The sequence below is a fragment of the Microbulbifer maximicatervae (SeqCode) genome (genome assembly GCF_052467825.1).
The window spans coordinates 2,268,014-2,498,699 of sequence record NZ_CP174327.1 but is presented as its reverse complement, the minus strand read 5'-3'; the positions used below and the strand labels follow the sequence as shown (position 1 = coordinate 2,498,699).

General features: G+C 48.2%; 187 protein-coding genes and 1 tRNA gene (1 of these 188 only partly in view). 59 read left to right on the top strand and 129 right to left on the bottom strand.

Annotation, left to right across the window (positions count from 1 at the left end; translation table 11 throughout):
* Positions 1 to 61: 61 nt before the first annotated feature.
* Together ACJJII_RS11020 and pgi are read left to right on the top strand one after the other, a co-directional pair.
* On the top strand, positions 62 to 256 hold the full coding sequence (locus tag ACJJII_RS11020; RefSeq protein WP_157533369.1) for a hypothetical protein: 195 nt from the start codon (positions 62 to 64) through the stop codon (positions 254 to 256).
* A gap of 320 nt (positions 257 to 576) precedes the next feature.
* Entirely contained in the window at positions 577 to 2,202 is a 1,626-nt protein-coding gene (gene pgi / locus ACJJII_RS11015; protein WP_444919172.1) for a glucose-6-phosphate isomerase, read from the top strand.
* A gap of 62 nt (positions 2,203 to 2,264) precedes the next feature.
* Here pgi and ACJJII_RS11010 read toward each other — a convergent pair whose 3' ends face one another.
* The 4 genes from ACJJII_RS11010 to sbcB all read right to left on the bottom strand — a co-directional run bounded on the left by ACJJII_RS11010 (position 2,265) and on the right by sbcB (position 7,274).
* Complete coding sequence (locus tag ACJJII_RS11010) at positions 2,265 to 3,029, bottom strand: slipin family protein (protein ID WP_413664548.1); 765 nt, start codon at positions 3,027 to 3,029, stop codon at positions 2,265 to 2,267.
* 63 nt (positions 3,030 to 3,092) lie between these two features.
* The gene (locus ACJJII_RS11005) at positions 3,093 to 4,499 is read right to left on the bottom strand and encodes an NfeD family protein (protein ID WP_444919171.1); all 1,407 of its coding nucleotides are present in this window, start codon (positions 4,497 to 4,499) and stop codon (positions 3,093 to 3,095) included.
* 195 nt (positions 4,500 to 4,694) lie between these two features.
* Positions 4,695 to 5,711 (bottom strand): aspartate carbamoyltransferase, encoded by a 1,017-nt coding sequence (locus ACJJII_RS11000; protein WP_413664546.1) that lies wholly within the window; start codon positions 5,709 to 5,711, stop codon positions 4,695 to 4,697.
* Positions 5,712 to 5,822: 111 nt separating this feature from the next.
* A complete protein-coding gene (gene sbcB / locus ACJJII_RS10995; protein ID WP_444919274.1) occupies positions 5,823 to 7,274 on the bottom strand; it encodes an exodeoxyribonuclease I in 1,452 nt (483 codons plus the stop codon).
* A gap of 145 nt (positions 7,275 to 7,419) precedes the next feature.
* Between sbcB and argS the strand changes: the two genes are divergently transcribed.
* The 6 genes from argS to ACJJII_RS10965 all read left to right on the top strand — a co-directional run bounded on the left by argS (position 7,420) and on the right by ACJJII_RS10965 (position 16,203).
* A complete protein-coding gene (argS, locus tag ACJJII_RS10990) occupies positions 7,420 to 9,156 on the top strand; it encodes an arginine--tRNA ligase (protein ID WP_444919170.1) in 1,737 nt (578 codons plus the stop codon).
* Positions 9,157 to 9,318: 162 nt separating this feature from the next.
* Positions 9,319 to 10,206, top strand: coding sequence for a dTDP-4-dehydrorhamnose reductase family protein (locus ACJJII_RS10985; protein ID WP_444919169.1), 888 nt, complete (start codon positions 9,319 to 9,321; stop codon positions 10,204 to 10,206).
* A gap of 181 nt (positions 10,207 to 10,387) precedes the next feature.
* Positions 10,388 to 11,866: a nucleoside hydrolase gene (locus ACJJII_RS10980; protein ID WP_444919168.1), complete on the top strand. Its 1,479-nt coding sequence runs from the start codon at positions 10,388 to 10,390 to the stop codon at positions 11,864 to 11,866.
* A gap of 495 nt (positions 11,867 to 12,361) precedes the next feature.
* Positions 12,362 to 15,253, top strand: coding sequence for an aminomethyl-transferring glycine dehydrogenase (gene gcvP / locus ACJJII_RS10975; protein WP_444919167.1), 2,892 nt, complete (start codon positions 12,362 to 12,364; stop codon positions 15,251 to 15,253).
* A gap of 273 nt (positions 15,254 to 15,526) precedes the next feature.
* Entirely contained in the window at positions 15,527 to 15,991 is a 465-nt protein-coding gene (locus ACJJII_RS10970) for a Tse2 family ADP-ribosyltransferase toxin (protein WP_413664538.1), read from the top strand.
* Positions 15,991 to 16,203, top strand: a complete 213-nt coding sequence (locus ACJJII_RS10965; protein WP_282934107.1) for a hypothetical protein — start codon at positions 15,991 to 15,993, stop codon at positions 16,201 to 16,203. The genes ACJJII_RS10970 and ACJJII_RS10965 overlap by 1 nt, the downstream gene beginning before the upstream one ends.
* Positions 16,204 to 16,404: 201 nt before the next feature.
* Here ACJJII_RS10965 and ACJJII_RS10960 read toward each other — a convergent pair whose 3' ends face one another.
* The 5 genes from ACJJII_RS10960 to purU all read right to left on the bottom strand — a co-directional run bounded on the left by ACJJII_RS10960 (position 16,405) and on the right by purU (position 23,160).
* Positions 16,405 to 17,724, bottom strand: coding sequence for a glycosyl hydrolase family 18 protein (locus tag ACJJII_RS10960; protein WP_444919166.1), 1,320 nt, complete (start codon positions 17,722 to 17,724; stop codon positions 16,405 to 16,407).
* A gap of 113 nt (positions 17,725 to 17,837) precedes the next feature.
* On the bottom strand, positions 17,838 to 20,645 hold the full coding sequence (locus tag ACJJII_RS10955; RefSeq protein ID WP_444919165.1) for a TonB-dependent receptor: 2,808 nt from the start codon (positions 20,643 to 20,645) through the stop codon (positions 17,838 to 17,840).
* Between the two features lie 380 nt (positions 20,646 to 21,025).
* Positions 21,026 to 21,757 carry an AraC family transcriptional regulator gene (locus tag ACJJII_RS10950; RefSeq protein ID WP_413664535.1) on the bottom strand — a complete coding sequence of 244 codons (732 nt, stop codon included), beginning with the start codon at positions 21,755 to 21,757 and terminating at the stop codon, positions 21,026 to 21,028.
* Positions 21,758 to 21,833: 76 nt separating this feature from the next.
* Positions 21,834 to 22,250, bottom strand: coding sequence for a hypothetical protein (locus tag ACJJII_RS10945; protein ID WP_444914595.1), 417 nt, complete (start codon positions 22,248 to 22,250; stop codon positions 21,834 to 21,836).
* Between the two features lie 70 nt (positions 22,251 to 22,320).
* On the bottom strand, positions 22,321 to 23,160 hold the full coding sequence (gene purU / locus ACJJII_RS10940; RefSeq protein ID WP_282934112.1) for a formyltetrahydrofolate deformylase: 840 nt from the start codon (positions 23,158 to 23,160) through the stop codon (positions 22,321 to 22,323).
* 83 nt (positions 23,161 to 23,243) lie between these two features.
* Here purU and pepQ point away from each other — a divergent pair, with 83 nt between their 5' ends.
* Positions 23,244 to 24,545 (top strand): Xaa-Pro dipeptidase, encoded by a 1,302-nt coding sequence (gene pepQ / locus ACJJII_RS10935; protein WP_444919164.1) that lies wholly within the window; start codon positions 23,244 to 23,246, stop codon positions 24,543 to 24,545.
* Positions 24,546 to 24,750: 205 nt separating this feature from the next.
* The gene (locus tag ACJJII_RS10930; RefSeq protein ID WP_444919163.1) at positions 24,751 to 26,802 is read left to right on the top strand and encodes an amidohydrolase family protein; all 2,052 of its coding nucleotides are present in this window, start codon (positions 24,751 to 24,753) and stop codon (positions 26,800 to 26,802) included.
* Between the two features lie 82 nt (positions 26,803 to 26,884).
* On the opposite strand, the gene metE is transcribed toward ACJJII_RS10930, so the two are convergent.
* Complete coding sequence (gene metE, locus ACJJII_RS10925) at positions 26,885 to 29,119, bottom strand: 5-methyltetrahydropteroyltriglutamate--homocysteine S-methyltransferase (protein WP_444919162.1); 2,235 nt, start codon at positions 29,117 to 29,119, stop codon at positions 26,885 to 26,887.
* Between the two features lie 172 nt (positions 29,120 to 29,291).
* Here metE and ACJJII_RS10920 point away from each other — a divergent pair, with 172 nt between their 5' ends.
* Together ACJJII_RS10920 and ACJJII_RS10915 are read left to right on the top strand one after the other, a co-directional pair.
* Complete coding sequence (locus tag ACJJII_RS10920; RefSeq protein ID WP_444919161.1) at positions 29,292 to 30,251, top strand: LysR family transcriptional regulator; 960 nt, start codon at positions 29,292 to 29,294, stop codon at positions 30,249 to 30,251.
* A gap of 210 nt (positions 30,252 to 30,461) precedes the next feature.
* Entirely contained in the window at positions 30,462 to 31,001 is a 540-nt protein-coding gene (locus ACJJII_RS10915; protein ID WP_413664530.1) for a cytochrome b, read from the top strand.
* A 94-nt stretch (positions 31,002 to 31,095) separates the two neighbouring features.
* Here ACJJII_RS10915 and ACJJII_RS10910 read toward each other — a convergent pair whose 3' ends face one another.
* The 25 genes from ACJJII_RS10910 to ACJJII_RS10790 all read right to left on the bottom strand — a co-directional run bounded on the left by ACJJII_RS10910 (position 31,096) and on the right by ACJJII_RS10790 (position 63,212).
* Positions 31,096 to 32,862, bottom strand: coding sequence for a DEAD/DEAH box helicase (locus ACJJII_RS10910; protein WP_282934580.1), 1,767 nt, complete (start codon positions 32,860 to 32,862; stop codon positions 31,096 to 31,098).
* Positions 32,863 to 33,066: 204 nt separating this feature from the next.
* Positions 33,067 to 34,311, bottom strand: a complete 1,245-nt coding sequence (locus tag ACJJII_RS10905) for a capsule polysaccharide biogenesis protein (protein WP_444919160.1) — start codon at positions 34,309 to 34,311, stop codon at positions 33,067 to 33,069.
* Positions 34,312 to 34,983: 672 nt separating this feature from the next.
* Positions 34,984 to 36,021: a phytanoyl-CoA dioxygenase family protein gene (locus tag ACJJII_RS10900; protein WP_444919159.1), complete on the bottom strand. Its 1,038-nt coding sequence runs from the start codon at positions 36,019 to 36,021 to the stop codon at positions 34,984 to 34,986.
* Between the two features lie 99 nt (positions 36,022 to 36,120).
* Entirely contained in the window at positions 36,121 to 38,049 is a 1,929-nt protein-coding gene (locus ACJJII_RS10895) for a capsule polysaccharide biogenesis protein (protein WP_444919158.1), read from the bottom strand.
* A 104-nt stretch (positions 38,050 to 38,153) separates the two neighbouring features.
* A complete protein-coding gene (locus ACJJII_RS10890; RefSeq protein ID WP_444919157.1) occupies positions 38,154 to 39,074 on the bottom strand; it encodes a glycosyltransferase family protein in 921 nt (306 codons plus the stop codon).
* Between the two features lie 17 nt (positions 39,075 to 39,091).
* The gene (locus ACJJII_RS10885; protein ID WP_444919156.1) at positions 39,092 to 40,825 is read right to left on the bottom strand and encodes an SLC13 family permease; all 1,734 of its coding nucleotides are present in this window, start codon (positions 40,823 to 40,825) and stop codon (positions 39,092 to 39,094) included.
* Positions 40,826 to 41,082: 257 nt separating this feature from the next.
* Positions 41,083 to 43,350, bottom strand: a complete 2,268-nt coding sequence (locus ACJJII_RS10880; protein WP_444919155.1) for a glycosyltransferase family 2 protein — start codon at positions 43,348 to 43,350, stop codon at positions 41,083 to 41,085.
* Positions 43,351 to 43,472: 122 nt separating this feature from the next.
* Positions 43,473 to 44,615 (bottom strand): glycosyltransferase family 2 protein, encoded by a 1,143-nt coding sequence (locus ACJJII_RS10875; protein WP_444919154.1) that lies wholly within the window; start codon positions 44,613 to 44,615, stop codon positions 43,473 to 43,475.
* Between the two features lie 149 nt (positions 44,616 to 44,764).
* Positions 44,765 to 45,328, bottom strand: a complete 564-nt coding sequence (locus ACJJII_RS10870) for a sulfotransferase (protein WP_444919153.1) — start codon at positions 45,326 to 45,328, stop codon at positions 44,765 to 44,767.
* A gap of 657 nt (positions 45,329 to 45,985) precedes the next feature.
* Positions 45,986 to 46,768: a hypothetical protein gene (locus tag ACJJII_RS10865; protein WP_444919152.1), complete on the bottom strand. Its 783-nt coding sequence runs from the start codon at positions 46,766 to 46,768 to the stop codon at positions 45,986 to 45,988.
* A gap of 115 nt (positions 46,769 to 46,883) precedes the next feature.
* Positions 46,884 to 47,849, bottom strand: a complete 966-nt coding sequence (locus tag ACJJII_RS10860; RefSeq protein ID WP_444919151.1) for a hypothetical protein — start codon at positions 47,847 to 47,849, stop codon at positions 46,884 to 46,886.
* Positions 47,846 to 48,703, bottom strand: a complete 858-nt coding sequence (locus ACJJII_RS10855; RefSeq protein WP_444919150.1) for a sulfotransferase family protein — start codon at positions 48,701 to 48,703, stop codon at positions 47,846 to 47,848. Before ACJJII_RS10855 ends, ACJJII_RS10860 begins: the two co-directional genes overlap by 4 nt.
* Before the next feature lie 27 nt (positions 48,704 to 48,730).
* Positions 48,731 to 49,963 (bottom strand): glycosyltransferase family 4 protein, encoded by a 1,233-nt coding sequence (locus tag ACJJII_RS10850; protein ID WP_444919149.1) that lies wholly within the window; start codon positions 49,961 to 49,963, stop codon positions 48,731 to 48,733.
* 10 nt (positions 49,964 to 49,973) lie between these two features.
* A complete protein-coding gene (locus tag ACJJII_RS10845; protein ID WP_444919148.1) occupies positions 49,974 to 51,932 on the bottom strand; it encodes a glycosyltransferase family 2 protein in 1,959 nt (652 codons plus the stop codon).
* 8 nt (positions 51,933 to 51,940) lie between these two features.
* On the bottom strand, positions 51,941 to 53,056 hold the full coding sequence (rfbB, locus tag ACJJII_RS10840; RefSeq protein WP_444919147.1) for a dTDP-glucose 4,6-dehydratase: 1,116 nt from the start codon (positions 53,054 to 53,056) through the stop codon (positions 51,941 to 51,943).
* Positions 53,057 to 53,115: 59 nt separating this feature from the next.
* On the bottom strand, positions 53,116 to 54,003 hold the full coding sequence (gene rfbD / locus ACJJII_RS10835) for a dTDP-4-dehydrorhamnose reductase (RefSeq protein WP_444919146.1): 888 nt from the start codon (positions 54,001 to 54,003) through the stop codon (positions 53,116 to 53,118).
* Positions 54,004 to 54,136: 133 nt separating this feature from the next.
* Complete coding sequence (gene rfbC / locus ACJJII_RS10830; RefSeq protein WP_444919145.1) at positions 54,137 to 54,685, bottom strand: dTDP-4-dehydrorhamnose 3,5-epimerase; 549 nt, start codon at positions 54,683 to 54,685, stop codon at positions 54,137 to 54,139.
* A gap of 139 nt (positions 54,686 to 54,824) precedes the next feature.
* A complete protein-coding gene (rfbA, locus tag ACJJII_RS10825; protein WP_444919144.1) occupies positions 54,825 to 55,763 on the bottom strand; it encodes a glucose-1-phosphate thymidylyltransferase RfbA in 939 nt (312 codons plus the stop codon).
* Positions 55,764 to 56,038: 275 nt separating this feature from the next.
* Positions 56,039 to 57,673, bottom strand: coding sequence for a polysaccharide biosynthesis/export family protein (locus ACJJII_RS10820; protein ID WP_444919143.1), 1,635 nt, complete (start codon positions 57,671 to 57,673; stop codon positions 56,039 to 56,041).
* Between the two features lie 91 nt (positions 57,674 to 57,764).
* Positions 57,765 to 59,009: a KpsE/RkpR family capsule polysaccharide export protein gene (locus tag ACJJII_RS10815; RefSeq protein WP_444919142.1), complete on the bottom strand. Its 1,245-nt coding sequence runs from the start codon at positions 59,007 to 59,009 to the stop codon at positions 57,765 to 57,767.
* 9 nt (positions 59,010 to 59,018) lie between these two features.
* Entirely contained in the window at positions 59,019 to 59,744 is a 726-nt protein-coding gene (locus ACJJII_RS10810) for an ABC transporter ATP-binding protein (RefSeq protein WP_444919141.1), read from the bottom strand.
* Positions 59,741 to 60,529, bottom strand: coding sequence for an ABC transporter permease (locus tag ACJJII_RS10805; RefSeq protein WP_444919140.1), 789 nt, complete (start codon positions 60,527 to 60,529; stop codon positions 59,741 to 59,743). The genes ACJJII_RS10810 and ACJJII_RS10805 overlap by 4 nt, the downstream gene beginning before the upstream one ends.
* Before the next feature lie 1,290 nt (positions 60,530 to 61,819).
* Positions 61,820 to 62,110, bottom strand: coding sequence for a YciI family protein (locus tag ACJJII_RS10800; RefSeq protein WP_444919139.1), 291 nt, complete (start codon positions 62,108 to 62,110; stop codon positions 61,820 to 61,822).
* Positions 62,111 to 62,372: 262 nt separating this feature from the next.
* Positions 62,373 to 62,780, bottom strand: coding sequence for a hypothetical protein (locus ACJJII_RS10795; RefSeq protein WP_444919138.1), 408 nt, complete (start codon positions 62,778 to 62,780; stop codon positions 62,373 to 62,375).
* A gap of 153 nt (positions 62,781 to 62,933) precedes the next feature.
* Positions 62,934 to 63,212 carry a hypothetical protein gene (locus ACJJII_RS10790; RefSeq protein WP_444919137.1) on the bottom strand — a complete coding sequence of 93 codons (279 nt, stop codon included), beginning with the start codon at positions 63,210 to 63,212 and terminating at the stop codon, positions 62,934 to 62,936.
* A 686-nt stretch (positions 63,213 to 63,898) separates the two neighbouring features.
* Here ACJJII_RS10790 and ACJJII_RS10785 point away from each other — a divergent pair.
* The gene (locus ACJJII_RS10785) at positions 63,899 to 64,267 is read left to right on the top strand and encodes a hypothetical protein (RefSeq protein ID WP_444919136.1); all 369 of its coding nucleotides are present in this window, start codon (positions 63,899 to 63,901) and stop codon (positions 64,265 to 64,267) included.
* 279 nt (positions 64,268 to 64,546) lie between these two features.
* Here the strand turns inward: ACJJII_RS10785 and ACJJII_RS10780 are convergent, their stop codons facing one another.
* From ACJJII_RS10780 to ACJJII_RS10560, 45 genes are all read right to left on the bottom strand, one after another.
* A complete protein-coding gene (locus ACJJII_RS10780; RefSeq protein ID WP_444919135.1) occupies positions 64,547 to 65,167 on the bottom strand; it encodes a Type 1 glutamine amidotransferase-like domain-containing protein in 621 nt (206 codons plus the stop codon).
* Positions 65,168 to 65,772: 605 nt separating this feature from the next.
* Positions 65,773 to 66,327: a hypothetical protein gene (locus ACJJII_RS10775; protein ID WP_444919134.1), complete on the bottom strand. Its 555-nt coding sequence runs from the start codon at positions 66,325 to 66,327 to the stop codon at positions 65,773 to 65,775.
* Between the two features lie 713 nt (positions 66,328 to 67,040).
* Positions 67,041 to 67,334, bottom strand: a complete 294-nt coding sequence (locus ACJJII_RS10770) for a hypothetical protein (RefSeq protein ID WP_444919133.1) — start codon at positions 67,332 to 67,334, stop codon at positions 67,041 to 67,043.
* 586 nt (positions 67,335 to 67,920) lie between these two features.
* Complete coding sequence (locus ACJJII_RS10765; protein WP_444919132.1) at positions 67,921 to 68,418, bottom strand: hypothetical protein; 498 nt, start codon at positions 68,416 to 68,418, stop codon at positions 67,921 to 67,923.
* A 509-nt stretch (positions 68,419 to 68,927) separates the two neighbouring features.
* On the bottom strand, positions 68,928 to 69,299 hold the full coding sequence (locus ACJJII_RS10760; RefSeq protein WP_444919131.1) for a hypothetical protein: 372 nt from the start codon (positions 69,297 to 69,299) through the stop codon (positions 68,928 to 68,930).
* A 134-nt stretch (positions 69,300 to 69,433) separates the two neighbouring features.
* Positions 69,434 to 70,051, bottom strand: a complete 618-nt coding sequence (locus ACJJII_RS10755) for a hypothetical protein (RefSeq protein ID WP_444919130.1) — start codon at positions 70,049 to 70,051, stop codon at positions 69,434 to 69,436.
* 120 nt (positions 70,052 to 70,171) lie between these two features.
* Positions 70,172 to 70,612 (bottom strand): DUF2793 domain-containing protein, encoded by a 441-nt coding sequence (locus ACJJII_RS10750; protein ID WP_444919129.1) that lies wholly within the window; start codon positions 70,610 to 70,612, stop codon positions 70,172 to 70,174.
* 16 nt (positions 70,613 to 70,628) lie between these two features.
* On the bottom strand, positions 70,629 to 72,188 hold the full coding sequence (locus ACJJII_RS10745) for a phage tail protein (RefSeq protein ID WP_444919128.1): 1,560 nt from the start codon (positions 72,186 to 72,188) through the stop codon (positions 70,629 to 70,631).
* A 7-nt stretch (positions 72,189 to 72,195) separates the two neighbouring features.
* A complete protein-coding gene (locus tag ACJJII_RS10740; protein WP_444919127.1) occupies positions 72,196 to 72,777 on the bottom strand; it encodes a hypothetical protein in 582 nt (193 codons plus the stop codon).
* 2 nt (positions 72,778 to 72,779) lie between these two features.
* A complete protein-coding gene (locus ACJJII_RS10735) occupies positions 72,780 to 73,691 on the bottom strand; it encodes a hypothetical protein (protein WP_444919126.1) in 912 nt (303 codons plus the stop codon).
* A gap of 4 nt (positions 73,692 to 73,695) precedes the next feature.
* Complete coding sequence (locus tag ACJJII_RS10730; RefSeq protein WP_444919125.1) at positions 73,696 to 74,607, bottom strand: hypothetical protein; 912 nt, start codon at positions 74,605 to 74,607, stop codon at positions 73,696 to 73,698.
* Complete coding sequence (locus tag ACJJII_RS10725) at positions 74,595 to 75,029, bottom strand: NlpC/P60 family protein (protein WP_444919124.1); 435 nt, start codon at positions 75,027 to 75,029, stop codon at positions 74,595 to 74,597. Before ACJJII_RS10725 ends, ACJJII_RS10730 begins: the two co-directional genes overlap by 13 nt.
* A 1-nt stretch (position 75,030) precedes the next feature.
* Positions 75,031 to 75,966: a phage/gene transfer agent baseplate hub protein gene (locus ACJJII_RS10720; protein WP_444919123.1), complete on the bottom strand. Its 936-nt coding sequence runs from the start codon at positions 75,964 to 75,966 to the stop codon at positions 75,031 to 75,033.
* Positions 75,963 to 76,553, bottom strand: coding sequence for a DUF2460 domain-containing protein (locus ACJJII_RS10715; RefSeq protein ID WP_444919122.1), 591 nt, complete (start codon positions 76,551 to 76,553; stop codon positions 75,963 to 75,965). The genes ACJJII_RS10720 and ACJJII_RS10715 overlap by 4 nt, the downstream gene beginning before the upstream one ends.
* Entirely contained in the window at positions 76,553 to 78,823 is a 2,271-nt protein-coding gene (locus ACJJII_RS10710) for a phage tail tape measure protein (protein ID WP_444919121.1), read from the bottom strand. Before ACJJII_RS10710 ends, ACJJII_RS10715 begins: the two co-directional genes overlap by 1 nt.
* A gap of 16 nt (positions 78,824 to 78,839) precedes the next feature.
* Positions 78,840 to 79,103: a phage tail assembly protein T gene (locus tag ACJJII_RS10705; RefSeq protein ID WP_444919120.1), complete on the bottom strand. Its 264-nt coding sequence runs from the start codon at positions 79,101 to 79,103 to the stop codon at positions 78,840 to 78,842.
* 20 nt (positions 79,104 to 79,123) lie between these two features.
* Positions 79,124 to 79,483 (bottom strand): phage tail assembly chaperone family protein, TAC, encoded by a 360-nt coding sequence (locus ACJJII_RS10700; protein ID WP_444919119.1) that lies wholly within the window; start codon positions 79,481 to 79,483, stop codon positions 79,124 to 79,126.
* Positions 79,484 to 79,493: 10 nt separating this feature from the next.
* The gene (locus ACJJII_RS10695; RefSeq protein ID WP_444919118.1) at positions 79,494 to 79,973 is read right to left on the bottom strand and encodes a phage tail tube protein; all 480 of its coding nucleotides are present in this window, start codon (positions 79,971 to 79,973) and stop codon (positions 79,494 to 79,496) included.
* A 51-nt stretch (positions 79,974 to 80,024) separates the two neighbouring features.
* Positions 80,025 to 80,417 carry a hypothetical protein gene (locus tag ACJJII_RS10690; protein WP_444919117.1) on the bottom strand — a complete coding sequence of 131 codons (393 nt, stop codon included), beginning with the start codon at positions 80,415 to 80,417 and terminating at the stop codon, positions 80,025 to 80,027.
* A gap of 113 nt (positions 80,418 to 80,530) precedes the next feature.
* A complete protein-coding gene (locus ACJJII_RS10685) occupies positions 80,531 to 81,124 on the bottom strand; it encodes a hypothetical protein (RefSeq protein ID WP_444919116.1) in 594 nt (197 codons plus the stop codon).
* 96 nt (positions 81,125 to 81,220) lie between these two features.
* Positions 81,221 to 81,640, bottom strand: coding sequence for a hypothetical protein (locus tag ACJJII_RS10680; protein ID WP_444919115.1), 420 nt, complete (start codon positions 81,638 to 81,640; stop codon positions 81,221 to 81,223).
* Between the two features lie 108 nt (positions 81,641 to 81,748).
* Positions 81,749 to 81,997: a hypothetical protein gene (locus tag ACJJII_RS10675; RefSeq protein ID WP_444916852.1), complete on the bottom strand. Its 249-nt coding sequence runs from the start codon at positions 81,995 to 81,997 to the stop codon at positions 81,749 to 81,751.
* A gap of 95 nt (positions 81,998 to 82,092) precedes the next feature.
* Positions 82,093 to 82,560, bottom strand: coding sequence for a hypothetical protein (locus ACJJII_RS10670; RefSeq protein WP_444919114.1), 468 nt, complete (start codon positions 82,558 to 82,560; stop codon positions 82,093 to 82,095).
* 105 nt (positions 82,561 to 82,665) lie between these two features.
* Complete coding sequence (locus ACJJII_RS10665; RefSeq protein ID WP_444919113.1) at positions 82,666 to 82,977, bottom strand: hypothetical protein; 312 nt, start codon at positions 82,975 to 82,977, stop codon at positions 82,666 to 82,668.
* A 100-nt stretch (positions 82,978 to 83,077) separates the two neighbouring features.
* On the bottom strand, positions 83,078 to 83,548 hold the full coding sequence (locus ACJJII_RS10660) for a hypothetical protein (RefSeq protein WP_444919112.1): 471 nt from the start codon (positions 83,546 to 83,548) through the stop codon (positions 83,078 to 83,080).
* Positions 83,549 to 83,623: 75 nt separating this feature from the next.
* Complete coding sequence (locus ACJJII_RS10655; RefSeq protein WP_444919111.1) at positions 83,624 to 83,980, bottom strand: hypothetical protein; 357 nt, start codon at positions 83,978 to 83,980, stop codon at positions 83,624 to 83,626.
* Between the two features lie 66 nt (positions 83,981 to 84,046).
* Complete coding sequence (locus ACJJII_RS10650; RefSeq protein ID WP_444919110.1) at positions 84,047 to 84,397, bottom strand: hypothetical protein; 351 nt, start codon at positions 84,395 to 84,397, stop codon at positions 84,047 to 84,049.
* A 37-nt stretch (positions 84,398 to 84,434) separates the two neighbouring features.
* Positions 84,435 to 84,839 (bottom strand): hypothetical protein, encoded by a 405-nt coding sequence (locus ACJJII_RS10645; RefSeq protein ID WP_413662304.1) that lies wholly within the window; start codon positions 84,837 to 84,839, stop codon positions 84,435 to 84,437.
* Between the two features lie 63 nt (positions 84,840 to 84,902).
* Entirely contained in the window at positions 84,903 to 86,111 is a 1,209-nt protein-coding gene (locus ACJJII_RS10640) for an IS91 family transposase (RefSeq protein ID WP_444919109.1), read from the bottom strand.
* A gap of 334 nt (positions 86,112 to 86,445) precedes the next feature.
* On the bottom strand, positions 86,446 to 86,742 hold the full coding sequence (locus tag ACJJII_RS10635) for a head-tail joining protein (RefSeq protein WP_444919108.1): 297 nt from the start codon (positions 86,740 to 86,742) through the stop codon (positions 86,446 to 86,448).
* Positions 86,743 to 86,749: 7 nt separating this feature from the next.
* Complete coding sequence (locus tag ACJJII_RS10630; RefSeq protein WP_444919107.1) at positions 86,750 to 87,121, bottom strand: capsid cement protein; 372 nt, start codon at positions 87,119 to 87,121, stop codon at positions 86,750 to 86,752.
* A gap of 85 nt (positions 87,122 to 87,206) precedes the next feature.
* Complete coding sequence (locus ACJJII_RS10625; protein ID WP_444919106.1) at positions 87,207 to 89,258, bottom strand: ClpP-like prohead protease/major capsid protein fusion protein; 2,052 nt, start codon at positions 89,256 to 89,258, stop codon at positions 87,207 to 87,209.
* 9 nt (positions 89,259 to 89,267) lie between these two features.
* Positions 89,268 to 90,752, bottom strand: coding sequence for a phage portal protein (locus tag ACJJII_RS10620; RefSeq protein ID WP_444919105.1), 1,485 nt, complete (start codon positions 90,750 to 90,752; stop codon positions 89,268 to 89,270).
* On the bottom strand, positions 90,752 to 90,967 hold the full coding sequence (locus ACJJII_RS10615; RefSeq protein ID WP_444900499.1) for a DUF6148 family protein: 216 nt from the start codon (positions 90,965 to 90,967) through the stop codon (positions 90,752 to 90,754). The genes ACJJII_RS10620 and ACJJII_RS10615 overlap by 1 nt, the downstream gene beginning before the upstream one ends.
* The gene (locus tag ACJJII_RS10610) at positions 90,968 to 92,959 is read right to left on the bottom strand and encodes a terminase gpA endonuclease subunit (protein ID WP_444919104.1); all 1,992 of its coding nucleotides are present in this window, start codon (positions 92,957 to 92,959) and stop codon (positions 90,968 to 90,970) included.
* The gene (locus ACJJII_RS10605) at positions 92,931 to 93,452 is read right to left on the bottom strand and encodes a hypothetical protein (RefSeq protein ID WP_444919103.1); all 522 of its coding nucleotides are present in this window, start codon (positions 93,450 to 93,452) and stop codon (positions 92,931 to 92,933) included. The genes ACJJII_RS10610 and ACJJII_RS10605 overlap by 29 nt, the downstream gene beginning before the upstream one ends.
* 88 nt (positions 93,453 to 93,540) lie before the next feature.
* Positions 93,541 to 94,275 (bottom strand): hypothetical protein, encoded by a 735-nt coding sequence (locus ACJJII_RS10600; protein ID WP_444919102.1) that lies wholly within the window; start codon positions 94,273 to 94,275, stop codon positions 93,541 to 93,543.
* Positions 94,276 to 94,279: 4 nt separating this feature from the next.
* Entirely contained in the window at positions 94,280 to 94,477 is a 198-nt protein-coding gene (locus ACJJII_RS10595; protein ID WP_444919101.1) for a holin, read from the bottom strand.
* Complete coding sequence (locus ACJJII_RS10590) at positions 94,474 to 94,842, bottom strand: 3TM-type holin (RefSeq protein WP_444919100.1); 369 nt, start codon at positions 94,840 to 94,842, stop codon at positions 94,474 to 94,476. The genes ACJJII_RS10595 and ACJJII_RS10590 overlap by 4 nt, the downstream gene beginning before the upstream one ends.
* Before the next feature lie 468 nt (positions 94,843 to 95,310).
* On the bottom strand, positions 95,311 to 95,652 hold the full coding sequence (locus ACJJII_RS10585) for a hypothetical protein (RefSeq protein ID WP_444919099.1): 342 nt from the start codon (positions 95,650 to 95,652) through the stop codon (positions 95,311 to 95,313).
* A gap of 206 nt (positions 95,653 to 95,858) precedes the next feature.
* Positions 95,859 to 96,236 (bottom strand): D-Ala-D-Ala carboxypeptidase family metallohydrolase, encoded by a 378-nt coding sequence (locus ACJJII_RS10580; protein ID WP_444919098.1) that lies wholly within the window; start codon positions 96,234 to 96,236, stop codon positions 95,859 to 95,861.
* A 177-nt stretch (positions 96,237 to 96,413) separates the two neighbouring features.
* Positions 96,414 to 97,079, bottom strand: a complete 666-nt coding sequence (locus ACJJII_RS10575; protein ID WP_444919097.1) for a hypothetical protein — start codon at positions 97,077 to 97,079, stop codon at positions 96,414 to 96,416.
* Positions 97,080 to 97,123: 44 nt separating this feature from the next.
* Positions 97,124 to 97,369, bottom strand: a complete 246-nt coding sequence (locus tag ACJJII_RS10570) for a hypothetical protein (RefSeq protein WP_444919096.1) — start codon at positions 97,367 to 97,369, stop codon at positions 97,124 to 97,126.
* Between the two features lie 25 nt (positions 97,370 to 97,394).
* Positions 97,395 to 98,213: a hypothetical protein gene (locus tag ACJJII_RS10565; RefSeq protein WP_444919095.1), complete on the bottom strand. Its 819-nt coding sequence runs from the start codon at positions 98,211 to 98,213 to the stop codon at positions 97,395 to 97,397.
* A complete protein-coding gene (locus ACJJII_RS10560) occupies positions 98,210 to 98,443 on the bottom strand; it encodes a hypothetical protein (RefSeq protein WP_444919094.1) in 234 nt (77 codons plus the stop codon). Before ACJJII_RS10560 ends, ACJJII_RS10565 begins: the two co-directional genes overlap by 4 nt.
* Before the next feature lie 118 nt (positions 98,444 to 98,561).
* Here ACJJII_RS10560 and ACJJII_RS10555 point away from each other — a divergent pair, with 118 nt between their 5' ends.
* Complete coding sequence (locus ACJJII_RS10555) at positions 98,562 to 98,744, top strand: hypothetical protein (protein WP_444919093.1); 183 nt, start codon at positions 98,562 to 98,564, stop codon at positions 98,742 to 98,744.
* Between the two features lie 17 nt (positions 98,745 to 98,761).
* Here ACJJII_RS10555 and ACJJII_RS10550 read toward each other — a convergent pair whose 3' ends face one another.
* Both ACJJII_RS10550 and ACJJII_RS10545 read right to left on the bottom strand, forming a co-directional pair.
* Positions 98,762 to 98,974 carry a hypothetical protein gene (locus ACJJII_RS10550; RefSeq protein WP_444919092.1) on the bottom strand — a complete coding sequence of 71 codons (213 nt, stop codon included), beginning with the start codon at positions 98,972 to 98,974 and terminating at the stop codon, positions 98,762 to 98,764.
* Positions 98,975 to 99,110: 136 nt separating this feature from the next.
* Positions 99,111 to 99,380, bottom strand: coding sequence for a transcriptional regulator (locus ACJJII_RS10545; protein ID WP_444919091.1), 270 nt, complete (start codon positions 99,378 to 99,380; stop codon positions 99,111 to 99,113).
* A gap of 96 nt (positions 99,381 to 99,476) precedes the next feature.
* On the opposite strand from ACJJII_RS10545, the gene ACJJII_RS10540 reads away from it, so the two are divergent.
* The 12 genes from ACJJII_RS10540 (at position 99,477) to ACJJII_RS10485 (ending at position 107,000) form a co-directional block, all read left to right on the top strand.
* The gene (locus ACJJII_RS10540; RefSeq protein WP_444919090.1) at positions 99,477 to 100,151 is read left to right on the top strand and encodes a LexA family protein; all 675 of its coding nucleotides are present in this window, start codon (positions 99,477 to 99,479) and stop codon (positions 100,149 to 100,151) included.
* 219 nt (positions 100,152 to 100,370) lie between these two features.
* Positions 100,371 to 101,708 carry an SNIPE associated domain-containing protein gene (locus ACJJII_RS10535; protein ID WP_444919089.1) on the top strand — a complete coding sequence of 446 codons (1,338 nt, stop codon included), beginning with the start codon at positions 100,371 to 100,373 and terminating at the stop codon, positions 101,706 to 101,708.
* A gap of 277 nt (positions 101,709 to 101,985) precedes the next feature.
* Entirely contained in the window at positions 101,986 to 102,345 is a 360-nt protein-coding gene (locus ACJJII_RS10530) for a response regulator transcription factor (protein ID WP_444919088.1), read from the top strand.
* On the top strand, positions 102,342 to 102,521 hold the full coding sequence (locus tag ACJJII_RS10525) for a hypothetical protein (protein WP_444919087.1): 180 nt from the start codon (positions 102,342 to 102,344) through the stop codon (positions 102,519 to 102,521). The genes ACJJII_RS10530 and ACJJII_RS10525 overlap by 4 nt, the downstream gene beginning before the upstream one ends.
* A complete protein-coding gene (locus ACJJII_RS10520; RefSeq protein WP_444919086.1) occupies positions 102,518 to 102,820 on the top strand; it encodes a DUF7673 family protein in 303 nt (100 codons plus the stop codon). The genes ACJJII_RS10525 and ACJJII_RS10520 overlap by 4 nt, the downstream gene beginning before the upstream one ends.
* Positions 102,821 to 102,985: 165 nt before the next feature.
* Positions 102,986 to 103,144, top strand: a complete 159-nt coding sequence (locus ACJJII_RS10515; protein ID WP_444919085.1) for a hypothetical protein — start codon at positions 102,986 to 102,988, stop codon at positions 103,142 to 103,144.
* Positions 103,141 to 103,428 (top strand): phage antirepressor KilAC domain-containing protein, encoded by a 288-nt coding sequence (locus ACJJII_RS10510; protein WP_444919084.1) that lies wholly within the window; start codon positions 103,141 to 103,143, stop codon positions 103,426 to 103,428. Before ACJJII_RS10515 ends, ACJJII_RS10510 begins: the two co-directional genes overlap by 4 nt.
* Before the next feature lie 31 nt (positions 103,429 to 103,459).
* Complete coding sequence (locus ACJJII_RS10505; RefSeq protein WP_444919083.1) at positions 103,460 to 104,143, top strand: hypothetical protein; 684 nt, start codon at positions 103,460 to 103,462, stop codon at positions 104,141 to 104,143.
* Between the two features lie 90 nt (positions 104,144 to 104,233).
* Positions 104,234 to 104,488 carry a hypothetical protein gene (locus tag ACJJII_RS10500; RefSeq protein ID WP_444919082.1) on the top strand — a complete coding sequence of 85 codons (255 nt, stop codon included), beginning with the start codon at positions 104,234 to 104,236 and terminating at the stop codon, positions 104,486 to 104,488.
* A gap of 108 nt (positions 104,489 to 104,596) precedes the next feature.
* Positions 104,597 to 105,529 (top strand): hypothetical protein, encoded by a 933-nt coding sequence (locus tag ACJJII_RS10495; RefSeq protein WP_444919081.1) that lies wholly within the window; start codon positions 104,597 to 104,599, stop codon positions 105,527 to 105,529.
* Positions 105,522 to 105,767 (top strand): hypothetical protein, encoded by a 246-nt coding sequence (locus ACJJII_RS10490; RefSeq protein WP_444919080.1) that lies wholly within the window; start codon positions 105,522 to 105,524, stop codon positions 105,765 to 105,767. Before ACJJII_RS10495 ends, ACJJII_RS10490 begins: the two co-directional genes overlap by 8 nt.
* A gap of 30 nt (positions 105,768 to 105,797) precedes the next feature.
* Positions 105,798 to 107,000 carry a tyrosine-type recombinase/integrase gene (locus ACJJII_RS10485; RefSeq protein ID WP_444919079.1) on the top strand — a complete coding sequence of 401 codons (1,203 nt, stop codon included), beginning with the start codon at positions 105,798 to 105,800 and terminating at the stop codon, positions 106,998 to 107,000.
* Positions 107,001 to 107,040: 40 nt separating this feature from the next.
* On the opposite strand, the gene ACJJII_RS10480 is transcribed toward ACJJII_RS10485, so the two are convergent.
* From ACJJII_RS10480 to gltX, 3 genes are all read right to left on the bottom strand, one after another.
* Positions 107,041 to 107,382, bottom strand: coding sequence for a hypothetical protein (locus tag ACJJII_RS10480; protein WP_444919078.1), 342 nt, complete (start codon positions 107,380 to 107,382; stop codon positions 107,041 to 107,043).
* A 394-nt stretch (positions 107,383 to 107,776) separates the two neighbouring features.
* Positions 107,777 to 107,852 (bottom strand) — tRNA-Ala (locus ACJJII_RS10475).
* Positions 107,853 to 108,013: 161 nt separating this feature from the next.
* Positions 108,014 to 109,489, bottom strand: a complete 1,476-nt coding sequence (gene gltX, locus ACJJII_RS10470; RefSeq protein WP_444912172.1) for a glutamate--tRNA ligase — start codon at positions 109,487 to 109,489, stop codon at positions 108,014 to 108,016.
* Positions 109,490 to 109,765: 276 nt separating this feature from the next.
* On the opposite strand from gltX, the gene ACJJII_RS10465 reads away from it, so the two are divergent.
* The 3 genes from ACJJII_RS10465 to ACJJII_RS10455 are packed head-to-tail and all read left to right on the top strand — an operon-like array spanning position 109,766 to position 113,779.
* Complete coding sequence (locus ACJJII_RS10465) at positions 109,766 to 110,293, top strand: hypothetical protein (RefSeq protein ID WP_413664496.1); 528 nt, start codon at positions 109,766 to 109,768, stop codon at positions 110,291 to 110,293.
* A 38-nt stretch (positions 110,294 to 110,331) separates the two neighbouring features.
* The gene (locus ACJJII_RS10460) at positions 110,332 to 112,845 is read left to right on the top strand and encodes a TcfC E-set like domain-containing protein (RefSeq protein ID WP_444919077.1); all 2,514 of its coding nucleotides are present in this window, start codon (positions 110,332 to 110,334) and stop codon (positions 112,843 to 112,845) included.
* Entirely contained in the window at positions 112,832 to 113,779 is a 948-nt protein-coding gene (locus ACJJII_RS10455) for a hypothetical protein (RefSeq protein ID WP_444912169.1), read from the top strand. The genes ACJJII_RS10460 and ACJJII_RS10455 overlap by 14 nt, the downstream gene beginning before the upstream one ends.
* Before the next feature lie 51 nt (positions 113,780 to 113,830).
* Here the strand turns inward: ACJJII_RS10455 and ACJJII_RS10450 are convergent, their stop codons facing one another.
* Entirely contained in the window at positions 113,831 to 114,514 is a 684-nt protein-coding gene (locus ACJJII_RS10450) for a fimbrial biogenesis chaperone (protein ID WP_413664493.1), read from the bottom strand.
* Positions 114,515 to 114,974: 460 nt separating this feature from the next.
* Here ACJJII_RS10450 and ACJJII_RS10445 point away from each other — a divergent pair, with 460 nt between their 5' ends.
* Complete coding sequence (locus ACJJII_RS10445; protein ID WP_413664492.1) at positions 114,975 to 115,667, top strand: glycerophosphodiester phosphodiesterase family protein; 693 nt, start codon at positions 114,975 to 114,977, stop codon at positions 115,665 to 115,667.
* Positions 115,651 to 116,859 (top strand): glycerol-3-phosphate dehydrogenase/oxidase, encoded by a 1,209-nt coding sequence (locus ACJJII_RS10440; RefSeq protein WP_444906338.1) that lies wholly within the window; start codon positions 115,651 to 115,653, stop codon positions 116,857 to 116,859. The genes ACJJII_RS10445 and ACJJII_RS10440 overlap by 17 nt, the downstream gene beginning before the upstream one ends.
* Before the next feature lie 345 nt (positions 116,860 to 117,204).
* On the opposite strand, the gene ACJJII_RS10435 is transcribed toward ACJJII_RS10440, so the two are convergent.
* Both ACJJII_RS10435 and ACJJII_RS10430 read right to left on the bottom strand, forming a co-directional pair.
* Complete coding sequence (locus ACJJII_RS10435; RefSeq protein ID WP_413664490.1) at positions 117,205 to 117,828, bottom strand: isochorismatase family protein; 624 nt, start codon at positions 117,826 to 117,828, stop codon at positions 117,205 to 117,207.
* A gap of 16 nt (positions 117,829 to 117,844) precedes the next feature.
* On the bottom strand, positions 117,845 to 118,537 hold the full coding sequence (locus ACJJII_RS10430) for a pirin family protein (RefSeq protein ID WP_444919076.1): 693 nt from the start codon (positions 118,535 to 118,537) through the stop codon (positions 117,845 to 117,847).
* Positions 118,538 to 118,668: 131 nt separating this feature from the next.
* Here ACJJII_RS10430 and ACJJII_RS10425 point away from each other — a divergent pair, with 131 nt between their 5' ends.
* From ACJJII_RS10425 to ACJJII_RS10410, 4 genes are all read left to right on the top strand, one after another.
* Positions 118,669 to 118,818, top strand: coding sequence for a helix-turn-helix domain-containing protein (locus tag ACJJII_RS10425; RefSeq protein ID WP_444919273.1), 150 nt, complete (start codon positions 118,669 to 118,671; stop codon positions 118,816 to 118,818).
* Between the two features lie 844 nt (positions 118,819 to 119,662).
* On the top strand, positions 119,663 to 120,640 hold the full coding sequence (gene dusA / locus ACJJII_RS10420; protein WP_413664487.1) for a tRNA dihydrouridine(20/20a) synthase DusA: 978 nt from the start codon (positions 119,663 to 119,665) through the stop codon (positions 120,638 to 120,640).
* A 44-nt stretch (positions 120,641 to 120,684) separates the two neighbouring features.
* Positions 120,685 to 121,680 carry a transaldolase gene (gene tal, locus ACJJII_RS10415; RefSeq protein WP_413664486.1) on the top strand — a complete coding sequence of 332 codons (996 nt, stop codon included), beginning with the start codon at positions 120,685 to 120,687 and terminating at the stop codon, positions 121,678 to 121,680.
* Positions 121,661 to 122,119 (top strand): tellurite resistance TerB family protein, encoded by a 459-nt coding sequence (locus tag ACJJII_RS10410; RefSeq protein ID WP_413664485.1) that lies wholly within the window; start codon positions 121,661 to 121,663, stop codon positions 122,117 to 122,119. Before tal ends, ACJJII_RS10410 begins: the two co-directional genes overlap by 20 nt.
* 43 nt (positions 122,120 to 122,162) lie before the next feature.
* Here ACJJII_RS10410 and ACJJII_RS10405 read toward each other — a convergent pair whose 3' ends face one another.
* From ACJJII_RS10405 to hrpA, 7 genes are all read right to left on the bottom strand, one after another.
* Positions 122,163 to 122,681, bottom strand: coding sequence for an STAS domain-containing protein (locus tag ACJJII_RS10405; RefSeq protein WP_282934161.1), 519 nt, complete (start codon positions 122,679 to 122,681; stop codon positions 122,163 to 122,165).
* Between the two features lie 220 nt (positions 122,682 to 122,901).
* Positions 122,902 to 124,080, bottom strand: coding sequence for a PP2C family protein-serine/threonine phosphatase (locus ACJJII_RS10400; protein ID WP_444919075.1), 1,179 nt, complete (start codon positions 124,078 to 124,080; stop codon positions 122,902 to 122,904).
* A 38-nt stretch (positions 124,081 to 124,118) separates the two neighbouring features.
* The gene (locus ACJJII_RS10395) at positions 124,119 to 125,021 is read right to left on the bottom strand and encodes an MlaA family lipoprotein (RefSeq protein ID WP_413664483.1); all 903 of its coding nucleotides are present in this window, start codon (positions 125,019 to 125,021) and stop codon (positions 124,119 to 124,121) included.
* 127 nt (positions 125,022 to 125,148) lie between these two features.
* Complete coding sequence (locus ACJJII_RS10390) at positions 125,149 to 125,919, bottom strand: HvfC family RiPP maturation protein (protein ID WP_444919074.1); 771 nt, start codon at positions 125,917 to 125,919, stop codon at positions 125,149 to 125,151.
* Positions 125,900 to 126,745: an HvfB family MNIO-type RiPP peptide maturase gene (locus ACJJII_RS10385; protein ID WP_444916226.1), complete on the bottom strand. Its 846-nt coding sequence runs from the start codon at positions 126,743 to 126,745 to the stop codon at positions 125,900 to 125,902. The genes ACJJII_RS10390 and ACJJII_RS10385 overlap by 20 nt, the downstream gene beginning before the upstream one ends.
* Before the next feature lie 88 nt (positions 126,746 to 126,833).
* Complete coding sequence (locus tag ACJJII_RS10380) at positions 126,834 to 127,133, bottom strand: HvfA family oxazolone/thioamide-modified RiPP metallophore (protein WP_108731896.1); 300 nt, start codon at positions 127,131 to 127,133, stop codon at positions 126,834 to 126,836.
* Positions 127,134 to 127,372: 239 nt separating this feature from the next.
* A complete protein-coding gene (hrpA, locus tag ACJJII_RS10375; RefSeq protein WP_444919073.1) occupies positions 127,373 to 131,287 on the bottom strand; it encodes an ATP-dependent RNA helicase HrpA in 3,915 nt (1,304 codons plus the stop codon).
* 166 nt (positions 131,288 to 131,453) lie between these two features.
* On the opposite strand from hrpA, the gene ACJJII_RS10370 reads away from it, so the two are divergent.
* Together ACJJII_RS10370 and ACJJII_RS10365 are read left to right on the top strand one after the other, a co-directional pair.
* On the top strand, positions 131,454 to 132,947 hold the full coding sequence (locus ACJJII_RS10370) for a peptide MFS transporter (protein WP_413664480.1): 1,494 nt from the start codon (positions 131,454 to 131,456) through the stop codon (positions 132,945 to 132,947).
* 12 nt (positions 132,948 to 132,959) lie between these two features.
* The gene (locus tag ACJJII_RS10365) at positions 132,960 to 134,195 is read left to right on the top strand and encodes an amidase family protein (protein ID WP_444919272.1); all 1,236 of its coding nucleotides are present in this window, start codon (positions 132,960 to 132,962) and stop codon (positions 134,193 to 134,195) included.
* Between the two features lie 28 nt (positions 134,196 to 134,223).
* On the opposite strand, the gene ACJJII_RS10360 is transcribed toward ACJJII_RS10365, so the two are convergent.
* From ACJJII_RS10360 to dnaX, 10 genes are all read right to left on the bottom strand, one after another.
* Complete coding sequence (locus tag ACJJII_RS10360; protein ID WP_444919072.1) at positions 134,224 to 135,405, bottom strand: vWA domain-containing protein; 1,182 nt, start codon at positions 135,403 to 135,405, stop codon at positions 134,224 to 134,226.
* Positions 135,406 to 135,505: 100 nt separating this feature from the next.
* Entirely contained in the window at positions 135,506 to 136,351 is an 846-nt protein-coding gene (locus ACJJII_RS10355; protein ID WP_444895115.1) for an AAA family ATPase, read from the bottom strand.
* Between the two features lie 172 nt (positions 136,352 to 136,523).
* Positions 136,524 to 137,204, bottom strand: a complete 681-nt coding sequence (locus ACJJII_RS10350; RefSeq protein WP_108731891.1) for a YEATS-associated helix-containing protein — start codon at positions 137,202 to 137,204, stop codon at positions 136,524 to 136,526.
* A 415-nt stretch (positions 137,205 to 137,619) separates the two neighbouring features.
* Positions 137,620 to 138,000, bottom strand: a complete 381-nt coding sequence (locus ACJJII_RS10345; protein ID WP_282934168.1) for a hypothetical protein — start codon at positions 137,998 to 138,000, stop codon at positions 137,620 to 137,622.
* Positions 138,001 to 138,196: 196 nt separating this feature from the next.
* The gene (locus ACJJII_RS10340; RefSeq protein ID WP_444919071.1) at positions 138,197 to 138,646 is read right to left on the bottom strand and encodes a YcgN family cysteine cluster protein; all 450 of its coding nucleotides are present in this window, start codon (positions 138,644 to 138,646) and stop codon (positions 138,197 to 138,199) included.
* Between the two features lie 10 nt (positions 138,647 to 138,656).
* Positions 138,657 to 138,944: a YcgL domain-containing protein gene (locus tag ACJJII_RS10335; protein WP_444892840.1), complete on the bottom strand. Its 288-nt coding sequence runs from the start codon at positions 138,942 to 138,944 to the stop codon at positions 138,657 to 138,659.
* A complete protein-coding gene (rnd, locus tag ACJJII_RS10330; protein ID WP_444919070.1) occupies positions 138,941 to 140,071 on the bottom strand; it encodes a ribonuclease D in 1,131 nt (376 codons plus the stop codon). The genes ACJJII_RS10335 and rnd overlap by 4 nt, the downstream gene beginning before the upstream one ends.
* Before the next feature lie 9 nt (positions 140,072 to 140,080).
* Positions 140,081 to 140,686 carry a recombination mediator RecR gene (gene recR, locus ACJJII_RS10325; protein WP_282934172.1) on the bottom strand — a complete coding sequence of 202 codons (606 nt, stop codon included), beginning with the start codon at positions 140,684 to 140,686 and terminating at the stop codon, positions 140,081 to 140,083.
* Positions 140,687 to 140,716: 30 nt separating this feature from the next.
* Positions 140,717 to 141,061, bottom strand: a complete 345-nt coding sequence (locus ACJJII_RS10320; RefSeq protein WP_413664473.1) for a YbaB/EbfC family nucleoid-associated protein — start codon at positions 141,059 to 141,061, stop codon at positions 140,717 to 140,719.
* Positions 141,062 to 141,116: 55 nt separating this feature from the next.
* Positions 141,117 to 143,099 carry a DNA polymerase III subunit gamma/tau gene (gene dnaX / locus ACJJII_RS10315; RefSeq protein WP_444919069.1) on the bottom strand — a complete coding sequence of 661 codons (1,983 nt, stop codon included), beginning with the start codon at positions 143,097 to 143,099 and terminating at the stop codon, positions 141,117 to 141,119.
* Between the two features lie 235 nt (positions 143,100 to 143,334).
* On the opposite strand from dnaX, the gene ACJJII_RS10310 reads away from it, so the two are divergent.
* From ACJJII_RS10310 to ACJJII_RS10285, 6 genes are all read left to right on the top strand, one after another.
* On the top strand, positions 143,335 to 143,862 hold the full coding sequence (locus ACJJII_RS10310) for an RNA polymerase sigma factor (RefSeq protein ID WP_444919068.1): 528 nt from the start codon (positions 143,335 to 143,337) through the stop codon (positions 143,860 to 143,862).
* A 340-nt stretch (positions 143,863 to 144,202) separates the two neighbouring features.
* Positions 144,203 to 145,255, top strand: a complete 1,053-nt coding sequence (locus ACJJII_RS10305) for a FecR family protein (protein ID WP_444919067.1) — start codon at positions 144,203 to 144,205, stop codon at positions 145,253 to 145,255.
* Positions 145,256 to 145,728: 473 nt separating this feature from the next.
* Positions 145,729 to 148,281 (top strand): TonB-dependent receptor, encoded by a 2,553-nt coding sequence (locus ACJJII_RS10300; RefSeq protein WP_444919066.1) that lies wholly within the window; start codon positions 145,729 to 145,731, stop codon positions 148,279 to 148,281.
* A 240-nt stretch (positions 148,282 to 148,521) separates the two neighbouring features.
* On the top strand, positions 148,522 to 151,362 hold the full coding sequence (locus ACJJII_RS10295; RefSeq protein WP_444919065.1) for a TonB-dependent receptor domain-containing protein: 2,841 nt from the start codon (positions 148,522 to 148,524) through the stop codon (positions 151,360 to 151,362).
* A 332-nt stretch (positions 151,363 to 151,694) separates the two neighbouring features.
* Positions 151,695 to 154,379: a TonB-dependent receptor plug domain-containing protein gene (locus ACJJII_RS10290; protein ID WP_444919063.1), complete on the top strand. Its 2,685-nt coding sequence runs from the start codon at positions 151,695 to 151,697 to the stop codon at positions 154,377 to 154,379.
* Positions 154,380 to 154,741: 362 nt separating this feature from the next.
* Entirely contained in the window at positions 154,742 to 157,441 is a 2,700-nt protein-coding gene (locus tag ACJJII_RS10285; protein WP_444919062.1) for a TonB-dependent receptor plug domain-containing protein, read from the top strand.
* Between the two features lie 95 nt (positions 157,442 to 157,536).
* Here ACJJII_RS10285 and ACJJII_RS10280 read toward each other — a convergent pair whose 3' ends face one another.
* Complete coding sequence (locus ACJJII_RS10280) at positions 157,537 to 158,673, bottom strand: tetratricopeptide repeat protein (protein WP_444919061.1); 1,137 nt, start codon at positions 158,671 to 158,673, stop codon at positions 157,537 to 157,539.
* 381 nt (positions 158,674 to 159,054) lie between these two features.
* On the opposite strand from ACJJII_RS10280, the gene ACJJII_RS10275 reads away from it, so the two are divergent.
* A complete protein-coding gene (locus tag ACJJII_RS10275; protein ID WP_444919060.1) occupies positions 159,055 to 160,587 on the top strand; it encodes a peptide MFS transporter in 1,533 nt (510 codons plus the stop codon).
* 62 nt (positions 160,588 to 160,649) lie between these two features.
* On the opposite strand, the gene ACJJII_RS10270 is transcribed toward ACJJII_RS10275, so the two are convergent.
* The 8 genes from ACJJII_RS10270 to fabV all read right to left on the bottom strand — a co-directional run bounded on the left by ACJJII_RS10270 (position 160,650) and on the right by fabV (position 168,312).
* Positions 160,650 to 161,480, bottom strand: coding sequence for a sulfite exporter TauE/SafE family protein (locus ACJJII_RS10270; RefSeq protein WP_444906357.1), 831 nt, complete (start codon positions 161,478 to 161,480; stop codon positions 160,650 to 160,652).
* Positions 161,481 to 161,554: 74 nt separating this feature from the next.
* A complete protein-coding gene (locus ACJJII_RS10265; protein WP_444914705.1) occupies positions 161,555 to 162,328 on the bottom strand; it encodes an MBL fold metallo-hydrolase in 774 nt (257 codons plus the stop codon).
* The gene (locus tag ACJJII_RS10260) at positions 162,328 to 163,521 is read right to left on the bottom strand and encodes an NlpB/DapX family lipoprotein (RefSeq protein WP_444919059.1); all 1,194 of its coding nucleotides are present in this window, start codon (positions 163,519 to 163,521) and stop codon (positions 162,328 to 162,330) included. The genes ACJJII_RS10265 and ACJJII_RS10260 overlap by 1 nt, the downstream gene beginning before the upstream one ends.
* Positions 163,522 to 163,555: 34 nt before the next feature.
* Complete coding sequence (dapA, locus tag ACJJII_RS10255) at positions 163,556 to 164,431, bottom strand: 4-hydroxy-tetrahydrodipicolinate synthase (protein WP_444919058.1); 876 nt, start codon at positions 164,429 to 164,431, stop codon at positions 163,556 to 163,558.
* A gap of 92 nt (positions 164,432 to 164,523) precedes the next feature.
* A complete protein-coding gene (gene lpxL / locus ACJJII_RS10250; protein ID WP_444919057.1) occupies positions 164,524 to 165,489 on the bottom strand; it encodes an LpxL/LpxP family Kdo(2)-lipid IV(A) lauroyl/palmitoleoyl acyltransferase in 966 nt (321 codons plus the stop codon).
* Between the two features lie 106 nt (positions 165,490 to 165,595).
* The gene (locus ACJJII_RS10245) at positions 165,596 to 165,829 is read right to left on the bottom strand and encodes a DUF2789 family protein (protein WP_413664456.1); all 234 of its coding nucleotides are present in this window, start codon (positions 165,827 to 165,829) and stop codon (positions 165,596 to 165,598) included.
* Between the two features lie 149 nt (positions 165,830 to 165,978).
* Positions 165,979 to 167,022, bottom strand: coding sequence for an NADP(H)-dependent aldo-keto reductase (locus tag ACJJII_RS10240; protein WP_444919056.1), 1,044 nt, complete (start codon positions 167,020 to 167,022; stop codon positions 165,979 to 165,981).
* 111 nt (positions 167,023 to 167,133) lie between these two features.
* Positions 167,134 to 168,312: an enoyl-ACP reductase FabV gene (fabV, locus tag ACJJII_RS10235; RefSeq protein WP_444919055.1), complete on the bottom strand. Its 1,179-nt coding sequence runs from the start codon at positions 168,310 to 168,312 to the stop codon at positions 167,134 to 167,136.
* A 480-nt stretch (positions 168,313 to 168,792) separates the two neighbouring features.
* On the opposite strand from fabV, the gene ACJJII_RS10230 reads away from it, so the two are divergent.
* From ACJJII_RS10230 to ACJJII_RS10220, 3 genes are all read left to right on the top strand, one after another.
* A complete protein-coding gene (locus tag ACJJII_RS10230; protein WP_444906363.1) occupies positions 168,793 to 169,221 on the top strand; it encodes an acyl-CoA thioesterase in 429 nt (142 codons plus the stop codon).
* A 79-nt stretch (positions 169,222 to 169,300) separates the two neighbouring features.
* Positions 169,301 to 169,873: a tRNA-(ms[2]io[6]A)-hydroxylase gene (locus ACJJII_RS10225; RefSeq protein WP_444906364.1), complete on the top strand. Its 573-nt coding sequence runs from the start codon at positions 169,301 to 169,303 to the stop codon at positions 169,871 to 169,873.
* 86 nt (positions 169,874 to 169,959) lie between these two features.
* Entirely contained in the window at positions 169,960 to 170,670 is a 711-nt protein-coding gene (locus ACJJII_RS10220) for a DUF2238 domain-containing protein (protein WP_444906365.1), read from the top strand.
* 9 nt (positions 170,671 to 170,679) lie between these two features.
* On the opposite strand, the gene ACJJII_RS10215 is transcribed toward ACJJII_RS10220, so the two are convergent.
* Positions 170,680 to 171,156 (bottom strand): Lrp/AsnC family transcriptional regulator, encoded by a 477-nt coding sequence (locus ACJJII_RS10215; protein WP_444919054.1) that lies wholly within the window; start codon positions 171,154 to 171,156, stop codon positions 170,680 to 170,682.
* A gap of 177 nt (positions 171,157 to 171,333) precedes the next feature.
* Here ACJJII_RS10215 and ACJJII_RS10210 point away from each other — a divergent pair, with 177 nt between their 5' ends.
* On the top strand, positions 171,334 to 173,007 hold the full coding sequence (locus tag ACJJII_RS10210) for an aminotransferase class V-fold PLP-dependent enzyme (RefSeq protein WP_444919053.1): 1,674 nt from the start codon (positions 171,334 to 171,336) through the stop codon (positions 173,005 to 173,007).
* A 19-nt stretch (positions 173,008 to 173,026) separates the two neighbouring features.
* On the opposite strand, the gene ACJJII_RS10205 is transcribed toward ACJJII_RS10210, so the two are convergent.
* Both ACJJII_RS10205 and ACJJII_RS10200 read right to left on the bottom strand, forming a co-directional pair.
* Complete coding sequence (locus ACJJII_RS10205) at positions 173,027 to 173,929, bottom strand: universal stress protein (protein WP_413664448.1); 903 nt, start codon at positions 173,927 to 173,929, stop codon at positions 173,027 to 173,029.
* On the bottom strand, positions 173,929 to 175,431 hold the full coding sequence (locus tag ACJJII_RS10200; RefSeq protein WP_413664447.1) for a SulP family inorganic anion transporter: 1,503 nt from the start codon (positions 175,429 to 175,431) through the stop codon (positions 173,929 to 173,931). Before ACJJII_RS10200 ends, ACJJII_RS10205 begins: the two co-directional genes overlap by 1 nt.
* Positions 175,432 to 175,802: 371 nt before the next feature.
* On the opposite strand from ACJJII_RS10200, the gene ACJJII_RS10195 reads away from it, so the two are divergent.
* The 7 genes from ACJJII_RS10195 (at position 175,803) to ACJJII_RS10165 (ending at position 183,870) form a co-directional block, all read left to right on the top strand.
* A complete protein-coding gene (locus tag ACJJII_RS10195) occupies positions 175,803 to 177,083 on the top strand; it encodes an efflux RND transporter periplasmic adaptor subunit (protein WP_444919052.1) in 1,281 nt (426 codons plus the stop codon).
* An 82-nt stretch (positions 177,084 to 177,165) separates the two neighbouring features.
* Positions 177,166 to 177,867, top strand: a complete 702-nt coding sequence (locus ACJJII_RS10190; RefSeq protein WP_444919051.1) for an ABC transporter ATP-binding protein — start codon at positions 177,166 to 177,168, stop codon at positions 177,865 to 177,867.
* Between the two features lie 12 nt (positions 177,868 to 177,879).
* A complete protein-coding gene (locus ACJJII_RS10185; protein WP_444919050.1) occupies positions 177,880 to 179,193 on the top strand; it encodes an ABC transporter permease in 1,314 nt (437 codons plus the stop codon).
* A gap of 9 nt (positions 179,194 to 179,202) precedes the next feature.
* Complete coding sequence (locus ACJJII_RS10180; RefSeq protein ID WP_444919049.1) at positions 179,203 to 180,411, top strand: ABC transporter permease; 1,209 nt, start codon at positions 179,203 to 179,205, stop codon at positions 180,409 to 180,411.
* Between the two features lie 136 nt (positions 180,412 to 180,547).
* Entirely contained in the window at positions 180,548 to 181,087 is a 540-nt protein-coding gene (locus ACJJII_RS10175) for a nuclear transport factor 2 family protein (protein ID WP_444919048.1), read from the top strand.
* A gap of 102 nt (positions 181,088 to 181,189) precedes the next feature.
* Positions 181,190 to 182,542 (top strand): sigma-54-dependent transcriptional regulator, encoded by a 1,353-nt coding sequence (locus ACJJII_RS10170; protein ID WP_444919047.1) that lies wholly within the window; start codon positions 181,190 to 181,192, stop codon positions 182,540 to 182,542.
* On the top strand, positions 182,542 to 183,870 hold the full coding sequence (locus ACJJII_RS10165; protein ID WP_444919046.1) for a sensor histidine kinase: 1,329 nt from the start codon (positions 182,542 to 182,544) through the stop codon (positions 183,868 to 183,870). Before ACJJII_RS10170 ends, ACJJII_RS10165 begins: the two co-directional genes overlap by 1 nt.
* 1,146 nt (positions 183,871 to 185,016) lie before the next feature.
* On the opposite strand, the gene ACJJII_RS10160 is transcribed toward ACJJII_RS10165, so the two are convergent.
* From ACJJII_RS10160 to ACJJII_RS10135, 6 genes are read right to left on the bottom strand one after another with little or no spacing between them, the layout of a single operon-like run.
* Positions 185,017 to 185,802 carry a peptidylprolyl isomerase gene (locus ACJJII_RS10160; RefSeq protein WP_444919045.1) on the bottom strand — a complete coding sequence of 262 codons (786 nt, stop codon included), beginning with the start codon at positions 185,800 to 185,802 and terminating at the stop codon, positions 185,017 to 185,019.
* A 15-nt stretch (positions 185,803 to 185,817) separates the two neighbouring features.
* Positions 185,818 to 208,683 (bottom strand): PA14 domain-containing protein, encoded by a 22,866-nt coding sequence (locus ACJJII_RS10155; RefSeq protein WP_444919044.1) that lies wholly within the window; start codon positions 208,681 to 208,683, stop codon positions 185,818 to 185,820.
* Positions 208,684 to 208,721: 38 nt separating this feature from the next.
* The gene (locus tag ACJJII_RS10150) at positions 208,722 to 209,477 is read right to left on the bottom strand and encodes a DsbA family protein (protein WP_444919043.1); all 756 of its coding nucleotides are present in this window, start codon (positions 209,475 to 209,477) and stop codon (positions 208,722 to 208,724) included.
* An 11-nt stretch (positions 209,478 to 209,488) separates the two neighbouring features.
* Complete coding sequence (locus ACJJII_RS10145; protein WP_444919042.1) at positions 209,489 to 209,971, bottom strand: hypothetical protein; 483 nt, start codon at positions 209,969 to 209,971, stop codon at positions 209,489 to 209,491.
* Entirely contained in the window at positions 209,964 to 210,824 is an 861-nt protein-coding gene (locus tag ACJJII_RS10140; protein WP_444919041.1) for a hypothetical protein, read from the bottom strand. Before ACJJII_RS10140 ends, ACJJII_RS10145 begins: the two co-directional genes overlap by 8 nt.
* Positions 210,821 to 216,574: a thrombospondin type 3 repeat-containing protein gene (locus ACJJII_RS10135; protein ID WP_444919040.1), complete on the bottom strand. Its 5,754-nt coding sequence runs from the start codon at positions 216,572 to 216,574 to the stop codon at positions 210,821 to 210,823. The genes ACJJII_RS10140 and ACJJII_RS10135 overlap by 4 nt, the downstream gene beginning before the upstream one ends.
* 674 nt (positions 216,575 to 217,248) lie before the next feature.
* Between ACJJII_RS10135 and ACJJII_RS10130 the strand changes: the two genes are divergently transcribed.
* Both ACJJII_RS10130 and ACJJII_RS10125 read left to right on the top strand, forming a co-directional pair.
* On the top strand, positions 217,249 to 219,975 hold the full coding sequence (locus ACJJII_RS10130) for an FG-GAP-like repeat-containing protein (RefSeq protein ID WP_444919039.1): 2,727 nt from the start codon (positions 217,249 to 217,251) through the stop codon (positions 219,973 to 219,975).
* Positions 219,965 to 221,977, top strand: a complete 2,013-nt coding sequence (locus ACJJII_RS10125; RefSeq protein WP_444919038.1) for a multiheme c-type cytochrome — start codon at positions 219,965 to 219,967, stop codon at positions 221,975 to 221,977. The genes ACJJII_RS10130 and ACJJII_RS10125 overlap by 11 nt, the downstream gene beginning before the upstream one ends.
* A 37-nt stretch (positions 221,978 to 222,014) precedes the next feature.
* On the opposite strand, the gene ACJJII_RS10120 is transcribed toward ACJJII_RS10125, so the two are convergent.
* Positions 222,015 to 222,977, bottom strand: a complete 963-nt coding sequence (locus tag ACJJII_RS10120) for an AraC family transcriptional regulator (protein WP_444919037.1) — start codon at positions 222,975 to 222,977, stop codon at positions 222,015 to 222,017.
* A 380-nt stretch (positions 222,978 to 223,357) separates the two neighbouring features.
* On the opposite strand from ACJJII_RS10120, the gene ACJJII_RS10115 reads away from it, so the two are divergent.
* Together ACJJII_RS10115 and ACJJII_RS10110 are read left to right on the top strand one after the other, a co-directional pair.
* Positions 223,358 to 224,500, top strand: coding sequence for an efflux RND transporter periplasmic adaptor subunit (locus ACJJII_RS10115; protein ID WP_282934203.1), 1,143 nt, complete (start codon positions 223,358 to 223,360; stop codon positions 224,498 to 224,500).
* A 99-nt stretch (positions 224,501 to 224,599) separates the two neighbouring features.
* Positions 224,600 to 227,791, top strand: coding sequence for an efflux RND transporter permease subunit (locus tag ACJJII_RS10110; RefSeq protein ID WP_282934204.1), 3,192 nt, complete (start codon positions 224,600 to 224,602; stop codon positions 227,789 to 227,791).
* A gap of 46 nt (positions 227,792 to 227,837) precedes the next feature.
* On the opposite strand, the gene ACJJII_RS10105 is transcribed toward ACJJII_RS10110, so the two are convergent.
* The 5 genes from ACJJII_RS10105 to aceF all read right to left on the bottom strand — a co-directional run.
* A complete protein-coding gene (locus ACJJII_RS10105) occupies positions 227,838 to 228,197 on the bottom strand; it encodes a hypothetical protein (RefSeq protein ID WP_444892827.1) in 360 nt (119 codons plus the stop codon).
* A gap of 180 nt (positions 228,198 to 228,377) precedes the next feature.
* Positions 228,378 to 228,671 carry a hypothetical protein gene (locus ACJJII_RS10100; protein WP_413664437.1) on the bottom strand — a complete coding sequence of 98 codons (294 nt, stop codon included), beginning with the start codon at positions 228,669 to 228,671 and terminating at the stop codon, positions 228,378 to 228,380.
* A complete protein-coding gene (locus tag ACJJII_RS10095; protein WP_444919036.1) occupies positions 228,661 to 228,972 on the bottom strand; it encodes a hypothetical protein in 312 nt (103 codons plus the stop codon). The genes ACJJII_RS10100 and ACJJII_RS10095 overlap by 11 nt, the downstream gene beginning before the upstream one ends.
* A 95-nt stretch (positions 228,973 to 229,067) precedes the next feature.
* Positions 229,068 to 229,340 (bottom strand): hypothetical protein, encoded by a 273-nt coding sequence (locus ACJJII_RS10090; RefSeq protein ID WP_282934208.1) that lies wholly within the window; start codon positions 229,338 to 229,340, stop codon positions 229,068 to 229,070.
* A 508-nt stretch (positions 229,341 to 229,848) separates the two neighbouring features.
* On the bottom strand, positions 229,849 to 230,686 hold the 3' portion of the coding sequence (gene aceF / locus ACJJII_RS10085; RefSeq protein WP_444919035.1) for a dihydrolipoyllysine-residue acetyltransferase. The gene runs 806 nt beyond the window's last position; only the last 838 of its 1,644 coding nucleotides appear in the window; its start codon lies off the right edge, out of view; its stop codon occupies positions 229,849 to 229,851.

Here is a 230,686-nt window from a genome sequence, read left to right as displayed (position 1 = left end):
CCAACAGGTGACGTTTTATTGGCTATGCTAATGGCTAACATCAACGGAAAGGAGTTAGGGGATGAATTTCACTCCAGCCAAGTACTTAATTGGAATTATCAGTGCACTGGTTCTTGCAGGTTGCTGTAGCCCTCCGGCACCTCCAGCTTACTGCCCACCCGGCGCTGAACAAATTCCTCTATCCATGGCTTGTCCTGCAGATGCCGACTGCTGGATGGCTTCCGACAGAGTGCGCTGCATGAAGGTGGTCAAGTAAAATCTTTTTCTTGCCCGACAGCGTGGTGATTCATACTAAATGAAGTTTTGACCAAATCACCGCTGACAGATACCCGATTTACAAAGCCTTATTTAGTATGGATCACCACAAAATGCCGCTCTAACGAGCGGCATTTGTCTTTCCCCACACAGTTCCTTATCTCGAAACACTCCCTGTAATAGACTGTGATGCCCGCGGCGCTGGCCCGGCAAAGAAAATGCCGTTAGCATTGCCGCCCAGAAATAATAAATAAAATTTGATTTGTGTACGTTTTAGCCAAGTGGCAATAAAAAGGCTCAGAAGAGAACAAACCGAATACCATGACTAGTGAAACCCTGGCTTTAAGCCGTGTAGCGGCAATCTCACGGTTGAAGTCCCATTTTGACCAACATAAGTGGTCCTTGAGAGAGCTGTTTGCAACGGATCCCCAAAGGACAGATAAGTTCAGCTCAGACGCAGCCGGAATCTATCTGGATTACAGTAAGAACCACTTGCGTGAAGACACCCTTAAGTTGCTGTTGGAATATGCAGAAGAGCAGGGTCTGAACAACCAAATTACTGCGCTAGTGAACGGGGCCATTGTCAACAATACCGAACACCGCCCTGCCCTGCACACCGCACTGCGATTTCAGGGGCAACCGAAAACTGAACAAGAGCGCGCGGTAAAAGATTGCCGCGAGCAAATGAAACAGTTTGCCGAGTCGGTACACAACCATAGCTGGCGCAGCTTCTCAGATAAACCGATCCGCCATATCGTGAATATCGGTATCGGTGGTTCCGACCTGGGTCCGCGCATGGCGGTAGAGGCCCTCAGCCCTTGGCACAAAGACTCTATCGATGTGCACTTCGTATCAAATATCGATGGTGCAGACCTCAGTGATACCCTGGCAGGTATCGATGCGGAAGAAACCCTTTTTGTGATTGCTTCCAAGTCCTTTTCCACCTTGGAAACCCGTGAAAATGCGCTGTCCGCACGCCGTTGGATGTTATCTGCCGGTTGCGATGAGTCGCAGTTGGCCAAACACTTTGTTGCGGTGAGCAGTAATATTACTGCTGCTCAGGATTTCGGAATTGCTCCTGAGAATATTTTCCCAATGTGGGATTGGGTGGGTGGTCGCTACTCACTCTGGTCTGCAATCGGCCTGCCCATAGTTCTCGCTTGTGGCTATGAAGTTTTTGAACAGCTTCTGCAAGGCGCCAATGCAATGGACCAGCACTTCGCCACGGCTCCATTGGAATCCAATCTACCCGTACTGATGGCGTTGACCCAGTTCTGGTACCGCCAGTGCTGGCATACGACTAGCCACGTCGTGCTGCCCTACGCGCAGCGCCTGGCCCAATTCCCCGCCTGGTTACAGCAGCTGGATATGGAGAGCCTGGGTAAAAGTGTCGACAAGGACGGGCAGGCGCTGGGCTACCCCAGCGGCAGCGTTATCTGGGGCAGTGAAGGTACAAACGGCCAACACTCTTTCCACCAATTATTGCATCAGGGAACCGACCTTATTCCAGCAGACTTTATCGCGGTCAAGGAGCCGACATCTGAACTTCTTGAACAGCACCGCTGGCTGCAAGCCTGCTGTATAAGCCAGAGCCAGGCGCTACTGCGAGGCAAAAGCCTGCATGAGGCCCGCCAGGAGCTGGAAGAAGCTGGTCACACTCATCGTGAGGCTCACGCCCTGGCCCCACATAAAGTGATTCCTGGCAATCGCTCCAGCAACACCCTGATCCTTGAAAAGTTAGATCCTTTCCACCTGGGCTCGCTCCTGGCACTGTACGAGCACAAGGTCTACGTTGGCGGCTGCCTGCTGGGGATCAACCCCTTTGATCAGTGGGGCGTCGAATTGGGTAAGCAGTTGAGTTCAAAAATCCATAAGGCTGCCAAGGGTGAAATTCCTCAGGATGACTGGGATAGTTCAACCCGCAGCCTGATGAAAAAGCTGCTCTAAACTCTACAAAAAAGGCCGCACTAATTAGTGCGGCCTTTTTTGATCTTTGTTTAAGGACATCGTTAACTGGATGCAGAGCCCCGCTTCAGCATTGGCTCAATTAGATCCAGTGGCAACGGAAATACAATTGTAGAGCTGTTATTTGCGCCAGCAATATCAATCATGGTTTGCATATAGCGCAAAGTAATCGCGTTGGCATTTTTCGATAATTGATTCGCTGCTTCAGTCAGCTTTAAAGCCGCCTGCGCCTCCCCCTCTGCGTGTATAACTTTAGCCCGCCGCGCGCGCTCCGCCTCTGCCTGCTGTGCAATAGCCCGAACCATACTTTCATCAAGATCGATATGTTTAATCTCTACATTAGTAACTTTTACACCCCAGGCATCTGTTTGCTCATCGAGTATTTTTTGGATATCCACATTAAGCTTGTCTCGCTCACATAACATCTCATCCAGCTCGTGCTTACCCAGCACCGAACGCAATGTAGTTTGCGCTAACTGGCTTACAGCCTCGTGATAAAATTCCACATTAATAATTGCAGACTGTGGATTAATTACCCGGTAATAAACCACTGCATTGACTTTAACTGAGACATTATCCCTGCTGATAACATCCTGGGTGGGTACGTCCATAACCACAGTGCGCAGATCCACGCGCTCCATAGTTTGAACAATGGGGATGATTATAATCAGCCCTGGCCCTTTCACTGTTTGGAAACGTCCCAGGAAAAATACCACCGCGCGCTCATACTCCCGCAAAATACGAATGGCATACATCAGCAGCAATATGAGTGCGACTACCAGTATCCCAAAAAAATAACTGAGCATCATTGGACTCTCCTTAATCCCACCTTAACTGTTGAGCGCTTTCATTAGCTCAATTGATTGCCCTGCCTATTCCACCTCTACCCGTAAAACCATACCGTGTTGGGCCACTACTCTAACTTTCTGACCCACCTTCAGAGGCTGGTTACAGGTCGCCTGCCAAATCTCTCCATCGAGATGCACCAAGATCTCTGCACCCTTAACTTCACTTACCACTGCAGAGCGTCCAACAAAAGCCTGGTCTGCCGGGACTTTCGGCTGGCGTAAACTGCGTCCAACAGCGGTCAACAACATCAATAAAAAGACACCACTTACACCGGCAATAGCCCCAATCAGCTGTTTGGAAACCTGCATTCCCGGCACATCACTATCAATAAGCATTACAGAGCCAATCACCAATGCAATAATTCCGCCGATCCCCAAGGCGCCGAAACTCGGCATGAAAACCTCTGCCACAATCAGCAATGCGCCAACAATAATTAATGCAAGACCAGCGTAATTAATCGGTAAAACTTGCAAGGCATAAAATGCCAGTAACAGGCAGATAACACCAACAATCCCGGGAACAAAAGCACCGGGGCTATAGCCCTCAAAAATAAGCCCGTAAATACCCACCAATAACAAAATATAGGCCACTTGAGGATTGGTAATCAGGGCCAGTAATTCATTGCGCCAATCCGGCTCGTAACTTTCACTTTGTAGCTCGGCAATATTCTCCGGAATCGTATAATCACCGGTATCAAGCAATACTTTTCGACCGGCAACCTGGCGCAATAAATCATCATCATTATCCGCAACAATATCGATAACATTCATTTTTAACGCTTCTGGGGCCGTCAGGGTCGCTGCTTCGCGTACAGCTTTTTCCGCCCAGTCTGCATTGCGCCCATGGCGCTGTGCCAATCCTCGGATAAACGCGACTGAGTCATTAACGACTTTGCGCTCCATGGCCGTTCCCGCAAGCGGTTTTTCTTTTTCTCCATCCTCACTGTCTTCCGCCTTTTCTTTTTTCTCTTCCTCCTGCTTTCCCCCCGGCATAGGTGTGCCTTGAGGTCCGCCAATCTGCACTGGCGTAGCCGCTCCCAAGGTGGTAGCAGGAGCCATAGCGGCGATCTGGCTGGCATAGAGAATATAAGTTCCCGCACTGGCAGCGCGCGCGCCGGAGGGGTAAACGTAGGTGGCAATAGGGATAGGAGACGCAAGGATATGCTGGATGATATCCCGCGAAGCCGCATCCAACCCCCCAGGGGTATCCAGGTGCAGAATCACCAACTCTGCGCCCTGGTCCACAGCCTCCTGCGTAGCCCGCTTGAAATAATCAGTCGTCGCGGGACCTATGGCGCCATCAATTTTGAGTATGGCTACATGGGGAAAGGGCTCTTCCTGGGCGGCACTTTTGCACACAAAAAGGCTGAGCAGCAGCGCCAGGAAAACCAGGCTGCGAAAGAACAAAACGGGCGAATTCTGCTTCGACATGCATCCATCCCTGATGCGACATCTGGCTCAACGCCAATATTTGGATATTGAGTGCCACAGCGAACAAGCAAAATCACTTTAGCATTCACGACACCCTAAACCGGAAACAAAAAACCCCGGCTAATTCCATCAGATTAACAGAATTAGCCGGGGCCTTGTTTATTTCCACCGGGATTTACGCCCAGTTGAGTAGTTTTATACCCGATTGCGTCGGCTATACCAGTTCACATCGCGGGAATATTTATCTACCTGATTCTCAACACCCAGTAACATAGCAAACAGAGCCATACGCACCAGCAAGCCATTGTCGGTCTGGCGGAAAATCGCCAGGCTCGGATGTTCATTCAGGTCGGTATCCAGTTCGTTCGCCTCTGCCCGTGAATCCCGTGGCAGGGGGTGCATAATTACCGTGTTAGGCTCTGCGTGGCGGGTAAAAATAGCCTTATTCAGGCGGAAGCGCCCACGGTAGCGGTTGGCCTCTTCCTGAGAGGCGAAACGCTCTTCCTGGATACGGGTGGAGTAAACAATATCCACATGGGAGATAGAGGATTCCAGCTGATCCGTAACCGTCACCTCGTGCCCCGCCCCGCGCAGCATCTCCACAATCATTTCCGGCATCGCCAGTTCCGGTGGAGAAACCAGGGTAATCTGCACCTTGCCAAACAAACACAGCAGTTTGCACAGGGAGTGCACCGTGCGGCCGTGCTTGAGGTCGCCGATCATGGCGATACGAAAATCATCCAGGGTGCGACCGTGCGCAGCCAGTTCCTTGCGAATGGTGTAGAGGTCCAACAGTGCCTGGGTGGGGTGTTCATTGGCGCCGTCGCCGCCGTTGACCACCGGCACACGACTCGCTTCAGCAAACTCAGCCACCGACCCTTCTTTTGGGTGGCGCATACAAATCACGTCGCTATAGCCCGATAGCACTCGAGCAGTGTCGTAAAGGGATTCGCCCTTTGCCATAGCGCTGGCAGTAATTCCTACCGTTTCACGTACAGTACCGCCCAACAGATTAAAGGCGGCTCCAAAACTCAGGCGAGTACGGGTGCTCGGCTCCATAAACATATTGCCGAGAATCGCCCCTTCCAATACACGCGTTACCTTTTCACGCTGTGCATAGGGGGTCATGGCGTCAGCTACATCAAATACACGCTCTATGTCGGCGCGCTCAAATTGGCTGACCGACAGAATATTGGCTCCGATAAAGTCCATGGTTACTCCAGTGGTTGCGCCTTGTGGGCGCCGGGTATTCGCGAGCGGCATTCTACTCGGGCACCAGGAAAGAGCCCAGTGGAAGAACAGCCGCTGACGTGATTCGACACATTAGGCGAGTAAGCTATCGCCCCAGTTCTCCAGCTCTGTAATCAGGGAGATGCGCTCCGGGTGCTGCACCCGCAGCTCAGACAGCTGGCGGAAGTAATCTTCCAGGGTGATTGAAGCCCCGGCAGTAGCGTCAGTTAAGCGCTGGAAACACCAGATCTGCCAGCGCTGGTGCTCTTCCTCAGACAGGGTCTCGGGAAAATTGCGCGCCCGCATACGGAATAGCAGCTCGGGTAGGCGCTTATCGGTGAAAGGCACTTCACCCGCCAAAGCTTCCGGACCTCGGGCCGCCAGTCCACGGTGCAGTTCACGGCAGATATCGCGATCAGAGTCGCTGAGGAATCCACCGTAAAGGTCCGCTTCCACATCTCTCTCAGGGAATTCCCGATCCAGGAATACGTTGTGCAGCTTTTCCGTCAAATCGATATCTTTGAGCTTCTGCCAGTTCGCCTCACAGGTTGTGCGATCGATACCCAGCTCTGCGGCGCGCTTGTCATCCAGCATATTTGCGGGCGCCAATACCGGGCACTTGTTCAAATGCACCAGTTTCAGCCCTACCGGCAACTCGCCCTCACCCAGCTTGTCGCGAGAGGTGTACAGGCGCTCTCGCAGAGTGTCTGCATCCAGGCTGAGCAACGGCTCGGGGTCCATCGCCAGGTTGGCAACAATAACCGCATTGCGGTTAACCGGGTGACTGGCCAAGGGCATCACATAGGTCAAGTGACCATGGTTAGCAGAGACCTTGCCGGAAATATGCAATAGCGGACGGCGCTCGCGCATATCGATCATCTTGGCTACTTCCTGCTTGCGGCGCAGGCGGAACACATAATCGTACAGCTTTGGTTGCTGTTTGCGGATCAGCCTCGCCATATCAATGGTGGCGTGCACATCCGACAGCGCATCGTGGGCGCCCTCGTGGGAGATCCCATTGGCAGCGGTCAATTCTTCCAGGCGGAAGGACGGCGCACCGTCCTCACGGGTGGGCCACTGGATTCCCTCTGGGCGCAGGGCGTAAGTGAGGCGCACCATATCAATAATGTCCCAGCGGCTGTTGCCGGAGCGCCATTCCCGTTCATAGGGATCGAGCAGATTGCGATAAAGGGTGTAGCGAGTTACCTCGTCATCAAAACGCAAACTGTTGTAGCCCACCCCACAGGTGCCCGGCGCACCCAGTTCGGCGAGGATGCGCTGGATAAACTCTATTTCCGGCACTCCATTGACCAGGGCTTTCTGCGGGCTAATGCCAGTCACCAGGCTCGCCATCGGCTGCGGCAGGCAGTCCATTGAAGGGCGGCAGTAAATCATCAATGGCTCACCGACGATATTCAATTCTTCGTCGGTCCTGATACCGGCAAACTGCGCCGGCTTGTCGGCACCCGGGTCTGTACCCCAGGTTTCATAATCGTGCCAATAAAGTGTGGTAGAACTCACGGTACCTCCATAATTTGGCGGCATCATACCACCGAGAACCTCTTCGTCTGGACACCCAAGTCGAGATTTCGAGCACTCCGGACCAACTCCTTTGCCAACGCTGGTTGCAAAGCCGCCACCGCCCATTAAAATTCGGCGTTTCCACGAATTTAAGACAGCACTTCACTCTATGAATATTCGCCAGCTCCTCACCGACAAATTCCAGGCCGCCATGCTCGCCGCCGGTATCCCCGAAGAATGCGGCCCGATTGTGGCACCTGCGAAAAAGGCCGGGTTTGGCGACTACCAGGCCAACGGCGCTATGGGCGCTGCCAAGCGCATGGGCACCAACCCGCGCGAGCTGGCTGGCAAGATCCTTGAGCAGCTGGATAAAGGCGATATGATCGAAAAGGTCGAGATCGCAGGCCCTGGCTTCTTAAACATCCATCTGAGTGAGCAGTGGCTGAGCCAGCAACTATTGTCCGCCCAAGGCGATAAGCGCCTGAATATCGCCTCGGTTGAAGAGCCCAAGACCGTAGTCATCGACTATTCCCATCCCAACCTGGCCAAAGAAATGCACGTAGGCCACCTGCGCACCACCATTATCGGTGATGCCCTGGCACGACTGTTGGAGTTCCAGGGGCACAAAGTAGTTCGCCAAAATCATATGGGCGACTGGGGCACCCAATTCGGCATGTTGCTGGCACACCTTTCCGACAAGCTGGCAGACAGTGATGCAGAAGTGGCACTGGCCGATCTGGAAGTCTTCTACCGCGAAGCCAAGGTTCGCTTTGATGACGAAGAGGGCTTTGCCGATCGCGCCCGTGAATACGTTGTAAAACTGCAAGGCGGAGATGAGCAGTGCCTGAAACTGTGGAAGCAGTTTATTGATATCTCTATCAGCCACTGCGAAGAAATCTACTCCAAGCTGAATGTCACCCTCAAACAGGAAGACGTTTACGCTGAAAGCCAGTACAACGATGATCTGCCGGTGCTGGTAAAAGAGCTGTTGGATAATGGAATCGCTGTTGAAGACCAGGGCGCGATCGTTGTTTTCCTGGAAGAGATGGCCGATAAGGAAGGCAACCCCAGCCCGATGATTATCCAGAAGAAAGGCGGCGGCTACCTGTATGCCACCACCGACCTGGCCGCTATCCGCTACCGTGCCAACCAACTCAGTGCCGACCGTATCCTATATGTTGTTGATGCTCGCCAATCCCTGCACCTACAGCAGGCCTTTGTCGCCTCACGCAAAGCGAGCTTCCTGCCGGAGTCGGTTTCTCTAGAGCATTGCGCTTTTGGCACTATGATGGGCGACGACGGTAAGCCATTTAAAACCCGCACCGGCGGCACCGTAAAACTGGCAGCCCTCCTGGATGAAGCAGTAGAGCGTGCAGAGAAGCTGGTGGCTGAGAAAAACCCAGAGCTGGATGCAAAAACCTGTGCAGAAATCGCGCGCAAGGTGGGCATCGGCGCGGTGAAATATGCGGACCTAAGTAAGACCCGCACTAACGATTACATCTTCAGCTGGGAATCCATGCTGAGCTTTGAGGGCAATACCGCCCCCTACCTACAGTATGCTTACACCCGCGTACGCAGTATTTTCCGCAAAGCCGGTATTGAGCCGAGCGAGCTCAAGGGCGATATCCAACTGGAAAGCCCGCAGGAACGCGCCCTGGCAATTAAACTGAGCCAATTTGGCGAAGTACTGGACCAGGTAGCCAAAGATACCTTCCCGCACGTACTCTGCACCTACTTGTACGAACTGGCCAGCGCCTATATGAGCTTCTACGAAGCCTGCCCAGTATTGAAAGAAGGCGTAAGTGAACAGCAGAAGCACAGCCGCCTGCAATTATGTAATCTAGTAGCCAGCACTATCGCTACTGGCCTCGACCTGCTTGGCATTGAAGTGATGGAGCAGATGTAAATTGCTCCAGCCCGGTATCACCTTCTGTAACTTTTCAGATAGGCAAACCGGGCAGCACCCGGGTAGGCGGCCTTCAGTTGTGGCCTACCCAACCATCCTGCACCATCTTTTATCCCACTCAGGCCACACGTTTCCCGCCAGCCTGACAAAAGGAAATCACCCGTGAAAATACTGATTACCGGCGCCTCCGGCCTATTGGGGCGCAGTGTATTTAAACAGCTTTCCAGCAATCCGGTTTTTTCTGTTACCGGTACCGCCTTTTCCCGCGCGGGAGAAAATTTAATTCGCCTGGACTTGTCCGATAGCGAAGCGGTGAAGACCTGCCTGCAACAGGTTGATCCCGATATTGTCATTCACTGCGCTGCCGAGCGCTGGCCTGATCGATGCGCCGACAGCCCCGACACCGCCTGGCAGCTCAATGTCAGCAGCACGGAATTCCTGGCGAAATACTGTAACGAAAATGATACACAATTAGTGTATATCAGCACCGACTATGTTTTCGATGGCAGCACTCCGCCCTACAAAGCTGATGACAATCCCAACCCGGTTAACTTCTATGGCCGCAGTAAATTGGCAGGGGAAGAGGCGGTACTGAATAACGGAAGTCACTGGGTATTGAGGTTGCCCTGGTTATTCGGGCCCGTTGCCTATCTGGAGGAATCCGGCATCACCGCCCTACTGGATACTTTGCGCAAGCAAAAGCCAGTCACGTTGGATCACTGGGCTATTCGTTTTCCCACCAGTGTTGAGGAAGTGGCTGAAGTATTGGAGCAATGCCTGCTAAAAATTCGTAGTGGTATGAGTTTTGAAGGCATTTACCAGTGGAGTGGCGATACGGCCTGCACACGCTACGAACTCGCACACATTATTGCCAAGGCTTGTAACCTGAATGCCGAACACCTGAGCGCTGAAAGCGAACCCAATTTTACAGTGCCACGCCCTTACAATTGCCAGCTGGATAAATCAAAACTGACAGGTATGGGAATTAACGGTAGTGAACCCCTGGAGCAACAGCTATTACGAAATTTAAAGCCATTTATTGAAGGCTGATTTAAATAGCTTTCAGATAAAGCGCTACAGGGAAGTATCGCTGCCGGCCATGTTCCGGCTCACACCTGTGTAATACCGTTAACTCATACAACAAACGGTGCTACAAGGTGGCAATCGAGTAGATCAGGGAGGAGCTATTGGATTGCCGAGTAAAACCACTCGAATATTTAGGGAAGGATAAATGAAATTAAAACACTGGTTCTCTGCAGGAGCTCTGGTACTGGGCAGCCTAACCACATTGGCTTCTTGCAATGCGGATAGCGGACCTCACAGCAAGAAACCACACCAGGCCATCAAGACCGAAAACGCCCAACCCATTATCTGGATTGGCGACTTCAATAACTTTGATGATGCCGTAGCACTGATGCTAATCGCCAAAGACCCACGCTATACCCTGGAGCTGGCTGTCGTTGAGGACTCTTTCAATACCGTAGCGCACGGGGCCAACACTGTTTACAACATCCTCGAATGGCTGGGAAATAACGATACCCAGGTTATTCGCGGAGCCTACTTTGCCACAGAGGAAGTCGCCTACGGCGCAAACGGCAAAGCTTCAGTATCTCCGGTAAATGACGATAAGGCCGTTCTCGGCAGAGAAGACTATCAACTACCCAACTCCTCCGATTTCTCCACCGGTACCTGGAACCTGGAGCGCCGCAACGCCATGGGTATCAATCTCTACGGCCAGTATGTACCCGGCCCCTGGCGTGACAACGGCTCCACCTTATATGGAACTGACCACCTAATCCCGCGCGCCAAACAGGAGCACTACCGCTACCAAGGTAACAATGGTGTCTCCTTCAATTTTGAGCTGGCCGAAGACATTATCCTGGAAACGATGGATAACCTGGAGCAACGCCCAATAGTTTTCAACACCGGTAAACTCACCACCCTGGCCCGGGTACTTGGCAAAGCCAGCGAAGAACAGCTGGCTAAAATTGACCGCGTTATTATGATGGGTGGTGGCTTTGAGAATTATGAGCCGTTTACAGAGAATCACGAAGCAGCCTGCTTTGGCGATAAATCTAGAAATCTGGGCGGCAATATTTTCTCCCACCCCAGCTTCGGCTGTGACAGCGACTTCAGTACCCATCAGGAGTTCAATATTCTGCTCGACCCACTGAGCGCACAATGGACCTTCGACGCCCTGAGTGAAAATAGTATTGAAACCTACCTGGTTCCGACCAACTCAACCGATATGGCCAAAGTACAAGGCAGCACCATCGAAGCCCTCGCAGAGCGCCGCGCAACTCCGGAAGCCTGCTACACCTCCCAACTCCTCAGTTCCATTCGTGAATTTGAGGGTGGGGATTTCCAGGGTAATGGTGACTTCGCCATGGATGCCGTTATTCGCCTGTGGGACATTATTGCTGCCTTGGTACTGTTGGAGCCTGAAACTTTAGAGATGGATTTGGTACCCGGATTTATCGAAGTAGACCAGTTAAATGCCGGACTGGCTGACAGTATGACTCCTTATGATCCCATCACCTTCGACCCAACCGTGGGAAAAACCACCCTTGCTGAAAATGGCGAGGGCTTGCCAGTAAATGTGGTTATGGGTATCAACCACGATGCCGCCCGTACTGCGATGATTGAGCGCCTGCGTGATCGTTTTAATGCGGCGCGGAAGGGAGCTAAGTGTCGAGCTAAACAGCGTTAACAAAGAGATTGTTAGTGCATAGGAACCTTTTGACTACTCTGTATTGCTCTTGTGGACTTTTCAGAGGGTTCCTAAACCTATCAAAGCGTCTATAGCCAACCTGTTCAACTTTCGAGGCCATCTAAACTCTCAGATGACACCTTTCGTCAAATCCACACCATCCTGTGTAGAACAAAATCGTCCCAGCCAAAATATCACAGGATTTAACCCACTTTTTGAGCCCAAATTTAGCAGTTTCCTCGCTCAAATCCCGCAGATTGCCCCTACTCGCCCCGGTTGCTAAGATGCGCGCCTGCCGCTATGGCCCGGCTTCCCCTTTGATTCCATATTGCGACACTGGGGCTGCCTGCAAACCGATTTTCCCAAGCGTTACCCTCGCCTATCCGCAACGCGGAGGCCCGAGGCTTTCCACAGGAAAAGCGGTACTGAGGCCAGGTGCTATTTTTAACCGCGAGCGCACCGCGACGACTCCCTGCGACTACAGGAACGAAGTTTATGACCCAACCATCGCTGCAGCAGTTGGAACAACACGACGCCTTTATCCATCGCCATATTGGCCCCGATGCCAAACAGGTAGAGGCCATGCTGGAAACCCTCGGAGTTGCCAGCCTCGAAGAGCTGATCAAGAAAACCGTGCCCGAAGCCATTCGCAAGACCGATGAGCTGGATCTGGCCGACGCGATCAATGAAGTTGAGGCCCTCGCAGAGCTGAAAGATATCGCGGCGCGCAACAAGATCTACCGCACCTTTATTGGTATGGGTTACCATGACACCATTACCCCCAATGTGATCCTGCGCAACGTGCTGGAGAATCCGGGTTGGTACACCGCCTATACCCCTTACCAGCCGGAAATTGCCCAGGGTCGCCTGGAAGGCCTGCTGAACTTCCAGCAGATGATTATGGACCTCACCGGTATGGAATTGGCCAACGCCTCCATGCTGGATGAAGGTACCGCAGCAGCTGAAGCCATGGCCATGTGTAAGCGCCAGGTCAAACGCAACAAATCCAACGTCTACTTTGTAGACCAGGACTGCCACCCGCAGACCATCGCCGTAGTTAAGACCCGCGCCGAGCACTTCGGCTTCGAAGTAGTTGTAGGCGATGTGGAAAAAGATATCCCCGCCGAGCTGTTCGGTGCCCTGCTGCAATACCCCGGCAGCACCGGCCGCGTACGCGACCTAACTGACATTATTGCCAAAGTACACGAAGCCAACGCACTGGTAACCGTGGCCGCTGATCTGATGAGCCTGGTAGCCCTCCGAGCCCCGGGTGATATGGGCGCAGACGTAGTTGTTGGCTGTAACCAACGTTTCGGCATCCCCATGGGCTACGGTGGTCCCCACGCTGGTTTCTTCGCCTTCCGCGAAGCTTACAAACGCTCCGCACCAGGTCGTATTATCGGCGTTTCCGTCGACAGCAAAGGCAAGCGCGCCCTGCGCATGGCTATGCAAACCCGCGAACAGCATATTCGCCGCGAGAAAGCCAACTCCAATATCTGTACTTCCCAGGTGCTGTTGGCGGTAATGAGCGCTTTCTATGCGATTTACCACGGCCCTGAAGGCCTGAAAACCATCGCTGCCCGCATCCAGCGCCTGGCAGACATTCTCGCTTCCGCCCTGCAACAGGAAGGCTTTAACCTGGCCCACGACAGCTGGTTCGATACCCTGAATATCACCGTTGGCGCCAAGCAGGAAGAGATTTACCAGCGCTCCCTGGCCGCTGAGATCAACCTGCGTAAAATTGGTGAAGACGCCCTGGGCGTGAGCCTGAGTGAGACCGCCACCCTGCAGGATGTGTCCGACCTGATCAATGCCTTTATCGGCACCGAACACAGCATCGATCTGCATACTCTGGACAGCGAAATTGCCAGCAAGGGCTCTCTGGGTGTACCCGCCGCCCTAGCGCGCGATACTGAATTCCTGACCCACCCGGTGTTCAACACCTACCACTCCGAGACCGAGATGCTGCGCTATCTCAAGTCTCTGGAAGCTAAGGATATCGCCCTGAATCACTCAATGATTCCCCTGGGCTCCTGCACCATGAAGCTGAACGCCACCGCCGAGATGATCCCGGTCACCTGGCCAGAGTTCGGCAAGCTGCACCCCTTCGCACCAGTAGATCAAGCAGAAGGCTACGCGGAAATGTTCCGCCAGCTACAGCAAATGCTATCCGCCTGCACCGGTTACGATGCGGTGAGCCTGCAGCCCAATGCCGGCTCCCAGGGTGAATACGCAGGCCTGGTTGCTATCAAGAAGTACTTCGAAGCGAAGGGCGAAACCCAGCGCGACATCTGCCTGATTCCCGCCTCTGCCCACGGCACCAACCCGGCATCCGCCATGATGGTGAGCATGAAAGTGGTTGTGGTTGCCTGTGATGATAAAGGCAATGTGGATATCGAAGACCTGAAAGCCAAAATCGAAGAGCACGGCGACCGCGTTGCCGCACTGATGGTCACCTACCCGTCCACCCACGGGGTGTTCGAGGAAGGTATCCGCGAAGTTTGCGATCTGGTTCACCAGGCTGGCGGCCAAGTTTATATCGACGGTGCCAACATGAACGCCTTGATCGGCGTCGCAGCTCCGGGCCAGTTCGGTGGTGACGTATCCCACCTGAACCTGCACAAAACTTTCTGTATTCCTCACGGTGGTGGCGGCCCCGGTATGGGCCCGATCGCTGTTGGTGAACATCTGAAGCCCTACCTGGCGGCCCACCCGGTGACTGAAGTACCGGAAACCAATCTGGATAACGGCACCATCTCCGCCGCTCCCTGGGGCTCCGCCAGCATCCTGCCGATCAGCTGGATGTATATCCGTATGATGGGTAAGCAGGGTATGAAGCAGGCTACCGAAATGGCGATCCTAAACGCCAACTACGTAGCCAAGAAGCTGGGTGAGCACTACTCCCTGCTCTACACCGGTACCAATGGCTTTGTTGCCCACGAATGCTTGGTTGACCTGCGCCCACTCAAGGAAGCCAGCGGCATCACTGAAGAGGATATCGCCAAGCGTCTGATGGACTTTGGCTTCCACTCCCCCACCATGTCCTTTCCGGTAGCCGGCACCCTGATGATCGAGCCTACCGAAAGCGAATCCAAGGGTGAGCTGGATCGCTTTATCGAGGCTATGGCGACAATTCGCCAGGAAGTGGAAGATGTCACCAGCGGTAAATACACCCCTGAGGACAACCCACTACACAATGCCCCTCACACTCTTGAGGATGTAATGAGCGGTGAGTGGACCCATAGCTACTCCCGGGATATTGCTGCACGCCCAGCGGCGTGGTTAAAAGAGCACAAGGTGTGGCCCGCTGCTAACCGTATCGACAACGTATACGGCGACCGCAACCTGATCTGCTCCTGCCCTCCGATTGAGAGCTACGCAGAGTAAGATTCAACACTCTCACAGATGGATTTAAAAGCGGGCTTAATGCCCGCTTTTTTATTCGACCCACAATACTTTTATCGAACTGGCACAAACTCTCACGTCCTGTATAGCTACGTATTTGCAACCATCACCTTTCAACAATATTATTCTGCGTTAACTTAGTTAAAAATCCTCACATAGGCGGCGCCTAACAACAAAGAAACGGTATTAGAACGTTTTGGAAAAAATTTAGCCAAACTTTCTAATCGTCCCAAGCTTTCAATATCGGAGGTGAAAGTGACCATTAAAGTTTTAAAAGAAATATTAATTGCGAAGGGAAAAGCAGACTCTTACTCTGACGGTCAAACACCCATAGATCTATGGAGAGCTCTGAACAAAAAATCAGACCAAGGTGTCTTCGACTTTATAGAAAAAGGTTTCATTCTGTCTAACGGACGTCCTAGACCAGCAGATATCACCATAGAATACCGCGATGGGACAGAGTGGGTTTGCATAAAGGATCGCCCCAGGGGACTCAGCACTTTTGATAAACCAGGATTACCAAAAGGCAAAAACTGGGAGTACTACAAAATTCCTACAGGGACAGTTTTGCCAGAAGGTATTGCAATTGTAAAAGATGAATATAACACCAGATTTGAGGCAACACACTATACGATAGCCCCAGCATACGACATGCCTCTGAATCAATTTAAGAGTAAGTTAAAAATACTAGAAAAATCCTTAATTAAGGAAGCTATATAATGGAAGTACCTAATACCTGGGCACCACTACTAATTTCTGCTGTTAGAGATGCCGTTTTGTATCAAGAAAGCCTTTTAAGAAGTGAGACCATAGGCGACAAGACAGACTATGAGGAGCATCACTTACAGCTAACACAGTTCCTGGAGTTTCTTAAAGAGGAATATAAAGTGATTGAAAAGGAAACAGGTATACCCTTAGAAAAACTATTATAAAGCTTTTCTTCTGGGTGGCTTCAAACCACCCTGAAGCATATTAAGCTAAACAAATATATCCACACCACTTATCGCCCATAGCTGTATAGGATATCCCCATAAAAACAGTAATAATACAGACATTCCTGCCTGTACTGATTAGTTAGCTTTAGCACATCCCCGCTTCAGCAAGTCACACAAGATTCCACGGGGAATTTTTAACTACTTAAGGCAATTCGGGACCTCTGAAGTACCTGACCATATTGTAGAAAGGTAACTGCTAGAATCTTTAGTCACATTAAATATCATAGTACCGCCACCAAGGTTATTATTCTCATTACATGATGCTAAAGCGCTCGCTGCAGAAGCACTATCCAACACAGTAGAAGCGCCAACACCCAGCTTAGACTTATCAACACCCAGGTTGATATACTTCTGGATTCTTGAAGTACAACTTGAGCCCAACCAATAGCTCATCTCCCAGCCATAAGTTAGTTGATCGCCCAGTTTCTTGCCATTCCATTCAGCCTGAAAAGCATCGGTATCACTCCAGAGTGCTTTAGAAATGATTTTACTCGGCATTTTCTCTCGCAATGCACTAGTCACTTTTACCAGGGAGTCAGAATAGGTTTGGCTGCACTGTGAGTACTCATCATCAATATCAATACCATCCAACCCATACTGATCCACGGCATCTTTTAGCTGCTGAGCAAAGTCATCAGCGGACTGCTCATCGGCAAAACAGGACCAACCTGCATTTTGGTGATTTCCGAGAACGCTGAGCACCACTTTCGTACCCTTGTCTTGCAAGTCTTGTACTGTACTCAAATTGTTATTGAGCAAGTCTGACACTTGGTCATTAAAATGCAGTACAGCTTTCTGACCATCGTAATTAATATTTGCCGCGAAGATCACAGCTATATCAAACAACTGGCTGCCATCGCTCTCTGTAAAGCAGCCTGCATTGCTCAGGTTATTACTATTAACTTCTACGTAAGCAACTTTAGGCGCTGACACACTTTCCTGAGTAGTATCAGATTTACACAAAGTTGAGCCCAGCTCACGGATTTCATTCTTACGTGAACCACACCCATACCCGCTGCCATCCATGGAGGCATTATCGGCAAGATTTGCAATTTCCCAGTCCCCCAGGACTGAACACAGCTCATCTTTATAGATTTGAGCCTCAAGATAGGTGACCGGGCTTGCATCAGATGCACAGCTGCTTCCACTAACAACATGAGGCGCTGAAGGTTCGGATTTACACAATGTCATGGATAATTGGCGACTTTCGTTACTCGTCAATTGGCAATTATTTCCCAGATGTTCTATTGAGGACCCGTCTGATAAACCAACCAAGTCACCATTATTGAGAAGATCACAAAATTCATTAGGATAATTAAGCGCTTCAGAATAGCTTACTGTTGTAGTGTCCGAGGGACAGTCATCCGAATTGACCACTTCAATATCTGCGTATGCACCAGCCTGAAATAAAATGGTGGCACAAGCAGCCTGCATTGCTCTACGTGTCGATTGTTTCATATTTATGCTCATTTTTATTATGTGGTTATGTAAATTCTATAATCTAATATCGATAGTCAAAAAAAATGGTGTAGAGCTTACACTCTACACCCAATACTACGATCAACGAGGTATTAGAATTTATAGTTTGCACCAATATATAGTCTGCGCCCAGAGTAATTATAATAAGTCATTCTGTTTTCCTGCTTCCAGAACCCCTCTGCCTTTTCCTCCGTTAAATTAATGATAGATGCCGTGAAATTGAGGTTTTCATTGAAGGTAAAGCTGGTATTAAGATCAAGCTGCCCATAAGCTTTATCGTATAAATTATACCCTTGGTGAAGCCCCCCAGCTCGATCATCTTTCCAGTTATAAGATGCTCGCACACTGTACAAATCATTTTCATAATAACCGGAAAGATTGTACTGGTGCTTAGCCGTTCCAGGAATTTCTGCCTCAGTTTCTTCACCATTAACAAACACCCCTGAAGTACTAGTGTCGGTGTAGGTATAATTTGCCATTACACCAAAACCACTTTCGAACGCATGTTGTGCAAACAGCTCAACGCCTCTTGAAGTTGCCTCAGCACCACCCGTTTTTGTGGTCATATCGACTTCAATGGGTCCATTGCAGCAATTGTGCTCACGTAATACAACTTCAGTTGTGGTTATAGGAAGGTTGCTTATATCCTTACTAAATAGTGTTGCCCCAAGTGCGGAACCATCAAGGTAATACCATTCAATTCCCAGATCGAATTGATTGGAGAGCATCGCTTCTAACCCAGTATTTGCTGAGGTGCCGGTCCCACGGCCGGTCCAAGAATCCGGCGAGTTAATATTTACAGGGGGGCCATAAGACTCAGCCTGCCCCAAATCAGCATAACTAACTCGAGACATGGTTTTTGCTGCAGCAAATCGTATTACAAGGTCATCAGTTAGATCCCAGGCAATATTCAAACTTGGTAGGAAGTTTTCACTGTCAGCACTTCGATTATTTGCATTGGTGATATCTGTCTCTTGACCAATGATGTCATCGTACGTCGAGGTAGTTAAGTCGGTATTAACATAGCGGACACCAAAGTTACCCCGGAAGGCTTCCAATTCAAAATCTGCCTGTGCGTAAAGTGAAAATATTTTTTCCTCGATGGTATAGGTACCGGATAAGACAGGAACTACAGTCCGGGTAAAATTATCACTAACGTAGGCTTTAAGCGCATCTATATCAAAAGGCAGATAGTTAATAGCCCCGGTATCGCCTGCGCTATTATCGATTACGCTGCCGCCAAGTAAGATTGAAGTGTCTGGATGAAAATCCGGGTTGTGGAACCATTCGGTACCCGACAACCACCCACGATAACCACCGTTATCCGAAATACCGTCATCCCACAGGAAAGTATCTCTTAGGGACTTGGCTTCATGATCCCGATATTTAGTACCGACATAGATTTTGTTAACTATTCCCCAATTGGTATCAAATCCCAGGTCAAGCTGATAATAATCTTCCCTATCCCGATTTTGGGTAGCGTCAGAACTAAACCAGTCATAATATGGATAGGCCTCCTGATCCGAGGTGAGATCTGTAGAGATTTCGTAGCTAGGTTCCCCGTCGGCAATAGACCACAGCCAACTATTTACGGAACCATAACGTGCATCCATATTTGCCATGATTCTTTCGGAGACACCTCCTTTTGCAGAGCTGCGCCCAATATTCACTGCTGCTGTGTAAGAATCACCTTCATACAGAATTTCGAGGTCGAATGTATGAGATTCTGATTCACCGTAGCTATCCTGCCCGGTCAATTGCGGAGACATTAAGCCTCGCTCTACCTCAACACCACCATTGACATCAGCATCGCCCCAGTTATCAGCATTTAGCAAGCCGTTATCACCGTTGCCATAGGTGACCACGGTATCCCCTTCCAGCTCAACGCCAAAGTAAGGGTTATGGTTATCATTCCATTCAGCTAAGGTGAGATTCTGACTACGGGTATCGTATCCCAACTGGGAACCGAAATAGTTCAGAGAAAATTCCAAACGCTCAGTTGGCCGCCATTGAGTAGTAATTTGATAACCATCCCTGGCCCTATCCTGCTCATGATTACCAATACCCATGGCTCTGGGCGCCCAAACATTGTTGTAAACTTCACCAGTTTCCTGGTCAACAATTGCCGGACGCCCAGCACCTTCAACTGTATCTGAATGGAATCGCCAATGGCTCGCGTAGTTTTCAATTGAGGTTACGGTTCTGTCCTGCTTGGTATATCCAGCCAGGATACCAAAGGTTTCACTCTCATTTTTCCAGGAGTAAAAAGCACTATATTGAGGTTCCCACTGCTCATTAGTATCTGAGTAAGTGGTTTCAGTAGTTATAACACCCTCACCAGAATCCATTTCCAGAGGCTTACGACTGTGTAGAATAACCGTTCCGCCAATTCCTCCTTCATCAATTCTAGCTTCCGGGCTTTTGTAAACTTCTACTTTGCTAATCATGTTGGATGGCAGCAAAGTGTAATTAAAGCTTCGAGATGGCGCTTCTCCATCAGAGGTTGCAATGTAGTTTCCATTTAACTGAGTCAAGGTCCACTCGGCACTGGTGCCACGAATACTGACTCGACTACCCTCTCCACCACTGCGTGTAATTGTGATCCCTGGCACGCGCTGAAGAGAGTCTGCAACATTCTTATCCGGGAACTTGCCCACATCCTCGGCGGTTATCGCGTCTACAATAGCATTAGAATCCCGCTTAATTTCCAGGTTTCTGGTATTACTCTCAAGAATTCCGATTACCTCAATATGATCCATCGGTTTGTCTTTCTCAGAGATATCATCAGCAATCGCCACGCTACTAATGGCTAATGAAATAGCGGAGACTAGCGATTTCTGCTTAATCTCCCGGCTCCAGATTTTGACCGTGGTTCGTCTATTATTCTTGACTGTTTTCATAGTATCCCAACTTTCTTTTCTTATAAGTTATTTAAAAGAGCCCCTCTCCAAATTGGAGAGGGGCGAGAAACCGTCAGGGGACCCTAAACCCCGTAATGACAGTCCACTTGTTGAGCACTAAAACCCTAAGAAAAAAACGGGATAAGGGGGTAATAGAAACTGAGACAGGAATAGAACAAAATCGGCGTTTGGAATTTTGGAGGACACTAAGGGAAAGGTATTAGAAGGTATGAAAGGCCAAAATTCGATTATGGATTTACAGGATATTCAACAAATAGATAAACTATTTTTAAAGAGAAGAAAGCCAGCACCAAACCATTTCAACAAAAAACTTCTATTGATTATCCATCTCTAAGTAGTTCAGGAATGGCCTATCGCATTCAAAGTTGAGACTGAACTTCTTCTCTATAAATAGCGGGAAGCTGCCCAAACATGGTCTTGAAATGTCTACTGAAGTAACTGTGAGATGGAAATCCGACACGGTATGCGATTTCAGAAATTGGCCGCTGAGTGTCCACCAGCATACGACGGGAGTTCTCTAACCTAACCTCTCTGACAAACTGCATTGGAGTTTTCTCCAAATACTTTTTAAATCGCCTCTCAAGGGCGCTAACAGACAAACTGGCTACCTCTGCTAGCTGTTCGACAGTAATCGGCTGACTGTAATTATTTTTAATATATTCAACAGGCTTTTTCAGCTTATCCATTCTGGAGAGCGTTTTGACCGTTTCATTAAGGTCGCGAGCTACGCCATAGGTACCAATAATTTTTCCAGTGGAATTCTTTAGTGGGCGCTTGGATGTCGTAAACCAAACCAACTCTCCACTTTTCCCTATATTCAACTCCAGTCGATCTGTAATCGTTTCGCCCTCCATCACTCTTTGGTCATCACGCATATAGTTTTTTGCGAGATAAGAGGGGGAAAAATCCATATCAGAGCGGCCCACAACCTGATTAAGGGACCTGCATCCAACATGCTCAATAAACTCTCGGTTACAATGTACTACGTAACCAGAATCATCTTTTACCCAAAAAATAATATCTGATATTAAATCAAAAACCGCAATAATCTGCTGGGTAGACACCATTTCCAATATTGATTCAGACTTCATTATTATTATCTATAATAGCTGGTAAAGAGTCCCTGCCTTTTTTATTACTGTACAGATCCAGCAAGCAGAAAAGGCACTAAAAAGCGCCTTCTCGGCACTCTCCCCGCACCTCACCACCATACGCGGAAATAACCCGTTCAATTTCAAAATAGCCACGCTCACAGAAACCGGTTTCCAACATCTTTTGTTCGAGAGCCCAATCTAAATAACGCTCTACACGGTCACTTGAACGGCCTCCCAAACCGATAGTATCCCGCTGCATTCGACGTTGAGAACTAGGCTGGTTTGAAACTGGGGGAGGAAGATCCTGCCGATCCTTCTCAAGAGTAAATGTAAAACGCTTAGCTCCATTTTGAGCAATCTCAGTTACAAACGACTCTTTCATTCCGGGAATCGGCTTGTTACTGGAACAGGCACTGAGAAAAATAGGTAACGCTAGGCCAGCGGCAATAAATAAACGGGCCTGAAAACTGCTAATATTTTTATTATTCACTCAAAATCCTCTCTAAACACTAACCTGCTTTACTACATCGAGCGCAAAGTTAGTATTGTTTACTGCGTTTCTATTTAAATACCACTGTTTTATTTCCGTGTATAAACACTCGCTCCTGCAAAACTAGTTGCAGCGCTCGAGTCAAAACCAATTTTTCGACATCCCTACCTGCATCCGCCATGGTTTCTGCAGAATAGGCATGATCCACATGTATTACATCCTGTTCAATGATCGGCCCTTCATCCAGATCATCGGTAACAAAGTGCGCTGTGGCTCCAATAATTTTTACTCCACGCTCGTAGGCCTGCTGATAGGGCTTGGCTCCGATAAATGCGGGCAGGAAAGAATGGTGGATGTTGATAATGCGTCCACTATAGCGAGCAACAAAATCAGGGGTCAGCACGCGCATATACTTGGCCAGCACCAGATAATCCGGGTTGTACTCATCCACTAAGGTGGCCACTTGCTGCTCGTGAGCTCCGCGCTCCATCCCCTCTGCAGAAATACAGTGGAAAGGAATATCAAACTTCTGTACCAGCCCCTCCAGATCCGGGTGATTGCCGATAACAGCCGCGATCTCCACATCCATAGCGCCGGAATAGCACTTCATCAGGATATCCCCCAGGCAGTGGGGCTCGCGGGTAACCATCAGCACCAGGCGCTTCTTCCGCTCTATGGATACCAAGCGACGCTCTGCGCCCTGGGGCAGTGTCATATCCAGATCTTCCAGGAAGGTGGCATCGTTAAAGATACCCTCCAGGGCAGTGCGCATAAAGAAGCGCCCCTCAACCCGATCCACGAACTCATCATTCTTGATGATGTTCAGCTGGTGCTTGTAGCAAATATTGGTAATCTTTGCGATCAGCCCCTTATCATCGGGGCAGTCGGTCAGCAGTATCTTCTTTTCCATGGTCAAATTTCAGGCCAAATATCCAGAGTCCAGACTATACACTATGCCGACTTTACGATTCAGCGATCCATTCCGGGGAGAACATGGATAAAAACCTTTACGCCGATCATATGGCCACCCTGTGCCGCCGCTACGACGAAATCCTCGAGCAGAGCGGGTTTGATACCCTCAACGTATTCAGTGGCGCTCCCAGGGTGCAGTTCCTGGACGATAACTATTACCCGTTTAAGGTGAATCCCCACTTTAAGGCACTGGTTCCCATTACCGACAACCCCCACAGCTGGGTTATCTATCAGCGCGGACAAAAGCCAAAGCTTTTGTTCTACCGCCCAGTAGACTTTTGGCACTATGTACCGCCGGCACCGCAGACCTTCTGGAGCGATTTCTACGATATCGAGCTACTGAGCAAGCCGGCCGATGCCCAGGCGTTCCTGAGCTCGGAGAATGCCGCTTTTATCGGTGAGAGCGACAAGCTGCAAGGCTGGTCACTGGGGGAGGAAAATCCGGAGCTTCTGATCAACCGCTTGCACTGGGCCCGCGCTTATAAAACGCCTTATGAGGTCGCCTGCCTGCGTGAAGCGAACCGTATTGCGGTCAATGGGCACCGCGCCGCCGAACAGGCTTTCCGCAGTGGCGCCAGTGAATTTGAAATCAATCAGGCCTACCTGGGCGCTGCAGGCCAGGGTGAGAACCGTATGCCCTACGGCAATATTGTTGCCCTGAATGAGCATGCCGCAATCCTGCACTACACCCACCTGTCTACTGAGCGGCTGCCTGAGCCGCAGCTGAAAAGCTTCCTGATCGATGCGGGTGCTGACTGCAATGGCTACTGCTCTGATATCACTCGCACCTACGCCTATGCCGATAATGAGTTCGCAGAGCTGGTAACGGCCATGGATGAAAAGCAGTTGCAGCTGGTAGACGGCCTCAAACCTGGCCTGCCTTACCCGGAACTACATCGCCAGTGCCACTTAAACGTGGGCGAGCTGTTGCTCCAATTTGGCATTATCAAAACCTCTGCCGAGAATGCCGTGGAATCCGGATTAACTCGCCCCTTCCTGCCACACGGCCTGGGTCACTTCCTCGGCCTCCAGGTACACGATGTCGGCGGTCACCAGACCGGCCCCGATGGAGGCACGACACCCCCACCGGCCGAGTACCCGTTCCTGCGTACCAGCCGAACTATCGAGGAGAACCAGGTATTTACCATCGAACCTGGACTCTACTTTATCGATAGCCTATTGGGAGAGCTGAAAGACTCAGACCTCGCTGCCGAGGTTAGCTGGGATAAGGTCGACAGCTTCCGCCCCTACGGCGGCGTGCGTATTGAAGATAATATTGTTGTACACGCATCCGGTAACGAAAACCTTTCTCGCAGCGCTTAGCTCATAGACTAAAGCAATATTGTGAGAGTGCTTACAAGTAAGCGCTCTCGCAATACCTTTACCTTACTCTGAAAGTTAAAACATTAAAGAACGCCCCACCGCTCCCGCTTTTCCTCTCGCCGCTTGCGCCCCTAAGCTGCTTGCCCCCTCACCGAAAAGAAGCCAAAGTCCATCACCGGTATTACAACAAGAAAAGGGACAATTCATGAGAAAAAAAACACTGGCAACGCTTATAGCAGCTACAGTACTAGCCGCAGCCAATACCGCTTACGCAAAATCAATCGAGTATATTTTTTACGATAAAGAGGGCATTGCGGGCTCAGAAATTATTCACCAGGATGGAACAAAGGTATCTGGTGAATTAAAGCTCGGCTGGAATAACCGCCGCCTAAACCTCAAGGAGAGCTTCACTATCGGTGAGGCGGCAATGCCCGAGCAATTATCCATTGAAGGGATCAGCCCATTTGGTGCTCCAGTCAGCGAAGAATTTTCCCTGGAAAATGGTGTCGCTCGCTGGAAAGGTTCCGATGAACATGGCAGTGCAAAAACTTCCGAAGCCCAATTTTATATTCCCAAGAACAGTACCCTTGCCGTACAGACGCAATTGGTAAAAGCACTGATTGCCGATGCAGATCAAAATATTGATTTACTGCCGCAAGGAAAAGCACGCCTCCATAAGCTTGATAAAGTGACCCTGCAACAAGGCAAGAAAAAGAAAACGGTCCACCTTTACGGCGTAAGCGGCCTGGGCTTTACCCCAGATCTCGCCTGGTATGATGACAATGGGGATTTATTTGCCTCCGATGAGGGGGGATGGTTCGCCATCCTGCGCAAAGGCTGGGATAAATCTCACCTCGAAGAACTGAAAACCCGGCAAGTCGCAGCCGCAGACCAGTACCTGCAAGGTATTGCCAAGAAACATACCCACACATCAACACAACCCATCCTGATCAGCAACGTCAACCTGGTTGATGTTGAATCTGGCAAACTGCAGAGAAAGCACCATGTTCTGATCAAAGATGGAAAGATCGCAAAAATCAGTAAAAAACCGATCAAAGCCAACGGGGCAACCACCATTGATGCCCGTAACCATACGCTGATCCCCGGCCTCTGGGATATGCACGCCCACTTATCCCCTACCGATGGTGTTCTGAATATGGCCGCTGGCATTGTCAATGTTCGCGACATCGGTAATACCCATGAAAGTATCATGCGTATTGAAGGGATGTTTGAGTCAGAGCAAATCATTGGCGGCGACCTTTTCCGTGCGGGCTTTATGGACCGGGAAAGCGAAAATGCCATGCGAATGGGCAAGACTGCGGACAGCCTGGAAGAAGCCAAGGATATTGTCGAGTGGTATGCTGATCGCGGCTATCAGCAAATTAAAACTTACAGCTCGATGGAGCCCGAGTGGATCGCTCCCTTAGCCAAGCATATCCACGAAAATGGTATGCGTTTGTCCGGTCATATTCCTGCATTTATGACCGCCGAAGAGGCAGTGGACGCGGGCTTTGATGAAATTCAGCATATCAATATGCTGTTTCTGAATTTTATGGGCAAGATAGATACCCGTAAAAGACTGCGCTTTACAGAAATCGGTGAGCACGCCCACGAGCTGGATCTGGATAGCAAAGAAGTGTCTGCTTTCCTGGATAAGCTAGCCAAGAAAGGCACTGTCGTAGACGCAACCACCACCGTATTCAGCTCGATGTTACTGCGCCAGCCGGGCAAAGTAGATCCTGAATTTGCCGATATTACCGACCACCTTCCTGTGAATATCCAGCGCGCTTTTGTTGGGGCCGAACTGGATGTGAAGCCGGAACACCGGGATGACTACGACCTTTCAGCGGAAGCCCTGCTGGCCATGATGCTCAAGCTACACGAACACAAGGTCACTATGGTCGCAGGCTCCGATGGCATCCCCGGGTTTACCCTGTTACGTGAACTGGAGCTCTATGCCAAAGCCGGTATTCCGAATATTGATGTGCTGCGCACGGCCACACTGGTACCGGCACAAGTTATGGGGGCCGACGAGTATACTGGCAGTATTGCGGTGGGTAAAAATGCAGACCTGGTTTTACTGGAGGGAAATCCCCTTGAGGATATCACTGCGCTGCGTCGCACTGCACTGGTGCTCGAGGGGCAGAATATGTATCGCCCGGATGAGCTTTACACAGCCTTGGGTATTAAACCTTTCCACCCTTCAGTGCCATTTGAATTAAATAACACTACTACAGTAGCCACCAAGTCCGAGTAAGTTAAAAAAACAGAAGCGGAAAAAACAGAAAAGAAAAAACCGGCAATCCAAATGATTGCCGGTTTTTTTATTTCTAAATTGGCTAGGCCAGTTCTGTGCGCACAGTGCGCGCAGCCTCTACCATATTCAGTAAGGATGACCCGACCTCAGCCCAGTTACGGGTTTTAAGGCCACAGTCCGGATTTACCCAAAGTCTTTCAACCGGCACCACTTGTGCAATTTTCATAAGTCGCTCAACCAACTCCCTCCTTTCCGGCACATTGGGTGAGTGAATATCGTAAATGCCAGGTCCAATTTCATTGGGGTAACCACCGGCCTTGTCGGCAAACGCGCTGAGTAGGCGCAAATCGGAGCGAGCTGATTCAATAGTAATTACATCCGCATCAAGGGAAACAATGGCATCCATAATTGCATTGAAATTGCTGTAACACATATGAGTGTGGATCTGGGTTTCCGCTTTTACTTCGCTACAGGTGTAGCGGAAACACCCTACCGCCCAGGCAAAATAATCCTGGTGCTCAAACTCTCGAAGGGGAACCCCCTCACGTAAAGCCGGTTCATCAATCTGGATAATCCCGATACCGGCCGCCTCAAGATCCAACACCTCCTCCCGCAATGCCTTGGCAATTTGCAGACAGCTCTCACTGCGGTGGATGTCTTCCCTCGGGAAGGACCAGTTGAGAATTGTGACCGGGCCGGTGAGCATACCTTTTACCGGCTTATTAGTAAGGCTCTGGGCATAGCTGCTCCACTCTACTGTCATAGCGTTAGGTCGGGAGATATCACCAAAAATAATCGGGGGTTTCACACAGCGAGAGCCATAACTTTGCACCCAGCCATTACCGGTGTGTACAAAACCATCCAGTTGCTCCCCGAAATATTCCACCATATCGTTGCGCTCAGCCTCACCATGCACCAGTACATCCAGACCGAGTATTTCTTGACGACGGATAGCTTCGGCAATTTCAGCGCGTAGATGTTCTAAATAATCCGCTTCAGAAATTTCGCTATTGCGGTACTTGCGGCGCACACCGCGCAAAAGATCCGTCTGTGGGAATGAGCCTATTGTGGTGGTGGGCAGCAGTGGTAATTTCCAACGCTTGGCCTGTACTAAAGAGCGATCCTGAAAGCACTGTTGACGCCAGGTATCCCGTAATTGATCAGCAATGGAGCCCTCGGCTATGCCACTCTCTCCGCCTGAGACAGGGATCTCTGTGTCCTCATTGAGCAGCTGCTGTAATTGAGCCAACTCCTGAAGTTTCTGGCGGCTGTAAGCAAGCTTCTGTTTTTGCTCACTGGGCAGCTTGATCTCTGTTTCCAGATCCACAGGGCTGTGGAGCAGGGAGCAACTGGCTGATAGCCACAGGCGATCTCCCAACTGTTTCGCCAAAGGCTGCAAAGTGCCCTGCCAGCGGTTGAGGTCTGCTCGCCACACATTTCGCCCATTAATCACACCCGCAGACAGAACCTTGTTCTTACCTGCCAGCTGGGCCGCAGCTTCAAGTTCTTCAGGTGCGCGTACACAGTCAATATGTACCCCGGACACAGGGAGGGAAAATACCAGCTCCAAATTCTCGCGCAAAGGTGAGAAATAGGTAGCCAGCAATGTATTCAGCCCCGGGGCTACTGCCGCAATCTGCTGGTAGGTGCTATCAAAAGCCCCACGCCATTCATCCGGCAGATCCAGGCCTAGTATGGGTTCCTCCAACTGCACCCATTCAACTCCGAGGTCAGCGAGCTGAGACAGCAACTCGGCATAGCAAGGCAGGAGTTTTGGCACTAAATCCAGAGGGCTATCCACACCTCGCCCCAGCCACAGGTAAGTGAGTGGTCCGATAACCACCGGCTTGACTTTGTAGCCCAGGGATTGGGCTTCCCGCACCTCGTCAAGTAACCACTCACTATCCAGGGAGAACGCCTGATCATTGGAGAGCTCAGGCACCAGATAGTGATAATTGGTATCAAACCACTTGGTCATGGCACTGGCCGCTACCGGCTGTCCCGATGGAGCGCGACCACGGGCCAAGCGGAAATATTGGTCCAACTTGTTTTCTGCCGCTCCCTCTACAAAACGCTGACCGACCACACCAAACATCAGGGAGTGATTCAGAACCTGGTCGTACCAGGCGAAATCTCCCACAGCCACACGGCTCAATCCGGCCTCACTCTGGGCCTGCCAGTTACTACGGCGTATCTCTGTGCCCACTTGCAGCAACTGCTGCTGGGGTATATCACCGCGCCAATAGGCTTCTTGCGCTTTTTTTAATTCGCGATTGGCTCCGATACGCGGATAGCCGAGGATATGTGTTTGCACCATGGCCGCCTTCCCAAGCTCTTTCCTGTGAGGGGAACAAAGTTGCCCCATTGAAGAATACCCCGCAGCTGCGATTTCGGTAGCGGTCGCATTAGCGAGAGTCCTGACTTGATTGTGTGCGCACAGTACTGTTCAATCAATTTCATATTTTTTGCAAATAACATGAATAATTTTAATGATGATTGAATTGCGCCATTTGCGTGCGCTGAGTGTTTTGCGTGAGACGGGCAGCTTGGTACGCGCAGCAGAGCGCCTTCACCTGACCCAGTCGGCTCTTTCGCACTTATTTCGCGAAATGGAGGACCGGCTCGGCCAAGAACTGTTTATACGCAAATCCCGGCCTCTGCGATTTACCAGTGCCGGTCTGAGACTGCTGCAATTGGCGGACGACATACTGCCCCAGGTAGCTATAGCACAGCGGGACCTGTCCCGGCTGGCATCTGGGCAAGCGGGCAGGCTCAATATCGCTATCGAGTGCCACAGCTGTTACCAGTGGCTGATGCCCGCACTGAATACCTATCGGGACGGCTGGCCAGAAGTGGAACTGGACCTGTGCAGCGGCTTCCACTTCGCTCCCCTGCCCGCACTGGTGCGCGGCGACCTGGACCTGGTTGTCACTTCCAACCCGGACCCGGATCTCAAAGGCCTGCACTACGAGCCGCTGTTCAGCTTTGAAATGTGCCTTGCCATAAGCCGCAAACACCCTCTGGCACAGGAGAGCAAGCGGCGCTGGGTAGAACCGCAGGAATTGGCTGGTGAAGTCCAGATTACCTATCCGGTTGAGCGCGAGCGGCTGGATATATTCCAGCACTTTCTCGATCCAGCCGAAATAGAGCCAGCGGGTGTTCGGACCGCAGAACTCACCGTGATGATGGTTCAGTTAGTAGCCAGCGGCCGAGGGGTTTGCGCCCTGCCCAATTGGGCGCTGCACGAGTACCTGCAAAAGGGGTTTGTTTCCCAACTACAGCTGGGTATAGAGGGCCTTTGGAGCACTCTCTACGCGGCAGTGCGGGAAGATATGCTCGAGCAACCTTATCTCACAGACTTCCTCAAAACCGCACGGGATACCAGCTTTGCCAATCTACAAGGTGTGAGAGCGGCCAAAACCAGCCCCAGTGTGGCAGAACCTGCCTAACCACTTACAAAAGTTAACTGGGCGGCTTAAGCCTTTGCGGAAATAATGACTTATTCAACCTCAGCACAATTATCAAACAAACTGAATATTTTCAGATCAAGCAAATCAATGGTTTGGTCTGGCCGGAGAGGCCGGTAAAATCACACAAATAACTATATACGGCAGTGGCCTGTACCCGGCCAAATGCCTGGACTTTGTAGGAGACCCTCTATGTCAAACCCGGTTGAACGTTGGAACTCAGTGAGTAAAGGACTGCACTGGCTTTTCGTAATCTTACTGCTCTCTGTGTGGGGAGCGGTTGAACTGCATGAGTTTTACGAGCGCGGCGACCCCATGCGCGGCTGGTTTATGCAGCTGCACTTCTCGCTGGGAGTCGGTGTCCTGATGCTTCTGGCCCTTCGCCTCTACTGGCGTGCACGTCACAAGCGCCCACAGATTGAAGGCAAGAAGTGGCAGAAGGCACTGTCCAGCCTGACCCATGGTGGACTCTACCTGTTGATTCTGGCTATGCCGGTATCAGGCATCGTGATGCGCCAACTGTTTGGGCGCGATACCGAGTTTTTTGGCCTATTTGCCGTTCCCAACCTGTTCGCCAAAAACCCGGATCTGGGCAAGCAAATCGCTTTCCTGCACAAAGATGTAATGTGGCCCGCCCTGCTCGTACTGGTTGGACTGCATATCGCCGCAGCCCTGTGGCACCACTTTATTGCCCGCGATAACACTTTGACCCGGATGCTGCCGCAACGCTAATCCAAGATAGGGAAGTGAGAAGAGATAGGGAGAGTTGAATGGGAGAGCGCAAGGCTGCGCTCTCCCGAATAGAACCAGCTAAAGCAGGTACGACTTACTCGTCGTTATTGCCGCGCTTGGCTTTGGGCTTTCCTTTGGGCTTGAACTTAGGCTTACCCTTGGGCTTCCCTTTCGATTTCACCGCCGCTTCATCGAAGCGGGTGATTTTCATCGGTTTACCGGAAACACGCACCTTCTTCAGGTGTTGGAACACTTCTTTCGGCATTCCCTGGGGCAGATCTACCGTGGTGAAATCGTTGTAGATTTCGATACGGCCGATATAGGAGCTGTCCAAATCCACCTCATTGGCAATAGCGCCAACAATGCTGCCGGGACGCACGCCCTGCTCGCGGCCGATCTCAATACGGAAGCGCTCCAGCCCCTCATCGGGCGGCGGCAGCTTGCGATCTTTCTCGAAGCTTTCCTTCTTGCGGCGGCGGCCACCGTCAAAGTCATCATCGCGCTCGCGACGCTCTTTGCGCGGTCTCTGCTCTTTCTCTTGAATCAGCAAGGGCTGGTCACCTTGGGCCATTGCAGCCAGCGCGGCAGCAACATCCAGAGGGTCAACTTCATTCTGCGCCAGGAATTCCTCAACCAGCTGGCGATAGGGCGCCAGATCAGTTTGGCCTTCCAGGGTCGCGGTAATGCGCTCGCGGAAGCGCTGCATACGGGCACTGTTAACCGCATCTGCGCTGGGCAAATCGAGTTTTTCGATCGGCTTCTTGGTCGCTTTCTCGATGACTCGCAACATACGACGCTCGCGGGGCGCCACAAACAGGATAGCATCGCCTTCGCGACCGGCGCGGCCGGTACGACCGATACGGTGAATATAAGCTTCGGTATCGTAGGGGATATCGTAGTTAATCACGTGACTGATACGCTTTACGTCCAGTCCACGAGCCGCAACATCGGTGGCTACAACAATATCGAGCTTGCCATTTTTCAGCTTGTCGATCACGGCTTCGCGCAGGTTCTGCGCCATATCACCGTTCAGGGCGGCACTGGCAAAGCCTCTGGCGGCCAACTTATCTGCCAGTTCCACAGTGCTGTTTTTGGTGCGCACGAAGATAATCGTGGCGTCCACCGGCTCCGCTTCAAGAATACGGGTCAGTGCATCCAGTTTGTGCAGGCCGCCAACCGGCCAGTAGCGCTGGCGAATGGTTTCCGCAGTCTCAGTCTTAACACGGATTTTTACTTCAACCGGCTCATCCAGATGCTCGCGGGCGATGCGGGCAATCTCTTTTGGCATAGTGGCGGAGAACAGCGCAATCTGGCGCTCTTCAGGAATCTGCTCCAATACCCACTGCACATCATCGATAAAGCCCATGCGCAGCATTTCATCCGCCTCATCCAGCACCAGGGTGCGCAGATTGGACAGATCCAGGGAGCCGCGACGCATATGGTCCATCACCCGTCCGGGGGTACCTACCACCAGCTGAACGCCACGCTTCAACTGCTGTATCTGGCCGCGGTAGTCCGCGCCACCATAGATAGGCGCAACGTGGAAACCTTTCAACTTGGATGCATAAGACTGGCAGGCTTCAGCCACCTGAATAGCCAGTTCGCGGGTCGGTGCCAGCACCAGTGCCTGAGGGCGACGATCCTTCAGGTCCAGCTGGGAGAGTAGCGGCAGCGCAAAGGCTGCGGTCTTGCCAGTGCCGGTCTGGGCCTGGCCTAGCACATCCCGCCCCTCCAGCAGGGACGGAATAGTTTGTGCCTGGATCGGGGAGGGAGTCTCATAGCCGAGCTTTTCGATGGCGCTGAGAATTTCAGACGGCAGACCCAACTGGTCGAAGCCGGCCGCTTTAGGGGTATCGGTCATTTCGGAATTCACTTGAAGCCAAAGTCCCTATCGCGGGACCGGAGCGGTGGGTAAAAGGCCGCGCAGTCTAACAGGTTAGACGATCCAGATCAGCCTGTTTTTTAAACAAGCTGTGATGAAGCGTGCAAGCGGAATGAAATACCTTAGATGGAAAGGAAAAGAACGCAAAATCCCTAATCTCTAGTCCAAGTCCGTGCGAGAGAATTAACCCGCACTATTTCCGCTTTTGATAGAGAGCTTGGCCTGGGGGCTACCCTCAGCAGCAGATTCTATGCGCTTTACCACCCCTTCGATGGTGGCGCCAACCGCCTTGGAGAAGCTACCGTCTAGCTGAGTTTGCTCATATAAATAGGTATGAAAGCGTCTGAAAAAAGCAATATCCACGCTCTCAGGCTCAGCCCAGAAGCTAGATAGTTTACCTTGATGAGTCAGGCCTGGGATGTCATATAGCGCACGCCCAAGCACTTTTGTGGGCACTTTGTGAAGAAGGGCAGAGATACCGACAGTACTATTAATTGTGACTACGCCACGAGCATGGTCCAGTAGAGTAGGCAAGTGCAGATCATGGCAATAGACTACCCGCCCCTGAATATTATAACGAACCTCTAAACTATCAATCAGTTTCTGATAGTGACAGAAACCACGGTCCATAGGGTGGTGCTTAAGAACGATTACCGCATCACTTGGAGCACTCTTAGCAAATGATTTTAATACTCGATCAATTGCATTTTCGATGGACAGGAGATCAGAATGCTCTCGCAATTGAAAATCATCGCGTGTCTGTAGGGGAAATAAGAAAAAGCGCTGACTAAACTCTCCTATCAACTTAGCAGTCAAATTGCGTTCTGTTATCTTATACAGCCCTTTGCGTACAAAACTTCTTAGCCAACATATGCCTTCAGCTTTCCAGTCCCGGTTTCGGTGGTGGTGATAAGCTGGAAACTCTGATCGGGCAAGACGCATCGCCGTATAGTAGCCCATAGCATAAGAAGCTCGGCGCCAAAACGTTTGCCCTACCGGCGAAGCGCAAGGTTTTCTTAAGTCAGGCTCATACTTTTCGATCCCATCCCGTGTCCAATCCATTCGGGAAAAAGCATTCACACCACCCCATTCCAAGGTGACAAAGTCAGGGCGAAGATAACCTTCTTCAAACACCCCATAAGCCACGCCCAAAGATTCGCAAACGGTTCGGGCTTGAAAGTGATAACGGCGGCAGTCTCCGTATACAAATACAGCCTCAACCCCATGTTCCAATAAGTAAGAATTAAAGAAGGATGCCCAGTCACTTTCACTTCCGGTGAAGTCCACCTGAAAATCGGCCCAGGCAAAGTAGCGGTCCCCGCCGTTAAAATTAATTTTGTGCGTAGTTATGCCCTGTTGTGAAAGTCGCCTTGCCAACTTCGCAAAGAACGGGCCATGAGGCCCCTGTAAAAAGACTGCCGCAGACATTATTCATCCTACCCCTGAAACTTGCTATTTGGCGCTTAGAGATTGAGCACATACAAATAATTGGTTAAACAAAAACCATTACCATGCCGTATGCTAGCCACTCAGCTCATTGACACATTGGCATGTGCCATTCTGCGGCTCCATTGGGCCCAACAGGGAATTCATTAACTAAACGAACAAAAACAGGTATTGGAGTACCAATTGGCGCGAAATTCTACCAAACGGATTAATTTTTTTCTACAGTTGTTCACTTCTTACTAAAGTCAGTGACTGGTTGAGATAAAACTCACCGCGGTGGAAAAGTATAAACAGAGAAGTCTTTTCCCTGTATAGAATACTAAATCCATTTAATAAAGTTTGAGAAGACATTTTTATAAAAATAATAATTCCATCATACACACCATCATAAACGAAGCTAAGAAACATGCCATCAAGAAAAATTGGCGGTTGAGCAACCATTTTACTCAGATAAGTGACCACCACAATTGACTAGATCACAATTCACCAACACAGCAATCACAATCCACGCTAACCATTAGTGCCTTATCGGCCAATCCCGATACTCAATAAATTGAGTGGAGCCACTTATCTCCGACAATAACCATTAAGTAATTTTACGATTAGCTAAATACTGTAGAAACTTGACGATTAAAATTCATCCAAAATTTCCTTCTATCTAGGACGTGATAGACGACCATAAAAATTTCTTTGCTCGCCGCTATTGACTTTACCTTGATCTAGGCGTTTTAAGGCCTTTTTCCATACTGCTTCAAATACTTTGGCGGTGCTTTTGGGGAAGGGCGTAAATAATGGATTAAACGGATTATCTCGAGCCTGCATCCACACGGTCATCCGCTTTGACTTTTGAAGTGCTTCACCGCGGCAGTGAAATCCATACACATTGCCAATTACTAGAGTGTTAGCTGGGACAGATAACTTTTTAACTTGATATCCCATTTCATGTAAATCCGCTCCATTGACCCGAAAAGATCCATCCCAATAGCGTCCAGGCGAGCGCTTACTACCTTTTTTACATGCTTCAAGGCTTTCTTTGTACTCCCATTTTAATCTTTTCCATGAGAGCTTATGCGATCCAGGCACATAGATATAAGCGCCATTATTATCACTTGTCTCATCAATGTATAGCCACGCCTTAACACACGGATGGAAAGTATCTGCATGTAAATCACGCTGAGGATCAGGTCGGCGATTTACATCTTCATGATTACAAAGATTTTCTATATAGAATAAAGGAGGGCGATTTTTTGATGAACAAAATCGCATCAACCGATCCAACAATTGATTTTCAGCTAGCTTTTTAAATTCCGGAGCTTTTCTTCGCTCCTCATAATCCATAAAGATTCTCTGAGTTACTGTTGTCCCTTCGATTATTTCCCTAACTGGTCCCTCAAACTGATCAAGCTCTTCAGCCAAGCGGAAAAATTGATCTTCATCAAGAAAATTCTCCCTTAAAATATAGCCATTCTTAATAAATTCTCCTCGATATTCTGAAGGAACAATTGGGGAAAGAAGAAACAACCGAACTCGAAATAGTATATGTGCAACTATCACCCTAAAAACATGCAACCCGAACACATTAAGCCAGTAGCTTCCAATTATAGGATTATTCTTAAAGCTCTTCCCCCAACTAACCAACTCGAAAGACCACTTAGGTATTTTCCAAGTCAAAGCAAGCATTCGGCTTAGCATTATCACCTCCCAAAGATACATATCTGAAAATATACTATTTATATGGAAATACAGCTTCGCTTTGCCGCCTATCAAACGGAGCATCCATTGATATATTTATCAATAGCGAAGAAAATTCTTTCTATACCAGCAAAAAACTTTAAAGAAAAAGCTCCCGCCATCATATAAAGATCGTTTTTTCTCTACCAACTTAACTGTGGTCTCTGCATCAATGTAATCCCCTGTCGCAGCATCAGCATATACTGGGTAAAGTAGCAAAGTTCCCGCGATTAATTCATCTAAAGTCAATTTACGTCGCCGCCTTTGCTTAAAAACGTCAAAATCCTTCCTATCACTCCCTACCTTGGATAGCAGAGTGTCCTCAGTTAAACCCCAACCGGAATAAAAAGGTAAACCATAAGTGACAACCTTAATTTTTCTAAGCAAGGCTTCAAACCCCGTCAAAGAACACAAGGTATGCACCTCATCAACCTGATCCAATATTTGAGAGATATCCCCTTCAGTAACAATCGAGTCATATAATCTTTTAGATCCTTGGGGTAATTCTCCCAAGCGAGCACCAGCAACCACATCGGGATGAGGTTTATAGATAATATATGCTTCTGGATTTTCCTTCCTTACTCTCTCCAAAAGAGAGTGGTTACTTTTTATAACAGGAGAACCATAAGCAATTGAGGCATCGCTTTCCACCTGCCCAGGAACTAAAATAATTTTCTTATTATCAGGAAGAGAGAGATTTACTGAGCCCTGAATGTTATATTTTGTAACTCTTTTTCTTAAAAGTAGCAGATGAAGGCTTTTCGCCCTATTAAGTATTTCATCACTAAAATTAGTATCGCTTAAAACAACTTCAAGATCACTGGGTGACCGGGCATCAAAGTAAATACCCCGGGAATCAAACACTAAAGAAGTGGGTGCAACCAAGTCCGCACCTAGCCCTGCTGAACGTATGAACCCATCTTCAACCCTCCAAAGACGAGCTTGAATCTCCTCCATCTTTTTCTGCAATGAGTTCGTTGGCCAACTAGCCCAAACAAAAATATTAGCGCCCGCTGCACACTGACTGATAGAGCTTGTGCCTCTAACAAAGTCCACCTTTCCCTTTTTACTAAGAAAATTAGGAATAAACTTTCTCTTCCATGATGAAAAGCCCACACCTAACCAAGCACCTTGAAATCTAAGCCACTGCCTCTTTTGCTCCGCAATCAAAGCAACCGTCTCTTCAAACTCACATTTATCACCGGTATATGGGTTTATATATCGACAATACCTCAAATAGGCAGCACAAAAGAGCTGCGAAAGAGATCTGTTGATATTGCGACGTGATAAAAATTGTCTATCTTTAGTTAATCCCCACCCAGAATAAAAAGGAACACCAAAGCAGTGTACTTCTTTCCCTGCAATTAAAGCATCAAATCCCAGCTGACTAGTGACAACATAAACTTTTTCCACATAGTCAAAAATAGCCCAAGGTGAGATATCTTCAGATATAATTCTACAGCCTTTTTCAAAAGCTAAACTTAATAAATAACTCTTCTTCTTTCCTGTTATAACATCCGGGTGTATTTTTACACATATCTCGGCTTCAGGGTTATCTTCAATAGCACTATCCAGCATGGCCAGAAAATGAGATTCAGAAGCCTGGCCAGCCGAAACAGAGACATCTCCAAAAGTCTGATCTACAACTAAAACCCTTTTCAAATTAGTTGACCAATCTAAGGGCTTATCTATGGATTGATTATATTTACAAAGCCTATTAGCTCGTAATAGCTCTATCCCTTTCTCCGCTCGATCCAGTTCTTCAGAAGTGAAGTCAGCTAGAGCTATCAATGTTTCTAAATCACTAGGTCGAGATGCATCATAATAGATCCCAGTTTTATCAACCACCAGACTATGCGGAACCGCTCCATTAACTCCCAACCCGAGCGAACGTAAAAACCCATCTTCTATACATGCAAATGGGAGCCCTGCTCGTAGAGCAATCCTTTTTGCTTTCATCGCTGTTGGTTTAAGCCCCCAACCAATCATATAACTCACATAACTAGCGGGCTTGAACGTAATGTACTGGCAGCGTATATCGAGTAGGCTTTCTAGAATCCGGTGATTCCGCAAACCTAAAGAACAGTGTCCGGCTACAGGCATTTTCGTGCCTCGTCCAGCATATTCTTTCGCAATTCTTCATCCTCAGCCAAAGCAAGAATTCCATCGACCCATTGCGAAGAGTTCATAGGTAAAAGCAAACCGTTTTCACGATGACGAACCACTTTGCCATAAATATCACCAGCAGCGTAAATGCCCACAGCACCAGCCTGTGTGATATCAAAGAACTTGGTGTGAGACCTAGCTCTATTAAAAGGTACATTCAATAAGGGCGCTAAACCTATATTTCGCCCCGGCATCTGTAACATCGAGATATAAGTAGGCCATTTCATCGGGTGCAACACTTTAACCCTTGGTATATTGGAAAAAAGCCGATTCACGTAGGTATTTCCAATTATTTCAAAGCTCAAATTTTGATTATACTTAAGAACCTCACTTACCACAGGGTACAACCATTGGATATCTTCTTGATGTGATGCAGAGCCATGATAAAAAAGATTTACAAAATTTCTATCAGTTATCTTGATGGGCTCCGCTTGCAACAATCTTGGCCTCCAGTCACTATATTTACTCTGTAGATAAGGAGTCGAAACCAACAATTGAGCCCCTACAGACTTTAACCATTTTTGCTTTGACCATCCATATCGAAGCAATTTAAACCTGTACTTAACGGGCAAACTAAGAAATGTCCGCGGATCAAACAAATCATCATCTATAAAGAAAAATATACGAGAAATTTTCTCAATATTCTTCTTCAGAAATGACTTCCATTTACCCGGAATATAACGCACGAATATAATATTAGCGCCTCGTACATTTTCCTCTATCGGAATATCATTAAAACCACAACGCTCGTAACTAACTCCCATATTTTGAAGGAATGGTAAAACAAAATAGTCCGCTGAAGGATTACGGCCTTCCTCCACGATTAGCCAGCGACTGGCCTTTTCCAAATCAATCTCCAAACCGATCAAACCTCAAAGGGAAATACGATAGGTAGTAAAGCCAAGACAACAATAGAATAAGCAATAGTTAGAGGTAGGCCCGCACGAAGAAAATCGCGTAAATGATACCCGCCAAGATTTTGCACTATCAGATTGGTTTGGTAACCAAAAGGTGTTAAAAAGCTTGCGCTTGCTCCGTAAGCAACGGCCATTACAAAAGGCATCCAACTGACCCCAAAACTTTCGGCAAGGCTCCAGGCGAGGGGAAAAGTCAAAGCAGCAGCCGCGTTATTTGTCATCAGTTCAGTTAACGCAAGGGTCAGTAAAAAGATTCCCACCAAACCTGCCATGGGCCCCCAACCAGCAAGGAATCCCTTCAACCTATGGGCCAATACATCTGCCAGGCCACTACCAGCGAAAGCCTCCGCAAGCACCAAAGCACTGGCAATAATCAGCCATATCTGAAAAGGAAAACGCCTTTGCAATTCAGTAGTCGATAGGATGCCGAGGCCGATCATACCACCTAGTAATACCAGCAAGCCTTTTAGCAATGAAAAATAACCAAGTGCCGCTCCAGCAACAACTGCGGTGAAGCCTAAGCCTAACAGCCAATTATCACGCTGAGACAAGTCCCGTCTTACCTCAGTACCGCTGATAACATAGAAGTTTTTATCGATATTAAGATGATGGCGGAAATCAGCACCCACGGCGAGCAAGAGTGCATCTCCTGCTCGCAACTCAATCTCCCCCAACTTACCCGACAGCCTGTCACCGCCACGCCGCATTGCCACAACTGCGGCATCAAAGCGAGTGCGGAAGTTACAACTCTTGAGAGACTGGCCGAGAATACTGGAGCTTGGAGTAATCACCACTTCTGTAAGATTTAAATCCAGTGCCTCGTCATCTAAAGCAAATAAGCGTAAACCTTCTATATCCTGTAAACGTCCGAGATCACGAACATCGCCACTGAAAATCAATTTATCACCTGAACGAATCAATTCTGAAGGACCAACTGGACTAATTACTTGATCGTCCCGAACTATTTCGATTAGATAGAAAGTCTCCAGGCGACGTAGATTGTTTTGCTCAACACTCTTTCCGTCAAGAGGAGAGTTCGCCACCACCTCAGCCTCTAGCAAGTATTCGGCCACAGGTTCATCAGTTACAGTCCCCTCGGGTAGCAAACGGTTACACAATATCAGTACAGTAAGCCCCACTAAAGTTGCAGCTACCCCTACCGGTAAAAAGGCAAAGAAATCCAGTCCTGGCAAGTCGCGATCTAGTACAAAACTATTGACAATCAGATTGGTAGAGGTCCCTATCAAGGTCAGGGTCCCTCCAAGTATCGCCGCGTATGACAGGGGCATTAAAAGCTTGGCTGCGGGCAGCCGTCGCTGCCCCTTAACACTGGATGCAAGTGCTGCCACCACGGCCGTATTGTTGAGGAAAGCGGAACTCAGCGCCGTGGCGGCAGAAAGTCGTAATAAGCTGGCATTGAGGGAGTCCTTGATTAGCCCACCTGAGATCAATCGCAACCAACGAGCCTTTTCCAGTCCCACAGATACCAATAGTAACACGACCAATGTCACCAGCCCCGGGTTAGCACCCTTCTGCAGAGCTGACTCCGCTGGCACAAGTCCAGTTAGAAAGCAAGCTCCAGCGGCCGAAGCGAAGACCAGGGATGGCCTAAATCGGGTGAAGATCAGTGAAACGATAACCAGAACGAAGATACCGGCTACAAATAATTGAGGAAAAGTCATAAAGTTGGGGAGTCGCTTGGGCTATCGGTGCTAGAACTTATTTACTTATACGCTTATCGCGTAAGTAGATTATGCCAAATCTGATACGATTGCGCCTCCAGACCTCCAAACCTTTAAAACAACAAGCCGAATAGACTGATTCCTGCTATCAAAAAGTAAAACTTTCCTGGTATATTGCTCTGAATTCCAATGGCGCAGCAATTGAAATACTGCGCCATCACGCCATCACGCCATCACGCCATCACGCCATCACGCCATCACGCCAGTGTAAAGTCCTCATGGACTAAGGTCAGATTAGGGTTATATGCGGGATCAGTATCTAGCAAATCTCCCCATCGGCCACGCATATATTCCGCCTCCCTCTGTGCGCGGCGACGTTTCACTGTAGTGTTGTCCGCACCACGGGAGATAGATTCGTGGTGGTATAGCTCTGCGTAAGGTGTCCATAGATTACGATAACCTGCTTCGCGAACCTTCAAGCATAAGTCTACGTCATTAAAGGATACAGCCAGATCTTTTTCATTCAATCCACCAACCTCATCGAATACTGTCTTACGCAATAGTAAGCAAGCAGCAGTCACTGCAGAAAGGTTTTGAATAAGGTGGAGACGTGAAAAGTAACCGAACTCATTACGACTGAAATACTTATGAGAATGACCAGCGACACCACCAATACCTAAGATTACTCCACCATGCTGGATAGTATCGTTGGGGTAATATAGTTTGGCTCCTACACAGCCAATTTCGGGTCTTAGAGCCTGCCCCACCATTTCACCCAGCCAATCACTATTGATGGGCTCAATATCATTGTTGATCAACCCAATAACCTCACCTTTCGCGAGGCCTACACCAAAATTATTAATTGCTGAGTAATTGAATGGATAATCCCAACGGTGCACGGAAACACGATGATCGGAAGTACAAATCTCCTCCAAAAAGCCCAGAGTGGCCTCACAGGTGCTTTGATTATCCAAAATTAACAATTCAAAATTTGGGTAATCCGTTCTGGAGAGAATTGCCTCCACACAAGGCTTTAGAATACCAAAGCCATCTCGCGTAGGAATCAATAAGCTTACTAGAGGGGCCGACTCCGGCACATTCCATCGCACTCTATAGCTATTTGGAGCCGTGCCAAGTATCGCAGAAGCATTTATGGTTTGAGAGCTCAGGTAATCATTCACAGCTTTCAAACCAGCAGTCGCAGCATAATTTTTCGCGCCACCTTCCAGAGCTGTAGAGCCACTAATTGCTCGCCAGTGGTACAGTATTTCAGGGATATGCACCACATTCTCACTGTTCAAGTATGGCACACAGCGCAGAAGCAAATCATGGTCCTGGCTACCCTCAAGTCCTAAACGAAAGCCCCCAATCTGTTCCACAAGAGCTGCTTTTAAAACAGTCAAATGGCAAATATAGTTCTGTGAAAGTAACAGATCTGGGTTCCAATCTGGTTTAAAGTGCGGATCAAAGCGCTCACCTAGCTCATCAATTTTATCTTCATCACTATAAAGCAGCTGAACCTGAGGGTTGTCGGCAATCGCCTTCGCCATCGTCATTAATGCATGCGGGGCCAAGGTATCATCGTGATCCAACAGTGCAATATACCCTCCCGTTACCAATTCCAGGGCTGTATTGCTAGCGGCAGAAATATGTCCGTTACTTTTCCGAAAGACTACCTGAATACGAGAGTCCTTAGCCTGATACTCCAGAAGACATTCCCGGGTCTTCTGATTTGAAGAAGCATCATCTGCAATACAAAGCTGCCATTTGGTATAACTTTGCGCAAGTACAGACTCTATACAATCACTTAGCAACTCAGGATCAGTATTGAAAGTTGGGACGATAATTGAAATCAATGGTTGCACGCCAAACTTCTCACCGCACACATCATCCGAACGGGAAGCTAGCTTTACGGTCTCAACCTTACCGATCCATTCCGCATAATCACACGCCTGCCGCCTTTTGGTGAAAGTTCTTGCGTAGTGCTGCAGTGCCAATTCTTTCCAGGAGCGGTGGGTTTCACGGGCTTCTTCACGAATATATTGCATTACATTCGCTTTCCCCAAGTCGCGAAACTTAAAGTGCATGCTAGCCAAGCGCTGGGACAAACGATCATAGGCAAACCGTGCTGGTAACCTGACCAGGTGAAAATGCCTAACAGAGAAAAGCCCGGAAGATTCCATTGGATCGAAACGGAGAGCATGCGCCCGAGAAGATAGGTACACAAGGCGCTTAGTTACCCTGCCGGATTTTATCGGAATAAATACACTATCTGACTCGTTGAAGCCACTTCCGTGATCCAAATAAATCTTCGCGTCTGCTGAAGGCTGGTCATGTCGAAGGTCTATTTCTGCCATATACCAGCCAGAAGCAAGTCCCCGCCCCTTGATCAAAAATTGAGGATCCACCCCCTTAGAAAGCCAGTCAAAATCAGCCTCAGCATCCTCAACCCGCTCAATCGCATTCAGGGAACTAAGCCTACGCCCCAAGTCAATATGGACCAGGGATTTTAGAAATCTAAACACCAGTAAGAACCCAACTTGTAAAAATGCACTTTGTAGCGCTATTTATATTCTACCCAAAATCTACGCCCTCAGCGTTCGGGCATATATAAGGGCCTATATCAAACCTTTAACGCCCCCTGCTGCTATATGGCAGTAGTTAACCGATAATTAATTTTTGCCTCTACGGTCGTACCGTAGATATATGCCTCGATTCTATCCTCACGGGTTATGACTTTGCTAGGTTTAAAGCTAAACCCACACTTTAAATGCTTGGAGAGCCCCTTATTCACCACATCTGGCCGGCCACGGTTAACATCTACAAGGTGCTCCTCTCCATTGATCAACAGACGAACCTTAATCGGGCCATCAAACTCAGCCGCAGCCCAACCGGTTATCAGCTCCGACCTTACATCCACGAATGCCTTCCCGTAGCAGAGGTAAGGAGTCTCTTCGATCACACGCTCCCTCAGTGTAGTAATACCGTCCTTAACGTCACTGGCATAACAGAGTAATGTCTCATCAGACTCATCATTTAAGTCATGTGCCTTGAAGTATGCTTCACCCTTTTTCCTAGTTGCACTACCAGCTCCGGAGCCCTTACGCTCCTTTTTCATAACATGCTCGTGACGGGACTTAACTACATAGTGATTGACTCTGACCCCCTCATACTGAACCCCTCTTGTCTTGGGTTCACACGGCTCACCATTCTCAAAGACCACAGGCTGAAGATTCCCGGAATAGTAGCGTCCTGACTGAAGTACACACTCATGGATATGCATCTTCTTCGTCATCGAGGGCTTCAAAATCGTCTTGATATGTCGATTGAAATCGTGATCTTGTTTCGATGCGCGTGTAAACCGCTCAATAACTAGCCCTTCCTCCTTGAATTTATGGCCTGAAGATCCAAAATTTCTCCAGTTGAGCGCTAAAGCCCCCGCATCATCATTCTCACAAAAGTCAGATAAAAGATCTCTTAACTCAGAGCCTGCAGTGCTCACGAGAAATTCATCAGCGTCGATAAAGCACAACAAATCCACTTCGTCACCGAAATGATGTAATATATGGTTGTAAGCTGGCATCTGCGGACCACAATCACCAACCCTAGGGAAATACACCCGATTTATTACACCCAGAAAATCAAGTGCTTCCAATAGTTGTGAAGAACCATCATCACTGACATTATCAGCAATATAAAAGGTATCAACACCGATTAACTGGTGATACACAATCCATTCTAGAATATACTCATACTCATTCTTAAAGATTGCGGCAATTCCAAACCTCATTCGCACCCCAAGAAGACACATCTAATCAATAATAATTTACAAAGAGCAGTTGAAAAAGCCATAAACAATATATGAAAGTCAAAAACACTACTTATGCATAACAATAAAAAAAGACTAATTGTAAGTCAGTCAAAACCAACTTATTGGTACTACTCACAGGTAGTCCTATGATCGTGCCGATAAAATGAAGCATTTATCTTAGCACAACCAATAAAACTCTTTAGCTTATCGCCACCATCTTTCTCAATATCGAATAAAAGAAAATTTTCACGATCGTAAAAATATTGGAGTACATTTGAGTGATGCCTATGCCACTCGTATTCCCAGCGACGTATAACCCCCTCACGATCACAACCATAGATTTTTTCAAATCGATGCAAATAAGTTCCCCCGCCATGCTTAAGCCGACTATTTAGCCATTTATCTAAGGGGCGTGTATTTAATATAAAAAGAGAGCCCGGATACTGCCGATCCAACTCCTGATAGAATCTTTCAAAAGCATACAGGCATCGGTTAGAAACCAACTCCATATCACTAAAGAAGCTATATTCCTCATACTCACTTAGTAGTGGTCGCCCATGCAGGAAGTTCTCCTCAAGCTTTAGCGCCAAGTTTCCATAATCCCAGTGAACTGCCCTATAACCATTACGTAAGAAAAAGTGGTTCAGGCTTGTTGTACCACACTTGTTAAAGCCTATTTGAAATACTTTCATGCTAAATACAAAAACCCAAAAAACATGTTAATATGAGACACTACCTATTCGAAACCGCTTAGTATACCCCATTACAAGGCGGAACCGACAGCAGAGATCGTGAAAAGCCCATAAGGAATTCTTTCTCTAAACGAGCGAGCCGCGCACCACACAACTGCTGAACCACGACATACCGAACTCCACCACCCTCAACACCCACTATCCTTACCAGTTGAGTTTTGCCAGCTCCAAATGTCGCCCAACACCAACTCTCCCCGTTTTATCCTACTCGCATCGATCGAGAAAGCTAAACGCCCCACGTAATGGCCTTGAGCATACCTGAAGACAAAGCCGACTATCGGAGATAGCACTCACAAATCAAAAATTCTTCACACGTGACCGCAGCCATCATCAAAAAGGTAATATACGACAACAGAGTTAAAATAGTACCTCAAAGCAACCCCCCCTCGTCCACCGACCGCCTCTCAAACTTGCGAATCAATAATACAACCGGTTAACAACACCCTTTTCTATCATTGCTTCAATGATTACGGATATACAGCGAAACCCTTCAAGAATTCAGACCATTGAGGCAAAGCTTGTGCTCACATTGCCCTGCACCTTCAACCGTTTGAGCTGAAAGCTGCTGCAGGATTGTATCCATCAGTAAGTAGTCTTTTACGCACTCTTAGCAGAAAGCAATGACACTGCATCTGAATACGCAACAACAGCTTCATGAATAAACTTTCCCATAGACCCGCCGATTCTTGCATTCAACTCTAGTATTCTTAACTGGCCATTATTAACTTTATAATTGAAACACCCAAAACCACGATAATCTAATTTCTGCAGGAGAGATTCAAATTGTTCTAAAAATACACAGTCATAACCCCATATTTTATCAACTGGTCCTCGACCTTTCCCTTTTACAAAAAGATCCTGATCATAGACGTATTTCACCTCTTTTGAAAAAAGAAATTTCCTCCCATCAAATATGAAGTGCAGAGCATATTCCTCTTTGCCTGAAACATATTCTTGACAAAAATAATCTTCAGACTCTAGTTTATCTCTATAAATTTCTTCATCGGCAATAGAGTTAACAATATAAGTAGTTAGCCCGAACTTCCCTACATTACCCTTTAGAACGTAAGGAAAATCACCTCTAAAAGAACCTACTTTTGGAAGAAGTTCTTCAAATCCATTCTCACCTAAAAAAACATTAAATTTATCTTTATTTTCCGCCAAGTGCACTGTAGGTGAACTTGGGAAAAGGCCTTTTCCCGAATCAGGGCAAAGCTGCCCAGCCTTTAAGACATCTTCAATACTAATTGGAAACACTAGATCAACATTATCTACCGCCTCTTTAGTAAACTTAGAAAAGACAGGGGTATATTCTGTCTTATTAAGCTGCTTCTCAATATTCGACTTCCAGTCATCCCTATTAGAGAACAAAACCTTCATAATCCCTCCACCACATAAAACCTAAAGAACTAACCCAGAATTAATTTTGCATTAAATTACACTTATAGCCCAACCAAGAAAATAATAAGTCAGGCCATAACCTCAAGAAGCGGCTCTATTTCTGAGTAGCAGAAATTAATTTCAAAAGATCTATAATAATATCTTTATCATCTACAGCATTTCTATAATCATTTGAATACTCGTTCAATAGATCAGCGCGCCAAATATCTAGATCGACAACATCTGCATTTTCACAAATAGAATATAGATTTCTATTAGACTGATAATAATTTTCAAAAACCGACAACCTATCTTCCAAAGAAAGTAATCTGTATCTCCGAAAGTCCCCTGCCCTCTCATACTCACATAAAACATCAGAAAGAAGAGACTGATCATGTGGATCTAGTATCGGACCATACTCTGCAAATATTTTTGTTAGAATCTTGCTCGAAGCATTATCACTTTTAGAGTGATCGATAGGTATAATATCATTAAGGCTTGCGTATTTTAGGAATGAACCTGTAATTCCTATTCCGCCGTATGCCTTCTCATAGGAGATATAGGTAAATTTAGAATCTGAGAAACAGCTCTCAAAAAACTTGAATTTTGAATACCAGTCCATAGAACTCATAATAGGGAGACGCTTCAAGGTTTCCTTAAAGTTTAAAGGAACCCCTTCCTTCGCTCTCTGCTGAAACGCAGACTCATAGAATGAGTCTTGCCTACGATAATAAATTAAGACCTCTATATTTCCCAACGATTCAAATAGCTGACTAACCCTTTCTCCCTTGCTCACCCACAAATCTTCAGATTGCAAGGCAGCGGTCATGTCTTCACTGGAGAAAATAAAGTTTTTACAATCAGAACCAGAAATTATCCCCTCAAGCTCTTTCTTAGCTTCGGAATATGTACATGAATCTGGAGAACTATGAATATAGCCATATGCTGCCTTCGCATCTTTGGGAAGAAAAACATATTCCCAATCATTATTTCTCAGAGAATCTCTATTCGAATTCAGCATCGCTTGAATTGAAGATGTTCCTGTTTTATGCATTCCGGCATGAAGAATTATTCTACTCATAATCCGTAGCCCAATTCGCTCAGCTCTTCGCCTATCTCTTTCTCAAATATTTGAGCAACCTTAGGGCTCATCTCTGTTCTCCACCGCTCAACAGATGCCGCGACATTACTGCTCGTAATATGATGCTCCACAGATTTCTTCTGAGCTTCAACTTTTCCATAATCTAGCTCTAAACCTATCCAATCACCCAAAAAACTTGTAATCTCATAAGGGGATTTAATAAATTCTTCATACTTAACAACGTATCGTCGATCACTTGCCTCAATACTGCTAATATGCTGCATAAAGGTCTTTCTCATTTGGCACAATTTTAACGCATATGATTCATCATCATCAGATTCTCCCCACCCAAAACCGTTAAAGCCACGTTTCGCATTGAAACTTTTTATAGAAACGAATTCGTCCCTGGGATCCCTGAACAAAAATAAATTTTTCGCATAAAAAGCCTCATTTACAGCCGGACAAATATCATGAACCACCTTTTCTGCATAATAAATAGGTTCATCCAAATTTAACTCTTCTTTTAATTTATCTTTGATCTGTCCAGAAAACCCTTTCCATAGATGCGTCAAAAACTCCAATTGGAGTTTTTCTCGATCTATTATACTTGTATTAATATATGGTATAGGCCCAATTCTATTAATCTTAGAACTAAATAAAGAATCAGCATTCCAATTTTCATCGTTACAGGATTCTGAAGAAGCCACAGTAGTCAATCGATGTAAATAGGTTAAGTGCCTCTTTTCAAAAGGATAATCCCGGTCAAATACCACATTACTTGATGATCCGAGTACTTGCATAAGCAAAGTTGATCCGGAACGCCCAAAGCTACGCAACATAATTGGTGTAATCATAATTATGCCTATTTCTAAATCTACTTATTAATAAATCGACAGATGGATTCTTGAGCATTCACCGATACTCAACGGCTTAGAGATATCACTGGTAACTAGATTCCAGTTTTCATTTTCTCCACAGGCCTTCAATATTGCCTGCTTCAAGGAATTACTACTTCCACTTCGGAAGCAGTAGCCATTGACACCATCGATAATTTTCTCGACTATTCCACCTATATCACTGCCAATCATTGGGCGGCCGTGGTTAAACGTCTCTTGAATTACCATCGGTGAGTTCTCCCACCATACAGAAGGAATAATAACCCAGTCTGTTTGCTCCATCAGCCGGCCTAATTCATGGGACTCATAAGACCCGTGTAAGGTTACCACGTCACCGAGATTCTCCAATAATCTATGTATCTTCTCCTGGAATTCCTCGGGCTGCCCTTCCAGATTGCTCCCGTGAATATCCAGATGTACCCTCTCTCGAGCATCTTCCGGCAATAGCTTGAAGGCCTCTAGTAATACATCCACACCTTTGAATGGGTTGATCTGTCCAAAGAAGGCAAAGCGACCCCGTGTTTCGCCTTCAACAAGCGGGCGAGGCGCCAGTGTTTGGACCTCTGGCTGGCCATTTTCGACCACAACCATCTTCTCCTCGGGGATCCCCCAAGCCTTGTATCGATCAATCAAGAATTGACTGGGTGACACAAACATATCCACCAAGTTAAAAATGGACTTAATATATTTCTCACGCAAGAAGAAGTCTGCAGGTGAACGCTCAGGGAAACAACGCCCACAGTCGGTAGGTGAAGATTTATAGCAGAGCTTCATCTGTTTACCCGGCTTAACCATTTGGCCATTATTTGCGCATATTGCCAAGTACTCATGTAACGTCATAATAATACGTGTATCCGGTAACGTATTTCGGACCTCGCGTATTAATTCCAATCCCATATGGATATAGTGATGAAAGTGAACTACAGTCGGCTTATAACGCTGCAACAACGCACGGAACTCTTGCCATACATGCTTCTTACAGCCCGACTGAAACAAGAAAAAGTCCGACATATGGGTGTGGAAAAGAATTTCCCTATCGGAATTGACAGTGGAAAAAGCAGAACCTCCGTGCGAGGGCAGATCGGTACGCGCCAGAAATACAGTATCCAATCCCTGCCGTTCGTATTCCTTAAACAAATTATAGGCGGCTACTTCTGCACCGCCTTTACTCTGATCAGGATGGCCGTGAGAAACGATTAGTATTCTGTGTTCTGTCATTGGTAACTCCTTAATGCACTAGCTGCTCAATCAAACTTCCCCAGCGGTCGGTATGTTGCCAGGCATTGTAAAGGGTAATCTTAAATTTCCAGTCACGGTTTTCAAAAAGGCTCTGCGACATTCGCTCCAGATGATAGAGCTTTTCATCTGTGAGTACATAATGACGGCAGCCAGCCTTGCGTAACTTTAAGCAGAGATCAGAATCCTCAAAATCTCCAAGCACATAACTCTCATCCAGGCCACCCATAGAATCATACAGCGTCTTACTGATAAACATACAGGCACCAGTAACAGCTGGCGATTCCATAACAGAGTCAGTATCCACTAACCATTCCGGGATACCCTTACTTGGGTGCTCGTTCAGCCATAAATTACCAAATTGTATATTTTTTGAAAAACTCATTCCTATATGTTGGATAGTTCCATCATCAAAGACTAACTTCGGAGCGACCACACCGACATCTTCCAGAGAAGCCGCCTTCTGCTCTATGCGCGAAATCCAACCTCCGCTACTCGGGATAATATCTGAGTTAAGCAACACTAATTTATCTGCTTTGGCATATCTTGCCCCTAAGTTATTAGCGCCGGCATAACCCAAATTACGGCCACCATAAATCACCCTAAAACTAATGGGAAATAACACACTGGTGTCGTAACAAAAAGGAATAAATGAGTCGTAAAGTCTTGGGTCATCTAGAACGTAGATAAGCTCGGTCTCTACAAAATCAATATCATCAACAAACTGAGCCACTTGATGTAGTAGGAAATCGTAACGTCCATACAAGGGAACTATTATGCTACGTTTAGGATTCTTCACTTCTCGCCCAAACTGCAATACCTCTACCTGAGGCGCGTCTAGAAGATAGTGTCGATTCGACCATAGCGCAGACAAGGCAGGCGCTATATGTTTGCGCATGTTTCTCTGATATTCCTGACCATCCACGTTAAAATTTACCAGTACCTGCTGGCTGGCCAGAGTAATGTCCTCTCGAATATTAGTCTGCTGTAGTTGAATGATTCCCAGGCTTCCCTCTTTGGTGAAAAAGAGCAGCTCCAGTTTAGCTTGTTCAATCAAATGGGGCATGGGTACCCATGCAAAAAAGCCTGCTTTGTAGTCTTGCTCGCCCTTGCCAGGAAAGGCCTCCAAAACATCTGGGCGAGCAAAACGCGCAGGGCTCTCAAGCAAGTTCTCACTATAGTTACCATCGGAAGTTCGTAAAACCAAGTTTGCCAAATACTGCTGGCAATCGAGCATCCAACCAGATAAAAATAGCCCGTGACCAGGTATTGATAAAATGTAATCCCAGTGCCAGTTGACTTTTGAGCGCAGCTGGTCTTCGTTCAGCTTTTTAATACCTGGAATTTCAAAGGCCCGATTGCCCATACATTTAAACATGGCCTCTAGGAGTTCTGCTTTTTCTCCTTCTCGCCAAGTCATGCAGTGTCCAAATATGTCTTCGCCACTCAGATCTACAAACGGCTTTAACTTTACTTCTTTCCTTTGGCTACCAGCACTAACATTCATTCGTAAAGATGCAGTGTTAACGGGCATGTCATAGGGCCATTCTACTAGCAAGCAATAACCCCAGTGACCTGTACCTTTAAAATTAAAGTGTTTATTTACATCCAGTCGTGTGGTTCGTAAGGTGTTGTAATTGAGAGTTTCGCCTTTGCCATCTTCCAAGTTGAAATCTAGAGATTCATGTGCCGGGTGAAATGCCCAACCTTGTATTAATAGATGCTGTTCAGCAATGACTCCACAAACATCTACCCATACTTTTGCGAACTCCGAAACTTTTTCAGCTGTTGTAGCTGTTGTAGCTGTTGTAGCTGTTGTAGCTGTTGTAGCTGTTGTAGCTGTTGTAGCTGTTGTAGCTGTTGTAGCTGTTGTAGCTGTTGTAGCTGTTGTAGCTGTTGTAGCTGTTGTAGCTGTTGTAGCATCTAAATACTTTTTTTTCTCAACGTCCATTTTTTATTTCATCCTTGTCTAGAGCTACTGTACTGCTTCTCTATCCATTTCCGGTAGCTACCATCCATCACAGCACCCCACCAGCTATCGTTCTTCAAGTACCATTGCAACGTCTTGCGAATACCCGTTTCAAAACTCTCTAAGGGCATATAGCCTAGCTCTGAGCTGCACTTTTCTGGATTTATAGCATAGCGCCGATCATGCCCGACCCTATCCTGCACATAGGTGATCAACTCTTGGGATTTGCCTGCAATGGCAGATATTGCCTGCGGATACTTATCTGCAAGTTTCGAGTCCTCACTAAACAGATTATTCATTAGTTCGCAAATAAAGCGGACAATATCAATATTGGCCCACTCGTTGACCCCACCTATGTTATAGCAATCTCCCAGCCGCCCCTTCTTGATGACTAAATCTATCCCTCGAGCATGGTCCTCTACATAGAGCCAGTCACGAATCTGTTGGCCATCTCCATATATCGGTAATGGCAAATCTCGCAGAATATTGGTAGCAACCAATGGGATCAGTTTTTCAGGGAAATGGTAGGGCCCATAATTGTTCGAGCAGTTACTAGTCGTGACTTTAAGCCCATAAGTATGGTGATATGCGCGCACCAAGTGGTCTGATGCTGCTTTACTTGCAGAGTAAGGGCTATTCGGAGCATAAGCTGTCGTTTCACTAAATGCAGGGTCTTCGGGCCGTAAAGAACCATAGACTTCATCAGTCGAGACATGATGGAATCGATGAGAGTCTTTATTGAGCCCCTCTTCAAGCCAGATTTTTTTTGCAGCTTTAAGTAAACTATATGTGCCAATAATATTAGTTTGAATAAATGCATCAGGCCCACTTATAGAGCGATCTACATGACTTTCTGCGGCAAAGTTAACCAAAGTGTCAATTTGATACCGCTTTAACAAATCTTCTACCAAAGTTGTATTACAAATATCTCCCTGATGAAATTTAAAATTTGGTCTACATCTAACTTGATTTAAATTTTCTAAATTGCCAGCATAGGTAAGAGCATCAAGGACTACTACTGTATCTTCCGGATACTTTCTCATCCAGTAATGCACAAAATTCGAGCCAATAAACCCTGCACCGCCAGTTACCAGTAAACGTTTCATCTTTATACTTCTATTAATCAGATTTTCTCAGAATTAAGATTCAGTTAGCGACTATTAAATTACTCAAAGCTGTCTTTTTTGACTTCAAAAACTTGCCGTAGAACCTCCCGCCAGTGTTTCAACTCAACACCAAGATCATTTTTCAGCCTACTCTTATCTAATACGCTATAGGGGGGCCTTGCTGCAGCAGTTGGGTAGTCTTTTGCGGTAATCGCTTTAATCATTAACTGCTTATTTGCAGGAAGTAAACCTGAAACCTTCCCTTCCTCATAGATTGCTAATGCAAAATCATACCAACTCGCCACACCTAGATCGGTACAATGGTAAATTCCATTACAGTTTCTATTTTGGGACAAGGCAAAAATTACTTTTGATAAAGTTCCAGCCCAAGTCGGAGTGCCTACCTGATCGGCAATTACACCTAATTGGTCTCTTTCTTCCATTAAACGAAGCATCGTATTTACGAAATTATTACTATGACTAGCGTATACCCATGAGGTCCTTACGATTATTGCCTCTGGAAGCACCTTAGAGATCACAGATTCTGCTTCTGCTTTAGTAGCCCCATATACACTGAGAGGTCTAACTTTGTCCGAAGTAAAATAAGGTGACGATTTTTTTCCATCAAAAACATAGTCTGTAGACACATGTATAAGGCGAACAGAGAATTTCTTGCATATTAATGCAAGATTTTCCGCACCTTTTACATTAACTGCAAAAGCAGCCTCAGGATTACTCTCTGCGCTGTCTACATTAGTAAATGCAGCCGAATTGATAACCAGATCAGGGCGAGCGTTCTCAATCACCTCGTTAACAGCATCAACATCTGAAATATCCAGTTCCTCACGAGACAAGGCGATCATTTCATACTCAGATGGACATTGATCTTGAAGTTCACGTCCAAGCTGGCCATTCTTTCCCGTGATCAAAATTTTCATTTTTGCCATTCTAAATAACTCGTAAAAGCAAATACAGTATTTGGCACAGCGCCAATTCCGTGAGTTTGATTGATAGCTGAATAGGGTTTCTACTTAGCAGAAGGTGGTACATTTGGCTTTTCAAAAAGCCGATTCACCATTATCAAGGATAGTAAACAGCATCTTGAAAAAATCTGCCTTCACTGTCTTTCTGTGAAAGTTGGGGTGTATGACCACTAACAAGGGGCCAATTAATATTTAAGTCTGGGTCATTCCAAATAATCGACTTTTCATATTGTGGAGCATAATAATTTGTACATTTATAGACAAATTCAGCTGTTTCACTGGTTACATAAAAACCATGTGCAAAACCCTCAGGAACCCACAATTGACGCCTATTTTCAGCAGAAAGAAAAACACCAACCCATTTTCCAAAAGTTGAAGAGCTCTTGCGCAAGTCTACAGCGACATCGAAAACTTCACCTCTAACTACTCGAACCAACTTACCTTGTGGTTGCTCAGTTTGATAGTGTAATCCACGCAAAATCCCCTGTGAGGATTTACTGTGGTTATCTTGAACAAAAACTCTTTCACCACACTCCCGATTAAATATATCTTCGCGAAAAGACTCAAAGAAAAAGCCTCTTTCATCACCAAAAACCTTAGGCTCAATGATTTTTACATCAGGGATTTCTGTTCCAACAATATTCATACAGCTTTTTTATCTATTGGTACCACAGATTAGCCAATCTACCAATCTGCGATCAAAGGCAAAATGTTGGAGTCGCCTGTCCATAGGCGCCACTCATACTTGAACTCAAAAGATCAAATCATGACACTATTAAAAAAAACTACGAACCAGAGGCATACCGACGCGCGCTTATCGAGGAAATTTCGCCACTTTCTACTAATAGTTGCATTAAATACTTTCCATAGCCACTTTTCATTAATGGTTGAATTTGAGCTTCTAGCTCTTCTGCACTAATGAATCCCTTCCGGTAGGCTACTTCTTCTGGGCAAGCTATTTTCTGCCCTTGGCGACGCTCGATAGTTTGTACAAAGTGTGCAGCATCTAGTAAGTTATCGTGTGTACCAGTATCTAGCCAAGCACTTCCACGCCCAAGACATTCTACTTCCAAAAGATCTTGCTCTAGATATACTCTATTAATGTCAGTAATTTCTAGTTCGCCGCGTGCACTAGGCTTAATATCTTTAGCTATATCGCAAACTTGATTATCATAAAAATATAAGCCTGTGACAGCATAATTCGATTTTGGGTTATCTGGTTTCTCTTCAAGGCTGATAGCTTTCCCTCTATCATCAAACTCTACAACCCCGTAAGCTCTGGGATCAGCTACACGATACCCAAAAACAGTAGCCTTGTTTGATCTGGAATCTGCCTTTTGAAGGGTTTGGCTAAAACTATGGGCATAAAAAATATTGTCGCCCAGTACGAGAGCACTATCATTATTCCCTACATGATCACGACCAATAATAAAAGCTTGAGCTAGTCCATCCGGAGATGGCTGTATCGCATAGGAGAGGTTAATTCCCCATTGTGCTCCATCTTCAAGTAAGCGCTGATAAAGCACTTGTTCTTGAGGTGTTGTGATGATTAGAATATCTCTAATTCCAGCCAACATAAGAGTAGTCAATGGGTAGTAAATCATTGGCTTATCATAAACCGCCATCAATTGCTTACTAACCCCTTTGGTCAGCGGGTACAATCGTGTGCCAGAACCTCCAGCCAATATTATTCCTTTCCGTTTAGAAGATCCTTTCACAACCATTTTCCCCACCCTTGAACTCTTTATAATCTAACAATCTGTAAATTTTTATTGAAACTGTCAATTTGACCCGACAAACAGGTAATACAGTGTTCATCTTTAGTGACTAGCAAATAATTTTCGATCTAAATGATTACACACTAGCCCGAGAATCTGTATTACTCTGTCCTTACAAGTCATCACACCTATTTATTACCCGCTGACAAAGCCTCGCTTCTGCACAGTAACTGCAAAAAAGAAGCCAACCCTAATAATTACTGGTACACGATCGTACCAGCTTAGAAGGATAAAACAGCCGCAGTGCCAACAGCGATGCGATAAAGTATTTCTGTTACATCTTTTGTAACTTGCAGCTCACTAGATTGGATCTTCGGCATAACCATAATTTCATCTCCTGGGCGTAAACGGCGCCCTAGTCGATTATCAAAATCCCTGTCGTCAATACGACTAATAGTGCCATCTAGATGTAAAATCACCAGCTCATCCCGATTGGCATTGTTAGCAAATCCACCGGCAAGCTCGATATAGTCTTCCAAAGTACGCTTTTTGTTATAAACCAGAGAGGTTGGAAAAATAACTTCACCCACAATTGATACTGTTGAAGACTTAAGAGGCACCACAAGCTCATCACCATCCTCAAGCAGCATTTTTGCTGCATTAGGATTATTGGCAATCACTACCTGCCCTCTGGGTTTTGCTTTGCGAGCCTGCTCAATAAAGTTCTGAATCATCATGGCATTGTCTTTTTGTGCCGTTTTCTCCAGATCTGTATTTGGCTGGCGAGTGAGGACTTCCATCTGTAGAGCATCTAATGAGCGGTCCAAAGCTGCTCGCTGACGCTCAGCAACACTGCTGCGATACAGTTGAATAGAATCCCTATCGGCATTGTCACGGAAGCTCAACTGAGCCAACAGTTGATCCAAAGTCGCACCATAGGGCAGCACATAAGTCGCCGGGCCATCAAGCTCTCCCGATACGCTTACTGAAATTGACTGAATGTCATTATCCCTTACCAGCTCTACTTGTGCCCCAGGATATAGCCGTGTTGTCATCGCATCAGCCAATGGCGTGTATTTTGCCTTCTGAACTCCATCAATTACTTGGGTGATTCGAGCAAAATTCGCTTGAGGGTCTGGCTTGGTCACAAGTAACATTTCCCCAAGTTGTGTATAAGGTCCCGTAAACTCCATTTGTGCCGCCTGCTGAACTGCCCCTTCGACAGTTACAGAACCGTTGCGTGCACCAACTACCACAACATCTCCATTGCGTAATTGAAGTGCTGGCATAATGCCATCGACTAAAAAGCTATAAAGATTAATTTTCTGGATTTCTGCTCCTTGGCGCATAACTTTTATGTCGACGAAACTGCCACTTAACTCATCAATACCACCAGCACTGTCTAGATAATAGAGAATAGAGTCTGAACTAAATCCGTTATAGAGACCTGGGCTACTTACGTAGCCCGTCACAAACACTTTTACCGGCTGACTTGCCTCCAAATTGGCATATGCTTGTACATTATTCTTAAATACACGCTTCACATGCCGGAGGACAAAATCATTCAGGACACCATTTTTTACTCCTGCAACATGAACAGGACCCACTTCCGGCACAAATATATTACCTTTTGGATCTACCGGTAGTGTTGCACTAAAGCTATAAGCACCCCAAAGCTGCAAGTTAATCTGATCCCCAATTGAGATTCTATAATCGGGGTTAAAACCGCTAAAGGGCTGATCCTTAAAGGCTCCTTGAAAAAGTGACTGACCAAAAACAGGCACTCCTGTTTGAGGCAATTCAGTGGATGCTACTTCATCAATCAGCTGAGTTTCCAGCGCTGCAGCCTGTACACAGGTAAATGAAGCCAATAATCCTAGGCCAAAACTAAAGCGTTTTATTTTCCCTGTAATCATTTGTCCACTCTTCGTAAATGTAATATTGATCAATTAACTAGGTCACTAGTGCTCGCACGTAATATCAGGCAAATGAAAGCCGTTGCTGAACCTACATTCGATGATCACGAATAGTTACAACTAACATTTTGCCAATTCCATATAGCATAAGTAAAATTATGGCAAGACTTGTTAAACTATATACCTTGCGAGGGTACTCAGCCTTTTCTGCAAGAGATGGTTGGGTTACAACCATTAGATGTTTCAATTTACCGGATGCCTCCATTCGAGCAGTTTCCAACGCCCTTAAAGAAGCAGCATACGCATCTGTAGCAAATTGCAAATCAAGTTCTAAGTTCTGAAAGTGCGCTCCCAGCGAGTTCAGTCTCTGCTCTCCCTCTTCCTCACCTACTCCAACCAAACGAACTTTTTCCATTTCAATTTGATTTTCCAAAGCATCAATATCTGCTTTCATGGAAACAATCTGAGATGAGTCGGTATTCAGGTAGGTTTTTGCCGATGTAAGCTTCGCACGCTGCTCCGCTAAGCTTGCTTCCAACCCCTGAATAATTGTACTAATCCCTTTTGTTAATTCTTCAGGGCTAACAATCTTGTGATTATTTTGAAAGTCAAGAATTTGTTGCTTAGCGCTTCGTAACTTCCCCTGCGCCAGTTCAACTTCATTCTTAACAAAAGAAACCTGCTTATCCGCCAACTGATTACTGATAGCATTGACAAAATCTTCAGACTTTTGAACTGCGGTCTCAATCAGGCGTTTGGCAAATGCAGGATTAAAAGCCTGCATTTCCATAGTGATAATACCGGTTGCTTCATCATATGTAATGTTGGTATGCGCTCTGTAATACTCCAAGTAATCTTCCTGAGTGGCATCAAAAGCCAGGCGCGAAAAGAAATCGTGCTCAGAGCTTTTGTAATAGCCTGCAAGATTCAGTTTTTCATCAAGGTACAAAGCCATATCCAGGGATTGGATATAATTTACAACCAAAAAAGCATCTTGCGTATCAGCACCTATGCCCGGAACTAGAAACCCTAATGCTGGAGTTGCAGATTGAGACGAAGCACTATCCTTAACTATTAATTGAGTAGTGCTAACATAGCGATCAGACACCCAAAATAAATAATAAGCTCCGGTCGCTACCATAGGTAGCACAACTACTAAAGCAAGTCCCCGCCACTTAGAAAAAAAACTAGTGACAGCTCCCTGCCGGTCTTTACTCTTCACACTTATTAATTCCTTAAGGTAATGAACTAACTTAGAAAAAAAAGAATAAATATTTCCCATGCCTCGGTCCTGATTCTTCTTTTGCCCTTCAGCGGATGGTTCCCTAACGTCCATTATCAGCCCTTATACTTTTACGAATGGAGAGGCGATTTCATTTTTAGATTGAGGCTGCAATTTTTCAACCTTACCTGCACCATTTCCTTTATATATTTCTATAGCGTCTTCTATCGCATCAAAAATTTTCAGGCCACTAGAATCTAAATAAATACCAACATCACAATTTTTCTTCAGCATTTGCATAGCATGTGCAACGATAATAAAGGAAGAATCTTTTCGTTTCTCAGATATCACCGCCTCACACTTTTTCTTAAAATGTGCATCGCCAACAGACATAACTTCATCAACTAAGTAGATATCAAAATCTACAGATATACTTAGCCCAAAAGCCAGGCGAGAGCGCATTCCAGAAGAGTAACTTTTGACAGGCACATCAAAATAGTTACCTATCTCAGCGAAATCCTGGACACGATCCATTACCTTTCGCTGTGCCCCTCCCCAAATACCATGTATACCGCAAATGAAAGCTACATTTTCACGCCCGGTCATACTGCCTTGAAACCCCCCGGACAATCCCATAGGCCAAGAGATTCTTTGGTCAGTGATTACTTTCCCATAGTCTGGGTAATCAATCCCCCCCATAATACGCAACAATGTTGACTTACCAGCACCATTGCGTCCTAAAATGCCGATATTCTTACCCTCGGGAAAAGTTGCACTTACATCTTTGAAAAGCACTTTTCGGCCATGGGGAGTACGATACGACTTTGTTAAATTTTCTAACTTAATCACCGGCTAGTTACCAAGTCACGCCAATTTGCCCTGTAACACAGCAATCCAAAGGCCAGCATCGTTACTGAAGACAACCCTAAGTATGCCAAACTGCCAAACATTCCCTGGTAATTGACAAACAAGCCCTCTCGCGTCAACTCAATAACGTGCAGCAGCGGGTTCCACACCAAATAAAAATGATACTCTTTTGGAATTTGCTCAAGAGAAAAGAACACCCCCGAGAGAAAGTACAAAGGCCGAATAATTATTGGAGACAACTTTGCCAGCTCTGGGAATTTAACCCCCACAACACAAAGCGCCAAACTTAGCCCGAGGCAAAAACAAAAAAACAGTACATTTACAATCACTAAAAGCAGAAAATTATTAAAATTTGTAGAGATCCCAAACCATGCAAAAATCACCATCAAAACAGTAAGCGTTGCCAAAGAAATAACAAATTCAAGACAAACCCGACTCAAGACCGCATCAAATGGCCTAAGCTGTCGGTAGTTGAATAGGCCTCGATTTGACTCAACCGCAGCCAAGCCCCTATTAAAACAATTACTGAAAAATAGAAACGGCGCTATCCCTCCAAGCATAAATAGCGCAGTTGGGACACCGGGATAAAACTCGCGCCCAGCCAGGCTAAACACCGCGACTAATACCAGAACATGCAAAGATGGCTCGATCAGTACCCAGGCGTAACCCAGTCGCCATTTTCCAAAACGAGTTTTCATTTCACGCACTAGTAGCGCATAAATAACATCTCGTTGAATTTGCCAGACAGAACGTTGGGCAGAAGACATAAAAATCTACTTTTCAAAGTGTGAACCAGTCGACCACATAGCCAGTGATAAGTTTGGGAGAATTAGCTAAGCTGCTTATAATGCTATTATCTTGTGAAAAGTAATAGATTTTCGCCAGCAGGCCTAATTACTTGAGAACCAAAACCCAATAACACCCCATAAAACAGAAGTCAACCCCTCTTTCTTGCGATAGTGGGCGGCATCCTATCGCAGCCTACTTCCAAATCAATTACACGCCGTTACGCTCGCAGTCTAGTGTATCCACGTCAGCCATCTCTCTGTGCTGATCCTCAACATGGCCATATAAAGATGAGAAGGCATCATTTGACAAAAAACAGCTCAGGAACTTATTAAGCCATCAGCAAACCCAAGTTTCTAAGAGCCTATATTAGCACCCTACATTTATAGTGCGACTTACACAGTATAGATATCTCCCACCAATGACGAAAAAATCCGCTCATTGAGCGGATTCTAACCACTGAAATTAATGGTGTATTTATGCGGATCAAAAAATCACCATCCAAGAGACACGATATAGGTAAAACTACAAAAAACCCATACAACTTATTGAATTGTAAACAATAAATTACTCTCCAAGCAAGTTTCAAGCTTTGAGATCGCACGCTTCATAGTAGAAACCATTATCAATAAGCGCAGGGGACAACCTCAGTCATTACCGCATCGCCTAATACCTCCCCCTGTAACTCCCTCCTATGAGCCATAGCCCAATCGGAAAATTCGCTCAAAAAACAACCAGCAGAAAACTTCCATCCCTGCTTATATAATTATGAAATACTCTTTTAAAGTCGCATAGCGCGGTAGCTGTCATCTCAGGCGCAGTAGACCAAAAATTAACTTGCCCTCCTCGATACTTCACATCGAAAAAGTAATTCTTTTAGCTGTTTTACATCCACCTAACCGTTAATCCGATCCTGAAAAATAAAAATCCAAGTGAAATCGGTCACGAAAACTTTCCTTATCAGGTATAATTTTTTAAAAGCTATCAATTTTTCTGGATCATCTCACATTTCATAGCTTTACAAAGTTCTATAGACTAAATACTTTAGATCAAACCAATATCAACCTGAAGAAAGAGGTGCATGCCATGGGTCCGCATCACACCAGCACATAGTAGTTTCACTCTCTAGTGATGTATTGTTTACCCCTTTTCCCCTCAACTACATATTTTTATTCCTGCATTTTTCCTGCTTGTTTAATCGTGTTCAACGTGGGCCACGTTGCCTCAAAGACCTATGCAATCGAAAAACTATCATCCTTCTTAATTTTTGTTTAAGTCTCAATCAGAAACCCTAACTCTGTTGAGGATTTTGTCGGTACAACTTGTGTCACTTCATAAGCAGCCAATTCCTCACGACAGAATGGATCTTGTTTTAGTACCTGATCTAACGCAGACCGACTATCTATGGTCACCAGGATTACCCCACCTGTGCGAGGCTCCTTACGGCCGGAAAGCTGGAAATATCCTAGCTCGTAGTACTTATTCAAAAAATCAATGTGCTCTGGAATAAACTTTTCCACCTCCTCAAGGGGTTTTATATAGGTAAGGGATACTATGAACATGCTGATCAACCTCTATTTGCAATTCAAAATATCAAAAGTAGAGATCGTAGATTTATCTTCCATCCAATCTCTTATTAACGTAGATTGCCAATCTACAACTCTCGACTTCATTAGAGGAGCATTATACCTACAGGCAATCTGCAAATAGGGACAAAGAGCTCGGTATTGATGCCTAATAAGTAAGGACCTTCCCAGATAGTATTACCTCCAGTGCAAAATCCAAATAAGGATTCAATTAGACCCCAAATTAATGAGGAATAGATTAACAGTTGTCCATTTGCTTTTTGGTTAAAAGCCAGCTTTCTCGATAGTAAATACTTGCATCATAGTGGAACGTTAAAGTCTTCGGATCCAAATAATAGGGAAAACCACTATTGCTGGATATAATAAAGTCATATCTTGCTAAGGCATGTTCTTGAAAAGAATAATACTGGCCATACTCAAACTTATTACAGGTATCGCTGTGAATCTTTAGTAACCTATCAATAAATATAGTTTCTCTATTATATTTATTCATATGTTCCACTAATTGTGCCCTAGCATCCAAAAAACTGGAAATAACAAAACCAAGCACAAATGCACACAAAATTACTATGTACTTTTTGATAGATAACTTTATTCGCTGATATCCTTCTGACATCTGGTGATCCTTAACAGTTAAATTAGTCATATAAATCAGCTTGATTGTAATTTTATGGTGCAAATATGGACTTCATTTTAGCTACTCTATGAGGCAGTGAATCGTCAGCATACGTTGTGCATGCTGACACAAATCAGCCGGAGTATTCAGCGATTAATAAACTCAGGATTATACAAATGAGTATTATCGACAAAGAATCATAACAGCTTCACCTCTTGCTCCACCAATACCTCCCCCTACAACTTTCCATCCCTCGGGTACTTTTACAGTTTTCTCTGGAACTTCCCCTTTGTTTAATGACCTTCCAGATACTTGCCATAAAGTAGCAGCAAAGCATTCACTTAGCTGCTCATCTGATTGCTCTTTACTCTCCTCAGGATCAGCTTCAGCAAAAGCGTTTAAAGCCCCAAGAGAAACTACTAATCCAAGTAGTCCAGAGAATAAGATACTATGCTTTTTCATTGACTTCCTTTTAGAACTAGCTCTTAAACTTCTTATTTATCCATCCTTTACGATAGGAACATATGGCCGATTAAGAAGTCAATAAATATACCTTCTTTTATTATATATTGAGCCACTTTTCTCTATCTGACCAGTCGAAAGATTTCTAAAGAGGAAAATAGATGTAGAGAACTAATTTTAATTTTTCTAATGACTCGATAAATAGGCATCAAAATAGTGATCGAAAAAAGTGACCAAATAACTCATTTGTACCACAGGCTACAGCTAAAGTACCCACTCAGAATATTCGAGATACCTATGACTACTCTTACGTAATGTTAGGAGTTTGGTACTAATAAACAATAGCGCATAATATTTCTTTCAGGCACTCTCGAATCACAAGTAAGTATGCCCTTATAACTATTCACACCAAAGTCAAGAAGCCTGGAGGACCTGAAGATAGTAGAATTTAGTTGCTAATAGAGGACTGTCATATTTAGCCCTTTTTAAAATTCGGCGAATCATAAGTTTCGCGATACGCTAAATAGGAGACTCGCTTAAGGAGCTTCTTGTAAATACCCTATTTTTACTGGTAAAAAAATACACTCATATATGGTGTTTGAATATTTTTCAAACAGCAAGCATGGCCTGGCTGTGGCATCATATTCATCTAAATAGATTAACTTTCAGCCTATTGGAACGATGTAATGTGTAAAAAGTTATCCATTAAAACTGGCCTTACCATCCTAGCGTTCGTAATTACTTTGATGGGATGTACAAGTGCCCAGGAAAAAGAAGCGATGCAGAAGATAGTATTTTCTGACGCTAAGGCTACAGAAGGATGCGTTCTAGTAGAAGAAGTAACATGCAAAACAATCAGGGTTAACCAGGGAGATGTTTGTACTCCTTGGTTACAAAAAAGGGCTGTGCGAAGAGGTGGAACCCATGTTGTTAAGGTTGCTTCAATGGCGCAATTTGGTGATATCTATATGCCTAACGGAGTATCGGCAGGTAAGGCTGTAACAGGCACGCATATCCCAGCGAAAATCTATAACTGTAGTGCTGCTAGCGAATAAGCGCTAACATCCCCAGGGAGCGAGTCAAGTTATCACTTGCTCCCTGGTAGTATTCTTTAACATTCCGCTCAACTCAAGCTATAACTTCTTGCTTGCCCCAATTTTGAGCTAATTCTCAAAAGAAGAGTCCTAAAAAAGAGGAAATGTCTAGGATTTCTTCCTATCCGTGAGTTACAGAAAAAGCCCCTAGAATTTATCTTTTTCTTCTCCACTAGATAATTGCACCAATCCTAATGAAATATAGATAGTATGACTTATCATACAACGGTAATCGACTCACTAAGACACCGCAATCCAGGTCTCTGCTTCCCCATCGATTACAGCGATCAACTGATTGTTACTGAATGGAGCTAATTCCAGCTCATCTGAATATTTGGAAATAACAAGTTCAGCAGCATCCTTAAACGGTTGGTTTCCATAGTGAGGTAAGGGATAGAAGTGCACAAGATTTAACCCTTCATAAGACTCTAGATTCTTCGCTGCATCGGGGTTATCCATCTCCTGAATATACGCGATATTCGGCGAGAGGATTACAGTACCTGCTGACTCACCTATATAGGGCTTACCCAGCCTAATCTGCTCCAACAAGATTTTGTCTGCCCCACTTCGCCTAAGTTCTTGAAGTAGGAAATAGGTGTTACCACCAGTTACATAGATATACTCATTGTTTTGCAGTTTATCTTTAATCTCATCCGCTGAAGCCTTAGACACTTCCAATTCATCTACAATAAGACCTAACTGCTCCAGCTCCTTCTTGGCATCTTCCACATAAAAAGTGATCTCTTCGGGAATGCTTGCAGTAGGGATGAATGTAACCTTCTTACCTTCAAGCCGCTTATCAAAACTCGCGATCGCGCTCGCCACCTCAGCAAAATACGAAGTCAAGAATAGCTTGGCCATATATTTTAATCCTTTGAAGTACTTAATTAATCAATAACTTGATATCGATATAGTTTACTCAAGATGTGAACAGGTCAATAAAGATATATCACATTATCCGATTATGTATGGAGGGCCCAATATTATTTTTTTATTATCTCTCAACAAAGTCATCAATTACCGATTCAACCTTGAAAATGGCCAAATTTGTCACTAAATTCAACAATAAACGGAGAAGCTTCTCCCCCCTGATTTTTACAGGAATGTTTATATCAGGCTGGTTTGACTATGAATTTCGACAGTATTTATATGCAGCTAAAGCCAAGTTTAAAGTATGATCTAAGTGGAACTAACAGGTAATCAAAATCACTTTTTTATCATTCACTATCTTGGCATCTCTCATAGAACCAGAAGCACAAGCAAGCAAGCAAAATCTGTAAGAACCAAATTACGTAAAGATTCGGCAGCTTAACTATTGTACCATTTACCTAAAAGTAGGAGCCAATTAGCATACGCAGAATGGAGGGCGATATAAGTCGCTCCAGAGGCTGCTGATTTTACTGCCTTTGCTTATGATACATTTTTCGTACACGATCTTTCGGAACTAGCACTCTTGCTCCCGCAACCTACCTGAATCCACCAGTGATATCTAACCATTTAGCAAAAAATGAATATATTTTGGTATAGCCTTCCCAGCCTTTAAAGTAGCCGAAAATCGCAGCCACGATATAAACCACAAACAAAGTACAAAAGGATATGGCTTCATAGTCAGGAAAAAACAGCTCTTCCATACCTTCTTTGGGGTCCCCCCCCTGGCGAACCCCACAATTAAAAACACATAAGAAAAAAGCAGAAGAGTTACCGGGATACAGCCTAGTATTATCCCTCGAGCAATTTTCTCCGGTTTTGTTGGCTGATACATGTATTGCACCGATGAATAAAAATCGATTGACTGGAAGGCAAGGCATGATAGGGATTTTAGGCAAAAAAGAGGACCTAAAAGACCCTTTTTTATTTTGCGAGTTCTGGATAAGAGATTTGCCATCTCTCCTTGCACCCTTTAATAGACAAGGGAAATTTGGTGGAGCTAAGCGGGATCGAACCGCTGACCTCAACACTGCCAGTCTTCCGCACACAAAAATGTAACTTGCTGATTTGTAAGGGAAACTGCCTTTTTCCAATCTAACGGCCTTAAATATCCTTGATGATACCGCACCGACGCCTTAACTACACCCTCCACCAACAACTTTTGTCGCTCCCAGATCGGCATAGGCCTATATCTGCCATTGGCAGACAATAGCCGTCCTCGCTTTACGTCCAAAATTTACAGGTTCGCTAGACTACTACGACAACATTACCGGTCACTAGAATTTTGACAACTTTCTTGATCATTACTTCGGACAGCTTTGGAAAACTAAGCCCCTGACGTTAAGTCTAAAGCCACAACGAGACCCACTTTACCAATAGTCTAAGGTAATCCAAAGCTGCCGATAATCGACTTATAGGACTGCAAGATTCAGGTTTACTGGGCTAATAAATGTCCGAAGTTTTTTGGTAAAGGAAGCTCACACTCAGTAAGAACTCAAAATTGAGATGCGCAAAGTAAACCTTTCTGCGCCAAATTGTCATCTGCCCAGCATTTGCCAAAATGTGGAACGCAAATTTGCGCACGATTCTTGGCTTCTCACTCTGTGTCCACCCTCCAACTTTCTACCTATTGACGACTGTACTTAGTCGCGCTTATAGCGCGGTGATGCTTAGCAGCGGCTGACTTTTTGTTGATTGTTTTGTGCGATAAAAGGAGAAGCCTTGCACAAAACAAGCGACGAAAAGGCAGTCCAGCACGAAGTAATTGGCTACCTAAAATTGTTAAATTTGGATTGTAACAAAAGTATTATGGCCGACCACCTACGCTAAAATACACAATCCATAACACAATATGAACAATGAAAGCGACTATGCTAAATATGATCGCAAGGAATGCTAGCTGTTTTGCATTGTAAGCTTTGTATTTACCCCAAGCTAATAAGAGTAATAGCTGAATAGGAGTGCTAAAAATAAAATATGCCACACCAGATGAGTCTATTTCGTATGGATCATTCGATACCATGAAATATAGAGCTATTGCACAGGCTATAAAAAAAGGCAGTGTGGTATAAACCGAGTATCTAATTCCTTCTAATGCCATTTACCTTTCCTAGAAACTTAACGAAGATGTAGAAAAACTCAGCCCTCTTTTCGTACTGTGCTTCTACGTGAAAAATAGCCCACTCATCAGTGAAAGCTAGATCAGAATTCACGTAGAACCACCATTTATGATCAATATTCAATCACATCTAAGAAAGCAAAGACATAAATTAGTTTTTCTACAGCCTGAACGTTGTACTAAGCGGCAAAACATAGTTGGCTAAAACTATGAGCGCAGTGAGAAAAAGCCAACTGTTTTCTGTCCGCTCTTGAGTGCCTTGCTATGTTTTACTACACTGTTTTATCAATTAAAAAATCTTACTAGCCAGTCGAATGTAAAAACGGTTGTAAAAACCTTTAAACCTACGAGACCAAAAAATAGAACTATTAAGGCTACTTTAAGTTTTTTACTTTTGATGTTATTCCAGAATAATAACTTAGCCTTAAATTCACTTTTTAACTCAGCTATGTCCTCTTTCATAAAAAAGTCCCTTTAGTCATCATAAATTTAAAATTGAAGCCAAGAATCAATAAACATAACTTCCTGTGGAGGCCACGTAGTGACTGTAACGAACATCACCCACTTATTAGGCATTTCTGCAGCGCTTTTTTATGATCCCCAACAATTTTTCGGCGCAACCAGAATAAGCCAACAAATTACAAACTGGAATTCCATCAAATCCAATCATTCGATTTAGCCTTCGTATCTTTAAAGATGAATAATTATCATCACAAGTTGTATGCAATACCAACCATAAAACTGCACCGCCTCTCGGCAACAATTGTGATTTAGTAGATGCTCCCCGTATAACCCTCCACGGAAATTCTATCCTAGAGAAATCCTCAACTAGAAGACCAGAATCAGAGACCACCAGTTTATTCTTCAGTGAGCGAAAAATACCATAAGAAAGAAGCAAAAAGACGATTGAAAAAGGTAAAATATACAGATGTACTTTTAAAGCCAGATTTGTAAAACCACCTTTCCAGATACAATACCCATGTACATAAACAGGCAAAATAACAAGTATTGCGATCAATATCCCCAGTGAATTTTTGTCTTTCGTTAGAACCATGTATTGTTCCATGATTTCGCCTAACACTTTGCTAAGGGGCGGCTGGAGCGAAGCGTAGGCTGTCTCGCGGAGGGCGTGATTTTCGCGACCGTAGTGTACTTCAGCAACTTGTTATGATTCATACTACGCGTCTCGCACAGGCGCCGTAAAATACGAACTGACAATAAATAAAACTATGCCAACAATCACTGAAAGTAATATAACTTTGACAGAAAATCCGCCGAGCAACTTACCCAAAAAATACCCACCCGTAGAGCCAATTGCTAATGATTGCCACATGCTAGCTCCACCTTGGGCCGAGATGATGGAACCACAATTACCACAAACTAACGGTTTAGATTCAGAAAAAGTAAGCCGTTGCCCAATTGTATTAAAGAAAGGCAGTGTTTTTGTGCAATATGGGCAAGTTTTGATGATTCACTCCTTTAAGTTATAACGCCCGCATTTAGTTCGGCCGAAACGCAGTATAGACCGTCCCAGCCCGAAGGGCGACAACATGCGTTTGTTAGCTAATTCACTGCTCAAGGTTTCCACTTAGCTTGTACGTGAAAACGCTTAATTAGATCTTGGATCTTCGGACTTTCGCACCCTCCCTTCTCGATTACCGTATAAACCATTTGAGTTGCTTTTTCTCCGCCCACCTTCATGGCCTCTCTCGCCTTCTCTTTACTCATTGCAGGATTTCGTTTCATGACTTCCTGCAGGGCATATATCGATACCATTTCATAATTGGCCAAGAAAGCGTTCAATACTTTCTTTTCTGGCTTGATGCATTTCCCAGCTGCAGCGCTGGATAACGTAAAGTGTTCAAACATTTTTAGTATATCGGTTTTACTTTCTGCATAAGTTACGCTGCAGAATAAAGCCAATGACAAATACAGTATTCTCATCATACAAACCAAATGAGCTCTCTAAGGACGGCTAACGCCTTTGTCATTTGCGTTTTGGTTGTAGTGGAGTTTTGGCGTACAGTGGCGAAGCCACGCCAAAACGGAGCGTAGACCAAAACGTCAAATGGACAAACTTGTTATGCGTGTCGAAGACGGCGGAGATCACGAAAGCCTACAAAGAGTAAAAATAGACTAAGCAAACCAACTACACTTGGAAATACAACCCTACCAGATAAAGATTGAAACTTACTCAATACGTTAACGTTACCGATGTTCAAGGAAACCAATTGGTTGCTACTGTCGAATGCTTGATAGTAGCTAATTGCCACCTCCGAACCCTTAACTATGGATTTAGACACATCTTCACTCCAGAACCCTGCATAGCGGAACTGCTTACCGTCTATAGATACCAACAAAGTATCGCTACCCTTACCTCCAGGCCTCAGACGCGCGCTCTCAACTATTCCATGAGTTGATTCTATATCTTCAGATAGCGGAAAGTCTGCTAGTAAAAAAATACTCAATGATAGAAACAATCCGCCAACGAGAATTGCAGCCCATCCAATGAAAGTTGAAGGATTATCTAGTCGTTCAATCATTCTTACGTATAACAGTGTATTCAAAAGCAGCTGCAATATATCACCTACCACTATATACACAAGCTTCCTTCGACCACGATAGAAAAAGCCTTTAAGTAACATTAACTTATCGACAGTTGGTACAGATGTGCACAAGTGGATATATTGCAGCTGCATTATATCCAGACATTTTGGGTGCTATATATATTTTTGGAAACCCCTTAAAAGTCAGAAAGTTAGCACCCTCTTTCCTGCACATAGATGAAGATGCTATTGATCCCAGATATATAAAGCAGGCTAGGTGACCTGGTTATCCCAATAAATGTTATTTAGCGCAGACAACATCTGCCCCACCACCCCAGCTAAATCGGTACTCGTATCCCCAGTAATCTGCGGCAATGTCACCGGGCGGTTGGCTACCTGCCAGCCGCTGTTGCCGTTGATATACAGCAGGCTATCCGCTTGATTGAGTGCGACCTTGGCGGGGAAGAATTGCCAGTAGCCGGGGTCGGCCACATAGCGGGCCAGTTGGCCGTTTTGGTTTGCCCAGTCTCCGGTGCCGCTGGCGACTATGTAGCGGGCGCCATCGCTGGGGGAGCCGGGGGGATCGTTTTGGATCCCCAGCACTTCAATCTGCAGCAACGCGTCGATGGTATCCAGGGCTTGATTGAGGCTTGCCGCTGGGTCCAGGGTGCCTTCAGCTGCGTAGGGTATGGCGTTGTTGGGTGTGTTGCTCATGGTCCTTTTATCCTGTTTATACCGTGATTTCCGTAGCCGGGCCGGCGCCGGTGATGCTGTTAACTTGGCTCACTTGAATGGTGGCGGTTCCTGGGTCGGGGATAGTCAGGCTGGTGGCGCTGGTGTCGGTGCTATCGCCATTCACCGTTACCCGGTAGCCGGTAAAGAACTGGCTTTGATCGTAGGCGGCGCGGCCGCCGAGATACCCTACCCCACCCCATTCAATGGTTAGCTGGCCGCCGCTGCGGTAGGCGCGCAGGCTGGTGGGTGCGGGTTCACTGTGGCTGGCGCCAGTGTAGGTGGCGGCAGTGGTAGTCTCTTCGCCGCTGCCGCTACTGGTGGCACGGAAGGTGAGTGTCTGGTTCAGGTTGTAGCGCTCGGTGGGAATATAGTTCAGCGTGTTGCGATCCAGTAAGACAAAGCGCGTACCCGCTGAGTGCTGGGTGATTTCGGTATTCAGGCGGCCGCGCAGCAGGTAACCAATTTCCCAAACGCCAGGGCTGATCTCGTCGGCCTCGCCAAAGCTCACAATTTCATTGCCGATTAACGCCCTGTTCTCGCGGTTAAGCATTTGCGCCAAGGTGCGATACTCGAGCGCGTCGCCATCGTCGAAGAGTTGGATTTGCACGCGGTTGTGGGTGTCGGGGATCTCGCGCTTGTGGGTGTCGAGCGCAGTGACCAGCTCCCCCATCACCGCCTCCACGTCCGTGGTATCGGATTCGGTATAGTTTTCTCCACCATCTAAAGACAGCGCCACGATGGCACCGCTCCAAGCGCTGTTGCTGCCGGCGATCGCAATGTAATACCCCAGCTGGGTATCGTCGCCACTGGATAGAATCGGAGCGTCGATAAATTCGATATGGGTCGAGCCGGCAACCAGGGGCACCGGGGCTGGTGCGGCCATGGGGGCCACGCCTAAAGCCTGACTTTGGTAGGCGCTTTTGCGGTCGTGGATCAGTTTGTATTTTTGCTCGCCTCGATCGATATTCACTTCGTCAATGCGAAGGCGGTCGCCCTGATACAGCACCACATCGCCAGCGGTGAGCCCCAGGTAATTGCGGGGTAACGTAATATCAAACTCGCCGCGCTGCTCTTCGATCATCACCTTGTGCATGATGACCGTCACCTGGGCAGCGTGGTCGGTTTCCAGTACCACGGGGGTTTCAATATTTTTTTCCCCTTCACCACGCGTGTCGATACTGCGGTCTGAGGTTTGTTTACAGGTATCGATACCGCCGACAGAATCGTAATAATTCAGGTTCAATACCTGCACGATTTCCTCGGGGGAGCGGCGGGTTTTCTCATCGTCGCTATCGCCGATTAAATCGTTCTCGTCGATTTCCATTACCGGTTCACCGCCGCGCGGGACAAAACTCACCGTGCCGCTACGATTAACCGGATCAAAAAAATACACCTTGGCCAGCTCTTGGATATGCTCGAATGCCGGGGATTCGTTGGTGATCTGCATTCCCTGCACATAGCCCTCCAGTAAGGTGGTGTCGAATTTATCGTAGGGCACGCCGGCGCGCTCGCAGATCTCGGCAACCACGGCATAAAGGGGATATTGAGCGGACATACTGCACCTAGGGTTTGAGTAAAAACTGCAAGCGGAATTGGCGATTCATCCCCACTTTAATTAGGCCGGGGCTGGAGACGTTTTCCTGTAGCAGGTATTCGGTTTCAAATCGGTCGCGCTGTTGGCGGCATACCAAATTGCCGCCCTGTAGATAGGCAAAAATCACATCATTGGCGGAAGACTGCAGGGGGCGCTTGTCGTCCAGGGTGAGGCGCGGGGTAATAATGCCGGGCCATTCGGTAGTGACCTGCTGCCCCTGGCTGCTGTCGTACCAGTAGAGCTTGGCCATACCGGCCTCGACATAGGCAACCACCGGGCGCATATTCTGATCGAACGCCAGGCTCACCTCGGTAATCTCTGTACCACTGATCAGGGTGAACTCAGCCACTTCAGGCGCATCCAGCACAATCTCCGCGCCGTCGTTCAGAATGCGGGCGCGCCAGATCTGATACTGCAGCCCCTCGCTGGGGTCTTGCAGGGCGATACCGCCGCTTTCGTAGTCGATCAGATCGCGCACGGGCCTGGCAGCGCCGCCGATAAAGGGCGACGGCAGCGGCTCACTGGATAGGGTGTTATCGGGCAGCGCCATGGTTAATCGCCCTCGTAGCGGCCCCAGCTAATCGTGTGCCAGAGCGTGAGCTTCTGCGTGTTGTTTTTCGTAATAGGCGGGTCAATTTCCACTTGAAAGGTCATCTTACCCACACAGAATCGACTGCTGCGAATGGTAAAGTTCGCTTCATCCAAATCGAACACGGCGCCACCGCTCAATTTAAAGCTGCCATTCACATAGCTGTTGGTAAATACATTCGCCGGCGTTGCAGAATCACTGGAGTACCCAGACTGGTAGGGGTCGCTATCAATCTCCCCTATACCCGACGCGTACACTTTCAGGTGATTATTGCCACTGCTGCCGGTGAAAAAAGAAATCTTGGCGGTATAGAGGCTCCAGTCGTAGTTCGAATCACATTTAGCAATGCGCGCGGTATAGTTGTAGCCATTGCTGGAACCCACAAAATCCCCTTCCGGCTTGTACAGCCGCAGCTCGTAGGTCACCACCAGGATCTCATCGGCTAATACGGAAATCGTCGTGGGGTTGCCATTGCTGTCTTTAACCAGCGCGCGCGAAAACAAATTGCCGCTGTTATCCGGGGAGATACCCAGCTCCGAGATATTACCGACCACCGCGCCCTCATCGAACTGATAGGTGTAGCGCTTCCACTCGTAGCGATTGCCTGGGGTGGTGGAGCGGCCATCGCTCGACCCGGTGTAAATGGCCGATGCGATAAATCCGGCGAGCTGGGTATCCCCCTCAGCCGGAGTTGCGGTGCCGCTGCCCACTTGGCAGTAGCGGATAAACTCTAAGGTGCTGGTCGCCAGTTTATTGAGACCGTTATCCGTAATCAGATTCTTATGCCAGTCGGCAGCAATCACGCGCTCGCCATTGCGGCAAATTTTCTCTACGCGAAAGCGTCCGCCGAAACCGACGGGAATGTCTATGGTCATGGAGTTACTCCAGTAGGGCCGCAAAACCCGCGTAAGCGGGAGCGAAAGTTTCCGGGGATTCGGTATAAAAAATGCCGGCGGTGCGCAGCTGGGCACTAAAACCGCTGTAGGCCGGGGCCATAGCTTCCTGCTGCACGCCCGCGTCTTTCTTAATAGTGCGCAGCTGAGCCGAGAAACCGCTGTAGGCCGGGGCCATAACTTCCAACTGATCGCCCGCAGTTTTTAATATCGTGCGTAGGTTGGCAGCAAAGCCTCTATAGGCGGGGCTCAGCCGTTCGATCTCTGCGGCCATGGATGCCGCGTCCATGGCCTGATAGCCAGGGCTCAAAGCCTCCTGCGATTCCAGCGCGTAGGGTTTGCTGGTGAGCGCCAATCCCTCGGCCCGCTCCACCTCAAACGCAAACTGTGGAATGGCACCACCGCTGCTGGTGAGGTTTTCGTTGTCGATCACCATGTAACAGGTACCGCGATAGGCGTGTACCTCACTGACCCCAAAAGCGGCCTGCATCACGGCACTGGGCTGCTGGTCAAAGCCGCCGAGGAAAAACTCGGCCAAGCGCAAAAAGGCGTTGTTATTGATAATTTGGATGGGGTCGCGGTTATCGCGGTCGTAAACCAATTCATTGTTGCGCCAGACGCGGGAAATACCGGTAATTGGTCCCTCGCAAATTCTAATCGCGTAAGTGCGGTAGACCTCTTCGTTTTCGACTTCCGTCGAGCCGCCGCCTTTACCGGATTTTTGTTTTTCTTTTTTCTTAACAATCTTGGGCGCGGTGGTGGCAATAATATTGCCGATGACCGGCAGCACCTTGCCAAAAATAATCGGGCGCGGTACGCCGGCTTTGGAGGTCTGCACTTTGATATCGTCAAAGGTGCGGCCTTCAATCGTGGTGGTACCAAAAATTAAGTTACCCATGGGGAATACACCTCCACCAATAGGCGGCGCCAGCGTTTATCTAAAATATGCTCGCGGCAATCTTGATCCGCGTGGGCATGGATTAGGGTAAATCCACCGTGGGGATAATCCCCTAAAAAACCTACGTGACTCGGGTCGGTTTTTTGCGGCGATTTAAATACCGCAATATCCCCCGGTTGCCATAGGGGTTCCGCCACCGGGTTGCCGAAACGCCGTTGCATTTTGTGCCGCAGACCATCTTTCCAGGGCTCGCGGCCGTAGTGCTTTTCATCTTCGATATCGACCCCGGCAGCGCGCAAGCTGAGCACGATCATGCCCACACAATCTACCGCCCAGTCTGTGCGGCCCCGGTGACGCCAGCGCACACCTTTAGCCACCAGGCCCCGCGCGTAAGCCAGTGTCGCTTGTCTTTGTGGGTTCATATCACACCGATTGGATATTGGTTCCGGGCCAGGTACTGCCGCCGCCGGCACTGCCGGAAACATTAGCGCCGGGCGTGTCTGAGGCTTGGCCGATAGGGATTAGATTCTCGCCTTTAAAATCCAGCCAATTGCCGTGGTATTTACAGGTAGAAAATTGTCCGTCGCAGTCTTCGCGAATTTCCAACTCATCACCGGGTTGCACGGCAAACGGCAGGGGTTCGATCTGGGTGATCTGGCCGGTGGCGGTATCCACGGCCTCGATCTGATAGAGGCGCGAGGAGACGTTATCACCGGATTTCCAGCGCACTCGCCAGCGGTTAGCCGTCGTAGACAGTGAGGCAATATCATCTACCAGATAGGTGACTTTGGGTTCGTCGCTATTAACGGCGGTGACCGTAGCCGATTGCCACAGCGCATCCGCATTCACACCGCACCCGGTTTGCGAATTGGCATCGGTGCCGAATATGGCCCGGCAGGTGACGGAATCCACATGGCCGACAGACTGGCGCAACCGCATCATGTAACTCAGCAGTTCAGGAATAAAAACCGTATTGCGAACCGTCTTTACTTCGCCGATATCGCCGCCGTCCAGCTCGATAGCGCCCATGGATAGATCGCGGTAATTAACCTCATACATCACCCACTCTGCATTATCCAGCTCGCCGCGCTCGGCCATCTCGACAGTGATGCCCGGCACGTCGGTGGAGTACAGGGAGTAGCCCTCGGCGTTGTCCACATCAAACGACGTATCGCTGGCAATCACACTGGGGTCGAAGCCGTTCTGGGCGTAATAGGTAATTCCGTTGTATTCGACATTGCGGTCTAACGTGGTTGCACCAAATTCGCGGCCATCGGCAAGAATGATTTTTAATAGGTTGCAGGTGGTGGTGACGCCGCTGTTTAAATGCGCTTGCAGTGCGCCGGGAATAACTCTCACAAGCGAATCTCCAGCAGCTCAACACTCCCACTACAAACTGGTTGGCCCCTATGGCGATTTTCAATACTGAAACTGACATCATCCTCAAAGCGCACCGGTACATCGAACTCACCCACCCAGGTAATCTCTGCACCATTGGCCGCATTGAGTTCCACTTGGCCGGTGGTGTAATCAATCGCAGCAGCCACCTCTTGGCCATCGACAAAAATTTTTACCGTGCCAGTGACCGGTTTAACAATTTCACGCTGATAAGACAGCGAGCCAAACAAATAGCTCTTTACCAGCTGGTAAGTTTCGGTACTGCCGCTGCCGTAACCGATCACCTCACCGTCTGCAAAAAAATCACTGGCGTCTTTAAAGCGAAATCCTACCAGGGCACCGGCACAGGCGTGGTGTGCGGCGATCACTATCTGGTGGTCTTCATAATCCAGATTTTTGAAGATCACCGAATACTGGCCCAGCGGGCGCTCCCACTCCGCATTGCGGCGCTCTACCCCATTGCGTAATTCACGAATATCCGTTTTGTAACGGTGGCCATACTCGGAGCCATAGGCCACGCGCTCCAGCAATCGACTTTCATTAAACATTAAGAGCCAAGCCTCCTGCGGCTAATACGGTGCTGGCGCTCGGTCTCGCGTACAAGCTGCGAGGCCGAGCGATTATCAACTCTGCCGTCAACCTTAATATTCTGTGTGATACGGGTATCCCCACCAGAGCTTCCACCACGACCACCGCCGTGCATATCCGCTTGAATCATGGCCAGGGTGCGATCCAGTTTTGCACTGGTTTCTGAGGTGGTGACACGCTCGCCTTTTTCCAGCAGCCAGGTGCCAGTTTCAGGTACCGCATCAAGGCCGTCATGAGCCATGCCGGTAAGCTTTGCCGCAGCCAGGCCACCGGTGACATACACGGCACCGGCCGCTGCTGCACCCAGTACCGGGCCCACATAGGGAATAGAGGCCATCGCGTTGTATGCACCCATGGCCGCATCATTGGTATTGGCAATAATGCTGGTTAGTGCGTTGCGTTTTTTCTCATCCAGCAGGGTACTGCCGATGGCCAGCGCCGCGCGCATATAGGCCGCCTCTTCGCCCTCCATACCGGAGTAATATTCCGAGGCCACCGACATCAACAAGTTGTAGCCCTCCAGCTGCTGCTGTCGGCGCAGATCTTCATTAGCTTGGGTAATTTCGGTGAGCTTTTCTTCATACTGCTGGCGAATGGCCAGCTCCTCCTCATCCCAGGTGGCATTGAGGTCGGCGCGCTCACTGCGGAATTGCTCCAGCATATCGAGCTGAGTGGAATACCAGTCTTCCAACTCGGTGCGCGCGGATTCGATATCGGAGCCACTATCGAGGCCGCCGAGTGCTGGCGAATCTTCTGTGGCGGCGTCGGCGATACGGCCGAGCGTCTGTTGGCGCTGTTCATCGGTAATATCTTTTACCGCTTCGAGAATATCCAGGCGCTCGCGCAGTAAATCCAGATTGCGCTCTTCATCAGTTTGCAGGTCTGAAACCAGTGAATTAAAAGCCTGCTGCGCGCGCAGCATTCGCTCGCGTTGTTCCGCCTCTTTTTCCAGTTCGCCTTCGATATCCCCCAACACACCCGAGAAGGTTTCCCAGGGATCGCCGATGGCTGCCTGTAGTTTTAATTCTTTCTCTGCTTCTGCGAGCGCGCTGTGGAAATCGTCGCCGAGCAACGGCCCTTCAATGGTGATCTCTGTTTGGGTTTTAGCATTGGTTTTCGTGGGTGTGCTAGTCCCAAAGAAATCATCCCGCTGCTTTTGCAACGCGGCCAGCTTTTCCCGCAAGTCATCAACAGAAGTACCCTGATGAATATATTCCCCGGTAGCCAGGCGAATACCCGTGAGCAGTTTGCCATCACCGATCACGCCGCTATCAATCGTTGCGCTCAGCTGTTTAAGCGAGCGCTCCAGCTTCATGACTTCCGGCTCGCCGTGCGTCATACGGGCCACGGATTTACCGACTTCCTGGGTGAACTCCACCAGCTCCACCACCGCAGAAGCCGCAGCAGATCCCACTTTAATAATTGCCGTGGTTAGTGATGCGAAGGCATCTCTGGTTTTTGGGTCTGCAATTAACTCTGTGAAATCCTTGATCGCCGGCAGTGCGCCTTTTACAACTTCTTTTTCGAATCCATCAAGCGCGCCCTTGAGTTTATCCAGATCTTCGCGCACCTCACCCAACTGCTGCAAATCCAGATCCGACAGCACCGCACCCACGTCTTCGGCCTCATCCCCCAGCCGGCCAAGTTCCTTGCCGTTGTTGCGCAGCAGAGGCAGCAACAAGGTGGCATCACTGGCAATGGCCTCCATATAGAAGGTCATTTCGCTCTGGGATAAATTGGCTTTTTCCAGGCTGCTGACATAAAGCCCCAGCGCATCACGGCCCGATAAATTGCGAAACTCTTCGGCAGTGACTCCCACTTGCGGGGCGATATTTTCAAAGAAGTCCGCCATCGGCCCGGCGCCGGTCTGCAGGAAATCACCGACCTTATCCGAGGTATCCTTGAGAATATCCGCAACCTTATCCTGCTCAACGCCGTAGCGCTGCGCAGCGTAGGACATGCGCTGGAATTCCTCGGTGCTGGTGTTGGCCACCCGAGACAGATTTTCAATCTCAGCAGATTGCTCTATCACCCGCGAGGTCATTACCGCTAATGCGCCGGCAGAGGCGACAGTAACGGCAGCAAACGCTTTGCCTACGGCAGCGACATTTTTCTTAACCTGCTGTTTCCACTTTTCAGTGCCACGCTCAGCTTTATCCAGCCCCTTTTGAAATCCTCCTACTTTAGCGATCAGGTCCAGCGTTAATGTGCCCAGGTTTTTATTAGACATAGCGATCCACCGCCCCTTAGTGCCAGGTCTTCATCGCTTGTTCCAGCGAGATTTCCGGCTCCTTCTCATGAGGCATAAAGTCTGTGATTTTTGCGGGGGCGCCTTTACCGCGATGGGTATTGGCGTAGAGGGTGGCAAGTAATGCCGTGGATCTTTCAGTGCGCATTCCCGGGTGAAGGGAGCCGCGCAGCTCACGATATTTCGCCCAGCTTTGTACTTCTTGATAGCTCAGCCGCCGCTGGGCCTCTTCGATGGTGCAACCGCCAATGCCGTTTAGCACCAGCTCGTGCCAGAGTTCCTCTAGCTCGCTGAGCTTTTCGCCTTTCCCAGGTTATTGACCGCACCAATTTCCATCAGCAGCGCTTGGGTTAAATCCGCGTTGAGCGGGCCGCGATCTGGATCTGCCTCGCCGGTAATATCCTTCGCCGTAAATACCGGCTTGCCCTCGGCATCGACAACACAAGCGGCAATACGCCCGGCAATCACATCGCCCTCACCGCGCAAGGCCGCCACATCATTGACGGCGCTGTAGTATGAGAGGCGACGAATATAAACCGTCGCCTTGATCTCCTCATCGCCCTGCTTCCAGGTAATGGAACGCTTAACCGGCGCACCGGAAAAGCTGCCCTGCTGCTGCAGGGATTCAATTGATAATTCCATGGGTTACCCCTTAGGTTATATTTTTGGGCGTCCAGGCAGAACCACCGCTGCGCTGGATCGACATTTCACCACTGACCAAGGTGTTCAGCTGGAAATCAAAGGGGAAGTCAGCCACATAGCCTTCAAAGGTGAACCAAGTGCGCGTGGTGGGCAGTGACCACTCGCCGGCTGTTACGGTGGGTGCTTCAGTGCCATCACTCCAACCCACCGCCCACTTAATGCTATCCACCGTGTCATCCTGGGACAGTTCATGCAGGCGCTTATGCACCGCGTTCTGCGGGTTTATTTTGAGCCCTACCGATGCCTGCCCCGGTGTACGCAGGCCGCGCTTGAACTTCTTATCCAGGTCTTCCAGGGAAGTGTCATCCAGCTGGTCGGCGGGACTGCCGCCGGGATTAAATGAGGTAACCCCGGTGATCTTCTGCACAGTATCACCAGAACCTGCCGGGTCGATAAAATAGATATTGGTGCCCTGAGCCAATTGGGACATAGGTTTTCTCCAGTCGCTTTAGTGGAAATTAATAATCGACGCAGGGGTGCGTCATTCAGTGGAATATTGGGCGCTATAGGTCAGGCGCACTTCGCCCAAGGGGTGGTCTTGATCCAGGGCGAAATCGGTTTGTGAAAGCGCAAAGATTTCACAGGCACCGCCCAGGGTTCGATCCTGCAGGACACTCTCAACATCCTCAGTGGCCTGATCCAGCAGCTCATAAATATCTCCCCGGCTATGCACCACCACCGCTACTACAAGATCCAAGCGGCGGGTAGTGCCAGAGAACTCCTGCTCTGTTTGTTCCGTGGCAAAGCCGACAAGGATGGCCGGCAGCTTTTCTCGCTCGATGCCTTCGGTGGTTCCGACTGAGGGGAAGTTGTAGCCGGATAGGGTTTTTAGTTTGCTTAATACGGCATCGCGGATGGTGATGCGTTGGGTCATTGGGATTGCTCCAGGAATTTCGGGCATAAAAAAACCCGCGTGAGCGGGTTTGGGTGTCTATTTCCGGCGCAAAGAACGCTACAAATCAATGTACAATTTTAAAATTTAACGTCTCAAGAAGGGGCGCCGTTTACGGCGTCCCGCTTGCTTGACTTGTTAGCCACTTCTTCGATTAAGTTAAATTTTGTTTTTAATGGCACCATAATGCCTGAATTTTGGTCTACTAAATTAACTGAAACTTTCCATTCGCCCGGAAGATCATCTGATTCCCCGACATATTTAATAACTGCTTGAGTTAATAGTAGGCTGTATGGATTTGGCGGCATCTGCCAGCCAACGGCGCACGGGACGTTATCTGCATTTATTGAGAGTGAACCATCCGGCCTTTGTACTTTAATATCACAGGTAATATTCATAAGGCCCTGTTCATTAGGCTTTGGATTCGTAAAGAAAATTAAAATGGTTAACTCTTGTCCGTAGCTAACATCGTGTGCTTCGTTGAAATGCGGAACATTCTCAGAAGGGGTATTCCATTTCTGTTCCCAATCAGCATCTGGAGTAACTAGAAGCCAGCCTCCAAATCCATCAATGCTTTTCATAGAGTCAGTATTGGGTGCAGGTGACCCGTCTGCATTTCGCCAACCCACATTCTCAGAGCGTGCTGTGATTGAAACCAAAATTAAAAATAACGCTATGATATTTCTCATGACTTCCTTTGAGGCTAACGCCTTTATAACGGGCCGCGTTGCTGCAAAGCAGCGCTTTTAGCGGTCCAGCCCGAAGGGCGATCGTTGATAAGCTTGTTATATACTGATGCCAAGTTTAGATTTAAGCTCTTGCAGTTTACTAGCACTGAGCCCCCATAAATAAGCCTTTTTCGGGCTAATTGGTGCTGCATGACCGCCTACCCAGTCTGGCCCGAACCACAATAGCATTTCAGTGCCTTTTTCATTCCCACGAAATACAGCAGTCGCCTGCGGCGTGGGATAGGTATGCCATGTTGTGTGCCAACCAGAATTATTAGTTTTAACAAAGCCGATAATGTCTTCAATTGCTCTTGGATCAGTTATGACCTGAACTTGTTTCCGTTCCTGAAGCACACCCTCATAAATTTCAATTGCTTCTATATCGCTGGATTGAGGAAGCAATAAAGGATCTACTTCGTTGCATGCAATCGTGAGCAACACAAGGGTAAATATTATTAATGCTTTAAAAGATCTCATAGTCTGACTTTCATATAACGCCTTTATAAACGGCGTGCGTTTTTCAGCGCGTCCAGTTGCAGCCGTTTTCTGGCTGCAACGATGTTTAATAAACTTGTTATATCCTGGCTATTTGTAGATTTTGGGATCGACTTCATATTCTCCACCCATTTCCTTGGGCTTCAAGCTCGGGTGTTGCTCGTAGATGGGGTTCATGAAGCTAGTAAGTAGTTCACCCATCACTTTTCCTGTGGCTTGCTGGTAGTTTTTAAACTCTTGTTCAGAGCATCCATCCTTAATAAGAGCAAGATTATTATCCATTGCAGCCCCTATTTTAAGTGCAAGCAAGCTTGTTTTTTCAGCTAGTTTTCTATCCATAGGTAGTATCCGTATAATGCCTGCATCAGCGGCCGGAGCAAGCCACGCTTGCGGAGGTCCAGCCCAGCGCAGCTGGGCTATGCTGCATGCATTTGTTATGTATTTTCCCCGATTAACCTTCTGAAATAGCCTGCGACATATTCTTTGTAAATTTCGGGCGACTTTTCTTCTGCTTCGACACCAGACTTTAGGGCTAACTCGATGAACTCTCTTAGCTGCGGCAAATGATCAAGCCTTCCCAGTCTCAAACATTCCTGAATATTGAGAATCATATCCGTTTTTACTTCTGGATAGCCACCTTGGTCCCAAGCTTGCAGAATATAGCAAGCCATTTTTATCGCAGCCCCCTCATGAAGTAAATCTATGTCCAACCCTTCGCCACCAATAGATTCTGCTGTGCAATCTACATACGAAAACGGATCGAATTTCCCATCCTCTGTACCGAAATCACTAAACAGGCAGCGATAATCGGCGCACACATAATACATGTACAAGATATCTTTGATTGCCTCTTCAGCAAGGCAATACTTTTCAAATTCCTGCTCTTCCAATTCTTGATTCATTTCTCAAATGCGACCATATAACGCCTAAATATGAGGCGCATTGTTTTTAATGCGCGAAGCGCTGTTAATGCGTCCTGCGGCGTAGCCGCGAACATAATTTTATTGTTAAGTGCCCGCATTTGCACGGCAAATAATTTTGACAGCTACAAGGGCTACAACACCAACTAAAAACTGTGCTGGAGGTATAAACACTAATAACCACCCACTTTCCCTACAAAACACCTCATCAAATACAGCTATCTCGCAGCCCAATAAAGCCGATGGAACAACAATGAAATGAAAGCCCAGCATTAAAATGACCAAGCTCAATTTGGCTACTCTATTTCTAATTATGAAGAAAAAAAGAATGCCTAAGGCTATTACTCCTACATTTGTAGTCCAAAAAATGATCTCAGGTATCGAGTCGAATTCTTCCATGTCTATCCTTAGCACTTAACGACTGCAACAGGGGCGGCCGGAGCGTAGCGTAGGCTGTCCCGCGAAGGGCCAAAGGCCCGCAGCAACCTGTTTGTACTTGTTAAATGCTGCTTGCACTTACTTGCCTTATAATTTTTTGAATAAAACTACGGCCTTGTGACAAAGGCTTGTTAGTAAAATAAGTTATGACATATACCTTATTATTTATATGAAACACATTATGGTAATAATTTAACCTACTTTCACCTGATTCTCGAGCAGCCTCAGCAACTAGAAGAGTACACTTATTATCACACTTTGCCTCACCTAAGCTTTCACCGTACTCTGATAATATTTCATTACTTTCTTGGATTACTGCCTCAAGATTATCAGTGCTAGCCATGTGAATAACGATCATCTCATACGGATGGCCAGTTTTTTTATTAGGGACAAAGGCTGCGAAATCTATTGAAGAGCCTGTTTCTTCAATGTGATAGCTTGAAGGCAAAGAAATCTCAAAGAACTCACTCTTCCAAGAAGCGGAGAACGCTGTTTGTGCGAGAAACAATATTAAAAGTGGTATCAGACGCATAACGTATTTAACGCCGCCAGTTGTGGGACAAAAGGCCGAAGGCTTTTTGGCTCCGCAATCTGGCCTGGTTAAGGGTTACGGAGTTTGCCACTTGCCCGATGCCTTTTTAAGTTTAGGGTAACCAAGCTCTTTTGTCTTTGTGACGGCTGCGGACATAATCTCCGATGCCTGCTCAAGAGTTACAATAGTTACGCCAAGCTCATCTTGAGTAAATGATGAGACCTTACAGTCTGTCGTATCCTCGGCCTCACCAATTAAACCAAAGATAAGCACCGATACAGTATCTTGGAAATAGTATGTGTCTTCCTTTTCCGTGCCGAACAAATTAACGCCTACAAAAACCTTAGGAGTAATCCCTGGCATAGTAAGCTTTGGATCGGCATAGACTACTTGATAGTAGGTTGTTCCGTACTCGGGCTTCATTCCATTCATCCCTTAACGCCCATATTTGCGGCTGGTTGGAGCGCAGCAGAAAACCAGTCCGACAACATGCAATTGTTAAGGCTTTTTCTGCCATAACGGAGATAACTTAGCTCCCCAGTGGTCTACGGCAACAAGCTGTTCATTTTCATCAAAATAGAACACTATCTGATTTTGAAGCCGGATCTGTGTCTCGTAATTTTTATCCATAGACTTTGAATCTTCAAAATTGATGTCAGGTAGATCACTTTCTAATATAGCGGCTACTGATTCCTTGGTGCTGTTTTGGCTAATAAACTTCCCTAGGATGCGGACATCGGCACTCAATTTAGGTACCGCCTCTATCGTATAACTTTTATCAACAAACCAATTAATCAAGTACAAATTCAAAACAACGGATAGCACCAAGGCTGTAGCAAGAGTTCTCATTTCGTATTTCTTCCCGTCTGCATATGCCTTAACGCTTTTAGCACCAGCGCCGCAGGCGTCGGGTGCCTAAACTAGTTAAATGTTGCACATATTCGCCTATTGTGATTCCGCCTGCAATACCACCAATCAGTGGCAATGCTACAAATTGCGCATGATAAAAATCCATAGATTGAACTCTTAGGCTATTTAAGGCCAAAAGCACAACAGAGATAGCAAGACCTAAAGTTAAGACAACGTACTTAGAAACCCCTAACTTCTTAGCAAGAACCAAGCCCACCATCCCTGAAAGTAGTCCTTGAGTAAAATAGCTCTTAATATTTAGGAAGATGTCCAAATAGCGCGGTAAATCGAACAGGCCTGGCGGGCGAAAGTAAAGTGACGAACACAACATTGCACTCACCATAGTGACCACTAGTACTGTGTATTTACCGATCATATTCATATGACATTTAACGCTTAGATAACCTGCACTGCAGGCGGTAAAAAAAATGACTTGGCATTGAATTTAGGCCGAACTAAAGAGGCCCATTCCTGCAGTGTCTGGTTCATCGCCATGTTGTACATTCCCGTCGGTGCTATCTGGCAGCACCGCCCCTTCTATAAAGGAAATTTCTTTTTTCGTCTTAGACCACACCCTGCCACTCAGTTTTGTGGGCTCGTGGCACTGACCACACTCTACCACCAGATCTTGGATTTGTAATCCAGCCGGGAGTGGTTGATCTTTCATTAAACCCACGAGATTGCTACATAGATCGTGCTTTTTTTTGTTACATCCAGCATATAATCCGTAACCTCGTACCATATGCTTACCTATCGGGGGTATGTGCTGCAAAATACGCCTTAAGAACTCCTGAGGCTTTAACCGTAGTTGCTTACGTCGCTGGTCACGGTGATCAAAATAACTAAACTTCAGCCCCTTATGATCCACATTTAATATCTGCGCTGGCTTCAGCGGACCGCCTTTGATATAGCGTGAAAAATACAGCAGAACACCTCGACCATGCTCATATCGTTCCTGAATACGAACTGACCATTCTTTGCGATAGCAAGCTTTAAAGAGGATATCAAATTGGCCTATTGACCAATTGGGAGGGAGCTTGAGTAACCCGGCACGATACTGTTCTAATAAAAGCGCTTGAAATTTCCCCCTATAAAGTTTCTTAACCACTCGCACAGGTAATAAATATTCACCTGTTTCTTTCCAGTTTTCCCTTAAAGTCAAACCGCCAGCGGTCATCAAGCAGTGTATATGAGGATGTAAAGTTAACTGTCTTCCCCAAGTATGCAGAGCCATAAGCATCCCAGGGGTTACTCCCTGATAAGCCTTGCTCCCCATCAATTCAAATAGCGTTTCTTTACTTGATAAAAAGAGTATATCTGTAAGCCTTTCTTCGTTGTATTGCCATAATTGAAGATACTCATGAGGAATAGTAAAGACCACATGAAAATGCTCTGTATCAAATAATTTACGACGTTGCTGATCAACCCACTGTAGCTGTTTTCGACCTGAGCAGAGAGGACAACTTCTGTGTCTGCAAGAGTGGTACTGTTCAGTTACATGATTGTGCTTACAACGATAATAACTGCTTCCCATCGCTTTTGTACGGCACTCCTGAATCGATGAGATAGCTTTCAAATTTTTTAGTGGTTGCGCAGTTTTAGATAAATAACCACTGTACGCAGAAAATATATTTTGCAATACCCGGTTATGCATTTTCTAAAATGCCTCTTATAATTTAAAAGTGGCACCACTCCCGCGCAGCGGGTTTGTACAACATTTATATAGTGGTCATCATGACCACTATTATTTTGACTACTATTTCTGATACAAATTTACGCCAACATGCCATCTTCTTCCACTAAATCAATAGATTACGATCATTTGGCACTACCGGCCCATCTAGAAAAATGATCAACTTGACCACTATCCCCATTTTTAACCGTCCCTTTAACCCACTGATTTTAAAGCATTTATTCGTAATTATGAGCAACTCAAAAAAATAACAGTCACAATGATCATAAATCCTGTGCTGACCTACCCACTAAGGCTACCCATCCACCTGCACCCGCCAAACCACCCCATCATCCGCCAGCCGCTTGCGAACCTTATACTCCACTCCACCCAGCGTAATCACCGCATCAGAGTTGTAAGCCCCCACCTCACTCACCAGCAGACTCAGCTCAACACGCGGCACCCGCACGCGCTCCTCATCATCGAAGTCATCAATCTCCTGCTCAAAGATCACTCGACAATCAATAGGCTCAGCGCCGCTACCATCGGTATAGGTAGCGGGCTTACCCCATTTGCGGAACGCGCGCTCTGCGGCTCTTTGGTCCAGGTCCATGACTCACTTATGCCTTCACGGTGCCCGGTACGCCGGTAAACTTCACAGCAAAACTGGTAACGCCATTCCCGGCAGCCTCTGCGGCGAAGGCGGTGGAGCCGGTGATATCGCCAGTGGCTGCGGTGGCTGCATTACTATCGAATGAGCTGGAGGCGGTTACCCAGGTGAGGGTTTCGCCCTGATTGATCTCTGCGGCGGATACCTTGGGCACAGTGAATACGCCATCAATAGCAATCACACCGGACTCACCCACGGCGATATCATCCATTGCTACACCCAGCACCGCACCGACCGGTACCACCTGGCCAGAGGTGATATCCGCGCTGGTGATGTTGGTGTAATCCAGCATGCGGCCGTCTTGTACAAAATTAGTAGCCATTCTCTTTCCCTCAATTGGGTTTGTAACTGAAAGTAAAAAGGCCGCGCGATGCGGCCTCTTCAATGAACGTTGCTAGAGCTAGCGGTTAGCTGGTTTTTGGAGTCTTCACCATGCCTTTTGCATCCCAGGCTTTCGCAGCGGCATCCAGGCGGACTTTGAATTCCACCCCATCCACGCTCCAGCCATTTTGCTCTTCTAACACCGGGGCCTGCTGGCCATCCAGATAGAGCACTTCGATGGTGTCGTGCGCTACCGGGTCGGCATTGAGGTACCAGCCGTTGTGTCCGCTAAAGCGCGCATCAGAGAGCACTTCAGCAATATTGCGCACGCTGTTCGGTGTGGTGTTGTTTTTACTGGATTCGCCCACTTCGAATTCGGATTCCAGGGCGACCTTTGCGCTGCCCTCGTCGGCAATATCACAGAGCAGGAACTTGGGCCGGATATTGAGCACTGCGCTGCCATCCTTTTGCTTGCCCATCTTCACCCGTGCGGCATCGATGCTGGCGGTATTGATTAGAGCGGCGCTGGCTAGGTTGCCATGATCTGCATGGAACAGGGCTTTTCCATCTGCCATCTTGGGATTGTTGAGCAGGATGCTGAATACCAAGTCCCCTACGGTGCGCACGGCGGCGAGGCCCATCTTTTGTGGGATTCGGGTAAAGGCCCCCAGGTCGTCATTAATAATCGCCTGGCGGTTAATAGAGAAGAGTTCCCCGTATGTGGCCAGAGCGGCAGTCTCGGCCCGTTCGCCGATACTCACATATTTAAATTCTGCCCCCGGTGCCACTTGGCGCAGTGAGGGGAAGCTGCCCAGGTCTGTGCGGGTTGTTAGTTTAAAGTCACTGAGGTTGCCGACACTGGTAAAGCGCGGGAAGATTTCCTGTGCTTCTTCATAGCCTTTGAGCATGGATTTATTGGCGATATTGCCGAGTACCGTTGCGAAGTCACCCGAGCTATGGGTAAACGCTGCAGCGACCACACCCATTCTGTCGAGTCCGGACAAGCTTTGGCCGTGGGCCTGCATCAGGATGCGGGCAATCTCCATCATGGTGTAGCCGCTGAGTTCATTGCCCTCTGTGCGCTTTTCACCGAGAGCACGTACAGCAATCGCATTTTCGGCATCGGCTTTCATGCGCTTGATGCCTTCACCTTCCTGCACTACCACACTGTAGCTTTGCACGGGGGCTGGGGTTTGGCTGCCGAGGGCTGTGAGCAGTTTGTCTTTGGCTTTATCGGCGGTGCAGTCCATATCATTGAGACATTCCTGCATCACAACACTGTGTGCTTCGAAGCCTTTAAATACAGCCGTGATATCGTCTTTGCGCTTTTTCTCATCGGCTGCAAATTGCGCTTTGGCATCGGCGGTAATCTGCGCTTTCATTTCTGGAGTAACCTCGGGCGCAGCGGTTGCAGCTGGCGTGGTGGAGGTGGTTTTAGGCATGGCTTGCGCTTCCTTGGTTTGGGTTTGGGTTGGATTGCCTGCAACCGCAGACGGGAATCTAAATTCAGTGGACCCCTGCATGACCAATGCGTTAATGGCTTGAGGGGTGTTTTTAAATTGATTTAAGTGATCAGCACTGAAGCTGGCAGCCATCTCGATGGCTGCGGTGGTATCGGTAGCGAAGCCGGCCTCTACCGCTTCTGTGCCGGTATACCAAGTCTCGTCATCCATCACTTGGCTGATGTCCTCATCCGACATTCCGGTGCGGGAGGAATACAGGCTTTTCATGGTGGCTTTAACTTTGGCCAGCAGGCTCTTGGTTTTTTCCAGAGCGCGCTCGTCACCGCGAACACCGGCACTGGGGTTGTGCACCATGTAATAGGCATTCTCGGCGATATGGACCGTATCCCCGGCCAGGGCGATCACACTGCCCATACTGGCTGCGATGCCTTCAATCCAGGTTTCCACTTCGGCTTTGTGATCTTTGAGCAGGTTGTAGATGGCGGTACCGTCGAACACATCACCGCCGGGGCAATTGATATGCAGATTGATCTTGCTGACATCACCGAGCGCTTTGAGATCGCGGGCAAAGTCTTTTGCAGTCATATCCCAGTAGCCGATGTAGTCATACAAATAAATATCGGCTTCACTGGTATTGGCGGCAGCGGTCATGCTGTACCAGGATTTATTCGGCATAGCTGCCTCCTATTCAAATTCAGTTTCTTGCGCGGGTACGGCTTCGCGTTTGGTTGGGGTGGTAATGTCGTTTTGTTTGAGCTTCCGCTGCCAGGCAGCGGTTTGCTTTATCACATCGTCCGGCTTTTTGCCTCGGCGGCGGATGGTCTGCTGTGGGCTGGCCAGTACATTTTCCAGCAGGGTTTCATCGGCGCTGGCTTCATGGACCGGATTAATCCAGGGCATCACCGGGGTAATAAAATCGACATGCATCAGCGTGGATGGATCGACATCACTCGGCACTTTGAAGGCATCCGCTAGTAAACCCATCTGCACCCAGCGGCGGGTGGCCGGCTCTACAATTTCCTCACAGAATTCCAGGCTGAGGGTTTCGTAGTTTGCCCACTGCTCTACCAATTCCTGGCGCTGCGAACTATAAGTGCCGTTGTAGTTTTTACTGATGCTGCTAAAGCTGGCCATGGTGCCGGCAGCAGTCATCCGGTGCATGGTTTCTAAAAAGGGCGTTAGCAGACCACTGGGGCGATTACTTTGAATGGTGCCGACAGATTCTCCAGGGCGTAAATCGTCGTAGATGGCACCGGCGCGGATATTGAGAGTGCGGTTTCCTTCATCATCCCAAGAAGAATCATGCTCATAAGTATCAGGGCTGCCCTTTTGGATAAAGCCGACCATGGCTGAGGCAATCTTGGCGGCAACACGCTCGTTTTCTTCATAGTCTTTAATATCAGTAAGGCGATTCATTACCGCGGCAAAAATGGAAACCCCACGGGTTTGGTGCAGGCGGCGTACAAATTTCAGGTGCTCGATATTGTCGGCACTGTGAAGCCTGCGCTTCATGCGCCAGTTAAATGAGGCTCCGGGGTGTTCGTCGTACAACCAAAAGCCCGAAGGCTCACCCCAGGCGGATTTTTGAATGCCTTGCACAATGCGCTTGCTGGGGTCGTTGTAATCCACCGGCAGGAAATCCGGTTCCAGGCATTCGATGGTGTAAGGCACCGGGGTGCGGTGTTTTAAGCCGGGCACTGTGCCCTGCAAGTGCCGCATTAAAGTTTCACCATCGCGCAGCCAGGTATTGCACAAAAGCCGCTGGGCTTTGCCCCAGCTAAATTGCCGGGTACATTCCGGGCGCCGCGCCCATTCCTTGTGGGCATCATTCATTTGGCTGGCAAAACCATCGTGGATATCGCCATCCCAAGTTTTGGGTTGGAACTCCACATCGATTCCGCGCGGGCCAACAATGTTGTTCACCAGGGTAGTGAGAATGCCAAAGGCAAAATCGTGGTTTTGCTCCAGGTGCCGGGCCTGGCCGCGCAGGGTTTCCACACTGCCTTCCAGAACCAGATCACCGCTGCGGTTATCACCGGGGTTTTTGCGCAGGCGACTGGGGCGCGCGGCTTCATAGGCGGCGGCGATCTCCAGGGCACGCCGAGCTTGTACACGGCGCAAGGCAGCCTCGGGTGCAAAAAACCCGATGACAGAATCTAATTTATTCATTAGCAAAAATTCGCGTAGGCGGGCCCAGGGCGTTTGCCGGCGGCCTTTAAGGTTTCAGCAGTTGCGCGGCGCTCCCACTCCTGACGACCCGCGCGGATTTCCTGCAGGTTCTCGGCGGTAAATTGGCGGCCGTTAATGACCGTGGTTTTTCCGGCGAGCACGTCTATCTCGGCCTCGATATAGAGGTCGACCATCTCTTGTGCAGTTTTCGACATTTAACTATCCAGTAGAGAGCCGGCTGGCTGCGCGGGCTGCCTTGGTTTTTTAACGATGGGCTGTTCTGTAGTTTGTTGAGGTTCGCTAAACAGCGTGCGCTGGCCCAGGCGCGATTCGATGGTGGACCATTTTTTCTCGTTATATTTGTGCATGCCCATGGCGTGGGCGGCGTGCAGGGCGTAGACCTCGGTATCGGTGCCTTCATTGGGCCGGCCTGGGCGTGGCTGCCAGGTTTCCCGGCCTTTATTTTTCTTGCTGGGGGCTTTCACTTCGGCAGTGACCTGCTCCCAGTAGTCCTGCCGCACATGTTTGCAGCTGTGCATATAGGCACTGGTGCCGAGCAGCCGCTTGGCCATCAGGTCTTTGGCTTTGTGGGTGCCAACCATATATACCTTTACCCCAAAGCGGTCTGCCTTGGTGCGGCGCTTGGGGTTGTTAAAATCCACCTGCCGGGGCTGGTTGAATATTTCCCTGGTGCCGAAGTCGTTGCTGTCACCTTTAATCGCCATCACCAGCACGCCACGATATTTTTTATCGCGGGTTCGCACCCAGTGATACACCGCGTTACTGGTGCCGCCATCGGAGGAGTCGATACTTACCGCCGCTGCGCGAATTTCGCCGAAGCGCTCGTGCTCAAAACTTTGGAACACCAGCTTATCCAGAGCTGACCAGCAATCATCTTTTTTATCGGCGGTATCGCCATCGATCTCGCCCCAGTACATCTGCCAACTTTCTTCATTGCGGCCAAAGGCGCGAATGGTGATTGCGAGTCGGTCGTGCTGTACGTCGATGCCGACCGTTACCAGCAGGCCACCGGCAGGGCACACTAATTCCGGGTAATCCTCGGCGGCCTCTTGCAGCTTTTCATGGTCCAGCAGGCGGCTGGCGGCGTACTGGTAGGGCCTGCCCAGTTTGTTGTTCTGAAAAACAATGCGGGCGGATTCATCTCCGCTTTTCGCTTCGTGTTCGGCTTCAAGAAAATCCCGCACCACATCGGCGAGGCCGGTGCCGGGGATACACACATAAAGCTCCGATAGCTCCATAAAGGTTTCTATCGGTTCAATTTCGTCATCAGAATAATCCTCGCCGCATTGAGTTTTTACCCAGCCGGCAAAGTCATCGCCATTTTCCAGAGCGGTTTTGCAGGTCTGCAAAATATTGGCCTGACGGCGGTAGTCATCCCATTCGCTACCACAGTGCGGGCAGCCATACACTGCGCTTTCTGGCTGGTGTAGGCCGAATACCGGGTGCGGTGTGCCGCCCTCCTTTTCCAGCCAGCTGACGTTTTCCCAGTCCAATACATGGGACTCACCGCAGTCGTGACAGGTAATCGGTAACACTCGCATGGTGCCGAGCTTGGTGTAGTGCTCTACCTGGGAGAGATCCGCAACCGCCGGGGTGCCACCGATAATTAATTTCTTATTGCGCATGCGCTTGAGACGTTCGCGCAGGTGGCGAATGGAATCGCCCTGATCGCCGACGTCTTTGTTGGTATCGTCAGGCTCCTCTACATAGCCCCGGCGGGCTGATGTGGATTTCACATTGGAAATGGAGTTGGAGCCAATGGTGCGTACTTCACCACCGGGAAATTTCTTTCGCGTTGAGCGGCTGCCGCCTTTGCGGCTGGTGGTGACATCGATCACCTTACTCACTGCCGGCGACCCTTCAATAATCGGCACCAGCTTTTCATCCATAAACAGCCGGCCTTTTTCATCCTTGGGAAACAGCATCAGGATGCGGGCGGGCTCAGTAGCGGCAACCTTGCAGATATCGGTAGCCAGCAGAACCGTCCAGCCGATCTGCGCAGCCTTTTGCATCACCACCATCCATGACACCGGATTATCCAGCGCGTGCATCACACCCCAGAAATAAGGCACATAATCGTTGCGGTAATAACCGGCGTTATCGCTATCCTCAGACGGCAGTTTGATATTTTGCGGCAACCACTCAATCAGCGGGACTTTAGGCTGCGGTATCCAGGTTTCCCGCACCTCCTTCACTAGGCGCGAGAGATTCGATCTCGTAACTACCAATAGCTCTGAGGGCAGCGTCAATACTAGGCTGTAAGGGTTCTCGATCGACGGTAATGGCATGCTGACTTTCGATAGCAATAAGGATGCTTTCTACCGCTCCTAAAAATTCATTCTTACCAATGGTGGACCACTCCACCATCACCTTACGTACAGACTCAACATCAACTATTAATTGATCCTCTCGGTATAATTCGCGTCTAATTTTCTCCGCGCTCATCCTAGCCTTATCTGCATCAGCCAAATCTTTTTGATTGCGAGCTTCATTAGCCTGACGGCCAGCAGCTTCAGTACGCAGCCGCTCACAATAAACTTGTAGCCACACGCTGTAAGTAGAGCCTTGCGGCAACACCCCAGCCTGCACATGCTTAGCAATTGCCGGTTGAGAAGTTCCCACCAGCCGAGCGAACCCCGACTGAGTGGCCTGATCATTAAGTGATGGGTTGTCAGCCAAGGTATAACCCCCTAGGAAATTTCAGATAGCTGTTAAAAACACGCGCCCGAATTGCTCGTGTTTTGGGTCGCCCAGGAGGACCCGTTCATCAACGCTTTGAAGTCTTGATTGCATGATCCATAGCCTTATCAAGCTCTATCGGCAGGTGCCGCCGAGCAATACCCTGTGCAATCCCAACAAAAGGAAAGCGCTGGCGGTAGTTCGGCCTGCCTTTAAGGAAAATAAGAATGGGTTTAGCGGTTGGGTTACGCTTACCACCAGCCCGTTTCCACACCCCATACCACTGCTTGTTGCGCTTCCCGTTAACTTTTCCGACAAAATATTTAGACTTGGTGCCCTGCGCACCATCAGCTCCACTCTTTTTAGCGCCGGAGTTAGCACGCAGTTCTGCCAAAATCCTTTTGTAGATCCCAACCGAAATGTTGCCATGCTTATTTAACTTGGCCTCCTTCCCATGCACTACATACATCCCCCTAGGTAAGAGGCCCGCATGCCGAAGCGCACGCTCAAAGCGTTTGTCAGCCCGGTTCTCATTAATCACCGAGGGTGCCAGATACTCACTAGGCGCTGTGCCATTGGGGGCCTGATCACGGATGAAGATCTTCGCCACACCCGAGCGCTTAGTGGCTTTCTTCACCAGTACCGAGTTCAGTGTCAGCTTCGCCGGATTGACAAAGATGCGCCCAATGGCTGCGCGCTCTTCTCCACGTATACGAAACGCCACATTATTCAGAGCAACCGAACTGGCATAGGGCAACTGCTTTTTTAATTCAGCAGCTGCCTTATCAAACTTTGAAGTATCCAGCTTTACACTAACGTCCATCGTCTTAGCCCTGCTGCCTTTCTTGCAGCTTTAGTCGCTTGTGGTTGTAATACCAATTAACCATTAAACCCGCCGCAGCTATCAGCACTCCAGCAAGGCCTAACCAGTTATCCGCGAGCCAACCGGCGAGAGTTCCAGCACCAATGGCAGTCATATAGCTGGCCTTATCTGCTAATTCTCTTAGGGTGTCGTGAAGTGTCATGACTGCTTCCAGGCCTTCATCGCTTTTTCAGCGCTGCGCCCCACGACATAACCACCGAGGCCGATTTTTACTATCTCCAGCAGTGCCAGAGTTTGGTCCTCGCTTAAGTTTGGAGCTGTCCATCCCAGCCAGTGAAATACAATCAGCCCGACGAATGTGAGCATTGTTACTGGCCGCCAATTTCTCTGTAGCCATGACTCCCCCGAGGCTTCTGCCGTGATTACCTGGGTAGCTGCTTTTAGCTCTTCCAGGTCCATTGAAATCAGCTGCGAATCAACCCGAGCCTTTAACCGATTAGCTTCTGCTTTATCTGGGAAAGCCTTGTCTATGACCTTACCGAGAAGATTGGATATGGCTGAAATCATGGAAGCTCCAAAATAAAGGGCCGCCCGGTGCCGGTGGCAGGGGGAAGAAGCACCGAGTGGCTAAAAGGGTCAGGGGGGATATTAATTTCCGATTTATCAGGCTTCTCACGCATATATCGGCTGTTCTGATTGTGGGTAGTCACCGCAGATATATTTCAGCCCAGGCTAGTGATCAAATTGCCAACTAACCCCAACCAATCAACTGAGGCTTGCACTTGAACTACCCCATCACCGTTTATACCAACTTTTCTGTACGTTCACCTCACACCGATGCCCTTCTAACAGGCAAAAAAAACCGGCCTGAATGGGCCGGTTAAGGGGGAATAAAATTTCTTTGCTCGTACTGACTGCTCCCTGTAAAGACAACAATCTCAAAGTAGCGTATTTATACTCTTAAAACGCAAAAGCACCAAATGGAAGAAGATATCTTACGCAAGAAGTGAATTCCCTTGGAAAATCTCTACACCCTTAGTCTTTATGCACTTTTATATGATGAAGCGTCACAGTTCCCGTCTCATCTGCACAGGCAGGGAAAGTGGTCAAGGTTACCGTCTTGTTTTCGGAGTGCGCGTATATAATTGAGTCCAGGTATTCCTTACCCATTGGCCTAGACATACTGAATGAAATGTAATCACCATTCCAGCCATGGCATGCAGGTGGGTTCTGAACGCCTCCCTCAGGGTAGATCCGAACAAGATTCTTAGTATCAATTAGTACGAACGAATCTATTTTTGCTACAGTCTCAGAATCAGCAGCAAAAGAAACTTGAGAGATAAGAGCGAGTAAACAAACACCAATATATTTCAACATGTATTATTCCTTTTTATAGTTTCAAACATAAATCGAAGAAGCCTTATAAATGGTTAAAGCACGTTCGTCAAATCTTCGAAAAGATAAAATTTATATTTAATTTTATTTGAATAAAATGATAAAACGGCAAATGTAGATGGCGGAATCTTAGTTATTATTCTTTTCATCTATAACCTTGCCGGATCGATTTGATATGGCCCAAGTCATTAGTAATTCCAGATTGTGGGGCGGGTACGCTCGCCGGGTATTGATTCCAAGTCATCCAAGTGAAGGAAACGTCTACCAATTGCTCCCTTTTGCTTAACCCCTATGCCGGTGAAACCCTCTTCAAGCGCAATTCGGATTAGTCGGTGTGCCCTACCTAGTGCAACTTGAACATCAACAGCCTGTCCGGTGGCATGGGTCATAGTGGCCTTTAGCTGGGCGTTATGAGCTGGGCAGCGGTAGCCAGAGTTAATAACCATTGGCCTGCCAAAGCTTTCTCTGACTCTAATCAGGCGTTGGAGCGTTTCATCTTTAAATTGATTCTTGCCACAACAACGACAGGCCAACTCAGACTCTGTGAAATAGTCGTTATGAAACATAAAACCTCAAGGTTTAAGCAAAAAAAAAAGCGCCCCAAAAGAGCGCCATTAAGAACATTAACAAGTATGAAAAATGAGTGATTCAAAACGAAAAAACCCGGCTGGGGGAGCCGGGTTTCTGTTGCAAGCGGAAAAACCGCAAGCTAGAAAAAAAGTACCATCCTGGGTCAAAGTCTGTCAACCCACCTTCAGCAACTTTTCTTTGTAACCCTCGACAACCTCAGACACAGGCCCCAGAGCACGAGCAGGGAGCGGATCTAAACGCCTTTGTAATTTCCGCCAAATATTCTTCCACTCCTGATCCCACGTGGATTTTTGACAACCAACAATAACCCGCGCCTGCTTCACATCTACCTTGCGCCCATTAACATCCCGCAACGCACACGCACTAATACAAAATAACGCCAACTGGCTAACCTTCTCGCGCGGGTGCGGCTCCTCCCACTTATCGAACTCAGACATCAAAAACTGCAACAGCGCCGCCCGCTCTTTAAATCTTTTTGCCGGAGGAGCATAGGCAGCCATGCCCCAGCAATAAGCCAACGGATCACTATCCCGCAACTTAGCAACAACGTTTTGAATTATTCCCCTCTCGCAGGCATCCATCACCCGGCTACCGCTTCCCTTCCCCACAACCGTCTCAGTACCACTCACTCGTGGCGCATCTATCCGACAAATTACTTGATCTGCTTTGCCCTCAACCTCACCCCGAATAACCACCTTCCGGCCCCGGCGCGTGCTTAGGGTGGCCGTACTCCTACCGCCCATGGCCTCGTAATCAAACGCCGCTGCCGACCCATCGAACGCATCATGCCAAGCCTGTCTCGCAGTATCGAATCTCATATCACTCCCCCCAAGACATCAAACGGTAACCTCAACCGGAACAATTACGCAGCCTGCTGAAAACTATCGAAATGCTCCTGGAAAACCTTTCTCGCCACATGCAAATTATCCCGGTGGAAAGTCCCCAAATAATCCTCATGCACCTGCCGAATTTTATTTTGAGTCACCACCGTATGGGCAAACACCAAATCCACTTGGCGAGGGTTATCCGTGCGAAATACCGCTAAGGGTCTACTCGCAACGGTAGTCATAATTCGCTCTTTGGCTTCTGTCAGAGTCACAACGGTCATGGCATCGCTCCTTGAAAATCCGTGTTTACCAGCCAGTGTCTGTCAGCATTTCACCGATTGGCCGGTCCCGTGTTCGCTGCTGGGACGCTATTCGCTGCGGTGGAATAAACTTTTCGCGCCTCACCCAGTTGCGCCACACCGCCAACCAATCACGCCGTACTCCCTGCTTGCCCGACTGAGATTTCCAGTAATCACCAAAGCTAGCCGCAATATCGTAGATCTGATGCATCACCTCTGGCCGCGTCTTGGCCGCCTCATCGTAAAATTCTTGGGTTAACTGCCAATCATCGGGTAGGCGGGTACCACGCTTCGATGGCGGGGCGGGTTCCTGACGGACAGCAAGGGCACCACCCTGACCGCTCTCTCTCTGGTTATTTTCTAGAGTGGTTACTTTCTTAGTATCTTTACTTTCTTGTGTCGGCAAATCCGGATACGGTAAACCCGTATCTGGTAAATCCGTATCCGGTAAATCCGTATCCGGTAAATCCGTATCCGGTAAATCCGTATCCGGTAAATCCGTATCCGGGTTTTCAGGACGTGGATCAGCATTTCGCGGCATATCCGAGATTTCATAGTCCATACCGACTATTTTTCCCCGCTCACCACGCCGAGTAATTCGCTGGCAATAACCAGCATCAATCAACTCACCTAACAGCTTGTAGATCTTGTCCCTGCCCTCCTGAGCCTCTTTGGCCAGTGCCGAAGGTGAAACCTCCCAATGATCCGGCTTCGACAGCAAGTGCAGCAGCAAGCCGCCAGCAGCGAATGAAATACGGCGATCACACACAACGGAATTTGAAACCACCAAGTAATTTGAAGACGGTCGAGCGCTTCGACGAATCATTGCTTCCCTCCAGCTGTATCACACGGATCACAGGGAGAAATATTCAACCGCTTGCAATCAGCCAAATAATCATCAACAGCCTCAACGAATGCCACATTTAGCGATTTGATATTCTCTGCCTGATAGCTGATAAGGTCCTCAACATACAAAACTTTCCCGTACAAAAAACCTTCATCGGGATCAGTTTCGACAGAACCCCTATACCCCTTATAAAACAATAAGTTGCTCATATTCTTATACCTATCCTTGAGAAAAACACCGGACAGCCCCGGCCGCCTCACCACTACCCAGGTGACGGGTTTCTCGGTATGCTGAAAGCTCCTACACCAACAGCAACGGAGATTTGCTATGAGCGATTCAGATGAGCGCATTGCCGCAGACATACTTATCGCCATGATTGGCACAAATACAGAAAGCACTAACAAATTGGAGAAGCTTGCAGGCGATAAACTTGACCGAGCCACACAAAATGTTACAGCTGCCTACCAAACGATTTTTGATGCAGTACACAACGCACGTAAACAGAAGTAATCCGGCTATTGGCCCAGTTAAAGCTGGGCCCCATTTACTGCCTGAATTGCTCCCTGGATCGAACTAACCCAAAATTCCACATCCTCACCATGCGTCTCTGTGAGACACATTGCCCGCTCGAATATCTGCTCACGTGTCAGAATTACTTTTGGACCAAGCCCTGCTGAGTTACCAGTCTCCTGCGCTTCCCCCTGCTCTGAAATTAAGGACTTCTCTACCTCCTTAGCCATTTACACTCTCCTGTACAAATACCCATATACCGCAATGAATTAATCCCGATCTTCAGAAACCGCAGAATGGCAGGACAATAAAATGGGGAATTGAAAATGATCGTTATTCTGGTTTCTGAAACGAACCCGCACGGCCTTAACTTGCCTGCCGAACTTCTGGCATGGCTTGCTCCTCAACTAGATCATCCAACGGCCCAAAGACATCAGGCCGAAGACACGCCCGGGAAACCTTCCTCTGAGTAGCTAGCTCTATCTTTGAGCAAAGCTTTGGCGGTATCGCCTTTAATCCATTACGCATCTGGGAGACAAAGACCGGGGTTACCCCTATCGCCCTTGCAAGGTTGGCCTGTGATCCGACCAGTTTGATAGCGATATCTAGGGCAGAGTCTGTCGTTTCCTGCACCATTGCTGCTGCTCCTTGTCATCAGAAGCTAGAGTATTAACTTTCAGCTACCGGAAATCAATAGCCGATAATTAATTAACTTATAGCTAATATGTCGCCATGAAACATCCAGACTTTGCAAAGAGATTCAAGCAGGCGGTTACTCATGCCGGCGTGGAAGATACGCAGGAGGCATTGGCGCGCCTGTTTGAGGTAAGCACCGTAACGATATGGAGCTACCGCAATGGAGAGAAGCTGCCACGAATGAGTACAGCCAAACGAATTGCAGAAACGCTTGGTGTCTCTGTTGATTGGCTTCTCACCGGTACTGGTAAAGGACCAGGTGAAGGAAACACTAAGGAGGGAAGCAATGTTACCCAAGGACCAAGGATTCAAGGGAGAATCCCCCTGATTAGCTGGGTACAAGCTGGAGCCTTTTGTGAAGCTCTAGACTTAATTGATCCGAGTGAAGCCGAAGCTTGGCTGCCCTGCCCAGCAACACATTCTGACCGAGCCTACGCTCTACGTGTTAATGGCGATAGCATGACAAGCCCCTACCCAGGCCAACGATCTTACCCTGAAGGAACCATTATATTTGTTGACCCTGACAAACCTCTCACTAATGGTTGTCGAGTTATAGCCAAGCTTAATGACGAAGTTACCTTCAAGATTTATGCCGAAGATATGGGTCGCACTTTCTTACGGCCAATCAATCCCAGCTATCCATCAATGGATATCACGGATATGGATGTTAGCTTTTGCGGCGTCATACTTGGTTCCTACACCCCAGACTAACACCTTCGCAATTAGCACAGATGTACAAAAGTCACTTTAACTTGTGACATAGCCTCCCCCAAGCCGAAATTCACCTCAATCAAAAAGCAACAAATGAAATAACTTTGTTGCTTCACATCTATCCGATTAGATATATTTCTAATTCTCTGCACTTTCACCTCAAGTGAACAAAAAATAGAACATAGTCGATTTTGCATCTTGCACTAAGGATAGAGTCAAATGGAGCAACAGCTAATTATCGGAATATCCATAACAATTGCGACCCTTATAGCACTTTCAGTGGTAACAACAAAAATTTACCTACAGCTTAAAAAAATTAAACAGAAGTATTCAAAAATAATAAATATTGATGAAGAAGTTGAAAAAGCTAAAAAAGAGAAACAAAAAATATCCACTGAAACAGCAACCCTTATACAAAACTATAAAGAAAAAAGAGAAATACTAAACAAGCTAATCAAGAAAGCTGCCATCTATGACGAGGAAATCCAGCTTGCTGAGTTAGGATTCTACAAACCTCACTTTGACTTTGACACATCAGAGGTATACAAGCAGAAAATAGGCCATATAAAAAATGAACAAAAAGGCTTAATTTCTTCTAAAAAGGCAATATATTGCAACACCCAGTGGACTGTAGAAGGAAGCAAAGCGAAAGGCAGAACGATGACTAATCGGGCCATCAAGTTAACTGCCAGAGCTTTTAATAATGAATGCGACTCCGCAATTTCCAATACAACCTGGAATAATGTTGACAGAATGGAAAAGCGAATAGAAGCTGCCTATGACGCCATAAACAAAATGAATCAATCTAACTCTATAGTTATCTCACATGAGTACTACCTCCTAAAGCTTAAAGAGCTACGACTAGCCTATGAATACAAAGATAAGAAGCAAAAAGAAAAGGAAGAGCAGCAAGAAATTAAACGCCAAATGCGAGAAGAGTTAAAACTAGAACAAGAGATGGAAAGATCTCTCAAAGAGGAGGATAAGTATAAAAAATTATTAGACAAAGCAAAGAAAGAGGCTGAAAAAGCCACAGGAAGTAAACTTGAAAACCTTAACGCAAAAATAGCCAAGCTAAACGAAGAACTCACAGAGGCCCATAAAAAATCTGAACGCGCCAAATCTATGGCAGAACAAACTAAACAAGGGCACGTATATGTTATTTCAAATGTAGGATCATTTGGTGCGCATGTATATAAAATTGGAATGACCAGACGACTAGAACCAAATGATCGGGTCAAAGAGCTTGGTGACGCTAGTGTCCCCTTCACCTTTGATGTCCACGCCATGATCTTTTCAGACAATGCTCCGGCGCTAGAAAACAAACTTCATAAGGTATTTGATCAAAGAAGACTCAATTTAGTTAATACAAGAAAAGAGTTCTTCCGTGTATCCCTTTCGGATATTGAAAGAGTAGTTAAAAGGGAATATCCAAATGCTGAATTTATTAAAACCGCTGAAGCCAGAGATTACAGAGAATCTCGAAGTATAATTGCCCAACGTCAAAGTAAGAAAGCCGCAAATAATCTAGCTGAAGAGTTTCCTGAAACTATATAACAGCTACATAAAAGCACCCTGTACATGCACTAGTCATTGGCTGCTTGCCCAATTAAGTAGAAGCTCGCAGCCTCCATTGGCGCTAAATTCTTCATAAAGCGACAATATTCTGCTCAAGCTCAAAACTAGATAGAGCCATTATCCCTTTCTGGCAGCCACTCCTAGCGCCATTGATATTCAATAAGTTACTTGCCCCTCACGACAAACGACACCACTACAACCCCTAGTATTAACTTTCGGCTATTGACGAACACATTAACTTTCGGCTACTGTCTTCATGCAAATCAAGGACAGGGCACCCAAAATGCGCACCGAAACGGAGTTCCGACAGCTAGCACCACGCCAAGCGGAAGCGCTAACACATCGCGCCCGAGGGCTCTCAAACCGGGAAACCGCCCAAGCTATGCAGTGCTCCGTCACCAACGTCAGCAACCTGCTCGCGGAGTGCTTCTACAAGCTCCACGCCCGCAACAGCACAGACGCCGTGGCCAAGGCGGTAAAGCACGGATTAATCCAATTCGTCCTGATCGCCACGATTGTCAGCGGAATTGGCGCAGAGCAAGAACAGCTACGCACCCGATTCCAACGCCGCCTCACCTCACAAACCATCCGAAACAACCGGGAGGGAATCGCATGACCGCCACCGTGTTTGTACACCCCACGGCGATGAGTAAAAACAATATCGACCGCCTCAAGCGCCGCATCGATATTGCCAACGCCGTCCACAAAATTGGCACCCGCCTAGTGCAACCAAAACCCACCACCGCAAAGCCAGTAAATAACTGGCCACCGTTTGGAGGTGATGCCGCATGAACCAGAACAATCCAGCCCACAGCGTGGAAACCCTGCTCACCGTCGCCAATGGAAATTCTGGAGCCAGCAAAGTTGCCGCACTGGTTTTGCTTTCCGCCTGGAATAGCTACGACTTTTCAGTCCCCGTAGCAGACCTTGCGTTACTGGATGGCGACAACTTCTGGCATGCCATCAACGTAATCAATCTGCGCTACCACGGCAGATCACCTGAAAACGTCATTGCGGATGGTGAGAAAAAATTCCACACCCTCTACCGCGACTGGAACCACCTGGAAACCCAGAGGAAGGAAGCCGCGTGAACCAAGCCCTGCCGCTACCGCAAATGCCCTGCCCTCACTGTGGCAAGCCAGCAGGGCCTGTATTTAATGGGCAATTGCAATTACGCGGCTGGAATTGCCAACCCTGCCGATACTGGGAACCCGCCATCGGTAGAGAAAGGAAGTTCAAAAAAACGGGGACCGGCCATGAATGAATTCACCCGAATTTTAGAGCTGTACGAAGAGCTGCAGGCCAAGGTGAAGCTGCAAGAATTTGAAATAAAAAGCATGCGCGAACAAGTCGCCACACTCTCCGAAGCCATCCAAGGCCAAACCCCACAAAAAGAAAATCAGGAGGCAGCGTGAGAAAGGAAAAAACCTTCACCGTCACCCAAGCCGCCCGCCTATTGGGAATGGGCAGAAACAATTTAATGAAACTCATGCGGAACAACGGCTTATTACACAGCCAAGAACCCATGCGCAACTCCCCCACAAAGTGGGCCACCACACAGGGCCTGCTCGTTGCACAAAACGCTGAATACAAACGCGGCCCAGTGGCAGTGCCTTACATCAACACCAAGGTCACCTCCAACGGCATGGTCTGGATGCGCGACCTTATCGAAAAACAAACCGTACCCGAAGCTAGTTAATCACCCACAAATAAAAGCAAAGGATTGAAAAATGGAACTACAGCAACTCGTCACTGAAAGTCTTGGTAAGTACATCGACAGCGGAAAACTGGAAAAGTCTATCGACTCAAAAGTTGAAGCTACCATTGTTGGAATTTTGGATTCAGTGCTTCGCGAATATAGTGATTTTGGCAAGTCTTTAAAAACGGCTATTGAAGATAAAATCTCTATCTGCACAAACCAAATAACCCTGCCTGAGTACAACAAATATATTACCGACATGATCGGTGAGCTGTACATCAAAGCTCTAGATGAGCAAGCAGCCGCACATTTAAAACCACTAATTGATGAGGCCCTAAAACCTGTTCCATCCGTAATGACATCTGAAGAGTTCTTGGAACTAATCAAAGAGGAATGGCAAGAACAGCATCTTCGCAATGAATATGAAGAAATAAAACTGGAATGGAAGCGATCCGAAGATTTTATAGATGTGAAAATCCTCCACGGTGAATATTCATTCAATAATGTCGAGATTTCACTTCATAAGGACCGCGATGAAGAGCATCACTATATCTCGATTATCCGAGAGGATGGTAAAAATTTTAGAAGAGGAGTACAGGCACACACAGCTAATTATGGGCTTCCCGGTGAACTTTTCAAACTATATGCCCGCAGAACTTTGATTACAGATATAGATGAAATCTACGGCGATTCTATTTACCTCGATTACGATTAATAACTTTCAACCGCGCCCCAGGCGCATCAGTCAGCTGTAACCGTTAGGGCTGCCGGTACGGAGCCCAATTTTTATTAATTGGAGAACTCCATGAAAAGATTCGCACTATTTACCGGCACTTATAACTTGCTAATGGGAGGCATCAAAGATTTCAAACGCTCCTACGCCACCGAAGAAGAAGCCTACCAAGAGGTAGAGCGCATTGCCCAGCAGGAGCTATTCACACACTGGGCTCAGATCTTCGACAAGAAAACCGACACCGCAAAAATTTATCGTATCGACGATAAAAAAATCACCGAGGACAAACCCCAAGACTGCCCTCACCCAGAACCAAACGCCGCCTGACCCACAGCCAATAACTTTCTAAGCCCGCCCAGTGCGGGCTAAGTGGGTAGAAAATAGCAACGAATAAAACCCAATGGCTAATCGTAAACAGAAAAAAGGGAGAGCCGCGTGAAGCTCTGGCAATCCCTCACCGGTATCGCCGCCCTAATCTTCTGCGGCACCAGCCTAGCGTTTACCGTGCAGCTGTGGATATCCATGCCCGCAGGTCTCGGCGGGCAGGTGGTGGCCGGTGCTACTGCGGTGGCGCTGGAGCTGTGCAAGTTCAGCTTCGCCCCGCTGGGCCTTTGGTTGCGCAACCAGGGCCAGGCCAGTGGCTATGCCCTGCTCTGCCTCTGGCCCCTGCTGGTAGTAATCAGCATTGTTGCAACGGTCGGATTCCTCGCCACTCACAGCGACGAACAGCAACAGCGCAGCGCCCGTAACAGCCAGGAATACCAAGCGTTGCAACAGCAGTTAAACAGTTTGCAACAGCAGATCAACACCCTAAACGGCCTGATCAACACCGACGCCAACAACGGCTACCGCCAACGCGCCATTAATACCGCCGCACAGTTATCCACAATGGAGGCTGAGCGCACGCAGCTCATAGAAAAGCTATCCACAATCGAACAAACACCCAGCACGCACAGCGCCTTCAGCAGCTTGGCGAACACCCTCAACGCAGACCCGGCAAAGGTTCAGCATATCGGTTTCCTCGCCCTAGCGATCATCACAGACATCGTAGGGCTAGTCGCGTTGCTCGCGTTTAACGCTGCTGCAACAGTTGCGAAACGCGCCACTGTACCGTTGCAACAGCCTGAAACGGTGGAAACACAACCGTTACACACCGGCCACTTGAACGAAGAACAACAGCAACTCGCCCAGCGAATCCGCGCCGGGGAGTTCGGCCACAAGCCCGTCATGCGCAACATCATCAACGAAATGCGTCTTCGACACGGAACCGTTAAACCCGTTTTCGACGCCCTGCAACAGGCGGGCACACTCAATAAAAATGGCCGGGGATACTTCCTCGCGAGTCAGGGAGGGCTGCCCAATGGGTAAGCTGGTTAAAGGGGTCACCTGGGCCAAAGAGCAATTCGAAAAAGGCTCCCGCCCTGGTAAAGAGAAAATCTTGGAGTGGATAGAGGCCGAGCATATCCCCGGCCAGATCATCGCCGGGGAGCCCTATGTGGATGCCGACCGATTCGCTATACGCGACCACACCGGCAAAACCCCAGCACAAAATACCTCCGCCAACGATGGCCAGCCCAGAAGCGGGCTAGACCTGTTGGCAGGCTGAGAACAGATTAAGCAGTAGGCGAGCAAGGAAATGGCCAGACCTAGAAAGCCCCGTATGGTGGGTGACACTCTATTACCCGATAACCTTTATCCAGATTCTCGCGGACGGGAAAACTATTGGCGCTATCGCCGCCCAGACCTGACGGATAAAGTTTTCTCAGCAACGCTTGAAGAAGCTATTCGTATGGCTGAGCAGGCCAACACACAGCGCGGTATTAAGCTTGAGCGCAAACCTGTAAAAGCCCCAGACAGAGCTAGCTTCGCCTACCACGCAGCACGCTATATAGATTGGCGTATTGAAAATGACCCACGCTTACCCAACAAGGCTAGCTGGCGCAATCGCTGTAACGCCTTGAAGAGGTTTGGTGAAGACTTCGAAGTGATCCCCATTCACAAAGCCAAATTGGCTGACCTGCGCAAATGGTGGGAATCCCTTACCTATCACCAGCAACATGCCCGCCGCGCAGAATTTAATAAGTTCTTTAATTTTTTGATGGCTGAAGGTTTGTGCAAACTGGAAAGCAACCCGTTTACCACAGCCGATGATCGACCGCGCCTACTGGAAAAAGGAAAGCCCATTAAAAAGCGTCAACGCTTAACCCTGGAATCTTATTGGACCATCTATGAAAAGGCTGGCGAGCTAGGTTATGAAGCTTTACAGATTGCCATGGGCATCAGCATGCTAACTACCATGCGCCGCGCTGATATTTGCGAATTAAATTTTGAGAAACACCTTAAGAGTGACCACCTACGCAAAACGATTAATAAATCCGAAGCGCAACGGGATAGCCTCGCCGCCAGCCATTTAAGTTTTAACTTAAAAAAACACCAACAACTCAGCAAGCTAATTACCCGATCCAAAGAACTCAGCTTAAGAAATTACCGCTGCCCCTACATATTGAGCCACACACCCAAGCAACGGCGGACGGGAAAAACTAAAGAGCATGTTTGCCAGGTAAGCCCAGACCGACTTAGCGATATGTTCACCGAAGTCCGCAATGCTACTGGGCTCTATATCGGAATACCTAAAGACCAAACCCCACCCAGCTTCCATGAAGTACGCAGTCTCGCTTCAGATCGATTTAAAAGAATGGGGTATGACGTGAAGTCAGTACAGCAACTGATGGCGCACACAGATGAGCGGGTTACACAATCCTACCAAGCGGGGCATGGGATTGATTATGAGGAGATCAGCATCTATTTGGATGAGCAGGCTATTGGGAGGGAGTTCTGAGTTACTAATTCCTTAGGCAAAGTTCGATCAGAAAAAATATTCAATGTCCCCACCAGACTCTTATGGGCTTATGATAGATAGGATCACCAAGTAGATGTGAAAAGGAAGAACTTATGCGTTCTGCTCTAAACGCCATGGGGTATAAGGTCCGCGCTTTAGCCTTATAAACCGCCTTTAAAAGAGCTTCAGCCTGCTTCTTATCCTCACAAAATACTGGCCGAAATTCAAAGCTATCACAGCCATCAGAAAATTTCATTTTGACTCCATATCGAATAGGAATTTCTTCTGATTTACATACCCCCTCTAAGAATTGTATGTTCTTACAAGCTATATTACCCGCGTAAAACTCCTTACCCTTATCACTACCATTTCCAGCAGTCATCTCATCACCCTTCATGTGAGTTAGTTGTGTAACATCAAAGCTATCCCCTTCTATCCAAATCTAAGGAAATAAATAACGACAATTAAGGAGCTGCAGGTCATCCTAAAGCGCATCAACAACTAAAGAGGTGCCTATATCGCTTGCTAAGTAAAACGAGAACAAAAGGCTTGCCAAGCAATCTAATACGGACAAAAGGGAAATACAAGGAAGGCGCCAATCTACACATTTCAAATTGCATGAGGCGCTACAGAATTAAAAAAGTGAACTTGACAACGCAAATTAAAGACGAAAAAAAAGGGCCAGAAAGGCCCTTTTTTGTCACCCGTAAGTTTGTGTACGGGTTTATGTGCAGTTTGTGTGCACCTGGAGGCTTCATTGCTGAAACCCCCGTATTTGGTGGAGCTAAGCGGGATCGAACCGCTGACCTCAACACTGCCAGTGTTGCGCTCTCCCAGCTGAGCTATAGCCCCAAATTTTGTTGCTTGACGTTTCCGTCGAAAGCGGGGCGCATTTTAGCAAGGTTTAGGCGCCTGTCAACAGAAAAAATAACTTTTTAATCAATTAGTTAGCTGCTGACACCACAGGCCCCCGGAGGCTGCCGCTTCCAGGGGCTCACCAACGCGAATCAGCCTTACTTGAGTCCAGCGTACTCTTTTTCCCAGCGCTTCAGCACCTTCTTCCCGGCACCGCCCAATACGTCGATCGCCTGGCGCAGGCGGGCGCGGCTGAGGTCGGGGCCCAGGAGCACCATGGCTTCCATCACGGAGAAGGACGCAGTGGTGCCGCTGATGGCGACAAACAGCGGGGCGTTAAAGTCTTTCAGCTTGATTTCCATGGCCGTGGACAGGGCTTTCACTGCCTGGAAGATACTGTCCTTGTCCCAAGCGCGCAGGGCTTCCAAACGCCACAGGGCAAACTGGAGTAGCTTCTTCTGGTCATCCAGGGGCAGCTTGTTACCGCTGAAGCTGTCTTCGGTCAGGGGCAATTTGCCAGAGGCGAGGAAGCTAACCAGCGGGGCAAAGTCACCGAAGGTTTCCATGCGCTCTTTCGCCTGGGGCAGAACCTTGAGCAGGTTGTCGCGGTTAAACATCCACTCGGTCAGGCGATCGGCGAGTTGCTCATTTTCCAGCTCGCGAATCCAAAGGCCGTTCAACCAGGACAGCTTCTCTACATCAAATACCGGGCCACCCAGGGAAACACGCTTAATATCGAAGTGCTCCAGCATCTCTTCGAGAGAAAACTTCTCGCGCTCATCCGGCATGGACCAACCCATACGGCCGAGGTAGTTAAGCAGTGCTTCGGGCATAAAGCCGGCGCGCTGGTAATACAGGATAGAAGTGGGGTTCTTGCGCTTGGAAAGCTTGGTCTTGTCCGGGTTGCGCAACAGCGGCAGGTGGCAGAGCACCGGCATTTCCCAACCGAAGTATTCGTACAGCAGTTTGTGCTTAGGTGCGGAGTTGATCCACTCCTCACCGCGAAGAACATGGGTGATCTCCATCAGGTGATCATCCACCACATTCGCCAAGTGGTAAGTGGGCATACCATCGGACTTGAGCAGAATTTGTGCGTCTACCTGGGCCCAGTCGATTTCAATAGTACCGCGCAGCAGATCTTCCACCACACAGGTGCCGCTCTCAGGCACATTCATACGCACTACATAAGGTGCTCCAGCAGCGCGACGCTTTTCAACTTCCTCTTCCGGCAGAGCCAGGTCACTGGGCTTCAGTGAAGTGCGGCCCGCTTCGCGCAAACCTTCACGGAGTTGTTCCAGTTCTTCTGCAGTTCGATAGCAGTGGAAGGCGTGCCCTTTTTGTACCAGCTCATCGCAGTAGGTTTTGTAGATATCGCCGCGCTCACTCTGGCGATAGGGGCCGTGAGGGCCGCCGACATCCGGTCCTTCCTGCCAATCCAGTCCGAGCCAACGCAGGCTGTCGAGAATGGCTTTCTCCGATTCCGGGGTACTGCGCTGCTGGTCGGTGTCTTCAATACGCAATACAAACTGGCCGCCTTGAGCGCGGGCAAAACACTGGTTGAAGAGGGCAATATAGGCTGTACCAACGTGGGGATCACCGGTTGGAGACGGTGCGATTCGGGTTCTTACGGTCATGATAAACCTGATTGATAAATGGAGGACTCGTTAAACCGCAGGATTATAGCGCTGGCCAGCCTCTTGGCACAGGCGGGGTTTTCTCCTCAATAAGAATATTTACGCGCCATAACTTCATTATTGTGAGCTAATGACGTGACATACATCACGAAAAAAGTATTATTGCCGCCATAAAGAAGGAATGGCTTGACTAACGTATTACCCCAAATTTTGCAGGGGTTTCCGCGAGCAGCTTCTCCCTAAGAACGATAAATTAATCGCTCAGGATGGCATACCATGCAAAAAAATGTAGTTCGCACACTGTTTTCTGCTATTGCAGCAGGTACCCTTTTCAGCATTTCTGCCGCTTCAATGGCCGCTACTGATAGTGCAAGCAGTGATATCACCCTCTCTTTCACACCCACTATTGAGATCACTCGTGTAGACAACCTCACGATTACCGATCCCACTTTGGGTACCGATGCCGTAGGCACCGAAGATTTCTGTGTGGGCGGCCTCGGGTTCTCCACCTACAGCATTACTTTCGACAGTAATGACGGTGAGAATGACACGGAATTTACCCTGACCGACGGCACCAACAACGTGCCCTACAGTGTTGGTTTTGATAACAGCACCTCCGGTACTTTTACTACTGTTATCGAGGGCGATGCGCTGACAGGCCAAACCCGGAATATCGCTTCCTGCGGCTCCAGCGATAACGCGCGCTTCCAAATCACTGTGGCCAACAGCGCTTGGGAAACTGCAACTGTGCTAAATGGCACCACCTATACCGATACCCTGCTGATCACTGTCGCCTCCGAGTAACAGTAAAGAGTGGCTGGCCCTGCCAGCCATAGCTCAATATGGCAGGACGTCATCTGGGGCGCCTTGCACTGGCTTTGTGTCTGGTGCAAGCCTCCTGCCCCGATACCCTTGCAGCGACTGCAGCGACTTTCCTACTGGAAACCTCTGCTCCTGAAGGGTTTGATGATCTCACCGAACCCCAGCAACTCGTGGTGGATCTCTACTACGGCGGCCGGGAAATTGGTGCTGCGCAAGTCACAATAGATCCGCGCTTTGTTCGCTTTGACTCCCCGTCTGAGGTACTCGAACTGTTGCCCGAAGTTCGCGATACCGAGCGGATTCTCTCCATCCTCGAACGACCGCAAATAAGAAACAGTCACCATGTATGCCGCTCAAACCGGCAGATTGGCTGTGGCTACTTAATGCCATCGGAGTTTGCCGTTATTTACGATGAGCAGCTCTACCGGCTGGATCTTTTTTTCTCACAAGAGCTGTTGCCGCAACAAGCGGCAATCAATGATCCCTATTTGCCGGAAGCGAGTTCTGACTTCTCTGTCGTACAAAACCTGAGCGGTTCCTGGAGTGGGGTTGAAAGTGATTGGGGCCCGGACAGCTATAGCGCTGCATTAAATGGCAACACCATAGTGAGCTTTGGTGAAAGCGCTCTGCATTCACAATGGTCAGTGGCCTCAGAGCAGGACAGCCGGATCCATAATCTATATTGGAGTCGCGATTTTCAGGGGCAAGCCTATTCGGCCGGCCTTTTACAACCCCAAGGGGGCTTTGGCTATTTCCGGCCTCAGGAAGCGATCTATGGCGTAGAGCTACGCACTTCCCAGCGCACCCGAACTGATATCAGTTATCAACAGGGAGCGCCGGTTGAAATTAATATGCCGGTGCGCGGTAGAGTCGAGGTATATCGGGATGAACGACTTATCCACACCGAACTACTGGAGGCCGGCAACCGTCTGTTAAATACCTCTACCCTACCCCACGGCGCCTACGATATTGAGGTGCGCACCTACGATGAAGCGGGGCGGGTATTGAGCCGGCATATCGAATTCTTTGCCAAGGATTCGCTACTGCCGGCCCCCGGCGAGTGGTTTTGGAGCTTGCAGGCAGGTTTGCCCACCCGCAGTTTTTGGGACGACACTCTGCCGGACCACTACGACGATGGAATTATTACTACCTCTGTCGCACGCCGTTTAACGACCGGATTGGGTCTTTTTGTTTCTGGCGCCGCAGCCGAGGAGCAGCAATTGTTGGAAGTCGGCGGTCGCTGGATTGGCGAAGGCGTTGAAGTCTCCCCAAGCTTGGTGACATCCGGTGATGGACGCAGCGGATACCGATTGCAGGCATTAGTTAAAATGCCCTACGGGACTTTTAGTGCAGTAAAAACCGAGCTGGATGCCAATACAACACCGTTCAACAACGATAAATATACATTACTGCCGGGCAGCTATTCCCAAACAAGTATGAGTCTGCGCACAGCAGTATTGGGCGGACAGCTATCCCTAAGATTCAGCGAGCGGGACCAAAACCAACTCCCCGGCAGCATCGACAGCGGCGATTCACTGAGCAGTGCCCAGAAGTTAAAAACCCTGGAGTTCCGCCACCCCATTTTTAAGAGCACCCATTGGCTCGGCAACGCCACTCTGTCCCACAGTGATGCAGACGGCGAGCAGTACACCAGTCTGGAGTTCCAGTTCCGAATGCGCTCCAAGCACTGGCAACACACCGCTAATCTCTATAGCGACAACAGTGAACAAAGCACTAGCAGCGAGCGATTTGCACTGCAAAGCCGCTGGTACGACCGGGATTTATGGGCGGCTGAATTTGAACAGCAGCTTTCTATGGAAGCATCCCCTGAAGCCAATTACCTGGAGGCCCGTACGCATTTAGCGGGACATCACGGATATTTGAATACTGCAGTTGGGCTTTACGATGATGATGAAGGCCGTGCTATCAACTACCTCGGAGGGTTCAGCACCAACCTGATTGCCACAAAAAATTCCCTCAATTGGGGCGGTGAGCAAAATCTCCAGAGCGCAGTTATCGTAAATATCGAAGGCAGTGAAGATAAAGATTTTGAAGTTTTGGTTAATGGCAGCCGCCGTGGATACGCCAAAGGCGGCACAACGTCAGTGATTAATTTACCGGCTTATCGCAGTTACGACCTTTCCCTCCGGCCCCTGGAAGAGGGCTTTTTCGATTACCGGGAAACCTCCGAAACCATTACCCTGTATCCGGGCAATGTGGGCGCCAGCAGCTACCAAATACTGCCACAAATCCTGGTACTGGGCCGATTAACCAGCCTTGGCCAGGGGCTGGCAAATACAGAAGTAATCATTGGCGAACACTCAGCGAAAACTGACCAATACGGCGTTTTCCAAATGGAATTCCACGGTGAACATAACACCATCCTAAATACAGAAGTTCGCTGGGGAAATTGTAAAGCCTCAATCGAGGCCACTTCATCGGGCGATAGCTGGCTCAACCTGGGAACCATAGAAGAGTCAGAGGCCAACTGCCAGACTGGGCAAATAGCAGAGGTAAGCCGTGTCCATAACTAAGAAGCTGCACAAACTTGGCCTGGTCTCTGCGCTGTTGATTCCGCTATTTAATATACCAGTACAAGCCCAGGTAAATTGCTCCAGCAATAACGATTTGCGAGTTTGTGGCTTGGAAGATTCACACACTATTGATTACGAATCAGAACCTAAAGAAATTCAGTTCACTACCCGAAGCCTGCTGGGAAGCTGGACCCTACGCTACGATGTAGAAGTGAGTCCGCTCAGTGGATCTACTTTCGCACTATTTGCGGACAGTGGTGAACAGCTGGATATTGATATTTCATTTCGAGCCAATAACGGCACCACGGAAACACTCAGTCCAGGAACTCAGTCCGCTACTTTTGCCGGCACTAGCGACGATGCAGATACTTATTTAGTGATCGAGCTGGACAGCAGCCAAATACCCTCTTCCAGCCGCTACTCCGCCAGCTTTGAGATGACACTGAATAATTATTTTATTATTTGGACTGCCGGCACCGAAACAGTTCAGTTTGACATTGTGCTGGACGTAGAGCCAAACATCGCCATTCGCAATCTGGGTGATATTGACCTCAGCAACAGTGGCACCCTGTTTGGACAGGCCATTGAGGGCAGTGAGGACTTTTGTGTTGGCGGTATAGGATTTAGCGGTTACACAGTAAACCTGTCCAGCGCCAATGGCAGCACCGGGGGATCAGGCAGCAGTGCCTATGAATTGGGGGGAAACAGTGAACAAATCCCCTACAGCGTAGCCTTCTCAGACAATCTGGCTGCAACTTCAGGCATTTCCCCAGATAGCCTGGGAGATATCTCCGGCAGCTTTAGCCGAACTTCGGATGAAAACTGCCTTTCTGATAATGCGCGAATTTATATTTCTATTGCGCCCTCAGACTGGGAAAACGCGGGCGAACCTCTCTACACCGATGTACTCACAGTAACGGTGAGCAGCCAGTGAGTTACATATAAAATAATCCCCTGCCTGCTATAGGCAAGCAGCCAATTCTAATTAGCCGCTAAGAGGAAAACGAACCCGCTCACTCTGCTGCCCTCGCAGTAAAACTTCCAGCTCGCCGCCAACGGGTTTACCCGTTACTTCGATACTGGTGCCAGCGTATAACCGACCGGTGGCCTCAAGTTTTTCACACTTCTCTTCAGTCACACAATGACGTACTTCCACGACCTCTACATTAATATTGCCACTATTCGTGAGTCGGTAATTATCCCCTTCAGCCACTAAATCAATTTTATAAGCTCCGCCTTTTGGCTGCACAAATACCAACGCCTGATAAGCTACAAGGATTTTTAGTGCCGTTCTGTCACTCTTGATATCACCTACAACAGGTTTAAAAGTCACCCGGTAGACTTTCTCCTCTTCAAGATCTCTATCTAAGGCCATTAAGCGAAAGCGCTTTCTCTCTCCGGGGGCCAGGACAGCTCTTGCGGGGCTGACAAGGAGTTTAAATTCATCAGGATTTATCACCCTGACTCGACTCTCATTATCATGGCCGGGGTTATCCACACGGAATATTTCAGTTTGGATATATAGCGTCTCATTATCTGGGTTGCTGACGAGAACATCATCCCGGGCGCTGGGAGTATCTTCCAGGTAAAGGACAATTTTATCCACAGACATAGCTGCCATTACTGGCTGGACGACAAAGAGTAGCAGTGAAAGCAGTACTTTTTTCATAAAGAGCGGGTAGTTTTAGAACTTCTTATAGTAAGCGCAATATCGGGCTGTTTTATCCACAAGTCAAATCGGAACCTAATGAGCCTCCCTTAAATCAACATCACCAGCCCCGCTAGTAAATAAGAGGCAATACTGATTTGCCCTACACCGCCTGAAAAGTAAAACACTGCCAACGTAATAGATCATCCTGACGGGACATACCGCTAGCTAACTCAGTGGCGCGCTATCCATATGGGCAGTGTGCAATCGATTCAGCATCATCACTATGTAAAAACCCCAGCCCTCCATTGATAGCCCTCTGGTCCCATATTTCCTCCCCGTGAACCTTGCAACAGCGGTGGCACCGTCTATTTTTCCTGTATGACCCGGCTCCAGCCAGGGTCCGGTTCATCTCTGGGCAAAGGCCAAATTACGCCCAATTCCAGACGACAATAACACCCGCTTTTCGGACCAGATTCACATGTTAATTGCTCATCGCGGCGACAAGACCCGCCAACCAGAGAATACGATTGCCGCTTTCGAGGCGGCCCATAATCTGGGGGCCTGCGCTATTCAGTGCGATATCCGCTTCAGCGCCGACGGCACCCCCTGGTGCTTCCACGAGGATAGCCTGCACATCCCCGGCAATGACCAGTCCCAGGTCTTCCACTCCCTTAGGGACTCACAGTTACACCACCAGTCGATCAATCGCTTTATCGAGCTGGTAGACTGGGCCAGCTGCCATCGCCACCTGGATTGGTTTATCGGTATCTCACCTGCCAATATCGCCGCCACTGGATTTGTCACCGCCGTTAAAAAGTTAATGGAGCTGATGCGCAGTGAGAATGAGTCATTCGCTCTACTCACCGCAGACTGCCGCAGCCTCAGAGCCGCCCGCAATATGGGCTGGCATCGGGTTGCCCTTGAGATCAATAGTGTCTCCCGGTGCCTATCTGCCGACATTGTTACTTTGGCGCCAGAATATCTACTAATTCGCGACAGCCAGGTTGAATGTGACGAATTGCCCCCAGGCCCCTGGCAATGGGTTGTTTATGAAATCAACTCGACAGAAGAGGCAGTACTCTGGCGCAAGCGCGGTGCTCACCATATTCTCACCGGCAACTTGCCGCTGCTGATGCGCTCCCGGGAAGCGAGTGATGTCTACGGATTTTGATGTCCTGGTAGTCGGCGCAGGTATACAGGGAGCGGGAGCCGCTGAGGTCCTGGCCACCAATCACTATTCCGTGGTGATACTCGAACAGCTGGGAATCGCCGCCGCCACCTCCTCTCGTTCTTCCAAGCTTATTCACGGCGGCTTGCGTTATCTGGAGAGCGGCCAGTTCCGTTTGGTCTACGAGTGCCTGCGGGAGAGAAAGTGGCTACTGGACAACAAGCCCGAACTCGTGAGAATGGTCCCTTTTTATATCCCTATCTACCAGCACAGCAGGAGACCGGCCTGGCTGGTACGCTTGGGGTTGAGCCTCTACAGCCTGTTGTCGGGAATAAACAACAGCGATTCCCGCTTTCGAAAAGTCCCTAAATCCCAATGGGACAGCTTGCCGGGTCTGAATCGGGAGGGCCTGAAGGCTGTATTTCGCTACTACGATGCACAAACCGATGATGCCGCTTTAACCCGTGACGTTGTGGCTTCGGCAGTCGCTCAAGGCGCTCAAATAATTTGCCCTGGCAGTTTGGTAGGCGCAGAAGTCACCCGCGACCATGTCCGGATTGATTATGTAGCAAACGGCAAGCTCAACACCCTGCGCACCCGTGCACTGGTCAATTGCAGTGGCCCCTGGGTAGCCAATACCAATGCTCGCTGTACGCCCCCAGTGGATATTCCACCTATCGACTTGGTTGCAGGCACCCATATCTTGTTGCCTCTATCACTGGGCGACAAAATTTACTACGTCGAAGCTGATGACGGGCGCGCAATTTTTGTAATGCCCTGGCAAGACAAAACCCTGGTAGGGACCACAGAGCGGCCCTATTTCGGCGATCCTCGCGACGTAACACCGACTCTCGAGGAAGAGAGCTATCTCTTACAGGCCGTACAGAAATATTTTGCGCAAGCCCGAGGGCTGAACGGCGAGGACATTTGTGAGAGCTACGCGGGGCTGCGAGTACTCCCTGAAATGGAGAAGAGCCCCTTCGCGCGATCCCGGGAGTCCATTATTTGCTGCGATGACGATAAGAAGCCACGGATGTTGGCCGTAGCAGGCGGCAAATTGACCAGCTACCGCGCTACTGCCCGCAAGATACTGAAAAAACTGGAGCCCACCCTCCAGGCTGGTCGATCGATTGCCACAAAAAATACCCCGACCAAAACAGAAGATAGTTCCTCCGAAAGAGAGCGAAATATTTAAATACATTTTGAATGTGCAGTTTAATTTTTCGACTTCAAGTCACTTGAATACCAACCCCAAATAATCATCTGATAAATAATTTATCTCTTCACCTTTTTACCGTAAATGTGCCCAACCAAATAGAAAGCGAACGGTATAATCAAATAGCTAATAATCGGTACTATAATCGCCACAGCAGCAATTACTTGTAACAATTTATGATCTGGCAAAATTAGGGCTAAGCTGTCGGGAATAAAATAAACCAAAGGAATCAAGGATAAAAATGTAATTAATGTAGCAAAATGCTTATTGTGATGAACCATAGATATACTCCCGCCCTCCCGTAAAAATGAGAGGGGCTTTGAATTACTTTTGGTTTGCTGCAGTAAGGTAGCTGTTATATACCCATCGATAGGTCGTGTGTTGAGCTAATATGCCCCCAAGCTCCGTGCCGTGATCACTTCGCCAATCATCCATCATCTCAGCCAACACGGATGACCAGGTAGCAACTTTAACGCCCGCCTGCGTCATACGATGCATAGCAGCTTGTGTCACTGTACTATTCCAAGTACCAGAAGCATCCACTACGGCATATACATCATACCCTTCGGCTACAGCAGAGATAGCGGGAAACATCAAGCAGACATCCGTAACAATGCCAGCCATAATTATTTTTTTACGCCCGGTTGACTCAATAGCTCGCTTAAACTCCGGACTTTTCCACGCGTTTATCTCACCTTCACGCTCAATTATTTCACTGCCCAAGATGTTTGTTATCTCTGGCATAATAGGACCATTAGGGCCTTCAGGCATACTCGCGGTAACAACAGTGGGTAAACCTACTGCTTTCGCAAGATTTGCCAATCCCTTTATGTTCTCCGTCATCAGATGCGGATCCAGATCCCGACAACTCACCAATAGTCCCGTTTGATGATCAATTAATGCCAACACAGAATTGTCTTTAGTTAAGGTCTCTGAAAACTTATTCACGGTGCTACCTACCTATTTAATGCTTTAACTTTCTAATAACAATTGCACTTGTATTAACATCTGCAATTAACTTACCGCTATAACTCCTAATTAAATCTCCATCCTTCACGTTTTCTTTTTGCCCGGCTTCAGAAAAGACTCCCCAGCCTTTAGTTAGGTAAACCAGAATTTCGCCATTAAATGAAATTTGCTCAGCTGCATTTAAATTGGCGATCTCGATAATCGTACTGTTATCAAAGGTCACTGTTTGATCATCGCGGCCCCCATAAACCCGGGTGACCTTATTTTGGCTGGGCATGTAATACTTGTAGCCTGCGGCTTGACCAGAGACAGTTGGTAAGACCCATAACTGGATCATTCGATTTTTTTTGCTATCCGGGTTCACCTCGTTGTGTGTAAACCCCTGGCCTCCAGCTCGCTGGACTTGCACCCCTCCTTTATCTAAACCTTTGCCATGCTTTAAAGAGCCCTCATGTTGTATTCGTCCATCCACCATGACCGAGATCACATCTATCTCACGGTGAGGATGCATGCCTGTTTCGCCTTTCGGATTGAAGCGGGCATCGGCCAGATAAACAAAATTATCGAGCCCTTCAGAGGTATGTGGATGTTTGTGCGGACCGAACACCTGGCTATCCGTGACCAACCTGTGCTCGGTAAGCCCAGCAAAACCGCCAAGTGGTAGTGAGTCACGTTTGAGGATTTTCATGATATGCCTCCAAAATATGTAAGCGATGGAGGTATCTTAGGTACAACTTATTGTTTTATATATACCAAAATCAGAATATAACTATCTCATTTTCAACAACAATAGATTTCTATGAGCAAGATCTCAAAGAGATGATGGTGCTTTTAGCCGTGATGGAAGCAGGTAGCTTTATCCAAGCCGCAAATCGCCTGGCTATACCAAAAGCCAACCTAAGTAAGAAAGTCGCCCACCTGGAGGGTCAGCTATCAGTCAGGCTCTCAAAGTTTAAAGGAGATGGGTAGGAAGTATTTAAATCACTGTCTGCGTATTGAAGAAGAGATGATACTGGCCGAAGGGGAAGTGTCTGAAATCCTGCAGGTTCATTACCGACCCAGCTCACCTTAAAATATGAAACTCCTACGAAAATTAAAGGTTAGGAGAATCATCGAAAGTTATTTAATTAGCGCCCTGGTAAGATCCTCCCCATAATTTCGCAGTATGAAATAATAAGTGCTCGAGAAAATATAAGTCTAAGTTTTTCGGATGACTTCTAAATTATTAATCGAGGCACTGTTGCCAACCTATTGCAAAGTTAGAGCATGGAAAGAAAGGTCATTTATGCACCACATCCATAAAATATGATCAAGATTACTTAAATCTTTGCGTTTATTGGGGCTCTAGCTGAGATATTTAAACAAAGAAAACTATGTAATATCTGGCCGCAAGAATAGCGGACGAAAAAATGTTATTTCTAAGCAATTAAACTTCTGTCTTTCCACTACGGAAAGCTAAGTTAAAAAGAAGCTGCTATTTAATAACGCCATACAGAGTCCATGCTCTCAATGAACTGCTGGCAAGATAATACTCTGACCTTATCCCAGTTACTCACCACTTAGGCGAGCCTAGTAGCGCTAAGTATTCACCAAAAGAGGCCCCGGTTCTGGAACTACACAACCAGCCCAGCAAGCATACGTTGCCCAGCGGGACAGCTGTCAGCCCCATGCAACCGGTACAACTGTTGGGCACAATAAATGCTCAAGAGGTCAAAATACCCTCATCCAGATACATTTCCACATGGGGTCTACGTTTTACATCCCATATAATGGCGGGCTACTCTGTTTTTATTAGTCTGTTACACCGTAGTTTATGTCCGATTTTAGCCCCCATCGCTTTTGTACCGCTCCGCTGCTTGATTGGAGCGACCGCCATTGCCGCTATATGTGGCGCCTATTGAGCAAGCATGCACGCCTGTATTCGGAAATGGTGACCACCGGGGCAATACTGCATGGTGACCAACAGCGACATTTGCAATTTGATGCAGCTGAACAACCTGTCGCCCTGCAGTTGGGGGGCAGTGACCCTCAAGAACTGGCTGAATGCGCCCTTATCGCCGAGGAATGGGGCTATAGCGAAATCAACCTTAACTGTGGCTGCCCCAGTGACCGAGTCCAGTCCGGGCGTTTTGGTGCCTGCCTTATGGCGGAACCGGATGTGGTAGCCGCAGGACTCACTGCCATGCGAGAAGCGGTATCTATTCCGGTTACCGTCAAGCACCGTATCGGCATCGACGATATGGAAGACTATCCAGGCCTGACCCGCTTCGTAGAGGCCCAGGCCAATGCCGGTGTGGATACCTTTATCGTCCATGCGCGCAAAGCGTGGCTAAAGGGACTAAGCCCCAAGGAAAACCGTGAAATTCCTCCGCTCAATTACGACATGGTTTACCAGTTGAAGAAGGATTACCCCCAGCTACAAATTGTTATTAATGGGGGGATCAATTCAATTGAGGAATGCCAGCAACATTTAAGCCACTTGGATGGTGTTATGCTGGGGCGCGCGGCTTACCAAACCCCGACAATCCTGGCCCAGGTGGACAGCCAATTATTTGGCGGTGAAACAGGCCCGGATGCCATTCAGGTGGTAGAGCAGATGCTGCCCTATATCGAGCAGGAAATGCAGCGCGGACAGCGCTTGAATCATATCACCCGACATATGCTCGGGTTATTCCAGGGGCTTCCTGGTGCTCGGCGCTTCCGCCGCCATTTGAGCGAAAATGCCCACAAGCCGGGGGCGGGTCCCGAGGTGCTTGAACAGGCACTGGCCCAGGTCACCCAAGCCGCTTAGACCGCTTTCAATATGTAGACCAGTGAATAATTAAGGGAGGAACCATGAACAAGTTGGAGCAACTCAAACAGCGCAGCCAGGTTGTAGCAGATACCGGAGACATTGAAGCGATTCGCCGATATTGTCCTCAAGATGCAACAACCAATCCCTCCCTACTGTTTAAGGCCGCCCAGCTCCCTCAGTACGACAACCATATCGCCGAGGCGCTCGAGTGGGCTGAGAGCCACCAGGGTGGCTCGAACGCGGAAAATATTGCACGCCTGGCCGCCATCAAACTGGCTGTCAGCATTGGCACGGAAATCTTGCAGTTGGTGCCCGGGGTGGTATCCACCGAGGTCGATGCTCGTCTCTCCTTTGATACCCGCGCTACTATTGACTACGCACGCCACCTGATCACCCTGTACGAACGCGCAGGTATTGCCAAAGAGCGGGTATTGATCAAGATCGCATCGACCTGGGAAGGCATTGCTGCCGCATCAGTACTGGAGCGCGAGGGAATCCACTGCAACCTGACCTTGTTGTTCAGTCAATCCCAGGCGATTGCCTGTGCCGAAGCCGGGGTAACTCTGATCTCCCCCTTCGTCGGTCGAATCCTCGATTGGCATATCGCCAACAGCGGCCGCGAGTCATTCCCTGCGGAAGAGGACCCGGGCGTAATCTCGGTGCGCAATATCTATGAGTACTACAAGTCCCGAGACTACAAAACCATTGTGATGGGCGCCAGCTTCCGCAATACCGGGGAGATCGAGGCCCTGGCTGGTTGCGATCGACTGACAATCAGCCCTCAGCTATTACAAGCCCTGGAGGACAGTGAGGCACCTCTCGCTGCTGGCCTGCCACCGGTATCCGCAACCAAATCCCGGCCGACACAGGATCTGGCTGAAGCCGAATTCCGCTTTCAATTGAATAGCGATGCCATGGCCACTGAAAAGCTTGCCGATGGCATCCGGAACTTCGTGAAGGATCAGGAACGTTTAGAGCTATTGTTACAGAACCGAGTAAAGGGACAGCAGGAAATTCATGCTGCAACAAATCCGTAAACTGTTTGAGCAGATAGGAAATAGCGTTGATGTTGAAGCACGTGATGAAAAAGACGTGCGGATGATCAGCGCTGCGCTGTTAGTCGAGGTCGCCACTGTCGATCAAAAGCTCGATGAGTGTGAGCGTGAAACGCTCACACAACTCCTATGCCAACACTACTCTCTCGACCAGACTAGTGCCACAGAAATAGTCAGTGAAGCTATTAGCCAACGGGACAGAGCCACATCCCTGTTCGAGTTCACCCAGGCGGTGAATGAACAGTTCAGCGAGAGAGATAAATACCTGCTGATTTTGCAGATGTGGCAGGTAGCTTTTTCAGATGATGTTATCGAGGCTTTCGAGGAGCACCTGATTCGCAGGGTGGCAGAGCTAATTTATTTGCCACACGGACTCTTCACCAAGGCACGCGCCGAAGCGAGGGATATGAAGCGTTGCTAAGAAAGGGAGATTTCCAGAACTGGGGATTAGGAGAGAATAAGCGCTAGTGATAATGCGCCGAAGATTTGGCAACCGGGGAACATTCTCGCTCCAGGGTATGTACCAAGTCGCGAAAAGTCTCGGCGTTTTGCTCGTTCATGCTCATCAATACCCGGTGAGCTTCCAGCACCTTTTCCCGCGCAGCACACTCGTCGGGGCTATTACATACCAAAGGCGTGGTGGGTACGCTCATATCGTGGACCGTATCGCTGATTTCAACCAACGAATCAAAGCCCATAGCGTCCAATAGATGGCGGATACCTTTACCCGCAGAGAATACCAGCGGCTTATCACAGCCCCGCTCCAAAGCGCGAATAGCAATCTTCGCCATCAGGCCGAGGGTCGTACTATCGACACCTTCTGCACCACCGAGATCAAATGCCACTCCGGCAAAATCACCCCGTGCAAACATGTTGTCGATAAAGCTATCAAATGAGGTACAAAGGTTGAGACGAACATCACCTACTAACTTGATGACGTAGATGCCCTGGTGGGCCCCAACCATAATTTGCCCGGACTGCATAACAACCCCTGGCTCACCCGAATACACCTTTTGATAGAAGTGCAGGCGGATGGCAAAAGTTCACTGGTAGAGAACACAATAGCATTTGACGTTTTTGGCGCCTAGTGCAATTTTGTGCATAAAGTGGGCGGAGCTTACTCCTGACTATGCAGACTGACAAGTGCGATAAAGCACAAAATTCGACTTCATAGTCGAAGACTATCGATAGAAGTTTTAGGCATTACTGACGGCCTAAAGTGAGAATCGTAATATCGTCCGGAAGGGCACCAAAAGTATCCATTTTTAGAGACTGACAGAGCCTGTCGAGTTCTCCCCCACTCTCTGAAATAGCCTGCAAAAGCTGGGCCTCTTTATCGAGCAGATCGCCCTGTAATAATTCAAGTACACCGTCGGAACAAGCGACCAGGCGCCAAGCGGGCGGCAGCTCAGCACGCATCACTTGCCAATCACCCCGTTCAAATATACCCAGGGGGCGCCCTTTTCCCGGCAACCAGTCTGCACCTGTCTCACTTACCAGGGCCGGCATAGGTATTTGCCCGGCGACGGCATAGTGCAACTGCCGGGCACTACTATCCACAACCCCGACAAACATACTGGCGTGCTTGCCCAATTTTGTGGATAACAACTCGCCATTGACCAGATTAAGGACATCCAACAAGTCATCACTGAGGGAATCCAGCTGGGCAAATAAGGGGCGCTCTCGCAAGCGATGCATAATACTGTGCTTAATCAGGGCAGTAACCAGCGCAGAAGAGACACCATGGCCCGACACATCGACCAGGTAAAAGGCTACAAAGCGCTCACCGAACAAGCCGTAATCAACAAAATCACCGCTCAGATACAGGGAGGGAACCAGCCGGTAGGATGCTTCCACGCCACTGGGGTAGTGATAGGGGGTACGGGGAAGTAAATGCTGTTGCAGTAAACGGCCGGCTTCCTGGTCTCTGCGCAGCAGCTCCACATGATCTCGCAGTTCACTGTTGCGACGCTCCAAGGTCACTTTATATTCGCGATTCTGCTTCGCCAGGTTTTCTTCACCGCTGATACGGCAGATCATACGATCAATAGCCGCTGCTTCTTCCAGGGGTTTAACCAGGTAGTCTTTGGCTCCAAGGCGCATCGCTTGGAGTACATCATCGGCAGCGCTATCTGAGGCAATAATTACCGCAGCCACCTCTGGGGCTATGCGCTTTATCCGCCGCAACACTTCCAGCCCACTCATATCCGGCAAATAGCGATCAATCAATACGATATGGAAAGCGCCGGGGCTAAACTGGCCGATGCCATCTTCCCCGTTGTTGGCAACACTTACCTGGAAGCCAAAACGCGAAAGCGCCCCTCGCAAAAAATTGCGGGAGCGCTCATCATCGGTAAGCACCAGGCTACTGGGGCCGGCCATATAAAGGCTCTAAAAAGTTATCTGCCCTAGGTGACAAATCAGTAGTCGGAAGCCTCTTCCACTTCACCCTGATCAATTGCCTCTGCGGCCTCTTCTTCGGTTTGAACATCCATTTCACCATCGACAATCAAATAGTCGCGGCGCTGCAGGTAAGCATCCCGCAAGAGTACATAGCGATCACCATGCAACAAGGACTCCGCTTGCAGCAGGCTGGCACGGCTCTGAATGATATCTGTACCCTTCAATGCATATTTGGTCGCGTCGTCATTTACATAGGTTAAGGGGTTGGTGTAGTAATCCACGACCCTAGCTGGGGTATCCCGTACAGTGGACGGACCCAGTAGCGGTAAAACCAGGTAGGGGCCAGAAGGCACTCCCCAAACAGCCAAGGTCTGGCCAAAGTCCTCGCCATCACCCTGCTCGAGACCCATGTGCTGGGCAACATCCAGAATACCGACAATACCTACCGTGGAATTCACCAGGAAACGACCCGCGTCATTGCCCGCTTGGCCCCATTTACCCTGCAGAACATCATTAAAAGTATTGGTAACTTCGCGCAGATTGTCGAAAAAGTTGCTGACACCGTGCTGCACGAAAATCGGGGTAATTTGGCGATAGCTGACAGCGGCGGGCTTCAACACATAGCGATCTGCACCATCGTTGAAGGAGAATATGGCCCGATTAAAACCTTCCCAGGGGTCGCGAAGTGATAAATCTTCGCCCTCGGCACCACCAAATTCATCGGCAGGATCAAAGCCGTACTCATCCTCGAGAGACAGGCCCCCGTCATCGGCACTGGCATCCTCTGCTCCGCTGGTATCTACCGCAGCCGGGTTTTGAGCTGCACCACCAAACGGATCTTGTTGCGCTAGCGCCCCTACTGGAGTAACAGCTATCAGAGTTGCCATTAACCAGGGCGATAAAGTTTTGCTTCCAAGCACAACCCTGCTCCTCTTATATCAAACTAGTGAGACCAAGGATTCTAACGCCCTAGTAATTCGTAAGCTACCCTCGGCAGCATAGCAGCTGGGATTTGCCAAAGATAAAGGAGTTTCAGGCAATCACAGGCTAAGCCTTTAAACCGGCAATAACCCCTTTATTCAGTAGTTTTTCCAATAAATCGGCACCAAAATCAAATAAGGAGTCACGACTAATATTGGGTAATTCCTGAGCCATCTGTTCCAATATTTGTAAGCCGGTGTAATCGCCCGCAGAGACCAACTGCAACAATCTGGCGGTGACGGCATTGATCTCCATAAAATTCACTTTGTCGGAACGATCCCGGTATACGAAAAGGAACGTCGGTACCTCCGGCGGCTCTTGGGGCTGAAAATCCGGCCCCAACCGATGCACTGGGTAGCGGTAACTGAGGCTCCAGACGAGAGGGGAAACTACAGGAACTTTCTGTAAAACGTCCCCCTCTATCGCCAGCCCTTCCGGTAATTCCACATCACTGACATCTAAAGCCAACTCTACCCACTCGTAGTGGGCAAGTTCCAACAAAAAGGGGGGATCTTGTGGTTGTTCTCCCCGTTCATTCTGTAAATATGAGAGAAACTCTTCACTGATCTGCAAAAAATACGGGCTAACGGATGTGTGTTTGTGGACAAAATCACGCACCATTTGATGCCAGTTTTCGTCGCTATAAAGACTGCGCAATACCGGGAATCCACTGGCAACAAAGGATTCAATATTGTTGTAAATCAAATCCCGATAAATAGCGACACGCCGGTCCTCAATTTCTGCCGGCGGCGCAACTTGATTCGGTGCGCGCAAATGGGCAGCAAAATCCCGCTGCACACTTTTGAATGTCTCGGGCTTATCGACGACTGAGGACATAATTCTCTTCCACCTGGTGACTGGCCTGAATGGTTTTAATATGTCCTACTTCTTCGAGTAATTTGGGAATCGGCGGAATATTAAAATCCCGCTCAAGTAGCGTCGGCATCACACCGTGAATATCGTAGGCGCGATCGAGTAGTTCCCACACAGGATCAATAACCGGTGCACCATGGGTGTCCACCTTTAAATCCTCTGCCTCATCATAGTGCCCGGCAATATGTACGTAGCGAATTCTTTCGGTGGGCAGTGCAGATAGAAAGTCCAGCGCATCGTAGCGGTGGTTAATCGAGTTTACATAAATATTGTTCACGTCCAGAAGCAAATCACAATCGGCCTCTTCCAGCACCGCATTTAAAAAAGCCAGTTCAGTCATCTCCTGGCCCGGCGCCGCATAGTAGGAGACATTCTCCATTGCAATCCGTTCTTCCAGTGCGTCCTGGACCATACGGATTCGCTCGGCAACATACATCACCGCTTCTTGCGTAAAGGGAATGGGCAATAAATCGTATAGATGGCCGTGATCTGAGCAATAACTCAAGTGCTCACTGTAACCGCGAATATTGTGTTGCTTGATAAATTTTTTAATGGCTGCAACCAATTCCATATCCAATGGTTCTGGTGCACCAATCGAGAGAGATAAACCGTGAAGTAAAAAGGGAAAACGCTCTGTATATTCCTTAAACCAGCGCCCATAGCGACCGCCAACACCAATCCAATTCTCAGGTGCTACCTCCAGAAAATCTACGGCATCTGTATCAAGGTTTTCACCCATCATTGAGCGGCGCAATCCAAACCCAGCGCCTTCTACGGAAAACTCGCGCAACACTTTCAGGTCTCACTTTTTTCAGCGATCAATAAAAAACAGGGTGGATCGCTAAAGCGTATCCACCCTCTTTGAGTACAGCGAAAAATTACCCGCCACACTTACCTTCGCCGCACTTACCTTCTTTTTTCTTGCCTTCGCCGCACTTACCTTCGCCGCACTTGCCTTCTTTTTTCTTACCTTCGCCGCACTTGCCTTCGCCGCACTTACCCTCTTTCTTTTTATCATCACCATCGTGATCAGCCAGCGCCACGTTGTAGCCTGAGCTCAGGTCTGCTGCGGCAAAGGGGTTAGCATTGCTGTTGGCAGCAGATACATTCATAGCGGCAGTGGCGATAAACGCTGCGCCAACTGCAGCGGCTACAGGGGAAAGGTGCTTCTTGTTCATAGTGAATCTCCTAACTAGGTGTCCTTAGCAATAAAAAGTACAAGAGACTTTTTTCCACTCCGCAGAAGTATAATGCTGCGAAACAAAAATCAGTCATTGAATAGAACCCGCCACAAAATAACCGGTATCAAGGGGTCATTCTGGGCTCCAGGCCTGCTTTCAGTACTTCTGTCGGGCTCTCCATCAAATTCTTACACTTGATCAAAATTTTTTTTGTGATCTCTTTTCCATAGAGAAAATCAACCAAGCAAACCTTTCCCATCAATTTCTGCCCATGACTTGCTTAAGCGCTTGGATGACACCGGCATCAGGGTTTTTAGAGTCTGCGCGAATAAGGAAACACGAAATTCCTCCAACATCCAGCGAAACTCACGCAATTCTGCCTCTGCAGAGAGTTCTCTGGGTGAATATTTCTCCACTTGCGCCAAGTAAGGCTCCGCCGCCTTCTGGTATTCAACTTGCAGTTTTCGGTCACGGTTAGGGTCGAGAGCGGCCTTTTCCAAGCGCATTACGATCGCCTTCAGATAGCGGCCGTACTGGCGCAGCCATGACAGCGGAGTATCAAACAAGCAGCCTCGGTAGAAGAGCCCAGCCAGTTGCTGCTGGATATCCCCCACCGCCATTGCGACCGCCAGGTTTTTCTGCTGTTTGATTTGTTTGCGCAGTGGCACCAGCTGAGCCAGGGCCTTGACCAACAGATCACCAATCTCCTGGGCCACCCCCACCAAGTCACCGTCATTTTCCAAAGCGGCCAGGAATTCAGCTTCGGTGCGCGGCAACTCCTCTTTGGGCCAGAAAACTTCGCGCACGGCTGCCATCAGGATGTCGTCAGCTACCTCCTCACGGCGCCCCAGATCCGCTGCAGAAAGCCCCAGCTCCTTGCCTCGCAACAGCTCTTTGCGCAGATACTTCACCTTCTCCGGCAAGTGCAACAGAGCCAAACGGCAAATACCGGCGCGAGTAAGCCTGCGAGCCTCACTGGGGTTATCCAGTAGCTTCAGGGAGACACTGTCTTTTCCTTCAACGAGCGCGGGGTAAGCCCGCACCTTGAGCCCGCCCTGGTTGAGGGTATGGGTCTCTGGAAGATCACCGAAGTCCCAGCGGGTAATACCCTCCCGCTCAAAACTGTCGCCAGCTGTTGCCAGCCCCTGCTGTACCCGATCCCGGTAGCGCGCCTGCAATAGGGCCAAATCCCGATCTTGATCCAGCAATTTACCGCCTTCATCCATCACCTGGATATTGAAACGGTAATAATCTTCCAGGGCCTGTTCCGCAGACTCCCACACCTCATCTGGCAGCTGCTGTGCTGTCTGGCGCTTCAGCTCCAGAGCCAACGACTGCCACAACGGGGTATTGTCTGCACGCAGTCGGGGCAAAGCCTTATCTATCGCAGCCGGCACTGGCACAAAATACTTGCGCCACTGCTTGGGCAGGGCTTTTACCAGAGCGATGCACTTGTCCCGCAAGATGCCCGGCACCAACCAGGAGAGGCGAGCTGCCGGCACCTGGTGCAGCGCTGCAACCGGCACCTGGATACTGACGCCATCATCCACACTGCCAGGCTCAAAGTGATAGCTGAGCGGATAGACAATACCGCCCGCCTGCAACTCATTGGGGAATTGGGCCTCTCCCACATGATCGGCACTCTGCTGCATCAATAAGTCGCGGGGAATAAACAGCAGCTGTGTATCGCTGGATTCCGCTTTCTTGCGCCAGTGCTCAAATCCAGCCAGGTTGACGATATCCGCCGGGATACGCTCATCAAAGAAACGGTACACCACTTCATCATCCACCAGAATATCCCGGCGACGAGATTTGGCTTCCAGCTCTTCCAGGGACTTCAACAGGTCGAGATAGTGCTTATAAAATCGGCCCTTACCGCGATAGCGTTGCTCCACCAGCGCCTGGCGAATAAACACTTCCCGAGAAGTTTGCGGGTCCAGTTTGCCGTAGGGAATTCGGCGTTTTTCCACCAGCACCAAACCGTAAAGGGAGACCTTCTCAAAGGCCATCACCTGCCCGGAGCGAGCGTCAAAATGGGGTTCAAAATAATTGCGCTTAACCAGGTGCTGCGCGGCGGCCAATATCCACTCGGGTTTGACCTTGGCTACGGTATGGGCGAACAGGCGGCTGGTCTCCAGTAACTGGGCAGACACCACCCAGCGGGGAGGTTTTTTAAATTGACCGGAGCCAGGGAAAATATGGAAACGACGATTGCGGCAGCCGTTAAACTCCTTGTTTTCATCCCGCGCGCCAATATTGCCCAGCAATCCCACCACGATGGCTCGGTGTATCGCTTCGTATTCCGCCGGCTCTTTGTTTTCTTTAACTTCGAGGTCGCGACAAGCCACGCGCAACTGATGGTGGATATCTCTCCACTCGCGCATACGCAGCCAGGAAAGGAAGTTTTTCTGGCACCACTTGCGCAACTGATTTTGACTCAGTTCCTGACGCTGGACTTCAAAGGCATCCCATAGCTGAACGAAGGATAAAAAATCCGATTGTTCATGCTGCCACTGGCGATGTTTTTCATCCGCAGCCTGGCGTTTTTCTGCCGGGCGCTCGCGCGGGTCCTGCACGGCCAGAGCGGCGACAATAATCAAGAGCTCCCGCGCACTGCCATTCTCTGCCCCCGCCAATAACATGCGGCTCAGGCGCGGGTCCAAAGGCAACCTTGATAGGGATCGCCCCAATTTAGTGACCCGGCCCTGCTCATCTACCGCCTGTAATTCCTGCAGCAATTTATAGCCGTCATTAATCAGTCGTGGGTCCGGCGGATCGACAAATGGAAACTCGCGGATATCACCGATACGCAGCTGTAACATTTGCAGAATGACTGCTGCCAGATTCGTACGCAGAATTTCCGCATCGGTAAATTCCGGGCGCTGCTCAAAATCCCGCTCTTCATACAAGCGCACACAAACACCGGCGCTGACACGGCCACAGCGACCGGCACGCTGGTTGGCGCTGGCCTGGGAAACCGGCTCTATAGGCAGCCGCTGAATTTTACTGCGGTAGCTGTAGCGGCTCACTCGTGCAGTACCCGGGTCGATCACATAACGGATACCGGGCACCGTAATAGAGGTCTCCGCCACATTGGTAGCGAGTACGATGCGGCGACCTTTATGGCCGTGGAAAACTTTGGCTTGCTCCGCAAGGCTCAAGCGGGCATACAAGGGCAGCACTTCCAATTGCGCTATCTGTGCATCGCGCAAAGCCTTAGCGCACTCGCGAATTTCCCGCTCGCCGCTCATAAATACCAGGATATCCCCACCGCGCCGACTGCTGGACTTTTCCTCGTGCAACAACTCCTCCACAGCAGTGACCACCTGCTCGTTGAGATCTGCATCCGTATCCGCTGCGGGGCGATAGTGAACTTCCACTGGGTAGGTACGACCGGAAACCTCGATAATCGGCGCATCGTCAAAGTGCCGGGAAAATTTTTCCAGGTCGATGGTGGCCGAGGTAATTATCAGTTTCAGGTCAGGGCGCTTGGGCAGTATGGTTTTCAAATAGCCCAATAGAAAATCAATATTAAGGCTGCGCTCATGGGCCTCATCGATGATCAAAGTATCGTATTTATTTAACAGGGGATCGCGCTGAATTTCAGCCAGCAGGATACCGTCTGTCATCAGTTTGACGTGGGTATGCTCGGTGCTGTGGTCGGTAAAGCGTACCTGGTAACCGACGGACTCTCCCAGTGGCTGCCCCAGCTCCTCAGCAATTCGATTGGCTACAGTGCGCGCAGCAATCCTGCGCGGCTGCGTGTGGCCGATCTGGCCGTAAATTCCCCGGCCCAGTGACAGGCAAATTTTTGGCAACTGAGTGGTTTTACCAGAACCGGTTTCACCGGCAATCACTACAACCTGATTTTTCTCGATCTGCTCGGCGATTTCCTCCCGCCGCGCTACCACTGGCAAAGACTCCGGCCACTGCACTTCCGGCAACTTGCGCCGACGCTCCTCCACCAGGGTCTCAGACACTTGGAGCTGCTGCTCCAATTGGACCAACATGCGATCTACCGGCTTGCCCTCTTTCTGGCGCCGACGTACATTTTTGACGGTCCTGCGCAACCCATAGCGGTCACGCCCCATGGTCGCGGAGATTCGGGCCTGCAGCGCCCCCAGTACTTTTTCTGCTTCGGTGTGACTCATAATTCGTACAGCAATGGCAAACGCGGGATTATACCCCCTGAGCACCGCAGGGCTATCAAACCTTATTGTGGCGCTCATCTATACTGGTGCGAATAGCACTTCTTCTGAGGGGCACGGCCTTTACTGCTGGTGCAATTCCTCAGGGTCATACCTTGCGAGCAGTACTATGCAAGAGATCAAGCCCAAGCCCCCCGCCAGCGCAGGCCAACTATTTGGCCACCCCAAGGGACTCTTCCTGTTGTTTGGTACTGAGATGTGGGAACGTCTCAGCTACTACGGCATGCGTGGTATTTTTGTCTTCTACCTGACCTCTACAGCGACTGCCGCAGTCTTCGGCTGGGAACAACTGACCGATACCGAATTGCAATCCAAAGCCCTCAGCTACCTGGGCTGGTATGCAATGCTGGTCTACCTAACCCCCATTATCGGCGGTTGGATGGCAGATAATCGCTGGGGCCAGCGCCGCTGTATTATGTTCGGCGGCACCTTGATGATGCTGGGGCAGTTCGCCCTGGGATTCCCCCACGGTTGGCTGCCAAATGGCAGCCAAATTTATATGCTGTGGATCGGGTTGGCATTGCTGATTATCGGCAACGGTTTCTTCAAGCCAAATATCTCTACCATGGTCGGGGACCTTTACGAGGAAGGTGACCACCGCCGGGATACCGCCTTTACCATTTTTTATATGGGCATCAACCTGGGCTCTATCCTCGGTTACCTACTGGTGGGCTGGATTGGGGAAAAGGTGGATTACCAGCTGGCCTTTATCGTCGCTGGCCTTGGCATGTTAGCCGGCCTAATCCTGCAGATGACCCAAGCCAAGCGCTACCTGGGAGAAATCGGTGTAGAACCTTCTGCGCACCTGGAACTGAAAGACAAGAAAGATGAGGACGTCGATAAGCGCCGCCCGCTGACTCAAGAGGAGCGAGACCGCATCAAAGTTATTTTGGTTTTGGGCGTGTTTATCGTGATTTTTTGGGCCGGCTTTGAGCAGGCTGCCGGCTCAATGAACTTATTCGCCAAATATCGAACCGACCTGAATGTGCTGGGGTGGGAGATTCCCGCCAGTTGGCTGCAGATGGTAAACCCTCTGTTTATTATTATCCTCGCGCCGATTATGGCCAGTATCTGGGTAGGCATGGGGGATCGGGAGCCCAGCTCACCGGCCAAATTCAGTTTGGGACTGGTTTTTCTCGGCGTGGGATTCTTATCCATGTGCGGTGCCGCCCTGCAAATTGGCGATTCAGAGACCATTAAAGCGAGTATTTGGTGGCTGGTATTTGCCTATATTTTCCACACCATTGGCGAACTTTGCCTATCGCCAATTGGGCTCTCTGTTGTAACTAAATTATCTCCGCTGCGCTATTTATCCCTGATGATGGGGCTTTGGTTTGCCTTTATTGGTATTGCCAACAAAGGAGCCGCAGAGATCGGTAAACTCGTCGGTGTATCCGGTCCACTCGCAACCTTTGGCGGAGTAGCCCTGGCCGCAATTATTGCCGGAATTATCCTGTACTTTATTCGCGAGAAACTGGTGGACTGGATGCACGGTGCAGAAGAGGTTCACGTAAAGGTGGGCGAAACCACCAAGGAGGAACTGAGCATCACCGCCGATCACGACGGTGTACCGCCGAAGCATTTTAGCGGTAATGACAAATAAGGGAGCCAACCCATAAAAGGCGTATTTTGCGAGCACGGACCTCGCTCTTTAACGTTATCAGATTCCGGACCGCTAACAGGCGTACGTTTAGCGGTCAAAGATCTCTTTCAATTGAAAGGGGAGAAAAATACGGCAGGCAGCCCCGAGTGGTTCAATACTCACCCTCCTGCCAATAAAACCGCACTTAGCTTGCAGAAATTACTGGAGGCCGGCTCAACCTTTACTGGGTTTACTCACCTTGATGAACTCGCCTACAGCATGCAGGGGAGTAATTTACACTACGGTTCTGCCGACAACCCTAAACTGCCCGGCTATTTTTGTGGGGGTTCCTCTATGGGATCGGCCGCCGCCGTGGCCTCAGGAACAGCCGATATTGGCTTAGGCACCGACACCGGCGGATCGGTGAGGGTACCTGCAAGCTATTGTGGTTTATTCGGCATTCGAACCAGTCACTCACTTATTCCTACCGACGGTGTTATCGGTTTAGCACCCTGCTTTGATACTGTCGGTTGGTTTAGTCAAACTCCTTCATTACTTGTAGACGTCGGCAAAATTCTAATCCCGTCACAGCATTTATCCGCAAATAAAGTAACCCGCCTGGTTACTTGCCCCGAGATCAGTCAACTGGCAGATACGCCTATTCAATCAGCAATCCAGGAATTTATTCCTACATTAAATAATCAATTTTCTATCTGCGAGATTAAACACCTGTCTGACATTGAATTACTGGGCGAACTGGCGGATGTATTCAGAATTTTGCAGGGCCGCGCCATCGCCAATACTCACGGAGACTGGTTGCGAAAATACCGGCCGGTATTTTCAGAGGACATAGCCACAAGAATTACTATGGCCCTATCAATTACCGATGATGAGATATTCTGGGCCAACGAAAAACGACAACAGTGGTGCAAGTTGATGGAAACATTACTACCGGACAACAGTAGCGTTTTACTAGTACCAACCACCCCCACAACCGCAATTAAGAAAGGGACCGATAGTGAACCCAGCAAAGTACAAACAAATCGCCAGCGACTATTGGGTTTAACCGCTATTGCAGGGCTTTGGGGCGCCCCCCAATGTCATCTGCCGTTGTTTTCTATCGTAGAAAATGGGATTAATACTGGGGGAAAAGAGATAGAGAAACCCAGTGGCTTCTCATTGATAATGACTCCACAAAGCGATTTTTCGCTTCTATCTCTAGTTGCGCAACTAACAAAATCCCTCGAAGGAATAGCAGGTAGCACCTAAGGTGCTACCTGAAAAAGCGATCAGCTTTTTAACGCCCTTTAACCAAATAAGCGATGGCTCGATCCAACCCCTCCAGGGTCATCGGATACATATGCCCGTCCACCAGTCTCTGGGTCATACCGATACTGGGAGTATATTGCCAGTACTCCTCTCCTACAGGGTTCAACCAGATCAGGTTACTGTAGGTATCGGTAACACGCTCCATCCAGGCCGCACCGGGCTCTTCATTCATATGTTCGACACTGCCGAAACGACTGGTAATTTCGTAGGGCGCCATAGACGCATCGCCGACAAAAATTACTTTGTAGTCCTTGCCATAGGTGCGCAGTATTTCCAGCAGCGAGGTATTTTCGCTATAGCGCCGCTGGTTGTCTTTCCACACATGCTCGTAAACAAAATTGTGGAAATAAAAATATTCGAGATGCTTGAACTCAGAACGACAGGCGGAGAACAGTTCTTCACAGACGCGCACATAGGGGTCCATAGAGCCCCCTACATCGAAAAAGATCAGCACCTTAATTGCATTATGTCGCTCCGGCACCATTTGAATATCCAGTAACCCTGCGTTGCGTGCAGTAGAGGAAATGGTGTTATCCAGATCCAGTTCCTCTGCGGCACCGGTGCGGGCAAATTTGCGCAACTTGCGCAGAGCCACCTGGATATTGCGGGTGCCCAGACTGATACTGTCATCCAGATTTTTAAACTGGCGCTTCTCCCAAACCTTTGACGCCGAGCGATTACGCCCCTTACCGCCCACACGGATACCACCGGGATGATAACCGCTATTGCCAAACGGGCTCGTGCCGCCAGTGCCAATCCAGCGATTACCACCACTGTGGCGCTTCTTCTGCTCCTCTAGACGCTTCTTAAATTCCTCCAGCAGTTTTTCCAAGCCGCCGAGGCTTTGCACCTGGGCCTTTTCCTCTTCGGTCAACTGCTTTATAAATTCTGCACGCAGCCAGTCCTCGGGAATCATTTGCTCGACAATGTCATCGAGGGTCTCAAGGTCCTTAAAATAGGCGTCGAAAGCGCGATCAAATTTATCGAAGTGCTTCTCGTCCTTGACGAGGCAAACGCGGGCAAGGAAGTAAAATTCCTCAAGGTCGGCAAACACCAGGCGCTGCTGTAATGCCTCAAGCAGGGCCAGCAGTTCGGTGATGGTTACCGGTAATTTATAGCGGCGTAAATTCTGGAAAAAGCCAATCAGCATAATAATTCGCAGTCAGCACAGGGAAAAAATAACACCCGGTTAAACCGGGCCGAAATCACCGAGGACAACCTAAGCCCTCGGTGACATTAACCAACACAGTTTAGCGATTATCGCGACGGGCCATAAACGCCAGGCGCTCCAGCATATGGACATCCTGCTCGTTTTTCAGCAGGGCACCGTAGAGCGGCGGAATGGCATTGCTGCTATCGCTGTTTTTCAAAATCTCCCCGGGAATATCATCAGCCATCAACAGCTTGAGCCAATCGATCAGCTCGGAGGTAGAAGGCTTTTTCTTTAGGCCTGGAACCTCGCGCAGCTGGAAGAAAATATCCATTGCCTCGGCCACCAACTGCCCTTTGATCCCTGGATAGTGCACATCGACAATTTTGCGCATGGTGTCACGATCGGGGAAGCTGATGTAATGGAAAAAGCAGCGGCGTAAAAAGGCGTCCGGCAGTTCTTTTTCGTTATTGGAAGTGATAATTACGATGGGGCGCTGCTTGGCCTTGATGGTTTCGCCAGTCTCATAGACAAAGAACTCCATACGATCAAGCTCAACCAGCAGGTCGTTGGGGAATTCGATATCCGCTTTATCGATTTCATCGATCAGCAGCACCACGCGCTCTTCTGCCGCAAAGGCCTCCCAAAGCTTACCGCGCTTAATGTAGTTGCCAATATCGTGAACCTTATCCACCCCCAGTTGGGAGTCCCGCAGGCGGGATACCGCGTCGTACTCGTACAGGCCCTGCTGGGCTTTGGTGGTGGATTTAATATGCCACTGGATCAGCTTTAGTCCGAGGCTCTCTGCTACCTGCTCGGCGAGCAGTGTTTTGCCGGTGCCGGGCTCACCCTTGATCAATAGTGGGCGCTGCAGGGTAACGGCCGCATTCACCGCCATCTGCAAGTCGTCGGTCGCTACATAGCTTTCGGTACCGGTAAACTTCATAACTGCTCCAATCCTGTCGTCGAGGCTAACTATCTCTTTTAGCGAATGATAATTGAACAACAGGTTGGGGGCGAGGCGGTAACGCTCAATTTGGATGACCAGCTTGCGCTGGGGAAATTTGCCAGTCCCGCAGGGCGAGCCTTGAAAGTACGCGTAGGCTTACCGAAGCAGCCTAGGCCATCTGGGTACTGCGGCGGTGTACAACCTGGCGACCTTTGCCGGTGATATACCAGCGGATGCCCAGGTGACTGTGAATTTTCCCGACCATCTCCAGCACCAGCAAGCTATTCAAGGCGCGGGCTATAGAATTGGTTTCCATACCGCTGTCCTGCACCATGCCGGAAAGAGACCGAAATACACACTCCCCGGTATTTAACAAATGCAGTACCTGTAGGGCATTGTCATCCAATTTACGGATCTGATTGAAATCGATGGTCGGCCCCTGCTCGGGATCGCCCTCAATTTCATGCTCCAATAGGGGCATCATTTCCAACTGCATGGTGCGCAGTTCCTGCTCCATATTCTCTACTCGGGCACGGGCAATACTGGCGTCGCGCAACTGGCGCCGCGCGGCGTTAAACACGAACATACGTGATGCAATTGCAGCGAGCAGGCAGTAACCGGTAAAAATCAATAAACGCGAGGGGTCACCCTGGATTTCTATCAACAAGTCACTCTGGGTGAATTTAAGGAATATCGGCACCATCAAGGCGCCACACAGCCCCATAATCAGGCAACGTGCGAGCCCCGCTGGATCTTCTTCGGTGAACAGCATTTGATAGTAATTGACCAGCCCACCCAAAATGCCCGAAACCAGCATTACTGCAGTCAATATAAGCAGGTGATCGAGCATCAGTATTCCTCAGCCATTCGGCTCTCACTGCCAATCCGGGCAAGTGGGTATTGAACTGAATATTTCACTCTATTCACGACTGCCCTTGCCCTCTTCCCCTATTAGGTGCGAGGTATTTCCCACATGCTGGATACAGCCGCCTCTTGTTGTTACTGGATACCTGGCAGAAAAGTGACACTGCTTTTACATTGTTTTGCATTGCGCCACAGCGGGAACCAGCTTAATAGATATAGCAGCTGTCATTGACTGGGGTTGTCGGTCTAAAGGGTTTTAGCGCCTTTGATACGAGCAACCGAGTGAAGGCCTGGATATAGGCGTCGAGGAGGGACGATGGCTGCGCAAGTGAATTAAAGTGCAACAAAAAATACTGGGTGAATGGCTACCCTGCCCTCAGGCATGACAGCCATATCTTGGGTTATTGTTCGTTAAAGTAGGGATCTTCATCAAAGCGACGACGCCTGTCCCGGCGAAACCTCATCAGCAAGCTGACAATCCCCCAAACAACCATGATCGCCAGGGCTCCACCCGAAGCGAATATCAAATTGGTAGTGACCTCTGGCGCCGCTCCATTTTCTTCAAACAGCGTTTGATAAACAAATAGCGGCAACACCGGCACAGCAACTGACTCCGCTACAGAGGTCTTTGCCGGCGCCAGCAACACCGCCGCAGCCACTAACAGTAGAGTCTGGCGTACCCAACTCCAGCGCCAATTGCGCATAAACCACCAGCCCGCCAACAGCATAACCAGTGTTGAAGCGGCGTATACCATCCAGGCAAATTGGAAATCTTCTGTCATTCTCTCACTCTACTTTCTGGCACACCGATCCAATATCGGGCAAATATGCCAGGGTCCTTTACATCGTCACTCGCTCGGAACCGGCATATTTACGCCGCTTCGCAGACAAGCACTGCCAGCCATAAATCGATCCGAAGAATGATTTAATTATGCGCAATATCCAAAGGCGTTCACAGGTCGCAGTTCCCGTTTGCGATCAACCTTGTTCAACCCAAGAGACAATATGATCCTCCATATCGTCCGGATGAACCGACTCTTCACTGACAACGCGCCCACGCACCGATACCCCCGCCCGATGTACGGATTCCGGGTCCCCCGACACCAATGGGTGCCAGTCTGCAAGAGGGCGCCCTTCCGCAAGACTGCGGTATGCGCAGGTGAGCGGCAACCAATCGAATTCGGCAATATCCTCTATACGCAACTGAATGCATCCGGGGACATGGGCTTTGCGCTGGCTGTACTTGCTGCACTGGCAGGAATAGGTATCCAACAGGCGGCAGGCCACATTAGTGAGGTAGACCTCACCCGTATCCTCATCCTCCAAACTGTGCAGACAGCAGCGACCACAACCGTCACAAAGCTGCTCCCACTCCGACCGACTCATTTGCTCCAGCGTTTTCCGCCGCCAAAAAGGCTCCTGTGCCATTAAGCTCGACTCAGCGTTGCAACTTGCTGTTCTTCAGCGCGATTTCACTCATTTCGGAATCGGCTATTGGCGGCATCTGTAAGTAATAGCCGCGAGTGCGCACCTCTTTGAGCAACTTGTCCGCCTCTGCACGGGCCAGCTTTTTGTCCGGCGTCACCAACATCGTAGTGACGTGCTGCGGTTTGCCGAAAAGCTCCAGTAGATTTTTGGGAACCCTCGCAGTGCCTTCGCGCTTATCCACGTACAGATACATTTCGTCTTTATTTGGACTGCGATAAATATCGCATAAAACTTTCACTTCAATTCCTCTTTACGCAATTGTTTCAGAGCTTCGAGCAAAGGGTGGCCAATCACATCGGCCCGCCACCCTCTGAGCCGACCCTCTAACTCGGGTCGACGGGCCTGGACCAAGGCTTCCAGCTCTTTTTTGCGAATTAATATTTCGGCAGGCAACCCGGCCCGCTCGGCAATAGACACCATCTCAAGCCGCAGTTGCTTGAGGATCTCTCCCTGCTGCCGGTTGAGAGGCTGCTGCATTCGCGCAGGTGGATCGCTTCTCTCGCAGGCTTGGGCAACGATTTTTAAAAGGGCCTCGCCATGCTCACGCAGAGCTCGCCCTTCCATACCCAGTTGACTCAAGGCACCTCTATGCCGAGGCAACTGTTGGGCCAGGCCGAGACAGATATTCTCTTTCAGCAGGTGATTGCGCGGCATATTCAGCGCCCTGGCCTGCTTTTCGCGCCAGGCACACACATCCTGAAGCACTGCCAGTTGTTTACTGCGCAGGCGCCAGGCACCTTTCACTTTCTGGTAGTAAACCTCAGGGGGGTTCGGGTTTCGAGCCGCAACCACCAATGATGCACAGTCTTCCTGTAACCACTCCAGGCGCCGCTTAGCATTGAGGTCCTTTACCAGTACGCCGTAGAGTACCGGCAACCAAGCGACATCGAGGGCGGCATAGGTTTTCTGTGCATCGCTGAGAGGTCTCTGCAGCCAGTCCGAGCGGGTTTCACTCTTGGGCAATTCAATATGCAGTAGCTGGTTAACTGTCGCCGCATAACCTAAGCCCGCTCCCATACCACAGATTGCAGCGGCAATTTGGGTATCAAAAATGGGCTCGGGAATCACGCCCAGCAAGCGCTCAAGGGTTTCCAGGTCCTCACTACAACTGTGCATGATTTTAGTGACAGCGGTATCGAGCAAGAGGTCGCGAAGCGGCTGTAACTCCTCAATCGCCAAATTGTCGATCAGGTAGCAGTGTTTTCCATCACCTACCTGGACCAGCGCCGGCTGGGGATAAAAAGTACGGCTGCGCATGAACTCGGTATCCAGGGCTACCGCACTCTGCTTGCGCCATTCTGCACACAACTCTACCAGCTGCTCGTAACTGTCGACCCAGCGTGGAGTGGTATCTATTTCTGTCATCGATATCACTCAACTGCCGGAAAAAAATGCGGTTCGACTATTAAAGGCGTGAGCGAGAGTCCCGCCATCGATATATTCCAGCTCTCCGCCGATGGGCACACCGTGGGCAATCCGGCTCACCGTCACCCCCTGGGCACGAGCTCTCTCCGCGATGTACTGCGCGGTAGCTTCACCTTCTACCGTAGGGTTAGTGGCGACAATAAGTTCGCGCAACTGCTCAGTAGCAAGCCTCTGCTCCAGCAAGTCGATCCCCAGGTCCCCCGGGCCAATACCATCGATGGGCGAGAGATGCCCATGCAGGACAAAGTAGCGACCGTGGTAATTACCGGCCTGCTCAATAGCCAGAACATCAGCGGGCGTCTCAACCACGCACAGTGAGTCCTGCTCGCGCCGGCTATTGCTACACAATGAACAAACGGGCTCCTCTGTCAGGGTGCGACACTGCCCACAGCGCCCCACTTGCTCCACCGCTCGCGCCAAACTCTGGGCCAGCAGAGACGCAGCTTCGCGGTCTTTTTCCAACAGGTACATCGCCATGCGCTGCGCGGACTTGGGGCCCACACTGGGCAGACAGCGGAGCGCGCGGATCAGCTCTTCAATCAGGGGACTAAACATACAAACTCAAAACCAGTGGATGGCCACTTCTTAAAAGGGGAACTTAAAGCCTTCAGGCAAATTGATACCTGAAGTCAGGTCTCCCATCCCTTGCTTTTGCAGTTCCTGTGTTTTTTCCTCTACACGGCGCACAGCGTCGTTGACCGCAGCGGCCAGCAGGTCTTCCAGCATTTCCTTCTCCTCGGTCATCAGGGAGGGATCAATTTCCACAGATGTCACATCGTGGCGACCATTCATCGTCACCTTGACCATACCCGCCCCAGACTCACCGCAGATGCGAAGCTCAGTCAGGTCCTGCTGCATCTTCTGCATTTTTTCCTGCATATCGGCCTGCATTTTCTGGGCCTGCTGCATCAAATCGCCCAAACCTTTCATAGGTAACCTCTATCTTGTGCATGTGGTCCCGGAATAAACCGGGCCCTAATTGTCATTAATCTTCTACTACTAGTGATTCTACGGAGCCCGGCACCAGTTCCGCACTCAATTCTGTCTGTAATTCTTGAACCAGCGGGTCAGCGACCAGTGCATCCTGGGCAGCTTCAAGCCGCGCTTGGCGAGTAGCTGCGACTAACCGGGCGGGAGTACTCCCATGTACCTGCCCTACTTGTATCTGCGCTACCACAGGCTGTTGGAAGAAGTCAGCCAGAGAGTCCCCCAGACGCCGCTGGTGAACTTCGTCGTAGAGGCTGCTGTAGGATTCATCCAGGGTGAACGAGAGTATATTGTCCTGCCTGCCCACCATCTCCAAGTGCTGGGCAATGGAGTGCAAAATACCGGTAATACCCAGCTGTCCATACATTACCGGCCAACTGCCAGGCGTTAATGCTTCCAAACGCCCTTTTGGCACTTCCTGACTGTGGCTTTCTACCGGAGCCTGCCGCGAGGTATTCACCGTATTTTGTGGTACTGGTTGCTGTGGTGCCGGCGCCGACTCCACTTCCGCAACTCGCTGGCGCAGCTCGGCCAGGACATCTTTACGCTGGGGACGCTCTTCTGCCACTCCCCGAACAGGGGGCGGGCTTATAATTTGCTCCGGCTGAGCCTCCGTCGCTGACTCACTGATCATTTCAGTTGGGGCTGCAGGCTCTGCCTCCCTTTGCTCTGCCTGATTCTGCGACGGCTGCAGGCCCTGCACTACCTGCGGGGGACCCACATCAACCTTTGTAACAGCCTGCGGCTGTGCCGCTTCAGGCTTTTTTGCCGGGCTGACCTCCGGTACTTCTGGTGCTACAGGAGCCTGTGGTTGTAGCGCTTCTAGAGCTGGTGCTGGTGCTGGTGAAACGGATTCGGAAGCCGATGGCAGTGGCGAACGGGGAATATCCGCAACACCCTGGGGGCGGAAAGCCAACATCCGCAGCAGAGCCATTTCAAAGCCACTGCGCTGATCCGGGGCTAAAGGCAGGTCACGCCGGGCCAGCAAGGCCATCTGGTAATACAACTGCACATTTTCCGGGGCGATACGCCCAGCTAAATTTCTCAGTCGCTCACCATCACCCAGAGAGTTATCAATAGATTGGGGCAACACCTGGGCCACTGCAATGCGGTGCAGGTTATCGGCGAGTTCTGCCAGCGCAGCACTGTAATCAGGGGCCTGCTGAGACAATTCAGCAACTGTGGCAAATAGACCCGGCGCATCCTCTTCGGATAAGGCTTGCAGCAGCTTCCACACCAAACCGGTATCGATACTGCCCAGCATACCGCGCACTTCTGCCTCGGTAATTTGCCCCCCACCAAATGCGATGGCCTGGTCGGTAAGACTCATCCCATCTCGCATACTGCCATCTGCGGCGCGACCGAGATGCCACAGGGCCCCTTCTTCAAACGGGACCTGCTCCTGCTCCAACACAAACTTCAAGTGCCCCACAACCCGCTCGGGGCTCATATTCTTCAGCTTGAACTGCAGACAGCGGGACAACACAGTCACCGGCAACTTCTGCGGATCAGTCGTTGCCAGCAGAAACTTCACATGGGGGGGCGGTTCTTCGAGGGTTTTTAACAGCGCGTTAAACGAGCTGTTCGACAGCATATGGACTTCATCGATCAGGTAAACCTTGAAGCGACCCCGGGTCGGTGCGTACTGCACGTTCTCAAGCAGTTCACGAGTATCTTCGACCTTGGTACGCGAGGCTGCATCCACTTCGATCAGGTCGACAAAACGGCCATCGGCAATCTCATTGCAAGTGTGGCACTGGCCACAGGGTTCAGAACTGACTCCCTCTTCACAATTCAGGCACTTGGCCAGGATTCGTGCGATCGTGGTTTTACCCACACCACGGGTACCGGCAAAGAGGTAGGCGTGGTGCAAGCGACCATTATCCAGGGCGTTGATCAACGCCTGGAGAACATGCTCCTGCCCCACCATCTCGCGAAACAGCTTCGGCCGCCACTTCCGTGCCAGTACTTGATAACTCATTCAATCTCCGGTGCTCGACACACCTCTGCAAGGTCTTATTGTCTGCGCCTGTGGCGCGGCCGCCATTATACCGGCATCCACCGTCAGGCATAGAGAATCGGAGAGTGTGACCATTCAAGTTCGATCGTACCTCTCGTAGCGAAACCAATGCTTGTGATATAACTGTGCGCCAGCTCGCACTAAGAACAATCAGTCCATAACTACAGCGAGCAGGGTACGGGGATCACGATCAGTAATGAATAAGGCCAGGAAGACGCTTCTTGAAAGGCTGTTTACCGAGCACGGACAGGCCTTGGTACGCTTTGTCTCTCGCATTGTTAAAAGCCCTGACGATGCCGAGGATATCGCCCAACACGCCTATCTACGCCTGCAAAAACTCAGCGATGAAAAGGAACTTGAGAATCCACGAGCCTACCTCTATCAGATTGCCAATAATCTTGCCGTAGACCAGCTGCGCCGGGGCAAGCTTCATGTAGATTACGTGAGCCAGCAGATCCCCATGGAAGGTGAGCCCTACACCGACGACCATGCGGATCATCAGTCACCGGAAAGATTGCTGGCAGCCCGCCAGCAGTTACAGTCAATCTACGAAACCATGGACAAGCTACCCCTAAAGTGTCGCCAGGCCTTTCTATTACATAGGACCCGGGGCCTCTCCTATAGCGAGATAGCTAAGGAGATGAATATCTCCGTGAGTAGTGTGGAAAAGTATATTTTGCAGGCTTTGAAAGCGTGTCGTAAGAAGGTAACTCCTGAAAGGTGACCTTCAGTCAGTTGCGCCACTTGTGACATATATCCTTAAAATAACGATAAAAAAAGATGAACCACCGGTATTCACACCTTAACAACAACTCCACAAAATTATTTGAGGGGGGAAGCTGTTCAGTCGTCTCAGCTTCGAAGGGCCGAATTGAGTAAACCTAAATACTCTACATACAACAGAACATTTTACTGCAATTCAGTAAAAACTCGTTGGAATGACATTTTTATTCGACGGTATGCGCGGTAGAGGTCGCACAAATCCAGAAACTTTGAGTAATATGCCGCCCTGAATATCTAAGTACTAAAGTAACACTTCGTAAACCCAAGATGCTAGAGCAACCATGATGACTAACCCTAAGCAAGCAATAAGTGAAGAAAGCCTTGACCAGGCTTGCGCTTGGGTTGCTCGTTTGCGCTCTGACTCGATTACATCTAGCGACCGCAACCAGTTCAAGAAATGGATTTCCCAGGACGAGAACCAGTTGGCTTTTGCCGAAATCACTGAACTCTGGGGAGACCTGGGTGCCTTATCTCACCTACCGGTAGATACATTGTTCCCAGAAAGCATTCCCTCTCCGCAAAATAATGCTGCCGTATGTTCCACATCCACCGAAAATGCACAGGGGCAACAAAGCTCAAAGCAATGGACATTGCCGCAGTGGCTTATGGGCGGAGGGCTAGCAACCTGTGGAGCAATAGTTGCCTTATGGGTTGGATATCAGGGTATGGGCGGCGAACTCAAAGCTCAAATATATGCGACCGAACGCGGACAAATACAAACCATAAATCTGTCCGACGGCTCAGAAGTAAAACTGAACTCAAATAGTGAACTGCGGGTAATCTATAATCGCAATGAGCGCCGCACTGAGTTAGTTCGAGGTGAAGCCTTCTTCGAAGTGGCAAGGCAAACTTCTCGCCCTTTTACTGTTACTGCCGGCAGCGCCAATATCCGCGTATTGGGAACCGAATTTAACGTTGAACTCAACCCACAGAGCACAAGAGTATCTGTAACTGAGGGCACAGTCTCAGTCAGCGAAACCGATAGCGCTCCCGGCTTGGAGCCTGAATCAGTACAATTGGTCAAGAACGAGAAAGTCAGCGTTTCTGAAAGAGGACTTAGCCCAATTGGTCAAACATCACCGGAAGAAGCTACCGACTGGACGAAAGGACTGCTAGTCTTTGAAAAAACCCCACTTAAGGACGCTTTAACCGAGTTAAACCGCTATTTAGCTGTTCCAGTTGCCGCTTCCCCCCAAGTAGAGGACAAATTGGTTTCAGGAACCTTTGAGATCTCCGACCCAGATAGCACCTTGAAAGCAATCGCTACTGCGCTCGATTTACATGAAGACCACAGCGACTCCAACCTGACTATCTTGTCTCCCACACATAACTAGGTTATAACCGTCGATACGGCGGTTATATATTACACAAGCAAAATAAGCCCGCCCAAAAAACTAAGAAAAACTATCAATTTGCTGCATTTTGACATGCTGCATGTATTTGAATGGGCACCTCATTGACACTTAGGTACTGGATAACAATATCCCTTGTGTTAGCGCTTTGCTCCCCTAGCGCTACTTACGCCCTATGCCCTGAATCAGGAATCGAAATCTCCAAAGGTAGCCTCTCTCAAGCTCTGATATCAATGGGCCAGCAATGTAAAATATCACTGCTGGTTAGAGCCTCTTCAGCTGCAAAATTTCAAGTTAACAGGCAGACACTACTTAGCCCCAACGGCCAATTTGAGCCCGCGCTAAAGCAACTATTAGAAGGAGTACCACTATCCTTCAAAAAAGTAGGCCCATCATCAGTAGCTGTTATTGAATCACCCCAGACTGATTCTTCCCGACAAATAGCAACGGATACTTTGCGAACCGAAGAAGTAACGGTTACCGGCCAAAGCCTAACCGGAAGCCACTTGCGCCACTTCCAGTCAGAAGGATACTTGCCGGTAGACCAACTTTCACGAGACCAACTGGAGATGACCGGCGCTCAAAGCATTGCCGATTTGCTAAAGTTCTTACCTGCCATTTCTGGCAACTCCACAAGCACGTCAGTTAGCCAGGAGAGTGATGGCACAGCAACGGTCTCACTGCGCGGCCTACCAGCCAATAGCACTCTTGTTCTTCTCAATGGGAGGCGAATCATCAGTGATGGATTCAATGGAGAGGCAACGGACCTAAACACTATTCCCCTGGCCTTAGTTGAAAGAGTAGAGATTCTAAAAGATGGAGCTTCGGCAGTTTATGGCTCCGACGCTATCGCAGGAGTTGTGAATATTATTCTGCAAACTGACTTTGAGGGGCTCTCAGTGAAGAGCTATTACGGACAAGCTTCGCAAGGTGATCGACAGAGTGAATCCCACCACTTAACCTGGGGATGGAGGGGGGACCGGTCTCACTTAATGTTAAACCTAGCGCAAAATCGCCAGGGAAAAGTAATGAGCCGGGATAGGAGTTTATCCAATTCAGCAGATAGTCGTGCAATGGGCGGCACCGATCAGCGATCCTCTGCCATTCCCGGAGGGTTTATAGCCCTTGCAAGGGATGAAGTATTAACCAACCTCTCATCCGGGGCTTACGGGAACTGGTCTCCAGAAGAGAAATTTGACTATAGCAGCTACACCTCAGCAATAACTCCCACTCAAAGCGACTCAGTGTACGTTGCCGGCAGCCTAGATATCGAAGAAAGCACACAGGTATATTCTGAAATTATGGGAGTGCGATCGATCGGGGAGTCAACTTCTGCCCCCACTCCCGTATTTACTCGCTTCGACAATGGAGATCTGTCGATATCAGCAAGTAATATTTACAACGACTTTAACCAAGAAATTTACGATGTCCGTAGACGCGTTATTGAACTTGGCCCAAGGACGCAACACAACCGCACAAATACCTGGAGATTCACTACTGGTTTAAAAGGCTTCTGGGAAGAGTGGCAGTGGGAGCTGGGAGCCTCAATCCACAAGACCCACAAAAAGGAAACACTAAATAATGTTATTGATCCTCTTGCACTGTCTCAAGGCTTAAAAGGGCCAGATATCTGCAATACGGATACCTCCTGTGTAGCCATCAACCTTCTTGGCTCCAGCGGTAGCATTGATGCCGAACAGTTAGCGTTTATTAGGGGGAAAAGTACAACCACCAGCAATTCCCGGATGACTTCTCTCACATTTACCACCGATGGCATAATCAAAAGGATATCTGCAGGAAATATTCTGGCAGCAGCAGGACTTGAGTTTAGACGGGAGAGCATAAGTCTTCATTCCAATGACAACTCTGGACTATCCTTTATTGGTGGGCATGCACCTGGATCCACAGAGGGAACCCGCCTCATAAAAGAGGCTTTTGCAGAAGTATCCATCCCCCTCATTTCAGAAAAGCTATGGCTCGACGGTGCAATTAGAGGCTCTCACTACGATGACTTCGGAGACACTAACAATCCAAAGCTAGCACTAAGATGGAAACCCATCCCCTCCCTACTGGTTCGAAGTAGCTATACCACTGGCTTTAGAGCCCCAACCCTGACAGATATGAATCAGCAGGGCTATCAAACTCAGGAGTTTCTATTTGACCCTTGCACAAGCTCAAACGCAGGCAGTCTTCCCGGATGCCAGATCCAGTCTGATAGCTCACGGATACAGTACTTAACCGAATTTAGTGGCAACCCGGACCTTGCACCGGAAACATCTCGCACGATCTTTATTGGGGTAACATGGGAGCCATCAAACATTCCCGGCTTTAACGCTAAATTTGATATTTACGATATCGACGAAGACCAAGTAATAGGTACCAACCCTCAATTCCTTGTGGATCAGAATGCCAACCACAACCTGTATACAGACTTAGTAATACGAGATCCCAAGGGCGATATCACTAAGATTTACGCCTCTCGCACTAACCAGGGCAGCCGGGAAATCCGCGGATATGACACCGCCTTTCGCTATAACCTGCAAATAGACGAAAATAGAAAAGTTCAGTTTGGACTGAATATCAGTAGAATGCTCCACTACCTAAACCAGAGCTCCCCCAAATCAACTAAGGAAAACCTTGTTGGAAGCTTCACCGACTCCTCTAGCGGAGGGCTCGGATCACTCCCCAAATGGAAAGCTAATACGGGAGCCTACCTGCAAGCAGGGGCATGGGGAGCTGGATATACCATCCATTATGTAGATAGCCTCAAAGAGACTTTTATCAACCAAGACGGCTCTTATGATTACCGCAAAATCAGTAGCTGGTCGACTCACGATATCCAACTTGCCTACACCCCGAATCCCCAGATTCGCTTTACGATGGGCATAAATAATCTGCTAGATCAATCCCCACCTTTCGCTTCGACAGCAGACAGCAACAATTACGACTACCAAACATACGATCTCACCGGTCGGTTCTTTTACGGCAGCCTTTCCTTCAAGCTTTGACCCCCTCCTTCTAACTTGCTCAAGGCGCTTCCCCTCCATTTAGTAAGTCTTAATTTGTACTGACCTACCAGAACTGACAATACGCAGTATCGGAAAAAAACACGATTCTTTTGAGGGGTTCTATCTCCTACTCGTTAATAGGATTGTTGGGAGGAAAGTGGCCGCTTGGGGGTAGTCACTTTCAAAAATCGTCATTAATGACAAAAGACTACAAATCCAACGATCAAGAGAGGATTGACAATGAAAAAGAACCTCCTATCTGTAGCTGTGAAGGGAGCCTTAGGCTTCACCGCAGCTGCAATTATGGTTCCAACAATGCCAGCCTTCGCACAAGAAGATGCGGAGATGGTTGAAGAGGTTATTGTAACCGGGTCCCGCATCAGCCGTGACGGCTTTAGCTCTTCCAGCCCAATTTCCAGTTATGGCACAGAAGAACTGGATAAAGCAGGCCTTGCTAGTATCGATGAATTCCTGAAAGAAGATCCTGTATTTACTGGCTACCAAATGGGCGCATCAACCAATAATGGTAGCGACCAGGGCCAGAAAAAAATCGACATGCGCGGCCTTGAATTTAAGCGCACATTAGTCCTGGTTAATGGACGACGCACCATTGGTGACGTGAATGGTGATGGCGCTGTAGATATCAACACCATCCCTGAAGCCATGATCGAGCGCGTAGAAGTCTTAAAAGACGGCGCTTCCACAATCTATGGCTCTGATGCACTCGCTGGTGTGGTTAACTTCATACTCAAAGATGATTTTGAGGGCTTTGAACTTAAAGGTAACTTTGGTCAAGGCACAGAGGATGGCCAGGCCCAAAATAGCGGTTTCTCTATGCTGGCCGGCGTCGCGGGCGATCGCGGCAACCTACTCATGTCCATGAGCTACTCGCAGCAAGAAGAAATGTATCAAGCGGAGCGAGACTTCGCACAAGATGAGCTCTACTCACTGCTGCAAGAAGACGGTACGTTTAAGGCCGTAGCATCCGGTTCCTCTAATAGCCGAAAAATCCGTGTGCCCGATTATGGCAATTATATTTGGGACTCCTCCATCGGACAGGCTCGGGAATTTGGATCAGATGACGTATATAATTACGCCCCGGTAAATGCCCTCATCACTCCCAACGAGCGCTGGCAATTTGGCGCTCTGGGCAAGCTGGAAATCACAGACGATGTTGAGGGCTACTTCGAGGCACTTTATACCCGCCGCACCTCCCATCAGCGCCTGGCTCCAGACGCTTCATTCGCAGTCCGTGATGATATTGCAACTACGGACGGGCCCCAATGGAATGATTACGTTCCCGCCAGCAACCCTTACAACCCCTTCGGTGATTATGCGTCTGGCGCCGATGGTATTATGGGCACTGCCGATGACCTGAATGATCTCGGCATAGAAGGCATAGGTGTTCGAGTCAATCGCCGATTCGAAGAGTCCGGTGGCCGTCTGTTCACTCAAACAGCCGATACCTATCGCATGGTTGCAGGCTTTACTGGTAATTTTGGCGACGTAGTTAACTGGGATTTCAGCTACACCTTTGCGGAAAGCCAGACGATTGACGAAACCACCAACTACGGCCGCTTTGACCGCTGGGCCATTGCTGTAGACCCAGACGCCTGTATGGACGTCGAGGCCAACCCAGATTGTGCTGCGGCAGGAGTACTCAACCCATTCTCCGAATTCGGCGGCATTTCAGCTGCACAGATGAGCTATCTCACTGCAGGCTCCCTGAAAGACTTGTACAAGGGCCGCATGGAGATGTTTGCCCTAAATCTGGATGGCGAAATGTTCGACATGGCCGGTGGCACTGCTGGCTGGGCGGTAGGCCTTGAGCACAGGCACGAGCGCGGCGAGTTCATTCCCGATGAGTTTATTGCTGGCGGACTGACCACTGGAGGTGCTGGTGACCCTCAGGAAGGCAGCTTCTCCGTTGGTGAAGTATACGCTGAGGTTTTCCTCCCAGTACTGGACAACCTGAGTTTTAACGCATCGACTCGCTACTCCGATTACGACACCTCCGCCGGCACAGCGACCACCTACAAGATCGGCATGGATTATCAGCCTATTGATGACCTTCGGGTTCGCGCAGGCTTCTCCACCGGTTTCCGTGCACCCAATATTTCAGAGATGAACCAAGGCGAATCAGGTGGGTTCCCCAAAGCAGAGCCCTGGTGTGAGTTTGGCGATCGCCGTCTGGAATCTGGTGATATCACCCAAACCATGTATGACAACTGCCAAACTCTTGGAGTAGACACTTCCGATGCTGGTGAATATGGCTTTGGTTACCAGGCTTACTATGTCACGGCTGCTCCAGAGTCTGATCTGAAACCAGAAGAGTCCGAATCTTACAATATCGGCCTGGTTTACACTCCCTCGTTCCTTGAAAACCTATCTCTCAGTATTGACTACTGGAATATTGAAATCGACAACGTGATCGATTCCGAGGACTACAACGATCTGAGTTATGCATGCTTAAACTCTGTTGATTTGAGTTCTCCTGCCTGTAGCGTTTTTGCCGATGGGCGTCCTTATACTGAAGGGGCATTCCCGCTCCCTGCCAATGCTGTCGGGGCCTTTGGTAACCTCGGAACATTGCGAACCGACGGATTCGATCTGGCGGCCCGCTACGAGGGCGAATGGAGCATGGGGCCAATCCAAGGGTACAACCTTGCCTGGACGGGAACTCTCGTAAACAGCTATGAGCGTGAATTCCCGCTAGCCGGTAGCCGCGAGCTAGTTGGTACTGCAGATGGATTTGGGGTATTCCCCGAATGGCGCTGGAATACCACAGTCGGTGTATTTGGAGACAACTGGTCTGTTGACTGGGATATGCGTTACATTGATGAAACTGAGGATTTACTCCGCCCAGCTTCAATCACTTCTGACGCAGTTGCAGAGAGTGTTATTTATCACGACCTGATCGGCAGCTACTCCTGGGAAAATATGAGCTTCTCCGTTGGTATCAATAATTTAACCGACGAAAAGCCACCATACTTCCACAGCTCATTTAATGCGAACACCGAGCCCGGCATGTATGATGTAATCGGTCGCCGCATATTTACCGGCTTTACCGTTACCTTCTAATATTGCCATTCAAAAAAGCGGAGCCTAATGGGCTCCGCTTTATTTCCCGAAACCCCTTCAAAAGCTCCAACTAAAATAACGCAATCAATAAAACATCAAATAAAAATTAAAACCGCAGCAACACAAAGTTCACTTTTAGAACTGACTTACCAAATAAATAATCTGTCAGTTGTGACACTCTTGTAAAACCCGCATTCAATTTATAATTCACCTATATTTCAACAGCAAAAATATTGTTATGCTCCGATATTCATTGGAGAACAAAATTAACTTCAAATAAAAACGACTCCAAATAAATATTAAGTACAATTAAGATCAATAGGGGATCAATGATGAAACGAAACCTCATTTCTGCGGCAGTACGGAGTGCGCTCGGCCTCGCAGCTATTGCAGTTCTTAATCCTGCACTAGCTCAACAAGATGAGTCTCAGGCATACGATGCCGATCAAGTAGAGGAGGTTGTAGTTACCGGATCAAGGATTAAACGAATTGATCCCGAGCTCGCCGTACCAGTACAAGTATTTAATTCCGACTACATAAAAAATTCTGGTGCATCTAGCATCCAGGAATTTTTATTTACTGCAAATTTTGCCGGACCATCTATTTTTAGCGAAAACGAAACATTATCCCAATCCGCTGGTTCAGCTCAATTTGATAGCCGCGGATTTGGTGTAGATTATGTTTTACTACTTTTAAACGGAAGAAGACTTCCTGCAGATCCGCAAGCTGGCAGTAACGCAACTAACCTCAACCTGATTCCCATGGCTGCGGTAGAGCGTATTGAGTTCCTATCTACCGGTGCATCTGCCATTTATGGTGCCGACGCTGTTCAAGGTGTAATTAATGTAATTACACGCTCCAATTTTGATGGCATGCAAACCGAATTCCGCACCGAAGCGATGGAAAATGGTGACGGAGTTAAGCATAACTTTTCTTTCTCGGGCGGGGTTACTGGTGACAAAGGCTGGATGATGGCCTCTGTCGATTACCAAACCCAGGAGAGCGTCAGCGCCAATGGTTTGCCACTTATCGGCTCTGCCATATCCCCAACTGGTATCGACGGACGCAGCCCGACCGGATTACCAGCCTCTTATATGGATTTAGCAAATGATATTACCTACGCCGCAGCTGACTGCCCAGAAGGCTCCGCGCGTCCGGCAGAGTACACAAGCCAAGGTGAAAACTGTGCATACGATGTGGGTCCAATTTACGAGGCCGTCCCAGCACAAGAGCGCTTTAATTTCCTCGCGAGTGGCGAGCTAGAATTAGCAGAGAACATTACCGGTTACGGTGAGTTCCGCTTTAGTCGCAACGTCACCGAAGTTCGCAACGGTGCCGCCCCCGCCTACTTCAATATCACTGGCGCTGAGTCACTAGCTGGAATTGATGAGCAACTAGGGAGTGATCTAGCCAACTCAGAAGCAGTATATATTTTCCGCCGCTTCGTAGACGCGGGACCTCGATCTACTGACAACACAAACACTGCATTCTCTTCTGTATTCGGTGCGCGCTTTGACCTGGGTAGCGGCCACGAACTCGACGTCAGCTTTCAGACTGTAGAGTCAGAAATGAATCGTGTTGGTGTTGGCGGTCAATTATCTACTAGCCGTGTAGAAGCAGCTGTAGCCGATGGTACATTTGACCCAACTCAAACCTATTCTCCTGCTTTCTTTGAGGAAAACGAGCTGGCTGTCTCCACTCAGCGTCAGTCCACCGGTACAGAAAATACACTGACTGCAAACCTCACCGGTGAACTGCCCTTCTCCGTCGGCCAGTCCAAGGTTGGGTACTCATTTGGCGCTCGCTTTAAAGAAGATGAGTTTAGCGATCGTTCGGACGCTTTATCTACGTCCGGGGATATTGCTGGCGGAGCTAGCTCCAACGGTGGTGGCAGCCGGGAAAATACCGCAGTTTATGGTGAGATCGCTATGAACCCGCTAGAGGATCTGGAGATCTCCCTTGCTGCGCGTTATGACGACTATAGCTGGGAAGGCCTTGGGGTAAGCTCTGGAGATGATGCCACCACCTGGAATCTTGCAGCTTCATACCGAATAATGGACAACTTGATGGTTCGCGCCTCAACTGGCACTGGCTTCAAGGCCCCAACTCTTGGAGACCTTTTCCTAGGCCAGTCATTTGGGGTAACAACTGCTGTTGATACCGCTAAGTGTAACACTGCAAAAGCAGACCCTGGCTCCTCCGACGACGAAATTGCCACTGCTTGTCGCCAGGTAGAAATACGCTCAGTGTCTGGAGGTAACCCAGAGCTTGAAACCGAGGAATCCAAAAACTATAGTCTTGGCCTAGTTTATGAGCCCATCGATAACATGCTACTCGCTGTCGATTACTACAATATTCAGGTAGAAGGCAAGATTGGCTCCCTGGGAGTACAAGAACTTATCGACAACGAGGCCCTTTACCCTGACCTGGTTACTCGAGTAAACGGTTCATTGAGTATTCCAGGAGCTGAGGTACGTTCCAATCTTCAAAACCTGAATGAAGAGAATGGCGAGGGTATCGACTTCTCTGGGCGCTATAGCTTTGAGCTGGCAGGCGGGACTATGTTTACCGACTTCCGCGCAGCTTACCTGATGAGCCATGAGCGCCAAATATCCGCTATTCAACCTCTATGTGACGAGGCTGGAACTACAAGTGAACCCGAGTGGCGATTCAACAATCAGATTGGCTGGTCCAAAGACCGCTTCTCTGTGGCCCTTACCGGCCGCTATATCGGTGAAACCGAAGATACTATCGGCGGGCGCGATACGGAGAACTTCAGCTGTGCTCCAGGCGAAGAAAGTCGAGTAGAAACTGCGGACAGCTACTTCGAACTCGGCCTGAAGGGCACCTACGACTTCAGTGATAATACCAGCTTCACTCTCGGCATCATTAATTTGACCGATGAAGAGCCTGTATACTCTGAGACAGCTGGCACTGGATGGCCCTGGTATGACCAAGCTCTTTACGATCCCCGCGGCACACGCTGGTACCTCAGCGTTAGTCACAGCTTCGAGTAAACTAGCCGAGTTATAAAAAACTACCCCCACCAAAGCCGCTGACTCCAGCGGCTTTTTTATTTCCCAACTCCCTCCCCTTTCAATTAGCCAAGAACAGACAAATAAAAATTCGATGCTACAGATGAAGTGGTGTGCACAATAATTTCATCAAAGCCAGCACAAAATTCGAATAAATCAATCAATAATTGAGCAAAATGCAACCAAAAAGATCAATCTTAGATCAGTCGTAAACAAAAATAATGTCTAACCTTTTGTCACAATAGTTCCATCTTATTCGCTAATGCATTAAAGTCAGCCGTGACATTTTATAGCGCATATAATCAAAAGCGTGATAAATACCTTAAATATAAGAAGGTTCTATTATGATTAAGACCAAACTGAGCGTTGCAATCGCCACATTGGGCACCCTGGCCAGTGCTGGCATTTTTGCCCAGGAATCTGTCCCTGGAGCAGATGTTGAAGAAGTAGTAGTTACCGGCTCCCGTATCGCGCGTGACCCACTATCCACAACTGGTCCGATCACTCTCGTAGACTCCGAGGCTATCCAGCGTTCAGGTGTGGGCACTATTGATGAGCTGCTGAACCAACTTCCGTCTATGGGTACCACCGGTATCAATGCAAATGACAACAACGGCGGCGCTGGTCTTTCATTTGTAGACCTTCGTAACCTGGGCTCTGCACGTACCCTGGTTCTTGTTAATGGTCGCCGCTTCGTATCGTCCAGTTCTGGTGTCGCCTCTGCAGTAGATATGAACAATATCCCTGTAGATATGATTGATCGTATTGAGGTGCTGACTGATGGCGCATCTGCCGTATACGGCTCAGATGCCGTTGCTGGCGTCATCAATGTGGTAATGAAGGACTCCTTCGACGGGGTTCGCATTAACGCTCGCGCCGGGGCAACCGAAGCTGGCGGCGGCGAAAATGGCGAGCTGTCTATCACTTTTGGTAAAGAGTTTGACCGCGGCCAGTTCATCGCCAACGTTTCTCACAGTAAGCGCGATGAAATTGCTTATACCGACCGTGATTGGGCTGGACTACAAAGCTCCATGTCCCCTACCGGCAATATCTTTACCACATACGGTAACTTCGGCGTTGCTGATAATGGAACCACCCTAGGCGACTACGCTAGCTATGACATTGGCCAGTACATGTGGCTATCTGGCTCTATGGAGCGTACCAGCTTTACTGGAAGCGGCACCTATTCAATTAGCGATTCCATCGAATTCTATGGTGAAGGTTCTTACACCACTAAAACCACCAATCAGCAGCTTGCTGCCCAGCCGATGTACGCAGGTAACGGCTTAAATATCACGGCTGATCATCTTTCAGACGAAGTCCAGTCTCAACTGTCCGACGCCTGGCAAGCAGCTGAAGATGAGTATCAAATTGAGCTAGCTGCTTACAATGCTGCTTTAGCAGAGTGGGAAGCTCAGGATAGCCCTGAAGGTCTGGAGCCTACCAAGCCAGTAGCTATTCACGGTGAGAACTGGCAAGACGGCCTCACCGATGTACGTCTACGCCCGGTAGCCGGCGGCACCCGTGATTCAGAGCAGCAAACTGAGACTTATCGTGTTCTCGGCGGTTTGCGCGGCGATTTCTCCAATGGCTGGGGATGGGATGCGTTTGTAAGCTATGGCAAGAACAAAGGTGACAACACCGTTGGTAATTCCATTAGCAAGACGAAAGTTCAGGAGATTCTGGATGGCGTAAGCGGTATTGCAGAAGACGATATCCAATTCCTGGGTGGTATGAGCGATGAAGTTATCGACTACATCAGCTACACCGATCGCGAAGACAATGAGTATGACATGCTTAATGTCGGCGCCAGTTTGACCGGGGATATCGAGCCAATTCAATTCCAAGGCGGATCTTTAGGTTTTGCTGCAGGTGTTGAATATCGCAAAGAGTCTGGTGAGTTTACTCCAAGTGAAGAGACTCAACTTGGCGAAACCTTTAGCAACCAACAGGATGCCACCTCTGGCGACTTTGCGGTAACTGAAGTGTTTGCAGAATTCAACCTGCCAATTCTGGCTGGTGCTAAGTTTGCAGATGAACTCTCTGTTGATGCAGCTATCCGTTACTCTGACTATGACACTTTTGGTGGTCAGGCAACATACAAGCTTGGAGCTGTATACGCACCTACAGAAAACTTGCGCTTCCGCACCAGCCTGTCTACTGCATTCCGCGCTCCAGGTATCTATGAGCTCTACAGCGGTTCTTCACAGAGCTACGAGTACCTCATCGACCCATGTGACATCAACAATGAAGCAGGGCAAGGCGCAAACTGTGACATGGTAGGCGCAGGCTTTACTCAAGCAGGTAACCAGGTACCAACCAACATCGGTGGTAGTGAAGATTTGCAGCCTGAAGAGTCTACAAGCTTCACCGCTGGTATCGTATGGACCCCAGCATTTGCTGAAGATCTGTCTATAACCCTTGATTACTTCAACATTGAAATCGAGGACGCAATCACCTCCGCTGACACGCAGCAAATCCTGGATGACTGCTACCGTGACGGCAACGCTGCAGCTTGTACATTGGTGCGCCGTAGCGATAGTGGCCAAATCGAGTACTTGGAAGGCTCTCTGATGAATATCGGTGAGATCAAAACCAGTGGTATCGATATTGATGTAGTACAGAACTTCCATTACGACGCGGGTAAATTGGCACTGCGTGGCCAGGCAACTCACCTACTCGAGTACGAAGAGTACAACTCTCAGACAGACCAGACCACTGACCGAGTAGACTATATCGGTACTACTGGCGATGCATACACCGCATGGCGTGGATTGGCCAGTGCAACTTGGTACGCCGACAGCTGGGACTTCGGAGCAGACATTCAGTACATTGGTGATGGCCACAGCCCCTATTTGGATATGCCTTCACATACTTACCTGAACCTGAAGGCAGGCTGGGATGTTAACGACTCCATGCGTCTTACTGCGGGTATCGATAATGTCACCGACCGTGAGCCATCCACGACTTCAGGTAGCGATTGGAACGGCACCTACGACTTCCAGGGCCGCTACGCCTGGGCTGGTGTTACTTACCAGTTCTAAGTGCTGATTTTTTAAATCAAATCGAAAAGGGCGCCTTTTGGCGCCCTTTTTTGTTATAAGTGAAACAACCCTGCAAAAGCTACTAGCCTCCCAAGCTAACCCCTAGTGTTCAGCAAAAGGGCTAATTTATTCTTATATATATTTTTAACGGCTAAATTACTAACCAATGAAAACGCCTCCTTAAAGCTTTTTTGGGAAGACGCTATATCCCCAAGCTGGTATCGGGTTAACCCCAACAAAAAATGAAACCGGTGATCACTACTATCAGATCTTAGAGCCCTTCGAAGACGCTTTTCAGCGAGCTTAAACTTGCCGCTTTCATAGGCTTCACGCGCCTGATAGTAAATATAATAGGGGTTTCTCTCACGATGGTAACGAACCCGATCAGCGTAGCCATCAGCCAATATTTCCCTGCCTGTACTACGGTACAACCGCTCTAAATTACTAATGGCAACAAGGTTTCCCTCTTGCAAGTTCAGCGCTTGTAAATAGCTCTGTTCAGCTTCGTCAAGATGATTAAAGTGGCTGTAGAAAGCTCCTAGGTTTGACCAGAAGTCCGCCCTATCCGGGTGTAGCTGAATAGCTTTGCGCAGATATAAAAATGCTTGCCTCTCTTCTCCCTCGCGCATCAGCTCAACCCCCCGATTGCTGTAATAGAGCGCAAAAGCAACTCTATCCTCGAGCTTTTGCTGCTTGTAGATAGGGTCATAAGCAGCCAGGTTTAAGTCGATCACCCGCCGACCCCGCGCATGCTCGGACACCATATTCACATGGCGGTAGACAACGAAGATTTCGGCCTCATCCTGGTTCCAAATTGGAGGTACATCTACCTCATTAAAATAAGCTTGGGCACCCAATTGTCTAGCCATAGCAACCATCATTAAGGTGAAGGTCAGGCAATTGCCACGCTTTCGGTGATAAGCCTCTACTGCGGTAAGGGTACTATCAGCATCGTATTCAAATTGCACATCTCCCTGGCGAAAGGCACTAATTAGCCCCTTTAACCGCACATCGGGAGCTGAGCCAGGAGAAATCGTACTGAGGTATGATTCTATATCGTTATCAAGACCTAATAACTCCTCACTTGGTAGCTCAAATTTCTCAACTGGCCTGCCGAAAACCGCTTTGCCACTTAAGACAAGCTCCCTATCTACAATTTCCACATGGCGGCTTGGAGACTGGGAGCAACCAGTGGCCAGTAGCACCAGAGTAAGTCCGAATAGAAGCTTCACAGTTATTTCCCCTCAAGATTAGGACTACAACAGGATTTAACTCTAATTTACAGACTCACAAAGTACCCTGTTGCCATTTTTATGAATAACCTCACAACAGTTCGCCTGTTAAATAGACAGCTGGTAAACTTTCCAAGTTACGCAGGAGGTAGGCGCTACAAACATTTGGGCCTTTGAGCTGGCTGGAAACATCCAGTCCGAACCCGAATCGGTCCCGACCTCTTTAAACAAGAGCAATACAGGAAAAAAATAGTACTCTGACACACGGATGAATTACCTGGCTAGCCAAAGGGCACCGAAATTTCAGTTCCCTGGCCAGGCTGCCTTCCTAATATGCAACAGCATATTGCATTAGAGCTATAACAACTGGAATTTCAGCTTATGTCGTCAAATACAGACCAGAATGACGCCGGCTTTTTTGGCCACCCCAAGGGGCTCTCGACACTTTTCTTCACCGAGATGTGGGAGCGGATGAGTTACTACGGTATGCGAGCCCTGCTTGTGCTGTTTATGACAGCCAGTCTTCAGGAAGAGGGCTTGGCCTTTACCGTTGCAGCAGCAGGAGCCATTTATGGGCTCTACACTGGCGCCGTGTATTTCCTCGGCCTGCCCGGTGGCTGGATTGCAGACCGCCTACTAGGAGGACAACGCACCATATGGTACGGCGGCATCATCATTATGTGTGGCCATATTGTGCTCGCTATCCCAACCAGTTGGAGCTTCTTTATAGGCTTGATCCTTGTTGCTACCGGCACCGGCCTGCTCAAGCCCAATATCAGTGCAGCAGTTGGACATCTGTACCAACCAGATGATGTTCGCCGTGACAGTGGATACGCACTGTACTATATGGGCATCAACATGGGCTCAATCATCGGTTATGCCGTTTGCGGGTACTTCGGAGAAAATGTCGGTTGGCATTGGGGCTTTGGTGCCGCTGCTGTGGGGATGGCTATTGGCCTGATCCAGTATCGCCGCACTATCCACAATCTGGGGAACGCAAGCCTCAATCCCGAGAACCCACTTTCGCCAGAAAAGGCAAAACTGGCTTGGCGCATAATTGGTGCTGTTGTAGTCGGTGTTGCAGTGATTACCGGCTTGGTGATGAATGGCACTATCACCATCAACCCGGTAGAAATAGCCAAGTACGTAGCTGTAGCCTTCACCCTGACCTTCCTTGCCTACTTTGGCTTTATCTACTTTGGCGGCCAGCTGAGCGGGTCAGAGAAAAAGAAAATGTGGGCGCTATTCCTAGTCTGTGTAGCCTCTACCTTTTTCTGGTCGGGCTTCGAGCAAGCGGGCTCCTCGCTGAACCTATTCGGCCGCGACTACACGGATCGCCTGATTGGCAGCTTTGAAATGCCAACCTCCTGGCTACAAAGCTTTAACTCCATCTTTATCATTACCTTGTCCCCCTTCTTTGCCGCGCTGTGGATTAACCTGGGCAAACGCATGATCACCCCATCCTATGGGCTGAAATGTGCACTTGGCCTGATCATCATGGCCAGTGGCTTCCTGGTAATGTTCTTTGCCGCTCAATATGCAGCAGCGGGCCTGAAAGTTGCTCCTTACTGGCTGGTAGCCACTTACTTCCTGCACACTGTCGGTGAACTCTGCCTGAGCCCAGTGGCCCTGAGTGCAGTAAGTAAACTTTCTCCTCGCCGCTTTGCTGGCCAGATGATGGGTGTCTTTGTTCTGACTTACTCTATCGGCAACCTCTTTGCCGGTCTTCTGTCAGGTAACTTTGATCCGAACAATGTTGCTGAGATGCCAAACCTATTCCTGCAAATCAGCTTGTTCACAATCGGAGTGGGTATCATCCTGGCCCTGATCAGTCTCAAGTCCAAGTACTGGGAAACTGACTCAGAAGCACCCCAGAATACTGCGACAGCTGAAGGCTCTACTAAAACGGCCTAATACTTAGCTGTATTCCAAAAAAAGGCCACTGCTATACAGTGGCCTTTTTTATTTTCCCTCGCCTAAAGCAAGCCTTGTAACAGACCGACATTCAGCCAGATAAAGCGCGCCCCAATAATAAACAGCAAAACGGCAAAGCAATGCTTAAGCATTTTGGGAGAAAGGCGATGGGCGAGATTGGCACCAAAGCGGGCAAAAAACGTGCTGGTGACAACGATTCCAAAAAACGCAGGCCAGTACACATAGCCACTACTCCATTCTGGTAGAAGCTGATTACCCCAGCCCTGGAAACCAAAGCTCAGCGCACCCGCAACCGCAATGGGAAGACCACAAGCCGCCGACGTAGCGACCGCACGCTGCATCTTCACCCGGCAGCGGGATAAAAATGGAACGGTTAGTGAGCCCCCACCGATACCAAAAATCGCGGATACCCAGCCGATAACTCCCCCAGCAGATAGCAATAAAGATGACCTTGGCAAGTTGCCGGCCCCCTCCGTTAATTGATCGTGCCGGGCACCACTAAGCCACATCCTCACCGCAATCACGATCGCAAAGACGCCGATCAGCAGCTGCAGCCAGGCACCGGGCAGCAGTTCAGCAGTGGCACCACCGGCCCAGGAGCCGATTAAAATGCCTGGAGCCATAATCCCAAAGATCTTCCAGTCCACCGCCCTTTTCTTGTTGTGGGCGCGCACTGAACTGATTGAAGTGACAATGATTGTTGCTAGGGAGGTACCCACAGCCATGTGGGTGAGGATTTCAGGGGATATCCCCATGGCGGTGAAAACAAAGACCAAGGCAGGGACAATGATCAGGCCACCACCTACGCCAAATAGTCCGGCAATAGTTCCAGCAGCGGCACCGACCAACAAATAAACCAGTAGTATTTCCATAGCCCACCCCGTTTAAATACGACAAACAATTTTGTCGCATTTAAACAGATATAAGCTGGGGATAGATAGCGACCTTAACTTCGGCTTTCCACTGTAAGCCAGTCAAACCCTTCCTGCTGACAGGCAAAAATACAGCTCTCCACTGTTTCGGTAACCTCTGCCAGGGCCTCCTTTGCCAGGGCAAGACTGTTATTTTTTTCACTGATATGGGCTACAACCAGGTGCTGTAGCTGTTCATAGCCAACGCGCTGTAGAAAGCCTGCAGCCTGCTGATTACTCAGGTGGCCATAGGCACCTCCAACCCGTCGCTTCAACGAAGGTGGATAGGGTCCTTGAGCGAGCATCAGAGGGTCGTGATTTGCCTCTAGAACCAAGGCATCACAATCACCAAAGTGCGCTTCAACATGAGGGGTGATAGTCCCCAGGTCCGTCAACAAGCCCAGACTGCTGCCGCGACAGCGAAACACAAACTGCGCCGCCTCACGAGCATCGTGGGGAACCGCGACCGGGGTTACTTCAATATCAGCGACGACAAAGGGCTGGTGCCCCTCAATTAAGTGCAGCTCCGGTAACCTGCCAATATCACGCGCCTTAAAAGTACCGGGCGTCAGGTAGACAGGCAGGCCATATCTGCGCGCAAGTGGACCTACACCAGAGAGGTGATCACTGTGTTCGTGGGTAACCACAATCGCAGAGATATCAGCGGGAGACATACCGAGCCGCGCCATACGGCGTTCGGTTTCCTTGATGGTAAAACCGCAGTCAACCAAAAGAAAGTGGTCGCCACTGGCGACCACTGTTCCATTGCCTTTACTGCCGCTTCCCAAAGAGGCGAAGCGCAGGCCCATTAAATAAGGTTCTGCTGGATAGATTGAAGCAGCTGGGAAGCTTCATTCTTTGAAAGCGGCTGTCCGCGAGTATCGCGCACGCGCACTTCAATCTCATCGTCATTGCCACGAATAACAATCAGATAACCGGGATAAGCCTCGCTTGTAGCGGTTCCTACTCCCAGGCCTTTGATTTCCTTGAAGAGAGCAGGTTCAGCACCCTCAGTCATATCAATTCCAGCCAAGATCTGCTGTAGGCTTACCTGATCAGCGCTCTCTGCCAGCTCATCTTCATCGCTCTTGCTACCCCAGGAGAACCAGCCTCCGTCGCCACCTTCCTCATCAGAAGCAAGTGCACGGTCTTCATCGTAGGTGACGTAAAAAAGTCCAATATCGGAATCTTCACGGTGTAGACGATAAGCACCAGAATTCACAGCATGAGCGACAGTAGCCCAGGCCCGATCCATTTCGAGCCCCATTGCAATATAGGGCTCATGACCAGCAGGCTCCCTCAACTGGACCTTAAGTGAGCTGCTACCAATTGCCTGGGCAACCAAAGACGCTGTAGCAGCAGCTGTTTCTGACGCCAGTGCCGTGGACATTTCATCAATCATCCACCCTTCTCGCTCAGGGCTCGAAGAGCGGTCTGGCCAATTAACGCTACCGCCAACCGGGGCTGCAGAAGGCACAGACAAGTGGCGTACATGAATCTCTGTCGTATCGGGTTGCACACCGGTTTCTACCTGCAAGCGATACTTATCTTTAGTGTCAGGGCTCTCTTTAAAGGCCATCCAGGCAGTTTCCATCACACCCGCATTGGCATCTGACATTTCTATATTCAAGCCTGAGCTGCGAAGGAATTGGTGCAACTGGGGCCACACCTCTTCAGGAGGCTGGGATACCAGCACCCAGCGATTTCCGCCGAGCTTTTGAATCTTTACTCTCTCCAGACCCGCATTCACTGAAAGCGCTTGAGGACGCGGAACTTCAAATTCCCCTTGGGCCAGCTGCTCTCCTGCAATCTGGGGGATCTCATAGAGTTCCTCCTGGTGCTTGGTATTAACACCTTCAGGTATCCGCAGAGGCGTCAGGCTATCGGCATGCTGGTAATCATTACTGCGATCGCGGAAATAGCCATCGTTGCCGAACACACCGCACCCCGCCAGTGTAATACTGGAGATAAAGAGCCCGGCTCCAACGGTCAATTTTTTCATTAAAGCTATCCTGGTTAATTCTCAGTTCGCGGGTTTAGAGTACACCGGCACTGCGCAGAGCTTCGCGCACTGTTCCGTGGTGCTCAGGGGATAAACTTGTCAGAGGCAGGCGTATTCCACCGTCGACACGACCCATCTCCCGGAGAGCCCATTTCACCGGTATCGGGTTGGACTCCAAAAACAGCACTTTGTGCAATATTTGTATTCGCTGGTCAATTGTCCGTGCAGTCACCGCATCACCGGCCAGCGCCGCTTCACACATTTGGGCCACTGCTGCGGGGGCCACATTAGCGGTTACACTAATATTTCCATGACCACCCAGTAACATTAGTTCAACCGCGGTACTATCGTCGCCAGAGTAAACGGCAAACCCTTCGGGCAGAGTATCTATTAAAACCTTAGCCCGCTCCAGGTCACCAGTGGCCTCCTTAATGCCTACGATATTGCCGATCAACGCCAGGCGCTGTACCGTTTCTGGCAGCATATCTACTGCTGTGCGGCCTGGAACATTGTAGAGAATTTGGGGAATGGAGACAGCTTTGGCCACCGCACGATAGTGCTGGTAGAGGCCTTCTTGGGTGGGCTTATTGTAATAAGGTGTAACCAGTAGGCAGGCATCTGCACCACATCGGGCGGCATTCTCTGTAAGGTCAATCGCTTCAGAAGTAGAGTTTGCGCCAGTTCCAGCAATCACTGGCACTCGACCTGCCACTTGGTCCACAACACGTCGAATAACCTCAATATGCTCATTGAAGTCCAAGGTTGCAGATTCACCGGTAGTCCCCACAGCAACCAGTGCTCGGGTCCCCTGCTCGATATGCCACTCAACGAGGTTGTGCAGACTGTCCCAATCCGGGCTTCCGTCTGCGTACATTGGGGTGGCCAGGGCCACCATACTACCGGTTAACATCCTCACTCCTTATTTTTTGCACTCCACCCGGAATACCACCGCCAGAGTCAGTTCAGTATGTTACTTAGGCCAGGGTATCTGCGCCAGTGCGACTAGCTCGCCACTCTTTTGCGTTTCTTTTTCTTTTTGCGTACCCCGTGATACACGTTTTCTGCCCCTTCAGGACGGGTCTTAAAACGGCGATGCACCCACATGTATTGTTCTGGGGCCTCGCGAATACGCGCTTCGATAAACTGGTTCACCAAAATGGCATCTTGCAGCTCATCTCCCGAAGGGATCTGATCAATAGGATCGTAAATCTTCAAACGGTAACCTGAGCCATCATCCAGTCGTGTCACCACATAGGGCACCACTTTGGCCTTGCCAACCCTGGCGAACCGTGAGGTTCCCGTAACAGTCGCCGCCGGAACATCGAAGAAAGGAGCAAAGATCCCCTGCTTAATCCCATAATCCTGATCCGGAGCATACCAGACCGCACGCCCGCGCTGCAGGGCTCGCAATACCCCGCGCACATCTTTACGCTGATAAACACTGCCATTCTCTGTATGGCGCTCTCGCCCTTTGCGCTGCATGTAGTCATAAACCGGATTTTTGTGCGGCCGATACATGCCATCGAGAGTAATACTCATCCCCATCATGGCGGCGCCGATTTCCAGGGTAGTGAAATGCATGGCCATCAGGAGAACGCCCTGGCCTTGGGCCTGGATGGCCTGCAGGGCTTCCAGTCCTTCAAAGGTAAAGCGTTTTCGTAACCATGTGGCAGAGCGAAACCAGGCCATGCCGGTTTCCATCAAGGCGATACCACTGGACTCAAAATTACGCCTAAGAAGTTCAGCTCGCTCATCTTCCCCCAGCTCGGGGAAGCACAGCGCGAGATTGCGTTCAGCAATCGTGCGTCGGCTGGTAGCTACTCTTAGCATTAGGCGGCCAAACGCACGGCCCATGGCCAACTGCCAGCGATAGGACAGTTGCGCGATCAAAAACCATAGTGCAAAAAGCAGCCAGGTTAGCCAGTAGCGAGGATGCAGCAATGCCGCGCGAAATCGGGGTTTTTCCATCAGATCTATATCAGGGTGTGGCGCCGAGGCGCAACCTAAGTCGGTTGAAAACGACGTAGTATACCCTATGCGAGGAGAGCGGGGACTGCGTAACAACCACAGGAGGTCAGTGCCTTAACAGGGTGTCCAACTCATCCACTGCGACACACCAATCCGAATCATCCAAGATAGCATTCTCCAGGAACTCTCGTTGCCCATCGCTCCAAAAGGAGGCGGAGGAAAGCTTCTCGTGACGGTGCAAATAGTGCGTGACCAGAAATTCATGGATCTGTGCATCTTCAGACGCCAGCCCCAACTGGGAAAACAGGTCCTTTAGTGTGTGATGTCCAGTAGTTTCCATAACGATTACCGCTATCTATTCTGGCAGCCATATTTTCATGGCCACTACCCCAATTATAGTTGGGCAGCCCCTGATTCATCCCGCATTATTCCTGCGGGGCTTTAAGAGGCATCACAGGCTTTCATCAATAGAATTCAGACTCTGCCCTTTTAGGGCGCCGGGTTGGGATTCCCCTGGTGTACAGCTTCGATAGCCGCTAATTGCTCACCATCCAGGGTAATTTCAACGCTGGAAATATTGGAACGCAATTGCTCAATAGTTGTGGCGCCAATGATATTTGAAGTGACAAATGGCTGCTGATTCACGAATGACAGTGCCATCTGCGCAGGGTCCAGACCAAACTCCCGGGCCAAATCCACATAGGCCTGGGTCGCAGCCAGGGTTCGATCTCCAGAGTAGCGCTGGAAGCGATCATAGCGGGTAAGTCGTGCACCATCAGGCTTCCTTCCCCCCAGATACTTGCCCGAAAGAACCCCAAATGCGAGGGGGGAGTACGCCAATAGGCCACACCTCTCGCGAATAGCAATTTCAGCGCAGCCAACTTCAAAAGCCCTGTTTAAAAGACTGTAGGGGTTTTGAATCGATACAATCCTTGGCTTCCCGTAGGCAATCGACTGTTGCAGGTACTCAAACATACCCCAGGGGGTCTCATTGGAAACACCGATATGACGAACCTTGCCCTGTTCGACCAACTCCTCGAGTGCGCCCAATGTTTCAGCTAAAGACACACCATCGTCGCTGCCGTGGGTATAGTCCAGGCGCCCGAAGAAATTAGTTTGCCTTTCAGGCCAGTGGACCTGGTAGAGGTCGATATAGTCAGTGCGCAACCGTTTTAAGGAATCATCACAAGCCTGCAAAATCTGCTCTCGGTTCAGACGGGGACCCGAGCGAATATGGCCGACACCTGAATTGGCGGCACTGCGGCCCGCCACTTTAGTTGCGACAACAACCTGGTGCCTGCCTCCTCGTGTAGCCAACCAGTTACCGATATATTCCTCGGTTAGGCCCTGTGTTTCTGGCCGTGGCGGTACGGGATACATTTCCGCGCAATCAATAAAGTTAACCCCCTGAGATATTGCATAGTCGAGCTGCTCAGCGGATTCAGCTTCATTATTCTGTTCACCATAAGTCATGGTGCCCAGGCAGATCTGGCTGACCTTAAGGTTGGTGGTGCCGAGTTGGCGATACTCCATTGAAGAGCCCCCATAAACCGAAAAACCGGATTATGCAGCTTTGCTAGGAAGAGTTGTAGGAGTGCGTTACGGAAGGGGAAACGGGACTCCCAAATGGAGTCCCGCAAAAAATCAGCCGAATTTGGTATCTACCATAGGTGAGGTGTCTGCATCGTAATCAATGCCATCAACACCAAATCCAAACAGCTTGAGGAAATCCGCCTGATAGCCCTTGAAGTCAGTCAAGTCAAACAGGTTCTCAGCAGTTACCTCTGGCCAAAGCTTTTCGATCTTAGCCTGGGTCTCAGGGCGCAGCTCTTTCTCGTCCATACGTAAACGGTTCACATCATCGAGACGTGGAGTATCGGTATAGAGCCCCTCAGTATAGAGGCGGTATAGCTGTTCGATACAGCCCTCATGAGTCCCCTCTTCTTTCATGATTTTGTACGCAAGAGAGATATAGAGTGGCATCACCGGAATAGCAGAGCTGGATTGGGTCACCAGCGCCTTCAAAACGGCAACGTTAGCCGCAGCCTTACCGTTATCGGTGATCGCTTTTGCCGCGCGATCAAGATCTTCTTTAGCTTTACCGATAGTCGCGTGACCATAAATCGGCCAGGTCAACTTTTCACCGATATAGGTATAAGCCACAGTTTTGCAATTATCAGCCAATACCCCGGCATCACCGAGGGCCTGCATCCACAGTTCCCAGTCTTCACCACCCATAACCTTGACGGTATTTGCGATCTCTTCGTCGCTCGCCGGCTCCAAAGTAATATCGGAGATCTCCAGCTTGTCAGTGTTCAGATTCTTGGCAGTGTAAGATTTGTTAATGGGCTTGAGTACAGAGCTATACAGCTCACCGCTTTTCGGATCTGTGCGACGCGGGGATGCCAAGCTGTAAACCACGAGATCAACCTGACCTAGGTCTTCTTTGATCATCTCTACAGTCTGGGCTTTCACCTCATCTGAAAAGGCATCGCCATTGATACTCTTTGCGTAAAGCCCCACTTTGTGGGCCTCCTGCTCAAAAGCTGCGGAATTGTAATAACCCGCAGAAGCCGTGCGCTTTTCAGTAGGCGGCTTCTCGAAGAACACACCAAGGGTGCTTGCGCCGCAACCAAAAGCAGCTGTAATTCGTGATGCTAGGCCGTAGCCTGTGGAGGCACCTATCACCAGCACCTTTTTGGGCCCATTTTCGACCGCTGGCTGGGACTGAATATACTCAATCTGCTCGCGTACGTTAGCAGCGCAGCCCTGCGGGTGGGCATTGGTACAAATAAAACCGCGTACTTTCGGCTGGATGATCATCCTTACAGTCTCTCCCTTCGTCTTTTGGGAATCGTTGTTACCTGATTACAGATACGCTGGTGGCGCTCCGGAGAACTATCAACCCAAGGTCGTGAGTGCGACGCCTGGGTCAGGTTCGTGGGCCATTCTAATCTCTGTCGCCGAGGAGTCCCATAGCGGTATTTCCCACAATCGATAGATGACGTCCAAAATATCTACTATCCCGGCCAAAGCGCCACATCCTGTTCAAAACCCAAACAGAAAATCGATATTTCCTGATTTTCCTGCACATAAACGGGGCTACAGTGATTAATGTCGCGCCAAGCCGGTGCCACAAAAGGGCTAATTGACATATTTCCACAGGAAAATTCATCAACTGCGCTTTTTCTGGCTTGGCACGCTGTATGCAGTCTCACCAGTGAAGGAAGCTTTTCGCTGTCATACAGCAAGCCAGGGATGGCTCGAGCGTTGTTCAACCTGTAGTAAGTTAGGAAGGTCAGAGTGAAATACTATTCGCGACACTGTGTGAAACCCGGAGACCTCAATCCCGCCCAGCGCCTGTTTGGCGGACAGCTACTGTCCTGGATTGATGAGGAAGCGGCAATCTTTGCCGGCTGCCAGATGGGTACTCCAATGCTGGTCACCAAACTGATGTCGGAAATTGACTTCGTCAGCTCCGCTTGCTGCGGTGATGTGGTGGAGTTTGGATTCGAAGTGGTTGGTATCGGCCAAACCTCTCTCACAGTCCATTGTGAGGTTCGCAACAAACAGTCACAGCAGCTGATTGTGCAAGTAGACCAAATTGTTTTTGTCGCGCTGGACGCACATGGCAAGCCCACCCCTCACGCAAAGGCCGGCATGTCCCTGGAACAGGCCCGAATTGTTACTCAACAAGAGCGGGAGGTTCGCGAACGCAGAATTGCCAGCTGACTCTACCCCGGAGCAATAACGCTCTAGAGCAGTGAACCGGTGGCGGTATACTGACGCTTTGCACTAACCGCCATCGACTATGTTTGAACTGCGATTTCACACCCCCAAACCCTGGGCTCAAGTGGTGCTCGCCGACTTTGATCGATTCCTGCAAGACCATGCTGCCGCAGAGAAAAAGGCCTCCGGCATGGCGGTATCCATGTTCTCTCACTATCCCGACAAGCCCGTTTTAGTGGAAGCCATGATCAACCTGGCACTGGAAGAAATGAACCACTTCCGCCAGGTTATCAAGATTATGCATGATCGAGGGATCTACCAGGCACCGGATGTGAAAGACCCGTATATCAACACCCTGCGCCAACTGATTCGCCGGGGGCCCGATGAATACTTGATGGACCGCCTGCTCACCGCAGCGATCATCGAAGCGCGAGGGTGCGAGCGCTTTGGGCTGGTGGCTGAGGCGCTGCCAGCTGGCCCCCTGAAGACCTTCTACCAGGTCATCACCGACAGTGAAGCTCGCCACCACGAACTATTTGTCGAACTCGCCCTGGAGTACTTCCCCCGCGAAAAAGTAGAAGCGAGGCTATCTGAATTACTCGACGAGGAAGCCGCGATTACTGCCGCACTCCCACACCGCGCAGCATTGCATTAGCGGACCGTAATTCAACGCAATTCCTATTCCCCTCCAATGGTGTATCCTGGCGCCAATCTCTAGCCCGACGTAGAGGCGCCAAACATATGCAGACTTTCCTTCGCCAACACTGGTTCCACCTGTTCTTATTGACCACATTTGCCATTACCTGGGCCTGGTCTGCCTGGAACCCCTTGCACCCCGATGACTGGTTGCTTGAGAACTATCTGGTATTTGCCGCTCTACCGATCATTTTGATCAGTGCACGGAGTTTTCCCTTATCGAATATCTCCTATACATTGATCACCATCTTCATGTGCCTTCATGTGATCGGCTCTCACTACACCTATGCCGAAACGCCTTTTGGCTACACCTTGCAGGAATGGCTGGGCTCCGATCGCAATATGTACGACCGCCTGGTGCATTTCAGCTTTGGCCTTCTCCTGGCCTATCCGGTGCGAGAGGTTCTTGTGCGCCTGGCGCAGCTACGTGGATTCTGGGCCTATTTCTTCCCGGTAGACGTGACTTTTGCGCTCTCATCAATCTACGAAATCATCGAGTGGCAAGCGGCAAAAGCTGTCTCTCCAGAATTGGGCGCAGCTTTCCTCGGCTCCCAGGGAGATATTTGGGATGCGCAGAAAGACATGCTGCTGGCGGGGCTCGGCTCTATCACCACCATGCTGGTGGTACTCGCCCTGAACCTGTGGTTGAACTCCAACGCCTGGAGTGAGATTCGCAACAGCCTTAAAGCCCCCCCGGGTGACAGTGCCCTCGGAGAAACCCGCTTGCGCCACTGGTGGAGTAATCGACGCGGCTAGAATCCACCCCTATTTCGACAATGCATGATTTAGCGGTAAACGGGTTGTCTGCTTCATCGTCTCCATCACAAAACTGGAGCTGACATCAAACAGGTCGGCCTTGATCAGTTCCTTGTAGAGACGATCGTAGCCAGGCATATCGGTGACTACCGCTTTGATCAGATAGTCCAAATCTCCACTCATACGATGGACCTCAAGAATTTCAGCCACCCCCTGTATCAATTCGCCAAAACGGGCGGCCCACTGATCGTTGTGCTGGTTGGTACGAATTGAGATATAGACCGTCAGCGGCAAGTTCAGTTTTTGTTGATCGAGGAGGGTAACCCTGTCGCAAATCACCCCCTCATTCTCAAGACGCTGAATGCGGCGCCAACATGCCGACTTGGACATCCCAACCCGCTCGGCAATATCCCCCACTGACAGGGTCGCATCAGCCTGCAACAGCTCGAGTATTGCCCTATCCAGTTTACTTAATCCTTCAGTCATCACTCAGTCCCCGCCTCGCCCAATCAAACAAAATAACGCTCTATGGCACAGTTTTACGGTTTATATCTAACTTTCGGCACAAAAATTCATAAATTTTATAATAAAAGATACAAGTAGAGACATTGTTTCAAGCATTCGGGACTAAAGTGAGCCCCACAAAACAGGGGAAAGGAAATCATGACAGACCTGATAAAGCACATCCGCGACTCGGTAATCGGCGATATGCAAGCAATCGTAACGCCGTTTGGAAAACGTCCTCTGGTGTACGCCGATTACACAGCTTCCGGTCGTGCGCTGACATTTATCGAAGAGACTATCCGCCAGCAGGTACTGCCCTTCTATGCCAATACCCACAGCGAGAGTTCCTATACCGGTGCCCATACCACCGCCCTACGAGAGCAGGCCCGTGAAGAAATTCGTCAGGCAGTCAACGCCAGCGATAACCATAAAGTGATTTTTTGTGGTTCTGGTGCAACAGCCGCGATCAACAAATTGATCGATATTCTCAACTTGCGCCTGCCCGCAGACCTTGATAGGCAACACCAGCTCTTAAGTAGAATTCCCGAACATGATCGTCCGGTTATTTTTATCGGTCCATACGAGCACCACTCCAATGAACTCCCCTGGCGAGAGAGCATTGCCGATTTGATCGCTATTCCACTGGATCAAAGTGGCAAACTTGACCTTGAAGTACTGGAATCAGAACTGCGTGCCCATGCCCATAGACCATTTAAAATCGGCAGTTTTTCTGCGGCCTCTAACGTAACCGGAATCAAAACAGATGTAGAGGCCGTGACTGCACTCCTTAAAAAACACGGAGCTTTATCATTTTGGGACTACGCCGCCGCAGCACCCTATGTGCAAATTAATATGCAAGGGCCAGCAACGCCGGATAGCCACTACCAAAAGGATGCCGTGTTTATCTCCCCGCACAAATTCATCGGAGGACCTGGCACCCCAGGTATTCTGGTTGTACACGAAGATCTGCTGAAAAATTCGGTACCTGCCACACCGGGAGGCGGTACCGTCCTTTATGTCACGCCGGAAGATCACCGCTATCTGGAAGACGCCGAGCGCAGTGAAGAGGGCGGCACCCCAGCCATTATCGAGTCGATCAGGGCCGGAATGGTTTTCAGACTTCAACAGACGATGGGCACAAAAGAGATTGGTCAACGCGAAACCCAATTTTTACAGCGGGCACTGCAACGCTGGTCGGAGGAGGAGGCCATTGAGATACTCGGCAATACTGACTCCGCACGACTATCCATCATCTCCCTGCGAATTAAATGGAACAATAAGGACCTTCACTACGGTTTTGTGGTGGCATTGCTCAATGACCTGTTTGGTATTCAGGTTCGCGGAGGCTGCTCCTGTGCCGGTCCCTATGGACACGCTTTATTGGGCATCGATATGGCCCACAGTAAATCCCTGGAAGAACAAATCCTGCAAGGTCAGAAGGTACTGAGACCCGGTTGGATAAGACTCAACTTTAACTATTTTATCAGCGAGGAGGTCTTCGAATACTTATTGGAGGCAGTGGCCCTGGTCGCCAACTACGGCTGGAGATTGTTGCCGTTTTACCGTTTTGACCCACTCACCGGCGTATGGAGATATCAGGATAAGAAAATGAGGACATCGCTTGATATTTCTCAGCTGACATTTACTGATAAAGACACGCAACAAGAGCAGGAAAACCGTTGCAACTTAGATCTTAAGAGCTATTTAATGATGGGAGAAAAAGAGCTTCGCAAAGTTGGTCGCGAAGCCCATTTCTACGATTTAAGACTACCCGATGAGGCAGAACCCCTACGCTGGTTTGCCAGCCCCCGGGAAGCGGCACTGGCACTTTAAGTGGGAAGCGAAGGGGCTTCTACCGCAACAGCAACAGAGGCTGGCGGGCTTTCAACAACATTTTAACGGTGATGCTTCCCATCAGAAGGTCGTGCAGGCGGTTGTGACTGAAAGCTCCCATCACGGTTAGGTCAATCTGGTGCTCGGTTTGGTAGGCCACCAAAGCTTCAACGGTATTGCCGGTGAGATTACTGGCAGTGCAAGTGAGTCCTGCAGAATCCAGTTTGGCCGAGGCTTCAGCCAACAAATTCTCCGCAGTTTCAGCGGGCCCTACATAGACAAGGTGACAGGAGAGTTCGCGAAATAATGGGCTCTCTGCAACCATCGCCAATGCCTTGCACGAGGCCTCACTGCCATCGTAGGCAAGCATCACCCTGCTGGGCTCTGTGAAGTCCCGATTGACCACCAAAATCGGCTTGTGCAGTGAGCGCACTACTGTCTCCAGGTGAGCGCCAAGTCCACGCTCAGAATCCCCGTGCTCTTCACCGCGAATTCCCAACACCAGCGCGCGAATGGAGTCTTCCATTTCCACCACTGATTCTGTCAGGCTGTCGTGACGCTGGCAGGCTTTGATATTTTGCACACCGGCATCTTCGGCGCGGCTGCGGGCGGCCTGTAGCATCAGCTTGCCCTGCTGCACCATTAACTGCGCCCGCTGCTGCTCCAGCGCAGTTAACTCTTCCAGCAACTCCTCCTGACTTCCCAGGCCAATACTGCCGGTAAAATCGGTTACCGCAGGGACACTGCTTCTTTCGATGTTGTGCAACAGCTTCAGCGGTGCTTGCAGGCTCCTGGCCAGCCAGGCCGAGTAATCACACACCGCTCCAGTGTAATGAGAGCCATCGATACAAGAGAGTATCAATGGCGCTTTGCCGCCATTACCTGTGTTCTCATTGTTATTTTCGCTGTTGCTTACGGCCATCAATGTCCTCCAAGAACCCGCTCAATTTCCTCGGGCTTATCGTGTACGCCAAAACGGTCGACAATCGTTTCACTGGCCTCATTCAGTCCTACCAGCTCAACTTGTGCTCCCTCGCGGCGGAACTTAAGCACCACCTTGTCCAGCGCATTAACCCCGGAAACATCCCAGAAATGCGCGCGGTTGAGGTCGATCACCACCGTATCCACCACCTCTTTGAAATCAAATGAAGCGGTAAACTTATCGGCTGAATTGAAAAATACCTGCCCAATGACCTTGTAAGTGCGGCGACTCTGCTTTTCATCCAGGGAGCTGCTCACATACATAAAGTGACTGACTTTGTTGGCAAAGAAGAGCGATGCCAATAGCACACCGACAAATACACCATAGGCCAGGTTGTGAGTCCACACTACCACAACCACAGTGGCCAGCATGACCAAATTTGTAGAAAGTGGGTAGTGCTTCAAGTTGCGGATGGAGCCCCAGTCAAAGGTGCCGATAGAGACCATAATCATGACTGCCACCAGCGCCGCCATGGGGATCACAGCAACCCAGTCACTGATAAACACTACCAGTGTCAGCAGACCGATACCGGCCACCAGAGTGGAAAGACGGCCGCGGCCACCGGATTTCACATTAATAACAGACTGGCCGATCATCGCACAGCCAGCCATACCACCCAGGGTACCCGCAGCAATATTGGCAATACCCTGACCTTTACACTCGCGGTTCTTGTCACTGGTAGTATCCGTCAGGTCGTCGACAATCGTCGCCGTCATCAGGGATTCGAGCAAGCCCACAACGGCCAGACCTGCGGAGTAGGGAAAGATAATCTGCAGGGTTTCAAAGTTAAGCGGAACTTCTGGCCAGAGGAAAACAGGCAGAGTATCCGGCAGCTCACCCATATCGCCAACAGTGCGAATATCCAATCCCATCGTCACCGCCACTGCGGTGAGGAGCAGAATACACACCAGCGGTGATGGCACAGCCTTGCCAATCACGGGGATATAAGGGAACAGGTAAATAATCCCCAGACCCGCCGCAGTCATTGCATAGACTTCCCAGGTGCCGCCGATCAATTCCGGCATTTGCGCCAGGAATATCAATATTGCCAGGGCATTGACGAACCCTGTCACCACAGCCCGGGAGACAAAACTCATTAAGCTCCCCAGCTTCAGGTAACCCGCAATAATCTGCAGTACCCCCGTCAATAAGGTTGCCGCAAGCAGATATTGCAACCCGTGTTCTTTCACCAGGGTCACCATCAGCAGAGCCATGGCCCCGGTGGCAGCGGAGATCATTCCCGGGCGACCGCCGACAAATGCAATCACAACGGCGATACAGAAAGAGGCGTAGAGGCCTACTCTGGGGTCAACGCCCGCGATAATCGAGAAAGCGATGGCTTCGGGTATCAAAGCCAGGGCCACTACCAGGCCGGCGAGAACATCCCGACGTATGTTGCCGAACCAGTCGGCTTTGGTCGATGAGAGCAGCGAAGGAAACATAGGAGACAGCTAATTAAATTGAGATTGATCAAAAAAAGGCCGCGCACTCTACCATAAACGGCAGCAACCCCGCATGGCGTAGCCTCCCTCTCACCACTTTTCCTCTGACAAATATCAGAACTGTCCACTGCCGTCCGACCGTGGACAAAGCGGACACCGGACACTTTTTGCGGACACCATCAAGAAAACCAAAAACTACAAATTTCAAAAAATTCCTTTTATTTCAACAGGTTAAATAAAACTTAACTGTTGGCATGCTTATTGCGTTACCCCTCCTAACAAGCAGATTCTTAACTCTGAATCCAAATTTCTAAAAGCCTGCATCCAAATAGCAATGACAGGCAAAACAGTAAGAGAAACGGAAAGCCGCAATGATTAGAGATACTTCCGGACAAGATACCAAGATAGAAGCCGTGCCGGTTTGGAAGAACAAAAAGGTCGTCAAAGCCTCGGTATTTGCCGGTTTGACAGTGGCATTCCTGACCTGGGGTATCAACTCCTGGCACAGCAATAGCTCTGTCGACAGCACCCTCTCCCTGTCTCAAGTCAATATCGCCCAGGTCCAGCGAGGAGACCTGGTGCGGGATCTGGTGGTTCAGGGCCAAGTGGTCGCCGCAAACAGCCCCACGCTTTTCAGCCCAGCCCAGGGCATTGTGAAATTTGCAGTGAAAGCTGGGGATACCGTTGACGAAGGGCAATTGCTGGCCACCGTCGACAGCCCGGAACTATCCAATCAGCTGGCCCAGGAAAACGCCCAACTCAACCAGCTGACGGTGAACCTGCAGCGCCAAAAAATCCAGGCCAAACGCCAGCATATGGAAAACCAGCAAAAGGCCGACCTAGCCAAAGTCAACCTCACCGCTGCCAAACGAGAGTTGAGACGTGCAGAGCTGTCTATGGAAAAACAAATTATCTCGCGGCTGGATTTTGAAAAAACCAAGGACGATATGGCCCGCGCTCAGCTGGAGTACGAACAAGCCGTACAAAATGCGGGACTGGAAAAAGAATCACTGACCTTTGAAACCCAGAACCTGGAACTCCAGGTCTCACAACAACGCCTTCAGGTAGAAGAAACTGAGCGCCGTGTCCGCGAGCTGAACATTATCTCACCGGTTAACGGCACCGTTGGTAGCTTAGCTGTGGCACAGCGTAGCGCCGTGGGCGCCAATGCGCCACTTATTACAGTCGTCGATCTCACCAGTTTTGAGCTCGAGGCCAAGGTGCCGGAAAACTATGCCGACGACCTGGGTATCAGCATGGCCGTGGCAATCAATCTCGGTGGAAAAGAATTATCCGGGGAAATCACCGCAATCTCCCCCGAGGTCATAAACGGCCAGGTAGTTGCACGGGTTCGTTTCACTGAGGGCCAACCGAAAAAGCTGCGACAAAATCTCCGCCTTACCGCCCGCATACTGCTGGAAAACCGCAACAACGTGCTACTGGTCAGACGCGGTGGCTTTCTCGATCAAAGCGGTGGCAACCATGCCTTTCGTTTGAACACCGAACAACAGGCGGAGCGAGTTTCCATCCAGATAGGCGCCTTTGGCTTAAAACAGGTGGAAATTGTCTCAGGCCTTCAAGAGGGAGACAGAATCATTATCTCCTCTTCCGAGGAACTCGAAAATGCCCAGCTGGTTGCGCTGACAGATTAACCCCGAATTCAAATTGGGGCTCGATATAGCTCCTTAGTAAGTCAATCAATAATTTAAAGTTTAAGAAAAAGGGAATATCGCAATGTTGAAAATGAACAATATCCGTAAAAGTTTCCGTACCGATACTATCGAAACTCATGCGCTGCGCGATTTCAGCCTTGAAGTTAAAGAGGGTGAGTTTGTTTCTGTAACCGGCCCCAGTGGCTCCGGTAAAACTACCTTTCTCAATATCGCCGGCCTACTGGAAACACCTACCAGTGGAGAGTACCTGCTCGACGGTGAGAATGTCAGTAATCTCAATGACCGCCAGCGCTCACATCTTCGCAACGAAAAAATAGGCTTTATTTTCCAAGGATTTAACCTGATTCCTGACCTGAGCTTGTTCGATAATATCGACGTTCCACTGCGCTACCGTGGCTTCAATGCAAAAGAACGCCGCAAGCGTATTGAAAAAGTGCTCGAGCAGGTAGGTCTTTCTGCTCGCGCCAAACATCTGCCGGCACAGCTCTCCGGTGGACAGCAGCAGCGTATCGCTATCGCCCGCGCTTTAGCTGGCGAACCCCGTTTTCTGCTTGCGGATGAGCCCACCGGTAACCTCGACTCCTTAATGGCCCGCCAGGTAATGGAGCTACTGGAGTTTATTAACGAGTGGGGAACCACCATCGTAATGGTTACCCACGATCCAGAACTCGCACGCCGTGCCCACCGCAACATCCAGATTGTGGATGGACAGGTTTGCGACTTACGTGCGGTCCCCGAGCAGCCTGCTGCCGTTACTGCTTAAGGAGTCTGCACCATGTTTGGATACTATATTTCCCTGGCTTTGCGAAGTTTACGTGGAACCCCAATTTTGAGCAGCTTAATGGTTGCCGCTATTGCAGTCGGTGTCGGAGCCTCTATGACGGTGCTGACCCTGAACTACACCATGTCCCAGAATGCTTTGAAGCATAAAGACGATGTACTCTTTTCCGTACAGCTAGATAGTTGGGATATCAATAAAGCTTTTGACGCACCTAACGAGATTCCCTGGCAGCTAACCTATAGAGATGCCGAGGCTTTATTGCGCTCAAATATTCCAACGCGCCAAATCGCCATGCATCGTTATGGTTTCACCGTAAAACCGGAAAGCTCTGCTATTCGGCCTTTTGAGTCAGAAGCCAGGGTAACTACTCGCGACTTCTTCTCTTTATTCGATGTACCCTTTATTTATGGTGGCACTTGGGAAAAGTCCGCCGATAGTTCCCCGACTCAAGTCGTCGTGCTTTCCAAGCCATCAAATGACAAGCTTTTCGCAGGTGAAAATAGCGTTGGAAAAACGATAAGACTCAATGATCAACCTTATACCATCGTAGGTGTTATCGACACTTGGGAACCATCACCGAGAGTGTACGATGTTAACAATGGCCCCTTTGACGAAGTCGAGGAGTTATTTATTCCCTTTGGTCTGCACCGCAAACTGGAAATTAGCACTTGGGGTAACACCAATGGCTGGAGCAATGCAGACCCGAAAACCTATGAAGAATTTCTGCAGAGCGAATATGTTTGGATTCAATATTGGGTCGAACTAAGTAGCAGTGAGCAAAAAGCTGAGTATGAGGAATTCCTTACCGCCTACATACAACAAGAAAAACTTCAAGGCCGTTTCCAGAGACCGCTAAAATTCGCACTTAGCAAACCGTCGGAGTGGCTGGTACTCAATGAAGTTCTCAGCGATGACAACCGCATTCTCGGCTGGGTTTCACTGGCTTTCTTATTGGTATGTGTGATTAATGCTGTTGCTTTACTGCTAGCTAAGTTCTTACGAAAGGCTCCAGAAGCCGGTGTACGTCGAGCCTTAGGTGCCAGCCGAGGTGCTATCTTTACCCAACACTTAATTGAAAGCGCCACCATCGGTATTCTCGGAGGTGTAGCTGGCATTTTCTTAGCCCTGCTCGGCCTCAGCGGTATCCGTCACCTCGCCATGGGGCGAATCGATACACTGCCCTCTATGGATTGGGTCATGATGGTTGCTGCAATTGGCCTCGCTATTGTGGCCAGTCTGTTGGCAGGCCTCTATCCGGCGCTAAAAATCAGCCAAACCAATCCTTCAATTTACCTTAAGACCCAGTAAGGCCTGACCATGCTTGAATTGAAACCGATGCTGTCCGCCCTCTGGCGCAATAAAATATCCGCTTTGCTGATTGCCCTTCAACTTGGCTTGACACTTGCGATCGTCAGCAATACCGCGATTATTATTCAGGATCGAATTGAGAAAATAAATCGCCCTACAGGTATAGAGGTTGAAGATTTAATTACCGTAGGATTTATGGCGATACCTCAAGACTACGATACTAATGGCGCCATTAAAGCTGATCTTAGTCTACTTCGTGATTTGCCTTATGTAGTAAATGCCTCTATAACCAATCAGATCCCTATTTCAGGGTCTGGTTCGGCATCTCGATACTATAACAAACCCAATCAAGAGGTCGGTGGTGAGACTTCCAACTACTACCAAGTTGATCCTCAATTTATCAACACCCTCAATTTGAACTTGATAGCTGGGCGTAACTTCACCGAAGCTGAAATGCAAATTGGCGACCAAAGTATTCCAAGCACAACGGCTACTACCATTATCACTAAACAACTTGCTGAAAAACTCTACCCCGATCAAGACCCTATCGGTAAGCCAATTTTTCAAGGTGGCAGCTCAGAGCCCATGGAAATTATTGGAGTTGTCGAGCGACACCTTGGGGCCTGGGTAAGTTGGTCAAACTCAGGTAACGTTATGTTTTTTCCAATAATAAAGGAAAGACGCTTTGCAAAATACATGGTGCGTACCGAGCCGGGTAAAAGAGATGAAGTTATGCGGACTCTAGAGGACAAACTATCCGAACGAGATCCTCAGAGAGTAATTTCTGTCAATACACTGTCTAAGTATGTAGATCGCAGTTATGCAATTGACAACACAATGGTTAAAGTACTTTCTATCGTTGCCGCCATGTTAAGCTTTATAGTGGCACTCGGTATCGTTGGTTTGACAATTTTCTGGATCAACCAAAGAGCCAAGCAAATTGGGGTTAGGCGTGCATTAGGAGCTACTCGCACAAATATCAGTCGCTATTTCCTTTTAGAGAACGGGATCATAGCGGGTCTGGGAATTACCGTTGGGTGTGCAGCAGCACTTATTGCCAATCAATATATGGTTCGAGATTATTCACAGCCTACTTTAACAATTGTGCCCCTAGTTGTTTGTGCTCTATTGGTTCTTTTAGTCAGCCTTACAGCTGCACTTGCCCCAGCGTTACGAGCAGCAAATATATCGCCGGCAACCGCCACCCGAAATATTTAAATAACAAATTTTAGGGGGTGACCTACTTGCTCACCCCCTAGCAAAGGTCAATTTTTTCATTCATTTTTCATTGTTTATCCATCGTACTCAACGGATATGCCCAGCCCCATCAAAATAAATAATAAGGACATTGATCTTGTTTAAAAAAATATCTTCTTTCTTTTTTATGGGGCTAACCTTCCTAAGCCCAAACTCACAAGCGGAAAAGCATCCGGTTATTGCTGGCCCAATAGTAACTGAAGAATTAGTACAACAAATTACAAGAGCTGACCAACACTTATTTGATGCGTTATTCAATAATTGTGATCTAAGAGAAGCACAAAACCTGGTTACCGATGACTTTGAAATGTACCATGACAAGTGGGGTCAAACAGCAAAGTCTGGAGAAGAGTTCGTCAAGGCCATTACCAATATGTGTAAACAGCGTGAAAATGGAAGTGGTATTCGTGCACGTCGTGAACTGGTAGTCGAGAGCACTGAAGTCTACCCCGTTAACCATTATGGTGCTATTCAATCTGGCACCCATCGATTTTACGGCATCAATGACGACAAATCTGAAGTCTTACGGGAAAGTTCACAGTTTACTCATCTCTGGAAACAGGTAGACGGGAAGTGGCAGCTAGCGAGGGTGCTCAGCTTCGACCACAAACCTGCCGAGCAACATATCGGCCACTAGCCCTTCCAGATCTATTTGTGGCAGAGAAAACCTGCCACAAGCATTCCCCCTCGCCACCAACACATTGCATAATAGGCGCCTTAATAGCGTGTCTTAGAAACTATGGACAAAGTACTTATTATTGATGACAACAGCAGTATCCTTTCCGCCCTGGAGATCCTGTTGTCCCTGCATGACTTGCAGCCACTTTGTGCGATTACTCCTCAAGCCGGACTACAACTGCTACGAGAGAACAGCGATGTCAGCCTGGTTATCCAGGATATGAACTTCACCGCTGATACAACCTCTGGACAAGAGGGAAGAGAACTCTTCTTTGCGATTCGGGAAATAAATCCGGACTTACCAATTATCCTTCTGACCGCTTGGACCCAACTGGAAATGGCTGTCGAGCTAGTCAGAGCTGGTGCAGCTGATTACCTCGGTAAGCCCTGGGATGACAATAAACTAATATCCACAATTAACAATTTATTGGAACTGGGAGAACTACAAAAGCGCCAGCAGGCATCCCGGCAACAAGCTTTGAATGCTCGCAGCCAATTACGGGAGGACTTTCTCCTACAAGGCATAATTTACCGCAGCGATAAAATGCAAAAGCTGTTGGAAATGGCCACTCAAGTAGCGAAATCTGATGTTCCCATCCTGATCACAGGACCAAATGGGGCCGGCAAAGAGAAGATTGCTGAGATTGTCCAGGCGAACTCTTCATCGAGAGAAGGGCCTTTTATTAAAGTTAACGTAGGTGCACTGCCAGAAGATCTGATGGAAGCAGAGCTGTTCGGAGCCGAACCCGGAGCCTATACCGGCGCCGGCAATCGGGCACGGGAGGGTAGGTTTGAGGCCGCCGATGGCGGCACCCTGTTCCTCGATGAAATTGGCGAGCTATCACCCAGTGGTCAGGTGAAACTACTGCGTGTACTACAAACCGGGGAATTCCAGCGTTTAGGCAGCAGCCAAACCCGCAAAACTAAAGTTCGGGTAATCAGTGCTACCAATAGAGATCTCCACAAGGCTATCGAGGAAGGCAAGTTTCGCCAGGATTTATTTTATCGACTCAATGTTATAGAACTGCGCCTCCCACCACTGCATGAGCGCCCTGAGGACATCCCTCCCCTCGCGATTAGCTTCCTCGCGGAAAGTGGCAATTCAAAAAAGCTATCTCCTCAAGCGTTAAACGCCCTTACTCGCTATCATTGGCCCGGCAATGTGCGGGAACTGCAAAATGTTATGCAGCGAGCAGCCGTCCTAAGCCAGGAGGATACTATCGATGAAGCCGTCCTGGCACTTCCTGAGCAAATGCCAACCGACAAAGTCGAAGTGAGTTTTGAGCCCAGCCGCGAGTTGCTACAAGAGACACTATCCAACTGCAATGGCATTATTGCCCAGGCTGCGCGAGAACTCGGCATGAGCCGCCAAGCACTATACCGCCGCCTGGAAAAACACGGTATACCCTATTGATGTCGAGATACTTTTCACTTGAAGGCCGCCTTATTGCAACAGCGGCCCTGCCTTTAATTACTGGCGTTACTATTTTCTGGCTCAGCACTCGAGCAGGCTTTGCCCCATCACTTGCATGGGCAGCGTCAATTTTGGTTTCATTGCCACTATTAATCGGACTGATACGCTATATTTTAGCCCCCTTAACCGACACTTTGAAATCCCTACAAAATGGCCTACTAAATTTTCGCGATGGCGACTTCTCCATTTCTCTTGTCTCCCCCAAGGACAATGAACTCCGCCAAATAACTCTCCTTTATAATGAGATTGGTGAGCACTTGCGTAAAGAGCGCGCACATATTTACCAGCGTGAACTTCTTTTGGATACTGTTATCCAAACATCTCCACAAGCCCTTTTACTGGTCGATCAAAACGACCGCATCATTTATTCGAATAGCAGTGCCAAACAGCTACTGAATAACGGCCGGCCAATACAAGGTCTTCATCTACAAAAAGTCCTACTGAAGAGCCCCAAGGAAATCGCTAGCGCTATTTATAGCTGGAAAAATGGCCTATTTAATTACACTGATATCCATGGGCCACATTCCATGCATATAGGTAACAGTACTTTCGTTCTGAACGCACAAAAACACCGCCTAATTGTGCTGCGGGAAATGACTCGCGAGCTAACTCGAGCAGAGGTGGAAGTTTGGAAAAAGGTTATCCGTTTGATCAGCCATGAGCTGAACAATTCTCTAGCCCCGATTTCATCACTTGCCCATTCTGGAAAAATGCTAGTAACAAAAACAGGTAAAGAACAAGCTCTGGAGAAGGTTTTCGATATTATTGCAGATCGCTGTAAACACCTGACAGAATTCACCCAAGGATATGCTACATTTGCCAAACTACCCGCCCCAAGCTGTGAGACTGTTAGCTGGCAGGATCTTGTCAATCGAATAATGCCAATTCAAGCCTTCTCTTTAAAGGGAACCCTGCCAGACGAACCCGGTTACTTTGACCCGATCCAGTTGGAACAAGCACTACTGAATTTAATTAAAAATTCACGCGAAGCTGGTAGTAATAGCGATGATATTGAGCTTGAAATTAACGCTGATAGCTTCGGACAAAAATTAACGCTATCTGATCGTGGTTGTGGAATGAGTGAAAAAACTCTTGAACAGGCTCTACTCCCCTTCTTCTCGACCAAAGAACAGGGAGTGGGATTGGGGCTGGCACTCTGCCGTGAAATTATTGATGCTCACGAAGGGCAAATTCAGCTTTTAAATCGCTCTGAGGGAGGGTTAACAGTATGCCTATGGTTACCTTGGAAAAGCAATAGCAATGGATGACATAACGCTATGCCATACCCTAGATCATCAAAATTTATTTCCAGATCTAAGACTAAAAATCTATATCTCTCTCTGACATTGACACCACTTAATAGTCTCTGATTTATTAAAAGTACATCAGGTACGCCTAATAATTCAATAGCTACAATAGTCAAACACCGATTAAACGATATCTTACGATATGAATAGATATTCTCAATGCCTCTCAAGAGAAGAACGGCTCGACTTTACAATACTGATACTTTGAGGAGTATCAGCCATTCATACAACAGACATATAATTATCCATCTGACAACTGACAACTGACAACTGACATTTCGTAGGAGATTAATCTATAGTTAATTAACTATTTTTTAATCATAGTGGTAATATCGGCCTCAAACACATCACCTATTAAATAATTGACACAATAGTATTTTCTTAGGCGCAAAAACTAACAATGAGCGTTAATTGCGCCCCTGTCTTATTGTGAGCAATTTCAAATGCCTACCCAAATAGATGACGTATTTCACTTGGCAAAGCTAGGCTGGCAGGAGATACCGGGTTGTCCATTTCAAATGGAAGATTTGAGCTTTTTTGATTGAGACATATTCGCAGGCAAGATTTATTTCCCACAAACATGCACACAAATATAAATACGACATTTTCATTATATCCATTTAGGCATTCGATAAAACTCACAGCACTAAAAATATAATTTCCCCCACGACAATAAAATAATTGAGCTACTCTAATATTCATAATTTTCTAACTGCGCAGTATTAACCTAATGATCCGAAACACTAAAATCTCTAGGCGTAAACTAATCAGACTCGCTGGGTTGTCTCTGGTATTATCCCCGGCATCACTTATTACCTCAGATAGAGCACATTCTCAGCTTAAGGCGCAAAAGGAGGCTGTGGACTACCAAGACAAACCAATGGATGGAAAAAGATGTGAAGACTGTCAGTTGTTTACACCACCTGATTCTTGCTTAGTTGTTGAAGGAACTATCAGCCCTGAAGGGTGGTGCAAACTTTTTGTCTTAAAACAAGGCAATATAAGCACTGAATGATTAAATTAAGACCGAGCAATTAAATGAGAAAATAACAATCTTTAAATTCCTCTAGAATTAAACTTCAAGGGATTAAAGCCAAAACTATAGAGTCACTCGGCCTTTGACAACAATGATAGACGCTGGATTTCTTTTCTCCTGAGCTCAGCAGAAAGATCATATTTAACTCTTGCGGCTACATCTTCATAAGGAAGAGGAATCTTTGAAAAACTGTCAAGACGAAAAACCTGTAAAGTCTTTCCTATCCAAATTGGATAACTAACATCCCCTTTGCCCAGCCTTTCCAGTTCTGAAAGTAATTTAACGTCGATATTCTCTTCATATAACTCTACCCCCGTCTGAGTAGATACACTAACAGATGAGAATTTATTCAACAATTCTATAGCGGCTTTGTCCCCTTTCTCAGCAAGAACTTCTCTGAACTCTTCAGCTGCTATATCTAATTCGCCCTGTTCGTTTTTTGCGCGAAAGACTATTCGCGTAAGTTCATAATTTTTCTTGCTATACTCACCTGAATGATCATCGTAGTATATTTTCAGAGCACTCTCTGAAAGAGCAGATTCTAAAAACGTATCAAAGTACACTTCGATAGTTTTTTGATTCACTATCTCTTGTAACTCTACCTGTAAATTTAAATCATGCTCAAGCTCTTCATTGAGCAAATAATCAGCTATTTTACTCCTTTGAATAAATTCATCGAATGCTTGGCTTCTGCGATCAGAAGCCCTTTGTGGAATTCCACGAATTTCTCCATACTGATCCTCTGAAATAGAAGTAGAGCTGGCAAAGCCATTCATCCCCCTAAGCTCTACACTTTCAGAGCACCCAGTAATAAAATAAACAGCTAGCACGGCTGAGATCGTATTGATTAACTTCATTTAATACTGTCTCTTTTAATTACCAATAATAGAATCACTTATGAGGCTCGATGAGCTATCCACTTTGAAATTTATTGGATTTAATAATCTAATCCTATCTTTCCCAAAGCTTAAGGAAGCACCATTTGTAACTGATAAACCACTAAACGTATGTACCCCAATTAATTCCCCACCGACTACATTTGTAAGATCATCAGACGTTTTCACGGTCAATGTATTCGAAGTATTACTTTCAACTATATAAAGTGGGCTAAAACTTTCACTTGCATCAAGGTCCACCTCTAAACCATCTAAACCAAATCCACTAATTGAACTACTGGGCATCCAGGGCGAACCATCAACACTAACTAGCCATTTACCAACTGATAATTCTTCGATACCAGCTATTTCATAGCGGCCTATAGAGCGGACTGGCGTACTGGCGCTTTTTGCCGTGCGGCCTGCATTCTCAACTATCAATTCTCCATAAGGCTCTGCCAATAGTTGAAAATATGCTGTCCCAGCTCCAGATGCTAAACCGCTATTACCTCCGGCAACCTTAACCGTCCCAATATAATTATTAACTTCAGAATATACACTGATCCGCCCCCCAGCCCCAGCCGGATAACTCGAGCTATAGGTATTACTTCCCCCCTGAACTTCTAAAGCACCTGCCCCGCTTAATTCCAGGGTCTCAATATGGATTGATCCCCCGGCACCAGCAGCATTACTTCCCCTATAAATACCTCCGTCCAGCCCGTTCGCTCGAATAGCGCCATCAACCTGAACACTATCTGCATATAATTCGACAACACCACCGCCAAAAGCGGTATCTAATGAATTCCTATACTGGCCTGCACTCCCAGCAAATTTAGCCTGTTCAAAACGTCCATAAGTACAATTTACTGAAGTATTTGCTCGAACCCCGCCATGACACCCACCACGCGTTTGATCGTCAAATCCAGGTCCACTCCAATCATCATTTGGGTACCCTTTCCCTGAAACATCAATGGCCGAACTTTCATCGATAATAACTGCCCCAGAGACAGAAAGTCTCATCCCATAGACAGATTTACTGGTACTACTTGGATCGGCTGCATAAAGCCTGGCACCATTACGCAGGATCATATCACCATTAATTTTCTGAACTGAGTTAGTGTTGATCAGCCACCAGTCCTTATTATCAACAATCAAAGAGCCATCCCATATCTGTTCACCACTATATACTGAAGACAGACTATCGATATAAGAAGCAGATGGGCTGAGAACGACTAGACGATCATCTCCAAAGTCAACAGAGGCACCGCCAGTTACAGTTAACGATTCAAAAGTTTGTACTCCAATAAGCTCGTGTCCAACGACAGATCTTAGATCATCTTCAGTATAAATTATGATCGTATTCTCTGTATTCTCAGACACTAGATACAGGGAACTATTTACCTCATCGGAAATGAGATCAACAATCAACCCATCTATACCCCAACCTAACTGGCTATCAGCTGGTTTCCAGGGCTCTCCTTCAACCTCAATTCGCCACTTACCTAACGAAACTAAATCTGCAGAGATTATTTTATGTTTGCCTACCGATCTAAGAGGTGTGCTTCTCATGTTTGATAGTCGACTTCCATTACCGACCACCAAGTGGCCATACTCATCTGAAAGCACTTGTACATAGGCAGTACCCGCTCCTGAAACCGTGCCTGAACTACCACCATTAACATGCAATGTTCCGTTAAAATTATCAGCTGAGGTATAAACACTAATCCTGCCACCGGCTCCAGCTGGATAACTCGATGAATATGTATTACTACCACCGACTACTTCAAGAGAACCACTCCCACTAAAGTCCAATGTCTCAATGTAAATAGCACCGCCAGCACCAGCTGCATAGCTTCCTCTATAGAGTCCCCCATCTAAACCATTAGCACGGATCGCACCATCTATTTGTACACTGGCGGCATAAAGCTCAACGATTCCCCCACCATAACCTGTATCTGAGGAACTCCGGTATAGGCCCGCACTTCCAGCAAACTGTGCTTTCTCAAACCGTCCATAGGTACAATCCACTATAGCGTTTGCTCGAATTCCTCCATGACAGCCGCCTCGAGATTGATCCTCGCTTCCAGGTCCACTCCAATCGTCATTTGGATACCCTTTTCCTGAAACATCAATCGAAGAAGTTGCATCGATATTTACAGCACCGGCTACAGCAAGCCGTAATCCATAGATTGTTTTATCGGAAGCATTAAACTCAGGGGTATAAAGTCTCGCACCATTACGTAAAATCAAGTCTCCATTAATTCTTTGAACGGCATCATTATTTGACAACCGCCAGTCTCGATTATCAACAATAAGTGACCCATCCCAAACTTGCTCTCCGCTATATACAGAGGATAATTCATCGATATATGACGCAGATGGGTCACGTACAATTACCCGGTCACTAGTAAAATCTACAGAAGCTCCACCAGTTACGTTTAGAGATTCAAAAATATGTACTCCAACCAATTCCTGGCCTACAACAGATGCCAAGTCATCCGTCGTAAAGATAGTAATTGTATTCGACGTATTCTCTGATACTTCGTAGAGAATATTGGAATCTGCATCGGATGACAGATCTACTTTTAGGCCATTAATGCCCCAACCCAAATCAGTATTTGTTGGCTTCCACGGCGCACCCTCTACCTCAATGAGCCATTCTCCAGCCGCTATTAAATTTGCAGCTATTATTCTGTGTTTACCTACTGAACGAACCGGCGTGCTGCCATTTTTTGCTTGTCGTCCATTACTGTTGACTATCAAATGTCCAAAGTCTTCTGAAAGCACCTGAACAAAAGCAGTACCTGCACCTGATGTTGTACCTACTGCGCCACCGCTAACATTATATACACCAGAATACTCATTCTTTTCTGTGTAAATACTGATACGACCACCTGCCCCCGAAGCATAACTTGAGGAGTACTTATTACTGCCCCCTGCAGCCTCAAGTATCCCCGAGCCACTAAACTCTAGAGTTTCAATATGAATTGCTCCGCCGGCACCAGCTGCTGTACTTTCAGTGTAACTTCCCCCATTTTTCCCGTTTGCATAAATAGCACCATCTATATGAATGCGGTTAGCGTATAGCTCAACTATACCTCCGCCGTAACCAGAGTCTGTGATAGAGCGATAGCGACCAGCACTCCCTGCAAATCGCGCATATTCGTAGCGGCCGTATGTGCAATCCTCTAATGTATTAGCCCGAATACCACCATGACAACCACTATAAGACTGAGAATCATATTGCGGTCCCCCCAAGTCATTACTTGGATATCCTTTTCCTGTGACATCAATTGATGAGACTTCATCTATAGATATCTCCCCTGCTACAGCTAAACGCAATCCGTAAATCACTTTTTCAGATGTATTTACTAATGGCGTCGATAGCACGGCACCGTTAGTTAATATTAAGTCTCCATTTATCTGTAAAAGCTGATTACTATTACTTAAAAACCAGTTCTGCCCATCTAATACCAACGAGCCATCCCAAGTCTGATCCCCGCTGTATAGCGTCGAAAGATCGTCAATATAGGAATCCTTAGGATTAAGAACTACCAAACGGTCCTCTCCAAAGTCCACGGAGGCACCACCGGTAATGGTTAAGGTTTCAAAGGTATGCACCCCTACCAGCTGCTGACCTACCACTGATGTTAAATCATCATTGGTCAAAATCGTCAGAGTATTTCCGGTATTGCGTTCTACTTGGTAGTGCGCACTGGTGCTGTCAGTAGCAAGTAGATCTACTGTCAATCCATCAATACCCCAGTCACGCTGAGTATCGGTAGATTTCCAGGGCTCACCCTCAACTTCAATCCGCCACTCCCCAGTTTCAACAAGGTCTACCGCTACAATTTGATGCTTTCCGATTGTACGAATCGGCGTACTGCCATCTTTCGCACGGCGGTTGCCATTATTAGCGATAAGATGACCGTAATTTTCTGATAAGACCTGAATGTAAGCCGTGCCGGAACCGGAAACCGCTCCACTGGTTCCACTTCCAACATTAAATTCACCACTGAAAGTATCGGCCTCGGTATAAACACTGATACGCCCACCGGCGCCCGTTGGATAGGTTCCGCTATGCCTATTGCTAGCGCCCATAACTTCTAACTGGCCACTACCGGTGAAAGTACCAACTTCAATATGAATTGCACCTCCAGCCCCAGCGACACCACTACCACCTTTTAAGCCGTTAGCTCGGATAACACCATCCACATTTATGCTGGTCGCATAGAGCTCAATAATACCTCCACCATGCGCGGAGTTATTTACATCATAGTAATCACCACCGCTACCTGCAAAGCGTGCCCTTTCATATCGGCCGTAAGTACAATCCTCTACGGCATTTACACTAATTCCTCCATGACAGCCTGGTCGCGACTGATCTTCAAAGATTGGGCCACTCCAGTAATCAGCTGGATAACCTTTTCCGGATACATCAATTACAGAAGTCCCGTCAATATCAATTGCACCAGCAACCTCTAAACGAACCCCATATATAGTTTTGTTGGCTGAGTAAGCGGCGGGGGCAGTTAAAGTCGCACCATTACGCAAAGTTAAATCGCCATTAATTCTCAGCAGCTGATCCGTATTGGTTAATGACCAGTTCTGGCTGTCTAATACTAGGGAGCCATCCCATAACTGGTCACTACTGGTAACGGTGGACAGGCTATCAATAAAGGAGTGCTCTGGGTTGAGAACTACCAAACGGTCCTCTCCAAAGTCCACGGAGGCACCACCGGTAATGGTTAAGGTTTCAAAGGTATGCACCCCTACCAGCTGCTGTCCTACCACTGATATTAAATTATCATCGGTCAAGATTGTCAGGGTATTTTCAGTATTGCGTTCTACTTGGTAGTGCGCACTGGTGCTGTCAGTAGCAAGTAGATCCACTGTCAATCCATCAATACCCCAGCCACGCTGAGTATCGGTAGATTTCCAGGGATCACCCTCAACTTCAATCCGCCACTCCCCAGTTTCAACAAGGTCTACCGCTACAATTTGATGCTTTCCGATTGTACGAATCGGCGTACTGCCATCTTTCGCACGACGGTTGCCATTATTAGCGATAAGATGACCGTAATTTTCTGATAAGACCTGAACATAAGCCGTGCCGGCACCGGAAACCGCTCCACTGGCTCCACTTCCAACATTAAATTCACCACTGAAAGTATCGGCTTCGGTATAAACGCTGATACGCCCACCAGCGCCCGTTGAATAGTTTCCACTGTAGTTATTGCTAGCACCCATAGCTTCTAATTGGCCACTACCGCTGAAAGTACCAACTTCAATATGAATTGCGCCTCCAGCCCCGGCTACAACACTACCGCCTTTCAAGCCGTTAGCCCGGATAACACCATCCACATTTATACTTGCCGCATAGAGCTCAACTATACCTCCACCATGCGCGGGATTAGTGACGTTATAGTAGTCACCACCGCTACCAGCAAAGCGTGCCCGTTCATATCGACCGTAAGTACAATCCTCTACGGCATTTGCACCAATTCCTCCATGACAGCCTGGTCGCGACTGATCTTCAAAGATTGGGCCACTCCAGTAATCAGCTGGATAGCCTTTTCCGGATACATCAATTACAGAAGTCCCGTCAATATCAATTGCACCAGCAACCTCTAAACGAACCCCATATATAGTTTTGTTGGCTGAGTAAGCGGCGGGGGCAGTTAAAGTCGCACCATTACGCAAAGTTAAATCGCCATTAATTCTCAGCAGCTGATCCGTATTGGTTAATGACCAGTTCTGGCTGTCTAATACTAGGGAGCCATCCCATAACTGGTCACTACTGGTAACGGTGGACAGGCTATCAATAAAGGAATGCTCTGGGTTGAGAACTACCAAACGGTCCTCTCCAAAGTCCACGGAGGCACCACCGGTAATGGTTAAGGTTTCAAAGGTATGCACCCCTACCAGCTGCTGACCTACCACTGATGTTAAATCATCATCGGTCAAAATCGTCAGAGTATTTCCGGTATTGCTTTCTACTTGGTAGTGCGCACTGATGCTGTCAGCAGCAAGTAGATCCACTGTCAATCCATCAATACCCCAGCCACGCTGAGTATCGGTAGATTTCCAGGGCTCACCCTCAACTTCAATCCGCCACTCCCCAGTTTCAACAAGGTCTACCGCTACAATTTGATGCTTTCCGATTGTACGAATCGGCGTACTGCCATCTTTCGCACGGCGGTTGCCATTATTAGCGATAAGATGACCGTAATTTTCCGATAAGACCTGAACGTAAGCCGTGCCGGCACCGGAAACCGCTCCACTGGCTCCACTTCCAACATTAAATTCACCACTGAAAGTATCGGCTTCTGTATAGACGCTGATACGCCCACCAGCGCCCGTTGGATAGGTTCCACTGTAGTAATTGCTAGCGCCCATAGCTTCTAACTGGCCCCTACCGGTGAAAGCACCAACTTCAATATGAATTGCACCTCCAGCCCCAGCGACACCACTACCACCTTTTAAGCCGTTAGCTCGGATAACACCATCCACATTTATGCTGGTCGCATAAAGCTCAACAATACCTCCACCATACGCGGAGTTATTTACGTCATAGTAATCACCACCGCTACCTGCAAAGCGTGCCCTTTCATATCGACCGTAAGTACAATCCTCTACGGCATTTGCACTAATTCCTCCATGACAGCCTGGTCGCGACTGATCTTCAAAGATTGGGCCACTCCAATAATCAGAAGTGTAACCTCTGCCCGAAACGTCTACTGAAGAATCACCATCAATATCCAAAAGTCCATCTACAGATATATTCAGTGGGAAAACTTTCTTACTCGATGCATTGGCATATTGACCATAAACATCACTAGAAATCAGTAAGAAGTTCCCTGAAATATCTACTGTTTCAGTTTCTATCTGTAAATTAGTATTTACTAGTGAGACATCCCCTTTAATGGTGATAGAAGGTGCGCTAATTACCGCCCCATCAATATTGCTAAGCGATAATGAATCCAACACTAACGGATAGGAGAAATCTAACCTCCCTTGCGAACTTAAAGCACCTACAAGTAAGTCATCATCCAACCAGCCCACTTTTACTCTGGAATTACTATCAATATAGGAATTATCTATATCGCGTATGATTAGCTTATCTGTTCCGAAATCAACCGATGCACCACCGCTCACAGAAATTGTTTCGAATATATGAACACCAACCAATTCCTGACCTATAACTCCACGCAAGTCATCTCCAGTGATAATAGTAATTGTATTGGTCGTATTACTAACAACTTCATAATGAGGACTGTTTGTCTCAGTTGCAGATAAATCGACGAGCAACCCATCTATACCCCAACCAAGCTCTAAATCCGTAGATTTCCAGGGCTCTCCTTCAACTTCAATACGCCACTCATTAATATCGACCAGGTCAGCACCAGTAATCCTATAACGACCAACTTTGCGTATTGGTGTACTGCCTTCTTTTGATACACGTCCAGCATTATCAATAATTAAGTGGGCGTAAGAATTTGAAGCTTCTTTTATATAGACAGTTCCAGCGCCAGAAACTGCCCCACTGCGCCCACCATGAGTAGTTAAATTTCCGGTGAATGAATTATTCTCTACATAGAGACTCATCCTACCACCAGAACCTGATGGGTAGGAGCTAGAGCTACGAGTGTTATTTCCTCCAATAACAGATATGACACCAGCGCCACTTAAATTCTTAGCTTCTAGATGAATCGCCCCTCCTGCACCGGCAGCATAGCTTCCACTAGTATTTCCTCCGTTAGCACCGTTTGCAAGAACAGCACCATCCAAACGTACAGAATCGGCATATACTTCAATAATGCCCCCACCGTAGCCTGTACTGGCATCTGAGTAGTAACGACCGGCACTACCCGCAAATTGAGCACGCTCTATTCGTCCATAAGTACAATCAACGGTGGCATTATTTCGAATACCACCGTGACACCCACCTCTAGATGAACTATTAAAGTCAGGTCCACTCCAGTCATTAGTACTATAGCCTTTTCCTGTAGCATCAATTACAGAACCCGCATCAACTACTAGAGTATCAGTAAATTCTAAAACTAATGGATGTACCTTTTTCTCTATACTATCTGTAGATACTGCTTCTAATTCAGAATTCCCAGTAATCAACATATTTTTACCGGATATCCTGTGAGCTGACAGCTTCGAGTGGCCAGTAACAATTATATTATTGGCTATTAAGGGATGGTCCAGTTCAACGTCAGCGTACTCGTCAACGATTAAAGTACCGGAAACCTGTAATCCCCCCATAAATACAAAATTACCTCCATATAGAGCTAAATCATTAGCAACTATTGGCTGAAGGAATACCTGAGGCTGATCCGGGGTAGCATACAGTTCACTAAGTGTAGGTGTAGCTTCCTTTGTTAAAGTTATCTTTCCATCAACACCGGGGACACGGTAATAGAAAGCTGATGAAGGAATCTTTTCCTCAAGTACAGACCCATAAGTCCAGTTAAGGCTTAAATAGTTTGCGGAGTTTGCTTGCTCATATTCAATTACGATTGGATAACGTCCAGACAGTAGCTCGACAGGATCACTGCTGTACTCACCACAACAAGCTTTATTGATAATTAAATTACCATCAATCCATACCCGTAATTCATCATCAACAGAACCACTAAAAGTATATTCAGCATCCTCTGGAATATCTATTTCACCACGCCAGATAATACTAAAGGAATCGTGTGTCAGTCCTGTTGGCTGGCCAGAGTTCCAATTAAAATCGATCTCACTATCAACTTGGCTGAAACGTCGGTCTGTAAAGTCCTGTTTATCGAAGTAAGCGCCCCAAAGCCCTCCCTGTTGATACCCCGAAGGAACAAAAAACTGCATAGTCGCATCATCTAATTCACCGGCCAGGAGAGAACTATCCATTTCGATACTTGATCCTGCAGGATCCAGTAAGACCAGTCTGTCGTCACCGAAGTCTAAAGAGGCCTTCCCTTTTACGACTAGGGTATCAAAAATATGCACACCGACCAGCTCACCACCGACAATCGCAGATAGATCGTCATCAGTATGTAAAGTGATAGTATTTACGGTATTACTTACGACAGTGTAGAGAGGGCCTGACTTCTCTTCCCCGTCAAGGTCAACTTCAATACCCGCTATTCCTTGCTGCAAAGTATTATCTGTAGGTCTCCAGGGCTCTCCCGAAACTTCTACTCTCCAAATACCATCGCCGACAAGATCAACACTGGTAATTAAATGGCGGCCCACACTGCGAATTGGAGTACTAGCTGTAGGTGCTGCCTGGCCTATGTTATCGATTATTAAGTGGCGATAATCTTCGTCAGGGTTATATAGATAGACAGTACCTGCTCCAGCAATATCTTCGCTGCCACTAGCCGCCTGGAACAAGCCACTAAAATCGCTACGATCATCGGCATAAACACTGATGCGTCCACCAGTGCCCGCACTGGATAAAATGCCATTATTCGAGTAACTCCTGGTATTCCGCCCACCGTTACTTTGTAGCAATCCTTCTCCGGTCAGACTCTGGGCCTCGATATGAATAGAGCCACCCGCCCCACCTGTGTAATACCCAGTAAACCCATTCGCCTCTAACCGGCCATTTATGACTACCTGGTTCGCTTTGACCTCGATAGTACCTCCGCCATTCGCAGTATTACTGCCGGAGTGATCTCCAGCACTACCCGCAAATTGAGCACGCTCATATCGTCCATAACTACAAAGCTCACCACTTCGGCGTAAACCGCCATGGCAAGCAGAATACCCACCGTCATACCAACTGGTTTTATAATCAGGCCAGGTATAACCACTATCCCCTATTCCCGGATAGCCTCTACCACTCACAGTAATACGAGCATTTTTTGCAACACTTAACGTATCAACAGAAATACTGAGAGGCTTTAACTGCTTGTTACTCGTATCAGGATAAAGACCTGCGATTTCTGAGTGTCCGATCAGCTCAAGACGACCCGGACTCTCAACCTCTGATGTGTTTAATGAAGACAGGTTTTCTAACTTGATGGAACCTGCTACTAAAGTCCCCAAGACAGTCAACTCAGTTGATTCGGCAAGCTTTAAGTGACCATCAATAGTCAGATCACCATTAATGACAACCTGCCCAGATAAAAGATTTAAATCACTGCCATAAACCGATTGATGGAATACCATCGGCTGCCCATCAGGTGCATATAAATCTACTATAGGGATCTCTATCTCTTCCGTATAAGAAATCGTTCCCTGAACTCCGGGATTGCGGAAGTAGAGAGCGGATGCAGGAATTAGTTCTTCACTTACAGTACCATAACTCCAACGCAGGCTTACGTAATCAGATCCAGTTCCCTCCTCATATTCGATCCATACATCGTGTCGTCCCTGCGTTAAAAAGATGGGCTCACTACGATAATCGCCACAACAAACCTTATCAATTATTAATTGGCCATCGATCCAAACCCGAAGTTCGGAATCAACGCGTCCACTAAAGACATACTCAGATGCCTCTGGCATATCAATTTGACCTTGCCAGTAAATACTAAAATAAGAAGGCTGCAAACCATCGGGCTGGCCCCGATTCCAATCAAAGTTAATCTGACTGTCTACTTGACTATAGCGCCGATCGGTAAAATCTCGATTATCAAAGTAAGTACCCCAGAGGCCACCCTGCTCGTATCCAGAAGGCGCAAACATCTCCATACTGATTTTATCTAGCTCACCTACGCGCAAGCTGCTATCAGAGGAAATATCCGAACCTAAAGGATTCAGAAGTACAAGGCGATCATCTCCCAGGTCTACTGAAGCACCACCAGAGACAGTCAGTGTATCGAAAGTATGTACACCCACTAACTCTACGCCTACGAATGAAGAAAGGTCATCTTCTGTGTGTACTGTAATAGTATTTACTGTATTGCTTCTGATCAGATAATACGATCCAGAATCATTGGCTGCATCCAAGTCCACTTCAATACCACTGATACCCAGCTGCAAACTCTCATCACTTTCCAGCCACGGCTCACCTTCAACTTCGACACGCCAGATTCCGGTATCTATCAAGTCAACACCAGAAATCACATGACGACCAACATGTCTAATCGGCGTGCTATTAACAGGTGCTTCACGGCCTTTATTGTCGATTAAAAGATGGCCGTAGCTCTCAACTGGGTTACGCAAGTAAATTGTGCCTGCTCCAGCATGCTGATAACTGCCACTAGCTGCCTCAAAATTACCAGTGAATTGGGATCGGTCAGCATAATAAACACTAATTCGGCCACCAGTACCGGCGCTGGATAGATTCCCATTACTTGAATAATTGCTACTGTTCTTTTCACCATTCGCCTGGATTATGCCGGCTCCCAGGAGAGAGCCAGTCTCAATATGGACAGCGCCACCGGCACCACCAGTCTCATAACCTACAAAACCATTCGCTCTTACAAATCCATCAACTTGCAGCTCATTCGCAAAAATCTCAATGATTCCGCCACCATTACCAGGCTTATCGCTATTCCAGTAATAACCAGCGCTCCCTGCAAACTTAGCTTGAGTATATCGACCGTAATTACATTTATCCCCGCTGCGGCGTAACCCACCATGACAACTGGATTTGCCACTATCAAACCAACTCAACTGGTAGTCAGGCCACGTATATCCATTTTGATTGAGACCAGGATAGCCTTTTCCACTTACATCAATACTAGAAGTAGCATCCAGGGTTATCCTATTTGCACGCATGGATAGATTAGAAATACGTCTTTCAGCAACCGAACTTACAGGAACTGTTAAATTAGCGCCGTTTATTAAGGCGATATTTCCTTTTACATTTAATCCCTCCCGCAAATCCAGGGTGACAGAAGTACCATCGATCACTAAATCTCCTGAAACATCTAGTTTATTCAGGTTGATCTCAACAGGATTCGATCCAGTTATAGTGACGTTATTAGCAACAATAAGGTCGAATTCAGATCCAGCTATCTCTGTATTATTCAGCAATAACTCTTGAACTTTTCGATCAGAATCTAGTTGTATAGTTTGGCTCGCCCAATTTCTTAATTCCTGACCTGAAACGTGTATAGCTACTTGAGCCATCAATCCAGCAAAAGTGGCCTTTAAGTTAGAGGTTCCTTCTTCAACTATATAAAGCCCATTTGACTGGTGCCTGGCATGAACTGAATCAGACTCAAAAACCACATTAAATAAATCTTGGCGATTAATTCTTACCAAATATGAGTTTTCGTTTATCTCTACAAGTGCAGAAAGTTCAAACTCTACAACATCAGTATTGATCTCCAAATCCAGGGTACGATCTTCTGCTGCATAGACCAGGCTTGTTACATAAGGTGTGATATCAGCATCACCTGCTACTATAGGAGAGCTACCCAACTGAACCTCCAATCCATCAGGCACTCCATCCAAATCACTATCAGTCTTATAGATATTTGACTGATAAATATTTAGTTCTTCCTCATCACTCAGACCATCTCCATCAGTATCTCGAGCGGCCACCAGATCACCCAATTCGATATGGCGGTCTCCGCCCCAGTCGATTGAAGCTCCGTTCGCAACCGTGATCGTTTTGAAGAGGTGAACTCCTATCAGGTTTTTACCTACATAGCCATTAAGATCATCGAACGTCTCAACTTCCAGCGAAGAAGTTTGATTAGTTAAGACTGGATAAAGTAACGCATCAGGATCAGAGCTATCTAAACTAACAAGAAGACCATCCAAGCCCTGATTGAGGGAATCGCCAGTGACATCCCACACATCAGTAGCAACAGAAATTAGCCAACGATTAGGGGACAGTTGTTCCACACTAGTAATTAGGTGCTCACCGACTGAACGAATCGGTGTAGAGTTTTCTTGTGCTGTATAACCACCATTATCAACACTTAGACTACCCACCGCATTAGAAAGGTTATGTATATAAACGGTACCTGCACCTGCAATATCACCAGGTCCAGACATAGCAGTGATCGCACCAACGAAGTCGCTATTTGTCCCAGCATAAATTGAGATACGGCCACCAGCACCTGCTGATCGGCTTGAACAAGAACTGCACGGAGAACGCTGCCCACCGCCGCTAGCTGAAATTAATCCAGTTTTATCACCAGAGATAATAGCAGCCTCAATGTATATTGAGCCTCCTGCTCCACCGAGGGTATTTCCGTTTTGGCCGTCAGCAATAATTTGACCATCAACCACCAGTACATCAGCAGAGAGGTCTACTGCTCCACCACCGTACCCAGGATGAGATGAACCATAATCATTTCCACCTGACCCAGCATAGAAAGCACTTTCATAGCGACCAAAAGCCGAATTTCCATAGCGTTTATGACCACCATGGCCAGATGCCTTAGACGTATCAGCAACAAAATCCGGCCCGATATATCCGTCAACTGGGTAGCCCTTGCCAGTAACATTAATTTCTGCACTTTCAGCAATTGATAACTTACCATCGGCAATCAACTCTAGACGATAGATATGTTTATTACTGATATCCGCAAATGGAACTGTTAATTCAGAATTATCTCCAAGGATAAAATCTCCTCGAAGAGAAATTGACTCTGATACTAATTGGCTTTCGTAAATGGAAATAGTATTAGCGTCAATCGTTAAGGCCTCAACAAGTGCACCTCCATTAATCAATAGAGATTCGCCGACTTCAAGGCCACCATCAAAATAGACTTTACCTGAAGACACAATTAGATCATCGGTAGACACCTTTCCATTAAAGCGCACCGTGGTATCACCGAGATTATTTAGGTTCAGTTCTGATAGCTGTAAATCATGACCTAAAGTTAAAGCGCTGCCGCCTACACCAACAGCCTCATAGATCTTCTCATCAACTTCGCCAGCAAAGAGGGAGGCACTATTATTAAATACAGAATTAGCTGGATCTAAAACAATAAGTCGGTCATCCCCAATATCCAGGGAGCTTCCTCCAAGTAAATTCAGAGTCGAAAATATCTGAACACCAACTAGTTCCTTACCAACAATATGATACAAGTTATCACTGGTTCTTACTTCCAGCTTATTCTCTTCATTAGCAATAATCTGATAATGATTACTTGTATATTCTTCTGCCTCAAAGTCTACCCAAAGACCATCCACACCATAATCATAAAGGTTATCAGAATTCTTCCAGGGCTTACCGGCAACTTCAATTTTCCAGACTCCCGGTGTTGGTTGGTAAACTCCGGTAATAATATGCCTGCCTACTGAACGAAGAGGGGTACTGCTGTCTTGAGCAATGTGGCCATTATTATCAACAGTCAAGTGTCCGAATTGCTTTAATGGATTTTGTAAATAGACCGTCCCAGCACCCGCGATATCATTCGGCCCTGAAGCAGCTTCAAAAGTACCTGAATAATTACTGTGATCAACAACGTAGACACTAATACGGCCACCGGCACCAGAAGAGTAGCTGGTGTGGGAAGAATAAGTACTACTTTGACCACCACCACTGGCAGATACAAAACCGGTATTTGCTCCAGTTAATGTTTCCACCTCAATATGTACTGAACCGCCGGCCGCACCTCGACTACCCCCTTTTTCACCCAGCGAAAGAACCTTCCCATCTAACTGTAGTTTGTCTGCAAAAATCTCGACAACCCCACCGCCACGAGCATAGTTTAAACCTGATGCTGAACCCGCAGATCCGGCAAATCGTGCTCGTTCAAATCGACCATAACTGGATTTTTGATGGCGGCGTGAACCACCGTGGAAAGAAGACCAACTATATGAATTATTAAATTCTGGCCCGTAGTAATCATTAGCAGGGTAACCTCTGCCTGTTACATCGATAGATGCCAGCTCATCTATTATAATTTCTCCAGAAACTGACAATGTTAATGGATAAATAATTTCATCACTTTTATTTGCATAAGGTGCAGTTAAGACGGACTGCCCCTGCAAATACAGATTGCCCCACAAATCAACAATAGATGACTCTAAAGTTGCATTTTCCGATAGAGTTATATCCTGTGCGGTAGTAACCAGTGCTGTTACAGAAGCACTATTACCAATAGTCAATGTACTGGAAACTTCCAATCCACCACCAAAGTAAACTTTTCCTGAACTGATACTAAGTTGGTCAATCGAAACTTTTTCATTGAACTGTAAGATACTGTCGCCAAGTTCGTGCAGTTCGAGAGATGATAAGTTAGGTGTATGGCGCAAAGTTACCTTAGCCCCGCCTTTACCAGCCAACTGGATAAGATCCTGGTTTATCTCACCAGTTATCAGGGAAGAACCAGCCTCAAAGAAGGACTTAGCAGTATCCAATACTACTAAACGATCTTCGCCAATATCTAAAGACGCATTGCCCCGCAACTGAATCGTAGAGAAGGTTTGTACCCCAACTAGTTCTCGACCCTCAACATGGCGCAGATCATCGCTAGTGTGGATTTCCAGCACATTTTCCTGATTGGCCACAATCTGATAAAGCGTGCTTAAGCCCTCCTCAGACTCCAAATCCACCCATAGGTCATCCACCCCATAATCGTAGGCGGTATCAGAATTTTTCCAGGGTGTGCCCGCGACCTCAACTTTCCAGATACCTGGATTGGCCTGGTAGACACCTGTAATCCTATGTCTACCCACCGAACGTAGCGGTGTACTGCCTTCTTGAGCCATTTGGCCGGCATTATCAATAACGAGATGCCCAAACTGCTCCTGCGGATCTTGTATGAAAATAGTACCGGCGCCAGCGATATCATTAGGACCAGAAGCTGAAATCAAAGTCCCAAAGAAGCTACTTTCGTCTCTTGTATAAATACTGATACGACCACCAGCTCCAGACGAGTAATCGCTTCTATCAGTCGATATTTTACTTTGACCTCCCCCACTAGTAGAAATCAATGCAGTGTTACTACCAGACAAGCTTTCCACTTCGATATGCACGGAGCCACCTGCTCCACCTCGGGAAGAGCCCTTTTCTCCGACTGATATTATTTTTCCCTCAAGCTGCAGTTCCTGTGCAAAAATTTCCAAGACACCGCCACCACGGCCATAGTTAGTACCGGAATCATTACCGCCTGAGCCGGCAAATCGTGCTCGCTCATACCTCCCATAGTTATATCCACCATGACGTCTTACACCTCCATGGGAGGCAGACCAAGTTAATGATGTATTAAATGTTGGACCGTAATAGTCATCATTGGGATACCCTTTACCAGTCAAGTTAATGATCGCTTGCTGATCAACTACAACTTGTCCAGCTACAGAAAGGGTTAGAGGGTAGATAATTTTATCTGTCTTATTTGCATATGGCGCAGTTAAAACGGATTGATCCTGAAGATACATACTTTCCAATAGATCAACGACTGAAGTTTCAAGAGTTGCGCTACCGGATATGTCTATTTCTCTAGCAGTGATAGTTGGTGCATATACAAATGCGTTTTCACTGATAGATAAGCTGCCAGTTACCTCGAGGCCCCCATCGAAATAGACTTTACCCGAGGAAACTTCCAATTTATCTGTAGAAACTTTTTGGCTAAAACGCAAAGTGCTCTCGCCAAGTTCATCTAATATCAGAGACGACAAGGGCGGAGTGTGACGCAATGTAATCTTAGCGCCGCCTTCTCCTGCCAACTGGATTAGATCCTGGTCAATCTCTCCAGCTAGCACTGAAGTATTGGACTCAAAAGAGGAGTTAACTCGGTCCAATACCACTAAGCGGTCTTCACCGATGTCCAACGAGCTACCACCAAGTACCTGCAGAGTAGTAAATGTCTGTACTCCGACCAGCTCTTTGCCTATGACATGATAAAGATCATCACTTGTATGGATTTCAAGTACATTGGCCTGATTAGCAATAATTTCGTAGTGACTACTGGCCCCTTCCTCTGCCTCAAGGTCCACCCAAAGACCATCAACACCGTAATCATAGGAGTTTTGAGAGTTCTGCCAGGGGCTTCCCGCAACTTCAATTTTCCATACGCCAGGCGTAGGCTGGTATACACCAATAATCAACTGCCTATTTACCGAACGTAGTGGGGTGGTTCCTTCTGAGGCTACTCGATCAGCATTATCGACTATTAAATGGCCGAACTTTTCTACAGGGTCGTGAATGTAGATAGTACCTGCACCGGCAACATCATTTGGGCCTGAAGCTGCGGTTAAGCTACCTAAATAATTCTCGCTCTCGACAGCATAAATACTAATACGCCCACCTGCACCCGAAGAGTATGTCTCACCCGTGCTATTCTTATTGTACTGGCCTCCGCCATCAACAGAAATTGATGCAGTACTGCCGCCAATTAATTCGCCAACATCAACATGGATAGAGCCTCCAGCACCACCTCGGTGCTCACCATAATTACCATTCGCGAGCACTCTTCCATAAAGTTCCAGAGTATCAGCAAATACTTCAATTATTCCCCCCCCATGCCCAGGCATGGCGCTGTTCTCCCAGTCTCCAGAAGAGCCAGCAAAGCGGGCACGTTCGTAGCGCCCATAATGATATTCTTGATGACGATGAGTACCGCCATGTGCAGAGGCTCTTACCGACCATTTGCCAAAAGTGGGGCCATAGTAATCCTCTGAGGGATACCCTTTTCCTGTAACATCTATTTTGGCTAGCTCATCAATCAGTGCCTTACCGCCCACGAACACACTTAAAGGATAGATTTTCTTAAGAGAAGCATTTGCATGAGGCACTGTCAGCAAAGACTCTCCCGTCATTTGAAGGTCTCCCCCGATGGTTAGGCCAGATTCCAACGAAAGGGAAAGTTGTGCGTTTTCCAATATGGCATCACCCAGGATGCTCAATTCAGGGGCCTCAATTTTAGATGTGAACTCTGAGGCTTGCGGGTATTCCAATATCAGCTCTGGAAGAACTAAGGGTGCACTCGAAGAAATACGCCCCCCATCCCGAATACTAAGCTGTAATACCGGTTCACTAAGTAATTCACCGATAATTTGACCATTATTGGCAACAGTCGATTTCTCTGTATCCAGAACAACCAGCCTGTCCTCCCCTGTAGTCAGTGAAGCCCCACCGGTGACCTTTAAACTATTAAAGATATGCTGACCAACAAGAGTCTGACCAATCACTGGACGTAAATTATCTGAGGTATGGATTTCCAGTGTATTTTTTGTATTACTGGCCACTCTATATAAAGGGCTGTTTTCTTCGGTAGCATCTAGGTCTACCAAAAGCCCAATCAAACCGTAATCGTAGAGACTATTCGATTCAATCCAAGATACTTCCGCAACTTCAACCTTCCATATTCCTGGGGCTGATTGGTAAACACCAATAATGTCATGGAGGCCAATTGTACGTAGTGTTGTACTCCCCGGCTGTGCTTCATAGCCGGCATTATCAACGGTAAGATGTCCATATTGTTCGGATGGATTTTTAAAGAAGATAGTTCCCGCACCGGCAGTATCACCACTCGCGGAAGATGCAATAAGCTCGCCTTCATAAGTGTTGAAACTTTCAGCATGGACACTGATGCGACCACCTGCGCCCGCAGAACGGTCATCACAAGTAGAACACTTAGAATAATTTCCTGATCCACTAGCCGAAATCAGAGCTGAGTCCAATCCGGTTAAGCTTTCTGCCTCAATATGTATGGAACCACCGGCCCCACCTCTATAATTACCAAATTCTCCATTTGCGAGAATTTTCCCATCAACTTTAATCGTTGAGGCAAATAACTCAACAATACCTCCACCGTATCCCGGTTGGGAAGAACTTCTCCAGTTACCCGCAGCTCCAGCAAAGCGGGCTCGCTCATAGGAACCATAGCTAGTATTTTCACTATTACGGCGATTACCACCACTAGCAGAAGACTTAGTATAGGAGTTTGAAAACTCTGGGCCATAGTAGTCACTGTAAGGATATCCCTTACCACTAACATCAAGCTTTCCTGTTTCCGATATATCTATATTGCCGCCAACATTTAAAGACAAACTATAAATTTTCTTTGCCGTAGCTGACGCAGTTGGCACCGTTAGCACGGCATCTGAAATACTCAGGTCACCACCAACATTCATGGTTTCATCGAGTGCCAATATAACCGTTAATGTACTATCTGGGCTTTGCCCACTAATTTGGACGCTGTCAGTCACCGTCAGAGAAGGTGCATCAATTGTCGCTTGCCCACTACCAGATAGAACCATCTCAAATAATTCAATCGGCTGTTCTGTAACAACCCCCCCACCTTGAGTTAGGGCCAACTCAATCATATTTTGCGGCAGAGTATCGGCAGAGATAGTTGCACCGCTGATTGTGGATTGTGCAACTTGTACAACCTGAAGACGGTCTTCCCCAACATCAAGCCAGGCACCATTTTTAACAGTCAAGCGATCAAAAATATGTACACCGATTAATTCGCGGTTTAGGTATCCATAAAGATCGTCAGTTGTTTCAATAATTATTGAATTACTGTTATTTTCCTTAATTAAATAACGAGGAGCAGCATCTCGCTCCGCATCTAAAACTACCCAATAGCCATCAATACCCCACGTATAGTCTTTACTTGTCGCCTTCCATGGACTCCCCCCTACTGATATCTCCCACAAGTTATCAGCTAGTTGAGTAATTTCAGTGATACGGTGTTTTCCAATATTGGACAATGGAGTCGACTTGCTTCCCGCAATCACACCAAAGTTATCTGCTATCAACTCGCCAAAGTTCTCATCAGTCTTGCGAATGAAAACTGTACCTGTTCCCGCAGTTGAACCGCTATCCGCCCGTAACTCTCCGGAAAAACCACTATTATCGGCAACAATTAAACTGATACGCCCGCCACCCGCATGGTAAGTGCGTCCTTTGGCGCCACGGGCTTCAATTGACCCAGTACCAGTTACTACTTCAGCTTCTATATGTACCGAACCGCCTGCGCCACCGCCGTTTGTATTACCGGTAAACCCATTTGCTTGAATAGAGCCCTGCCCTAACAAAGCAATTGACTCGGCCTTGATAGCTACTACACCACCACCGGCCGCCGTATTGCTTGCGTTATAGTAATCACCTGAGGACCCAGCTAATTTCGCTTGATCATAACGGCCGTAAACACAATCCCTAGTAATTTCCTTAGTTCTGGTACCACCATGGCAAGACCAATTATCGCTATTCCCGTCTGGACCGCCGATATTTTCATCTAAATAACCTTTGCCATTCAGATCTACAGTAGCACCATCATGGACTGTTAACTCACCGGCTATATCAAGATTAAGTGAATAAAATTCTTTACCGTTAGCATTTGGAACCGTTAGACGCGCTCCATCTTGGAGAATAATATCGCCAGTAACAGTGACCTTCTTGTTACTACGAATCAACAGGGTTGTATCTTCATCAATAATCAGGTTACCGCCAACCACCAGCTCATCTACAAAGATACTTGAGCTACCAGCCCCTGTAATAAGAAGATCACCAGCCGACTCTAACTTGTATGAAGAAACGTAAACAGCATCATCCATAGCGATACTGGCTGCCAACAAATCCTCATCAAAATAATCCAGTGTGACATCTGTCCACTCTTCAGCTATGGCATCAAGCGGATTTACCTGATAAGAGATGTTTCCAGTACGCGCCTGATTTCCAGCTAAGTCTAGGGCTTCAACACGAAAATCTAATTTATCTAAATCATTCGGTACCTTATACACAAAAGTATAAGGTACAGTTACATCTGTATGAACCAACTCTTCATTAGCGAAAAAGTTCACAACAGCCACGCGCACATCATCTTCTACCTGCGCGCTGACTCTGTAAGGGCGGCTTTGAAACAGTTCTTTACCAAACTCCGGTTGCTCCCAACGAATTACTGGAGCCAAGCCCGCTACATCTTGGAGTTCTCGATACTGATTAATGTAGAGTCGGTTCCTTGCAGTACAGTAGGTATAGCTTAGATCTGCATCAATGCCTTTACAATCGTAGTCACCAAAACGGCTCATATCGATAAGAGATTGATACAATGGATTGTTTGGGTCCTTGATATTTACTATAGGAACAGCACTAGGGAATATTGTATCTGCATAAAAAGCATGTTCACCACGTACCACTACATCAGTGGGAATAAAATCCCGCGGTGTATTATTAACTACAGGTTGGGTAGGGTTGGATAAATCAACACTCGGATAATAGGATGCCGATCCGGCGGCGATAAACGCATGAGCCCCTTTAATAGCTACCTGAGTTGCACCACTAATAGTGACACGCCCTAGTTCCGTTGGGCTACTGGGTAAAGTTACTCCCACCGCTGCAACCACATCACCAGAAATTACTACCGCAAGTTCGCCTTCTACCGCAACTGACTTCATCGCGGAACCAAGTTGTAATCTGCCCAGCTCAGTGACAGATTGCGGCGTACTTACATCAGTAATTACCAGCCCTCTGGTTTCGGTAGCCAGATAAGCAAGATTATTCTCAAGGGCAATATCGTTTATCGCACCGACTTCATCAAAAGAAGATACTAAGTACGGGTTGGTTGGGTCATTAACATTAACCAGCTTCAAGCCAGAAGTAGTAGCCAGATAAACAGTGCTACCAGAAACTTGTACATCATTTGCTACTCCAAGACTAAGTTCAGCCAAAACAAATGGAGTTTTAGGTTGGGATAGATCAACTAATGTTAGCCCCTTATCAGTTGCAACATAGGCAACACTACCTTCTACCGCGACATTATTCGCCTGGTTACTCAGTTCTATATAACCGAGAGGTTGGGGAGTAAAAGACACAACGGTAACTTGCATGTCGACACTGAAATCACCATTAGAAACAGTGATAGTGGCAATGCCTTCCTGACCTGCAAAAACTCTCCCGGATTCAACGCCAAAATTAGCGATAGTTAAATCGCTGGAAGTGTAATTAGTGCCCCGACTAGTAGAAGTAATATCAACCTCACTAGTATCAACTAGAGTAGCTATTACTTTTAACTGTAAGGAGGATTCAGAATCTATAGTATTATAGAAGAGAACCGCACTACTCGGTTCTATAGATATTTTTGTCAGTAAGTCTGCGTAGTTAGCATCTTCACCATCAGAAGGGTCAGAGCCCACGGTAAGCTCGATCCCATCTCTTAAGCCATCGCCATCCGAGTCAGAAAGTAGAGGATCTGTTATAAATCCATCATCACCAGCTTTTACTTCTTCGCCATCCTTAATACCATCGTAGTCACTATCAGGTATTTGTATTTTGGTTCCAAGCTCATACTCTTCTAGGGCACTCAGACCATCCCCATCTTGATCTTCAAAGGCATCAACGGGATCATCTGGATTGAGATCATTTTCAATTTCAACCTCATCGGGGATACCATCACCATCCCGATCACCTGAGCTAAAAACATTAACATTAATAATCCCGATAGCACCATCTAAACGCACACTAAGTAATGCATTACCAGCGGCAACTGCGGTAACTACGCCCTCTCGGTCAACCGTAGCAACTTCTGAATTGGAAGTTGAAAAATTGATACCAGGCATCGCAGGATCAAGGGGGCGTTCAACGCTATTTGGATAGATTCCAATAATAGATATCTGTCTACTTGTACCTTCACCATAAAGTCTTAGGGATTCCCCAAAATTTACTTGAAGGTCTGTTGGTGGAGCCTGGTCATTCGCTTGATAAAAATCCCCAACAGAGATCGTTTCATTATCTACTACAGAAAAGAAATCTGTCTGCGCGGAAATGGTCTTTCCTTCTCGTTGACAAGTAGCACGTGCCCGCACCTCTCCCATAAAAGAGGGCACGTTGGGCAACACAAATTGACCCGACTCATCTGCCTGGATAGTGCGATTTAAAATACTTATGATGCATGAGTCATCAATTACAAAAGGAGTTCTCGGCTTATCCTCAGCCGCAATTACCATCTGGATGCCAATAATCGTCGATAATACGAGAGAAAACTGGCTTAAGAACTTACTACTCATGCATTTCATCAGTATAAAATCCAATTCCGTTATAGGATTTAGTCTTTCAAAAATTTATTGATAACCCGCTCAAAAGCGGAGAGTGGCTGCGCTCCGGAGAGAGGAACAATATCGACCAGCTTGTCATCGTTAATTCGTCCAATAAAAAAACGGGGAGTTCCATTAACGCCTATACGCTGCCCATAAGCAAAGTCATCTTCTACACGGCCAAGGTGCTTATCTTCATCGATACATTGACTAAATTCCTTTGAGTCCAGCTCCAACTGTATCGCACCTTGAATAAATATTTCTCTTGAGAAGCTTCTATTTGAAAATAAATAATGACGCATTTCCCAGTATTTCCCCTGATCTCCAGCACAGTGTGCAGCCATGGCCGCAGGTCGAGCTTGTGCATGAAACCCCAGGGGGAAATCTCTTGCTACATAACGTAATATCCCAGAATCCAAATACTTTTCCTTTAACTCGGGAAAAACTTTCCTATCATGGCGAGCACAATAAGGGCATTGAAAATCTGAAAATTCTACTATTGCTATATTCGAATGATCATTTATGGAAGGAGCCCCTGAAACACTAACACTTAATGGTACTTGTGATTTTTTTTCACCACTTGGGAGTTTTAAATTTACAACCTCCCTTCTCAAGCTCCGAACTTCACTCTTAAGCTCTTTAATTTGCGATAAAATTTCATCTTTATACCACTGATCATCAACTTTACTTTCTTTTGTAGAGCAAGCTGACACAAAAAAAAGTAAAGATATGAAAAAATATAAATATTTATTAAAGAAAAATACCACAGGATAACACCTTAAACAGAAGACCAATCTTTAACGCCATCGAATATCACATAAGATTCGTTTACATCATCAGAATCATAATAAACACTAATATTCTTGGCCTTTCTAATAAGAGAGAGTGCCCGATCGGCTCGACCTTCATCTTTATTATTGATCATACTAAAAACCGACTTCTCACATGAATACCTCTCCCCCTTAACATAAAAAACCACAGATAGCTCGAGGTTATAATAATATGAATTAAAAAAACCAGCACCATGAGTAGCAACAACGGTTTTATGCACAACTTTTGATGAAATCAACCTACCTTCAGTAAAGCTAAATCTTTTTTCAATATCACTAAAGAATTCAACTGATGATTTGATACCAATTTTTTTTGCGATTTCATCTAAATTTTGACCCATACCTCCTCGAGCCACAGACCAAACCATCCAAAAAATAAAGGCAACAAAAAAAACAGCTGGAACAATCAAGAAAATCAAAATGTCATTCATCCACAAAAAAGCTTGTCAAATTATCAGGCTTTGCTAAAGAAAGCAGCTTGTACTTTTCATTCTCTACCTTCTCAAAACGTGCACTTGAAGAAATCTCGCCTAAGATTGGATTTTCATACAAGAAGCTTACTATCAGGTCACTTTTTGAGCCATATATTTTCCAGCCACTTAACTTTACCTCTTCCACTGTTCTCTTCAGCTTTTGATATTTTTTTTCTTGCTCAATTAATTCTTTTTTAACCAATAATTCAATATCGGAAAAATCATCAACTTCGTCAAAATAAGAAATTCCATTTTTATTTTCACAGGTGCCGAAACATCTAAAAAGTCCGTAAAACAAGTAATCAGAATACTCAATTTGACTAATAGCCAAGTCTTGCCTCTGATTACATTGCGCTGAAAAAATAGCCATTACATCATGTATTGTTGACTCTGGAGGAAAAACCAACTCGACAAAATCGTTTTTAACTTCAATATTAATAATTAAGCATGTACTACTGCCCCCATCCTTGGATGCAATAACAAAAGATGCTCTACTACCCATGCTCGACGATAATATGAGTTTTCGCTCCCCTAAAAGACCCTGAAATGCGTCTAGGTACTGCCTTTCCACAGTTCCTTCAGTACTATTAACAATACTTTTTAATACTTTGTTTAAATTGGGATACTCTATTAATGCTTCATCAAGAGGTTTATTCTCTTGCTTTACTTTTACGTCAGTATAAAAACCACTTACATGAACCCCTTCCATGTCTACGTAAGGTAGGAAGAGAGTCTTATTGTTTTGATATACCCCCCAGGACCCCAGAAGAAAAATTGCAATAATTCCGAAAGCTATATATATAATTTTCATATACATTTATTAAAGTAAGGCCCTAATGATATATCAAATTCTTCCTGGTAATATTTTTTGCCATCATCCCATGAGATTTTTAATCCACCCTTGACGCCGCCTGTTACGCCATCAAAACAAGCTTTTCCTTTAGTGCCGCCACTACAATCGGCATCAAATCCTCCCGATAATCCAGCTTTTCCATATACCCAAGCTGAACCCGATGAACAATATTCAACACCAGCAGCAATACACAACTCTATAGCTCCCCCACCTTCAAGCCCAAACTCACCTTTTATACCGACTCCAAATTCAAGACAACCTTCTTCACAGTCGCTATATTTTTGCTTGGCATTCCCCTCAGCCGCTGCTTTCCCTACAAAAAATACCCCTAATTCAGTTTCTAAACTGGCACCATATTTACCCCAGACAGTATCTACTACCCCATCAAAATCCGGTAATTTAACCCCTGGTGCTGGATATACCTGCAACCTTGAACTCACACCCATCGAAAAATTAGCGGAACCTTCCCATGTCTCACCTTCAGTCTCTTCTTTGCAACATGTGTAAACATCTACTTTTACTTCTGCTGATGTATCTCCATTGACCTCTCCAAGAGCACTCAGGAATCGTTGAATTCGCCCATCTAAATCACTTGCTATTCCAATTTTTTTACTGATGGTTGCCTTTAGTTTTCCATCTTTTCCTTCAAGTACACCATCTATACAAGTATTACAAGCAAGTACATCCGTCAAAGGTTCGCCTGTATGCTTTTTTATTTCAGATTCAACCTGAGGAGAAAAGACAGTTCCTCCGCAGCTGAAGATTCTTTTATTACAGGCATCGACTATTTCTTCTTCTGGGAATTGATCAGTAGCTCTAACTACTTTTCTTTCCCCTCCTCTAGGAGCCGGGAAACATTTATATTGAGAGCAATCCTCAAGATTTGTATCCTCTCCCTTATCCCCAGGATCATACCTGTTCGTACCATCACACTGTGCTACAGCGCAGTCACCTACAATTTGATTTTCGCCTGGAAGATCTTCATTCTTAAACTCTTCCGTATCATCACAGTAGATTTCCTTGCAGTCATGCTCATCTTGATTTTGCTTGGGTATATGCTCCCCTTTAGCATTCACAGCCTTGCCACCTCTACAAACGGCACAGTCATTTACTTCTGCTTCTAACGGAATCTCACTATCATCTGGATCAGCTGTATCAGTACAAGTAGGGTCTACACAATCTCGAGGATCATCCTCTGGCTTATCATTTAAATCTGGCTCGGAACCTCCACATGTCTCCAGTTTACAATTCCCATCTATTTGAACTTCAGCTGGACGATCCGGAACTAAATTACAATTTTGACCATCGCATTCATGACAGTAGTCACAATTATTAGGCGTACCACTACCACCCGGCTGAGCACCACAATGCCATCCTGCCTTAACAACACCCACGCCTGGGTTGGATTTAATTGTGGTGCCATCTTCACTTACAGTACCCAAGCCGATCGCCACAAACTCTTCCAGATCGTGGTCGAACGAGAACATCTCCACTTGTGCACCTGGTGTATGACCATCCACATTCGGCAGCGTAAGTCTGGCCGGCGGATCAAACATCGCATTGGTTGGCTGGATTGTGACTATAAATTGTGGCTGCATACCATTTGGCGGCACCATCGGTACCTTGGAGCTGTTAACCACAGTGGCAGATATGTACCCCTCTCTCGACCCATCGGGGAAGGTTACAGAGCCCGCTGGAATTTCCAGTTTAAACCCAGGTACTTCAGGGAGAGTAAGTTCCACATCTTCTTTTCCAGCCCACACGGCATTTTCGGTATCTAACTTGACCATATAAATAGGTGCAGATAAGGGGTTATCCACACCAGAAACCGTGACCAAGTTATAAGCGAGTGCTGGGTATTCACCTTCAACGGTGGTGGTGGAGCCATCAGCAATTAAATGGACTGGGCCTGCAGGCACTTCAGTTATTTTGAACTGGCCTTCACTATCGGTCATCGCCTCTCGGGTAGTGCCATCTACCCGCACGGTCACTCCAGGAAGCGGGGTATCCTGATTATCCATTACGATACCACTAATGGAAGTGGTGCCCGCATCGCCAGGAATAAACGCAGATGCGGTAAAACCAGCCGTAATATTTTGTTTCACTCCATCGATTACTGGAGCATCCAGCAGTGTGGCTTTTACTCGCTGCTGGTCTAAGCCATCCACACCTCCCATGGTTAGATGAGCACTTGCACGACCATCTCCATCGGTTTGCGTTTCATATATTTGACTATCATTTTGGAAGTGGCCGCCGCCATTAACGATTTCAAATCGTATACGGGCTCCGGGAACCACGTTAGCTCCCTCATCAGTGGCAACCACAACAAATGGTGCCGGTAATGGCTGATGTGTGCCCCCTCGTTGGTTATTACCACTATTTACACTGAGTTTATTTCCAAGATTTCCCTCCGCAGAAGCGGAGAAAATAGCTTCATCCTGGTAACCCACTACACGCGCTCGCACTTTCTGGTTACCAACACCAGCCCTCTGGCCTAGTCGGTAGCGGGTTCGAGCGATACCTTGTGCATCAGTTTTTTCCAATACACCACGACCCTCAAGATCGCCGCCGATACCCACTACACCGGAGCCCTGTGTCACCCGAAAAACTACATTCTTATCGGCAACGGGATTGCCGGAATCATCTAATACCTGGACCGCAAGCGACTCAGCCAACTCAGAGTTAATCGTTGCTGACTGATTATTGCCGGAATAAATTTCCAGGCGCTGTCCACTTAAAGGTTCATAGGTAAGTGAGAAACTATACTCCGCACTGTTGCCAACCTGATCAATCGCCTCAACAGTCAGAGTGTTTTCACCCTCTGCCAGCGGAATATCCAAGGCTTGGTAGCTTCGATTAACAATACTTGCAGTAACACCATTTACGGTTACGGTAGCTTCATCTTCCTCAATGGTTCCACGAACAATATCATTGACCAAGCCTGTGATTGTAACTGTATCACTGTGTACTAGCTGTCCATCTTCATGGGAGTCTACGGTGATATAGGGCGGGGTAAGATCTAAAGCTATACTGATCGACGCTGTAGACACCACTCCTGCGGCATCAACCATGCGCGCAACTACCGTGTTATGTCCCTCGTGAAGAGTCACCTGTGCATTAAACTGCCCTCCCTCAAAAGGAACTGCCAAACCATTGAGCGTAAATGCAACTGCATCGGAATCAACAACACCACTTACATCAATCGGAGTATGCCCAACCGTGGTAAGTGTGGACGGTGTATTTATCATTACTACTGGTAGCTTGGAACGCGTAGGGTCATCCGGAAAGGCATCGCTATCATTTTCTACCGTATCACCATCACGGTCGGTATCGGAGTTATCACCTATACCATCATTATCCAGATCTGAACTTTCCAAGGGGTTTTCTGGGAAGAGATCTAAGTCATTTTCAACTCCGTCACCATCGCGGTCTGTATCTGCGTTATCACCGATACCATCACCATCGAGGTCAGAAGTCTCATTTGGGTCTTCAGGGAAGGCGTCATTTATATCGAGAACACCATCGTTATCAGTATCTCTCTGGCTAATATCACAACCATCAGCCTCTACCGACACTCCAGGAGCGGTATTAGGGCATTGATCTTCCGCATTGCCTACCCCGTCACCATCGGTGTCCAACTGCGAAACTGAACAACCTTCATTATTCACAGGTTCATCATCGGGTGTATTTGGGCACTGGTCACTGCTATTTAGAACACCATCGCTATCGCTGTCTTTTTGCGAATCTGCGCAACCCTCACTATCTACTGGCTCATTTTCAGGAGTGTTGGGGCACTTATCGATATCATCGGCGACTCCATCGCCATCACTGTCTATCCTAATCGTGATTTCTGTGGAGCTATTATTTTCAGCCATGTCTGCAATTTGTGCAGAGAGTGTAATTTCACCAGAGGGTAAGTCAGTAAGAGGGGAGCACTCGATAGTGTCATCTGAAAACTGGCAATCAACCTGTAGTAGTGTACTGCCGGTGAAAATAGCAATAGATTCAAAATCTAACTGTAAGTTATCTTGAACGGATAACTTAAGTTGCGGGCGGCGTTCTGTAAGCGAAGCTCCTGCCGTAGGTGATAAAAATACTAACTCAGGAGCGGTTTGATCTATTTTTAGTACCAGTTCTTTCCTGTTTGTATTTCCCGCAATATCTACAGCTTCTGGACTAACCCTCAGGTCTAAACCTTCACCGGATAGTGTTTGTGGCTCAGGACAAAATCCAATACCACTGAGACTATCTTCGCACTTATATGTCAAAGTTACAGGAGAGCTATACCAACCGCTATCATTTGCAGAATGGGAGTATTCCACTTCTAAGAGTGGTGCGGTCTTATCAATATTAAGCAGCACAGTAGTATTATTACTGTTGCCAGCTAGATCTGACGCCGTCCCCACAACCTTATGCTTTTCAGCTTCAAGGCTAAAAGTTTGAGCATCTGTACAATTAGCTATACCACTAAGCGTATCAATACAGCTAAAACTCACACGAGGATTCGTGTTGTGCCAACCTGCCTCATTAGCCAAGGGGGAAACTTGTGAGAAAATAGAAGGTAAGGTTTTATCAATTTTTAGGTGCGCTGTGATTGATCTACTATTGCCCGCTAGGTCTCTTGCCTCACCAAAAATTTCTAACTCCGAGCCCTCTCCAGACACAACCACATTTTCACTGCAGCCCGCAACACCACTTACAGTGTCATCACATATAAATGCAACAGTTACATCTTGTTTGTGCCAACCCGCATTATTGGAAGCCGGAGATTCCTGCAGAGTGATTTCCGGCGCACTCAAATCAATATTTACATTGTGAGTAAATTCTGCGGTATTGCCCGCAATATCAACTGCAACAACGGAAAAGCCTTGGCTACTTCCTTCAGTTTCTACAAGCTTATCCGCTGGACAATCTTTTACTCCACTCAGCGGATCACTACAAAGAAAACTTAACGAAACGGGAGTACTATTCCAGCCAGACTCTCCTGCCTGAGGGTTAGCACTCACCATCACCAAAGGTGGCGTCTTATCTAGCTTTACAGTCTTTGTAACTGATGATGAGTTCTTAGCGCGATCAACTGCTATTCCAGTTACCTGCTGCCCAGCTGTTTCCGAGCGAATAGCAACAGGCTTAGAGCAACTTTCAATCCCGCTTATAGAATCTGAGCACGTGAAAGAAACAGTCGTGTCAGCATTGTGCCATCCTTCACTATTCTCGGCTGGTGTCGTTTCAACAGCAATTTTCGGACGATCAGAATCTATACCAACAATTTGGATACTTAATCCACGGCCCGGCAGCCCATCAATTTGTACCTCGAGCTCATTTTCTTCACTAAGGAAGACAGGAACTTCAAAAAAGTTTTTACGGCCTTTTTTCCCCCAGGTACGTGGATTAAGCCACCATCCACGAGCAAAGTCTCGCCCATTTAGCAACTCCTTGCCATTGAGTCGCACTGTGGCCAAGTTAACTCTGTGGATATCTCCAGGGCCATTCTGAACTCGCAGAAGGTACATACTACCGGGTGCATCCACATAAATGGTGCGCTCCGCTTTGTAGGGACCTAGATTTTTCGTCAGTTTTTTATGCCAGCTGGATTCTTTCCAAAACCAACTCAACCCCTTCTTATCCTTACCGGGAAGGAAGTGCTCCCGCACAAACTCTTCAGGACCAAATACAGTAAACTCTCCTTCTGATGCAACAGATTGCATAGGTAAGAGCACTAGCAAGGGCAACAACAAAAACCTACCTTTTGATTGAAAAAATTCAGTTAGATAGGTTAACAGAGGGGTAACAAAATAAGCTGGATACATAGTTTCGAACTGCAGTCCCTGTACAGCGAAGCCACCAATTTATTAGCAACCTCACAAAGAAAATACGTACCGTCATCACGAGAGAACATCTCACGATCAATCACTGAAATGAAAAAACTTATTTTAAAAGGAGGGGAGACAAAAATTTCATTCTGTATGCCGAAATTTCCTTGAACGTATGAGTTTTAATCCCTTTTAAATAAGTACTCACAAACCTAAGTGCTTTTTGCTATTCACGAAGTAGGCTTGTTCTTGTTTCCTCTTCAACGGCGACGCGATACTATAGTATTGAGAATTAATTCTCAATTTTATCGGGAACTTTTCGATCAAAAAAATTTCGCAACACGTAATTGGTAAGAATGTACAAGTTTTTTTCCCTTGAGCGTAGCATTTTCTTCGCTCCAATTTTTTACTTGCTTGCGCCCGCCCCTATCCTGTCTTTCCTGTTTTTTGTAGATTCCAATACAGATCCTCTCCATTTGCAGGAAGTAAGCGCCAACAAACATTCCAAAGTTATCGTTGATAGCTCTAGCAAAAATATACCGCACCCCATACTAAGCGAAGAGGCTCTATTGCGCGGATTAAACTTTTCACACCTGCAGCAAAGCAAAGGGGTAACTGCACTAGAAGAAACTATGGGAAGTGGCTTGTGTGTACTGGACGTCAATAATGATTCTTATCCAGATTTGTTTGCAGTCGGAGGTGGGGGACACACACGTTACTATGGTAAAGAGTCTTGGTGGGCCTCTAGATCTGGGAGCCACTTATATATCAATAATGGTATGGGCTACTTCACAGACAGTACAAATTTACTAAACCTCCCTCAAAATTTAAAGGGTATGGGGTGTAACGCAGCCGATCTTGATAAAGACAGACGTACAGATCTCATACTAACAACCAGGAATGGAATTTATCTTCTTTACAATAGAGATACAGGCTTCGAAACCAAGGTTTTATATCAATCAGAGGAGAGCTGGCCTACCAGCGTCACTATTGCAGATATAAACAATGACGACTTAACAGACATCTATGTGTCCAACTATATAAAATATGATAAAACAGCAAAGCATTTTGAAAGCTTGAGCGGATACCGACAAGCTTCAGACTCCCACTTCCAAGCGAACTTTTACCAAGGGCTCCCTAATCTTTTATTTGTCAACCAGGATGGGGTTAACTTTCAGGAATCAGCTTCCCAGTTCAACTTAGCTGACAATGAGGGAAGGAGCCTTTCAAGTCACTGGTTTTATGCCAATAATGATGAGTTTATTGATCTACTCATAGTTAATGATCTCGGATCAACAACCAAGTTGTATTTGAATGATGACGGGCGCATATTCAAAAAGGCAAATCTCTCGCACAACCTTGATTTACCCAGCGGTACAAGGAGTGCGGCCTTTAACGATATCAACAATGATGGCCATCTTGATATAGCACTTTCCACCATACACAACGAAAACCCTATTATACTTATGGGTAAAGATGGCACCTTTATTAACGCAACTTGGGATAAGATCTTAAACCCAACACATGTAACTGGTATGTCTTCCTTTGGGACAGCCTTGCTGGATGCAAACAATGATGGGCTTATTGATTTAATATTTAGTAACGGCTTCCCCCATCCAGATAGCGATTCTCCATATATTCCACAAGGCCAAAAAAATATATTACTGTTAAATACTGGCTCAAATTTCATTTCAGAAACAGAATATAACACTTCATTTAGTTCTTATTTATCCAGTCGCAGCATCGTAACAGCTGATTTTGACAGTGATGGAGACCATGACTTTGCAGTAAGCAATAACAATGGACCCTTGCAGTTATATATAAACAAAACAAAAAACTCCTCCTGGGTTGGATTTGATTTAAATAAAGCCGAACCACATGACATTGTCAAAATAACTATTGAGACAAATAAGAGAGTCCTTAACAGGTTCCCAAATCCATCTGCATTCCTCGGAAAGAATGAAGACAAAATTATTTTTTCACTTGAAAATGATGAAAGAATCATAAAATCTCTAATTCACTGGAGCGATGACTCCAGCACTGAATTTGTTGGCGTCCAGGGAAATAGCTACCACCAAATCAAAGGCCGGAAAATTATCAAGTCTTACCCTGCAGTAACACCTACTCAAAAAAAGAGGGAACCCGCTCGGTTATTTCTCTGGAAAGTAATCGGGAATGCTACCGACTACTCCAATATAGCAAGCATTTTTAATACGTACTCAACCAAGACAAAAGTAAAAATTCTGGATTCAATCGGATCAAATAGAGATCTTACATACCTACCCATCATACAAGCAGGACTAAAAGATAAATCACCAAATATCGTCATTAAATCAATAGAACTTCTTATTAAACTAGAGAGTGACAATGTATTACATTGGCTCGAACCACTATTTCAGGAGGAAGATCCAAAGCTCCTCTGCGCTCTCGCTAACGGATATCACTATCTCTACCTAGAAGAGGAAGCTGCCATATTAAGGAAGAGCCAGGCTATAACAAAGTTAATAAGACTCTTGGAGCATCATTCACCCAAAGTGCAGGCATGCTCTCTTAATGCATTATCGGAAAGTAAAAGCCCTCGCGCAGTTTATCCCGTCATGCAACTACTTAATAAAACTAATGAAAAGCTTGTAATTAAACATGCTTTACAAGCACTTGGGGAGCTTCGGAGAAGTTATAGCGCATCATCCCTAATAAGGGCCTCAGAAAAAAATATACTTAACCAGGAAATAGATCTAGCCCTGGATAAATCTAAAGGTCGCTTGCAACATATTAACGACCCAACCTCTATTAATTTAACTAAGAATATTTTATCAACCTCACTTGGAAGGGGATCCAAGGCAGTCACCAACTGCCCCAAAATAGACACAACCAAAATAGCTAATATGCATGAAAAACAAATAGCCAGATTATTTAATTCATGCGGAAACTCTCAGGTTTTGCAATGGGCGAAAGATCATATCGAATTTGTAAAATCCAGTTATCCAATATTTCTCGACAATCAAAGCTTGAAAGACTCTGTTTTGCAGTCAATTCTAACGGGGATCTCTTCGACCCCACCCAGCGGCTTCACCGATATACTGAATAAAAAGCTAAGTCAACACTATAGGGTAAAGCCTATCTTACATTCCTTAACCAATTTCCAATTAAATTCGAGCACATACACAATCTTAGAAGAGATATTTATTGATAGAACCAGATCAGTCGAGCTAAGGCTCCTGGCTGGAGATATATTAATCCACAAAAACAGCAAACTCGTTTTAAGCCTGGCTGATGAACTCTTTTATGAAAAGTAATACTTCTCTTTTAAATAAAGAAAGAAAAATATTAAGCATATTTCTGTCAAGCCTAAGCATATGCACAATATCTGGGTTGCTTATATTTTTTGCACCCAAATCATTAACCTTTAATCAAGTTAATATATTGGGACATGTTGCAGTAGGGTTTTCTCTCACAATAGCCATTATTTTTTATGCCATGATCCACTTCAAGCGAACACTTGGCATTCGAAAACCTGCAGTATTAATAAGCGGTATAATTGCAATCACCGCTACTTTTGCGTACATCTACAGTGGCTTACATCTCGCTTATTTTGGCCATACGGAGGCAAACGCAAATATCTCATATTGGCATAAGGTAGGCAGCCTGATTGTTATTCTTCTTATAATCGTACATGTTATCTTCCACAGAATATTGAAGTATCGGGCTCGCCCCAACAATCCAACTGCTCGGACTTACAACTGGGAAACTGCACAAAAATCTACAACGTTAACTGCCATATATTTCATTGCTGTTATTCTATTAACCACTTCTTACTCCTGGCTGAGTCCCACCCCTGAAGCTAAGAATTTTCCAGGGGATTACGAGCTTGCCTATGGGGAGCACCCTTTTCGACCAAGTCAATCGGAGACCTCTAACGGCGGATTTATCCATGAAAAGCAGATAGCCGGTTCGGAGCAATGTGCCCTTTGCCATGAAGATATTACACGACAATGGTATAGCTCGGCTCATAGACAGGCATCTTCTGATCCAACATACGTAACAAATATTTCTCTTCTTTCTGAGAAGAAAGGTATCGCCGCTACAAGGTATTGTGAAGGTTGCCACTCCCCCATTGCCTTACTGACTGGACAACTTACCCCTGGAGGGAAACATGGAGGAATTCCGGGTACGCGTTCGCACTCAGAGGGAATTTCATGCCTCAGTTGCCATGCCATGGCGAATACGGTACACCTTGATGGTGTAGGCAGTTATTTATATAAACCGCCCGAACCTTATCTTTTCGCCTATAGCGACGTGGCTTTTCTCAAAGGAATAAGTAATTACTTAACTAAAATTTCAACGTCACAACATAAGCAGGATCTTGCCCCTGAAGTCATTAGTGAAGCTAAGCAATGCTCTACCTGCCACACACAATTTATGGATAAGGAAATCAATAATTGGGGCTGGGTGAAAATGCAAGATGAATATTCAGCTTGGCTCAATAGCCCGTTTTCTCGACAGCATCAACAAACATTCTCAACAGAAGCTATTTCACGATGTCAAGACTGTCATATGCCCCTAGTTTCATCCACTGACCCGTCTGCCAATACTCAGGGTATGGTGCGTTCTCACCGTTTTATTGCTGCCAATACTATGCTCCCCCTACTATCTGGCGATGTAGAACAACTCGAGCTGACAAAGAAATTCCTGCAGAGTAACAAGTTACGGGTAACTATCGAAAAGCCAAGTCGCAGTGATGCTATTCAGTCAGGGGTAAGCCTTGATGAAAACCTTCGAACACATACTGAAACGCCGGATTATCATTACCTAGGAGAAACAGTTAAGTTAAATGTTCTTATCAATAACATAGGTGTGGGACATGAGTTCCCAGGGGGCACTATTGACCTCAACCAAGCCTGGGTAGAGCTTATCGTTAAAGATTCCAATGGCCAGTCTATATATTCAAGCGGCCAGCTCTCAAATGATGGTTATGTAGATCCCGATGCTCACTTCTACCGCAGTATCCCTGTGGATCGACATGGAAAGCAGGTCTGGAACCACGCACTGTTTAATATGGTAGGCGAGACCTATAAGAATGTAATTGAACCTGGCGGTTCCGATATCGTGGAATATAACTTTAAAATTCCCAACTGGGCGAAAGGACCTCTGGTAATAGATGCAACCGTAAAATATCGAAAACTCAATCAACGATATGCAAAATGGGCCCTAAAAGAGAAATTTCAAGAACTTCCGATTGTTGACATGGCTAGAGACACATTAATTCTAGAGATATTGCACGAGAAGGAAGTCATGTAGCTACCAATCCCCCAGTATAAACTGGGGGATTGAACACTTAAGCTGGGACCCGTTGTTCACCGCGCAATTTAATCACGTCCGCGCGGGGCGGAAGACCAAACATGCGGCTGTATTCACGACTGAAATGAGAGGGGCTCTCATAGCCAACCCGATAGCTGGCGGAAGCCGCTTCCAGCCCCTCAGTCAACATTAGGCGTCGCGCCTCATGTAAGCGCAGCTTTTTCTGGAACTGCAACGGGGACATGCGGGTGATCTGCTTAAAGCTGTGATATAGGGATGACTCACTCATATTGGCCTGGTCGGCCAAGTCACTGATACGCAGCGGTTCTGAGAAGCGGTCTTTTAGCACCTCAATCACCCGGGATACCCGGTTCGCCTGGCTATCTACCATGGCAAACTTGCGCATCCGCGCGCCAATCTCCCCCATCAGGGCGCGATAGATAATCTCACGCCGGGCTAATGGCGCCAGTATCGGGACATCTTTAGGGCTATCCAGCAAGGAGACCAGCCGGTTTAGCGCATCGAGCATACCGTAATCCATTTTGGTCAGGCACAGGCCGCAGCTGACTTCGGGACAGTCGTAGCCAGCCTCCACACCCGGCGCCTTATCACCCAGCTCCATAACCAGGTCTGCCACCTCTTGCGGATCGATCGTTATCTTTACGCCAAGAAACGGAGTATCCAGGGAAGCGTCTTCAACACGTCCCAGGATAGGTAAGTGCACCGAGGTTGCCACATAGCTCAGCGGCATATAGGAAATTTCCCGGTCTCCCAGCTCCAAGGTCTTGCGACCCTGAATAATAAAATTCAGGGACGGCGTATACACCGATGCCGCACAGGCTCCCGGCTCGTTGCAGCGAATCAGGGAGAGGCCACCCAGTACTGTTTCATTTAATCCCTGTTCCGGTGCCTGACGCATCAGGGAGGCAATCAGTTTCTGCCGTATCGACTCTATATCCATAGCGACAGAGTTGAATTCCGCTCTTTTTTCAATGCTCATATGCTCCCCTTGTGCCCGCTAACAATTCCACGACTCAACACGAAGTGGCACAGAGTATACGGAGTTTTAGGCAATTTCCGTGCAGTTTTGCAGGATTGGGCAATTACTGTGCAGTAATAGGTAACCATAACCGATTAACAGCCCTACAGTCGCTGTAATATCTTAATCACTTTTTGCGATAACTAGTTATATATCCAGTTCTTTACACGTCCTCCAGAATGTGATCCTTCCAACCCAAAAGCACGCCTTAAGTAGAAATAGGCAATCAATTAACAGTTCCCGAATACCGCAACCAACTTGGCCACCGCTAGAGTTACGCCCTTACTGGGAGAAGCACCCAATAGCCCTTCCCCCTCCGTAGCAAAGGGAGTACACGCGTAATGGTAAGAAAATTAACGACGGTTTTATTCGGCGTATCTGCACTGGTACTCGCCGGCTGCAACAGTGACGCACCCAGCGGTCAACAACCACCTCCCCCAGCCGTGGAGGTCGCCCAGGTATCTGCAGGAAATACGACATTGTGGCGCAGCTTTACCGGCCGTGTGGCAGCCCCAGAAACCGTTGAACTGCGCCCACGGGTTAGCGGCTATATCGACAAGGTTTCATTTGCCGAGGGAACTCTGGTCAAACAGGGCGATGTCCTGTTCACCATTGACCCCCGCCCTTACCAGGCCCGCGAACGCGCCGCCCGCGCAGACCTGGCTCGGGTTCGCAGCGACCTCTCCTATAGCGAGAAGCAAGCCGGCCGGGCAAAACAGCTACTCAACAGCAAAGCCATCTCCCGCGAGGAATACGATCGGCGTATCGCTTCGAGAGATTCGGCCCGAGCGGCCCTCAGCGCCGCCGAGGCAGCACTGGAAAATGCCCAGTTGGACCTTCAATACACTGAAGTTAAAGCACCAATAAGTGGCCGAGTAAGCCGCGCCCTGGTTACTCAAGGCAATCTCGCCAATGCCGACAGCACCCTGCTGACAACGCTGGTCTCTGTCGACCCAATGTACGTGTATTTCGAAAGTGACGAACAGACTTTTGCTAAGGGCCGCGACTTACTTAATAGCGGGCAAAAACCTGCTGTGCGCGTAGGTCTCGCCGGTGAGCAGGGCTATCCACACAGTGGAGAGTTGGACTTTATTGATAACCGCCTGAACAGCCATACCGGCACTATTCAGTTCCGCGCTGTGGTTAACAACAGGGACGGCTTTTTCAGACCGGGGCAATTTGCTCGGGTGGAAATGCCAATTGAAGAGGTTTCACAGGCAGTTTTAATCAATAGCAAAGCGGTTCTTACCGATCAGGACCGCCGCTATGTTTACATCGTCAACGACAGTAATGTCACCGAAAAGCGCCCCGTGGTCGCTGGCCAGCGCCAAGGTGACCTCGTGGTTATCCGCAGCGGCCTGGAGCCCGGCGAGAAAATTGTGGTGAATGGCCTGCAAAAGATTTTCTTCCCAGGCATGCCGGTCGCACCGGAAATGGTGGCCATGCAGGAGCAGGTAAAGGCGACCCAAGTCGCTGGCCACTAAACAAAGAGCAAGGGGCTTGCCGAAGTGAGCCCATACATTCAGCTAATCCTATCAATGGAATCCGAGCGGCTGACTGAGTCGCTCTCGGAGTAGCAGTATATGAATTTTTCCCGTTTCTTTGTCGACAGACCGATATTTGCATCCGTGTTGTCGATCATTATTTTCGTCGTCGGCCTGATCAGTATTCCCTCACTGCCGGTCAGCGAATACCCGGAAGTGGTACCGCCCAGCGTGCAAGTGAGCGCTCGCTATCCCGGCGCCAACCCCAAGACGATTTCCGAAACCGTCGCCACGCCGCTAGAGGAAGCGATTAACGGCGTAGAGAATATGATCTACATGAAGTCAGTGGCTGGCAGTGATGGCACCCTGACTCTGAACGTGACCTTTGAGTTGGGCACCGACCCGGACCAAGCCCAGGTACAGGTGCAAAACCGGGTGTCCCAGGCCCTGCCGCGCCTACCCGAAGATGTCCGCCTGCAAGGTGTTACTACCCAGAAGCAGTCGCCAAACCTGATGATGGCGGTGCACCTGATTTCACCGGACGATAGCCTCGACGCTACCTATATTCGCAACTACGCCGTACTGCATATTCGCGATGAGCTATCGCGCATTCCCGGCGTGGGTCTCGCCGCCGTATTCGGTTCCGGTGACTACGCCATGCGCTTGTGGGTGGACCCGCAGAAAGCCGCCGCCGTAGGCATTACTGCTGCCGATATTGTCAGTGCCGTGCGCGAGCAGAACGTACAGGTTTCCGCCGGCCAGATCGGCGCCTCCCCCATGCCGAACGGCTCCGACTTCCTGATTTCCATTAACGCCAAAGGCCGCCTGGAAAGTGAAGAGGAGTTTGGCGATGTTGTACTCAAGACCGGCAATAATGGTGAGATCACCCGCCTGCGAGATGTGGCCCGTGTAGAGCTGGCCTCTTCCCAGGACTCCCTGCGCGCCCTGCTCAACGGCCGCCAGGCTGTCGCTATCCCTATTTTCCAATCACCCGGCTCCAACTCACTGGAGGTTTCTGCGGCGGTACGGGAGAAAATGGCTGAACTGGATGACCAGTTCCCTGAAGGCCTCAAGTGGGAAGTCGCTTACGACCCCACGGTTTTTGTTAGCACCTCCATCAGCTCAGTGATCAAGACCCTACTGGAAGCCGTGCTGCTCGTGGTTCTGGTGGTTATCTTGTTCCTGCAAACCTGGCGCGCCTCATTGATCCCACTGTTGGCCGTGCCGGTATCTATTGTCGGCACCTTTGCGGTGCTGTTGATGTTGGGCTTCTCAATCAACACCCTGACCTTGTTCGCTATGGTGCTGGCCATCGGTATTGTGGTGGATGACGCCATTGTGGTGGTGGAAAACGTCGAGCGGAATATCGAGGAGGGACTGACGCCTTTAGCCGCTGCCCACCAGGCCATGCGCGAGGTGAGCGGTCCGATTGTCGCGATCAGCCTGGTGCTCTGCGCGGTGTTTGTGCCCATGGCATTCCTGGACGGCATCACCGGCCAGTTCTACCGCCAGTTTGCCACCACTATTGCCATCGCCACCATTATCTCCGCGATCAACTCTCTGACTCTATCTCCGGCTCTGGCGGCAACTCTGTTGAAGCCTCACGGCGCCAAACCGGATATGCCCGCGCGTATTATTGAGCGTTTGTTCGGCTGGATATTCCGCCCGTTCAACCGCTTCTTCCAGCGCAATTCCGAGCGCTACCAGCGAATCGTGGGTGGCAGCCTCAAGCGTCGCGGTATCGTATTTGGTGTTTACCTGATATTGCTCGGCGGTACTTTTGCCCTGTTCCAACAGGTGCCCGGCGGCTTTATTCCGGTTCAGGATAAGACTTACCTAGTGGGTAGTATCCGCCTGCCGGAAGGTGCCTCCCTGGACCGCACCGAGGAAGTTGCTCGCCGCGTGAGTGAATTGGCCCTGGAAACCGAAGGTGTTGCCAACGCCGCGGCCTTTGTCGGCTTCAATGCCCTGCAAGGTACCAACACCCCCAACGTGGGCACTGTATTTATCCTGTTCGACGATTTCGATGAACGTGAGCGCAGTGCCCAGGAAATCGCTGCGGAGCTAAATGGCAAGATCTCACAGATCAAGGAAGGCTTTGCCATGACCTTTATGCCGCCGCCCATCTTCGGTCTGGGTGCCGGCTCCGGCTACTCCCTCTATGTTCAGGACCGTCGCGGTGCTGGCTACGGTGAGCTGCAAAACGCCACCAATATGTTGGCGGGCGCCCTGAGCCAAGCCAGTGGCCTCAGCTACCCCTTCAGCTCCTACCAGGCCAATGTGCCGCAGATGGACGCGGAAGTGGATCGACTACAGGCCAAGGCTCAAGGTGTGCGCATGGACGACTTGTTCGGCACCCTGCAGCTCTACTTCGGCTCTATGTATATCAACGACTTCAACCTTTTCGGCCGCACCTACCAGGTCGTTGCCCAGGCTGATGCACCCTTCCGCGATGAAGTGCAGGATCTCGATAATCTCTACACCCGCAATATGAATGGGGAGATGGTGCCCATCAGCACCATGGTGACCCTGCGCCAGAGTTACGGACCCGATCCGGTGATCCGTTACAACGGCTATCCGGCAGCCGACCTGATGGGGCAGTCCGATCCCAGCATGCTGTCCTCTTCCGAGGCACTGGCAGCGGTTGAGCAGGTTGCCAGCCAGGCCCTGCCACCGGGCATGCAAATCCAGTGGACCGACCTCAGCTTCCAGCAGGTCAACCAGGGCAATGCCGCTATGGTGGTTTTCCCTCTCGCAGTACTACTGGTATTCCTGGTGCTGGCTGCCCTCTATGAAAGCTGGGTAATGCCACTGGCGGTGATCCTGATCGTGCCCATGTGTCTGCTGGCTGCACTATTCGGTGTCTGGGCTACTGGCGGCGACAACAATGTATTTGTTCAAGTCGGGCTGGTTGTACTGATGGGGCTCGCTTGTAAGAACGCTATTTTAATCGTGGAATTTGCTCGCGAACTGGAAATGGAAGGCAAAGGCACTGTCGAGGCTGCACTGGAAGCCTGCCGCCTGCGTCTGCGCCCGATCATTATGACTTCAGTCGCCTTTATTGCCGGTGTTGTTCCACTGGTATTGGCCGGCGGCGCTGGCGCTGAGGTGCGCAATGCCATGGGCATTACCGTATTTACCGGCATGATCGGTGTAACCCTGTTTGGCCTGTTCCTCACTCCGGTATTTTATGTTGCCCTGCGCAAGATTGCCGGCGGCAAACTATCAGCTGCCCGCACTACAGATAGCCAGGAGAGTAACTTACCTCTGGAGCAAGTAGCTAACACTTAACCCCGCTTAGCCCGAGCGCATAAATGCTATGCGCCCGGGCTTTTTTCTATTTGCGCGTTTCCTTTTTCCAGCGGGCTCTCGGAAATAAAATTACATAAACCCGAATCAATAACCCCATGGGTACACAAAAAATAATAACGATCACCCCCAGAAGGGCTCGCATATAGTCACTGCCCTCTTCGTGTTTCTCAGCGCGATCCCACAGATAAGACTGGTAACAGTGATCCGGCCCATCTATTGGCATCAAGGTGTAATTAATCACCCGCTCCAAAAATCTCCAATAGTGGCGAAAACGGGTTTCCGTCACTCTGGAAAAATACCCACAGCGTGCCGATATTGTTGCATCGGGATTACCACCGGCAATAGCATTTCCCAGCTGATCCACTGCGACAATTACATTTCGCATCCAGCTTCTATTGGCACCCCTCATTATTAAACCTGTTTAAATCGGCATCCCAAAATAAAACGATCCAGTCTTAATTTTTACTCCACTCAGGAAAAAACAATGGAGTCAAAATAAACTGCGTGCCCCCATACCACCATTTCGCACCGACTCAAAAAGCGGCACTAGCGGAAAATTACTTGGTCAGTAGAAACTGTAACTCAACTCAAATGGTGAATAAGGCCCTTCACACCAATCACCGGTGTCCAGTTGATAGCAGTGCACACCCTCGGCAATACAGTTGTCGAGACTTCCCATATAGGGATCACCGGCCAGACAAAAACGCGGGAATGCTGTAAGTTCATCCGGTGGCACCGGAGTGGTTTTGTAGGTGTAGTAAGTTGCCGTGCCGGTTAAGTCATAACCGAAACCGTCAGCCACGCAGCCCGCCAGGGACTGCGCTACAAGAATAAGAAAAAAAACAACGCTAATTTTCATAGGAAATACAACGCCTTCCACCGGAAATGTCAAAACAACGGGCACTGGGTGGACAAATAGAACCCGGCGCCAGCTCCTCAGAATCCCCCGGGCAGCTTGTTGGAGACGCAGGTGCATCTGGCACATGGGAGGAATGAGAAGAGTGAGAAGAGTGAGAAGAGGGATAACCCCGGTATTCCGCATGGCGGGGAATTGGCGGGCTTACGGGATAAACCACTTGATTGCGCGTATCGGGGGTTCCACAACCCTCAAGGAATACACCCATCGACAAGGCAGAAATAAATATCGCAAACTTTTGCATGGTAGCGCTCCGTATCAGCACCGCGCGGACAGAATCCACGCACTTTTAGATCCGGCTATTTCGCAACAGCTCCACACTGGGCTCGGCTACTGTCGTTAGTAAACCCGCAATATAGGGAAAAACCAGGCCATGGAGTCCTGCAAGCTATCTACGCAATCCGCCGCCTCGCATTCGCTTTTGGCGGTAAGGGGTTGTGGGTATTTTGTGTGGTTACTGCCGACTTCCACAAAGCTGGCGCTTTGTCCGGCAGCCTCTGCCTCATAAAAGAAAGGGTCTTCGCCCTCCACTTCGTCCGCAGGCAAAAACAAGCAGCCCTGCATCGCAAATACCGCCACAAGCGGCAACGCGAATTTCCTTGTAGGTCCCATAATCCGACACCTCACATTTTCAGTGCTGCGATGATAGTAGCCTCTCTGTGAGTCTAGCTGCCGAGGCATTAGCAGCCAGCAACCCAGAATCGATTTGCGCGTAAATCATCTTATTGTTGTTTTATGCGGCGAATATTTCATTTCCACTTAAAGGCTAACTTACTTATATGGAATGTAGGGAGCCTCTAAATAACTCCGTAATGCCTCTGCGGGTCTTGAAGGCTGCAGATGTTAGGCGCAGCTCGCCGCGAATGGCCCTAGCCCTTTGCAAGAGCTGCAACGCAGCAGATGCGGCCTTCAAGGCCCGCCCTTTGGGGCTTACAGAGCAATTCACACTCCGCGTTGCGACTTCTTGAAAGGTCTAGACATTCCTGCGAAGCCACGCCTTGATTGTGAACCGCTCTGCATGCCAGAGGCATCACGGAGTTATTCAGAGGCTCCTTAGTCCTGACTATAAAAAAAGCGGCCGATTGGCCGCTTTTTTTTACTGGCTTTAACTCGCTGGCAATTACAGCAACAGTCTGCGCACATCTGCCAGCACGCTGACCAAGTAAGTCATAAAGCGTCCGGCATCTCCGCCATTTACTGCGCGATGATCGTAGGAGAGCGCCAAGGGCAACATTTGGCGAGGCTCAAAGTCCTTGCCGTTCCACACCGGCTTCATCGCCAACTTGGATACTCCGAGGATACCAACTTCCGGAGAATTGACGATCGGGGTAAATCCGGTGCCGCCGATAGCCCCCAAACTGGAAATGGTAAAACAGGCGCCCTGCATCTCGTTGGGCTTCAGCTTGCCATCGCGGGCTTTCAGGGCCATTTCAGTGGCCTCTGCCGCCAGCTCGTACAGGCCTTTCTTATCCACATCGCGGATAACCGGCACCATTAAGCCTTTGGGTGTATCTACTGCCATACCCACATGCACATAGTCCTTGCGCACAATGTGCTCGCCATCGTTGTGCAGGGACACATTAAAGTTGGGCTCTGCACGCAGGGCCGCAGCTACCGCTTTCAGCAGGAAAGGCACTGGAGTGAGCTTCACTCCGCGCTTCTCCGCCTCGGCCTTCATGGACTTGCGGAAGGTTTCCAGCTCTGTGATATCCGCATCGTCAAACTGGGTGACGTGAGGCACATTGAGCCAGTTGCGCGACATGTTGGCTGCGGTGATCTTGTGGATCTTGCTCATCGGCTCCACATTCACCGGGCCAAACTGGCTGAAGTCGATATCCGGCATCTTGGCGATACCGATCCCACCGCCGACACCAACCGCACCGCTCTCAGCTTTCTTCACCTGCTCGCGGATGTAATTGTGCAGATCGTCCTTGGAGACCCGGTTGCGCGGGCCGGTG

Bases quoted from the DNA above. Each gene is read 5' to 3' on its own strand.
- ACJJII_RS10115 (WP_282934203.1), top strand. From the start codon at position 223,358: ATGGTAAGAAAATTAACGACGGTTTTATTCGGCGTATCTGCACTGGTA.
- gcvP (WP_444919167.1), top strand. From the start codon at position 12,362: ATGACCCAACCATCGCTGCAGCAGTTGGAACAACACGACGCCTTTATC.
- ACJJII_RS10690 (WP_444919117.1), bottom strand. From the start codon at position 80,417: ATGACCCAACGCATCACCATCCGCGATGCCGTATTAAGCAAACTAAAA.
- ACJJII_RS10650 (WP_444919110.1), bottom strand. From the start codon at position 84,397: ATGAGAACTCTTGCTACAGCCTTGGTGCTATCCGTTGTTTTGAATTTG.
- ACJJII_RS10585 (WP_444919099.1), bottom strand. From the start codon at position 95,652: ATGTTGAAATATATTGGTGTTTGTTTACTCGCTCTTATCTCTCAAGTT.
- lpxL (WP_444919057.1), bottom strand. From the start codon at position 165,489: ATGGAAAAACCCCGATTTCGCGCGGCATTGCTGCATCCTCGCTACTGG.
- ACJJII_RS10895 (WP_444919158.1), bottom strand. From the start codon at position 38,049: ATGATTGGTTGGGGGCTTAAACCAACAGCGATGAAAGCAAAAAGGATT.
- ACJJII_RS10160 (WP_444919045.1), bottom strand. From the start codon at position 185,802: ATGAAGTTAATCAATACGATCTCAGCCGTGCTAGCTGTTTATTTTATT.
- ACJJII_RS10815 (WP_444919142.1), bottom strand. From the start codon at position 59,009: ATGGACGTTAGGGAACCATCCGCTGAAGGGCAAAAGAAGAATCAGGAC.
- ACJJII_RS10285 (WP_444919062.1), top strand. From the start codon at position 154,742: ATGATTAAGACCAAACTGAGCGTTGCAATCGCCACATTGGGCACCCTG.
- ACJJII_RS10725 (WP_444919124.1), bottom strand. From the start codon at position 75,029: ATGAACCCACAAAGACAAGCGACACTGGCTTACGCGCGGGGCCTGGTG.
- ACJJII_RS11000 (WP_413664546.1), bottom strand. From the start codon at position 5,711: ATGGACTTTATCGGAGCCAATATTCTGTCGGTCAGCCAATTTGAGCGC.
- ACJJII_RS10100 (WP_413664437.1), bottom strand. From the start codon at position 228,671: ATGAAAATTAGCGTTGTTTTTTTTCTTATTCTTGTAGCGCAGTCCCTG.
- ACJJII_RS10320 (WP_413664473.1), bottom strand. From the start codon at position 141,061: ATGAAAGGTTTGGGCGATTTGATGCAGCAGGCCCAGAAAATGCAGGCC.
- ACJJII_RS10425 (WP_444919273.1), top strand. From the start codon at position 118,669: ATGATGGTGCTTTTAGCCGTGATGGAAGCAGGTAGCTTTATCCAAGCC.
- ACJJII_RS10820 (WP_444919143.1), bottom strand. From the start codon at position 57,673: ATGATTACAGGGAAAATAAAACGCTTTAGTTTTGGCCTAGGATTATTG.
- ACJJII_RS11005 (WP_444919171.1), bottom strand. From the start codon at position 4,499: ATGTCGAAGCAGAATTCGCCCGTTTTGTTCTTTCGCAGCCTGGTTTTC.
- ACJJII_RS10520 (WP_444919086.1), top strand. From the start codon at position 102,518: ATGAACCAGAACAATCCAGCCCACAGCGTGGAAACCCTGCTCACCGTC.
- ACJJII_RS10760 (WP_444919131.1), bottom strand. From the start codon at position 69,299: ATGATGAGAATACTGTATTTGTCATTGGCTTTATTCTGCAGCGTAACT.
- ACJJII_RS10575 (WP_444919097.1), bottom strand. From the start codon at position 97,079: ATGAGATTCGATACTGCGAGACAGGCTTGGCATGATGCGTTCGATGGG.
- ACJJII_RS10790 (WP_444919137.1), bottom strand. From the start codon at position 63,212: ATGAAAAAGCATAGTATCTTATTCTCTGGACTACTTGGATTAGTAGTT.
- ACJJII_RS10855 (WP_444919150.1), bottom strand. From the start codon at position 48,703: ATGATTACACCAATTATGTTGCGTAGCTTTGGGCGTTCCGGATCAACT.
- ACJJII_RS10805 (WP_444919140.1), bottom strand. From the start codon at position 60,529: ATGTCTTCTGCCCAACGTTCTGTCTGGCAAATTCAACGAGATGTTATT.
- ACJJII_RS10565 (WP_444919095.1), bottom strand. From the start codon at position 98,213: ATGATTCGTCGAAGCGCTCGACCGTCTTCAAATTACTTGGTGGTTTCA.
- ACJJII_RS10795 (WP_444919138.1), bottom strand. From the start codon at position 62,780: ATGACTAATTTAACTGTTAAGGATCACCAGATGTCAGAAGGATATCAG.
- ACJJII_RS10640 (WP_444919109.1), bottom strand. From the start codon at position 86,111: ATGCATAACCGGGTATTGCAAAATATATTTTCTGCGTACAGTGGTTAT.
- ACJJII_RS10210 (WP_444919053.1), top strand. From the start codon at position 171,334: ATGACAGACCTGATAAAGCACATCCGCGACTCGGTAATCGGCGATATG.
- ACJJII_RS10410 (WP_413664485.1), top strand. From the start codon at position 121,661: ATGCTGCAACAAATCCGTAAACTGTTTGAGCAGATAGGAAATAGCGTT.
- ACJJII_RS10525 (WP_444919087.1), top strand. From the start codon at position 102,342: ATGACCGCCACCGTGTTTGTACACCCCACGGCGATGAGTAAAAACAAT.
- ACJJII_RS10530 (WP_444919088.1), top strand. From the start codon at position 101,986: ATGCAAATCAAGGACAGGGCACCCAAAATGCGCACCGAAACGGAGTTC.
- ACJJII_RS10660 (WP_444919112.1), bottom strand. From the start codon at position 83,548: ATGCGTCTGATACCACTTTTAATATTGTTTCTCGCACAAACAGCGTTC.
- ACJJII_RS10220 (WP_444906365.1), top strand. From the start codon at position 169,960: ATGCAGACTTTCCTTCGCCAACACTGGTTCCACCTGTTCTTATTGACC.
- ACJJII_RS10745 (WP_444919128.1), bottom strand. From the start codon at position 72,188: ATGTCCGCTCAATATCCCCTTTATGCCGTGGTTGCCGAGATCTGCGAG.
- ACJJII_RS10265 (WP_444914705.1), bottom strand. From the start codon at position 162,328: ATGGGCCTGCGCTTCGCCTCTTTGGGAAGCGGCAGTAAAGGCAATGGA.
- ACJJII_RS10110 (WP_282934204.1), top strand. From the start codon at position 224,600: ATGAATTTTTCCCGTTTCTTTGTCGACAGACCGATATTTGCATCCGTG.
- ACJJII_RS10545 (WP_444919091.1), bottom strand. From the start codon at position 99,380: ATGGTGCAGGAAACGACAGACTCTGCCCTAGATATCGCTATCAAACTG.
- tal (WP_413664486.1), top strand. From the start codon at position 120,685: ATGAACAAGTTGGAGCAACTCAAACAGCGCAGCCAGGTTGTAGCAGAT.
- ACJJII_RS10245 (WP_413664456.1), bottom strand. From the start codon at position 165,829: ATGGAAACTACTGGACATCACACACTAAAGGACCTGTTTTCCCAGTTG.
- rfbD (WP_444919146.1), bottom strand. From the start codon at position 54,003: ATGGCAAAAATGAAAATTTTGATCACGGGAAAGAATGGCCAGCTTGGA.
- ACJJII_RS10155 (WP_444919044.1), bottom strand. From the start codon at position 208,683: ATGAGTAGTAAGTTCTTAAGCCAGTTTTCTCTCGTATTATCGACGATT.
- gltX (WP_444912172.1), bottom strand. From the start codon at position 109,489: ATGACCGTAAGAACCCGAATCGCACCGTCTCCAACCGGTGATCCCCAC.
- ACJJII_RS10200 (WP_413664447.1), bottom strand. From the start codon at position 175,431: ATGTTTCCTTCGCTGCTCTCATCGACCAAAGCCGACTGGTTCGGCAAC.
- ACJJII_RS10440 (WP_444906338.1), top strand. From the start codon at position 115,651: ATGTCTACGGATTTTGATGTCCTGGTAGTCGGCGCAGGTATACAGGGA.
- ACJJII_RS10675 (WP_444916852.1), bottom strand. From the start codon at position 81,997: ATGGATAGAAAACTAGCTGAAAAAACAAGCTTGCTTGCACTTAAAATA.
- ACJJII_RS10740 (WP_444919127.1), bottom strand. From the start codon at position 72,777: ATGGCGCTGCCCGATAACACCCTATCCAGTGAGCCGCTGCCGTCGCCC.
- ACJJII_RS10915 (WP_413664530.1), top strand. From the start codon at position 30,462: ATGTCAAACCCGGTTGAACGTTGGAACTCAGTGAGTAAAGGACTGCAC.
- ACJJII_RS10875 (WP_444919154.1), bottom strand. From the start codon at position 44,615: ATGAGGTTTGGAATTGCCGCAATCTTTAAGAATGAGTATGAGTATATT.
- ACJJII_RS10870 (WP_444919153.1), bottom strand. From the start codon at position 45,328: ATGAAAGTATTTCAAATAGGCTTTAACAAGTGTGGTACAACAAGCCTG.
- ACJJII_RS10370 (WP_413664480.1), top strand. From the start codon at position 131,454: ATGCAAGAGATCAAGCCCAAGCCCCCCGCCAGCGCAGGCCAACTATTT.
- ACJJII_RS10845 (WP_444919148.1), bottom strand. From the start codon at position 51,932: ATGGACGTTGAGAAAAAAAAGTATTTAGATGCTACAACAGCTACAACA.
- ACJJII_RS10550 (WP_444919092.1), bottom strand. From the start codon at position 98,974: ATGGCTAAGGAGGTAGAGAAGTCCTTAATTTCAGAGCAGGGGGAAGCG.
- ACJJII_RS10535 (WP_444919089.1), top strand. From the start codon at position 100,371: ATGGAGCAACAGCTAATTATCGGAATATCCATAACAATTGCGACCCTT.
- ACJJII_RS10930 (WP_444919163.1), top strand. From the start codon at position 24,751: ATGAGAAAAAAAACACTGGCAACGCTTATAGCAGCTACAGTACTAGCC.
- ACJJII_RS10180 (WP_444919049.1), top strand. From the start codon at position 179,203: ATGCTTGAATTGAAACCGATGCTGTCCGCCCTCTGGCGCAATAAAATA.
- pgi (WP_444919172.1), top strand. From the start codon at position 577: ATGACTAGTGAAACCCTGGCTTTAAGCCGTGTAGCGGCAATCTCACGG.
- ACJJII_RS10185 (WP_444919050.1), top strand. From the start codon at position 177,880: ATGTTTGGATACTATATTTCCCTGGCTTTGCGAAGTTTACGTGGAACC.
- rfbB (WP_444919147.1), bottom strand. From the start codon at position 53,056: ATGAAACGTTTACTGGTAACTGGCGGTGCAGGGTTTATTGGCTCGAAT.
- ACJJII_RS10710 (WP_444919121.1), bottom strand. From the start codon at position 78,823: ATGTCTAATAAAAACCTGGGCACATTAACGCTGGACCTGATCGCTAAA.
- ACJJII_RS10190 (WP_444919051.1), top strand. From the start codon at position 177,166: ATGTTGAAAATGAACAATATCCGTAAAAGTTTCCGTACCGATACTATC.
- ACJJII_RS10635 (WP_444919108.1), bottom strand. From the start codon at position 86,742: ATGGACCTGGACCAAAGAGCCGCAGAGCGCGCGTTCCGCAAATGGGGT.
- ACJJII_RS10120 (WP_444919037.1), bottom strand. From the start codon at position 222,977: ATGAGCATTGAAAAAAGAGCGGAATTCAACTCTGTCGCTATGGATATA.
- ACJJII_RS10355 (WP_444895115.1), bottom strand. From the start codon at position 136,351: ATGAAGTTTACCGGTACCGAAAGCTATGTAGCGACCGACGACTTGCAG.
- ACJJII_RS10600 (WP_444919102.1), bottom strand. From the start codon at position 94,275: ATGGACGTTAGTGTAAAGCTGGATACTTCAAAGTTTGATAAGGCAGCT.
- ACJJII_RS10715 (WP_444919122.1), bottom strand. From the start codon at position 76,553: ATGTTTAATGAAAGTCGATTGCTGGAGCGCGTGGCCTATGGCTCCGAG.
- pepQ (WP_444919164.1), top strand. From the start codon at position 23,244: ATGGATAAAAACCTTTACGCCGATCATATGGCCACCCTGTGCCGCCGC.
- ACJJII_RS10570 (WP_444919096.1), bottom strand. From the start codon at position 97,369: ATGACCGTTGTGACTCTGACAGAAGCCAAAGAGCGAATTATGACTACC.
- ACJJII_RS10345 (WP_282934168.1), bottom strand. From the start codon at position 138,000: ATGACAGAAGATTTCCAATTTGCCTGGATGGTATACGCCGCTTCAACA.
- ACJJII_RS10430 (WP_444919076.1), bottom strand. From the start codon at position 118,537: ATGAAAATCCTCAAACGTGACTCACTACCACTTGGCGGTTTTGCTGGG.
- ACJJII_RS10215 (WP_444919054.1), bottom strand. From the start codon at position 171,156: ATGACTGAAGGATTAAGTAAACTGGATAGGGCAATACTCGAGCTGTTG.
- ACJJII_RS10400 (WP_444919075.1), bottom strand. From the start codon at position 124,080: ATGGCCGGCCCCAGTAGCCTGGTGCTTACCGATGATGAGCGCTCCCGC.
- dnaX (WP_444919069.1), bottom strand. From the start codon at position 143,099: ATGAGTTATCAAGTACTGGCACGGAAGTGGCGGCCGAAGCTGTTTCGC.
- ACJJII_RS10405 (WP_282934161.1), bottom strand. From the start codon at position 122,681: ATGCAGTCCGGGCAAATTATGGTTGGGGCCCACCAGGGCATCTACGTC.
- ACJJII_RS10445 (WP_413664492.1), top strand. From the start codon at position 114,975: ATGTTAATTGCTCATCGCGGCGACAAGACCCGCCAACCAGAGAATACG.
- ACJJII_RS10260 (WP_444919059.1), bottom strand. From the start codon at position 163,521: ATGAAAAAATTGACCGTTGGAGCCGGGCTCTTTATCTCCAGTATTACA.
- ACJJII_RS10590 (WP_444919100.1), bottom strand. From the start codon at position 94,842: ATGATTTCAGCCATATCCAATCTTCTCGGTAAGGTCATAGACAAGGCT.
- hrpA (WP_444919073.1), bottom strand. From the start codon at position 131,287: ATGAGTCACACCGAAGCAGAAAAAGTACTGGGGGCGCTGCAGGCCCGA.
- sbcB (WP_444919274.1), bottom strand. From the start codon at position 7,274: ATGCCGCCAAATTATGGAGGTACCGTGAGTTCTACCACACTTTATTGG.
- metE (WP_444919162.1), bottom strand. From the start codon at position 29,119: ATGGTGCAAACACATATCCTCGGCTATCCGCGTATCGGAGCCAATCGC.
- fabV (WP_444919055.1), bottom strand. From the start codon at position 168,312: ATGATCATCCAGCCGAAAGTACGCGGTTTTATTTGTACCAATGCCCAC.
- ACJJII_RS10700 (WP_444919119.1), bottom strand. From the start codon at position 79,483: ATGGAATTATCAATTGAATCCCTGCAGCAGCAGGGCAGCTTTTCCGGT.
- ACJJII_RS10850 (WP_444919149.1), bottom strand. From the start codon at position 49,963: ATGACAGAACACAGAATACTAATCGTTTCTCACGGCCATCCTGATCAG.
- ACJJII_RS10885 (WP_444919156.1), bottom strand. From the start codon at position 40,825: ATGACTTTTCCTCAATTATTTGTAGCCGGTATCTTCGTTCTGGTTATC.
- ACJJII_RS10800 (WP_444919139.1), bottom strand. From the start codon at position 62,110: ATGTTCATAGTATCCCTTACCTATATAAAACCCCTTGAGGAGGTGGAA.
- ACJJII_RS10580 (WP_444919098.1), bottom strand. From the start codon at position 96,236: ATGTTTCATAACGACTATTTCACAGAGTCTGAGTTGGCCTGTCGTTGT.
- ACJJII_RS10655 (WP_444919111.1), bottom strand. From the start codon at position 83,980: ATGAATGGAATGAAGCCCGAGTACGGAACAACCTACTATCAAGTAGTC.
- ACJJII_RS10460 (WP_444919077.1), top strand. From the start codon at position 110,332: ATGGCAGGACGTCATCTGGGGCGCCTTGCACTGGCTTTGTGTCTGGTG.
- ACJJII_RS10305 (WP_444919067.1), top strand. From the start codon at position 144,203: ATGATGACTAACCCTAAGCAAGCAATAAGTGAAGAAAGCCTTGACCAG.
- ACJJII_RS10450 (WP_413664493.1), bottom strand. From the start codon at position 114,514: ATGAAAAAAGTACTGCTTTCACTGCTACTCTTTGTCGTCCAGCCAGTA.
- ACJJII_RS10965 (WP_282934107.1), top strand. From the start codon at position 15,991: ATGGAAGTACCTAATACCTGGGCACCACTACTAATTTCTGCTGTTAGA.
- argS (WP_444919170.1), top strand. From the start codon at position 7,420: ATGAATATTCGCCAGCTCCTCACCGACAAATTCCAGGCCGCCATGCTC.
- ACJJII_RS10625 (WP_444919106.1), bottom strand. From the start codon at position 89,258: ATGCCGAATAAATCCTGGTACAGCATGACCGCTGCCGCCAATACCAGT.
- rfbC (WP_444919145.1), bottom strand. From the start codon at position 54,685: ATGAATATTGTTGGAACAGAAATCCCTGATGTAAAAATCATTGAGCCT.
- ACJJII_RS10730 (WP_444919125.1), bottom strand. From the start codon at position 74,607: ATGGGTAACTTAATTTTTGGTACCACCACGATTGAAGGCCGCACCTTT.
- ACJJII_RS10555 (WP_444919093.1), top strand. From the start codon at position 98,562: ATGAGCGATTCAGATGAGCGCATTGCCGCAGACATACTTATCGCCATG.
- ACJJII_RS10770 (WP_444919133.1), bottom strand. From the start codon at position 67,334: ATGGCATTAGAAGGAATTAGATACTCGGTTTATACCACACTGCCTTTT.
- ACJJII_RS10515 (WP_444919085.1), top strand. From the start codon at position 102,986: ATGAATGAATTCACCCGAATTTTAGAGCTGTACGAAGAGCTGCAGGCC.
- ACJJII_RS10755 (WP_444919130.1), bottom strand. From the start codon at position 70,051: ATGCAGCTGCAATATATCCACTTGTGCACATCTGTACCAACTGTCGAT.
- ACJJII_RS11010 (WP_413664548.1), bottom strand. From the start codon at position 3,029: ATGATGCTCAGTTATTTTTTTGGGATACTGGTAGTCGCACTCATATTG.
- ACJJII_RS10960 (WP_444919166.1), bottom strand. From the start codon at position 17,724: ATGAAACAATCGACACGTAGAGCAATGCAGGCTGCTTGTGCCACCATT.
- ACJJII_RS10380 (WP_108731896.1), bottom strand. From the start codon at position 127,133: ATGAACAAGAAGCACCTTTCCCCTGTAGCCGCTGCAGTTGGCGCAGCG.
- ACJJII_RS10950 (WP_413664535.1), bottom strand. From the start codon at position 21,757: ATGAAGTCTGAATCAATATTGGAAATGGTGTCTACCCAGCAGATTATT.
- ACJJII_RS10270 (WP_444906357.1), bottom strand. From the start codon at position 161,480: ATGGAAATACTACTGGTTTATTTGTTGGTCGGTGCCGCTGCTGGAACT.
- ACJJII_RS10630 (WP_444919107.1), bottom strand. From the start codon at position 87,121: ATGGCTACTAATTTTGTACAAGACGGCCGCATGCTGGATTACACCAAC.
- rfbA (WP_444919144.1), bottom strand. From the start codon at position 55,763: ATGGTTGTGAAAGGATCTTCTAAACGGAAAGGAATAATATTGGCTGGA.
- ACJJII_RS10205 (WP_413664448.1), bottom strand. From the start codon at position 173,929: ATGGCCGTAAGCAACAGCGAAAATAACAATGAGAACACAGGTAATGGC.
- ACJJII_RS10735 (WP_444919126.1), bottom strand. From the start codon at position 73,691: ATGACCATAGACATTCCCGTCGGTTTCGGCGGACGCTTTCGCGTAGAG.
- ACJJII_RS10275 (WP_444919060.1), top strand. From the start codon at position 159,055: ATGTCGTCAAATACAGACCAGAATGACGCCGGCTTTTTTGGCCACCCC.
- ACJJII_RS10910 (WP_282934580.1), bottom strand. From the start codon at position 32,862: ATGACCGATACCCCTAAAGCGGCCGGCTTCGACCAGTTGGGTCTGCCG.
- ACJJII_RS10905 (WP_444919160.1), bottom strand. From the start codon at position 34,311: ATGTCTGCGGCAGTCTTTTTACAGGGGCCTCATGGCCCGTTCTTTGCG.
- ACJJII_RS10145 (WP_444919042.1), bottom strand. From the start codon at position 209,971: ATGAATGACATTTTGATTTTCTTGATTGTTCCAGCTGTTTTTTTTGTT.
- dapA (WP_444919058.1), bottom strand. From the start codon at position 164,431: ATGTTAACCGGTAGTATGGTGGCCCTGGCCACCCCAATGTACGCAGAC.
- ACJJII_RS11020 (WP_157533369.1), top strand. From the start codon at position 62: ATGAATTTCACTCCAGCCAAGTACTTAATTGGAATTATCAGTGCACTG.
- ACJJII_RS10540 (WP_444919090.1), top strand. From the start codon at position 99,477: ATGAAACATCCAGACTTTGCAAAGAGATTCAAGCAGGCGGTTACTCAT.
- ACJJII_RS10785 (WP_444919136.1), top strand. From the start codon at position 63,899: ATGTGTAAAAAGTTATCCATTAAAACTGGCCTTACCATCCTAGCGTTC.
- rnd (WP_444919070.1), bottom strand. From the start codon at position 140,071: ATGACAGAAATAGATACCACTCCACGCTGGGTCGACAGTTACGAGCAG.
- ACJJII_RS10595 (WP_444919101.1), bottom strand. From the start codon at position 94,477: ATGACACTTCACGACACCCTAAGAGAATTAGCAGATAAGGCCAGCTAT.
- ACJJII_RS10170 (WP_444919047.1), top strand. From the start codon at position 181,190: ATGGACAAAGTACTTATTATTGATGACAACAGCAGTATCCTTTCCGCC.
- ACJJII_RS10645 (WP_413662304.1), bottom strand. From the start codon at position 84,839: ATGAATATGATCGGTAAATACACAGTACTAGTGGTCACTATGGTGAGT.
- ACJJII_RS10685 (WP_444919116.1), bottom strand. From the start codon at position 81,124: ATGAGAAATATCATAGCGTTATTTTTAATTTTGGTTTCAATCACAGCA.
- purU (WP_282934112.1), bottom strand. From the start codon at position 23,160: ATGGAAAAGAAGATACTGCTGACCGACTGCCCCGATGATAAGGGGCTG.
- recR (WP_282934172.1), bottom strand. From the start codon at position 140,686: ATGTTTAGTCCCCTGATTGAAGAGCTGATCCGCGCGCTCCGCTGTCTG.
- ACJJII_RS10560 (WP_444919094.1), bottom strand. From the start codon at position 98,443: ATGAGCAACTTATTGTTTTATAAGGGGTATAGGGGTTCTGTCGAAACT.
- ACJJII_RS10290 (WP_444919063.1), top strand. From the start codon at position 151,695: ATGAAACGAAACCTCATTTCTGCGGCAGTACGGAGTGCGCTCGGCCTC.
- ACJJII_RS10095 (WP_444919036.1), bottom strand. From the start codon at position 228,972: ATGCAAAAGTTTGCGATATTTATTTCTGCCTTGTCGATGGGTGTATTC.
- ACJJII_RS10920 (WP_444919161.1), top strand. From the start codon at position 29,292: ATGATGATTGAATTGCGCCATTTGCGTGCGCTGAGTGTTTTGCGTGAG.
- ACJJII_RS10695 (WP_444919118.1), bottom strand. From the start codon at position 79,973: ATGTCCCAATTGGCTCAGGGCACCAATATCTATTTTATCGACCCGGCA.
- ACJJII_RS10615 (WP_444900499.1), bottom strand. From the start codon at position 90,967: ATGTCGAAAACTGCACAAGAGATGGTCGACCTCTATATCGAGGCCGAG.
- ACJJII_RS10860 (WP_444919151.1), bottom strand. From the start codon at position 47,849: ATGAGTAGAATAATTCTTCATGCCGGAATGCATAAAACAGGAACATCT.
- ACJJII_RS10980 (WP_444919168.1), top strand. From the start codon at position 10,388: ATGAAATTAAAACACTGGTTCTCTGCAGGAGCTCTGGTACTGGGCAGC.
- ACJJII_RS10500 (WP_444919082.1), top strand. From the start codon at position 104,234: ATGAAAAGATTCGCACTATTTACCGGCACTTATAACTTGCTAATGGGA.
- ACJJII_RS10900 (WP_444919159.1), bottom strand. From the start codon at position 36,021: ATGCTAAGCCGAATGCTTGCTTTGACTTGGAAAATACCTAAGTGGTCT.
- ACJJII_RS10225 (WP_444906364.1), top strand. From the start codon at position 169,301: ATGTTTGAACTGCGATTTCACACCCCCAAACCCTGGGCTCAAGTGGTG.
- ACJJII_RS10350 (WP_108731891.1), bottom strand. From the start codon at position 137,204: ATGCTCGATCACCTGCTTATATTGACTGCAGTAATGCTGGTTTCGGGC.
- ACJJII_RS10135 (WP_444919040.1), bottom strand. From the start codon at position 216,574: ATGCAATCTGTTGCATCAGAAGGAGAGTTTACTGTATTTGGTCCTGAA.
- ACJJII_RS10680 (WP_444919115.1), bottom strand. From the start codon at position 81,640: ATGAGATCTTTTAAAGCATTAATAATATTTACCCTTGTGTTGCTCACG.
- ACJJII_RS10750 (WP_444919129.1), bottom strand. From the start codon at position 70,612: ATGAGCAACACACCCAACAACGCCATACCCTACGCAGCTGAAGGCACC.
- dusA (WP_413664487.1), top strand. From the start codon at position 119,663: ATGTCCGATTTTAGCCCCCATCGCTTTTGTACCGCTCCGCTGCTTGAT.
- ACJJII_RS10360 (WP_444919072.1), bottom strand. From the start codon at position 135,405: ATGCTGATTGGCTTTTTCCAGAATTTACGCCGCTATAAATTACCGGTA.
- ACJJII_RS10125 (WP_444919038.1), top strand. From the start codon at position 219,965: ATGAAAAGTAATACTTCTCTTTTAAATAAAGAAAGAAAAATATTAAGC.
- ACJJII_RS10480 (WP_444919078.1), bottom strand. From the start codon at position 107,382: ATGACTGCTGGAAATGGTAGTGATAAGGGTAAGGAGTTTTACGCGGGT.
- ACJJII_RS10195 (WP_444919052.1), top strand. From the start codon at position 175,803: ATGATTAGAGATACTTCCGGACAAGATACCAAGATAGAAGCCGTGCCG.
- ACJJII_RS10340 (WP_444919071.1), bottom strand. From the start codon at position 138,646: ATGGCACAGGAGCCTTTTTGGCGGCGGAAAACGCTGGAGCAAATGAGT.
- ACJJII_RS10390 (WP_444919074.1), bottom strand. From the start codon at position 125,919: ATGTCCTCAGTCGTCGATAAGCCCGAGACATTCAAAAGTGTGCAGCGG.
- ACJJII_RS10240 (WP_444919056.1), bottom strand. From the start codon at position 167,022: ATGGAGTATCGCCAACTCGGCACCACCAACCTTAAGGTCAGCCAGATC.
- ACJJII_RS10310 (WP_444919068.1), top strand. From the start codon at position 143,335: ATGAATAAGGCCAGGAAGACGCTTCTTGAAAGGCTGTTTACCGAGCAC.
- ACJJII_RS10670 (WP_444919114.1), bottom strand. From the start codon at position 82,560: ATGAATCAAGAATTGGAAGAGCAGGAATTTGAAAAGTATTGCCTTGCT.
- ACJJII_RS10490 (WP_444919080.1), top strand. From the start codon at position 105,522: ATGGGTAAGCTGGTTAAAGGGGTCACCTGGGCCAAAGAGCAATTCGAA.
- ACJJII_RS10465 (WP_413664496.1), top strand. From the start codon at position 109,766: ATGCAAAAAAATGTAGTTCGCACACTGTTTTCTGCTATTGCAGCAGGT.
- ACJJII_RS10505 (WP_444919083.1), top strand. From the start codon at position 103,460: ATGGAACTACAGCAACTCGTCACTGAAAGTCTTGGTAAGTACATCGAC.
- ACJJII_RS10780 (WP_444919135.1), bottom strand. From the start codon at position 65,167: ATGGCCAAGCTATTCTTGACTTCGTATTTTGCTGAGGTGGCGAGCGCG.
- ACJJII_RS10090 (WP_282934208.1), bottom strand. From the start codon at position 229,340: ATGGGACCTACAAGGAAATTCGCGTTGCCGCTTGTGGCGGTATTTGCG.
- ACJJII_RS10665 (WP_444919113.1), bottom strand. From the start codon at position 82,977: ATGGAAGAATTCGACTCGATACCTGAGATCATTTTTTGGACTACAAAT.
- ACJJII_RS10865 (WP_444919152.1), bottom strand. From the start codon at position 46,768: ATGAAGGTTTTGTTCTCTAATAGGGATGACTGGAAGTCGAATATTGAG.
- ACJJII_RS10105 (WP_444892827.1), bottom strand. From the start codon at position 228,197: ATGCGAAATGTAATTGTCGCAGTGGATCAGCTGGGAAATGCTATTGCC.
- ACJJII_RS10485 (WP_444919079.1), top strand. From the start codon at position 105,798: ATGGCCAGACCTAGAAAGCCCCGTATGGTGGGTGACACTCTATTACCC.
- ACJJII_RS10295 (WP_444919065.1), top strand. From the start codon at position 148,522: ATGAAAAAGAACCTCCTATCTGTAGCTGTGAAGGGAGCCTTAGGCTTC.
- ACJJII_RS10765 (WP_444919132.1), bottom strand. From the start codon at position 68,418: ATGGAACAATACATGGTTCTAACGAAAGACAAAAATTCACTGGGGATA.
- ACJJII_RS10620 (WP_444919105.1), bottom strand. From the start codon at position 90,752: ATGAATAAATTAGATTCTGTCATCGGGTTTTTTGCACCCGAGGCTGCC.
- ACJJII_RS10165 (WP_444919046.1), top strand. From the start codon at position 182,542: ATGTCGAGATACTTTTCACTTGAAGGCCGCCTTATTGCAACAGCGGCC.
- ACJJII_RS10955 (WP_444919165.1), bottom strand. From the start codon at position 20,645: ATGAAAACAGTCAAGAATAATAGACGAACCACGGTCAAAATCTGGAGC.
- ACJJII_RS10140 (WP_444919041.1), bottom strand. From the start codon at position 210,824: ATGAAAATTATATATATAGCTTTCGGAATTATTGCAATTTTTCTTCTG.